Raw genomic sequence first — 230,686 nt, 5'->3', positions numbered from 1 at the left:
GGGCCACGGCTTCGCCTATCGGCTCAGCCTCAGGTTTGCGCGTCGCTCTCAGTGCCGAGGTACGCAGCACGCACGGCCGGGTCGGCCTGCACCTCGTCGGGAGTGCCCACGCTGATCACCTGGCCCTGGTCGAGCACGTAGATCCGGTCACTGATGCCGGTGATGAAGTTCAGATCATGGTCGATCACCAACACGCCGGCGTCGACCGCCGCGGCCATGTGCCGAATTCGCCGGATCATCTCATCGGACTCGGCATCGCTCATGCCGCTCGTGGGCTCGTCCAGCAGCAGGTACGCCGGTGCCATGGCCGCTGCCCGGGCCAATTCCAGGCGGCGGGCGCTGCCGTAGTCGAGCTCTCGGGCGCGGCGGTCCCGTACCTCCCACAGGCCGGCTTCGGCTACGAGTGCATCGACCGACGGATGGGTCCCTGGCCGGTGCCGGGCTGCCACGCGGCTGGCCAGATCCACGTTCTGGCGTACCGTCAGCGCGCCGAACAGCCGCAGATTCTGGAACGTCCGCAGCAACCCGGCACGGGCGATCTCGTGGCTCGACTCGGTCCTCAGGTCGCGCTCGCCGAGCTTGAACCAGCCTTCGGCAGGTTCAACCATGCCCGTGATGACGTTCACCAGCGTCGTCTTGCCGGCGCCGTTCGGGCCGATCAGCCCGACGACCTCATCAGGCGCCACGCTGAGACCAGCCCCATTTAGCGCCCTGAAGCCGCCGAAGTCGACAACGATGTCGCCCACCTCGAGGATTGCGCCTTCATGAGGTACCTCAGCGTGCAATCCCACCGGCGCGACCTCAGCCAGCGGTTCAGGCCGTTCGGGAGACTTGCGGCCATTCCAACGACGCCAGAGCCACCCATCCAGCTCCCAGTCCCCAACCAGGCCGTCGGATCGGAAGATCATGAAACCGAGCATTGCCAGGCCCAAGAACACTGTTTGCAGGTTCTCGCGGAATACCCAGTCGAGCGATCCGGCATCAAGACTGAGGCCGAACACCTCGAAGCCGTCCTGGCCCAGGCGTCGGGCGAATTCGCGCCCGACGGTCATCACTGCGACGCCGACAAGCGCGCCCGTGACGCTGTTGCGCCCGCCCACGATCAGCATGGCCAGTGTCAGCAGCGTGTAGCTGAAGAAGAAGTTGTCGGGCAGGATCGAGCCGTTCTCGTACACCCTCAGCGACGAGCCGACGCTCACGACGACGACCGAGATGAGCAGCGCTGCGGTCTGCTGAACGAGCGGATTGACACCCATGGCGCGTGCGGCCAGATTGTCTTCGCGGGCGGCTACGGCGAGCTTGCCGCTGCGGCTCTGAGCGAAGAGCCGCGCAAGGATCAATGCTCCCAGCAGGCACAGGTAGATCGGGAGCCTGCTGTCGAGCGCTGCCCCGATCTTGAACGTGAGGCCCGCACGGTTTCCGCCGGTCAAGTCGGGCCAGTTGCGAGCCACCTCGTGAGTGACGAACAGCAACGCGAGGGTGATCACGGTGGCCGCGACAGCACCGGATTCCGCGCCCGAGCGCGCTAGTCCGATACCCACGACGAGCGCGACGATCATCGTCACGCCGATAGCGACCGCACCGGCCAGCACCGGGTTGAGGACCACTTCGTCCAAGCCGAATGGAGCGTCGGGAATGCGCTTGAGCTTCTCTTCGGGGCTGATGGCGAAGACCGCGAACGCGTAGCCGGCGATCGCGCCGAAGCCGATGTGGCCGAACGACAGCACGCCGGTGTTGCCGACATAGATCTGGATACCGAGCACGATGATGGCGTCGATCAGCATGACCGTCACCAGCCGTTCGGCGGCGCGACCCTGAAAGCTCTGGTAAATGAGCGCGCCCGCTACGAAGACTGCGAAGAGCAGGGCGCATCCCGCGAGGGGGAAGCCGACGTCACGTCCGAGTCGGGGGAACATCGAACCCGACCGATCAGACCCGCACAGCGTGCTTGACGGTGACGAGGCCCTGCGGCCTGAAGATGAACAGCAGGGCGATCAGCCCGAACACCACGCCCTCGGTGAGGCTGGCGACGCTGTCGGGCAGCCGTGAGCGCAGCAGCACCTCCGCCAGCCCCAGCATCAATCCGCCGATCACCGCTCCCCGCAGACTGCCCAAACCGCCGATCAGCGCAGCCAGCACGCCCTTGAGCATCGGGGTGATTCCAGCACTGGGGCTGATGCTGCCGGCTCGCATCAGCCAGAACACCCCGGCAATGCCCGCCAGCAGTCCCGAGAGGGCAAACGCCCCCCGGATCACCGTGTCGGAGCGCACACCCATCAGCCGAGCAGTGTCGAAGTCGGCGGCAGCCGCCCGCAGCGACAACCCGAACATGGTCCGCTGCAACAGCAGCGTCGTGCCGATCAGCGTGATGACCGTCACCACAATGACCACGGTGTCGTACACCTCGATGTTGAGCGGGCCGACCGAGTAGGTGTTCGTCACCCATGAGGGCCGGTGGAACGGCTTGACCGAGGCCGACACGTACAGCAGGAAGATCGCGGAGATGACGAAGTGCACGCCGAACGACGTCAGCAGCAGCGTGAAGTCCGAGCTGCCCCGCACTCGCGAGAAGGCCACCCGCTCGATCGCCAGCGAGGTCAGCACGGCGCTCAGCACGATCAGCGGCGTGACGATGTACCACGACCACTCGCGCCCCAGCGTCCACAGCGCGACATAGCCGCCGACGGTGATGAGCTCGCCATGGGCGAAATTCAGCAGGTGCATGACGCCGAAGACGACCGCGACACCCAGTGCCAGCAGCGCATAGATGCTGCCCCGGCCGAGACCGTCGATGAGGTTCTGCGCCAGCTCGGTCACGATGCGGCGTCTCCGCAATCGCGGGGCGCGTGTACGCCCACGACCGGCAGACCTTCGTCCGTTGCGACAACCGACCCGACGAAGGTGTCGAACAGATCGTCCTGCTGACTCAACTCGGTTCCCGTGCCTGAAGCCACCACCTCGCCGCTGCGCAGCACGTACGCACGGTCGGCCACCGCCAGCATTCTTGCGGCGTTCTGTTCCACGACGAGCAACGTACGGCCCTGGTCGCGCAGCGTGCTGATCAGCTCGAACACCAGGTCCACGAGCACCGGAGCGAGACCCAGCGAAGGCTCGTCCATCATCAATAGGCGAGGAGCCGACATCAGCGCTCGCCCGATGGCCAGCTGTTGCGCCTCGCCGCCCGAGAGATAGCCGGCCGGGACGTCCCACTTCTCCTTCAGCACGACGAAGCGCTCAGCCATTTCGTCCAGCAGCTCGGCGCGCTTTCTGGCGGGCACCGTCACTCCCCCGATCCGCAGGTTCTCCTCCACCGTGAGGTCGGCGAAGATGCGGCGGTGCTCGGGCACGAGCGCCACGCCCGAGCGCAGCAGCTGTTCTGGCGGGCGGCCGGTGATGTCCTGGCCTTCGAAGGTCACGCGGCCTTCGGCTGGAGCCAACAGTCCCGAGATGGACGAGAGCAAGGTGGTCTTGCCCGCGCCGTTGGGCCCGATGAGGCCGACGACCTCACCGGACCCGACGCTGAGGGACGCGCCGCGCAGCGCAGCGATTGAGCCGTACCGAGCGGTGAGGCCTTCGATTTCGAGCATGGAGACCGAGATCTGCCGCCTATGTCCGCTGGTGCCCGCTGGGACGGCTGCCGTTGCGGGCCTACTTGATGGTGATCGTGTCGACGAGTACGTCCTCGCCATCGGTGATGCGGTTGATCGGCACTGCCTTGGGCGGGATGCCGTTCGTGCCTGCGTAGGTGATTTCGCCCGACAGCCCCTCGAATCCGGAGAGCTGCTGGACGGCCTCGCCGATCGCGGCTGTGTCATCGCAGCCGCAATCGAGCATGCCCTGGATGCCGACGAGCATCGAATCGACATACAGCGCCATGAAGCCGCGGCTGTCGAGCGCCTCGCCGTTGAGCGCCTCGAACCCGGCGAGCATCGAATCGATGCGGTCGCCCGCAGTGATGCTCGTGTGCGGCGTATGGGCGATGCCCTCATTGTTGGCCTCGAATTGGATGCCCGTGGCGTCGAGGGCGTCGGTGCCGACGTAGGTGAGACCGTCGAGCCCTTGGCCTTCGAGCTGACCGCGCAGGGCCGTCACCTGAAAGCCGAGCGCTGCGGAGAACACGACCTCGTTGTTCTCCGAGATCTGGGCGATCTCGTTCACCTGCGAGGAGAAGTCGGTGTCTCCGGCCCACACGTAGGTCTGTACGCTCACCACCTCGCCGCCGCCGGCTTCGAACGCCGCGATGAACGCGTCGGGGTTGACGCCGGTGTAGGGAATGCCCTCGCCCTCGGTGAACACGATCGCCCGAGTGATGCCTTGATCCAGCGCCCACTGGGCTGCCGCACCCGACATCTGGTGATCGTCGAAGGTGACCAGGTATGAGTTGATGGACGCATCGGCGAGCGTCGGCTCGGTGGACGCCGCCACGAACAGCGGGACGGTCCCGCCGGTGGTCTGCAGGATCGGCAGCGCGAAGTCGGCGAACGGCGGGCCGATCAGGAAGTGCGCACCCCAGTCGAGAAGGTCATTGGTGGCAAGCGCAGCGTCGTCGCCCACTTCGGCAACCCGCACTTCCACCGGCCGGCCGTTGAAGCCGCCGCGGCAGTTTGCGAGCTCTGCGATGTAGGGCACCAGCTTGGAGCCCGGGATGTCAACGAAGCCGACTACATCGCTGAAGTCCATCGCCATGCCCACACGGATCGGATCGCCGCCCGGCGCCTCTTCGCAGTTCGACAAATCAGCGCTCAGTATGTGGTCGATGTCGATACTGGTCATCGTGACGGCAGCAGCCGGTGCTTCGGTGGCTGCAGGCGCTTCGGTCGCGGCGGGCGCCTCGGTGGCAGCCGGCTCGCTCTCCGTCGTGTCGTCGTCGCTGCCGCATGCGGCACCGAGCAGCGCAACTACGGCCAGCAAAGCCAAGATGCGTCGTTTCATGATGGGCCCTCCCCGTCGATCGAATCGATGCTAGCCCCCCGTGGAAATTGGCTCGTATAGGTTCTGCTGACCGTTTCCGCACATGAAGCTACGAGGACCAGCAATGGCCAATGAACGTGTCCGAATGCTCTGGCCTGACCACCTCGGGCTTGCCCGCGGCAAGTACCTTCCTGCGGCCCTGGCTCACGAAGGCACCGGGCACGCCGCGGCCGTGTACAGCCTCGCGTACGACCGTTCATTCATCGCCGCACCCGGGTCGGGCGTACTCGACGGCTTTCCCGACGTGCATGCCACCTTCGAAGAGTCCGACCTGCGGCCCGGCTGGGACGACGACAGGACCCAAGTAGCCGTCTGCGACCTGTCGCAGGGCGGCGAGCCGTTCCGATACTCCGCTCGTTACGCCCTTCGCAAGGCAATCGCCGACTGGGAAGCCTTGGGCTACCGCCCCATGGTGGGCATCGAGTTCGAGGCATACGTGCTTGAGCTCACCGAAGAGCACGGCTGGCAGCGCTGGGACACGCCCGAGTCGTACGTCTACGGAACCGGCCGCCTGGTGGACCCCATCGGCCTGATCGACGACATCGTCGATCTCGCAGCCGGCAGCGACATCACGCTCGAATCGGTCAATGCCGAGTTCGACTCGGGACAATTCGAGCTGACGCTTCGCTATGCCGATGCGCTGCGGGCTGCCGATGACGCCTTTCTGTTCAAGGTGCTGGCCCGCGAATGCGCCATGGACCGCGGTCGCCGGCTCACGTTCCTGGGCAAGCCCTATGCGGATCTCGAGGGCAATGGCGTCCATGTGAACTTCTCGCTGCTCGATGCCGACGGCAACAACGTGCTCGCCGATCCCAGCACTGACGACGGACTGTCCGGCTTGGCGAAATCGTGCCTGGCCGGACTGTGCGCTCACCATCAGGGACTCACGCCGCTGTGTTGCCCGACGGTGAATGCCTACCGGCGCCTGCGGCCGTTCACGTTCAGCGGCCGGCGCGCCAACTGGGGCTATGACCATCGCGTGGTCGGCACCCGTGTGCCGGCTGAGCGCGGCACACGGACGCGCATCGAATCCCGTCTGGCCGATGGCGCCTGCAACATCCACACGGCGATTGCCGCCGTGCTGCAGGCGGCGCGTCTCGGTGTGGTCGATGAGCTCGAATGCCCCGCACCCGAGACCAACGACGGCATGGAGGCCTGGAACACCGAAGTGACCTCTGCGCTCAATCTGAATGATGCGCTGGGCGACCTGCGTGCAGACGGCGCACTTGGCGAGGCCGTGAGCAGCGACTTGGTCGACAACTTCCTGGCCATCAAGGACGCCGAGTGGGAGCGCTACGTGGCAGCCGTCGGCGAGCCTGTCGACGAGATCAGCGACTGGGAGATCAACGAGTACCTCCCCTACCACTGAGCCTGCGGCAGCGGGTCGCTGTTCGAGTCTCCACGAGCATCGTTCTCTGCGCAGTGCTGCCGCCTGAGGCGGCAATTCTGCCCACGTCAGGGTCGGGGCGCCTTCTCTGCGCAAGACTGCGGTTCACGGTGGCGAAATTGCACAGACCTGGGGTGCCGCACGACAAGTCAGGTGAATTCGATGTAGCGATTGCGCTCCCACTCGGAGATGTCGTCGCCGACCGGGTCGCAGCCGGCCTCGGTGAACTTGTCGAGCTCGGCCTTGGCCATCAGCACGAAGTTCGTCGAGAATGCCTCCCCCAACGCTGCGGCGAGTGCGCTTCCCTCATAGGCCGCGATGCCTTCGGCAGCGTTTGCGGGCAGCGGCACAGCGTCGCCGGCGTCGTCGTACTGGTCGCCGACGCTCATGGGCCCCGGGTCGGCGCCGCGTTCGAGCCCGTCGGCGCCCGCTGCCAGCAGGCCGGCGATAATGAGGTAGGGGTTCGCGTCGGCACCCGCTGCCCGGTACTCGACCCGATTCGCGCTGCCCGCTCCCACCGTGCAGCGGCACATCACCGAGCGGTTGTCGAGCCCCCAATGCACGTGGGTGGGGGCGAACGTGTAGGGGCGCACCCGCTTGTAGCCGTTGGGCACGGGGCTGCCCAGCAGCGACAGCGCCGCGGCATTGTCGAGCTGGCCGCCGAGCCAGTGCGACATCACCTCGTTGGGGCCGTCGGTGGAGCTGGCGAACGCGTTGTGGCTCGCAGCCTCCTGCGGGCGCTCGCCGCCGGCGGGAGCGCGATCGCCCACCGACACGAGGCTCGTGTGTACATGCATGCCGCTGCCCGACGGCGCGGTCCACGGCTTCGGCATGAACGTGGCCTTGAGACCGGTCTCCTCAGCGATCTCCTTCACAATGCTCTTGTACAGCGCTGTGTTGTCGGCGGTGGTCATGGCATCGGAGTACTGCACGTTGATCTCGATCTGGCCGGGTCCGTACTCGGGATTCGACGATTCGACGGGGATGCCGGCGTCGATCATCGCGAGGCGCATCGCCAGCAGCACCGATTCGACGTCAGCGCGGTCGGTGAGCGACGAGTACTGGATGTGGCTCTGGGTGTGCGACCAGTCGGCCTCGCACAGGTAGAACTCCATCTCGGTCGCCACGAGCGGGCTGAAGCCGAGCGCCCGGCAGCGTGCGATCTGGTAGGTCAGCACTGTGCGTGGGGCGATGGGGTGGAGACGGTGCGGCGGTTCGAGACTGTCGGCGAACACCAATGCGTAGCCGGGGCGGTGGCCGAAGATGCGCAGCGTGCCCAGATCGGGAACCAAGTGGGTGTCGAGAAAGCCGAGGCCCATGTTGATGTACGGGCTGTCGACAAGATCGTTGTGCAGGTCGAAGATGTAGATGGCGTCGGCAAGGTGACATCCGCCCTCTGCGATCGAGCGCAAGAAGTGATCGACCGGGAAGCGCTTGCCTCGAAGGTGCCCGTAGGTATCGACGATGGCGACCTCCACGGTGTGCACGTCGGCTCCGCTCAAAATGCCCTTGATATCGGCGACGGTTGTCACAGGCTTGCCTCCTTGGTCCACCGGAACATCTGCACACACTTACCATTCGCCCATGACACGCGGAGCCGATTTGACCGCACAGATCGATATTGCCGACGCGAGCCGCTACGGCAACGGCATCCCCTGGGAGGACTTCCGCGCCCTGCGGCAGCAGCCGGGGCTGCACTGGAACCGCTACGAAGACCACGGCTTTTGGGCGGTGACGCGCCACGCCGACGTGTGCGAGGTGTCTCGCCACCCCGAACGATTCTCGTCGGCGATTGGGCACGTCAACTTATGGGACCTCGAAGCCGATGCGCTGGAAGCGCGCCGATCGATCCTCGAGCACGACCCGCCCGCGCATACCCGCCTGCGCCGGGTGGTCAGCAAGGCGTTCACTCCCCGCCAGATGCGCCGCTACGAAGAGCGCACGCGTCAGATCGCCGACGAGCTGCTCGACGCTGTCGTCCGGCAGGGAGGCGGTGACTGGGTGGACCTGGTCGCGGCGCCGCTGCCGATCCGGGTCATCATCGCCATCTTGGGCGTGCCCCCGCAAGATGCCGACTACATGGTGGAGCTGTCGAACCATCTGGTCGAAGGCACCACCGAGAGCCAGTCGCTGCCGCCTGACGCCTACGGCAACACCACGCCGTTGCGCCTGCTCCCCTTCGGGAGCCCCGCCGCGTGGGGGCTGTACGAGTACGGCGCGAAGCTCGGCGACGAGCGCTTGGACCACCCCGCTGACGACGTCGTCAGCCACCTCGTGCACGCCGAGGTCGGCGGCGACCGTTTGACAGCGACCGAGTTCCGCAACTTCTTCCAGGTCCTGGTGTTCGGCGGCAATGAAACGACGCGCACCGCAATCACCCACGGGACGATCGCGTTCGCCGAGCACCCCGAGCAGTGGGACCGGCTGGTTGCAGACCGCGAACTGCTGCCCAACGCCGTGGAGGAGGTCATCCGCTGGGCGTCGCCGATCCTGCACATGCGACGAACCGCCGCAGTGGACACCGAACTGTCCGGAACCCAGATCGCCGCAGGCGACAAGGTCGTCATGTGGTACCCATCGGCCAATCGGGACGAGGCGCTGTTCGACCAGGCCGACGAGTTCGACATCGGGCGGGCCGACAATGCCCAGATTGCTTTCGGAGGCGGCGGGCCGCACTTCTGCCTGGGTGCCTTTCTCGCCCGCATGGAGCTGACCGTGCTGCTCGAAGCGATGCTGGACCGCGGCATCCGGCCGGCGAGCGCCTCGAATCTCGTGCGGATTCCGTCAAATTTTGTCCACGGCGTCGCTTCGGTGGAGGTCTCGGTCGACGTGCCTGTCGGCGGTCCACCGGCGTCTGTGCGAGCCTCCTGCAACAATCTTTGACTGTGAGCACCTGGGCGGAGCCGTATCTGGACGACCTCGGGCCTGACGACGCCAACATCTCCGACCACGACGTCTGGACCCAGGGCGTCCCGCACGCCACGTTCGCCCGTATGCGACGGGAGGACCCCGTGGCGTGGGTCGAGGAAATCGACGGGCGCGGCTACTGGGCCGTCACGAAGTACGACGATGCGTTCCGCATCAGCCGCGACACCCAGACGTTCACCTCCGCGCAGGGCATCCGGCTCGAGGACATGGCGCCCGACGAGCTCGAAGCGCGTACGACGATGATGGAAATGGACCCTCCTGAGCACACGCGGTACCGCCGCCTGGTGAGCCGCGGGTTCACGCCTCGTGTGGTCAACACGTACGAGGCGGCCATCCGGGGGCTTGCCTGCGAGGTGCTGGACCGGGCACTGACCACCGAACGCTTCGACTTCGTCACCGAGGTGGCGACGGAGCTGCCGATGCGCATGCTGGGCCGGATGCTGGGGACCAGCGATGAGGACGGTCACCAGCTCGTCGAGTGGGGTGATGCGCTGCTCGGCAACACCGATCCCGACTTCACCGACTACCCCGTCGGGCTTGTCGACACCGACGACTTCCGCTTCATGCCGTTTCGCAGCCCGGCGACGGTGGAAATCTTTCAATACGCAGCGCAGCAGGCCGCTGAGCGGCGCGAGTGGCCGACCTCCGACGTGATCAGCCAGCTTCTGGCCCCCACCACCGACGGCACGCCGCTCACCGATCTCGAGTTCAAGAACTTCTTCACACTGCTGATCGCGGCCGGCAACGACACCACCCGCTACACGATGACCCACGGGCTGTGGGTGCTGATGGCTCATCCCCATCTGTTTGACCTGTGGCGCACTGCGGTGCTGGCCGGCGATGAGACGCTGACCACGGCAGCGGTGGAGGAGGTGCTGCGTGCCAGTTCGGTCACGACGCACTTCCGGCGCACGGCGACATGTGACACCGAGATCAACGGCACCAAGGTGCGGGCCGGCGACAAGGTGGTCCTGTACTACATCAGCGCGGATCACGACGCCGACCGGTTCCCTCACCCATTCCGGTTCGATCTGGCGCGCACCGACAACGAGCACATGGCCTTCGGCCGCAATGGACCCCACTTGTGCCTCGGCGCTTGGCTGGCCCGCATGGAGATCAAGGTCGTGTTCGAGGAGCTGCTGCGGCGGGTCGTGCGGATCGAGCAGGACGGGCCGGTGGAGCGGCTGCGCTCCAACTTCATCTCCGGCATCAAGCACCTGCCGGTGCGCGTCGTCGACCTGGCGGCATGATGCTCGCCGAGTACTCATCGGCAAGTGCGGAAGATCACGTGAGAGCCCTGGTCGTCACCCACGAGAAGACGTCGCGACCCGGATTCGTCGGTGATCGGCTGACCGAACGGGGCGTCGATCTGGCTGTCCACGTGATGGTGCCCGACAACACGCGGCCCGCAGACTTCCAGCCGCTGCCTCAGGAAGACTTCGATGTGCTCGTCGTGACCGGTTCGTATTGGTCGGTCTACGAGGACGCCATCGAACCCTGGATCGGCACGGAGCTGGACCTGATCCGCCGTTCCCATGAGGGCGGCACGCCGGTGCTGGGCATCTGCTTCGGTGGCCAAGCGCTGGCAGCAGCACTCGGCGGATCGGTGGATCGCTCCCCTGAGACTGAGATCGGTTGGTACCGGATCTCACCGCCCGAAGGCGTCGACTTGCCGATATCGACCGGTCCCTGGATGGAGTGGCACCACGATCGCTTTCACCTGCCCGACGGGGCCGAGCTGCTCGCCAGCACCGAGATCTGCCCGCAGCTCTTCCGGATGGGCCGCAGCGTGGGCACCCAGTTCCATCCCGAGATCAACGTGGAGCTCGCCAGCGAGTGGCTCTGGGCGGCCAGCGACGACTACCTGGAATCGGTCGGCGTGGTTCGCGAGGACATCCTGGCCGCCGTGACGCGCAACGAGGCCGCGAACCGGCGCAATTGCTTCGACCTCGTCGACTGGTTTCTCGACGACGTGGCCCAGTCCTAGCCGAAGGGCTCGGCGCTCTAGCCGGCGAGCCGCTCGCTGAGGTACTCCGCGACTCGGGCAATGCCGTCGTCGGCTTCGGGGAAGAGGCCAGCCATCGAGTGCCAGACGTGGATCATCTCGGGCCATACCTCGAGGGTCACGTCGACGCCACTGGTGCGGGCCTTGTGTGCCAGCCGCTCGCTGTCGGACAGCAGGACTTCGTCGTCGCCGCAGTGGATCAGCAACGGCGGCAGGCCCGAGAGATCGCCTTCGAGCGGTGACGCGTATGGATCGGCGGGATCGCCGTCTGCGCCGAGGAAGACACCGGCGATCCGGGTGAGATCGTCAGCGCTCACCATGGGGTCGCGGTCGGACCGGGTGACGGCACTCTCCCCCGTGCCGGACATGTCGACCCATGGCGAGATCGGCACGGCTGCGGCCGGCAGCGGCAGCCCGAGGTCGCGCAGCTTCATGAGCGTCGACATCGTCAGCCCGCCGCCTGCCGAGTCGCCGGCAATGGCGATCTTGTCGGCAGAGTGGCCGCGGTCGAGCAGCCGGCGATACACCGCAACCGAGTCCTCCACCGGCGCAGGGTGGGGATGCTCGGGCGCGAGGCGGTAATCGACCGAGAGCACCGGACAGCCCAGCTTCAGGGCCAGATTTCCCGTCAGATTCCGGTGCGAGCCGATCGACCCGGCGACGTAGCCGCCGCCATGGACGTACTGCACGATGGCGTCACTGCTGGTCTCATCGGGTGTCTGCAGCTCGCACGAGACACCGTTGGCGACGACCATTTCACCGCTCACGCCGGTCGGCAGCGGTCGGGCAGTGAGCTCAATGCCCTTGCGCATCGCATCGATGTCGGCAGGCATTGCCTGCGACGCGATGATCTCGCGGATTCTGTAGAACGCTTCGCTCGCCATCGAGCCCTCCCCTGCTTCGGCCCGCATCGGATTGATCCCGATCGGCCGCCACAACGTAGCCATGTTGGCGAGACGGGGCCCAGCTCAGCCTCCTAGTGTCCGCGGTGAGCGACGCGGCTCTCGGAAGGGGATCCCATGCTGCTGGAGAACAAGATCGCCATCGTCACCGGCGGTGCATCAGGCATCGGCGAGGCCAGCGCGAAGCGCTTTGCTGCTGAAGGTGCGTCGGTGCTCGTCGTGGACATCCGCCGAGAGCGAGCCGAGAGCGTGGCAGAGGCCATCACCCGAGACGGCGGCGAAGCGCACGGCTTCGGCGCCAATGTCGCGGAGCCTGACGACGTCGAGGCGATGGTTGCCGCGGCCGTGGATCGCTGGGGGGGTCTCGACGTGCTGTACAGCAATGCAGGCACGATCCGTCCGGGCACCGCGGTGGAGCTGCAGCCTCGTGACTGGGATCTCGTGATGAACGTGAATGTCCGGTCGGTCTATTTGGGCGCCAAGTACGCCGTGCCCGCAATGGAGGCCCGCGGCGGCGGCTCGATCATCAATACGGCGTCAATCAGCGGCCTGCACGGCGACGGCGGCTCGGTCGTGTATGCCGCGTCCAAGGCGGCAGTCATCAACCTGACGCGGGCGCTGTCCACCGATCACGCTCCCGACGGCGTTCGCGTCAATGCCATCTGCCCAGGCACCATCGAGACTCCCCCGGTGCAGCGGATGATGCAGGACCCAGCTGCGCTCGAACGAAATCTGGCAGCGCACGCACTGCGCCGCCTCGGCCATCCCGACGAGATCGCCAGCGTCGCGACTTGGCTCGCCAGCGACGAGTCGTCATTCGTCTCCGGCGAAGCCATCGTGGTAGACGGCGGCCTGCGAGCCCAATCACCCCTGGGCCGCCTAGCCGACCCCCGCCCCACCCACCTCCGCTGACCGCGTCGCGCACAAACCGCCGTTGCGCCCGTACGAGCGCTTTGAGCTGGCGCCGCCGCAAATCGGCGGCCTCTCAGCTTCGTGGGTGCCCTGCCGGGCACTTGCCGCCTAGACGAGGACGCGGATGGCCGCATTGTGTGCCTCGACGTGTACGGGCGCCGCATATGCCTCCGGCCTCTTCTTTCGCGGTTTCTTCAGTGCCCGGGAGTGTCGGGCCTGGGGCGCCGACTGGTGTGGACAGTGTGAGATTGGCGGCGGGCTGCTCACGCGCCGACTCAGTGAACGCGTCCATCATGTCGCCGCACTCAAAGACCCTGTTTCGGCGGCCGGCGCTGCGCTGCTCCAAGATTCCGGCATCGGCGAGTCGGGCGACTGCGTGGCGTGCTGTCCGCTCGTTCGTGTCAAGCAGACGCCGAGCGCTATCCGCTGTGAGGACCGGATTGGCAGGCAGGTGATCGAGCAGCCGGAAGGCCGCGCTCGAAGGGCGAATTCGCTTGGCCGTGGCCTGGGCCGCCCACCGCTGCCGCAGCGCCTCGACGTGCGAGTTCAGCCGGTCATGGAGAATGCACGCATGGAATGTCGCTTCAGCGAGCATCTCAATCCAAGGCTGCGCTGATCTCGACCTGGCCTCGTCGTCAGGAGCGCAGACCAAGCGAAACGAATCCAGTGCGTCGAAGTAACGCGGCCTCTCGATCATCAAAGCTGAGCTGATGGGCAGCGTCCCTCGTCCGATCACCTCCTCACGCAACAGCATGAACTGGATCAGGGCGCGGCCTGTGCGACCGTTGCCGTCCGGGAAGGGATGGATCGTCTCGAATTGGGCATGAGCAATGGCGGCACGAACCAACGGGTCTCCGTCATCTCGGTGGACGTACTCGACCAAATCCTCGAGAAGACCGAGAACGTGCTCAGGCGGAGGTCCGACATGGCGAGCGGCGAGCGGGCCTTTGAGCGCCCCTGCGCCGACCCAATTCTGCCGCTCCCGCAATCGGCCGGCGATCGGGTCATCCCCCATGAGGGTCTCGTGCATGTCGCACAACGATTCGACGGTGAAGCTGGCACCAGACTGCGCAAGGTCTGAGGCGTGCCGGGTGACGCCGATGTTGCGCAACGCCTGCATTTCAGCGTCCGGCGGCTTCTCGCCGAACAACCCCAGTTGGGCCTCTGCCCGGGCAACCCGACGAGCAGAGGGCCGGATGTCCTCGATGGTGCTCGAAGCGATGCTCTCAGCGCGACTCAATAGCCATTCGGCTGGCAAGTCACCTTGACCGAGTGTTTCGCTGAGGGCGCGGCAACGCTCCGATGAGCGCGACAGACGTGCCCATGTGCGGGAGCCCAGGACAGGCTCCCAGCCGGCAATCGGGTGGGGTACGTATGCGTCGAACAGCAAGTCTTGTGGATCGCCGGCGCGGGCGGCTCTTGAGATGTTCTCCCGGTTGTCCCAGTAGCGCCGTTCGGTTCGTCCCATGGCTCGCATCCTTCGCGCACCCGAGTGCTGAGATGACCGCAACCTACGCAATTCGGCAAGTTCGGGTGATCCGTGCTCCTGAGTTTGCCGTAAGTGCAGCCAAGCGGCAAAGAGACCGCCAGCCATCGTCGCAGCCCCCGACTCGTCATCGAAGCGCCGGGAGACGCCGTTCTGCGCTCGGTCTACCCCTAATCGCCACCGCTCGACGCAAGAACCGCACCAACCTGGCCGGCAAGACCAACGGCTGGAAAGCCATCCTCAACGCGCTCACCGTCCACTACGGCGACCGGATCGCCGCCTACATTCGATAAAATCCACCACGCCCGGATACCTAAAAGGTTGGACAGGCCCCTGTCTGAACCCGCAGTGGCCGACGCGGCTTGATCCGCACTCAACGACTTCGACGAGCGAATGGCCCCCGGATCGGCACCTGACCAGAGGCATCTGTCGAGGACATCGTCGGCACGCACAGCCACTTCTTCGATCCGCTGGCGCAATGCCACACGTAGACTACGGTTTTGAGGCCATGACCCCCCCCCCCGGACTCGCTGTTCGCGCCAGCAGCACCGGCTTGGCGGGACAACGTCACTGATTGGTGTTTGGAGCAGTTCCAACACCGCTATGGGTCACACGTCTCGAAGGACGACATCTGGGAGTACCTCTACGGCGTGATGCACGCGCCTGACTGGCGTGAGCGCTTCCGGCACGACCTCCAACGCAGCCTTCCCCGCTTGCCTCTGGCCCCCGATTTTGAGGCATTCCGCGCAGCGGGCCGAGAACTCATGGACCTGCACGTCGGCTATGAGTCCTGTCCTGAATTTCCGCTCGACTGCTTCGTCGATGGCGAAGAAAGCCAAGGCCAGCACCCCGACGCCGCATACCGGATTCAGGCCCGGATGCACTGGGGGCGCTCAGTGGGCAGCGCCAAGCGCGACGACCGGTCGATGCTTCACGTCAACGAGCGCTGTCGTCTTGTCGGCATCCCAGTCGAGTGCCACAGCTACACAGTCTCGGGTCGTTCACCCCTCGAATGGGCAGTCACGACGCTCACTGTCAAGTATGACAAACCGTCGGGAATCACCGACGACCCGAATCGCTGGCATGTCTGGGCTGACGAACCGTTCAACCTGATCAGACACCTTCGTCGCCTTGCCTACGTCGGATCGCAATCGGCGCGGATCATCGCCGCGCTGCCCCTATCGCTCGAAACCGTTGACGAAGCCGCTGACTCAGAGTTGACCGAGTCATGACGCTCTTCGAAACAGGGACAGCGGTGCAGGGACATCTCTTTGAGCCGGTGGTGTTTCGCCAGATTCGCGAGCGGGCGCTGAACTCCACTGAGAAGGGGCGAATGTTCGAGCAGGTGATGCGAGGCGCCTTCGAGGCAAACCCCGAGTTTGATTTCCAACACGTCTGGCTGTGGAATGAATGGCCCGAACGGACCGAACTCGGCTACACGGTTGACATCGGGGTCGACTTGGTAGCGCAGCGCAGGCACGGTGGCCGTGTCGGTGTGCAGTGCAAGTTCTACAAGGACGCCAAAGTTGCCACCAAGGGGATCAACGACTTTCTCGCGCTGGCGTTGAATGACGATTTCGACGGTTCGATCCTGGTCTCAACCGGTCAGATTCCGAAGCACGCCGCGACGAAGCTCATCAAGGGCGGCACCAAGCTCATCGACCTCGCCGAGCTCGAATCGTGGCCCGTCGACTGGCTGGCAGGCCTCGAAGACCCGGATGCCGTGGAATGGGCCAGCGAGCCCAAACGGCCCTTCCCCCACCAGCAGGAAGCGCTGATCGAGATCAGCAAGGGATTCCAGGAACATCGCCGCGGCACAGTGGTGATGCCGTGCGGCACGGGCAAATCACTAGTGGCGATGTGGGCCGCTGAGGAGCACGCTGGCCGGGGCGGATCGGTGCTGTACGCGGTGCCGTCGATTGCGTTAATGGGTCAGACGATGCGCGAGTGGGCGCGGAATCGGTCCATCGCTCACAGCTACTTCGGCGTCTGCTCCGATCCAAGCACGGGTCGGCTACCCAGAGGCGCGGCAGACGAGCTGGCCGCGGTGCAGATTCCCGTGAGCACCGACCGCGCCGACATCGCCCGACGGCTGGCAGAGGCACCGCGCCCCGACGAAATGCGAGTAGTGCTCACCACGTACCACTCGCTGCCGGTAGTGGCCGACGCCATCGAACATGCCAATCAAGCCATCCGCAGCGGCGGTCACGGCTTCGAACCCTTCGATCTGTTTGTCCTCGATGAAGCCCACCGCACGACGGGGATCGAGGACGCAGAAGCCAAGACCGACCGTGTCTCGGGATTCAGACTCGCTCACGACGATCGCCGGTTGCCGGCGCTGCGGCGTCTCTACATGACGGCCACGCCGCGGGTGTTCACGCCTCGACTGAAGGCCAAGGCGGCGAAGATGAGCGAGGAAGCCGGTCGCGACCTCGATTCGTACTCGATGGACGACGACGCCGTGTACGGGCCGCGGTTCTTCAAGATGGCGTTCAGCGATGCCATCGACCAGGGGCTGTTGACCGACTACCGGGTGCTCGTCGTCGGCAAGCGGGCAGGCAGCAACGAACTCAGCGACGCATACGTCGAAGTGCTGCGAACTGAGGATGCCCGGCGAAAGTCGTCGGCTCGGGGCGGCCTGGTGGCGGAGGGCTATGCCACGAAGCTGCTCGGCGTGCTCGACGCCTTGGCTGCGCCGAAGACTGTACGCAGCGACCCACAGAGGATGTCCGGGCAGATCGCGCCCCAAACGGGCGCTCCGCTGCGCTCGGCGATCCTGTTCGCCAGCACGGTGGCGAAATCGAAGCTCGTCGGCGAGGCAGGAGGATTCGCGGAGCTGCTGGGCAACGACCACAGCCTGCTGAGTGCGATCTCCGACGACCTGCGCGCCAAGAGCAGGGCCGAGGGCGAAGCACAGCCGATTCTGCGCATCGAGACCGACCACATGGACGGCAAAACCCGAGCCGATGTGCGTGCCCGTCAACTGTCTTGGCTGCGTGCCGCCAGCACTGCACAAGGTCCACTCGAGGACTCGGGTTCCGACGGCGAAAGTCGCCGTCAAGTACAGGGCGACGGCGGCGACCAGCAAGGGGCCACCTGCCGAGTGCTTGCCAACGCCAAGGTGCTCTCAGAAGGTGTGGACGTGCCTGCCCTCGACGCCGTGGTGTTCATGGACCCGCGCAAGTCGACCATAGACATCACCCAGGCCGTGGGGCGCGCCATCCGCCGGGCCGACGGCAAGGAACTGGGCTACATCGTGATCCCGGTAGTGGTGCCTGAAGGCAGCGAGATGACCAGCGAGGAAGTGCTGGCCGGCTCGGATTTCTCGACCGTGTGGGAGGTAGTGCGAGCCCTCCGCTCCCACGACGACCGCGTGGATCACTGGCTGAACGGTGTCAGCACCAAGCCCCCGATCGACGTCATCGCTCCCGACGACGGCGACAGCGACGCCGAGGATGCCGATGACGCCGATCCGGCCGTGGAACAGCTGGCGCTCGACCTGCAGATCAAGCAGCGCCTCGAACGCGAGGTGTTCTCCAAGATGGTGGATCTCTGCGGTGACAGGCAGATGTGGCCCACGTGGGGCAAGAACGCCGCCAAGGTTTGCGATCAAGTTCGCGACCGACTGTCCGGTGAGCTGCTGGCGCCGATGGAGGCTCAGCAGGAGTTCGAGACGTTCCTGACAGCAATTCGAGAGACTGCGGGCGAACGGATCACCTATCACGACGCGTTGGAGATGGTGGCCCAGCATGTGGTGACCATCCCGATTTTCGATGCGCTATTCGCCGATTCCGGATTCGCCAAGGAAAACCCGATGAGCAAGGCCATGGACCGCCTGCTCGCAGCGCTCGCTCAACACAGCGGCCACATAGATGCCGACGATGCAGCCGATCTGGCTGGGTTCGACTTGGCTGAACAAGTGTTCGGGGCCGAGTTGACACCGCTCACCCGGGCCTACCGCACGATGCGTTCGATGTTGTCCGACGACATCACGCCGGCGCAGAAGGTCGACCTGATGCGCCAGATCTACGACGGATTCTTCGCTCACGCGATGGAAGACGTTACCAAACGGCTCGGGATCGTCTACACCCCGGTCGAGATCGTGGACTTCATGGTGCGCGCCACCGACGCGATTTGCCGCAAGCACTTCGGCAAGGGCCTCACCGCAGAGGGAGTCCACATCTTGGATCCCTTTGTCGGCACCGGCACCTTCATCCATCAGATCCTGACGATCAAGGGTGCCGACGATCGGCCGATCATCCGGCGCGAAGACCTCGCCCGCAAATACCGCCACGAGCTGCACGCGACCGAATTGGTGCTGCTTGCCTACTACGTCGCTGCGCTCAAGATCGAAGCCGGCATGGAGAGCCGGGATGGCTTCGACGACGGCCAGTTCCAGCAGTTCGAGAACATCGTGTACGGCGACACGTTCCTCCAGAACGATGCGCTCAGCAATGGCCGGCTCGAAGGCACCGAAGACAACACCCTGATTGCGCAGATGCAAAACCAGCTGCCGATCCGCGTCATCATCAGCAACCCGCCGTGGTCTGCCGGCCAGAAGAGAGCCAACGACGACAACCCCAACATCGGTTACCCCGAGATTGAGCAGCGGGTGCGCGACACGTACGGCAAGCGGCACCGCGAAGTCACCGGGCAGGGCAGCGGCAAGTCCGGTGGCAACCTCTACGTAGAGGCCATCCGCTGGGCTTCCGACCGGGTCGGCGATCCTGTGCCGACAACCCCGCGTCGGTGCCCCGAGGTGCCGGGCGTGGTCGCCTTCGTGCACCCCAACTCACTCGCCACCGGGATATCTCTGGCCGGCATGCGCGCCGCCCTGCGAGACGAGTTCAGTGATATCTACGTCGTCAACCTGCGGGGCGACGCCTACAAGCAGGGTGAAGAATTCAAACGAGAAGGCGACAAGCTCTTCGGCGGCGGCTCACGCAACGGCGTACAGATCACGTTCCTCGTCAGCGACCCCGATGCACCGAGACCAGACGGGCCTGCCGCTCTCCACTACGCCGAAGTCCCCGAGTACCAGCACCGCACCGCCAAGTTCGCGTGGCTCGAATCCATTGCTCCGGGCACAGACACCTTCTGGGACAGCTTCGAGAAGGTGCCGATCGGCGCCTCCCACGACTGGGTCAACCTCACCGACAACGCTTTCGGAGAATTGCCGATATCTCTCTGCGCCCTGACCCGTGACCGTCGAGACGACGTGGCGGTCAGCCAGCACGCGCTCGGCCTCACCACAAACTGCGACACGTATGTGTATTCGTTCAGCCGCGACGATCTGGCGGAAAGAATGCGAGCATTCGTCGCCGCCTACGAGCGTGCGCGACGCGCCATCCACGAGCGGAACGTACCTCTTGATGTCGCCACCGCAGACGAGGAGGTCGAGGACATCAAGTGGCACGCGCGCCTTCGCCAAGCAGTCAAGGCCAACATCCAGATCGAGTTCGACGAGGATCGGATTCGGCCAGTGCTCTACCGGCCCTTCCAGCAGCTCTGGCTCTACGAAGACGATCGCATCCTCTCCAGCGTCAAGACCATCGCGGCCATGTTCCCGCGCGACGGCAATGACCCCCCCCCCCCCGCTCTTGGTCTCGACACCAACCAACCGAGCCATCTTCGGATGCCTCACAACAGTTGTCTCACCAGACCTCTGCGCCGCTGGGACGAATCAGCCGACCCGAGTCATCCCGCGCCAGCGATATTGATGACGACGCCATCCAACATGGCACTATTCGCAGTTCTGGCGACGCCGAAGCTGGCCGATCTTCACGCGACGGCACCGGGCCAAGCGACACGCTGTCTGCCGAGGCGCTCCTGATCGCCGCCACAAGCAACCGGACCGTCTACGACGTCTTGGCTTCCAGTCTGCTGCCGGACCTCCACACGGTCGATCCTGCCTGTCGAGCGGTTCCGCGCAACTTCATCGCGTAAGCGCCGATTCCCCGCGCCTACGCTGTCGAACGTCGCGTCGGGCCCCGCGTGCTGGAGGATGCCGTTGCGAGCAGAGCGTTCGACGCATGGGAAAGGGCTCGGGCCGACATCGTCGAGAAGTGGAACTTCATGTCCGACAAAGCCAACTTGGAGCCGCGCATTCCGCCCCGCCTCCTCCGGGCAGCCGACGTCGTGCGTGACCATCCGCCCGCAAGCATGACCCAGGACGAGATCGACCGGGCGATCGACACGATTAGGGCGCCCTACCCTGAGCGCACTATCCGAACCTTCCAGAGCGCGCTCGCTAGCTCACCCGAGCCTGCCGAGCAGTCCGAGCAGATAATCCGGGTCATCCGCGACCTCGGGTTGCATCCCTACGTGCCTCCCGAACCGCTCCCCGAAGTCACTCCCGACGACGTCTACTGCGTCACCTGGCTCGCCCTCATCTGAGGCGAGACGACCTTCATGTGTAGGAATTTCCAAGCCCTGAACCGTGCATCAACGGGTGTGTGGCAGGGCACGCTTAGCCTGAATCCACCGGTGGGGTGGTTGGGAAACAGCCCTGCCCGCCCGGGCGAGCAGCCAGCCCCTGACGCCGTCGCGCCAGGGCCGCCGGCAACGTAATGGGGGTCATTGGGGCGTGGTGGTGCCCGGTTCGGCTTGGGGGGGTTGGGTTGTGTGCTGCGCTTTTGGGGGTGTGCTGCGCTTTTGGGGGTGTGCTGCGCCGGGCGGCTGGGCGCTGGGGGCGGTTCAGCAGTGTTGGGGCAGGCTGCGGATCTTGTCGAGCGCGGCGGCGAACGTGTGAGCCCAGGGCCATCGGGCGGGGAGCCGCAGGGTGGGCCGTCCGCTGCGGTTGACGAGCCGGCCGGGGACGGCGAGCAGGCGGCGTGCGATGGTGGCGGCGACGGTGAGCTTTCGGGGGTCGTGGACGTGTCCGATGCGCGCTGTCCAGCGTGCGATGTTGTGCGCGAGCACGGCGCAGGCGAGCCATGCGGCGTTGGCGGCGAAGCGTCCTGAGGGGCTGTGGGCGAGGCCGCCGGCTTTGAGGTCTTTGATGGCGAGCTCGACGCGTGCGTGACGGCGGTAGGCGGCGTCGGCTGTTTTGGTGTCGAGCGTTTCGGCGTCGATGTCGGTGACGACGGCGTGGTGGCGCCAGTCGGGGAACAGGTCGCCTTGCTCGCCGACGATGCGGGTGCGGCGCACCACCAGCCGCACCGTGCGAGCGGGCTTGCCGCGGCGGCGCCGGCTCGAGGTCAACGTCGTCTCGGCGACGTGTGCCTCGCCGTCGTCGGTGTAGCCGATCGGGGTCCATTCGTCGTCGTCGATCGCGGCGATCGCCTTGTCGACAGCGGGGTTGCGGCCCACAGCGATCAGGAACCTCACGTCGAGCTTGTCGAGCCGCTCGGTCAGGTCCCAGGAGAAGAACCCTGCGTCGGCGCGCAGCGTCAGCGCCGCCTGTGGCGCCAACCGCCGCGTCCTGGCGACGGTCTCGGACACGAACCGCAGGTGTCCTTTCTGGGAGGACCCCTTGCGCATCCGCGAATGCAATATCTCGCCGGTGTCGTCGCGCACCGCGACCAACGGGTGATAGCCCAGCGTGCGCGTATGCCCATAGGCGGCGCCTTGCTTCGCGTCGGAGTGCACCTCGCGGACCGTCGAGTCGACATCGATCGTGACCTGCTCGGCCGCAGGGGCGGCGCCTGCGTCCCACGCGCGGCCCAACGCCAGCTCCTGCGCGCGGTCGAGCTGACGCACATGACCGAACGTGAACGACCTCGCGAACGTCCCCAACGTCGACGGCGCCACAGGCGCGAACCCCAGCACCGACCTTGTCGACGCGGCCCGCAGCCTGTCCGCGTCCGAAAAGAACGAACCGCCCACCAGCATCGAGCACACCGCCGTGAGCACCTTGGCACCCGAACCGCGGCCCGACCCCGGCGGCGTCACCACCTCATCGATCAACGACTCCAGACCCAGCCGGGCCACCAGCGACCCCGCCAACAACAACCCCGCATCGGCGACCAAAGACTCCTCGTCGAACACTGCCTCAATCCGGTCCAGACCCCCAGCTACGCTGCTCACAGAAAGTGCCTCCCGTCATGGCATCACGCCGACTATTCGTCAACGGCAAAATGCCACGTCAGGAGGCCTTTCTGGTGGACGCGCACCACCCAAACCCGCCACCCCACCGGTGGATCCAGGCTTAGGCTGATGACTGGAACCCCGCGGAGGTGAGGTGACAGCGAAGAAGCATGCTGACAGTGAGGTAGCGACTGGCGCTGCTATGGGGGCAGGCATTTACTCATTTCCCCAGGCGGCACAGATTGTGGAGCGAAACCGAGATGTCTCGCGTGCCCAGATTCGTCGCTGGATGACGGTCGTCAAGCCGCCGACGCAGGACAAGAACACCTCGGCGACGATTGGATTTCTCGATCTGATCGGCTTGGAAATGGTGTGCCGCTTTCGCGACCGCGGCGCTTCGCTCCAGAGGGTCCGTCGGGTGCTCGACGGCATGCGTGAGCGGTTTCCAGACATTCAGCACCCGCTAGCTCACGAGTCCTTCTACACCGACGGGCACAGCGTCTGGATTGAATTTCAAGGGCACGCGGAGGAGATCGTTGGAAACCGCAAGGGACAGTGGGCCATCACCTCAGCCATCAAGACGTTCGCCGAGGAGATCCAGTTCGTCGACGAACGCGCTGCCTCGTGGGATATCGCTGAATGGATCGAGATCAACCCACGCATCTGCTTCGGCGCTCCGGTGGTGGCGGGCACCAGGATCCCCGTCAGGTCCATCGTCGCGAGCCTCGCTGAAGATCCCCCCGAAGAGGTCGCACGGGGGTTCAACCTCAGCGTGACCCGAGTAAAGGCTTGTGCGGAGTTCGCTCGACACACCGCGTGACATCCGCTTCTGCCTCGACGCGAACATCTCTCCGCGGGCAGCTGCGGGCATCGACAATGTGATTCACGTTTCCGAAGTGGATGCCCTCAGCCGGACGCACGGCGGCCATTCCAATGCCGATGACTACGACATTGCCGTCTGGTGCGCGGAGAACAGCTACGTGTTGGTTACCTGCGACAACGACTTCCGATCCCGAAGGCAGCGCACACAATTCATCCAGCAGGTCGGAGTCGAAGTCATCATCTTCACGTACGAACTGGCTGGCCTCGCCAATCACGTATCGACATGGCGAGACGGATACCTCTATGGGAGCAGAAGCTCAACGGGCTCGGCTACGCCCCGCGCGTCTGGCTGCAAGTTCGGCGCGGCACACTGCGTGAGGACCGGCCGGACCCGGCATCGGTGAGAGATTGATGTCGATTCGGGACAAGCTCGCCTCGGGGGTGCGCGGTCAACTATGAGCTACACCGAAGCCGAAGTGTCGGCCGCACGGAATGCGATGCACAAGTACCGCGGAGAGATCGATGGCGAGATCGCGGCTGCATTGGCGGTGGTGGGCCTCAGCGCCGAGCGGGCACACAAAGAAGCCGAGATGCGAGACGACATGATCCGGGTGGCCCACCGATCCGGCGCCTCGCTGCGCCAGCTTGCGGAAGTGTCCGGACTCGGGCGCGAGACGGTGACAGCCATCGTTGAGGCCGGACCAGCCCAGCACTGACTCAGATCACTAGGCGCGGCGGGCGATTGGCAGCGCTAGCTGCGCCTCTCCGTCAGCTCAGTCCAAGGCGTCTGCGTCGGTGATGAGAAAGATCATCGAGGCTTCGCAGGCCACCTGGCCGTCGACACTCGCCGTGCCCGATGCCCGCCCTGCCCGAGGCGACAGCCGGTGGATCGTGGCTTCGAGGCGCAGCGTGTCGCCCGGGGCGACCTGGCGTCGGAAGCGAGCCTTGTCGATACCACCGAAGAGCGCCAGCTTGCCTTCCAGCGACGATGCCGAAGCTGCCGCGAGACCGGCTGTTTGTGCAATCGCTTCAACCATGAGGACTCCGGGCAGCGTCGGTCGACCCGGGAAGTGACCAGCAAAGAAGTTCTCGTCGCCGCTGAGGTGCCACAGCGCGACGCAATGCTCGCCCGGCTCAAGCTCCACGATCTCATCGACGAACAGGAACGGCGCCCGGTGCGGCAGCAGCTCGTCGGGTCGAGGCAAATCAGTGTCGCTCGGCGATTCAGGTGCTGGGTCGCTCACGGGGGCGAAGCTACAGCCCGGCTGCATCGAGGGGCCGGACGCCGATTGAGCTCATCGGGCCGCTGAAGATGGCGGCCGAACCGATGCTCACTCGTCTCCGAATGTGCTCCGCTGGTAGGCGACTACGGCGGCGATTTCTGCGTCGGCGAGGATCCCGCCGAATGGGGGCATCGAGCCTCGGCCTGTCCATACGACCGACAGGTGGCTCCGAACACTCAGCCGCTCGTCGACACCGTCGAGCGCTGCGCCGACGCCGCCGCTGCCGTCGCTGCCGTGGCATACCGAGCAGCTGTCGCCGAAGACTTCGCTCCCGAGCGCCACATCAGCACTGGCGAACGCCAGCTCCAGCCGGTCGAGATCGGCCTCAGTCGCGTCTGCAGCACCACAGGCAGCGAGCCCGACGGCGACGACGAGCACGATGCCCGCTGCGGCGAAGAACTGCGCCACCGAGCCCACGAGCCGTGGGTTGGCAATGTTCCCAGGCGGCCCGCAGCGACGAGAGTCCCGGGGGACTTGTGAGGACTGCGCGAGATCTGTCGGAGTGGAGCGACGCGGGAAGTTCATCGGGTCACCCGGTCGGTGCCGACGCCGGTGTAGCGGCTCGGCGGCTCGTTCCAGCGGCGCGACATCCAGTCGGCGTCGCGGTAGTGGGCATGGAAATGGTCGGGTATCTGGCGCATCACCTGGTCCACCCTTCCGCCGTTGGGTCCGAAACGCTGCTCGCCTGCATCGATCAAGCGGGCCAGCATCGCATCCAACTCCGGGGCGGGCGGTTCGGTTCCGTGCCGCTTCCAGACAACCATCGGCGTTGCGCACACCTCGCAGTCGGCGACCCAGCAGAGCTCATCCTCGAAGTACCAGTGCGTGAAGCGTGCCGCCTCGCACAGTTCGCAGTCGGGATCGAACTCGGGCGAATCCGTCTGCGCGTCACCGCAAGGTGCCGGCGAAGCAGCGTCAGGTTCGACCGCCCTCACCGCTCAGCCGCGATCGAGCGCCGTCCGGTACGAGGCCACGAGCTCGCCGACCGCCTCGGGACCGTCGGACATCAGCGTCCGGACGACGGTGGAACCGATGATGGCGCCATCGGACACCTCGCAGGCCTCAACGGCTTGAGACGGCGAGCCGATGCCGACGCCGGTGAGCACCGGCCGATCGGTGACGGCCAGGCAGCGTGCGGCAATCTCGGTGGCCGTGCGGGCGAGCGATGCACGCTCGCCGGTCACGCCGAGCAGGCCGACTGCATAGACGAACCCCCGGGACGCGCCGCACAATTCGCCAAGCCGGTGCTCGGGCGTGGTGGGTGCTGCCAGCAGAATCGCCTCGATGCCGGCCTCGGCGGCATCGTCGAGCCACGGCCCAGCCTCGATGTACGGCAGGTCGGGCAGGATCGCCCCCGACACCCCCGCCTCGACCAGCGCGGCGGCGAACCGCTCGTGGCCCTGGTGGTGGCAGATGTTGTAGTAGGTCATCACTGCGTGAGGAATGCCGGTGTCGAGTTCCCGCGCCTCTTCCAGCACCGATGCCGGCGTCGCGCCTTCGTCCAGCGCTGCGGTGGAGGCTTGCTGGATGACCGGTCCGTCGATCACCGGGTCTGAGAAGGGAATACCGATCTCGATGGCGTCGGCGCCGGCGGCCGCGGCCGCTTCGACGGCACGCTGCCAGCCCTTGTAGCCGCCCGTGACGTAGGGAATGAGCAGCTTTGCGCCGCTGTCGCGCCGAGCCCGCAACCATGTCTCGAGCGCGCCGAATGATGGGGCCTGCGAGCTGACGACTGCCCCGGTCACGAGACGGTTCCCTGCATGCCGAGCACGTCCATCATCTGGTCGACGTCCTTGTCGCCACGGCCCGAGAGGTTCATGAGCACGGTCTGACCCTGCATCTGCGGCGCTGCACGCACGATCCATGCGAGCGCGTGCGCGCACTCCAGCGCCGGGATGATGCCTTCAGCCCGGCTCATCAGCGTGAACGCTTCGACTACCTCCTCGTCGGTCACGCTCGGATACTCGGCCCGGCCGATGGCCGCGAGGTACGCGTGCTCAGGTCCGACACCGGGATAGTCCAGGCCTGCCGAGATGGACTCTGCCTCCATCACCTGGCCTACCTCATCCTGCATGAGGTAGCTGGTCATGCCGTGCACCACGCCGGGCACACCGCGCCCGACAGCGGCACCGCCAGCGGGCTCGACGCCGACGAGCCGGGCGTCGCCGTCGGCGAAGCCCGAGAAGATCCCAGCGGCGTTGCTGCCCCCGCCGACGCACGCGACCACCACGTCAGGGTCGCCGCCGGTCAGGTCCTTGCACTGCGCAGCGGCCTCGTCGCCGAGGATGTGATGGAAGGTGCGCACCATCCACGGGTAGGGGTGGGGTCCCATCACCGAGCCCAGGCAGTAATGCGTGTGCTCGACGGTGGCCACCCAGTCGCGCAACGCCTCGTTGACGGCGTCCTTGAGGGTGCGGCTGCCCGATTGAACCGACTCCACCTCGGACCCGAGCAACTGCATGCGGAACACGTTCAGGGCCTGACGGTCGACGTCGACGGCCCCCATGTACACCTTGCACTCCATCCCCAGCAATGCCGCCGCCGTCGCCGTCGCGACGCCGTGCTGACCGGCACCCGTCTCGGCTACCAGCCGCGTCTTGCCCATGCGCTGAGCGAGCAACGCCTGCCCGATGACGTTGTTGATCTTGTGCGAGCCGGTGTGGTTGAGGTCTTCCCGCTTGGCCAGCAGGCGCACACCGAGCTGGCGCGACAGGTTGCGGCACTCGGTCAATGGCGAGGGTCGTCCGCCGTAATCGCGCAGCGTGGTCTCGAATTCGGCCACGAACGCCGGATCAGCCCAGGCCTGGCGAAACGCCGCCTCTAGCTCCTCGCAGGCAGCGACCAAGGTCTCGGGCACAAATCGGCCGCCAAACTCGCCGAAACGGCCATCGGTCGTGGGCTCGCCCATGACCGACCTCAGGCTCGTCGTAGGTTCACCCATGACCGACCTCAAACCCGGGGTGGGCTCGTCGGTTGCTGCAGCCATGTCGTCCCTCGCTCAGTCGTCGCGCCAGTCGTACGGCGCCTCAGGGCCCGGCACCGCTGACTCGTCGGCATCCTCGTAGAGAGCCCCAGCGTCGGTTGCCTTCGCAATGAACTCACGCATAGCGAGCACGTCCTTGCGGCCGGGTTCCGACTCGACTCCTGATGCCACGTCCACGCCCCAGGGCCGCACAATCTCGATGGCCTGCGCCACGTTGGAGGCGCGCAGCCCGCCTGCGAGCAACAATCTCATGCCGCGATCTCGGCCTTCCAGCTGTCGCCAGTCGAAGACTCGCCCGCTACCAGGCTCGGAGCTGTCCAGCATCAGCACCGAAGCGCCGTAGTCACGCACTCGCTCGACATTGGGATCGCCTGCGACGAAAGCCTTGATGAGCCCGGGCACCCGCTCGGCGACCCAGCGGCTGTCGGCCGCCGTCTCGTTGCCGTGCAATTGGGCCAGCCGCAAGCCGGCGCCGTCCATGATCTGCACCACGCGCTCGGGCAGCTCGTTGCGAAAGACGCCAACCGTGACGATGCCGCCCGGCAGCCGGCGAATGATGTCGCGCGCCAGCCGCGGCGAGATCTGCCGTGGCGATCCGGGCACGAAGTTGAAGCCGATCGCATCGGCACCCATGCCGACAGCGACGAGCGCATCCTCTTCGTTGGTGACACCACAGATCTTTACGAACATGTCACTGCTGGCACCTCAGGGGACCTCTCGCCGATACGGGCTCTTGGTCAACGGGTACCCCGACGTCGGGTCGAGGTCAGAAGTCGACGCCCTTGGCGGCGACTGGGTCCAACATGAAGAGCTCAGGCCGTCCGGCCATGTAGTCGCGAATCGCCCGTCCGAAGACCTTCATTCCCTCGGAGCCGCCGTGGGATTCGAGCGAGGCCTGATCGCTGTACAGCTCGTAGAACCACACGACGTCGTCGTCGTTCTGGTCTTTGTGCGCGGCATAGACCTCGGTGCCGGGCTCTCCGGCGACATTGCTCATGCCGATGTCTGCGATCACAGCGAGCAGCTCGTCGCGCTTGCATGGCTGTGCGGTCAGCTTGGCCAGCAGTGCGGTCTTGGACATATCAGTGCTCCCTGCAATCCGGTTGCGTCAACGACAGCCTGCGAGCGTACCGGTGAGGGCTTCGCAGCGGGGCCAATGACGAGTCCTCGTGAGGTGACCCCGGCCGCACGCGCCCTTCAGAACAAGTCGGCGAGTTCGACAGGTTGGGCTGCCGAGGTGAACGCCCCTTCAGCTGCATCTCGGCGTGCCAGGGCGAAGCCCACTACTGCATCGTCGAGCGCTGCTGCGCTCAGCACCGTGGCGACTGCGGTGCCGGCGCCATCGTGCAGTTCGTCGCCGGGCGCCAGCGGCACACCCGCCCGGAGCCGGCAGACGCTGCGACGCCCGCCCGTTCGTGAGTCGATCCGTTCCACCAGTTCCTGGCCGCGATAGCAGCCCTTGGTGAACGACGCCGCCCGCTCGACAAGTCCGGTCTCGTTCGGAATGTCACCCGGTTGGATCTCCGAGCCCATCGCAGGCAGGCCGTACGCCATGCGCAGCGCCTCGAACTCATCCGTCGGAATCTGCTGCGCACTGCCGGTTTGGGAAACGACGCCGCTGGGACTCACCAGCATGTCGTAGCCACTGGCGTGGGGCCACAGCGTCGGGCGCACCACGTGCTCGGGCGCATCGGCGGGACCGGTTGCCGCTGCCCGGGTCGTCGGTTCCGAGGCCGCTTGAGGGCCGCGCACTGCGTGCATCGTCCACTGCTGCGGGGAGAACTCGGCCTTCGTGCGCAGCTTGAAGCGGGCCAGCGACGTGGTCATTTCCTCGCCGAAGCCAGGTTCGGCGTCGGCGACGAACGTGTCTGGGCCGGTACGGCTGATGACAAAAAGTGCTTCGATGCGACCGCGCGGCTCCAGCAGGAAGGACAAGGCGCTCTCACCCGGTTCCAGCGCCGCAACATCGGCGGAGATCTGGCCCTGGAGGTACAGCTCGGCCTCGGGACCGTTGACGATGACGACATCGCGCGGGACAGTCGCGACGACCAGCCGGTCCAGACCAGTTCTCGAGCTCATCCGCTTCTCCACCCGGGTACCAGCCGTTCGACTGCATTTCGAACCAGCGCCAGCCCGACCCCATCGTCGAGCGACATGATCGACTCCGGGTGAAACTGCACGGCTGCGACCGGCAGTTCGCGGTGCTCGACTGCCATGACGATGTCGTCGTCGAGGCTGACTGCGGTCACTTCCAATTCCTCGGGCACCTCGCTGCGACGGGCGAACAGCGAGTGATAGCGGCCCGCCCGAAATTCCTTCGGCAGCCCGTCGAGCAACTGCCCGCCGAGCGCGCGAATGGCAGAAGTCTTGCCGTGCATCGGCGTGGTCAGCTGGCCCAATGAGCCGCCGAAGTACTCCACGATGCCCTGCAGGCCCAAGCAGACGCCGAAGAGCGGCAAGCCGGCATCAATCGTTGCGCGAACCACCGGACCGATGCCGAAGTCGTCGGGGCGGCCAGGGCCAGGCGACAGCACCACGAGTTCGAACTCGTCGGGGTCGATTTCATCGATCGGGAACCCGGCTCGGCGCGTCACCACCGTGGCGCCGGTCTGGCGCAGGTAGTTCGCCAGCGTGTGGACGAACGAGTCCAAGTGATCGACCAGCAGGATGCGCCTTCGGCTGGGCCCCGAAACGACCGCGCCCGAGTCGGGCGCAGACCGCGGTCGCCGGATCGCGTCCAGAAAGGCCGACGCTTTCAGCTCGGTCTCAGATTCCTCTTCCTCGGGGACGGAGTCCCACAGCAGCGTGGCACCCACCCGAACCTCCGCGTGACCGTCAGCCACCCGAATGGTGCGCAGCGTGAGACCGGTGTTGAGGCTGCCGTCGAAGCCCACCTTCCCGACAGCGCCTCCGTACCAAGCCCGGGCCGTGCGCTCATGCTGCTCAAGAAACATCATTGCTGCGGTCTTCGGAGCGCCGGTCACCGTTACCGCCCACGTGTGGGAGAGAAATGCATCCAGCGCGTCGAACCCCGGCCGCAGTCGGCCTTCGACGTGATCGACGGTGTGAATGAGACGCGAATACATCTCGATCTGGCGGCGGCCGATGACCTTCACCGAGCCCGGCACGCAGATGCGGCTCTTGTCGTTGCGGTCCACGTCGGTGCACATCGTCAGCTCCGACTCGTCTTTCGACGAGTTGAGCAGCGCCAGGATCTGTGATGCGTCGTCGATGGGGTCTTGGCCCCGAGCGATGGTGCCCGAGATCGGGCAGGTCTCGACCCGTTCGCCCTCGACGCGGACATACATCTCCGGAGACGCACCGACCAGCCATTCGCCTGACGTTCCCACCTGTCCCAGATTGATGAGGAACCCGTAGGGCGCAGGGTTCTGCTCCTTGAGCCGGCGGAAAAGCTCGGAGGGAGGCTCGATGCTGGGCTCGCAGAACATCTGGCTCGTGACGACTTCGAACAGGTCGCCACGGGCGAAGTAGTCGCGGGCCGCTCGAACACCAGCCGCATAGCCGCCCGGTTCGTGATCTCCGCGAGCCTCCATCTCGAAGTCCGGTTCGTAGGGGACGCGAGTGCCGCCGCCCGCCAACCCGGCGGTGCTGCGACCGTCAACTGCGAAGTCATACCGCAAGCGCTGCGCGATGCCGCCCTCGTGATCGACGATCAGCAAGTCGTCGGGGAGGTAGAGCACGAGGTCGCGCTGGTTTGATGGACGCGGCAATGTCAGCGAGATCGGCTCGAACTGGAAAGCGAGGTCGTACCCGAACGCCCCGTACAGCCCAAGGTGGGGATCGTCGCAGGAGAACAGGTCGACGAGCGCGCGCACCACCGTGAACGTTGACGGCTGGCGGCTGCGCTCTTCTTCTTCGAAGCGCCTGTCGGGGCGCTCGATGCGGCAGGCCACACCCCCGAAGCCGTCGCCGTCACCCAGCTCGAGATCGACGATGCCCGCGGCGCTGCCAAGGCCCGCCAACATCTCGTGGACGGGTGCCAGCAGCACGGTGCCCCGCTCGTTCAGTGCGCTCACCGAGACGTCCTGGGCCCGGCTGGTGATGGCCAGCGGCGGGTCAGTGAAGCCCATGTCCCAGCGGGTGTAGCGACCCGGGTACTCATAGCTCGACGACAGCAGCACGCCCCGGGCCTCGTCGAGCCGGTCGACGAGGTGCTCGATCTCGGCGTCGCCGTCGACGGTGGCGGCCTCCAGCGCGACCGTGATGCCGCCGCCGGTGCGAAGCTGCGTCTGAGCGGTGGTCATCGGCGCTGCATTACGAGAACAAAGTCACCGATGCGTCACAGGTACAGGCCGGTGCTGCCGGGCTCGATGCGAGGTGCAGCGATGGCGTGCACGTCGCGCTCGCGCAGGATCAGGAAATCGTCGCCGTGCACCTCGACTTCGTGGCGATCCTCAGGATTGAACAGCACCTGATCGCCTTCTTGGGCGGTTCGCACGTTCGCTCCTGCGCCGATGACTTCGCCCCACACGAGGCGCTTGTTCTGCTGCGCCGTTGCCGGAATCAGGATCCCGCCGCTCGTGCGCCGTTCGGAGCCGTCGTTGGGAAGTCGCACGAGAAGACGGTCGTGCAGCATCTTGATCGGCCGACGCTCGTCGTCATCGGGATCGGGCGCCGAGGCCGGCTTGGCCTTGCGACCGCCGGGCTTCGAACTCTTCGAGGGACGGGCGGGTTTCGTCGCTGCAGCCGTTCCGTGCTCGTTGCGTGTCTCCGGAGCGCTCACCGCCCGCACGGTACCGTTCACCGGCGTGAATGACGCAGAGAATTCGGGCAGGGCAAGCACGCCCGGCCCCCCGTTTGCGGTCGAGGCCTTCGCTGTTGCGCCAACCGCCTCAGACGGCGTCGTGCTCGAAGCCGAAGCTGCCTGGCCCGAGGGGGCCACGGCGGCAGTCGTGCTCTCGCACCCGCACCCGCTCTACGGCGGCGACATGTGGAATCCCCTCGTCGATCACCTTTTCAGGGCTCTGCCCGCGAGCGGCATCGCAACGCTTCGCTACAACTTCCGGGGCACCGGCAGTTCGGGCGGCAGCCACGACGACGGGAAGGCAGAGCAGCTCGACGCTGCCGCGGCGTTCGACGCCGCCGTCGGCCTCGCACAGGAACGGTCGAGCACAGCTGCTGCGGCGCCGGTGGTCTCAGCAGGCTGGTCGTTTGGCGGCGATGTTTCCCTGGCGACCACACACGACGGTCTGTCGGCGTGGATCGGCATTGCCGCTCCCCTGCGGATCGTCGACCCGGCGTCGATGGGCGCGGCGGCTGATCCGCGACCCAAACTGCTTCTGGTGCCTCAGCACGACCAGTTCCGCTCCCCCGCCGAAGCGGCCGAGATCACCGAGAGCTGGACCAACACCCAGCGAGCGGTGATCTCGGGCGGCGATCATTTCCTGATGGGCCACGCCCGAGCGGTCGGCGAGATGATCGGCGAGTTTGTCGGCGGCTTATAAGAGGCTGAGCCGATAGGCGAAGCCGTGGCCCGAGCGGCCCGTGAGCGACAGCGAACAAGAGCGGGAAACGACTGGTGCGACAACGAAAGGGTTCACCTATTGGCGCTTCCTCTGAGCACGGCTGACCTCACACAATTCGAGACGTGCGGTCTCCCCAGTACTCGTCTCGCAGGATGCGTTTGTAGAGCTTGCCGGTGGGATGGCGGGGCAGCTCGTCGCGGAAATCGACCGAGCGGGGCACCTTGTAGTTCGCAAGATGCTCACGGCAGTACCCCAGCAGCTCAGTTGCCAGGGCGTCGTCGGACGCCAGGCCGTCGATCGGCTGCACGACGGCCTTGACCTCTTCGCCGAAGTCTTCGTTGGGCACCCCGAACACCGCCGCGTCGGCCACCTTGGGATGCAGCACCAAGCAGTCCTCGATCTCTTGGGGGTAGATGTTCACCCCGCCGGAGATGATCATGAACGCCTTGCGATCGGTCAGGTACAGGTAGCCGTCTTCGTCGATGCGCCCGACATCGCCGAGCGTCGACCACAGCTCATGGGCGTCGTGACGGGAATCGGCGGTCTTGTCGGGGTCGTTGTGGTATTCGAACGCCGGGACCTCGCGCTCGAAGTAGATCGTGCCCGCCTCGCCGACTGGCAGCTCGTTGCCCTCGTCGTCGCAGATGTGGATGACGCCGATCAGCGGCTTGCCGACCGTTCCGGGGCGCTGGAGCCACTCGTCGGAGTTCACGTAGCAGAAGCCGTTCAGTTCGGTGCCGGCGTAGTACTCGTGCAGGATCGGGCCCCACCAGTCGATCATCTGTTGCTTCACCTCGACGGGGCACGGTGCCGCCGCATGCACGGCGACCTGGTGGCTGGACAGGTCGTGACGGGTGCGCTCGGTTTCGGGCAGCTTGAGCATCCGGCTGAACATCGTCGGCACCCACTGGCTATGGGTGATGCGGTAGCGCTCGATGTACGACAGCGCTTCGGCCGCGTCGAAGCGGTCCATGACCACCGCGGTACCGCCCATCGACTGAGTGCCGGTGGTGAACGACAGCGGCGCGGAGTGGTACAGCGGGGCCGGCGAGAGATACATGCTGCCCTCGCCAATGCCGAAGATGCCGCCCACGAGTCCGACGCCTACAAGATCGGGGTCGGTGATCGACGTTCCGTCCAGGGGCCGCTTGATGCCCTTCGGGCGGCCCGTCGTGCCAGAGCTGTAGAGCATGGCCGACCCGCGTGGCTGCTCGGCGAGCGGCTCTGCGGGGTGGGCTGCGATGGCGTCTTCGAACGCATCGAACCCTTCGGCCGCCTCGTCCAGCATGAGCCGCACGTCGCAATCGCCGATGAGCGGCAACATCTCGGTCGCTGGCTCAACCACGGCAGGCGACGCCACCAGCACGCGCGCACCGCAGTCGTTCACAACGTAGGCAGCTTCTTCGGCCGTGAGGTACCGGTTGACCGTGGTGAAGTACAGGCCGCTGCGCATCGCAGCCCAATAGGCGTCGAAGTATCCGATGTTGTTGTCGGCGAAGATCGCCACGTGGTCGCCGGGACGCAGGCCCGCAGCCCACATGAGCTGCGAGAACTGGCAGCTGCGAGCCTCGAGCTCGCCGAAGGTGCGGACCTGCCCGTCGCGGGCCATGATCACCGCTGGTCGGTCGGGATCGTTCGTGGAATACGCGCCGGGGTAGCTCATGGCGGGGAAGCTAGCGGGCACCTGCCGGTACGGCTGAAGCCGGGGCCGGCCGTGAGGGCAGGGCCGTTCGTCAGGCCGAGGGCGGTCGCACGGCGACGCCTGCGTCCATCAGCACTCGCTTGGCGTCGGCAATCGTGTGCTCGCCGAAATGGAAGATCGAGGCTGCGAGCACCGCGTCGGCACGGGCGATGACGGCTCCGTCGACCAGGTGCTGGAGCGTGCCAACACCGCCGCTCGCGATCACAGGAATGCCGACTGCGTCGGCGACCGCCCGGGTGAGCTCAAGGTCGAAGCCTGCCGTGGTGCCATCGGCATCCATTGAGGTCAGCAGGATCTCACCCGCGCCCAACTCGGTCACTTGGCGCACCCACTCCAGAGCGTCGATTCCGGTGTCCTCGCGGCCGCCCTTGACATACACGTTCCACGTCGGTGAGCCGCCGGGGCCATCGCCATTCGACTTCGCGTCGACGGACACGACGACGCATTGACTGCCGAACTCGTCAGCGATCTCGCGCACCAGCTCAGGTCGCACGACGACCGCTGAGTTCACCGACACCTTGTCGGCCCCGGCCCGCAGCAGCGCCCGCGCATCGTCGACAGTGCGGATCCCCCCGCCGATCGTGAACGGGATGAAGACCTCTTCGGCGGTGTGACGGGCAAGCTCGATGATCGTGTCGCGGCCGTGCGCAGAGGCGGTGATGTCGAGGAAGACGATCTCGTCTGCGCCCTGACGGTCGTAGGCAGCCGCCAGCTCGACGGGATCACCAGCGTCGCGAAATCCCACGAAATTGACGCCTTTGACGACTCGCCCGTCGTCCACGTCCAGGCACGGGATGACACGCACTGTCTTCATGCGATTGCCCTCATGCGATCGCCTTCATGCGACTGTCTTCATGCGATTGTCTTCATCGACGCACCTGTGTCATCGGTCGGCGGGGAGATTCGGTTCGTCGATCACGGCGCTGCCGCGGGCCACCACCACAGCGGCGCCGGGCGAGACCACGCCGTCATGGAGCGCTTTGCCCACAATGGCCCCGGCGAGCGTGTGCCCGTGAGGCGAGCGCAGATCTCGCAGGTCGGCAATGTCAGCGAGGCAGCCGACCCCGCCGCTGGCGATCACCGACATCGCCGGGGGCCGCTGAAGCGAGTCCAGCACGTCGCGCAACCCGGTCAAGTCGCTCCCGCCGCCCATCCCGTCGCGGGCGATCTGCGTCACGATCACTGCTTCTGCGCCGCTGCCGGCCAGCCGGGCGAGGGCAACGTCCAGGCTCACCCCGCTCTGGTGCTCCCAGCCGCGGGTGGCCACCTCGGTTCCCCGCACATCGAGACCGACCGCGACGCAATGGCCGGCTGACGTCAGCTCGCTGATGAGGTCCGGGTTCTCGATCGCAGCAGTGCCCACCACAGCGCGGTCGACGCCTGCGTCAAAGAGCGCCTCGGCGCTGTCGCGCGAACGCACGCCGCCGCCGCACTGCACACGGACGCCGGCATCGCCGACGGCGGCGACAACTGACTGGATCACTCTTTGGTTGCTGCGCTCGGCAGTGCCGGAGCGTGCGGCATCGAGGTCGACCATGTGGATCCAGCGAGCACCTGCTTCTGCGAACTCATGCGCGACTTCGACCGGATTGGCGTCATAGCGAACTTCGCGGTCGTAGTCGCCCTGCAGCAGGCGCACACATCGCCCGCCGCGCAGGTCAATGGCGGGATACAGATCGAAGCTCACCGGCGGCATTGGTCGGCCCTCACTGCGGCCAGGAAATTCTGCGCCAGCCGTTTGCCGGTGTCACCGGATTTCTCAGGATGAAATTGCGTGGCCCACACTTGGTCGCGCTCGGTGACTGCTGTGATGGGTGTGGGGTAATCGCACGTCGCCACCACGAAGCGTTCTTCGGTGTCGGGCGCGTAGCTGTGGACGAAATACATCCAGGCGCCCCCGGTCAATCCGGCCAGCAACGGACAGTCGGGCTGCCGCACGTCGAGCCGGTTCCACTGCATCTGTGGCCGAACCACCCCGTCCGGCAGGAGTCTCACCGTGCCAGGCATCACGCCGAGCCCCGTCACGCCCGGTGCCTCCTCGGAGGCCTCGAACAGCATCTGCATGCCGACGCAGATTCCCAGGAACGGCCGCCCGCTGTCGATGGCCGCAAGCGCTGGCTGCTCCAAGCCGGTGGCGCGGAGCTGCCTCATGCAGGTGCCGAAGTGGCCGACGCCGGGCAGCACTACTCCATCGGCGTCAGCGATGAGGCCGGCATCGGCAGTGAGTCGGGCATCGGCGCCCACCCGTTCGAGCCCCTTCTGGGCCGACCGCAGGTTGCCGATGCCGTAATCGAGAACTGCAACCAGCGGACGTTGAGCGACGCCGCTCACCGGCAGCCCGTCACTGTGCGCTCCTCACAGGACGCCTTTCGTCGAAGGCAGCACATCGTCCGCGACGCGAATTGCGTCGTAGAAGGCCCGAGCGGCACCCTTGAAGCTGGCCTCGATGATGTGGTGGGTGTTGCGCCCCCGCAGCATCACCAGGTGCAGCGTGATGCCCGCCGACATCACCAGCCCGCGCCAGAACTCCTCGCAGAGCTGCGGGTCGAATGGCGGATCGCCCAGGATCTTCTCGCCGGGCGGCTCGATGTCGTAGTGCAGGAACGGTCGGCCTGACAGGTCGAGCACCACCTCGACCGCAGCCTCGTCGAGCGGCACGACATAAGAGGCGAAACGGCGCACGCCGGCTTTGTCACCCCAGGCTTGCCGCATCGCCTCGCCGAGGGCGATGCCGGTGTCCTCGACCGTGTGGTGCGCATCGATTTCCAGATCGCCGACCGTGCGCAGCTGCAGGTCGAAACGGGCGTGCTTGGCGAGCTGGGCAACCATGTGGTCGAAGAACGGCAGGCCCGTCGAGATGTCGTTCTGGCCGCTGCCGTCGAGATCCAGCGCTATATCGATCTGCGTCTCTGCGGTGTTGCGCTGCACGGTTCCAACGCGGGAGGCGGCAGGAGTGGCAGTCATAGGAATCTCACTGGGTCGCTTGAGGCTGTGCTGAGGGAGGCTGGCTCGATCAGCGGCGGTCGCATCAGCCTGCGGCCTGCGGAGCTGTTTCGCACCTTGCCGACTGGCCGGGTCACGAGATCGCTTCCGACAGGGCGTCGAGAAATCGGTCGTTCTCGCCCGGCGTTCCCACGGTGACCCGCAGGCAGTCGGCCAGCCGGGGCCAGCCCGAGCAGTTTCGCACCAGCACCGAGCGGTCGACGAGTGCCTGCCACACGTCATCGCCGCTGCAGCCGTTGGGGGTGGTGCGGAACAGGATGAAGTTGGACTGCGAGGGCCAGACCTCGAGTCCCATCTGAGTCAACGACGCCATGATCCTCTGTCGTTCCGAGACGATCGCCGTCACTCGCGATTCCGTCTGGTCGGCAAATCGCAGCGCCACCCGGCCCGCGATCTGCTTGAACGTGTCGACGTGGTACGGCAGCACCACCTTCTCGAATTCGGCGGCCATGCCGGAGGGCACGACGGCGTAGCCGAGCCGTGCTCCGGCCATCGCCCACGTCTTCGAATACGTCCGCGTGACCACGAGATTCGCCGGCCCGCCGGCGTCGTCGCACAGGTCGATGGCGCTCCAGTCGGCGAACTGCCCGTAGGCCTCGTCGACTACCACGAGGCCGGGCGCGATCTCGAGCGCTCGTTCGAGCACATCGAGCTGCTCGGGAGTGCCGGTGGGGTTGTTGGGCGAGCACAGGCACACGATCGACGGCTGGTGCCGTTCGATGAGTCGTTCCAGCTCGTAGACGCTGACGCTGCCGTCGGCATGGCGTTCGCCCTCGACGACAGTGCACTGGGTGCTGCGTGCAATCTGGCCGTACATCGCATAGGTGGGCTCGAACGTGGCGACGCTGCGGCCAGCGCCGCCGTACGTCAGGCACAGCGTCTGCAGCACTTCGTTGGAGCCGTTGGCCACGAAGATCCGGCCTGGTTCGGTGCCGTGCAGCTTGGCCAGATCGGTTCGCAGCTTGCTGGCCGTGCGGTCGGGATAGCGATGCCACTCGACATGCGCGAGTTCGGCAGCGAGAGCTTCGGTGAACTCCGGCGGCGGCCCGACCGGTGCCTCATTGGTGTTGAGGCGCACTTCCACGTCGATCTGCGGCGAGTGGTAACCGTCGAGCAAGCGCAGGTCGTCGCGCACATCAGGCTTGCGCGGGTTGCTCGACCTTCGCACGGCGGCACCTGTTGCTTCCCGCTCTTGTTCGCTTCGCTCACGGGCCGCTCGGGCCCCGGCTTCGCCTTGCGGCTCAGCCTCTGGGGGCTTCATGGCCTGACTCCGTTGGCAGCCCACTCCTTGCGGCGCGACACCGAGGCGGCGTGCGCCCACAGACCCTCGGCCTCGGCCAACTCGGCCACCGCTGGCGCCAGCTCATCGAAGCCAGCTTCGGTGACGTCGACGACGTGCATGCGCTTGGTGAAGTCGTCTGCCGTGAGGGCGCCGGCGAAGCGGGCAGTGCCGGCAGTGGGGAGCACATGGGACGGCCCCGCGACGTAATCGCCGACCGATGCCGGCGCCCATGGACCGACGAACACCGCTCCGGCGTGGCGGACGTTGCCCACCAGTTCTTCAGCACCGTCGCACATGATCTGAAGGTGCTCGGGAGCGACGAAGTTGGCGACCTCGACAGCCTGCGCCGGTCCGCCCACGAGACACACAAACCCATCGGATTCCAGCGTGGCCAGCGTCTCCTCGCGCCGGGGCGAGAACTCTACAACCTGCGAGATTGCGTCGCACACGGCACCGGCGTAGTGCTCGTCCCAGGCGACAAGCCAGGCTCGCCCGCCGGGACCGTGCTCGGCCTGCAGCACCACGTCGGTGGCAGCCGCTGCGGGCGGGCAGGTTGCATCGGCAATCACGACTATCTCTGACGGACCGGCAAACGCAGACGCAACGCCGACATCGCCGCTCACGAGCTGCTTGGCGGTGGCGACCCAGGCGTTCCCCGGCCCAGCCACGACATCGACCGGGCGGATCGATTCGGTTCCGTATGCAAGCGCGGCAACGGCCTGCACGCCGCCCACACGGTGAACCTCGGTGACACCACACAGGTGCGCCGCCGCCATCACCGCAGCAGCGAGGCTGCCATCGGGCCCAGGCGGTGAGCACAGCACGATGTCGTCGACCCCCGAGGCACGGGCAACGAGCACCGTCATCAGCACTGTGGAGGGATAGGCAGCCAGGCCGCCGGGCACGTAGATGCCTGCTCGGTCCACCGGTTGGCTGATCGAGCGGATCGTGACGCCGTCGCGCTCGTAGGTGTGGCCTGCGCTCGCCTCGCCCTCGTGGAACTCCAAGATCCGTCGGTGAGCAGTCTCCATCGCCGAACGCAACGCCGAAGGCAGTTCGACCCATGCGGCCTCCAGCTCGCTCACCGGAACCAGCGGCTCGGCCACGTCGACGCGGTCGAAGCGAGCTGTGAGATTTCGAACGGCAGCATCACCGCCATCTCGGACCTCATCGATGAGCTGGCGGACAGCGTCGTGAGACACCAAGCCACCGGCTTGCGGGCGCGGCAACAGATCGACGAGCCGACCATTTAGGCCCCGCAGGTCCAGCCGCTTCAGCACCGCGCTGAGGGTACCTGCGGCCTCTCGGGCCATTGCTGCGATTATTGGGGTGATCCGCGTCGGGCAATGCGAGAGCACCGTGCCCTGGACATCGCCCGGGGCCGCCGCCACAGCGGTTGAGGGTGATGTCGGGTTCATGCCGATCTGCTTGGCGGCCGCCTTTCTGGGTTCATCCATCGGTCCTGTCCCAAACCATCCATCGGTTCTGTCCCAAACCATCCATTGAAAACGTCCCAAAACGTCCATTGAAAACGTCCCAAAACGTCCATCGCCGCCTACGCTGGACTCCATGGCGCCCAGCGAAGCGAACGCTGCCAGCTATGTGCCCCGGGTGATCGACGCCGACATCGAGCGCTTCCTGCGCCTCGTGCCCACGGTCGTGGTCGACGGCCCGCGCGGCTGCGGAAAGACCACCAGCGCGCGGCAGTTCTGCGCCAGCGAGGTCGCCCTCGACGAGATGCCCAATGCCCATCGTGCCGCGCAGGTCGATCCCCGCTCGATTCTGGACGGCGACACGCCCCGGCTTATCGACGAGTGGCAGCTCGCTGCGGGCATCTGGAACGCTGTCAGACGAGCAAGCGACGACCGCCGCTCGACCGGCCAGTTCATCCTCACCGGCTCGGCCCTCCCCGCCGACGACATCACCCGCCACTCGGGGGCGGGACGCATCGGGCGGGTGCGCATGCGCCCGATGTCGCTGTACGAGCAAGGCGTCTCGGATGGCTCGGTCTCGCTCGGTGCCCTCATGGGCGGCGACGCACCGAACGCCGTGGCGCCCGCCCATCCGCTCGACGACGTCGCCGAGTGGACCTGCAGGGGCGGATTCCCCCAGACGCTGGGCCTGTCCACCCAAGACGCCCAGCAGTTCCTGGGGCTGTACCTCGAGGAGATCAACCGAGCCGACATCGAACGCGTCGACGGCATCTCACGAGACCCCGCCCGCGTCAACAGGCTTATGCAGTCCCTGGCGCGCAACGTCTCCACCCGGGCCACGCTGCGCACGCTGGCCCGCGACACCGGCGGCGCGCATCTCGATCCCAAGACCGTCACCAGCTACCTGTCTGCGCTTGAGCGCGTGTTCATCGTCGAGGATGCTCCCGCGTGGTCGCCACGCCTCAGATCACGGACAACGCTGCGTGCAGCCCCTGTCCGACAACTCGCCGACCCCGCACTCGCGTGCGCGCTGCTGAGGACCGATCCCGAACGCCTGCTCGGCGACCTCGAAACGCTGGGCTTGCTGTTCGAATCCCTCGTGGTGCGCGACCTGCGCGTCTACTCAGGCCCCGTGCGGGCATGGGTTGGCCACTACCGCGACGAGACCGGCCTGGAAACCGACGCCGTCGTCGAAGCGAGCGACGGCACTTGGGCAGCCTTCGAAGTCAAGCTCGGAGGCGACGAGGCCGTCGACCGCGCCGCAGCCTCGCTGCTCAAGCTCGCCCAGCGCGTCGACCCTGCCGTCCGCAGCCGCAACCGCGCACTCGCAGTCGTGACCGCCACCGGCGGATACGCCTACCAACGCCCCGACGGCGTCTCGGTCGTCCCCATCACCGCCCTCGGCCCCTGACAGCGAATACACCACAATCTCCAGCAAGAAACTGAATCGCCCCGGGTTGGGACTGTCAAAATATGACAGTCCCAGGCCCCGACGCCGCGACCCACTGCACAATATCCCTGAAAGCCCTGCCGACTATCCGCACTGTGGATAGTCAACTATCCTTTTATGCATGGCTTATCTGCGGCGTCACATCGATGGGCGTCTCGCTCGCTTGATGGCCGTCCACCCGGCGTGCCTGGTCGAGGGAATACGAGGGGTCGGCAAGACCTCTAGCGCGCAGCGCCTCGCCGCTTCGACGCTGCGCCTCGACGATCCGCCGGTCGCCGCAATGGTGGCCGAGGATCCCCAAGCCGCCTTCGGTGCGCTGGTGCCGCCTGTGCTTATCGACGAATGGCAGCGCGTGCCGACGGTGTGGGACGCAGTACGCCGCTGCATCGACGACGACCGGGTGCCCGGCGGATTCATCCTGAGTGGGTCGTCGCGAGCGGCGCTCGCCGCCGACGTGCACGCCGGCGCAGGCCGCATCCTGCCCGCCCGCCTTCGGCCCATGACCCTGTGTGAGCGACGAGGCGAGGCACCCGCGGTGAGCCTCGCCGATCTCGCCGCGCACGGCATCGATGCCGTGCGCGGGGTCCGGTCCCCGCTGACGCCGCCCGAGCAGACCGACGCCATCACCGAATCGGGACTGCCCGGCTATCTGGGCATGGATCCCGTCGATCATCACGAAGCGCTGCGGGCTTATCTCGACCTCGCGGTCGCGCGCGACCTCGCCGAGATCGCGTCCGCGCAGCGAGACGTCACCAAGCTGCGCAGCTACATACGCGCATACGGCGCCACAATCGCCACGACCGCCGAGCATGCCGCCGTCCACAACGCAGCAGGCGTGTCCAAAGCCACCGGCGAGAGCTACCACGACCTGCTGACCCGCCTCGGGCTGATCGACGAACTGCCCGGCTGGTCCCACAACCGCCTCAAACGGCTCACCCGCCGCCCCAAGCGCCACCTGGTCGACCCGGCTCTCGCGGCCGCCGACCACCACGACACCACGTCCACTCTCGCCCGGCGACGCGACCGCGCCGGGCAGCTCTTCGAGAGTGCCGTCGTGTGCCACATCCGCGCCGCCGCCGACGTGCTCGGGCTCGGATGGCGCTTCAGCCACCTGCGCACCGCAGGCGGTGACCACGAAGTCGACCTCATCGCCGATCTCCCCAACGGCGACGTCCTGGCATTCGAGGCCAAGCTGTCACGCACCGTCACCGCCGCCGACGCACGCCACCTCAAAACGCTCAAAGAACGCCTCGGCACCAGCTTCCGCACCGGACTGGTCGTCTACCCCGGCGACACCGCCTACCGCCTCGACGACCGCATCGCCGCAGTCCCCCTCGCCGCACTCGTGTGAGCGCTCCGCCGAACTCAGACGGCACCGTCTTCGACCAGAGTTATACTCAGATATAATATTCGGAGGTGAATGTGCACTCCACGACGATGCGACAGGTCGGCGGCTCGGTCATGTTGGCAGTGCCGCCGGCGCTGCTCGACGTGATCGGCGTGCGGGCCGGTTCAACAGTTGACCTTGACGTCGACGGCGGGCGTCTTGTGGTCGTGCCCCGCCGACGCCCCGCCTACACGCTCGACGAGCTGATCGCCCAATGCGACCCCACTGCGCCTGATGACGATCGAGCATGGATTGACGGAACACCTGTCGGCCGCGAAGAGCTGTGACTCAGCGGGGAGAGATCTGGCTGGTGGATCTCAACCCAACAGCCGGCCACGAGCAGCGGGGCACCCGACCCGTGATGGTGGTGTCGCCTGCGGAGTTCAACGCTTTGACCTCAACGCCGATCGTGGTGCCCATCACCACTGGCGGGCAGTTCGCACGCCGACGCGGATTCGCCGTCTCGCTCGACGATGCCGACACGCGCACCCACGGTGTCGTGCGCTGCGACCAACCCCGCGTGCTCGACCTGCAAGCACGCAACGGGAGATACCTCGAAACCGCACCCGGCCACATCGTCGACGACGTAGTCGCCCGCCTCGCAGCCATCATCGGCTAGATCTGAAACTGACGGTCGCCGTAGTGGACGGTCAAGGTGTTCAAGATGGCTTTCCAGCCGTTGTGTCGCCGCCGACCCACAGGTCGAAGTGAGCTGTGAGCTTCCGAACGGCAGCATCGCCGCCATTGCGGACCTCATCGATGAGCTGACGGACAGCGTCATGAGACGCCAGGTCACCGGCTCGCGGGCGCAGCAACAGGTCAGCGAGCCGGCCGTCTCGGCCCCGCAGGTCCAGCCGCTTCAGCACCGCGCCGAGGGTGCCTGCGGCCCCGTTTGCCACTGCTGTGAATTTGAGTCGCCCGTGTTCCGATTCCGCAGCGACGCTGCCGCGGGCCTACGGTTCGACGATGCAACGGAATCTTCGTGCTCTCGCGGTGCTGTTAGTCGGCGCCGTCAGCCTCATCGTGCCGCTTTCCGCGGCGACCGCAGCAGGGCTCGATGACGTCGACGTGACGCGCTACGGGGGTGCCGATCGTTACGCGACATCGCTGCTGATCGCCGAGGCAGTGGCAACCGAGGCTGGTGGAAGGCTGGACACCGTCGTCATGGTTTCGGGCAGCAGCTGGACCGACGCAGTCGTCGCCGCCCCGCTGGCGGGGTCGCTGGACGCCCCGGTGCTGGCAACGCCGCCCGGCGAGCTGCGAGCGGATGCCGCGCGGTTCTTGCAGCGCACCGGTGTCACGCTGGCTGTGCTCATCGGCGCTGACAGCGACACAAGCGGCGTCGGACCCGCGGTGGTGGCCGAACTCGAGGCGCTCGGCATCACCACCGAGCGGGTGACCCGCCCCGACCAGTACGCGAACTCCGTCGCTGTCGCCCGCAGACTCGGCGCTCCCGGCGAGATGGGACGTCTGGGCCGGACCGCTGTCGTGGCCAGCGGCAGGGTCTTCGCCGACGCCCTTGTCGCCGGCACCTTCGCCGCGCGGGGTGGACACCCGATCCTGCTGACCAAACCAGAAATTTTCCGCCGCGATGTGGCACGCTACCTGACCGACAGGGATGTCGAGCATGTTGTGCTGATGGGCGGCAAGGCAGCCCTGCACCAAGTGATCGAAGATGCGATCACCGATCTCGGCATCGAGGTGACTCGCCTCGCGGGTGCGACTCGATACGACACCGCTGTCGAGGCTGCTGAGTTCATTGACGGCCGCTACGGCGACGGGTGTTTCTCCCCGCGCCGGATCGGACTGGCTCGTGCGCGTGTGCCATTCGACTCATTCAGCGCTGGCCCGCTCCTGGCCCGCCTGTGTGCGCCGCTGCTGCTGGCCGACCCAGGCGCCGTTCCCCGTTCGACGGCCGAGTTCCTCAACGATGCCCTCGAGGTCCGAGCGCGGGTGCCTCGCGATGCCGGTCTGCACGTGTTCGGCGGAAATGCAGCCGTTTCCCGGAAGGCCGTCGACCATTACCTCGATGATCCGTTGGGCACAGAGGGTGGCAGGCTTCGACCGCCAGGTCCGTGCGTCCCGGGCCTCGGAAACGAGCCCATCCAAGTTCTGGCGGATGTGTTCTCGCACCACGCCGCGTGGTCACCGGACTGCACCAAGATTGCCTACACGGGCTGGACTGAGCCATACATCGGGGCCTTCTACATCGCCGGCGTCGACGGTTCCGATCCCGTGATGGTGTTCGATCACGGTGCAGGTTCGCCCGCTTGGTCTCCTGATGGCAGCAAGATTGCTTTCGATCGGAGCTCGGGCAAGTGGGTGAAGGGAGACCCGGTCAGTCACATCTTCGTCGTCGACGCCGATGGATCGAACCTCGTGCAGCTCACGTCCGGCGAATTCGGCGACAGATCCCCGAGCTGGTCGCCCGACGGAAAGCGAATCGCCTTTGCGCGTCAAGACCTGAACAACCGAGAGGGCATCTATGAGCAGTATGACGATGTCTTCATCGCCGTGGTGGACGCTGATGGAAGCAAGCTGAAGACGCTCACCGAGGGCGGATTGTCAGATGGTTATCCCGCGTGGTCGCCAGATGGAAGATGGATCGCTTACGACAGAGGTCAGGATCTTTGGCTCATGGACACGGAGGGGCGAAACGTCCGCAGAATCACCGAGGAATACTCGCCTGATGGCCATTCGTGGTCACCTAACAGCACGGCGATCGCGTACACGACATTTGCCTTTGTGCAAGACGACACCTACAGCGACGGAGTCCGGCACGACCGGACCCTGTTCGTCACCTCGCTCGACAGCGGGAGAACCGTTGAAGTGGTCAGGTACGTGAGCCGCCCCGTGAGCAACACATCACGAGGCACGTTCACCATCATCCGCAGGCCTCAATGGGCACCCGACGGCCGCAGCATCATGTACGAGCGCAACACCCATATGGGCGACGCTGCGAGGACATATGTCGCACCTGCGCCGGCGCTCTGAATCGGTGAGCGCCGCTGAGGGCACGAGTGTGTGTGGCGATTCTTGCTGCCTCCCGGAGCGGCCCCCAGTCCCAGGACGCAGTCGACATACGCTCCGGCGGGCCGCAAGGGCTGCGAGCTCGGCCGCAGTCGCCGTCCTGATCACCGCTGTCACCTTGATGCTTCCAGCCGCACCGGCGAGTGCGGTGTCCAACCTCTCCGAAATCGAGGTGACGAGATATGGGGGCGCTGATCGTTACGCAACGTCGCTGCGTATCGCTGAGGCGTTCGCCGATGGCGCCGGCGGTCGCCTGGAGCAGGTCGTTCTCGTCTCTGGACAGCAGTGGACCGATGCGGTAGTTGCCGCTCCGCTGGCAGGGGCGCTCGAGGCACCGGTGCTCACCACGCCTTCGAGCGAGCTGCGCTCCGATGCCGCAGCGTTCCTGCGGCGCGCCGGTGTATCCGACGCCTTGATCGTGGGCGCGGACAGCGACACCGACGGCGTCGGACCCTCGGTGGTGACCGAACTCGAAGCGCTCGGCATCTCCGTCGAGCGCGTCACCCGTCCGGATCAGTACGCGACCTCGGTTGCGGCGGCGCGACGGCTCGGCACACCCGGCGACATGAACGGGCACGGCCGGACCGCGATCATGGCCAGCGGCAGAGTGTTCGCTGATGCTCTCGTCGCCGGCCCCTTCGCGGCACGGGGCCGCCATCCGATCCTGCTGACCAAACCCAGCATCTTTCGTCGGGACGTTGCCCGCTATCTGACTGAAACCGATGTTGAGCACGTCATCCTGATGGGCGGCACCAGCGCAATGCCTGAGATCATCGAGGATTCGATCACCGATCTCGGCATCGAGGTCACGCGCCTGGCGGGCACGACGCGCTATGACACGGCCGTCGCCGCTGCGGAACTCGTCGTGCGCCGCTACGGCCTCACGTGCTTCACCGAGCGTCGTGCCGGCCTGGCACGCGGACAGGTTCCGTTCGACGCATTCAGCGCTGCGCCGCTGCTGGCCCGACTGTGCACTCCGTTGCTGCTCGCCGACCCTGACAGTGTCCCTGTCCCGACCGCTGACTACCTCCATCAGGCACGAACCGACATCGGATCCTTCACGGGCGACAAACTCGATGTGCACGTCTTCGGCGGCAATGCAGCCGTCTCAGACACCGCCATCGACGACTATCTCACCGGCGACGCCGCTGTCGGCGTCCAATGCGACCTCGACGTCGGAAGCGAACCCAGGACGATCATTGACGATGTCGATGTGATCCTTCCTGTCTGGTCGCCGGATTGCCGTCGCTTCGCCTACGAGAGCAACCGGGAGATCTGGATCGCGGATGTCGACGGCAGCAATCGGGTCAAGCTGACGCGTGGCACATTCCCCGCGTGGTCGCCCGATGGCACGCGCATCGCGTTTGCCCGCTTCACCGGCCGGGCGCTGTACAGCAACGTGGTCGCCCATCTGCATGTCATCAACGCGGACGGAGGCGGAGAAGTGCAACTGACCGATTCGATCTCGCAGGACTATGCCCCGCGATGGTCGCCGGATGGCCGCCGGATCCTGTTCCGCCGTATCGATCTCTGGGAAGAGCCCGAGGAGTTTTTCGCCAATCGACACCTCGCAATCATCAATGCGGATGGGACCAACGAAACCAATCTGGATACCGAGGCGTTTTTCGAGCGGAACCATTACTGGACCCATGACGGCGAACGCATCTCCATTGGGAGCGGCGGGGGCGTCGCAACTGTGCGAGATGACGGTTCAGACTGGAAACCCGTCTGGCCTGTCACGCTGAGCGACATCAGATTCTCGGGATACGCATGGTCACCCGACGGATGTCGAATTGCACTGGTCAACAGGGTTGCCCACGAAGACGGTCAAGATGGGAGCTATACTTGGGAGAGCTATATCAAGGTGCTCAATCTCGAGAACTCAGATGTGATCACTGCGGTGAGCTACTCGGGGGCCAATCTCTTCAACGTCCCCGAAACACTTGCCCCGCAATGGTCGCCAGACGGCCGTTTCATCGCCTATTCCCTTGACGACGGCAAAGTCACGCCGCGGCGGCCGCTTGTCGTTGTACGAGTCCCACCGACGTGAGACCTCCTCGTTCACTGTGTCGATAACGTGCCGCGGGTGATCAGTGCCGCGGAACTGTCGTCGATCGAGACGGCCGTGGGCGAACTGAGTACCCGGGTTTCTCAGGCGGCCGATGAGCTGATGGGCACCCCCCATGAGGATGTCGGCGTCGAGCTCTACGAGGTGGAGCGCTCGCTGCGGATGGCTCGCCGCCGACTGGCCCAGGCCACCGACGCACTGCGCTGAGCACTCGGCCAGCGGCTGCTGCTGGCAGCGCCTCGCTGCGATCAGGAACGTGCAGCGATGGCGTCGGCGGTGGCGACGATTTTGCGGGCTCGGGTGAGGTGCGGCACGTCGACCATCTGACCCTTGTGGGCGAAGGCCATCAACCCGGCGGCTTCGGCCTCAGCGAAGGCCTCAAGCAGTTCTTGAGCATCGGCCAACTCGGCCTCACTGGGCGTGAACGCAGCGTTGACAATGTCGATCTGGGCGGGATGGATGGTGATCTTGCCGGTGAAGCCCATCGCCGCGGAGGTCGCGCACTCGGCGGCGAGCCCATCGTCGTCGCGAAAGTCCACGAATACGGTGTCGAGCGGCTGCTTGTTCCACGCCGTGGCGCCCACCAGGCACATCACCCGGGCGTATTCGAACACCGGCAGGTAGGCGCCTGTGGCATCCCGATTGGCCTTGGAGCCCATAGCCGCGGAGAGATCCTCGGCGCCCCAGCTCAGCGCATCCACCCGGTCGTGTTGTGCGAGCTCGCCGATGTTCAACAGCCCCTGGGGCGTTTCGGTTCCCAGCACCAACAGCACCACGCCGCCGGGTGGGTGACCGTGCTCGATTTCCCAGCGGGTGATCATCGCGTCGAGTTGGACGACCTCTGCCGCGTTGTTCACCTTGGGCACCAAGTAGGCGTCGGGCGGAGACACCATCGTCTCGGCGATGTCGTCGACGCACCAGGGACTGTCGAGCGGGTTGATCCGCACGACACGTTCCTTCGCACCGAAGTCGACGTCGGCGAGCCAGCCCGAAACGGTTACTCGGGCACTGTCTTTGTTGTCGGGCGTGACGGCGTCCTCGAGGTCGAGCACGAGGCTGTCGGCATCGGCAGCAAGCGACTTGGCGAGCATTCGCTCATTGGCGCCGGGCACAAAATGCGATGACCGTCGCACGGTCGCGGCACCGGGCTTGCGGGTCTCAGCCATGCGGCCCATCCTCCGTGCTTTCTCGTTTGATGCTCAGACGTTTGCTTCTCACGCCCGTGCCTTTGCTGAATCAGAGGCTGAGCGATCCCCGCATCTTCTCAGGCCGCGAAAGCGCTCGGGCAGAAGTCGTTCAGCACGCAATCATCGCAAGCCGGCTTGCGAGACGAACAGACTCGTCGCCCGTGCAAGATCAGTCGCAGGCTGAAGTCGCCCCGTTCGTACTGGGGAATCATCGGGTTCAGTGCCAGCTCTACCTTGACCGGGTCTTCTTCATCGGTGATGCCGAGGCGCCGCACCAAGCGGCCGACGTGGGTGTCGACAGGCAATCCGGGCAGGTCGAACGCCACCGACCGGATCACATTGGCAGTCTTGCGGCCGACGCCGGGCAATTTCACCAGGTCCTTCAGGTTCGTTGGCACCTCGCCGCCGTGATCGGCCAGCAAATGGCGTGCCATGCCCTGCAGGTTGCGGGCCTTGCTCCGAAAGAAGCCGGTGGGATGCACCAGTTCCTCGAGATCGGCGAGATCGGCCGATGCAAGTGCTTCGGCGTCGGGATACTTCGCGAACACGCCGGGAACGGTGGCATTGACGCGGGCATCGGTGCACTGCGCGGACAGGATCGTTGCGACCAGCAACTCGAACGGGTTGCGGTGCTCCAGCTCGCAGACGGCCTCGTACTCGTCCTTGAGCCGTTCATGCGTCCGCTGGGCGCGTCCCTTCGGCGATCGGGGCCTGGCCATGGCGAGTGTCTAGCGCTCCGCCCGAGCGCGTGCGCTGCCCTTGCGAATCGAAACAAGCTTGTCGGCACGCAATTGACCGCAGGCGGCGTCAATCGACGTTCCCCGGTTCCGACGCACGGTGGCATTCACCCCGAGGGACGAGAGCTCCGCGGCGAAATGCTCGATCCGCTCAGCCGGCGACGGTTCGTGGCTGTATCCCGGGGTGGGATTCAGGGGGATGAGGTTGACGTGAGCCGCCAGCGGCCGGGTGTAAGCGGCCAATTCCGCAGCGTCTCGGTCGGTGTCGTTGACGCCGCCGATCATTGCCCACTCAAGGCTGATGCGCCGCCTCTTGGCGCGGCGATAGTCCGCAAGTGCGCGCGCCAGATCTCGCAGCGGGTACGTGCGATTGATCGGAGCAATGCGGTTCCGCAACCGGTCGTTGGCAGCATGGAGTGAGACCGCCAAGTTGACCGGCAGCCGGGCCTTCGCCATGCGCTCAATGCCGGGAATCACACCCACGGTCGACACCGTGATGTGCCGCGCACCGATGCCCATGTCTGTGTGGAAGCGTTCCACCGCCGCCCACACAGATTCGTAGTTGGCGAGCGGTTCGCCCATGCCCATAAAGACGATGTTGACGGCTCCGCCGCGGGCGGCTGCGCTGTTGACGGCTCCGCCGCGGGCGGCTGCGCTGTTGACGGCTCCGCCGCGGGCGGCTGCGCTGTTGACGGCTCCGCCGCGGGCGGCTGCGTTCGGGCCGGAAGGTGCTTCCTGCAGTGTGCCCAGAACCTGCTCGACGATCTCTCCGACACTCAGGTTCCGGTCGAAACCCACCTGGCCAGTCGCACAGAAACTGCACGCCATGGCACAGCCCGCCTGACTGCTGATGCACAACGTGGTGCGATCTCGGTAGCGCATCAGCACCGACTCGACCAGGTGACCGTCACGCAGCGACCACAGGTGTTTCGTCGTGGTGCCCCGATCGGCCGACTGCGTGCGGACGAGTGTCAAAGCCGGCGGCAGCAATTCGCTGATGGCGCGGCGCAGGCTCTTGGGGACATTGGTAATCTCGGTCAGCGGTCGGCGTTGGCGGTACAAGCCCTCCCACACCTGGTCCAGCCGGTACGCGGGCTCGCCCTCTAGCAGCTCTCCCAGCTCTGCACGGCTGAGGTCTCCGAGCGAGGGGTCGGCGCCCAGATCTGCCACGTCCGCCCGATTCCCTACGAGCTCAGCGGGCCAGTGCCTGTGAACAGCCGGCGCACGACGGCAACCTCGAGCCCGAGATCGAGGTACAGCGTGACGGCGGGCGTGTTGTCGGCGTCGACATAGAGCATCGCCCGCGTCAGGCCCGCGTCGGCGAGGTGTTCGTAGCCGGCCAGCGTGAGGGCCCGACCGAGACCCCGACCGTGGTACTGGGGGTCGACTGCGATGACGTACACCTCGCCGACCGGCGGGTCCTCATCCGCGTGCACCTTGGTCCAGCAGTAGGCGGCGATGCCGCCGTCGATGTCGTAGACCCGGAAGCCGTCGGCGTCGAACCACGGCTCGGCCTGGCGCTCGGCAACCTGGGCAAGAGTCCATCCGCCCTGCTCGCGGTGCCAGGAGAATGCACGGTTGTTGACGTCAACCCATGCCTGCTCGTCTTGCCCCACCACGAACGAGCGCGTCTCGATGCCGCTGGGCTGATCCATCGGCAAGGACCGCTCCATGCGATAGAGATCGCGCTCGAAGGTCAGGCCGAGCTCGGCGAGCCCGCGCCCGAGTTCGGTCTCGGTTGGCACTAGGTCGCCGCTCGCTGGCTCGCCGTGATCGGGATGATCGATCCAGACCGACATCGGTCCAGTGGCATCGGTGAGCTGCAGGCGCAATGCCTCAACCAGCGCGCCCGGCGTCCATTGCGCGGCATTGGCCTCCACGACGGCGCCGTGCTGATCGGTACCGATCGAGATGACGGGATCGGCACTCACCGACAGGAGGCTAATGCTGCACCGGCTCCGCAATCAGGCCGCCGTGATCGCCGCAGAGGCTGCGCCGATGGGGGGCGTGCGGACGCAGGTGCCACACTTGTCCGGTGAATCAGATGCGGTGGCTCAACCGCAGCCAGCCTCAGACGCTCTTCAGTGCAGTGCTGCTGTGCTATTTCTCCGCAGCGCTGCTGCTGCTGTTCGGGACTCGCATCGATTCGCAGCTCGCACGCGACATCTTCGAGGGCATCGTCTCGCTCTTTGCCAGCGACCGCACTGCAGACGATCTGGGTAACAGCATCGTGCCGCTGGCCCTCACCGTCCTGCTCGGCGGCGCGTACGTCGCGGGCGCCTTGGGGACGTCCAACGAGCGCCGTTGGGGCCACTGGCTGTGCACCGCGGCAGCGATCTACGCAATCCTGGCGACCTTGTGGTGGGGTGCGCGCACGAGCTTCCAGCTGGGCGTGATCTTGCGCCTGATGTTCGATGCGTTGTTGCTGGTGCTGCTGTTCCATCCGATAAGCCGCAGTCACCGCCGCGTCTGGTTCCAGTGACCTCGCGCCTGCGCCGACAGACACACTCTGTGCTGCCCAGCCCCGCAGAGAAGGCTCGGGCCGTCGAGGAGATGTTCGACGAGATCGCGCCCCGCTACGACCTGCTGAACCGGATGCTGACGTTCCGCCTCGACACACGGTGGCGTCGCCGCGCCGTGGCTGCGCTCGGGTTGCAGCCGGGCGAGACAGTCATCGACGTGGCCTGCGGCACCGGCGACCTGTGCAACGAACTCGAATCGGCAAGGCTGCGTCCCGTCGGCGTGGACTTCTCCGCAGGCATGCTTGCGGCGGCTACCACCGATGCCCCCTTGCTCCGCTCGGATGCGCTCAGCCTCGGCGTGCGCGACGCTTCGCTCGACGGCGCTACGTGCGGCTTTGCGTTGCGGAACTTCGCCAGCCTCGGGCCGTTCTTCGCTGAGCTGTCCCGCGTGCTGCGGCCCGGTGCCCGGGTTGCGCTTCTCGAGGTCGCCGAACCTGCCAACCCGCTGCTGCGCTTCGGTCACCAGATGTACTTCGGCAAGGTGGTGCCGGCGGTCGGCAGCCTGCTTAGCAGCCGAACCGCCTACCGCTACCTGCCCGAGTCGGTGGCCTATCTGCCCGAGGTGGCGGTGCTGTTGGCCCAGCTCGCGGAGGCAGGATTCCGCGACGTGAACCGGGAGGCGCTGAGCGGCGGCATTGCCCAGCTCATCACCGCAACGCGGACCGGCTGAGCTGATCCGGTCGGTGCCGTGCGCTCAGGCCACAGGCACCATCTTGGCGAGATCGTCAACGGGGAGTGCGGACCACGCCGGCTCGTTGACGGGGCGCTGCAGGCCGAGATTCAGGTACCCAGTGCCAAACCGACAGTGAGCAGCGCACCCACGACGATCTGCAGGCGACCGGTGCCGACCAGCACGCCCACCAGTGCGGGACCGGTTGCCCCGCGCAGCACCGCTCGAACGGGCGCAATCGCCACCACCGCAGCGGCGACGCCCAGGATTGCCCACGGCCGCAGCAAGGTGAGGTACAGCGGCGAGAACACCACCAGGAACACCACCACGACGTACATCGCCCGCGTCGGTCGATCCCCCACCCGCACTGCCAGGGTCCGCTTGCCGGCTTGCTCATCGGTGGGCAGGTCACGCAGGTTGTTCGAGATGAGCAGCGCCACCGAGCCCAAGCCCACCGGTACCGACGCCGCGATGCCCAACACTGTCAACCGTGCGTCTTGGACGAACGCCGAACCCGCCGTTGCCACCAACCCGAAGAAGACGAACACGAACAGCTCGCCGAGACCCCGGTAGCCGTACGGGCGACGTCCGCCGGTGTAGTACCAGGCGGCCACCATCGATGCCCCTCCCGCCACGACCAGCCACCACGACACCGCTGCTGCCACAACAATGCCGAACACTGCAGCGACGCCGAAGGCTGCGAATGCAGCTCTTCGCACCGCAGCCGGGGTCGCCGCTCCTGAGGCCACCAGGCGCTGCGGTCCCACCCGGGCCACGTCGGTGCCCCGAACCCCGTCGCTGTAGTCGTTGGCGTAGTTGACGGCGATCTGAATGCACAACGACACGATCAGCGCGAAGGCGGCTCGCCACCACACGACCGCGCCGTCAGCCGCGGCATCCGAAGCCGCTGTGCCGACAAATGGCGGCACCAAGGATGCAGGCCAGGTGCGGGGCCGAGATCCGGCCAGCCACGTGCGCACGCCGGTCATCGCTGCGGCGAGCCCAGGGGACCGGTGATGCGGGTGATTGCGAAAGACTGGGTGCCTGTTGCCAGCAGTCCCCCGTCGGCGGCATAGATGCGAACGATGCCGTTGCCGATGGCGTTGTGCACGGCGTCGGACTCGATGTCCAACAGCACCCATTCGCTCTCGGCTTCACCAGAGATTCGCACCGTGTTATCGAGGCTGGATCCCCTGAAACCAGCATCGAGGCTGACGCGCATCCCGCTCGGCAGCAGGTCGGCCAGCGCCGTCAGACCCGGACCCGTCGATGCGAGCGTGCCGCCGAGGCGCGCCCAGTAGCGGACGTGCCGCTCGCCCGGCTGCTGGCCGGCGAGCCGGATGTCGGCTTGATCGGTGAACGAATCGCCGGTGATCGAGGTCGGGCCGCGCGGAGCGCATGAGTCCGGCGGCGGCACATCGGGGGCCGTCGCCCACGTCTGGTCGATTCCCAGCTGTCGACCGCCAAGGGACACGAGCGCACGCAGAATGACCCGGCCATCGGCGGCGTCCGTGATCTCCGCGGAGGCCTGGGTCATCCGGTTGCCGCTGGCGCCGATGTCGAGGGCGATGGCCGCGCGGCCGTCGACCGGCAGCCGCGCCAGGTACTGGGCCGATGCAGCAGCCATAGGCCGGCCCGTGACGCTCTCGAGGGCCGCCACGGCGGCCGCGAGTGCGCAACCGCCATGCATCGTGCCGGTGGCGCCGGCCACGTCGTAGGTGACCGGCAGCAGCCAATGCAGCTCGGTGCCCGTCGACTGAAGACCGAAGAAATCGATGACCTCAGCGACGTGCGGGTCCTGCGGCGCGGCATCACTCATCGCAGCATCGCTCATCGCAGCCTCGGCGCTCACGCAGCCGAAAGCTAGTGCTGACTACAGCCTGAAGTCCTCCACGGGGCCGGCCGCTCGCGCCACGGCGAACGACTGGTTCCCGGCGGCGAGCGGCGCCAGCAACTCGCCGTCGGGCGTGAACATCCGCATGATGCCATGGCCGACCGCGTGGCCGCGCGCGTCTGCGAGCGCAGACTCAGCCTGCTGCGGCCGCCCAGGGAGCGGATTCCTGCGACCGGTAGTGGTCGGGGCGAATGCCGAATGCCTCGATCATGCGGTGCCAGCCGCTTGCGGAGGCGAGCAGCGCACCTAGGCGCAAGATCTGCTGTTCATTGAAGTGGTTTTCGAGCCGGTCGTACAGCTCGGCCGGGATCACGCCTTTGTGCTCATAGCCAGAGAGACGGTCGCACAGTGCGAGTGCCGCCTTCCACGACTCGGGCAAATCCGATGCCTCGTAGTCGGTGAGCTGGGCGATGACTTCGTCGGTCAGTCCGGTGCGCACCAACGATGCGCTCTTGACCAGGCTTCAGTGAAAGCACTCGTTCCGGTTGGCCATGCGGATGCGGCACAGCTCGATCATGTGCCGGTCGAGCGCACCGGGATCCTCGTCGGGATGACCGCCGTACACGGCCCCGACCCAGCCGAGGAACAGATCGATGGTGGTCTCGTCCGCGGCGAGCGTCCGAAAGAGGTTGTCGTCGGTGTAGGCCTTGGCGTACCAGGTGTCCAAGCGGCGTTGCTGCTTGTCGTCCAGTTCGGTCACCTTCGGCAAGTAGCCGTGCTCGTTCGCCATGACTCCCCCTCGACGGCCGTGGCTCGCTGGCAGCGACGCTACCGCCCCGCAGCACACTGAGCGTTCGTGTGACGGCGCAGCACGGCTAGAGCCGCGGATCGACCGGCTCGCTCTCGAGTGCGAGCACGCCGAAAACGCACTCATGCACACGGGACAGATGCTCGTTGGCAACGAACCGGTCGAGCGCCTCGATCCCCAGCGCAAACTCTCGCCGGGCGAGCGACGACTTTCGGCCCAGCGAGCGTTTGCGGAGCCGTTCCAGATTCGTCGGCGCCAGGTATTCGGGCCCGTAGATGATCCGCAGGTACTCACGGCCACGGCACTTCACCCCCGGCAGCACCAGACCCCTGCCGGAGCGTGCGATGGTCTGCGCCGACTTGATCACCATGCCCTCGCCGCCACGGTCAGTCATTGCTTGCCACCACTGCGTCGCCTCCGCCACCGAGGCATCGTCGTCAAGATGCACGAACCGGCGATCGGTTCGGCGCAGCGAGCCGCCCGCAGCTGTGACCAGCGCATCGATCTCTTCGAGGTGCCAGCGGTGAGGTCGACGCGCCAGCACTTCGCCCTGCGCGGCGAGGATCTGGAACGGGGCGATCTCGATGCCGTCGGCGCCGTCCACGTCCCAGCAGTACTGCCGGTAGGCGCCGACGAACGACGCCACGTGTTCCGCCCGCTCCGCGGTCCGCGACGTCAATGCCTCCACGTCGACCCCTCGCTTCGTGGCAGAGGCCATCAACTGCAGGGCTGTTCCGAGCGCTACAGTGCCCGCGGCGCCTGTCGCTGCGTACTGGCGGCGCAGCAGCTCGGCAGACTTCGCTGTCCACGGCAGCATCTCGGCGTCGACCACCAGCCAGTCGGTGCCGAGGCGGTCCCAGATACCGGTGGCATCGGCGGCAGCTCTCAGCCGGTCGAGCAGCGTGCCGGCCACGCCCGGGTTCGAGAAGAATGGCCTGCCGGTGCGCGTCACGATCACGCCTGCGTCGTCATTGGAGATGCCGAAGCGCTCCGCTGCAGCCGTGGGATTGCGCGCGAACACCAGGACCGCCCGAGACCCCATGTGCTTCTCCTCGCACACCACCTCGCCGGTACCGGCCTTGCGGAAGTACGAGAACGCTTCATCGGGATGTTCAAGACAGTCAGGGCGCGCAGTGGTCGCGGCTGGCGCCATGGTGGGCGGCAGATAGGGAAGCCAGCGAGGGTCGACGGCGAAACGGCTCATCACTTCGAGCGCGGCGCTGGTCTGGTCGGCCTCGATGGTGATGCGGCCGCCCAGAGCTGTCTCAATCGATCGCTTGCCCAGGACATCGCTGAGGTCGACCAAGGAGACGCCATTCGATCCGTGCGCGCCAACCGCACCGTCGCCGTGTGCGCGCAGCGGCCTCGTCGGCTCGTAGTGCACTCGTGCGGCGGGCACCGAGACCAGTTCTTTCTCGGGCCAGCGCAACGCCGTGAGCTCGCCGCCGAACACCACGCCGGTATCAACACAGATCGTGTTGTTCACCCACCGGGGCACCAAGACCGGCGTATGGCCGTACACCACCGCAGCCTCACCCCGGTAGTCGTTCGCCCACGGGTAGCGCACGGGCAACCCGTACTCGTCGGACTCGCCATCGGTGTCGCCGTAGAGCGCGAGCGAGCGCACGCGGCCCGATGTGCGCCCGTGGTATCGCTCGGGCAGTCCTGCGTGCGCGACCACCAAGGCGCCGCCGTCGAGCACGTAATGGCTGATGAGACCGTCGAGGAAGGCTGCCACCCGGGCGCTGAACTCCGAGCCGCGGGCGTCCAGCTGGGCCAGCGACTCGGTGATGCCATGTGTCGGCTGCACGTTGCGCCCGCCCAGGGCGCGGCGCAGCTTGTTCTCGTGGTTGCCCTGCACGCACAGTGCGGCGTCGGCGTGCACCATCGACATCACGACGTCGAGCACCTCGGCCACGCCGGGGCCGCGGTCGACCAAGTCGCCGACGAAGACCGCCCGTCGCCCGTCGGGGTGGACGATCGGTGACGAGTCGGTGTCGTAGCCGAGTTCGCCGAGCAGCGCCACCAGCTCGTCACCGCAGCCGTGGACGTCACCGATGATGTCGAACGGCCCGGCGTCGTCCCGCCGATCGCACCACAGCCGCTGACGAATCACCTGCACCGTGTCGAGCTCAGCAGCGGTGCCGAGCGAGTACACCTTGCCGAAGCGCTCCTTGCGCAACCGCTTGACCGTGCGGCGCATCGTTTGATGCTGCCGCTTGACGGCGTGCTCGGGCGTGACACGGCCCTGTCGCTCCCGGCTGCGCTCCAGGCACAGGTCCAATGGCAGGTCGAACACGACGGCGGTGGCCAGCACGTCCCACTTGCGGGCCAGCTCGATCAGTGACGCACGGTCGGCAGGCTTGGTGTTAGTGGCGTCGACCACGGTTAGACGCCCGACCTCGAGGCGCCGTTCCACGATCGTGTGCAACAGATCGAAGGCCGCTGCGGTGATCGACTGGTCGGACTCGTCGTCGCCGACGAGCGCGCGGCACCGGTCGCTCGACACGATCTCAGTATCGGAGAAGTGCCGACTGGCGAAGGTCGACTTGCCCGACCCCGATGCACCGCACAGCACGACGAGGCCCAGGTCGGGAACCTCGATCGTCGCGAGCTGATCTCTCATCGCCGGAACACCGCCATCTGCGTCGGCGGACCGTAGTCGGAGTGTTCGACGCCGATTCCGCTGATGTCAGCTCGGTAGCCGAAGCGTTTCTCTATGTCAGCGACCCACGCGCCGAACTCCTCGCGGCTCCATTCGAAGCGGTGGTCGCGATGACGCATGCCGTCGGGCCCGACATGGCTGTAGTTCACGTTGAATTCTCGATTGGGCGTGGTCAGCACTACTGCCTGCGGCGCTGCGTGGGCGAACACAGCATCGGCGAGCGAGTCGAGCCGCTCGGGGTCGACGTGCTCGATGACTTCCACCAGGGTGGCGATGTCGAAGCCGCGCAGCCGGTCGTCGGCGTAGGTCAACGCACCTTGGACGAGAGAGACCTGCTCGCGACGGCGCTCGGACATCTCGTCGAGCCCGAGGCGCCGCTCGGCCCGGTCGAGCGCGTCGATCGAGGCATCGGTACCGAGCAGGTAGGTGACAGTCGGCTCGTCCATCAAGTGCGTGAGCAGCCGTCCTTCGCCGCATCCGAGGTCGGCGACCCGTCCGCCTCCCAGGCTGCGCACCACCTCGAGCACTGCCGAACGACGCTGGTCGGCCAGGCTGATCGGACGTTCCGCCAGTTCGTGGTCACCCCCTTGCGGCTCGGCCCCTGACCCACTGCCGCCGTTGGCAGCATCGTCATCGGCGCTGTCGTCGCGGTCGTGGTCGGACTCGGCAAGACGCTCCATGGCCGAGCGCGTCAGGCTGCCGAAGCGCAGGTACCGCCGCGAGATGAGATACGACTCGGGATGCGACTTGAGCCAGTCGCCGCCGCGGCGAAGCAGCTTGTCGACCTCGCTGTCGCCGATCCAGTAGTGCTTGCGGTCGTCGAGCACCGGCAGCATCACAAATAAATGCTCCAGCGCGGCTCGTACCGTCTGGCGCCCCTTGAGCCCGACGCTGTGGTAGCGGCTGTTGCCCCACGACGGGAACTGCGCGTCCAGCGCGATCGGAGTCGTGTTGACCTCGTAGCCCAAAGGCTCGAACAGGCGACGCACGATGCGCTCGCCGCCGCGCACCGGCAGCGTCGGCAGATGCACTTCCAGATCCAGCGGCTGCGCGACCAGATGCGGTCGAGCGTCGCAGGTACCGCTCAGCGCTGTCCCGAACAGGCGACCGAGGGCCACTGCGAGCATGGACGAGGCCACATACGGCCGGTCGTTCACGTAGTGCTCGAGGCTGGCTGGCGGGCGCCCCTTGGTGCCGCGTGCCAGCGCAATCGGGTCGACTTCGACGAACAGCGTCGCCGTGCAGCGCTGCGGGGTGGCCTCGGGAAAGAACACATGCGCACGTCCGATTCCGACGTCGACTGTCCGCACACGGTCGGGATGCTTGTGCAGCAGATAGCCCAGATCAGTCGCGTCGGCCGTCGTGGAAGTGAGCGAGACCAGCATGGCACCGCCATCCAAACACAATTCACAGTGCACGCTGCAACCATTTTCTGAAGGTCACTGTCGATGTCGTCAGGGCCTCCAGCCAGGCGGATACGGTCCGGTCCCTCGCTCGGCGCTGACTCCACAGTCATTTTGGACTCGTGCCTGTTGTCAGACCTGACGGCGGGGCGGTCGATGTCTGCGGAATATGTACCGCTTGATGTGCGGCGTCGCCGAAACCTGTCGCCTGAACAGGGCTCCGGTCATCTCGCGTAGTCTCTGCAGGAGCCGAACATGGTCGAGCGGCATGGCCGCACAACGCAAGGGGGCGTGACATGAAGGCAGCTGTGCTCTGCGAACAGCCGGGAGACCTCGAGATCGAGGACCTGAGCATCGATGCTCCGGGGCCCAACGAAGTGCTCATTCAGACCAAAGGCGCTGGGCTGTGCCACAGCGACCTGCACTTCATGGAGGGGCTGTTCCGGACGCCGCTTCCCATGGTGATGGGCCACGAATCGGCGGGCGTGGTCGAAGCGGTCGGCTCCGACGTGAGCTATGTGGCACCCGGCGACCACGTCGTGGCGTGCCTGTCGATCTTCTGCGGCCAGTGCCACCGGTGCCTGTCTGGCAACCCGCACCGTTGCACGAACATCCGGGCCACGTCCCGCCCGAGAGATGCCGCCCCCCGCTTGACCCGCGACGACGACACGGGTGTCGACCAGATGGCTCGGCTCGGCGGCTTCGCCGAGCAGATGCTGGTGCATCAGAACGCCGTCGTGAAGATCCGCCCCGACATGCCGCTCGATCGGGCATGCCTCATCGGCTGCGGTGTCACCACGGGCTTCGGTGCTGCGGTCAACACCGCCGGCGTGGGCGTCGGCAGCGTGGTCTGCGTGATCGGCTGCGGCGGCATCGGATTGTCGGCCGTGCAGGGCGCCCGGGTCGCCGGTGCGGGGCGCATCATCGCGGTTGACATGACTGACGAGAAGCTCGAGACGGCCCGCCAGCTCGGCGCCACCGACACCGTCAATGCCTCAGAGGTGGACGACGTGGTGACCGCTGTCAAGGACATGACCGGTGGCGGCGTGGAGTACAGCTTCGAAGCCATCGGGCTGGCGCAGACCGTGCAAGAGGCGTTCGGGATGCTCGACATCGGCGGCACAGCCACCGTGATCGGCATGGTCCCCTCGAAAACCAGGGTCGAGCTGCGCGGCATCGACTTCCTGGCTGAGAAGAAGCTGCAGGGCTCGATGATGGGCTCGAACCAGTTCCGCAGCGACATCCCGATGATGATCGACCTGTACCTCGACGGACGGCTCATGCTCGACGAGATGATCTCGGGGCGCATCGACCTCGAGCAGATCAACGAGGGCTACTCCTGGATGAAGGCCGGTACCTCCAACCGCACGGTCATCACGTTCGACTGACACAGCGACGCGTCCGCGGGTCACCGCTCTTGCAGGCCGCGGGTTCGACATCGTCCGCAGGCGCGGCACGGTGAGCCCCGCTTCACCCGCCATCGGCTGTCGGCTGGGCTGCTTGAAGTCGTCGAGTCCACAGAATCGATGCCGATCGGAGATCGCCCGTTGAGCGAGAGCGCTGCCAATCCGAAGGCCGCGGCAAGGGCACTCGCCACGGTTGGCGCCGAGCGCATCACGACGCTTGACGCCGTGCGCGGCGTGGCCGTGCTCGGCATCTTGACCATGAATGCCGTGGCATTCGGCCTGCCGGCAGCCGCCTACACCAACCTCGACGCGGCCGGATCACGGACGCTGTTGGACTGGATCATCGGCGGTGCCGGAGAGATTTTCGCCGATCAGAAATTCATGGGCCTGTTCTCGATGCTGTTCGGCGCAGGCATCGTGCTGTTCGCCGAGCGCGCCGCGGCGAAACGCAGGCGCAGAGCGCTGTTGAGCCTGTGGCGCAACGCACTGCTGGCCGTCATTGGCCTCGTGCACATCTCGATCTGGGACGGCGACGTGCTGCTGCTCTACGCGCTCTGCTCGCCCCTGGTGCTAGCACTGAGAAAACTGCCGCCGAAGGTACTCATGACGCTGGGCGCAGCCTGTTTCGCCGCCGTCGCGGTCACCTCATGGACCGTGCAGTCGTCGCTGCGCAGCTACTCCAGCGTCCTTATCGACTTCTGGCACTACGGCGACCACTACGGCGTCGTCGAGACGTGGTTCCTCATCGATGTGTTCGGACGAGCGCTGGGGGCCATGCTCATCGGGGCAGCGCTGTACCGCACGGGCGTGATCAGCGGCCGCCGGACGCCGTCGTTCTATCGCCGTCTCGCGGCCTGGGGGCTCGGCATCGGGCTGCCGCTGTCAGCCGGCGGATTCGCGCTGATGGCAGGCTCCGGTTTCGACATCGATTGGGCCATCTCAGGAACGATCCCCAACACGCTGGCCACCATTCCCATCTGCTTGGGCTACTTGAGCCTGATCGCGTTGTGGAATACAGCAGGCGACTCGGCAATGCGCCAGCGCGTGCGCGCCGCCGGGCGCATGGCGCTCACCAACTACCTCACCCAGACCGCGATGGGCCTGCTCGTGCTGGGCACCCTGTTGGGCGACTCCGAACTGAGCCGCAGCGCCATCGCCGTGTTCGTCGTCGTCGTCTGGGCGCTGCAGCTGTGGTGGTCGAAGGCCTGGATGGATCGGTTCAGCTTCGGTCCCGTCGAATGGCTCTGGCGCTGCGCGACCTACCGCCGCTGGCAGCCATTGCGCAACCGCTGATGGTCAGGCCGGCGAGGGCAACGAACCCGCATCGAATGCACCACCGAGCGACTCGAGTCGGGCCACGCGCTCGCGCACGAGCGCTGTTTCCTCCGACAGCCTGTCGATGCGGTCTGACTGGCCGTCGATGCGGTTGCCGAGATGGAACGTGATGGTGAGCACGCTGCCGAGCACGCTGAGAACGATGCCTGCACCCACGACGAGCACTGCCCACGCGTCCGCCACAATCTGCGTCGCCGCCACCAAACCGTATGTCATAGCACCACCATAGGGTGGCGACATCTGTCGAATCCACTGCATTTCAGTGGTGCCCAAGCAGAGGAATCCGCTCAGCAAGCTCCGCTAGGAGCGTGGTCGGAAAGTCGCGTTTCGGGTGTTTGGCGCATGCAAAACCGCAGGTCAGGGGCTTGCAGATTGGGTCCGGCACCCGTTTCCGACCAGCCTCCTAGGGCAGGATCGGTGTGGCTTCCATGTATCCGGGTTCGAGGAAGTCGACGCTCGGCGTGACGCGGGTCAGTTCGGCAGCGATGCTGGAGGTGTCAGTCGGGACTGAGAAACCCGGCAGCCAGTTGTCGTGGTGACCGAGGATGAGCTTGCGAGGCCGCAGCAGGTCGGCCTGCCGGCCGATGAACTGGGCGAGCGAACCCTGGATGGGCTCGCCGTCGATGTTTCCGCGGCCGGCTGCTGCGAGGATCGCCACGTCGGGCCGCAGGTCGCGCATCACCCCCGTCCAGTGACCCGAGGTGTCCTGGAACAGCACGGAGCCGTCAGGTGCCTCGATCAGGAACACGAGCGCCCCGCCGTCACCCCGATCGCTGTGGCCGACCGCTGATGCCGCAATGTGTTCGCTTGTTGCAGGATCGACTTCGGTGGCCAGGTACTTCATGAGCTGTGCGAAGCGTTCCTGTTGCTGCTGCCAGGTGACGCCCAAGTCGCCGAGGCAGACCTCGTCGGGCTGGTCCATTTCGGTGTGCGACCAGACGCATGAATGCTGGCTCGGGAACACCGACACCCGCACCCCTGCTCCCCGGTCCCCGCGAGCCAAGTCCACCGTCTCGCCCCCTGCGACGCAGATCATCCGGTCGAGCGGGATGCCTGCCTCGGCCATGAGCCGCACGGATTCGTAGGAAGCGATCAACGTGGCGTCAGTGTTCGCGATGATCCGCTCCGCGCCGTAGAGGTGATCGAAGTGAGAATGGCCGACGAGCACCCAGTCTGCCTCGGTGATGTCGTCGGCTGAGAGCCCCGGTCCGGCGGCGTTGGACGCCCGGTCGATGTAGGCATCGAGAAACACCGTGAGACCTGCGGTGCGCAGCCGGAAAGTTGCGCACCCGTACCAATCGAGGGTCGTAGCCATGGCCGGAACCATACGCCTGGGCTCGGCGGCTGTGCGGGCCGGGCACACTGGCGCGGCTATGGCTGACTGGGAGCGGGGGAATCGCCGGGCCGGCGGCCGTCTCGGTGCCGCACTCGCGTGGATGGCCTTAGTGACGATGCCGTTCGCTGCTGGATGCGCAGCAGGTCCCGACCCTGCATCCTCCCGGTCCGGCGGCGGAGCGCTCAGCGGCGATCTGCATGTCCTCGTTGCCGCCTCATTGATGCCGGTTGCCCAAGTGCTGGCCGACGACTTCGAGCAGCTCCATCCCGACGTGGACGTGCAGATTGCCGGAGCGGGCAGCGCGGCGCTGCGCGAGCAGGTGCTCGCCGGCGCACCGGCCGATGTGTTCATCCCTGCCAGCGCGGTCCATCTCGACGCGGTTCGCGACGAAGTCGGGCTGGCGAGCGCCGCTGTCGTCGTAGCGCGCAACTCGGTCGTGCTCGCCGTGCCCGCCGGCAACGACGCCGGGGTGACATCGCTGGCCGATCTGGCTCGGCCCGAACTGCTGATCGGGCTGTGCGCAGCCGAGGTTCCCTGCGGTGCGCTGGCACGAACCGGATTGGCGCAGGCCGGGATCGAGCCGGTTCCCGACACCGATGAGCCCAATGTGCGCGCACTTGTCACCAAGCTGGCCGCGGGAGAGCTCGATGCCGCCGTGGTGTATGCGAGCGATGCGGTTCCGAGCGCACGGGGGACCACAAGCCTGGATGCGGTCGTGAGCCTGGGCTGGACTGCGGGCACCGCGCCCCAGGCGTCATACGCTGCCGCGGTGCTGGCCGATGCACCCAACGGTGCTGCAGCAGCAGCGTTCGCCGACTACCTGGTAACCAGCGCGGCCCGCAGCACGTTCGCAGAATTCGGATTCACGGTGCCATGACCTCCGCATCGGCATCGCAGGACGCCAACCACGCCGACCGACGCTCGATGCGCCGCTCGCCACGAGATCTGCCGCCGTGGCCGGTAGCTGTCCTCGCAGCCCTCGGCGTGGTGCTCTTCGCCCTGCCAGTGGTAGGGCTGGCCGCACGAACGCCGTGGACGGGGCTGTGGACGCATCTGTCGAGTCGCTTTGTCGTGGATGCGGCGGTGCTCTCGGTGGTGTCCTCAGCAGCCGCGGCGATCGTTGCAGCCGCAGTCGGCGTGCCTCTGGCGTGGGTTCTGGCACGAGTGGACTTCCGTGGCCGCTCGGTGGTGCGGGCGCTCGTGACGCTGCCCATGGTGCTGCCGCCGGTGGTGGGGGGAGCCGCGCTGCTGTTCGCACTCGGGCGCCGGGGCGTCGTGGGCGGGCCGTTGCACGACGCCACCGGGCTGCTGTTGCCGTACTCGATCTGGGGAGTCATCTTGGCGAACGCCTTTGTGGCAACACCGCTCGTGATCCTGACCGTCGAGGGTGCATTGCGGAACCTCGACCGTCGCTACGAGAACGCTGCGGCCACGCTTGGAGCGTCACGGCTGCGGGTGCTGTGGCGGGTCACGCTGCCGATGATCGGGCCTGCATTGGGCGTTGCCGTCGTGGTGGCGTGGGCTCGGGCCCTCGGCGAGTTCGGTGCAACGGTGACCTTTGCGGGCAATCTCGGCGGGCGCACACAGACACTGCCGCTTGCGGTGTTCGTCGCCCTCGAAGCAGACCGTGACGCCGCCGTGGCCATCAGCCTGGTGCTGGTGGCCCTGTCGCTGGGACTGCTGATCGCTCTGCGGGACCGCTGGTGGCCGAGCCGATGACCAGCGCTGACGCCTCGGGGGGCTTCGGAGCCCTCGACGCCGAATTGCGGCTGCATCGCGGCGATTTCGAGCTCGACGTGCAGTTGCGCGTCGAGCCGGGCGAGACGGCGGCGCTGCTCGGTCCGAACGGCGCAGGCAAGTCCACCATCGTGGCGGCGCTCGCGGGACTGCTTCAGTTGGAGCACGGCGTCATCAAGCTCGGGGGACGGGTGCTCGACGACCCGGCGGCGGGAATCTTCGTGCCTCCCGATCAACGGCGCATCGGTGTGGTGTTCCAAGACCAAGTCCTCTTCGGTCATCTCAACGCACTCGACAACGTTGCGTTCGGATTGACGTCCCGCGGGACACGCCGAACCGAAGCACGCGAACGGGCACAGGCCTGGCTCGATGCGATGGACCTCGGCGATCTCGGCCATCGCCGCCCCCGCGCCCTGTCGGGAGGCCAGCGTCAGCGGGTGGCACTGGCCCGCGCACTGGCCTGCGAGCCGGATCTGCTGGTTGCCGACGAGCCGCTTGGGTCGTTGGACGTCACCGCTCGCAACCGGCTGCGCCGCAATCTGGCCGCGCATCTCAGCAGCGGCCGCAACGGGGGCAGCGTGTCGCCCGCAGTCCCGCTCCAAGGAGCGGGCAATGTGCCGCTCCCGCTCCAAGGAGCGGGAGGTGTGCCTCGTTTGCTGATCACCCACGATCCGACCGATGCGTTCGTACTGGCCGACCGAGTGCACATCATCGAGAACGGTCGCCTCACCCAATCAGGCACGCCCGATGAACTGCGTCGAGCACCGGCAACGACCTATGCCGCCGACCTGTCCGGGATCAATTTGGTGCGCGGCACAGCCGACAGTGGCGAGATCACTGTGACGCCCGACAGCGGCACTTCTTCTGAGGGAGGCAGTCGTCGTGGGACCGTGCTGCTGCACGCGGCCGACTCCACCTTGAGGGGGCCGGTGTTGGCCACCATTCACCCCCGCGCGATTGCGCTGCATCGCGAACGGCCGAGCGGCAGCCCGCGCAACGTGTGGCGTACCACCGCTGAGGCAGTCGAGCCGCTCGGCGACATCACGCGGGTGCTGCTCGGTTCCCCCCTGCAGCTCACCGCCGACATCACCCCCGGGGCTGCACAGGAGTTGCTGATCCGCCCCGGCACCAGCCTGTGGGTCTCGGTCAAGGCAACCGAGGTGGAACTCGCACCCGACAGCGGCGACTGATCAACCGGAACGGCCGACTGTGTTCATCGCTCAGCCGGAGCGGCTGACTGGGTTCATCGCTCAGCCGGAGCGGTTGACTGGGTTCATCGCTCAACCGGAACGGTTGACTGTGTTCATCGCTCAACCGGAACGGTTGACTGAGGTCCATCCCTTGCCGGCGCCGGGACGGTCGTCGAAGTCGGCGCTGTATCGATCGAAGAACCCGGGGTCGGCTGCGGCAGCCGCTGATTCGATGTCGTTGCGTGAGATCGCTGCTTGCCACGCGTCGATGAGACGATCTTCGGCCTCGTAGTCGAAGCGGTCAACGAGCGAGCGCTCCATCGCGCCACCGGGCTCGGGGTGGTTCTCCTCGCGGGCAAGCCAGCGTGCCGTATCGGTCAATCCCTCCACCGGGTCCACGACATCGCGGTACGCAAGCTGGAAGATCGCCTTGTCGCAGTTGATCACCCGGTGATGGGGCGTGCTGCGCTGGGTGAGATGGTGAGACACGGCCGCATACTCCCAAGGGATCGACACGATCTCGAAACGGTGATCCAGCGCCGCGGCGATGATCTCGACCCACTGCAGCAGCGTGGGCGTCCACTCGTCGGACACGTTGTAGGCCTGACCAGACGACCGTGCGCCGGCATCGACGGTCGCCAGCACCATTGCCGCGGCGTTGCGCGCGTCTGCCGAAGCCTGCAACGTCACGCCGCCGTCGGGCAGCACGATGCGCGTGCGGCCGTCCAGCACACGGCGCACGATCTTCCACTCGCGCGGGCTGATCTGGCCGGGGCCATAAATCCACGGGTAGCGAAGGTGCGACGCCGTTGGGTGCTCGCGGAACACGACGAGCTCGGTATTCGCGATCTGGCGCACCTTGGTGTTCACACGGAACTGCGGCCCCTCATCGGAGACCAAGCGATCGTGCTCGCGCGTGGGCACGCGCATGCCTGCCGGCCAGAGCGCATCTGCGTCGCCCCAGCCGCTGTACACAGGGAAACCGCCGATGCTCACGAACTTGGCGACGCGACCGGCCATCACCCGCGCGATCTCGCGCAGCCGGCCGTACATGACCACCGACAGGTCGTAGGTAGCCCGCCCGATCGCAGCAGTGAACTGGTCGGCATCGAACGGGTCGGTGTGAATGTGGGTGACGAGATCGGTGATCTCGTCAGCCTCGTGGCGTCCGGTGTGCAGAATCGTGACCCGGTAGCCCCGCTCGAGCAAGCCCTTCACCACATGGGGCCCAGTCGGACCCGTGCCGCCCACGACCAACGCAGTCTGCTCGCTCACGACCGCTCCTTCGACTCACTGTTCGTCCGGCATCGGGGCCGCGCGGGCGCGCGTTCTGCGCACTCGCTGAGCCCGTGCCGCGGCGACATTACGGCTCGTAGACCGTGTCTCGCAGCCGAAGATCGACAACTCGCCGCCCTTGCGGTGAAGCTGACCGCATTCGCCGGTACGCTCCCGCAACGATGAGCGCGATCATCGGCGGAACCGGGTCATGAGCGAGTACAAGCGCGGCACCCGAGTCATAGTCAACGAAGACCTCCCTGGCGTCCCCGAAGGCACGCCAGGAAAGTGCGGTCGAGGCCTCGGCTTCGCGATCAAGCGCTACCGCGTGCGCTTCGACAACGACGTCGAGGTCATCTCGGTAGCCCACAGCAAGCTCGTACCTGAGGATGAATGGCCGCAGTTCTTGGCTAAGCGGGCACGAGCCGAAATCGAAGCGGCCCAGGAACGGGCACGTCTTGCCGAGGCCCGCGCCGCAGCGGCTGAATCGCGCGGGCTGCCGGCAGGAAGCACTGACAAGCCCCCGGCACAGGACACCGCAGCGGCGGCGCCCGCGCCTGCCGAGCCGGCCGGCGATGACGGCGCAGCAGATCCCCGGCTCGCTGCGATACTCGCCCGCTCCAAGTCGGCACGCGAGGCAACCGGGGTCCCTGCGCCGGAGAGCACCGCGGCCCCCGCGGCAGAGAAGTCGGCCGCTGAGCCAAGCTCCGCAGCGGCGGCTGAACCCGCTGCGGCTGCACCCGCGACAGCAGCCTCGCCCAAGCGCTCAGCGCCGCCGTCGGGGCCCGAACGTGTCGAGGTCCCCGAATTCGTGCCGGGCCCCGAGGTCGATCCCGACTATGCCCCTGCAGCCAACCGGGTGAGCGAACTCATCTCCGAGACGCGCAAAGACGCCTAGTTCGGCGCGGGGCTGCGGCTGCGGCGCCAAGCGCACCAATGTGAATCGGAACAGCCAGCATTGTTGAGGTCGGCCTGGATCGTTGAGGTCGGCCCGGCTCGCTATTCGCTTGCAGACGGCGGCGGGAACGGTTCAGGATCGGCAAAGCGCCGCACCACGTTGGCCGTGATACGCGCGATGTCGTTGTCGTAGCCGTCGCGGGCCAGCGCGCCGAACCACGAGATGGAGCCGACCGAGAAGACTGCTCCCCCATTCGGCGTCTCGTAGAACACCATGTCGGCACGCACCATGGGGTCGGGCGTCGGGAAGTCCACCGAGCCTTCGAATTCTTCTTTCGTGCGCAGCATGTCGGAGCCGAACGTGGTCGCAGACGCCAGCACGACCGCGTGGCTCGGAGAGCCGAGACGCACGTCGAAGCGGTCGACCTCCTGGCCGGCGGCGCCGCCGCCCAGCCCGGAAGTGCCGATGCGCTCCCCCGGCACCCCGTCGAGTATCCACGCAGCCCGCGAACTGTCGGCCCCGGAGTCACGGACGAAGTAGGTGGCCTTCTCGAATCCCTGCGCGGCGAAACCGATGCCGCAGATCTCGTTGGGCGCCCGCCCTTGGCGCCGCCACATGCCGCCGTACTCGCCGCCCCAGGCGTGATAGCTCTCCCCCGGCCCGGTCTGCCAGTTCCGCACGCCGTCCTCGGCCCGGCGCAGCTCCATGGCGCCAGGCCAGGCGTCGCTGAACGCCACTCGCCAGTAGAAGCCATTGCCTCCCAGGTACATGAGCCGCCCGCCGCTGCGTTGCCAGTCGGCCAGTGCGTCCAGCATGGCGGTGGACCAGTACTCGGGATGGCTGCCGGTCACCAGCACCCGGTAGGGCGCGATTGCCGCGACGCCGTCTGCGTGCAGGTCCTCGTCGGTGACGATGTCGTGGCCAATTTCGAGGTGCTCAAGGAAGGCGTTGATGTCGGTGTCGGGCGTGAAGTTCCAGCCGTCAGCCCCGGGCCGAAGGTTCAGCACGGGCCGGCGGCGTGAGCTGAACATGACGCCGCTGCTGTCGGGGTGCTTCTCGTAGTGGCTGCGCCCAAGTTCGGGATGGTCGCGGATGTAGGCGTGCTCGGGTCGCAGGCGAGTCTTGGTCGGGATGAAATCAGCGCCTTCGAACAGCATCCGATGGTTGGCATAGGCCATGTAGGTGGCAGTCGGCATCAGCATCGCCACGTCGTTGGTACGTGCGCCAGTGGCAGGGCGCACGAAGAAGGGCACCCGATCTTCACCGGCTTCGCCACGCAACCGAAATGCGTAGATCCCGCTCGGCAGATCATCCGGCAGCGTCGCGGTGACGGTGGTGTCCCAGCCCGCGTCGTACAGGTCATCGTGATGGAAGTGGACCGCGTCGAAGTGGGATGGGTTGTCGGCCCAACGGTGCGCCGACCCGTCCCATGCAGGCCCCGTGATGGCTCGCGTCGGCAACTGGTGCAGCATCATTCGGCCCGTATCTGGGTCGTCATCGAGTGGGGGTTTCATGGGAGCGCTCCGGGCCGCCACATCGCTGTGGAGGTCCCATGTGCACGACCGTCCGCCGCCCACAATGACCGGTCGCGCGATCCGTCCGTCAAATCGTTCGCCGTCGGGGCCGCCTCCGAGCCAGAACTCAGCAGGGTCCAAGTGTTCTGGCCAACCGCGTTCTGGCAGGAATAGTGGATTGGGCGGGTAGCGGTACATCGTCGAAGGCCACGGATTCACCCCCCACGACTGCAACGCATTGCCATGATCGCTCCACAAGGGCATCTCGCGGCGCACATCTGTGTACAACCCGGCCGGGCCGTCGTGGGAGGTGTCCTCGTCTTTGTGCAACCCCATTGCCTCGAAGAACGACCAGCACTCCAGTTCGGCAGTTTCCTTGAGCCCAAGCGAGACTTCGCGTGCATCGCGGCCTGGCGATGAGGAAGGAACGGCCGAGACGAAGAGGTACAGCCGATCGGCCTCCGTCTCGATCATCGTCTCAATCAGGTACCAGCGGTTCACTGTCAGCGTCACGGGACCTTGGTGATCTTGCCCGAGGAATATGCCTCGTCCGGGATAGCGCGCCAGCAGTTGCCCGTCGACGATGTCGAGTGCAAGATCGACCCGCTGCTGTTCCGAGCCGCCCTCGTGCGAGGTATCGAGCTGCAGCTCCGGCGGAAGCGTCAGGGCCAAGTCATCGTCAGGATCACTGCGATCTGCACGCGCACGCTGCAGCGAAGCGGGAACGGGTGCGCAAAGCGTCGCGATACGGTGCCAGCCAGTCAGGTTCGTCGGCATCACCCAAAGCCGGAAGCCGATGTACGGCCCACCCCTTGGCATTCCTCTCACGTCTGCGACTGCATACGAGCCAGGTGTGAGGGGCTGCTCGTCGAGTTCAACCGACCAGCTGCCGGCTGCTGGGGCTGGCCGCTCGTCGAAGCCGGGGCCGTAACGGGTCGGGTCGCCGCAGGCGATTCGCGTGATGTCGATCTCAGCCGGGCCGGGCTGGTGGCTTGAGGCCATCAGCCTGATCGTCTCTCCGGCACGCAGCGTCCAGGGCTCGCAGTAGCCGGTGACTTGCTTGGGAGCATCAGGGCCGGGGCGGTCGGGCGCCCCGACCTCGGGCGCGTGGGACTCAGGCATGGCGTCTCGCTTACGTTGATCGGCAGGCTCAGCTCAGCGCTGTGACCGAAACGCGTCGTAGTCGGTGACGGGCATGCCGTCGGCCCGCCAGCCGCCGAATCCGGTCTCCACATGGCTGACCCTAGGCACGCCCATGTCCTGCATCGTGTCGGCGGACAAGGCCGAGCGGGCACCTCCGGCACAGCACAGGATGAACTCGCGGTCTTCGGTGAACACTTCTTTCGTGTAGGGCGAGTCAGGAGAGACCCAGAACTCGAGCATTCCCCGCGGCGTGTGCATGGAGCCCGGAATGGCACCGTCACGCTGCAGTTCGCGGACGTCACGAATGTCGACGAGCAGGGCACCCTCTTCGGTCACGCGACGGTGCGCCTCCGCCGGCGAGATGTTGTCGATACGTGACTTGGCCTCCGCGACCATCTCATTGACTGACTTGACGCCCATCGGTTCCTCCTGGTGCTGCTGTGCTGCAAAGCCGGGCCACCATGTTCGCACCTCAGCACACACGATGGACAACCGCTGTTGCCAGCCTCGTCGGCGCAGCGCAGGACATGGCACGGTCGACGCCGGTGCGGCGGCACCCGTGCCTCGGTCGCGCATCGATGATGCGCGCGCACTCACAAGCGATTCGAACACCGGCCAGTCGGGGTCAGCCGACGGCTCGGAGCCTCATGAGATGGCGTCCCGGCAATTCGCCGCCCCACGTCTGAGACATCCCATAGGTACGGCGGCGCGGCTTGCGTGGCGTGTCAGGGGCAGTCGCTCCACCCGCTCGGCCAGGTGGTGCAGACATGCCGCCGGCCGTCGTCACCGATCACATATGTGGACACGGCACCCTCGAACTGGGCTCCGTGCGGCACCGTGCTACCGCGACCGCTGAGGTTGCCGGTTCCTTTGCCGTCGTGCCTGAAATGCACTGGGGTGTTCGGCGGCAGATTCACAAATGTCGTTATGCCGTTATAGCTGGCTTCCGAGCGGACCCCTCCGCCGGCGAGGCGGCCGATGCATGCCAGATAGGCAGCGCTGTTCAGGTAGGCGTCGGTCGTGGTGTCCAGACCGCCGGCGCAGACCGCCTCGCGTGCTGCGCGGTCGTCACCGAGGCATGTCAGATAGCCAGCGCTGTTCAGGTAGGCGTCGGTCGTGGTGTCCAGACCGCCGGCGCAGAGCACCTCGCGTGTTGCGCGGTCCGCTTGGTGTGTTGCGCTGTCCTGAGCGGCGGCTGGGGCAGCCGTCACCACCAGCAGCCCTGCCGACATCAGCCCCAACGCCAACACCGCCACAAGCCCGCGGCGGCCTCGGCCGCGCCTGGGGGTGCCGGTCAGCCCGCCTGAGGCAGCATCGCGCCGCTGCAGCCGCTCACAGGGGGGGGGGGGGGGGAGGGAGAGCACGTACCGAAACCGAACACCTTGATCAACGCCTCCGAAACCGCAGCCGTCCCGCTGCAACACCTGTGCGCAATGTTACAGCAAAAGCCGCCGCCGCGTCCTCGTGCCCGCGCTCGCGCGGCCAAGCTCGCCCTGGGCAGGCACCGGTCCGCGCATCCCGGCGACGCGGGGCAAGGCCGCGCTGGTGCTGCACGCCCGCGGCTCCTCGTTGGTGCGGCCCCTCAACGCGGGGCAAAGTCGACAGGCCGATGGCTCCAGCAGGCCACGGTGGCATCGGCTCTCAGTCCACACGAATGCTCGCCGCCTGAGGCCACAGCAGTGAAGGCGCCCGGCGGCGGATCTGCCCGGCCCATTGCGCTGTCGCCCCAGCAGGCGACCGTGCCGCTGGTGCGCAGCCCGCAGGCATGTGTGTAGCCGACCGACACTGCGGTGAATGTGCCCGACGGCACCTGTGCCTCGCCCTCATTGCTGCCGCCCCAGCAGACGACCGTGCCGCCGGTTCGCAGCCCGCACGAACGCACGCCTCCCGCCGCGACCGCGGCGAAGGCGCCCGGCGGCGCGTCGGTCTGCCCCGACGCGTCGTCGCCCCAGCAAGCGACCGTTCCGCCGGTTCGCAGCCCGCAGCCATGAGCGCTGCCCGCGGCGACCGCTGTGAAGGTTCCGGCCGGTGCGCCGGTGCGCTCCGAGCGGCTGTCGCCCCAGCAGGCGACGGTGCCGCTGCTTCGCAGCCCGCACGAATGCAGCGGGCCCGCGGCCACTGCGGTGAAAGCGCCCGTGGGCGCGTCGGCCTGACCGAAGGCGTTGTTGCCCCAACATTCGACAGCGCCACCGGCACGCACGCCACACGAATGGCCGCTTCCTGCGCTGACGGCAGTGAAGATGCCCGACGGGGCGCTGGTCTCGCCCCATCTGTCGGTGCCCCAGCAGGCGAGGGTGCCGTCAGTGCGCAGCCCGCAGGCATGCACCGCGCCGACCGCAATTGCGTTGAACTGCAGCGGGATCGTCTCCGCGGCGGTGCTGGTCCCAGCGGTCGTGTCGCCGGTGGCGCGTCTGCCGACAAGTTGCGCCGTGGCCCACCGATCCGCGCCGCCGAGCCGGGTCATGGCGCGCCCGCCGACCTTGACCGTGGGCACCGCAGCAGTGCCGCCGAGCACGTAACCGCCCGCCGCAGCAGCGTCGAGTCGAGCCTGCTGGCTCACCGGCATGGCTGCATCACGCGGGCCGGCGAGCACCACGCAGTCGGTGCCGAGCACCCCGGCGAGGGTCACGGCGCTGTAGATGTCCGACTGCGCCCTCGCGTCCGACGCCACCACCACCGGCACATCGCCCGCGCAATCCGACGCGATCCATGGCTCGGCCCCGTCGAGATACAGGCCGGGCTGGGCCACGTCGGCGGGAGGAGTCAGGCTCACCTCGGGCGTGGCCACCGAAGCAGGCTCGCGTCGTGAGCCGAGCGCGCTGGCCTCAGTGCCGACTCGCTGCGCTGTGACCCACCGGTTCGCACCGCCGAGCCGGGTCATGGTGCGCCCGGCGATCTTGGCCGGCGGCACCGCTGCGGTGCCGCCGAGCACGTAGCCGCCCGCCGCAGCAGCGTCGAGTCGAGCCTGCTGGCTGACAGGCACGCGCGCTTCACGCGGGCCGGCGAGGACCACGCAGTCGGTGCCGAGTGCCCCGGCGAGGGTCACAGCGCTGTAGATGTCCGACTGCGCCCTGGCGTCCGACGCCACCACCACCGGCACATCGCTCGCGCAATCCGACTCGGTCCACGGCTCTGCTCCGTCGAGATACGCCGTTGCGGGCTGAGCTGCCGACGTCGCCGGCATCGCCAACGACACCGCAGCCAACGCGGCCGCGAGCAACGGAATCGAGCGAACGCGCCCCTTGATCGGCATCAACGTCTCCGGCATGGTCCATCACTCCGATGCTCCACAAGCCCGAACTTGGGCCACAGACACTATGCCCTCGCGGCTCGGCGGTCCTCGGCGAGCGGTGACGACGCTGCTCAATGCACAGCTCATCTCCGTTACCGCCCGTTTTACCGACGCAATCCAGGCAGCCATGGAGTCCTTGGAACTCGACGCCCGCCTGATGGTGGTCCGGGGTGACGGCTCACTCGTGTCTGCGGAATTCGTGAACCAGCGCCCGATCGAGACCGTGCTGTGCCCGTGGGTAGCCTGATTTCATGAGCATCACGGTCGAAGTGCACAACCTCGGCCCTCTGAAGTCGGCAGAGATCGAGCTGTCCGATCTGAACGTGCTCGTCGGCGACAACAACACAGGAAAGACCTTCTTCGGCACGGTGCTTCATCGCACGCTGGAGTCCTCATACAGTTATCCGCTGCCTCCGCGCGCTGAAGTCGGCGACATCCCCAAGCCATTCGGCAAGCTGGTTGAGAACCTCATTCGGGCGCTGGGCAGCAAGAACCCGTCTGACGAGTGGATCACATGGAGGCCCGATCCAGCAACGCGAAGGTGGATCGACACCATCAACAGGAACATTCTGACCGGTTTCGGATCAGCGGTGCGAGACGCGATCGCTTACGCGTATGGCACAGAGGCGAGTTCACTGCGGCGTCGGACGATCAGTCGGTTCGCTCCGGATTCGTTCGTCCGCATCGGACTCTCAAGCAAGAAGTCCGAAGTCGAGTGGGAAGTGCGCATCCCATTCGATTCCGACACCGTCGACGTCGTGACGCCTGGTTCGGTTGGCTGGCTTGCCCACCTGCTCAGCGAGGAAAACGTGGAATTCGCCACCGGCTTGTGGCCATTGCGAAAGGAGGATGTCGATTCGGCAGTTGCAGATCTCGAAAATACATGTTGGCGGCTCGCTCTCTCGGAGGGTCGTGAAGCACTCTTCGATAGCTGGCCCCGAAATGCCATCCATCTCCCTTCGGAGCGATCCGGCATCGTTCAGAACTATCGCCTGCTTTCCGGTGCTGCGGCTCGAAGCCTCGCTCGCACCAATGATCGTCGTGCCGACAAATCCCTGCTCTCGGGAACCGAAGCCGACTTGCTCACCCTCCTCCTGTCTGCAAAGCACAGCGACAAAAATGCCAGGTCGTCGGCCAAGTTCTCGCGATTCGTTCACGACTTCGAGGAAGACATCGGCGCAGGTATCGACATCGACGACCACGACAGCCCTGCGCAATCAATCGTCGCTGCGACCACCGAGGGGCGATTCCCCATATCTCGTGCCTCCGCCATGCTCTCCGAACTCGCCGCACTGCACTTGGCGCTGCGATTCCATCTCGAGCCAGGTGACAGCCTGACAATCGACGAGCCGGAGGCCCACCTACACCCTGCGGCGCAGCGACGCATGGCCTCGTTCCTTGTGCAGCTCGTTCTCGGGAACGCGACCGTCATATTGACAACCCATTCCGACTTCTTCGTGGGACAACTCAATAACCACATTCGAGCGAGCGAACTCACGAGGCTCAAGACGCCGCCTTCCGGTACGACGAGCCTGGCCATCGACCGATCCCGCGTCCGGGCCATGCGGTTCAGACGGTCGTCGCGCTGGTGTACCGGGGAGGCAATCGACATCGATCCCGTCGACGGCATCGACGAAGCCACATTTACCGACGAGATGGACGCGCTGTACAGCGAGTCAACGAAGACGACGAACCCACTCTTGGACACGGCCATCGACTGAATGGCCGACGGCATTGGTGGTGAAGGCGTAGCGCCTTGTGGACAGGCGGCATGCGCCGTCTGCAGGGCACGCATCGGGCTGCTTGAGCACGGTGCCGAAGAGGTCGCTTCGGCGACGCTTGTCGACGGCGACTGCAACGTGACGATCACCGATCAAGGCGGCTGCTCGTGTCAATCCCGGCTTCGTCTCGACCTCCCGGGTGCCGACTATCGATCCACAGGTCGCACGAAAGAGGACTCGAAGCTGCGTTCGCCGGTCTTGGGAGGAGCGCTGGCACACTTGCAGCGGTGACAGAACCGCTCGGAACGCCGTCAGGTCGTTTCTGTCTCGGCATCGACACCGGCGGCACCTTCACCGATGCCGTGGTGTACGACCACGGCGCTGATCGGGTCCTCGCGACAGCCAAGACGCCGACGCGCCACGATGACTTGTACCGCTGCATCGTCGAAGCAATGTCGAGCGTGCTTGAGGACGGCCGCGACGCTTCCTCCAGCGCCCCCGGCGCTGCGGACATCGGCCTGGTGGCGGTATCGACGACGCTGGCGACCAACGCACTGGTCGAGGGTGCGGTAAGACCGGCCGGCTTGGTGGCGATCGGATTCGAGCCTGAGACCCTGGCTCGCGTCGGGCTGCACGCCGGAGCCGCGGGCATCAGCGAGACATCGAACTCGCGCGCCGGCGAGCAGATGAGCCGCAACCTCGCGACGGCACCGCTCGTCATCGTGGGCGGAGGACACAGCGCCCACGGTGACGAACGCGACCCGCTCGATATCGCCGAGCTCACCGGTGCCATCGACCGCATCGACGACTCAGTTGATGCGTACGCCGTTGCCGCCCAATTCAGCGTCCGCAATGCCGCCCACGAACTCGAAGCTCGCGATGCCATCGCGCAGCGCACCGGCAAGCCCGTCACCTGCAGCCATGAGTTGTCACCGAACTTGGGCGGACCGCGCCGTGCCGTGACCACACTGCTCAATGCTCAGCTCATCTCGGTCACGGCCCACTTCGCCGAAGCAATACGAGCAGGGATGGAGGCTCTCGAACTCGATGCGCGCCTCATGGTGGTCAGAGGCGACGGCTCCTTAGTCTCGGCAGAGTTCGTTGCCCGACGCCCGATCGAGACCGTGCTGTCGGGCCCTGCGGCCAGCGTCGTCGGAGCGCGCCATCTGGCGAGTTCGCTGACAGCGGGGCACGACTCGCTGAGTGCCGCCAGCCTCGTCGTCGACACCGGCGGCACTACCACCGACATCGCCGCTGTCCGCGACGGCGCTGTCGTGACTGCGGACGGCAACAACGATGCCGACACGGCCACCGTGGGCGGCCACGCCACGATGGTCACTGCGTTGCCGACCGTGACGGTGGGTCTCGGCGGCGACAGCGAGATCCGCATCCCGCCTGACGGGAGCCTCGGCGAACTCACCGTCGGGCCGCGCAGGGTGGTGCCGTTGTGCACCGCAGCCCAGCGACACCCCCACGTCGTCCTGCCGATGCTCGAACGTCAGCAACAGGCTGAACGGCCGCTCGCAGAGTTCGGCCAGGTCCTGTTGAGGGCCGTAACACCGGCGTCGAGCGAGCACCTCGACGGTCTCGACAACGAGATACTGCGGCTCGTCGACGACGGCGGCGGCGCACTCCCCATGGACAGCCTCAAGCGGTCGGCTCGCTGGCGCAGTGCGATCGAGCGACTCGAACGCAGTGGCCAGGTGCGCCGCGCCGCGCTGACGCCGACCGACGCCTGTGTCGTGCTCGGCTTGGCTGACGCTGATGCCGACGCCGTGGGCGACGCCGCAGCAGCCAGGGCCGGCGCCGAGCTCTTCAGCCGCCAGCGCGACCGCTACGGCGTTCAGATCGGCGCCGGTGCCGCGGACGTGTCCCGCCGGGTGATGCGCACGGTGCTGCGGGGCGCGGCTGAGGCGCTGCTCGGCGTCGCGCTCGGCGCAGACGGCGTCGCCTCGAGCGAAACCAGGCGACCGCTCGCTCAAGCGGCACTGAACCGCAGACTTGCCGAGCTGGCAAGATCCTCAGCGGATCCGATCAGCAACCCCGACGACGCCCGCACGGTCAATCCGCTGTGGGGATTGCTCGAACCCAGCGCCCTGCCGAGCGTCCCGATCACCGAGGATGCCGACGCGACGCGGAGCGAACGCCCCCCGACGGATCACGCGCCGCTGGCTCGCGTCGACGCTGGCGTGGGGGTGCCGATCGTGGCGATCGGAGCCCCGGCGCCGACCTATGCCCCGCTCGTCGCAGCCCTGCTCGGCACCACCGCAGTCGTTCCGCCCCATGCCGAGGTGGCCAACGCAGTCGGCGCAGCCGTGGCCCGGGTCCGCATCACCAAACAGATAACGGTGACTGCGCCTCGTCGCGGCAGCTACCGGGCCCACTGGGGCGACGACCCCCCGGTCTGGCACAGCCTCGACGAAGCCCGAGAGTGGGCGACCGCCCAGGCAACTGAGGCCGCTGTGGCCGAGGCTGCCGCGGCAGGCGCCCACAACGCGACGGTCACCGTCGACTGGGCGACCCGCACAGCCCCCAGCAACGGGCGCGAACTCTTCGTGGAGGCCACCCTTCGGGTCACGGCGGCCGGCCGCCCCTACTTAGGCGGTGCGGATGCGTGAACGAGTCGGCCCTCGCTGCGGCACGCGGTCTGCACGCTCGCCAGCCAATCGACATCTGGAACCGGGCGCGTCATGACCGGATCGTCGCCAAACGCAGCCTCGAGCGCAGCAGCGATGCCCAACAGACGCCGATCGCTATAACTCGGGCCGACGAGCTGCAACCCGAACGGCGTGCCTTGGCCGTCGCGCCCGCATGGCAGCGCCGTGGTGGGATGACCGACCACGGTCAATGCCGCGGAGAGCCCGAGCCACGCCATGTAGTTGCGCACGGGCACGCCGTCGATTTCGGCAGGGAACAGCTGATGCCAGTCGAACGGCGGCACGCTGACCCCCGGGCAGATCAGCACGTCGAACCTGTCGAACAGCGCATCGGTCGCCCGGTACAGCTCCACCTGGCGTCGCCGGGCCTTGGCGATGTCGAGCACGGTGGTGCTCAGGGCCTCGTCGTAGGTAGCTCGAATGTTCGGGTTGAATCCACCGTCAGGATTGTTTGCATCGGGACCCGCAGCGTCAGGGTCGAACTTGTGAATGCTGCGGTGGTACTGGGTGGCGAAGATGTCCGAGCGAAGCTGCCAGTCCACATCGAGCGCGTCGCTGAGGTCTATATCGGCTTCTTCGGCTGATCCCACGATGCCGCTCAGCCGTTCGACCCGGTCGGCGAACACGCCCCGCACAGCGTCGGACACCAGCAATCCGCCCAAGTCGGCGCTCACACCGACCCGCAGCTTCCCGACGTCGGCCTCTGGGAGCTCGGCAAACTCCGACGGGTCGAGCGGGAAGGCCATGGGATCGCAGCGAGCAGCCCGGTCGCGCCCTGCGATCACCGACAGCAGCAGCCCGACGTCGGCAACCGTTCGGGCCATCGGGCCCTGCACGCTGTAGTTGGTGCGCCCGATCGTGCGCTCGTCGTGGGCCACGGTGCCCGGCGTGGAACGGTGAGCAGCAACCCCGCAGTACGACGCCGGGATACGCAGGCTGCCGCCATGGTCGGACCCGGTGGCAAGCGGCGTCATCCCGCACGACAGTGCGACTGCGGAGCCGCCCGAGCTGCCCCCGCAAGTCAGCGAAGGGTCGAACGGATTGCCGGTGGCACCGAAGAGACGGTTCACGGTGTTGGCGCCGATGCTGAACTCGGGCGTGTTGGTCTTGCCGATGATGATTGCGCCGGTGTTACGGACCCGTGCCACGATGCCGTCGTCTGCCTCTGGCACGTTGTTAGCAAACGGCACCGCGCCATACGTCGTCGTTAGCCCAGCAGTCGCCTGGATGTCCTTGATGGCCACTGGCAGCCCCGCCAGTGGCCCCAGTTCGTCGCCACGTGAACGGGCGTCGTCGATCGCTCGGGCCGTGGCGCGCGCCGCTTCGTCGTCACGAATGACGAGCGCATTGACCGCCTCATCGGTGGCATCTGCCCGTGCCAGGCAGGACTCCAGCAACTCGATCGCCGACAGGTCCCGGGCTGCCAACAGCTCCCGCGCCCGCGTCGCAGACAGTTCGCACGGCTCGCTCATCTCCCGGAGCGTGACACATCGCCGAGCCTCGGGCTGCGCTCTGGCTGCATCGGTAGTCTGACCGGCCATGAGCACCGGGGATGGGGTCAGCTCGAACGGTCACGAGCCGAGCGTCCACGACGTGGTGGTCGTAGGCGCCGGGTTCGCCGGCATGTACGCGCTCTACACGCTGCGCGGGCTCGGTTTCGACGCTGTGGTGGTCGAAAGGGCCGACGACGTCGGCGGCACCTGGTACTGGAATCGGTACCCCGGTGCCCGCTGCGACGTCGAGTCGATGCAGTACTCCTACTCATTCGACCCCGAACTCGAACAGGAATGGGAATGGTCCGAGCGCTATTCCGGCCAGCCCGAGATCCTGCGATACGCCAACCACGTCGCCGACCGGTACGACCTGCGACGAGACATCCACTTCGAGACAACGGTCCAGCGGGTCGACTGGGACGAGGATGCTTGCCGATGGGTGCTGCAGACCGACCGGGGCACGTACCGGGCGCGCTTCGTGGTGATGGCCACCGGCTGCTTGTCCACCACCAATGTCCCCAGATTTGATGGCGCCGAGACCTTCGCCGGACCCACATTTCACACGGGCAATTGGCCGCACGAAGGCGTCGACTTCAGCGGCCTGTCGGTGGGCGTGATCGGCACCGGCTCTTCAGCCGTGCAGGCCATCCCGGTCATCGCCGCGGAGTGCCGCGAGCTGACGGTGTTCCAGCGCACGCCGAACTACACGGTGCCGGCCCGCAACCAGCCGCTCGATCCCGACGAGCAGGCCCACTGGAAGCAGAACTACCGCGAGCTGCGGGCCGAGATGTTCGCCCAACGCGCAGCCATGGTGCAGCGACTGCCCGACATCGAAGACGCCGCCAAGGATCTGGGCGAGCAGGAATTCAACGAGCGCATGGAGGAGCGGTGGGAGGTGGGCGGCTTCACCTTCTACCGGGCCTTCGGCGACGTCGTGCTCGATGCCGAATCGAACGAGCGAGTTGCCCAATTCGTCCGCGACAAGATCGGCGAAGTCGTCGATGACCCCGAGATGGCCGCGAAGCTCACCCCGCACAACACCATCGCCTGCAAGCGCCCCTGCCTCGACACGAACTACTACGAGACGTTCAACCAGCCCCATGTCCATCTGGTCGATGTGTCCGCGACGCCGATCGAGCGCATTTCGCCCGCTGGCGTCGTTGTCGACGGCACCGAATACCCGGTCGACGCGATCGTGTACGCGACGGGATTCGACGCGATGACCGGGACGCTGCTGCGCATGAACATCACTGGCCGTGGCGGTGTACGGCTGGCCGACCATTGGGACGCCGGTCCACGCACCTACCTGGGACTTGGCGTGGCGGGCTTCCCGAACATGTTCACCGTGTCGGGACCGGGCAGCCCATCGGTGCTGAGCAACATGATCCCGTCGATCGAGCAGCATGTCGACTGGATCGCCCGCTGCCTCGTGGATCTGCGCGAGCGCAGCACCACCACGATTGAGGCCGAGCCCGACGCCGAGGCCTACTGGGTGGACCACGTCAATGCTGTGGCCGACTTGACGCTGTACCCGACGTGCAACTCGTGGTACCTGGGGGCAAACATTCCCGGCAAGACCCGAGTGTTCATGCCGCTTCCTGGCTTCCCGCCCTACGTTGAGATCTGCGAGGACGTGGCGTCCGACAACTACCGCGGCTTCGCCCTGGCATAGAAGGTGCGCGAAGTGGTGAACCTTCCCGCGGTGCAGGCAGTCGTTTCCCGCTCTTGTTCCCCATGCCGCATGCGATTGGGCTCACGGGCCGCTCGGGCCACGGCTTCGCCTCCGGCTCAACCTCTTAATCGCACCCATCCTGCGGAGACCTGCCGATGAGATTCACGCCCACCGAATTGACTGGTCCGGAGCTCGACCTCCAAACCGAGGTACGCAAGTTCCTGGCCGCCGAGCTGCCCCCCGGCAGCCACGAGCCGTGCTTGGGCATGGCTGCGGACCACGATCGGGAGTTCTCGGCCAAGATGGCCGCCCGGGGCTGGGTGGGCATGGCACTGCCATCACGCTGGGGCGGCTCCGACCGCACCGCCGTGCAGCGCTTCATCGTGGTGGAGGAGATGCTGCGCTGGGGCGCTCCGGTCGGACATCACTGGGTGGCCGACCGCCAGACCGGCAATGTGATCTTGAAGTTCGGCACCGATGAGCAGCGCGAGCGGTTCCTGGCGCCGATCTGCCGGGGCGAGCTGGGCTTCTCGATCGGCATGAGCGAGCCAGACAGCGGCTCAGACCTCGCCTCGGTGTCGACCCGAGCCGAGCGGGCCGACGACGGCTGGATTGTCAACGGCACCAAGATCTGGACGTCGAACGCGCACATGAACGACTGGTTCATCTGCCTGCTGCGCACCGCACCGATGGAGGACGGCAACAAGCACGCCGGGCTGTCGCAGTTCCTGATCGACCTGAGCTCCCCCGGGCTCGAGATCAGCCCGATCCCGTTCCTCGACGGCAGCCATCACTTCAACGAGGTGACCTTCCACGACGTGTTCGTGCCCGACACCAACGTGGTGGGCCAGCCGGGGATGGGCTGGCACCAAAACACCACCGAGATGGCCTATGAGCGCGGCGGGCCCGACCGCTGGCTGTCACCGTTCTCGACGGTGGAGCAGTTGCTGCGCGAGGCCGCCGGCACCCCGATGCAAGACACGGTGTCGGACCTGTTCGGCGAGCTGGCAGCTCGCTGGTGGGGCATCAGGAACCTGTCGCTGTCGGTGGCGCGACTGATCGACGAGGGTGAAGCGCCGTCGGTGGAGTCGGCACTGGTCAAAGAGATGGGCACCCGCTACGAGCAGGAAGTCGTCGAGAAGCTGGTGCAGCTCATCGACGAGGAATACTCGCCCGAGTCGGAGTCATTGTTCGAGCGGTTGCTGGCCCAGTGCGTGGTGACCTTCCCCGGCAATACGATCCGGGGCGGCACCATCGAGATCCTGCGCTCAGTGGCCTCGAAAGGCCTCCAGGGGCTGCCGGTATGACGGCAGGCCCATCGACACAGACTGCCGGTCTGACGGCAGGCCCATCGACACAGACTGCCGGTCTGACGGCAGGCCCATCGACACAGACTGCCGGTCTGACGGTGAACACCGCCCCCGAGCCGGTTGTAGTCGACGATTTGATCACCGAGACAGCGGATCGTCTGTTCAGCGAGCTCTGCACCCACGAAGCAGTCCAGGCTGCCGAGGACAGCGGCGGTGCACCAGATATCTGGGGGGCGTTCCGCGAGACCGGCTTCGACCTGATCGCAGTGCCGGAAGACGCTGGTGGCTCAGGCGGCACACTCGCTGAGGCCATCGAGGTGCTGCGGTTGGTCGGCTACCACTCGGCGCCGATCCCGGCTGCTGAGAACGGCATCCTCGGCGGGTGGCTGTTGGCCGAAGCCGGCATCGAACGCCCCGACGGTCTGGTGACGATCGTCCCGCCTCGGGCCGGTGATGACGGCTGGTCGGGTGGCGGCGCCTGCTCAGCGGAGTTGGCCGGCGACGGCAGTGCCACGTTGACTGGCGAGGCGCACCGGGTCCCGTGGGCCCGCAGCGCAGAGATGATCGTCTGCGTCTGCGAATGCGATGGCCAGACGACCGTGATCGCAGTGCCGACATCGGAATGTGAGGTCTCGCCGCTGCCGAACATGGCCGGCGAGCCCCGCGACACGGTCCGCTTCGACGGCGCAACGGGTCAGGCAGCGCCTGCGCCCGACGGCGCCGACGCGGCCGCGCTGGCCCAGCGCGGCGCCCTGTCGAGGGTTGCCCTGATGGCCGGCGCTATCGAGAAAATGTGCCAGCTCACCGTCAGCTACACCAACGAACGGGTCCAATTCGGCCGACCGGTGGCGCGCTTCCAAGCCGTGCAACAGCACTTGGTCTGGGCCGCGCAGGACGCAGCGCTGGTCCGCATGGCTGCCGAGATCGCTGCCCGGGAGGCCACCCGCGGAGACGCGCCCTTCGAGATCGCCGCAGCCAAGCTCACCGCCAACCAGGCAGCCGCCCGGGCCACGAAGGCCTGCCACCAAGCCCACGGCGCCATGGGCATGACGCAGGAGTACCCGCTGCATCACTTCAGTCGCCGGCTGTGGAGCTGGCGAAAGGAATACGGCTCAGACGCCTACTGGTCAGCGGTGCTCGGCGACATGGCCACCGGCATAGGCGCGGACGGCCTGTACCCCCTCATCACCTCGGGCACCGCTGCCCTACAGTGACTGGTGGCAGGCGCCGGTAGGGAGGTGGCTATGTCGCCGACGAGTTCCGAGATCATCTTCGAGGTCAGTGATGACGAAGTCGATGGCGGATTCTCCGCCAGCGCACTTGGCTATGGCATTCACACCCAGGCGGAGACGATCGAGGAAATGCGCGACAACATCCGCGAAGCGGTTGAGTGCTACTTCGACGACGCGTCGCCACACCCTCCTCAAGCGAGGCAGGAAATGAGATCCACGAGGCCGATGCCGCTCTGCCACACGGATTCATCTATTCGTAACCGCGCCCGTCCTGCATCAATCTCCAACTGAATGTCTTCTTCGGACTCCGCCATAGCATCGCCGCGCAACTCCTCAATCTCATCGAGTCCTTCACATAGAGGCCGCAAGCGCGGGCCCATGCTCTGAACGAATCGCATGCTGTCGAGAACATGGTCTTGGTCCACATTGCCAGAATTCCGTCCGACGGGCACTACGCACAAGAGAAATCGGTCCGCCTCGTCCACTGCTGTTTTGGCTTGCCTAGGTGTCATTCGCACGCTCTGCTCACGTGTTGCCTTGACCTCGACAAGCCAAGTCACACCATTGCGCGTGAATTCGATGCCCATCTCTTCTTCGTCGTATATCACATCATAATCAATCTCGAAGTCCGAGCCGATCCCTGTACGCCGCACCGCGAATCCCCTATTCTCCAAGCCCTCTCTCACCAAATCCTCTACCTGAGCACCCAACTGCTGATTCTCATGAACAACGCGTCTTTGTTCACGCCGCTCTACGAGATACTCATGAAGATTCTCGTCCGTCTTCATATCCTCGACGAACTCGCGTACGGCCCTCAAGTCCCCACCGGTTGAGACAAGAATCTCGGTCATAGCATCGTCAAGCGCCGAGCGCGATTCGTCATTGTCAACGATGAAGTGCCTTATCAGGTCAAGATGCGTTACGGCTATGGCCCGCAAGAAGTCTGCAGTAGCCGGCAGATCACTTAAGACATCAGGAGTCCACCCGCTATCTCTAAGGAGATTCGCAAGCGATTGTGCTGTCGCTTGGGCGCGTGTGTCTCGTCCCAGCGGGACCCATCGATTATTCACGACTGGCATGAGCCATTTTGCCTGATAATAGTGGTGCTTGTCGCCGCATTCGCAATCTACTGCCCTAGGTATGAGAGCTTCTGAATCTCGCGGAGCCAGCCATTCAGTCAAGAATCGCCAAAATAGCTGGGCGCGTCCTTGATTACTACGCACTCGCTCCATAACTCCCGAGTTTTCCTTGGTAAGAAAACTCACATCGGTCACACGGACTGGGTCCTTGGCTCGATGTTCACCCTCAGCTAGCGGTTCATCGGGAAGGAAGGGTATTGCAGATTCATCGCTACAGAATACGGCATCGGTCCGTATGTATCCTTCGTGACAGAGATCAACCCACGCTTCCTCTCTAGGCATCTTGTCAAGAAAGTCATCTGCCATGATGTACTGCCACGGGAACAAGTCAGTGTAGTCTTGAAGATCCTTCACCCAAGTCGCTGTTGGACCAAGAGGTATTGCCGAGTCGTCGGGTTCATGGGGATCTAACCAGAGGACCTTAGAATCGCCATCACGAGACTTGATGGAGTAGGCGGGAAATCGAGTCAAGTAGGCCCATTGCTCATTGGCAACTACCCAATCCAAGAACCGCGGCGCGGCTTCGACGAGTTCAGTCCCGACAGAATCGTCTTCGCCGAGCTTACGAAGTTTGGTTGCTATCTCTTGCGCTAGATCTTGGTTTCCATAGTCTCCCTTGCCTGTCTCATCGCTAAGAAATGAGAAATGGGCATGACGAAGCCTCGCTCTGACCTCGAGACTTAGAAAATCATCAGCGATATTCTTTAGTTCATCGTCAACACCTGTGTCCCGATACAGGTCAGCTAGCCTATCGAGATAACCAGCCTGATCTGGAACGATCTGGCGATTCCGAATCACTTCATCAAGGGCGTCACCCCTGAGAAAGCCATGGAACTGATTCAACCAATCCTTAGCCACGACATCCTCGTGAAGTGCGTTCTGAAGATTGTCAAGGGTTCCATATTGGGCATTCGGACCTGTTGCTACATCTTCGAGATGACGAGCTAGTTCATCGCCTCCATATGCTTCGTCGAGTGATGTTAGGGGCAAACCCATGAAAGGCTCCCAGCTCCTAACCGCTTCGCACCATCCTGCGACCTCGCTGCGTGCTGGCATTCTCGCCCGGAGTGCCTCGACCCCATTCATTAGATCCCAAAGTACTTCCACTCCATTAACCTGTTGTGCTATCGGTAACACAGAGTCACGAGGAGTGATTGGTCCGCCGCCACTACAAACTGCGGCGGTATCTCGGATATCGCCAATGAGCTGATTGAGTTCTTGATGAAGCCAATTGCTATTGAACCAAGACTGCTCAAGAATCGGAGGGACGTTTGCTAGCCTGTATACCTGTCTCGATTGAGCTTCAGCAGCGAACTGCAGTATATTAAGGTGCAACTGACAAGCTTCTACTATCGCCAACTGATTCGTTCGATTAGCTGTGTTATCATTTTGTCCAAGGTATACGCCATCACGATGCTCGGTCGGCGTGAATTCGAAGCTATTGATGATAGCCGGAAAGCTGAAGCCATCCGTGCCTATCAGAGGGAAGCCAAGAAAGAGTCGTGGCGTATTTCCTAACGGCAGGCAGGTCAATCCATCTTCGGCTTGCCGCATAGGGATAGCGACCTCTACATTTGTACCATCTGCGACCAGATACTGATACTCTTGCAAGCCGTCATTTTCGTGAACTCGCACGGTTACCAGTTGCAACCCCTGTCGAGGCAAAGGCCTTCGATCGACGACCTCGAAACTCATCGTAGCTTCAGCGAGTGCGATATCTATACGATGAAATTGGCGGTTAAAGACGACAACAAACGGCGCGCATCTCTTCAACATCGCGATTCCTTGCTGAGCTACGCCACGGCCATCGTCGTCGATCGAATATCGAAACCGTGTACTAAAACCATCCGATGCGCTCACCGTTGATGGTCGAAAGCCCTCCCACGCCTCCTCCATGCAATTCTGAAGCAGTGCCGCTGAACTGTTTGGACGCTCCAAACGGAACTGAAAGGATTGTCCGTCAACCAACTGTCCGGAAATATCGATGGCAGGAGACAAGAGGTGCGTTGTTAAGAATCCGCTGCCATATTGGCCGATTGTGTTTTCATCCTCTGCCTTCGTGGAGCCATGGTAGATGAGGCGAACTACCTCATTGATCGCGAACCCACGTCCATTGTGCTCAAATATGACTTCATTCTCGCCCAACTCGACTGAGGCGATGAGACGCGTGTCGCCGTCATCGCAGGCATCACGAGCATTCTGCAAAAGCTCCCAAATCCATCGGGTCTGCATGCGGGCCCGGTTGGACTCAAGCTCTTTCAAGTGGTTGAGAATGCTCTGGGCATTGTTCTCGACGAGTACTTGCGATCTTATGTGATCTTTGTCAATCATCTATTCTGCCTCGTGCTGAGATCACAACTTCGCGCCTACCTCGGGCGTCGACGTGTTCGTGCCGCTTCCTCCAAGTCTGCCACTATTCACAAGCGACCACACTATGTGATTAGCTTCATATGGTCAGCACTGCCAGTCGCGGCCTGACCAGAACCCGCTCCCCGCCCGGGCTGGTCAAGTCCGCATTCAGCATGCACCCTCACGTCTCGCGCCGCGGCTCGACGGCCGGGGCTGTGCACGCGGCGACGGGGCCAGGACCTCCCGAAGGAACATTCCGGCAACACCACCGCCAAGCCAAGTGGTCCCAGTTGGATCCATCTGACTCCTCCCGAGAGATCACCGGATGTTGCAAGTGGGCCACTTCAAGCGCCGTGAAGGGGAAGTGTCAGACACTCCCGTGTGACATCAGAGACTTTGAGATCTATCGCAAGGTGAGGCGCCATGGCCGCGGGGTTACATTCCAACAACTCGCGTGCGAACAGATGTGGCACCTTCATCTCGCATGGTGCGATCTGAGTACGCGACGCGCCGAGCGCGCCAAAACGGCTTGATCGAGGTGGTCTTGGAGATCCATGATCGCTAAGGACGCTCGACGCCGACACATCAGTCGATCGGCCGGAATCTCGGGAGTAGATGTGCTACGAACGTGCTACGTTGCGGACATGAACGGGACGACCACAATCCGCTTGAACGACGAGGACCGGTGCCTGCTGGCACAGCTAGTGCCCGAGTACGGCGACCAATCGAGCGTCATCAGGCACGGCATCCGGAGGCTTGCCGAGGAACAAGCACAACGTGTAGCGCTCAGGTCGCTGCTGCGTGACTGGGAAGCCGAGTCAGGTCCGGTCGATGAGGACATGGTTGCCGAGATGCAGCAGCGCTACTACAACCGATGATCCTTGACGCAGGCGTCCTCATCGCGATCGATCGCGGCGCCACACAGGCCCACGCGTATTTGATGACTGCTGAGCGCAACGGGGATGCCCTCCACACAACTTCCCCGGTTGCTGCACAGGTGTGGCGCAACGGAAGCCGGCAAGCCCGACTCGCACGAGCGCTCCAATCAATGACGCTGCACCCCTTCCTGCCCGGCGAGGTTGCCGTGGTGGGCGAAACCCTTCGCAGATCGGGCACCGCCGACGTGGTCGACGCACATCTCTACGTGGTGGCAGAGCGAATCGGCCACGACATCGTGACTTCGGACGTCGACGATTTCGCGTCGCTTCGCACAACGACAGCGCCGCATGCACCACGGGTGCTGGCTTGGCAGTGACCCAGCCCCGCTGAATTACGCCAGGGTGCGGGCAGCGGTTGCGACCAGTCGAGCGCTTCGCGGGCGGCGCATCTACGCTCGCCGCATGAGCAGCAACAGCACAGTCGACAGCACTCTCGACGAATTCGGCCAGTACGGGGATGTATCGGTCAAGTTGAGCGACGACCACGTGGCGATCGTGGAGATTCACCGGCCGCCCAACAATTTCTTCGATCTGGAGCTGATCGACGGCCTCGTCGCCGCGTTCGGCGACCTCGACGAAGAGGACGGCTGCCGGGCCAGCGTGCTGTGCTCGGAAGGCAAGAACTTCTGTGCGGGCGCCCAGTTCGGATCTGATGGCCGCCGGGGCGGCGAAATTACCGCCACCAACGCCGACGGCAGCCCGCGCCATCTGTACGACGCAGCCTTCGACCTGTTCTCCAAGCAGAAGCCGGTGGTGGGCGCCATCCAGGGCGCAGCGGTGGGCGGCGGGCTGGGCGTGGCCTGCTTCCCGGACTTTCGCATCGCCGCACCCGAGGCCCGCTTCACGGCCAACTTCGCCCGATTGGGCTTCCACCACGGCTTCGGGCTCACCGTGACCCTGCCGATGCTGGTCGGCAATCAGCAGGCGCTGGATCTGCTCTACACCGGCCGCCGAGTGAAGGGCGACGAGGCCGTCGAGCTCGGGCTGGCCGACAAGCTGGTGCCGCTCGACGAGCTGCGCCAGGCCGCTTACGACTTCGCCTGCGAGATCGCCGGGTCGGCGCCGCTGGCCGTCGAGTCGATCCGCAACACGATGCGAGGCCACCTCGCCGACGCCATCAGAGTCGCCACCGACAACGAGAAGGCCGAGCAGGACCGCCTGCGCACCACCAACGACTGGCGGGAAGGCGTGAACGCCATGAACGAGCGCCGCACGCCGAACTTCACGCGCAGCTGATGCCGGGTCGCCCCGAAGTGCCCGACCTCACCCGCGGCTGATGGCCGATCCCACGTCGACCGCAGCCACGCTCACCCCTGACGCCATCCGCGCAGCGCTCGACGGACTGCTCGAGCGACGCACCGAAGAGACCCGGCTGACGTCGATGGGTGCGGGCAGCGACGACCTCGACAATGGTCGGGCGTATCTGGCGGCGACTGTCGAGGGCGGCTGGCACGTGCCGACCTGGCCTGCTGACCATGGCGGCCGGGACGCGTCGCCCGCCGAGAACGCCCTCGTCGGCTCGGTGCTGCGCGAGTACGTCGTGCCCGATCTGTACCCGTTCGCGATTGGGCTGGGGATGGTGGGGCCCGCACTGTTGGCCCACGGCACCGCCGAACAGCAGCAGCGCTGGCTGCGTCCGATTGCTTCTGGTGCCGAGATCTGGTGCCAAATGTTCTCCGAGCCCGAAGCTGGCTCGGACCTCGCAAATGTGGCCCTCAGCGCCGAGCGGGACGGCGACGTGTGGCGCTTAGGCGGCCAGAAGACGTGGACCAGCCGCGCGATGTGGGCCGAATGGGGCATCTGCTTGGCCCGCACCGACCCCGCACAGCCCAAGCACAAAGGGCTCACGATGTTCGTGATCTCGATGGAGGCTCCTGGTGTCGACGTGCGGCCGCTGCGGCAGATGAACAACGACGCGCACTTCAGCGAAGTGTTCGTGGACGGTGCGGTCGTGGGTGACGGGTGGCGGGTCGGCGATGTGGGCGAGGGCTGGCGCGTTGCCATGACGATTCTCTCGCACGAACGCGTCGGCGCCGGCAGCCGCGGCGGGGGCGACGGTGCGAAGCGGGGAGCACGTGTTCCGCCGTGGATCGCCGACTTGGCCGCGCTCGGCGCACTCGACGACAAGGTGCGACGGGACGAGGCGATGTCGATCTACGCCGCCGACATGGTGTCGCGCTGGACCGCTCAGCGGGCCGCCGACGAGGCTCGATCGGGCGGCGGTCCTGGACCTGCCGGCAGCGGTGCGAAGCTGAGGACGGTGTCGTCGTACAAGCGACGTGCCTACTTGGCGAATCGCGCAGCAGGAGCGGCGGGCATGCTTGAAGACGGCCACGGCTACATCGAGACGGTGACGGCACCGTCGATGTCGATACGGGGCGGCACCGACGAGATCCAGCGCAACATCCTGGGAGAGCGAGTGCTGGGCCTCCCCGGCGAACCCCGCCTCGACCGTGATGTGCCCTGGCGCGATTCCCGCAAGGGAATGCTGTGATCCGACCTCTGGCGAATACGGGCGATTCCCCCAAGGGAATGCTGTGAGCGGCATCGCGGCACCCACCACCTACGGCGAGATGATGTTCCTCGAACAGCACGGCCCCGACACCTACGTCGGGCTCAGCCCCGAGTACATGTGGGGTCGGATCTACGGCGGGCAGGTCATCGCGCAAGGCCTGTGGGCGGCGTTCCAAACCGTCGACGAAGCGTTCGTGCCGCACTCGGTGCATGCCTACTTCATCCGAGGCGGCACGCTTGACGAACCGGTCCGCTACGAGGTGGACCGCCTGCGCAACGGCCGCTCGTTCTGCACCCGAGCGGTCGTGGCCCGCCAGAGCGGCGGCGCAATCCTGAACCTGTCGTGCTCATTCCACGTGGCAGAGCAAGACGCCCAGGTGCAAACAGCACGCATCCCGCTCGCACCCGACCCGCAGGACTGTCGCAACATAGACGAAGAGCGATGGCCCTGGATCATGGAACGCCGACCGCTGCCGAGTCATCCGGGGGCAGGCCAGTCGATGGGCTGGGTACGCATCGTCGATCCGATCGAGGACGATCCCCGCCTGCACATCTGCGGGCTGGCGTTCACGTCGGACGCCATCCAGTTCAACGCCGCCCGCTCTCTGCATCCTCTGCAGGTGACCCGCGAGCAGTACCAGGAGAAGTTCATGGGCGCGTCACTGGATCACGCCATGTGGTTCCACCGCCCGATGCGCGCCGACGAGTGGCACCTGTACCAGTTCGACTGCCACGGTCTCACGAGCGCTCGGGGCATGACCGTGGGCAACCTGTTCGCTCCTGACGGCCGCCACGTCGCCACGATCGCCCAGGAAGTTCTGCTGCGAGAGCGCCGATCCCAGTCCTAGAGACTGCCGGGGCTGGGCCCGGCGAGCGGCGACTGGGCCGATCCGCCCACGCTCGGCGCCGTTATGCGCAGCAGGCGTCCTCGGCGTGGCTCGGGCGTTCGGTTCCGTCGCCACGTCGTGACAGCACCACGTTGTTCATCACCTCGGTGTCGCCCTGCTTGACGTACCACTCCCACTCGATGCCGTGCGGATCGGCGGTCCACGTCTCGACCTTCTCGGCGTAGCAGCACATGGTCTCGTCGATGGTGGAGGTGGTGAGGCCTGCGGCGGTCATGCGAGCGTGAGCCTGCTCCACTTCCGCGGCGGACTCGGTCTCGACCCCGAGGTGGTTGATGGTGCCGCCGTCGCCAGTCGACTCGAAGAGCACGAGCTTCAGAGGCGGCTCGTCAATGGCGAAGTTGGCGTAGCCCTCGCGCCGCTTGGCAGGTTCAGCGCCGAATAGCCGGGAGTAGAAGTCGACCGCCTCATCAATGTCATCCACGTTGAGTGCTAACTGCAACCGCATGGGTCCACGCTACGGCGACCGCCGCGCACTGCACAGGACGAATTCGGACATCTGAATTCGCCAACCGAAGCCTCCTGTCCTGAGACCGCCAGCCCTACCCGACGCTGCGCGACAGAACTCAGAACCTGTCGCGCGGAGTCAGACGCAACGCAATGCCACGACCCTCGACGCAAGTGAAGTCGACCCTGCGCCGGACACATCTGTGAACGTCGACGGAGTCGACTGCTTCGTGTCGTCGTGGTTCGCGCAGGAAGTCACCCCAACCCGACTGGACCTCTCCCGCCGGCGCCCCGCAGCACCGGCGGTGATGTCGCCTCGCTCAGAGTCCGCGGCCGCGTCGCCTCGGCTGCTGTGACTGTGCCGGCGGTTCGGTTTCGATACGCAGCACGCAGCGATCCGGTCAGCGCGGCTTGGCAGTTGCCCATCCGCACATCGAAGCGGCGCATCAGGTCAGCGTCGAGTTCGCGGTGCTGGCACTGTTCCGCGCTGAACGTGGCGATGCCGATCGCCGCGGAGGCGTGTCGCCGCAAGTACGTATCGTCGAATTCGTCGTGCGGCCAGCTGCCAGCGTAATGCTGGGCTTGGTGCCAGTCGGAGAGCTTGATGAGGTCGATGTTGCGGGCCGCAGCTTCGAACGCTTCGCTGACCCATTGCGGCTGGGTGGCGAGCAATGTTGGTATGCGATGCTCGCGCGGCGGCGGGGCGCCGGCCGTGAGAATGAGCATGATCTTCGCCGACGACTCGAAGACCATATGCGCCGCTGAGCATGCCTTCGCAAAGCGGCGCAGCTCGGTGGCGGTGTGCTCGGACAGGTCGCCTGCGGCAGCAGCTCGGGCTTCTTCGGTGCCTGGGACGAGGTTCGCGGTCAGATCCAACACGGCGTCGGCGAGGTTGGCGAATCGCTCCTGCAGCTCTGCGGCGGGGGTTGCAGGCATTCCGATGTCCTTGTCCCAGTCGATCTCGCCGTGCTGGTCGATGTCGGCGAGAGTGATCGCGTCCTCCGCGATGAGCGCCTCGATCGAGCACGGCACGCCGGTGGTGCGGGTCGCCCACTCGGGGGCGTCGGTGACGATCACATCGACCGGACAGCCTGACACGGCCCTCGCTCGCCTCTGCAGCTCCGCCCGGCACGCGGCCCGTCCGCCGTAATCGCCCAAGTCGTCGTAGATTGCGACTAGGTCAATGTCGCCAGGGGTCGCGGTGTCGCCTCTGGCGAGGGACCCGAACAGCAGCACAGTGCCCACACCGGCGCTGACCAGCTCGTCCGCGGCGCGGCGTGCAGCGCCGAGATCCGGACCAGCCATGTGCTCACGATACCGAAGCTGTCGGCGGGGCTCGAGGCGGAACGGACTCGCCACCACACCGACACGGCACCTGCATGCGCACGGTTCGAGGGGTGAACGTCCGTTGCCGGCTGATACCGACACCTCTCCAAGAAACCTCTATGGAACGCTGGGACGATCACACCCGAGCCGCCACAGTCAGGCTCCCTTCACCACAGGAGCGCCCTGCCGGTCCCACGCTCGACGCGACAGGTCAGACAACAGGCACAAGGCCAAAATTTTGTGGAGTCATCGCCGAGCGCAGGACCGGACCGCAGCCCCCTGGCTGGGAGCTCCGGCAGACCCAACAGTGACACTCGGAAGTTTGTGTAAGCGGCGTGGTCTGAGGGTCCGCAGCATCATGCCGCGGATGCGGTTTTCGCGCCTCGGACTCGCCCGGCTACCAGCCGTTGGCCCGCAGGCCGTCGATCTCGTCTTGATACTCGGGCGGCACCTCCACGAGAGGCAGTTCGTTGTCCAGCCGGTCCAGGATCACCTCCGCAAAATGCTCGCGCTGCGGCTTCAGCCGCTTGTCGCGCACCACAGGGTCCATCGTCGGATACGTCGCCGCATACCGGGCGCACTGGTGTCGCAGCTGCTGATACTCAAAATAAGTGAGACCGAAAGTCGGCTCGATCAGATGGGACATGATGTCGCCGCTTCGTCCTTGATGCAGCACAAACAGCTCCACATCCGGCCAATCAGAAGCGCGTCCGCACGCCTCTAGCACCTCGAAAAACGCGTCATGCAACATCGGATCGGCTTCGGGCAATGACGTCATCGCATGATCCGCAAAGCGGAGCACCGAACTCTCAAAATGGTCCAAGATCTCGCCATCGGCGTCAGCGTCGGCAAAATAGTAGAAGTTCGAAACTTGGGCCTTGTTCACTTCCCATCCGGCGATGGACACCGCGGTGGACGGGATGTTGATGACGTAGCTGTTGAGCATTTCGATCACGCCGAACTCCCTGAGAAGTTTGGATGCGCCCAGCTCTTGAGTCCCAGACCCGTCGTTCAGGTCCACATCAGTGAGCTGCCGAGGATCGTCACCAAGATCGAGAATCGCATAGTCAGGCAACCGCGCAATCTTGGCGGGCACCGTGTGCTGAATTGTTGGTTGTGTTGGCTCGCTGTCGTCAAGAACCGTGTGCTGTGCAGCAGACCGGGTGCCCTCGCCGTCGGCCGGCGAGCCTGTGCAACCCCACAAGAGCACGCCGAGCATCGACAACCCCATCGCAGCCGCCGCACCGCGCCGCGCGATGCCGGACCACGCCAACACAGTCCCGCGACGCCATTGCAACACCGCATGACGGCTCGGCCTGGCATGCGCCTCGTTGCTCATTCTTCGTCCTCCAGCGTGTTCGGTTCCACCCGCGTGAACAGACCGCTGCATGTCTCGATCGCCCCAGCGATCGCCTGCGCGCCGAGTGACCCGCCGTAGCGCAGCGCAATCAGCTCGGCCGCGCACACCGAAGGTCTCACCACGCCGTCGACGAACGCCGACCAGTAGTAATCCCATGTGGACGAGCTCACTACGGTGCGGTACCACAGCAGGTCGCCACGGTAATCGCACTGCCAGTACTGCTCCGACAGCGACTGGCAGCCCTCGAGCTGCTCAGGCTCCGTCTGTCCTGCCACCTTGATCTGCAGAGTCCTGCCGTACTTGTTGTCCAAGACGCTGGCCATGGACACGGACAAGATCCGAGCAACCGACCTGCACGCTCAACTCCGACGGATGCGACGGCGCACGCGGCGTGTGGTCGACGGCGACGCGCAGGACATAATCGCCGGTGGCGCGTGCTCCGTGGAGTTCGTGCCAGCCGTAGGTGGTGGCCTCGATCGTGTAGGCCCCGGCTTCAGACTCAGGCCTCGGATGCGGCTGTCGCGGCCGTCCGCTCCCGAGTCGTCGTCGGAGCCGACGACCGTGCCGTTGCTGTCGGTGACATACACATGAGGATCCTGCCCCGACACCGCGTCCAGATCGAGCGTCGCCGCGGACGTGACCGTGAACGTGAACCGCCACGCGTAATACGGCACCTGATCGGTGCTCTTGTGCGACGAGACGCACCCGGCCGCCCATGTCCCGCTGCGCGTCACCGTCCCAGAAGCCAGCGTCGCCAGCGCCGTCGTGCACTCCGCGGGATCGTCTTCGGGGTCTTCTTCGTCCTCGTCACCTTCATCGGGGTCTCCTTCTTCGTCCTCGTCCTCGTCTTCGTCTTCGTCGGGGTCAGAGGCGGGATGGCAGTGCGGCGGCGTGGTGGCCCGGTCGATCGTGCGGCCCGCGGCGCATACCCATGCGGGGTCCCGGGTGAGAGTGCGCTCGCAGTTCGCGCGATCGCCCGACACAGCAGTCCACCCGGCCGCGCAGCGATAGCCGGCAGCGCCCAGACGCGTGCCCACGGGCCGCTCGCACCGCGACGACGAGTTCAGCGAATAGCCCGCAGCCGTGCACGACGCGTCAGGCACCGCCGACTGGGTGTCGCGCACCGTGCGGGTGACCGAGACGACACGGGTCACCGGACGGCAGCACACCTGCCGGGTGCGGATCTCGTCGCGGTACACCGTGCGAGACACGTCCCGGTACCGCACCTCGTCGCGGTAGTTGTACGCTGGTCGGCTCTCGTAGTGGTACACCGGCTCGGTGATCAGCGTCTCACGCACCCCGGTGCGCTGCTCGTTGCGGTACCCGTACCTCACACAGCCCGACCCGAACTCCACGTCGTACTGGGCTTCCCCCCAAATCGTGGGGGGGTTGGTCAGTGCTTGTTTACTTGTTCGTAGTCGGTCGGGCTGGTCATGTCGATGGCCCAGTTGTGGCTGCACGTCACATACACGCGCCGTGTGGTGTCGGCCGCCACCTCGAGGGTGACCCATCGCGCCGTGCCCGGCGGCGACATGGCCGCGGCGACCGTCACGCCCGTAGGCTCAGCGACACCGGCCGCTACGATCGGCGTGACGGTGACACGATCCGCGACGGTAACCGAGTCGGTGCCTCGGCCACATGACCCAAGCTCGACACCCTCACTGAGAACCCCAGACTCAGGGACCACCGCCGTCGAGGTCGTAGTTGCCTCACCGGACACCAGCCGTCAGCAGGAGCCCGGGTCGGGTTGTCGGCGACGGCTCGCATTCAGTTCTTGTCAGGGTATCTAGAACTGTAAAGCGGCCAGTCGTGGTACTCGGCGTGCTCAGGATGCTCAGCTACGAATGCATCTCTCAACGCGGCTTCCTCCGGACGCGGATAACGGCACTTGCCCTCGTCGTCGGTGACCCAGCTCGTCGGGCAGATCAACAACCTCTCCCCGCCCCAAAAAAAATTGGACACGTAGTTCTCACTCTCAGAGGTTTCCGGGTAGTTGATCACGAACTCCAAGTTCTCGAACCTGTCGCAATAGCTGCCTTCGCGGTCGATGATCACCTCGCCGGGAAACTCGCTGAACGGGCAGGGCTGGCCCACCAGCGGATACGGACTCGACTCGTCCACCTCGACGCGCTCAGGAACCGGTGCCGTTTTTTGCTCATCTGTCAGCTCGACCCGATAGTGCTCCGCGCACGACTCCCGCTCAGCAATCTCCAACTCAAGACAACGCTCGATATAGGACTTTTCCAACGGACGAGCATCCCCCTCATGATGCTCCACCGGAACCTCGACAACATCATGATCACGAATATAATCATTCACCGTCAGCAGAAAATACTCCCGAACGCGATTAAGCATCCCGTCACGCACCTCGGGATCTAGCGTCGGATACGTCGCTGCCTGTTTAGCACACTCGTGACGCAAGTCATAGAACACATCAGACGACAAACCAAACTCAAGCTCATAACGCTCCCGTTCTTCCTCCGAAGCCCCCATAGGATTGATTTCCGGATATCCCGCCTCCGCTGCACATTCTCTCATCGCCTCCACGAATGCCAATTCGAGCACACCGCCCGTTCCCAGATCGGACGGCAAGCGCCAATACGAGTTTTTGATGATGTCCTCGACCTCACGCTCGAACGCCAAGCGTTCTCGTTCGTGGCCTGACGCTACAGAAGATATGTGCTCGTCTCGGCGATTGTTGTATTCAACTGCATCTCCTACCGTGCGGAACCGAATATAAGAGGGCGTATTGAACACGATATCGTCGATCAGTTCATACAGGCCGAGTTCCTCGTCGGTGTAGCGCCGGTCGAGGTCCAGCGGCACATCCTGCGCGATCGCGGCCCAAGCGGACTGGGCATGGGAATCTTGATAAGCGGAGTCACCGGAGTCTTCGGATTGGAACGACCCCAGCCACACCACCAGCAGAACCACAATGATCGCTGCGACCGCGAATGCACCGAGCCGCCACCGTCGCACACGCCGAAACGGTGAACCGTGCCCGCCGTCGGCCAGCTGGACATCATCTGGACCTGAGCAGCCCGACGTGTCTGCCGAATCCTCAACACGCGACATGTCTGTCCTTTCTCTTCGAATGAGGCTCTGCACGGCTGCCTGCCAGCGGCCGCGAAGCCGCGCAATCACTCAACGACCCAACCGAGGGGACGGGCAGCCAGATCACCGACCGCCCTGCGCCCGTGACTACCGGTTGGCGTTCAGCCGCCGTACATCTCCGCATCTCAGTCACAGGCAGCATCCGTCGCGAAGTTCTGCCACAAGACGCCCAGCACTGTCTGGGCGAAGCCCAGAATCAAGCTCAGCCTGAGCGCTCCCTTCAGCACCGTGCCCGTCGGGAACCTGTTCTTGGCCCATCCGCCCACTCTCTTCGCCGCAGCGTCGACGCCTTTATCAACGCCGTACTCGACCACCCCCTCGCACAGCAACTGGACAAAAGCGTCGTCAAGCGCTGTGATACCAGTTATGCGCGAATAGTCCCCAGTTCCAACGAGGATCGTCTCGCTGTAGTCGACGGCTCGCTGTATGGCCTCCAGATCGCTGCGCATCTTGGCCGGCACGATCCGGCCGTTCTCGGCCTGGCTCTTACGGATCGCCGAGACGATGTCGAACCCGCTGTTCCACGTCATCACCGCCAGTCTGTGAAGCTCCATGCACTTCGCTACCCGGTCCCCAGGATCTGGAAAGAGAATCGGGGAAGCCGAAGCCTCTTTGCAGAATACGGGCCTGCCGGCACGGTCGATGTCGTAGGGGCTCCATGGCAGATCTTCGGGGTCGACGATGCCGCCGCCGTTTCTCGTGTTGCACGACTTGATGTTGCGCCGCTGATGCTCATGGCCCGGGGTCCAGTAGTTGGTATAGGTGTCCTTGCACGGCGGCGGGGTGTGTGCTTGACAGTTGTTGTGGCCGCGTCCGGGCTCGTGGTGGTGCACCAGCCGCGCCCGTTCCCCGTCGGTGCTGGGCGGGCAGCTGCGGTCCACAACGACAGCGGTGATGGCGGTTTGGCGGGTGATGGTGCGGTCGCCATTGGCGTAGGCGACGGTGACGGTGTAGTCGTCCGCGCGGGTGGCGGTGGCGACCAGGGAAGCGTTGCCTTCGTCGCCGTGGACGGTTGCGCTGAGTCCGGCGGGCGCGATCGACGCAACCGACAGCCGTGTGGTGCTGGCAGGCTCGTAGGTCCACGAGCCTCGGATCGCTTCGCCGACCTCGCCGGTGAGCTGTGCGGGCTGGCCGGTGCCGGTGATCTTCGGTGTGTAGTCGGCGCTGACGGTCACTCGGTAGGTGCCTTGGTCGCGGGGTCCGTAGGTGGTGGCTTCGATCGTGTAGCGGCCGGGCTGGAGGAATCGGCGGGCGATGCGGCTGTCGTGGATGTCGCGGCTGTATCTGCCGTTGACGTACCCGATGTCGTCGTTGTGGGCGAGCCTGGTGCCGGTCCCGTCGGGGGTGTGGCCGTTGAGCAGCAGCACATAGGGATCGATGCGGTCCGCGCCGCTGCCGGTGTTGGCCAGGTCGATGGTGACCCATCCCGCGGCAGCCATCGCGAACGTGTGACGGCTCGCATAGAACACCCGGCCGTCCCCAGAGCGAGGATGACGCACCGACCGGCACCCTGCCGTCGAGCTGAGCGTGCCAGTGCGCGAGGACTTCGCGCTCGACAGCGTGCCCAGCGGGTCATCGCAGTCGTCTGCGTCGGGTGCGGGGTTCGCCTTGAAGTTCGCCCACGCCGTCGCGCTGGCGCCGTTGTGGCTGCATGTCACATTCACGCGCTGGGTGGTGCCGGCCGCCACCTCGAGGGTGACCCATCGCACCGTGCCCGGCGGCGAGGTGGCCGCGGTGACCGTCGTGCCCGCAGGCGTAGCAACACATGTCGCTGCGATCGGCGTGACGATGATTCGGTCCGCGACGGTGACCGAGTCGTCTCCCGCCACCGGCGTCTCGGTCACGTGATCCAAACCCGAGACGCGCACCGGTGCCGGGTTCGCCTTGAATTTCGCCGTCGCCGTGTCGCTGTCGCTGCCCGACACGCATGTGACCGTGACCGTCGCCGTGGTGGCGGCCGCCACGCTGAGGCTCACCTTGCGCGACCCGCCCGACGCAGGCGCCACAGTCGCCGCTGCCGGCGTGGCCGTGCACGTCGCCCCCGCAGGGCTCACCGCGAACCCCGACGACACCGTGACCGCGGACTTGCCCGCTGCGGGGGTGCCCTCGGCGTCCGCGAAGCCGCTGACGCTCACCTTGCCCGCAGCCGCCGTCAGCTTCAGCCGGAGCGTCAGCGTGAAACTGCCCGTGGTGCGCTCGCTGCCGGTGGTCACCTCGACCGTGTAGACGCCCGGCTGCAGTTTCAGGCCGCGGATGCGGCTGTCGCGGCCGTCCGCTCCCGAGTCGTCGTCGGAGCCGACCACCGTGCCGTTGCTGTCGGTGACATACACATGAGGATCCTGCCCCGACACCGCATCCAGATCGAGCGTCGCCGCGGACGTGACCGTGAACGTGAACCGCCACGCCCAATACGGCACCTGATCGGTGCTCTTGTGCGACGAGACGCACCCGGCCGCCCATGTCCCGCTGCGCGTCACCGTGCCTGTGCCCAGCGTCGCCAGCGCCGTCGCGCACTCCGCGGGATCGTCGTCGGGGTCTTCTTCGTCCTCGTCACCTTCGTCGGGGTCTCCTTCTTCCTCTTCGTCCTCGTCTTCGTCGGGGTCAGGGGCGGGATGGCAGTGCGGCGGTGTGGTGGCTTGGTCGATCGTGCGGCCTGCGGCGCATTCCCATGCGGGGTCCTGGGTGAGGGTGCGCTCGCAGGTGGCGGCGTCGCCCGACACAGCAGTCCACCCGGCCGCGCAGCGATAGCCGGCAGCGCCCAAACGTGTGCCGGCGGGCCGCTCGCACCGCGACGACGAGTTCAGCGAATAGCCCGCGGCCGTGCACGACGCGTCAGGCACCGCCGACTGGGTGTCGCGCACCGTGCGGGTGACCGTGACGATGCGGGTCACCGGGCGGCAGCACACCTGCCGGGTGCGGATCTCGTCGCGGTACACCGTGCGAGACACGTCCCGGTACCGCACCTCGTCGCGGTAGTTGTACGCTGGCCGGCTCTCGTAGTGGTACACCGGCTCGGTGATCAGCGTCTCACGCACCCCGGTGCGCTGCTCGTCGCGGTACCCGTACCTCACACAGCCCGACCCGAACTCCACATCGTACTGCACGCAATAGCGCACCCGCGCCGTGTAGGTGTATGTCTCCATGCCCATGTAGGTCTTCGTGAGCGGCGGCACACGTACCCGCACGGTGAGAGGCGGCACACGCACCCGCACCGTATAGGGCTGGCGTTCGGTCACCGTGGTCTTGACTTGCACCGTGTACGTCTGTGGGTAGGTCACCATGTCGGTGACCGTGCGCCGTTCGGTCACCTCACGGTTCACGGTGCGCTGGCACTCGGGCGGGTCGCCCGCCAGCGCCCATCCCTCAGCGGTATTGCACGAATATGTCGGCAGCGTCGTGTGCACCGTGGTCGTCACGCAGTTCTCACCGGACGGCTGTACCGCGTGGCCGCCGATCGTCGCAGGGCACGACGCCGTCGCCGGCTGAGTCTCGTCTTTCTCGCAGTCGCCTGAGCCCGAGACATAGGAGTAGCCCTGCGGGCATTGCGCTGCCGCCGAGGACGCATCGCCGGCGTTCCCGCCCGCATCGGCGGCCGAGGCCGTCGGCACCAGCACACTCGAAACGACCAGCACCGCCGCAGCCGCCAGCCTGGCTCGGCGCGTCATCGCGGGCCCGCGAACGCGCACGACGGGAGCGCGCTCCATCTCGGCGGGTCAGAACGGCGCCCCGCGGCCCCAGCGAATATGCCGGGTTTCCACACCGTCGTCCCGCCGGTGTCCGCGAAGATCAGCGGCACCCGGACGCATCGCGACCCCAGCCGCCTGTTCAGCCGGTCCGCTTCGGGAGCGTTCCCCGGCGCCGACGACCGCGCCTCGCGGTGCACTTCGGACGCCATCAGGTTCGCCGCCGCCAGTCGGGCGCTGTAGCCGGCCACCGACTCGCCAGCGTCACCCACCAGTGACTGCACCTTGGTGACCGCCAGCGCGGCGAGCGCTGCCACCGCGGACGCGACCAGCAGCCACCCCAGGCTTGCGACGCCCGGTCCGTCGGGGCGACGCCGGGCACATGCAACGGAGCGCTCCGACCGGATTGCCTTGCCGCGGGAGCGGCCTGCCGCTACTTTGTGCGACCGCCTATGGAAAGCACCTCGCGCTTGGCTGGATTCGGGCGGCGACGCATGCGCTGTTCGCGCGAGCGCGCCGAGGCCGGTGATTTCGCGCCGCGCGGCGCGTTCGCCGCGCGGCGTCGCGGCTATTCCGCGATTACCCCCCCCCCCCCCCGCGGGATTGGTTCGGATGTGCACCGGGCTGTCATGAGCGGCGCAACGTAGCGAACCGCGTTGCGGGTGTCAACCACCCGCCGTTTCGAGTCCGTCCTCACGCTTCGTGCATGTGCCGACCGCAGTGTCGGCTTTCTCGGGGTGCCGGGGAAGGCAGGCATCCTCGGGAGCAGCGGTGAGACGCGGCCTGCTGGGGCGTGTGAGCAGGCGGGCGGCGGCGGCGCCTGCCGCGCTCGCCGACGCCGTCGCAGACGGTGCCATTGTGCCGCCGCGAGCGGCGCGTCGGCCGGGGCCGCGCGCCAAGCGCATACTGCTCGGCGCAGCGGGCGTGCTGGTGGCGGCAGGCAGCGTCGCTGGTTTCTCGGTGACCTCCGCCGCTTTCGACGAACGGATAGCCGTGGTGGTTGCCGCCCGTGATCTCGCGGAAGGCGAAGTGCTCGCCGCGGAAGACCTGCAAGGAACGCTGGTGTTGCCGGGCGGGGTGCCGCATCTGGTGTGGAGCGCGGACACCGCCCGTGCGCTGGCGGGGCTCGCCGCGGCTCGGCCGCTGGCGGCGGGCACCCTCGTGACCGCAGACCTGCTGGCGGAGCCGTCAGCGGGCGCATTCGGAGACCGGCTGGAAGTCCGTGTTCCGATTGACCTCAGCCTCGCCCCCCAAGGACTCGTGCCGGGCGATCTGGTGCTGCTGGTGGATCCGGGCGTGGCCCCCGCAGCACACGACCCGGGGCGCGCACGGCAGGTGATCGAGGTGCTGCGGGCGGACCTGCTCGACGGCGCGGCGCTGCGCATCTTCGCTCCCCCGGCGGAGTGGGTGCGCTGGCAGACGCTTCCTGCCCGGCTGGGTGCGCTGCCGATGGCGCTGCCGGTGCCGCTGGGAGGCGACCCCGGCGTGCTGGCAGCAGATCTCGACGACGTGTGGGCCGCCCAGCACGCCCGGGCCGCGACCGCGATGTCGCCGCTGGGCCCGAACTGGCCGGCCGGGGCAGGCCCGGGGCTGCTCGAATCGATCATCGCAGTGGACGCCAGCCTGTCCCCCTCAGGCCTCGCCGAGGGCGACCTGGCGCTGCTCGTCGATCCCGGAGCGGCGGCGGACCCGCTCGACAAGGGGCGGCCCCGGTCGGTGCTGCGCACGGTTCGGCTGGATCACTACCGCGACGGACTGCTCGGCGTATGGGCCGAACCCGACGAATGGGTGTGGTGGCGCAGCCTCCCGCAGCGACTCGGGGGCGCGCCGATGCTGCTGCGCGTCCATCCCGACACCGACATCGACGAGATGAGCGCCGAACTGAACGACAGCTGGCACAGCGAGTGGGAGCAGCAGCGGTGATGGCGACGGTCCGCAGCGCGGGCAGCAGCGACGCCGACCTCGCCGCGCCGCTGATCGAATGCGGGGCACTCGCGGTAGGTCTCGCCCATGCCATCGCCGCGGCAGGCGCCGACGTGCTCGTCATCGACGCCGACGCCTGCGGCACCCGGCTGGGGCAGCGTGTCGCCGCCGCCACCAAGACTCGCCTGTCGGCTGCGCAGCGGGGGGTGGCCACTCTGGCGGCCGCTCGCGCCAGGCTTGAGGCGACGGCGGTGAAGCGGCACTGCTGGGCGCTGCCGCGGCGCGACGGCGCTGCGAGTGCAGGCTCGGTGCTGCTGGCAGCCGCCCCGACCCACCCCGGCGGGGCGCAGCACGCTGCTGGGCTGCTGGCTCAGCGCGCCGATGAGCTCGCTGCACTGGGCGAGCTGTTCGCGGTGCTGGTGTCGCTGCCCGGAACGCTCGTCGAGCCGTACCGACAACTGGCGGATGCCGCTTCGCTGAACGTCTCTGCGGCCCCGCGTCCGGGCACGGCTGCGCCCGCAGGGCTGCGGGCCGTGCTCGCGGCTCTCGGCCGCCCCTCGGCCCCCGATCCGCTCACCGAGCTGCGCGCCGGCGGCGATGTCGTCGGCCTCGTCGGACCAGTGCGTGACAGCGTGCTGCTCGGCGCCTCGCCGCGACGCGCCGAGCGCGGCCAGATCGAAGCGCTGCGCACAGCCGCCGCGCGGCTGTGCCGGATCGGCGGGAAGCGATGAGCCTGGCTGCAGCGATCTGGGAGGAAGCGCGCGAGCGGGTGCAGCAGCACCGCCTTGCCCACAGCGCAGACATGGCCGTCGATCATCAAGCAATCGCGGATTCGTGCCGGCATCTCGCCTCAGGGCTCATCGAGCAGATGGAGGCCGCGGCGCTCGACGCGTCTGGCGTCGCGCTCGCCGACACCGAGCGCGCATGGATCGACAGCCAGCTGGACGCGCTGCTGGGAGCAGGGCCGCTGGAGCGGTTCCTGCGCCGCCCCGACGTGGAGAATGTGTGGCTGTTCGGCCCGCATCGCGGCGCGCTCGGCCTTGCAGGCGGAAGGTTCGAGCCGATCGCCGAGCCGCTGTTTGCCGACCGAGCCGAGATGGTCGGCTTCATCGCTCACCTGGCGGTCACCCACGGCCAGACCGGCCGGCGCTTCGACCATTCCGCGCCGCTGCTGGACCTGCGGCTGCGCACCGGCGAGCGGATATTCGCCGCGATGGACGTATGCGATCAGCCGTACCTCACCGTCAGATGCCACCGGCACCGGCTGGTGAGCCTCGCCGACCTGGTCGACGCGGGCACGCTCGACGCTGACGCTGCGTCGTTCCTCGCAGCCGCTGTGCGCCCCCCGGCGCCGACGAACGTGCTGGTCTGCGGGGCGCTGGGCTCAGGCAAGACGACACTGCTGCGCGCCCTGCTCGCCCATGTCGGCCCCGACGAGGTCGTGTGCACCCTCGAGCAGACCTTCGAGCTGTTCCTGGACGACACCCACCCGTGGGTCTTCGCCGCGGAGACGCGCGAGCCCAACAGCGACGGGGAAGGCGAGATCGGCATGGACGAACTCGCTCGACGCTCGCTGCGCACAGGCGCGGACCGGGTCGTCGTCGGAGAGCTGCGCGGCCCCGAGGCCGCAGCGTTCCTGTCTGCATGCGGCACCGGCAGCGACGGGTCGATGGCCACCATTCACGCATCGTCGCCGCGCCAGGCCCTCGCACGGCTGGTGCGCTACTGCCTCGTCGGCGCCGCCGCGCCTGCGCAGTCGGCACTGATCCAAGAAGCCTCCGAGGTGATCCACCTGATCGTGCACATGAGCACCGACCCCCACAGCGGCACCCGACAGATACGCACCATCAGCGAAACGCTGCCCGCCCAAGGAGACCGCTTCGACGTGCGCGACCTGTACCGGCGCGATCGGCCCGATGCCGGCCTCGAATTCCTCGGGGCGCCCAGCAACGCCGAGCTCGCGGAGCGAGTGGCCCAAGGCGGCCACCGCCTTGCCGCTCCCGGGCACACGGGCTCCCGATGACCGCCGCTGTGTTCGGACTGCTGGCTGCGGCGGGCATCGCCGCTGCCGCTGCGTCGATGCGGCCCCGCGGCCCGCTCGGCGGCTCGGCTGCGCCGGCGGCACACGCCGACCCTCGCGATCTCATCGCAGCGGTCGCCGCGGGACTGCCCAACGCAGGTCGCAGCGACGCCGCATCCGATGCGACGGGCAACCGCGGCCCTGGTGCTCTGCGCATCGGCCAGGTGCTCGCCGGTGTCGGCGGCGCGTTGGCCGGCCTTGCGGCGACCGGCCTGTGGGGCATGGCACTGCTCGGCGCAGGGCTGGGGGTGCTGGGCCCGCCCTTCATCGCAGCGCCCGCACGCCGACGGCGCCACACCGCCACAGCATTGGCGTGGCAGGCATGGGCGCGTCAGCTCGCCGAGCTCGCCCGCTCAGGGGCGGGACTGGCCGACGCGCTCGCAGCAAGCGTCCCGCACGCCGACGCTCGCATCGCTCCCACCGTCGGGCGGGTCGCGGTCGCAGCCCGGCAGCATGGCGTCGCTGCCGCGGCCGATCTGCTCAGGTCGGCGGGCAGCACGTGGGAACCCGACATCGCTGCAGGGCTGCGCATGGCCGCAGCTGCGGGCGGGCCCGTCGCTGCGTCGCTGGACGCGCTCGCCGGCCGCATCGGCGACAACGTCGCCGTTCACCGTGCCCGCACCGAAGCGGTCGTCGCGCTGTGGACACAGACCATCGCTCTGCTGGCTCTGGCAGGCGGGGTGATCACGCTCATGTACCGCAACAACCCCGCCTACTTCGACCCCTACCGCACCGCCGACGGGCAGACCGTGCTGGCAGTCATCGCCATGGTGCTGACCGGCGCGACCGCGTTCCTGGTCCGCCACAGCACCGTGCACGCCCAGCGTTCCCCGCTCGCCCCGCGCAAGCCCGGGCGCTCTCGGCCGCAGCGGATGCCGCTGTGAACCCCACTGGACATTTGCCGATCGCCTTCGTCCCGCTCGCCGCGGGACTCGGGTTCGCCGCCGGCGCGGTGCTTGCCGGAGTTGCGCTGTTTGCGCCATCGGCATCGGCATCGCCGCAGGCGCCGCTTCGGCGCAGCCGCCTTGTTGCGCTCGCCGGCGGCAGCTTCGGTCGGCGCCGAGCAGCCGACCTGCGCCTGTGCGGCATCGCCCCGGCCGTCTTCGCTGTGCAACGAGCCGCCAGCACCGCAGCCGGGGTGGCAGCCGGCTCCGTCGCAGCAGCTTTGTGGACCACGACGGTCACCTCCGACGCAGTCGCCTTGGCAGCAGGCGCCGCGGCAGGGTGGCTGCTCCCCGCGCAGAGCGTGCGAGACACCGCCCGGCAGCGCCGCGACGACGTCCACCGGGCCGTGAACGCGTGGATCGTGCTGACCGCGCAGCAGGTCACCGCCGGCGCCGAGCCCGCAGCGGCAATGCTCGCTTCGGCCCGCGCCAACGACACCGCGCCATGGCAGCTGCTTACGCGGCATCTCCAAAGCGCCCAGAACCGCGTGCGACCCGCTGCGGAAGGACTCAGGGAACTCGCCGAGCGCTACCGGCTCGACGGCGTCGACCAGGCAGTGGGCGCACTCGAACTCGCCGCACGACGAGGCACCCGCCTCTCCGACGCAGTGCTCGCCGCTGCAGGGGTCCAGTGGGCGCACAGCGTCGCCGCTGAGCGAGAAACCGCCCAGCGGCACAACCAGATCATCGCCCTGCCTGCCACCGCCGTCGCGCTGGCGCTTGCCGCAATCCTCATCTACCCGCCGCTCGTGTCGCTCACCGGCGGCATCGTCGCCAGCGGAACGTGAACGCATGAATACCCAAGGCTCGGCGGCGGCCCCACCGCCGAGGCCCCGGCCCCCGACGCGTCGCCGGCGGGACGCCCGCGGCCTCGCCACCCTCGAATGGCTGCTGTTGGTGGCAGCCGCAGGAGGGTTCACCGCGTCGATGTCGGCAGGCCTCGACCATCTCATCGCCGACCAGATCACCCCGACGCAGCCCGATGCGCGCATCGCCTACGTCGAGTCGCGCCTCACCGCTGCGCGCATCAACGACCGCTCGGCCGCAGCCCTCGCCGCACTGCACAGTGCCCGGGCCGACGATGCGACCGACCGCATCTCCGCACTCGAGGCACAGCTCGACCGGTTCCGGCACGACTGCGAAAACCTGGCCGACGCCTACCCCGAAGCAATTCGACGCGCAATCTGGCACTGGCTGCCTATTCCGCTCGCCTTCCCGCCGACCGCGCACGACTCCTCCGTCGGCAATTCCGCACCTGCCCGCGCCGACGAGGCCGACGATGACGCCGCCGCCGATCCAACCGATGTCGACGGACGCTGGGTATGCGCCGTCAGCGGCCCAGCCGAATGAGACGCGTGCAGGCCGGATCGGCCCGTCGCTTGCCGATCCGGCGCGGCCGCGACCGACGCGGCGGCACCGTCAGCCTGCTGGTGATCCTCATGGTGCCCGTGTGCATCCTCGCCGCAGTCGTGGCCGCGGCAGTCCCCCGACGGCTTGCCGCCCAAGCCGTCATGGACGACGCCGCCACGCAGCTCGCCGCCATGACGGTGGTGTGGCAACAGCTCCAGGCCCGGCCGCACGACTCGCTCGGCTGGTACTTCCCCGACTGCGCTGCGCCGCCGAGCGCCGAGGCATCCCTGGACACCTCGGCACCCGGCCCACCGGCCGACAGCAGTGCATCCGATCCGAGACAGGAAGCGGTCGACGAAGACACCGCCGCACTTGGGCGTGTCTGCGCCGCGGCAACCGACTCTGTGCTGGCCGGGCTCAGCGCCCGCGGCGTCGACACAGACCGGCTCAGCGGCTACCACACCAGTGCCTACAGCACGATTCCTGCCGCTGACGGCGATGGCGGCCACCGGCCAAGTGTGCCCTGCCGAATCGGCGAGCGGATCGTGCTGACCGAAGCGGTCCATGTCGGCATCACCGCCGCATGGGGCAGCGCGGACTGGGCTGCCGGCCAGGTCTGGCCCCACGGCATCGATCTCGGCAGCCACGACATCGCTGCGCTCACCCGGCCCGCGACCGACTCCGCCGAAGCCGCGGGGATGCCGTCCTGCACACCGCTTCATGGCCCCGCGAGCAGTGCCCACGCACTCGCCGCAGCCGATGCCACGCCGACCCGCACCGCTTTCGGGAATCCCGCAGGGCCGTGACACCGCTCAGCCGCCGCCGCGTTCGCACTGCCGCGCCGCAGGCCCGCCGCTGCGTGCTGCGCCGTGGCGAGCGCGGCGCCGCCTCGGTGATCGAGTTCATGGCGCTCGCACCCATGTGCGCCCTGATCGTGCTGACCATCGCATGGGCCGGGCGCACCGCCCAAGCCGAACTCGCCGTCAGCCTCGCAGCCCAAGAAGCCGCCGTCGCAGCCGCGGTGTGCTGCGGACACCACACCTCGCCGGAACAGACCGCGAAGAACGGCGCCGGAGGCATCGACGCCGGCACTGCACGAGAGCTCGCAGCCGAAGCCGTCATCGCCAGCCGGCCGTCGCTTGAGCGTCTGTGCGCCGGCGGGCCACGGCCCGCACGCGCCGACGGCCGCTGGACCACCCACACCGCGGCCGACATCGCCGGCCCCCGAGCCGCCGGCGCAGCGGCCTCCACCAGCGTGCGCCTCGTCACCGCGCACGTCGCGTGCACCGCCGACGGGGCAATCGCGCCGACCCGGGGCCTGTTCCCTGCCCGCACCGTCCACGGCCACGGCACCCACCTCGCCGTCACGACCGCGACCATCCCCACACCGCCGGGCACCCCCGAGCCGACGCCATGAGCGCCACAGCGCTCGCCGCAGCCGTCGCCGTGTGGGCAGCGCTCGCCGTCCACGCAACCGTCACCGACCTGCGCCGCCGCATCATCTCCAAGCGCGCCTGCTGGTCTGCCGCCGTCGCCATCGCCGCGCTGCACAGCATCGCCGCCCTCGCCGCGAACCAGCCCCGCCACCTGCTCACCGTCGCCGCCGGCACCGCAGCAGTCGTCGCCCTCACCGAGTTGCTGTGGCAGATGCGGCCCGCCGCCGTCGGCTATGGCGACATCCGCCTCATCAACGTCAACAGCCTGCTGCTCGCCTGGTGGGGACCCGTGTGGCCATGGCTCGCACTCAGTGCCGCATCGCTCGCCGCTGCCCCCCAAGCGATCACCGCATGCCGGCGCCACGGCCGCAGCGGCGCCATCCCGTTCGCGCCCGCGCTCGCCGTCGGCACCGCCGCCGCCCTCACAGCACGACTCGCCGCCGCCCCCTGACCCGAACCGACAACCGAAGGAGCCTCCATGCAGACGACACTCGCCATCGATCGACCAGTCGGCAATCGCCCGCCGCACCGAGCCCCGATGCCGCACCGCAATCGGCGACACCGCGACCAGATCGGCCTCACCACCCTCGAATGGCTGCTCATCGTCGCTGCGGTGGCCGGGCTCGCAGCACTCGCCGTCGTCCTCGTCCAAAACGTCGTCGACGACACCGCCGAACAGCTCGGCGGCGCCAGCGCACGCGCAACAGCCGCCAACGTCGCAGCCGACACCGTCATCCGCGAAGCACGCACAGCCAGCGCCAGCGATGCGCGCTTCAACACTTGGAAGAACTGGGAGCTGTACTTCACCGCCCGATGCGAACGCCTCGAAATCCTCTACAGCGACACCAACTTCGACGTCGAAGCAAATTTCGTGAGGCCCATCGGCAAGGCAGACAACGACCCCACCACCAGCACAGACCTCAACAAAGCCGACAAACAGGCGGCCGCCTCAGGCAAACCCCAAGCCTTCTGCCGACGAAAGACCTGAACCGGGCCGCTCGGGCCACGGCTTCGCCTATCGGCTCAGCCTCTAGGGTGCGCCGCTGTGACTTCGCCACGACAGCTCAGCCCCGTACAGCTCGCTGCAGCCGACGCCTTGACCGCCTACCTCGCCGACGGAGGCGAGGCACCCACAGCGGCGTTTGCCAACTTGGGCTTCGAAGACGGACTCGCCATCCAGTGCGAGATGCAGCGGCGGGCCGCCGCCAATGGTGCCGTGCACGCCGGCTGGAAGGTGGGGCTGACCTCGGATCGGGCTCGGACTGCAGTAGGAATCGACGACCGGCCGTTCGGGCACGTCAACCGCGTGCTCGCATCGCCCGCCGACATCCCGTCCGCGCAGATCAGCAAGGTGAGCATCGAACCTGAGATGTGCTTCGTGATCGGCGAGCGCATCGCCGGCGACGACGTCGATCCAGCTTCGGTGCCCGCTCGGATCGCGCGGGTGTGCGCCGGCTACGAGGTGAACGAGGCGCGCGTCGCCGTCGGAGGCAACCTCGCCATGCTCGTCGCCGACAGCCTGACGAACTGGGCCATTGTGCGGGGCTCGGGAGTCGACGCTCCGCCCGCAGCAGCTCTCGACCGCTGCGTGGTGACGGTCTCGTGCGACGGCGAAGAGCGCTTCAGCTGCACGGCCGCGGACGAGGTCGACAACCCCTACCTGTCGATCGCCCGGCTCGCCGCGACACTGCACCGCCACTGCATGGCTCTCGAAGCGGGCCAGAGCGTGATCACCGGTGCGTACTCCCGCTTCCGGGTCGAGCCCGGCCAGCGTTGGACGACCCACTACAGCGGCATCGGAGACGTGGAGGCGACGATCTCATGAGTACTGCAATTCCCGGCCCGACGACGCTGGAGGTGCCCGACGAGGCCCTCAACGTCCTGGTCACCAAGACGCTGACCCTGCCTGATGTCAGCGCAGCCGACGAGGCCGCGATCCGTGCCGCAGCCGGGCCGGGCGCCGTGGTGAACATCGTGGACCGGCCACGAGACGGCGTGCCGCTGGCAGCGGACGCACAGGTAATCCTCGGCATCGTGCCCGAGTGGCTCTTCGATGCGGCCCCGAACCTGCGCTGGATTCACGCCACGGCATCGGGCGTCGACATGTTCATGTACCCCAAGTTCCTCACCAGCGATGTCGTGCTGACCGGCGAGAAAGGTCTGGTCGGCAGCCACCTGGCCGATCATGCGTTCGGCCTGCTGCTGGCGCTAGTCAGGCGCATCGCAACGGCGGTGAAGCTCGGCCCGCAGGGATGGGACGACGACCTCCGGGAACAGATGCGTTACAGCGAGCTCGAGCTCGAAGGCCTGACCATGGGCATTCTGGGGTTCGGCGGCACGGGCCGACACATCGCCCGCCGCGCCACCGCGTTCGGCATGAACGTGCAGGCGATGGACCTGTACTCGGTTCCACCTGGCGAGGGCGTCGAGACCGTCGGCGGGCCGGAGTCGCTGCGCGACATCGTGGCGACCAGCGATGTCCTAGCAGTCGGTCTGCCGCTCACCGGCGACACCCGGGCCATGTTCGATGACGAGATGTTCGCCTTGATGCCCGACGGCGCGGTGTTGCTGAACGTGACCCGCGGCGAAATCATCGACGGACCGGCCTTGGAGCGTGCACTGGCTGAGGGACGGATCGGCGGCGCCGCTCTCGATGTCGCACCCGTCGAGCCGCTGCCCGCCGACAGCCCGCTGTGGGGTTTCGACAACTGCGTGATGACACCACATACCGCCGGTGCCAGCCAGCACCGCGCACGGCGCAACCTGGAGCGCTTCTGCCGAAACCTCGTCGCGCTGCGAGAGGGCCGCGCGCTGGAGGGCGTCGTAGACAAGCAGACGGGGTTCTGAGCGGGCGCATTCGTCGCACCACTGGCTTGCTCACGGCCCATCGGACAGCGGCCCGGACCACCCAAGAAATCGGCACTGCAATTCCGACACCTATCTGTCACAGAAAATCCGACCGGATAGGTCGGGTTTTGCCGGTACAGTCTTGCGCGCTCGGCAATCCCGCCGGGTTATAGGCATAGCCCGCCTCATGGGGCGTAAGAAATGGAGCTCACTATGAGCGACGCAGATGAAGACCAAACCGACCAATGGGGTTTCGAAACCCGAATGATCCACGCGGGTCAAGCGCCTGACAGCGCCACCAACGCCCGCGCGGTTCCCATCTACCAGACCACCTCGTACACCTTCGAGAGTTCCGAGCATGCCCAGAAGCTGTTCGGCCTGGCTGAGATCGGGAACATCTACACCCGCATCATGAACCCCACCCAGCATGTGCTGGAGGAGCGCATCAGTGCGCTCGAAGGGGGCATTCGCACAGCAGTCGGCCTGCCCGGCGCGCTGGCGGTGTCCTCGGGGCAGGCGGCGGAGACGCTGGCAATCCTCAACCTTGCGGAGTCGGGCGACCACATCGTGGCCAGCCCGTCGCTGTATGGGGGCACGTACAACCTGTTCCACTACACGCTGCCGAAGATGGGCATCGAGACCACGTTTGTGGAAGATCCCGACGACCTCGACGCATGGCGCGATGCGACCCGTGACAACACGCGGGCGTTCTACGGCGAGACCATCGGCAATCCCAAGAACGACATCTTGGACTTCGAAGGCGTGTCCGACGTGGCCCATTCGGTGGGCGTTCCGCTGGTCATCGACAACACGGTGCCATCGCCGTACCTGTGCCAGCCCCTGGCCCACGGTGCGGACATCGTGGTGCATTCGGCCACCAAGTTCATCGGCGGTCACGGCACCTCCATCGGCGGGCTCATCGTCGACGGCGGCACGTTCGACTTCGGCGCCTCTGGACGGCATGCGATGTTCACCGAGCCCGATCCGAGCTACCACGGGCTGGCCTACTGGCCGGCCCTCGGCGCAGGTTCGTACATCCTCAAGGCACGGGTGCAGCTGCTGCGCGATATCGGCGCTGCGGTCTCGCCCATGAACGCATTCCTGTTCCTGCAGGGAATCGAAACCTTGTCGCTGCGCATGGAACGACATGTCGCCAACGCCCAGGCGGTGGCCCAGTACCTGGAGTCCCACCCGCAGGTCGAGTGGGTGCTCTACGCCGGGCTGGCGTCGAGTCCCTACAACGAGCGGGCGCGCAAGTACCTGCCTCGGGGCGCCGGTTCAGTGCTGGCGTTCGGGATCGACGGCGGCACCAAGGCGGGCCAGAAGTTCGTGGAGAGCCTGCAGTTGCACAGCCATGTCGCCAACATCGGCGATGTGCGCAGCCTGGCGATCCATCCGGCCAGCACGACGCACAGCCAGCTCACCCCCGAAGAGCAATCCGACACCGGCGTCGAGCCGAACTTGGTGCGGCTGTCGGTGGGCATCGAGACCATCGACGACATCATCGCCGACCTCGATACTGGCTTCGAAGCGGCTGCCGGCGTCTGACGCTCGGCACCATCGGCTCGCGGGCTGACGGCGCTACGTCGTCAGCCCGTCGGCGGATGCCATACACAGGCCCAAGGGAACTGCTCGACGCGCTTCGCATGAGGTAGTTCATGCCGGAAATTGCAGGGTAGTTCCTGCTGGTTCTTGCAGGCTTCATTGGCTGACGGCGCCGGCCTCGCGCAGGGCGGCGCGGATCCGGTGTTCGCTCATTCGCCGTCTCGCTCCTGGCTCTCGGCGCGCAACTGCTTGTGCCCCGAAATGGCGCCGGCGATGGCGCATGCGAACAAGAACACGCCGGCGTTGATCTGCCCGGCGTTGTTGGACGCGAGGCAGGCCAGCAGCAGCACGACTGCGATGTCGGCCCGCCAGGTCCCGCGCTTGCCCACGGCAGTCCGCGCACCGGCCGATTCGTCGCCGCGGAGATCGAACTCAATACGCCATGTCCTGGGCTTGCTCATGACAGCCCCCGCACCATCTCGACGCGCATTCGGCGGCGTCGGCGGACGCGATCGCACCAGTCAAGCAGCAGGTCACCTCGCCTGGTGGCCGTGTTGTCGTGTCCGCGTGCCAAGGCCTCACCGACGTTTTCCGAACCGTGAAACTGACTGAGATGAAGGTCCGAGAACTTCAATAGGTGCATGCCATCGACGGTAGTGAGGGGCTGTTACATCAAACCGTCCGGCATCAACTGACGGCGCCAACCTCGCGCAGGGCGGTGATCTCGCCGGGCGCCAAGCCGAACTGGGCCAGGATCTCGTCGGTGTGCTCGCCTCGCGCGGGGCTGGGCCGGCGGATGTCACCGGGCACCCCGTCGATCTGGGTGGCATTGCGCACAATGCGAATGTCGCCCATCGCCGGGTGATGCACCGGCGCGGCCATGCCGAGATGCTCTACCTGCGGGTCGGCGAATGCCTCAGCCACAGTGTTGACGCGACCGCACGGGATGCCGACGGCGTTGAGACGTTCGACCCATTCGTCGCAGCTCGCCTGGGCCAACCGCTCGCCGATGAGCTTGTTCAGCTCAGACCGATTGGCCGAGCGTAATTTCGTCGACGAGAATCGTTCGTCGTCGACCAAGTCGGGGCGGTCGATCTCGGCGCAGAAGGCTCGCCACAGTCGACCGCCGGGGGCGGCGATGTTGATGTGCCCGTCTGCGGCTTCGTAGGTCCCCATCGGGATCATCGTGGGGTGGTCGTTGCCGGCCTGGGGCGGATCCTCCCCCGCCACCGTCCAGCGGGCCGCCTGGAAATCGAGCATGCCGATCATCGACTCGAGCAGCGAGGTGTGCACCCAGCGGCCTTCGCCAGTGCGGGATCGCTCGATGAGCGCTACCAGAACGCCGATCGCGAGCTGAAGGCCTGCGGTCACATCGCTGATGGCCACGCCGGCCCGCACGGGGCCGTGGCCCGGCAGCCCGGTCACGGCCATCATCCCGCCGAGGCCCTGCGCGATCTGGTCGACGCCGCCTCTCGTCGCGTACGGACCGTCTTGGCCGAAGCCCGAGATCGATCCCATGACGAGCGTTGGGTTTACGGCGTGCAGGGTCTCCCAGTCGAACCCCAGCCGGTACTTGACGGTTGGCCGAAGGTTCTCGATCAGCACGTCGGCCGGCCGGACGAGCCGGTGAAGCAGTTCACGGCCCGACGGATTCTTCAAATCGATGACCAACGAGCGCTTGTTGCGATGGATGTTGAGGTGATCCGGCGATGCCTCCCGGCCTTCCTCGAAACCGTCGACAGGAGCATCCACTCGGATCACGTCGGCACCCCAGTCAGCGAGTTGCCGTACGGCCGTCGGCCCCGCGCGCGCAATGGTCAGATCGAGCACGGTGATGCCGGCAAGCGGCAACTCCGGGCCGCCCGCGTTGGCATCCGGCGACGGCTTCGCAGACGCAGTCATGCGCCGGGTGAGGCGGACCGCCGATCCCGTACACGACAGCCTTCCTTGCCGATCACAGCCTCAGCCATAACGGTGAGCGTACTGGCCGCGAGAAATGACTCAATACTGAAATGACTAGACCCTGACTAGACATTGCAATATCGTCTGATGGAACCCAGTATGGACATGCCAAGGAGCGTCGTTGTGGGATTGGAACCGGCGCAATCCGCCTCTCAAGTGTCCATGCCCGGTGGCCCGCTGCACACCGTCGCGGCTGCCGATTTCAAGGCGCGGTGCCTGAAGATCCTCGACGAGGTGCGGGATTCTGGCAACTACGTCATCATCACCAAGCACGGCCACCCGGTCGCGAAGCTCGTTCCGGTCGACGCCACTGAGAATCGGCCAGCGTTCATCGGGGCGTGCAAAGGGCAGATCTCTTACGCCGAGGACGAGACGTTCGAGAATTCCACCCTCGATGACATGGACGCCTGGGAATCGAACCTCGACGATTCGCAGGAACAGTGATCTGAGCGCACATGCTATTGCTCGACACGAACGCTCTGCTGTGGGCGCTCAGCGACGATCCTCGGCTCGGCGGCGCCGCACGTGAACTCATCGAAGAGGCTTGGGCGACTGGGGCAGTTGCTGTCTCGGCGGTAACATTCTGGGAAGTCGCCCTTCTTGTCGAGCGCCAGCGTCTGACGCTGTCGGCAACACCGGAACAGTGGCGCCGAGCACGCATCGCAGACGGACTCGTTGAACTGCCGCTGCACGGCGAAGAGGCATTGAGAGCCGTACGGCTCGGGGAAGAAGGCTTCCACCGAGATCCCGCCGACCGGTTCATTGTCGCCACGGCTCTCATCGGTGGACACACACTCGTTACATCCGATCAGCAGATCCTTGCATGGCCGGGGCCCTTGCCCCGTGTCGATTCCCGCGGCGTGGGCCCAGGAGGAAGCCGGCACCCCACGAGAAATGCATGACTGCGAACGCCGCCGCCGCCCTCACACGGTCGCCCAACTGCGGAAGGCTGGAGCGCAGCCGGGCCGCGGCCAGCGCGCATGCGCCGATGTACGCGGCGGGAGCGATCAAGCCGCGCTGGCGCCCTTTGGCCAGCTGGCACGCAGACAGCACCAGACCCACAACGAGGGCCGGCGCTGCGAGCTGCCGCGGCTGCATCGAGCGTGGGTGACGGCTGATCACCACGCGCTTCCAGACTCCGTAGTCGAAGTACTGACGGGCGAGTCCTGCCCAGCTGGATCGGGGCAGGTACTCCACGACCAAGCTGGGATCGAGCCACACCACGTGACCCGCTTCGTGCAGACGCCAGTTCAGCTCGTAGTCCTGATTCCGTTCTAACGACTCGTCGAACCCTCCGACAGACCGCAGCGCAGCAGCGTCGAAGACACCGAGATACACCGTGTCGACGGGCCCTGAATGACTCCCCTGCCGGAACGCAGCCGGGCCCCCGCCGAACGGCGACGACACGGCCGCCGCGATCACTCGACTCAAGCCGCTGCGCCCGACCGCACTCTGCACGCCGCCGACATTCGCGGCCCCGGATTTTGCAAGCGTTGCGACCGCCCGCTCGACGTAATCGGCTGGCAGCCTGGCTTGCGCATCGACGCGCACAATGACTGAGCCCGCAGCCTCGGCAATCGCCAGATTCAAGCCCGACGACGTGGTCCCCGCGGGATTATCGACGACTTCGAGCGGCCATGCGCAGTTGGACTCGCGAGCGACGTCCTCGGTCTCGTCGCTGCTCGGCGCCACGGCCACGATCACGTCCAGCGAACCTCGGTAGGTCTGCGCGCTCACAGCATCCAGGCATCCAGGCAGCTCAGCGGCACAGTTGCGCGCCGGGATCACCACGGTTACATGCGGCCCGCCGGCTGTGACACGCAGCCCGCCGGCCGCTCCCGCATCGCTCACCGGGCGTTGCGGCGAGCCATGACGACAAGGCTCTTTGCCATGATCTCCCAGTCGAGCACCGGCGACCAGTTGACGACGTACTGAAGGTCGTGGCCGAGCTTGTAGCCGGGATCGGTCTGGTAGTGGCCCTGCGTCTGGGCGAGTCCCGTGATGCCGGGCGGCACGTCATGTCGTCGGCCGTACCCAGCGATCTCGCGTTCCAGGCGGGCCACGAATTGGGGCCGTTCGGGCCGCGGACCCACGAGCGACATGGTGCCGACCAGTACGTTCCACAGCTGCGGCAGCTCGTCGAGGCGGGTGCTGCGCAGCCAGCCCATCCCCTTTATCACCCGTGGGTCGTTCGAGGCGGCCATCACTGGCCCATTGCGCTCGGCGTCACGCGTCATGGTGCGGAACTTCAGCAGCACGAACGGCGCTCCCTCACGGCCGACACGTTCCTGCCGGTACAGCACTCCGCGGCCTCCCACGGTTCTTACATAGATCGCGACGGCCGCTGAGAGCGGCAGTGCGAACGGAGCGAGCAGTGCCAGGTACGCCAAGTCCAAGAGCCGCTTGAAGCGCAGGCGGCACATGGGCAGCGCATGGGCCCGCAGCGCCACGAACGGCATGCCTCCGATCTGGCGACTGCGCTGCAGACCGAGCAGCGTGTCTGCCGGCTTGATCCGGCGGAACACGCCGATGTTGCGCAGTTCCAGTTCGCCGAGCGGCTCGGGATAGATGGTGTCGAGCGGCTCGCCGGACAACAGCAAGAGCTCGGTGGCACCCAGGCGATCCGCTTCACCGATGATCAGTTCGGGGTCGGTCAGGCTGCCCGCGACCACGGCATCGGCTTCCGCGTCCGCGAGGTGCACCTCAGCAGAGTCAATATCGGCGGGCGCGCCCACCAGCAGCATTCGAGGCCTGCCCATCCGCAGCAGGCGCACGCGGCGCGCTCCCCAGCGATTGAACGAGATCAGCACCGCTCCCGCCACCGCGAGCACAACCAGGTTCGCCCGGGGCATCAGATAGCGGCCCGTCAGCAGCGTCACCGTGGCATCGCCGCCCACCGCCATGAAGGTCAGCAGCATCGCCCGCGGAAGCCAGGGGCGGTGCCCCAGCCGCTGCTCGAACTCGTAGAGACCGCCGAAGTAGTAGACGGTCATGTGCAAGACCGTGGCGATCGCAAAACCGATGACGTAGTGGGTGCGGGGATATGTCGGCCAGTCGAGGCCGAAGCGCACCACGGTGATCGCCGCCATCAAGGCGAACAACGTCACTGCATCGACGACGTAGAGGAATCGGAATCCTCGCCGGCTCGACGTCGCCAGCGCTGCGGCTGAATTCACGTGCTCATGGTTGGACGGAACGCGTCCGGGGGCGCTGTGCGACGTGGCGTCCGGCAGTCGATGCCGCTCTTGGACCACCATCGGGCCGATACTACGCTGCCCCCCTTCAGGCGATGGGTGCGACGATCAGATTCACAGCGATCAGAATCGGGCGATCGGAAACGACGGATCCCTCATGCTCATTCCAGGACTCGTGGCTCGACTGCGTTCGGGTTGGACCGTCGTTGTCCTCATCTGCGTGGGCGTGCTGGCACTGTGGGCACCAGACCTCGACTTGCCGCTGGGCAACAGCGACGATGGCCGGATCTTTGGCCGCGCAGGCATTCAGGCGCGCAACTTCTGGGACTTGGGGCCGCTGGATTCCAGCCTGGGCGCCAGGACCGATCCGTTCATCCGGACCGAATTCGAGGTGCCGCCCAGAACCGAGCCGCCCCCAGAGGCGGTCACCTATGCGCATCACCCGCCGCTGAAGCAGTTCCTCACCATCGTCTCGGTGGGCACGCTCGGCGACAGCCCGACCGCAATACGGATCACCGACTTCCTGCTCGGCGCCGCCACTGTGGCATTCATGGCCGCGCTGCTGCGCGCCGTGGGCATGCGGTGGGGGCCGACGCTGCTCGCGCTGCTGGTCATGGTGAGCACAGGCTTTTTCTACGTGTACGCGCGCATGGGCATCAGCTTCTCGATGCTGCTCGCGCTCACCGCAGCCATCGCGTGGCTGCGGCGAGCCCAAACGCCCTCACGCTGGGCACTCGCGGCTGTCGGTGCGCTCACCGCGCTCACGGCGATGCACTCCTGGATAGCCATCGCATCGCTGGGTCTGCTGCTGCCGTGGCTGTTCATCGGGACGATGCAGCGGCGGCCGGCCCGCAGCTCTGGGGCAGTCACCGGTTCGTCGGGGGGTGTGGCCGGTTGGCTGCGACGCCGGTGGTCGCCGGCCATGACTGCAGTCGCAGCGGGGGCGCTGCTGGGAGGCTTGTTGACCGCCGGCTGGCTGCTGAATGCAACCGACGTCTCCGAGCTCAGCGAGCGGGTCGCCTTTCGAACTGGCAATGATGTCTCCACCGCAGCCGAGCAGGCCCAGTTCACCTTCGGCGAGTTTCTCCAGCGCCAGTGGACCTTCGCAGGCCACGAGCTGTTGACGTCGTGGTGGCTGCGGCTGCTGTTTTTCCCCGCGCTCATCGCAGGCCTCATCGACCGTCGCACCCGGGGACCGGTGGTGGTGACGCTCGCTGTGGCGATGTCGCTCACATTCGCGCTGCAGCAGGGAGCGTGGATCCATCGCCTGTGGAACTTCCCATGGGTGGCGCCGACGTCCATCGGCATCGCCGCCCTTGCCGACGCAGCTGGTCGACTGTTGCGGGGGCCCGCCGCCAAGCTTCGAGCGCCGTTGGGTGCAGCCGCAGCGGCGGTCACGTTGGTGACGCTGGCGTTCGTGGTGTCTGGTTCGACGCGAGACTTCTATCTCTCGCGCCCGGCCGATGCCGGGGCCGTCTTGGAACAGGCACGCGACGAAGCGCAGGTGGCTGAAGCCGAGTTGGTGTGGTTCGCCGCGGGCATCTGGACCCCGCGCTGGATCTCGTACTATCTGGATCGGCCGGTCTGGATGCTTGACGAGACCAATGTCAGCGAGGTCGTCGCAACGGATGTGATCTTGGTGCGCAACGACCGGGTGCCATCCTTTGTGCCTCCAGAGGCAATGGCTGCGCCGCTGGCCGCCGGCACCGAATACACGCTCATATCTGCAGCAGCACTGGCTGAGTGACCGAATCTCGGGCGCCCGGCCCTCGTCGGGACGCGAGGCCTCACGCCGAACCGTCTGCGCACCTGTTCACGAATCGCCAGTGGTCAGCCAGCATCTGGGCCAGGCCGCGCCGCGCACGCCATCCCAGTTCGTCCGCAGCCCGCGAGCAGTCGGCCCACGACTCGGCGATGTCGCCCGGCCGGCGGCCCACGACCTCATGCGGAATCCGACGGCCGGTTGCAGCTTCGGCGGCCTCGATCAGCTCGAGAACCGTGGTGCCGATGCCGGTGCCGAGATTGAACACGCAGCTGGACTGGGTGCCGAGATCGGCTTCGAGCGCTACCAGGTGGCCCTCGGCGAGATCCATGACGTGAACGAAGTCGCGCACGGCAGTGCCGTCGCGAGTGCCGTAGTCGTCGCCGAACACCTGCAGCCGATCCGCCGAGCCGAGCGCCACACGCATCACAACGGGCACGAGGTTCTGGGCGGCCGCGATGGGCTGCTCGCCGATGCGGCCCGAAGCGTGCGCGCCGACTGGGTTGAAGTAGCGCAGGATGACCGCTTGCAATGCGGAGCACGCCGATGCGTCGGCGAGGATGCGTTCGCAGATCAGCTTGGTAGTGCCATAGGGGCTCCGGGGCGCAGGGGCCGTCTCCTCGGTGACGGGCAACTGCTCGGGCATGCCGTACACCACGGCCGACGAGCTGAAGACCAAGCGATCTATGCCTCGTTCAATGGCGACTTCCGCCAAGTTGAGCGTCGAGAGGAGGTTGTTCCGGTAGTACCTCAGGGGTTCGGAAAATGACTCCGGAACGCTCTTGCAGGCCGCGAAGTGCGCAATCGAATCGAAATCGTGTTCGTCGCAGAGCCGTCGAACTGCGGCACGATCCGTCGCGTCGCCTTCGATGACTGCCAGATTCGGCGCCGTCAGTGTTCGAAGCTCGCCAACCACGTCGCCCCGGGCGTTGGAGAAGTCATCCAGCACGACGACGTCGCGCCCTGCGGCATGCAGGGCAACCACCGTGTGGCTCCCGACGTATCCGGCGCCCCCAACGACGAGCGTTGTCATGGTGGCAGTGTGCCACCCTGTCGCGACAGGCGACCGGTATGGTGAATGTCCGCTCGGATGGCCGCGGTGGCCCTGCTGCACATGTCAAGGAGCAGACCTTTGGAGCGTGTCCGCGAATCGTGCGCCGAGTGCTGGCCGCTCGCGGTCGGGACGGGCCGCAGTACCCGAGTCTTCACCGGCACGGCGCGTCGGGCCCTGAGCTGGACGATGTGGTTCGCAGCACTGATGTTGCTGGCGGCGTGCTCGTCGATCACGGTGCCGCCAGAGACGATCGAGGTCGAGCCAGTTCCGTCCACATCGACGGTGTCCGCGGTGCCGCAGACCAGCATCGCGACGCCAGCGAGCACCGCTCCAGCAACAACCAGCGCGCCGGTCACATCGGTGACCGAGGCCGAGCCCGCCACCTCCACCACAACCGCTGCTCCGCAGTTCACCGCGCCATTTACCGGCTTGCCGACACCCGTCGAGATCGTGCGGCCCGCTGCCGTCGTCAAGATCGACAACCACCCGCGTGCCTTGCCGCAGTGGGGTCTCAATCAGGCCGACGTCGTCTACGAGGAACTCGTCGAGGCCCGACTCACGCGATTCGCTGCGATCTTCCACTCCACAGATGCCGACGTGGTCGGCCCTGTTCGATCGGCTCGCACCGGCGATTTCGCACTGCTGTCGAATCTCAACCGGCCGATCTTCGTGAACTCGGGAGCGAATGCGTACACCGCCCGAGCCCTTCGCAGTGTCGACGCGGTCGCCATCATCGACGGGGCCGCCATCGCCAAGGGCGTCTTCGAGCGTTCACCGGAAAAGAACGCTCCGCACAATCTCATCACGGACACGGCTCGCATCTATGGCGCGGGAACGGCTGAAGGCAGGACGCCGCCGAGATACCTCAGATTCCGCGACGAGGGTGAGGCGCTGCCGCGAAGCACCGCCGCGAGCGGCGTCGATATCGACTTCGGGCAAATCGAGGCGTCGTATCGCTGGGACGCAGCCGTAGGCGGCTGGGCCCGTGCTCAGAACGGAAGAGATCACACCGACTTCGACGGTGTGCGCGTCGCACCCGAGAACGTCATCGTGCAATTCGTGCGATACCGCCAGAGCCCCGCAGATGCTGCAACTCCCGAACCGGTGCTCACTGGCGGCGGCGAGGCATGGATCTTCACAGACGGCGTGGTCGTGCGAGGCACGTGGGAGAGGTTGTCCGAACTCGATGTCACCGTGTTCCGCTCCGACAACGCCCTCATCGTGCCGCTGACAGCGGGCCGCACTTGGATCGCGCTCGCGCGAGCGGGGACGGCCGAGATCGTTCCCTGATCAGTGCCCCGTCATCGCAACGGTGCAAGCGTGCTACGCCGCCAGTGGTTCAGTCGAACTCGTGACGAGGCACGTCAGACCACAGCCGCTCGAGGTCGTAGTACTCGCGCGTCGGCTCGTGGAAGATGTGCGCGACGAACTCGCCGAAGTCGAGCAGCACCCAGTGCGCCTCGTCGAGCCCCTCGGTGCGGATCGGCCCAGCACCCCCGGCCGCCTTCACGTGGGATTCCATCAGCTCGGCGATGCGCCGTACGCGCCGCACGTTGGGTGCGCTCGCGATGATGAACCAATCGGTGATCGCCAGCACATCGCCGACATCGAGCACCACGATGCGCTCGGCGGTCATCTCCGCCGCTCCTTCGACTGCGGCCTTGACCTGCAGCGGGACGATCGACGGGGCATCGCGAGCGACCGGCCCGACGGTGTGGACCCCACCCGAAGCCGGGGACGCCTGCTGAACCGATGCCACGTTCACGGAGAATAGAGCGTGTGCTCGTCGATGTAGCTCATGACCGCAGGCGGCACGAGTCGGGCGGCGCCCGGCGCGTCCCCGTGCAAGGCGCGCTGGGCCAGCAGTTCACGCACCAGTGTGGCCGAGGCCTCAACCGGATCCATGAACACCGTCTCGGTGCGCCAGCCTTCGACATCGGCGGGTGGCTGGCCCACGGGCACCACGACCGCGAGCCTCACGCGCTGGGCGAGTTCAGCGGCACGGTGCCAAGTCGACACGCCGCTGGCCGCGGCGGGACCCACCACCAGCACCGATTCGATCCCGGGTCGCTCGAGCTCAAGCACCGTGTCGATGGTGTAGGTCGGCCCACCCCGCTGGATCTCCACATCGCTGACCTCCATGCCATCGACATCACCGAAAGCCAGCCGGACCATGGCCAACCGGTGATGCGCGGGGGTCAGCTCACGCTCGGCTGACTTCTGCCACGGGTCGTTCGCCACGATGATGTGCAGCACGCCGGCATCGAGTTGATCCTGCGCGCAGACGGCCGCAGCGATGTGACCGGCGTGAGGTGGGTCGAAAGTGCCCCCGAAGATCGCTTGTCGCGGCGGCACCGCAGCAGTGTAGAGTCACGCCTCACATCTCATCTGTAGCTCGCACCCAGGCGCCGTTGCAATTTCCGGCAAGCCTCGGTGGCGACTTCTTGCGCGCGCTGTGCGCTGTGTGCTACGTTTGACCGTCCGCCCAAAGCAGTGCTGCGCCAGGCCCGGGTTCTCGGGCTTGGCATCGCATGCGGGCGTACAACCAAGATCGGCTCCGCCACCACAGCGGCGCCACGCCTGAGGCCGGGCTGCGCTAGCTCGCCGAAGGCAACACATACCCGGTGCCCCCCACCGGGTGGCATGCCGGGGCGGCATGCAACCGAAGACGAAGAACCGGCTGCCCCCTGCCGGTTGGAGCGAATGTCATGGATTCAGTTGGCCAATACCTGAACGAGATCGGTGCGGTTGCGCTGCTCACAGCAGAGGACGAGCGCATGCTCTCCCAGCAGATCGAGGCAGGACGCGATGCGCGGGCGAGCCTCGACAACGATGAGGAATTGTCCGTGGCCGAGCGGCGCGAGTTTCGCAAGGCCGTGCAGACGGCCGCAGCCGCACGCGATCGCTTCATCCGGGCGAATCTGCGGCTCGTCGTGTCCATCGCACGCCGCTACCCGCTGCCTCCGACGCTGGAACTGCTCGACCTGATCCAGGAAGGCAACCTCGGCCTCGAGCACGCAGTCGAGAAATTCGACTGGCGGCGCGGCTTCAAGTTCTCCACCTACGCCACGTTCTGGATCCGGCAGTCCATCGGGCGTGCGCTCGATCAGAAGGGCAGCCTCATCCGTCTGCCCTCAGATCGCTCTGCCACGTTGCGGGCCGCTCTGCGCCACAACGGCGGCGACAGCGATTCGCTCGACGACGAGAACGCCTGGCTGCAGCGGATCAGCACGCCCACGTCACTCGACAAGACCGTCGGTGACGACGGCGATAGCGCGCTCATCGACCTCATTGGCGATGACGCGCCCGGGCCCGAGCACTTCGCGATCGAGTCCGATCGCCGCGGCATGGTCATGTCCATGCTCGGTCGCCTGGACAAGCGCGCCCGCTACGCGGTGGCCCGACGCAACGGGATTATCGACGGTGAGCAGCGCAGCTACCGCGAGATCGGCGAAGAGCTCGGCGTCACTGCCGAAGCAGCACGCCGTCTCGTTAAGCGTGCCGTCGATGAGCTGCAGAGCCTCGCCGCGGACGGCGAGTTTGTAGACATCGATGCCGACGCAGACGCTGTCTGACGCCTCGAGCTCGGGGTCCGACGCGCCCAGTCCCGCCAGCTCTCATCTGCACGCACCAGGATGGCATCCCGGCTCGTGGGCCGACCGGTCCGCCGGCCAGCAACCTGAGTGGCCCGACGCAGACGCACTCGCAGCTTCGCTGGCCGAGTTGCGTCGGCTTCCCCCGCTGGTGTTTGCCGGTGAGGCGAGGCGGCTGACCGAGCTGCTCGGGCACGTCTGCGCCGGCAAGGCTTTTGTACTGCAGGCCGGCGACTGCGCCGAGTCGTTCGAGCTCTCCACCGCAGACCAGATCCGTGACCGTCTCAAGGTGATCTTGCAGATGGCCGTCGTGATGCAGTACTCCGCCGGGCTGCCCATCGTGAAGGTAGGTCGGATCGCCGGTCAGTTCGCGAAACCGCGCAGCTCGGCCAACGAGACCCGCGACGGCCAGACGCTGCCCGTCTTCCGCGGCCACATCGTGAATGACATCGCGTTCGAGCCCGAGGCTCGCACGCCTGACCCAGGCCGCTTGCTGCAGGCGTACAACACATCGGCGGCAACGCTCAACCTGTTGCGGGCATTCACACGCGGCGGCTACGCCGATCTGCGACAGGTGCACGACTGGAATCAGGAGTTCGTGGCGTCCAGCCCCGCCGGCCGCCGCTACGAGATGCTGGCCAACGGCATCGATGCGGCGCTTCGCTTCATGAACGCGTGCGGACTCGACACCGACGACAGCGCCATGCGCCAGGTGGAGCTCTACACCAGCCACGAGGCGCTGCTGCTGGGCTACGAGGAAGCGCTCACCCGCACCGACAGCATCACCGGCGACTGGTACGACTGCTCGGCGCACATGCTGTGGGTCGGCGAGCGCACCCGCGAGCTCGACGGAGCCCACGTGGAGTTCCTGCGAGGCGTGCACAACCCAATTGGGGCGAAGCTGGGTCCCACCGTCACGCCCGACGAAGCGCTGGCGCTGTGTGAAGCGCTGAACCCGAATCGGATCCCGGGCCGGTTGACCCTGATCAGCCGCGTCGGAGCGGGCAACGTGGTCGAATCATTCGAGCCGATCCTGAACGCAGTCACCGATGCCGGACATCCGGTGGTGTGGCAGTGCGACCCGATGCACGGCAACACCTACAGCACCGAAGACGGTGTCAAGACTCGCCACTTCGACGCGATACTGGCCGAGATCCGTCAGTACTTCGCCGCCCATGCCGCTGCGGGGACGTGGCCCGGCGGCATTCACCTCGAGATCACCGGCGATGCGGTCACCGAATGCGTCGGCGGCGGTGACGAGCTGGCCCAGCACCAGCTCGGCGACCGCTACGAGACGATGTGCGACCCGCGCCTCAACGGTCGGCAGTCACTCGACTTGGCCTTCCTGGCCTCCGACCTGCTCGCGTCTGCCGGAGGCTGAACCCTGGGCCCGAGCGGCCCGCGAGCGAAGCGAGCTAGAGCGGAAGACAACGGGCGAAGCCCGGGCCCGAGCGGCCCGTCAGCTACGCGAGGTTGTCGACGAAGCCTTCAAGCTGGCGCAGATTGCGGCACTCGAACACGCCGTCGGTATAAGTCGAATACTCGGTGATGACCGAGTCTCCCGTGTCCCAGTACGAGCGTGGTTCAGGGTTGAGCCAGAACACCGAGCGGGCTCGCTTCTGGCATTCCTTGAGCACCCACGCATTCGTGGAGTGATAGTTGTTGCGAGCGTCGCCCAGGAACATCATCGTTGACTTGGCGTTGACGTCCTTGCCGAAGCTTTCCCAGAACACGCCGAAGGCATGGCCGTAGTCGGAATGGCCGTCTACCCAGACGACATCGGCTTCGGTGTTCACCCGGTGCACCGCGTTGGTGATGTCCTCTTCGTTCTGGAACATATGAGTGACCTCGTCGATGCCGTCGATGAACACGAACGACCGCACCTTGGAGAACTGGTTTTGCAGCGCGTACACCAGGTGCAAGGTGAACCTGGCAAACGCCGCGACTGAGCCCGAGATGTCCGCCACCACGATGAGCTCTGGCTTGTTTGGGCGCGGATGGCGGAAACGCGGCTCTGCGGGCACGCCGCCGTAGCTGAGCGAACGTCGCACTGTGGCCCGGAAGTCGAGCGGGCCGCGACGCTTGTGCTTGCGCTTGCGCGCGAGGCGCGCGGCCAGCTTGCGTGTCAGCGGTTGGATGGCCTTGCGAATGTTGGCCATCTCCTCACGGCTGGCGTGCATGAAATCGACGTCTTCGGGCAGGGGTTTGCGCAGCGTCTTGGCCATCGCCTCGACGCCTCTGTCGGCCACGAGGCGGCGCCGGATTTCGGCTTCGATCTCGCGCTTCAGCTGCTCGATGCGATTCTCGAACTCCTCGCGTTCGAGCCGCTCAGCCAACTGTGTCATGTCGCCCTCGTAGCGCTCGGACGACTCCTCGATCAGCCGCTCGAGCATGCCGTCGAGGTCGAGATTGCGCAGCGTGCGATACAGGTAGTAGGTGCCGCCCACGGGTCGACCCGGCTCCATGCCCGCGAACTGCGTCACAGCCGCCCGGGCCATGGCCGCCATCATCGCCTCATCGGCGTTCAGCAGCGCCCGGAAGAGCATCTCGGCGATCTCCTCGGGGGACATGTCCTGCCCGCCCCCGCGGCCGCCCATGCCCTGCATCTGCTGGGACATCCACTCTTCGAGATTGTCGGGATCGAACTCGCCGTCGCCGTTCTCGTCGCCGACGTTGTACTCAGGCCCTCGCAGCGAGAAGTACACCTCGAAGACCGTCTCGAATGCCCGCCAGTGCTGCTCGTTCTTCACCAGCGTGGCGGCAAGCGCGTACTTGAAGGCATCACGGTCTTCGATGGGGATGTGCTTGACAGCCTCCATCGCATCGAGATTCTCCGTCAGCGACACCGGCAAGCCGGCGTTGCGCAGCTCACCCACGAAACCGCTCAGCAGATCCAACATGGCCGATCTCCGTCCTCGTCGAGCCCTGTCTAGGCCTCGACCGTCAGCTCTTTGGCGGCCTTCTCAATGTCGGATTGGTACTTGAGCAGGATGTGCAGCGTCTCCTTGGCTTGCTCGACGTCGATGTTCTCGATGCCCAGCAAGACCAAGGTGCGAGCCCAGTCCAGGGTCTCGGACACCGACGGCGCCTTCTTGAGCTCGAGCTGGCGGATGGAGCGCACGACGCGCGCAATCTGCTCGGCCAGGTTCTCGCTGATGCCGACGACCTTGGTCAGGACGATCTGCTTCTCGCGTTCGAGGTCGGGATAGTCGATGTGCAGAAACAGGCAGCGCCGCTTGAGCGCTTCTGAGAGCTCCCGGGTGTTGTTGGACGTCAGGATGACAATCGGGATCTGGGTTGCCGTGATGGTGCCCAACTCGGGGATCGAGACCTGGTAGTCGGACAGGATCTCGAGCAGCAGTGCCTCGGTCTCGATCTCGACGCGATCGACCTCGTCGATCAACAGCACCACTTGGTCTTTCGCGCTGATCGCCTCGAGCAGCGGCCGGGTGAGCAGGAACTCGTCCTGGAAGATGTCGTCCTGCAACTCCACCCAATCCTCGTGCTCGGCGTCGACACCCCTGTCGGCCTGGATGCGCAAGAGCTGTTTCTTGTAGTTCCACTCGTACAGCGCCTTGGCTTCGTCGAGGCCCTCGTAGCACTGCAGCCGGATCAGGCGGGCGCCGGTCATCGCAGCGACCGACTTCGCGAGCTCGGTCTTGCCCGTCCCTGCTGGCCCTTCCACCAGCACCGGCTTGCCGAGCCTCTCAGCCAGGAACACGACGCTCGCGATGCCGTCATCGGCGAGGTATTCGACTTTCGCCAATCCTTCACGGACACCCGAGAGGTCTCCGAACATTGTGTCGCTCATTCTGGGTGTCTCCCCTGTCAGTGTGGGCAGTGGTCGGTGGGCGCCGGTTCGTCGGCCCAGAGTCGTTGGCGACGCTGCCGGTCAGACAGTGTGGCAGCCGCGGCCTCCACTCGGCACGGTCAGTCTCGAATGTGACCTGTTCCGGTCACCACGAACTTGGTGGTTGTGAGCTGCTCGAGGCCCATAGGACCACGAGCGTGCAGCTTTTGGGTGCTGATGCCGATCTCGGCTCCGAAACCGAATTCCTCTCCGTCCACGAAGCGTGTCGAAGCGTTGACGAGCACTGCGGCGGCATCCACTCGGCGGGTGAATTCCTGCGCAGCGGCGAGGTCACTGGTCACGATGGCCTCGCTGTGTCCCGTGCCATGTCGGTTGACATGGTCGATAGCTGCGTCGAGGTCGTCCACCACGGCGACGCTCATCTTGAGCGCCAAGAACTCTGTCGAGAAGTCCTCGGGACTGGCTGGCCCGATCTGCGACGAGATGGCCTGCGCCGTCGCGTCACCGACCAAATCGACGCCCTGCAGGTCGTTGATGACTCGGGGCAGGAACGCCCCGGCCACGTCTCGGTGGACCACGAGAGATTCTGCTGCGTTGCACACCGAGGGCCTGCTGAGTTTCGCGTTGGCGACGATGTCGGCCGCCATGTCTAGGTCGGCCGCTGTGTCGACGTACACGTGGCAGTTGCCGTCGCCGTCGATCACGTAGGGCACGGTGGCGTTGGCGAGCACAGACGAAATGAGAGCGGGACCGCCGCGCGGGATGAGGCAGTCGATGTGGTCGCGCAGGCGCATGAACTCGGTGGCAGCACTGTGACGTGTATCGGTGACGAGCACCAGTGCGTCTGCGGGCAGACCGGCTTTGACCAAGCCGTCTCGCAATGCCTCCGCGATAGCCATGTTGGAGTTGAGCGCGGCGCTCGAACCCCGCAGGAACGCGGCATTCGCCGACTTCAGGCACAGCCCGAAGGCATCTGATGTGACGTTGGGCCTGCTCTCATAGATGATCGCCACGACGCCCAGAGGCACCCGTACCCGTTCCACCGCCAGCCCGTTGGGCCTCACCCACCCGTCAACCACTTGGCCGACCGGGTCGGCGAGAGCCGCCACCTTGCGCAGGCCCGCTGCCATGGCCGAGATGCGCCCGGGGTCGAGCCGCAGTCGGTCGATGAGCGTCGCTGAGGTGCCGGCGGCCTCGGCGTTGGCCACGTCGTCGCGGTTGGCAGCGAGCACGCGGTCGGTTGCTGCTTCGAGCAGGTCGGCGGCCGACAGCAGGGCTTCGTCTCGCACCGCGCCAGGCGCTTGTGCCAGGACTGACGCAGCGGCCTTCGCACGCTCGCCCAGGGCGATCATTGCAGCAGGGACGGGGCTGCCGATCGAGTCCCGTGCGGTGTCAGAGGCCACGTCAGGCACCTGAGCAGACTAGTGGCATTGCCTCGAATCACCCCAGAGGCGAAGCCGTGGCCCGAGCGGCCCGTGAGCGCAATCGCATGAGAATTGGGGAACAAGAGCGGGAGTGACAGGCGTTGCAGCGAGACGGGGCCACCCACCCGCGCTCACCCCAGGACGACGAGGTCGTCGCGGTGCACGACGAGCGGATGCAATCCGGTAGGCAACTGGTCGCTGCGCAGACCTGCGGTGACCCGCAGCCCCTCGGCGTCGATAGCAGTAAGGCCCTTGGCGAAGGTCTCCCCAGCCAGATCTACGACGTCGACAGCTTCGCCGGCGACAAACGAACCTTCGTGAGAGACGACGCCGGCGGCGAGCAGCGATTTGCCGCCCTTCGAGACCGCTCGGCGGGCGCCGTCATCGACCGTCACCGATCCTCGGGCGGCCACGGCGAAGCCGATCCAGAGTTTGCGGGCGGAAACGCGGGCGTCTCGTGCAGGCACGACGGTGCCCACGCCGGGAAGCCCGACGGCGGCGTCGGCGACGACGTCGGGCCTGCGGGCCGAAGCGATCACCGTGCGCACTCCGCTCCACGAAGCCATCCGGGCCGCGGCCAGCTTCGAGGCCATGCCCCCGCTGCCGACGGCATTCGCGGAGCCGGCCGCCGCCTGCAGCGACGGGCTCACCTCCAAGATTTCAGAGATGAGCGAGGCATCGGGATCGATGCTTGGGTCGGCGGTGAGAACGCCGGGCATGTCGGTCAGCAGGATCAGCGCATCGGCGCGCACCAGATTCGCGACGAGCGCCGCTATCCGATCGTTGTCGCCGTAGCGGATGGCGTCGTCGGCGATCGCGTCGTTTTCGTTGACGACCGGGACGACGCCGAGGTCGAGCAGATGGTGAAACGTCGCCCGGGCGTGGAGGTATTGGTCGCGATCACGAAAGTCGTGTGGCGCGATGAGCACTTGGCCAACGACCATGCCAACGGCTGCGAACAATTCTCGGTAGGACGCCATGAGGTCGATCTGTCCGACGGCCGACAGCGCCTGCAACCGCTCAGGCTCTGAGGGCCGCTCGACATTCAAACGCTGCACGCCGGCGGTGATCGCACCGGAGGTCACCACGATGACGTCGTGGCCGGCGGCGCGTACGTTCGCAACGTCAGATGCCAGCTTCGCGACGGCGTCCAGGTCGACACGCCCATCCGATGTGGTGATGGACGACGTCCCGATCTTGGCAATCAGCCGCAGTGAGTCAGGCATCGACGTCAATCCTGCCGTGTGGCCGAGGTGGTGACAGCGATCTCGCAGATTTCTCGAAGGCTCATGTGTCTGGCTCGTACGTGAACTCAAAATCGCCGATGCGCACCAAGTCACCCGAGTTGGCGCCGTTCCGGGCCAGCGCCCGGGAAACGCCGAGCTTTTCGAGGCGGCGTTGCGCCCATGCGAGCGCCGCCGGGTCGGTGAGGTCGGACAGCGCGACAGCCCGGCGAGCCTGGCGACCTTCAATCTCGAACACGCCATCTGCGAGGCGCAGCACCGTGATGCCAGTGGGTTCGGGGCGGTGCACGACGTATTGGGTGGGGGCTTCGTCGAGCTCTCTGGCTTCGCTGACCAGCTCGCGCAGCTGGCCGAGAACCGGGGCCACGCCGTCCCCCGTGACAGCGCTGAGTCGCTGGCCGTCCCAGGCCAAGTGAGCGACATCGGCCTTGGTGCCGACGATCAGCCGTCGGCGGGCTGCGAGCTCGGGGTCGTAGCGCTCGAGTTCCGCGATCAGGACGTCTACCTGTTCATGGGGGTCGCGATCAGAGACCTCCGCCAGGTCAGCCATGATCAGCAGCACCCGAGCGCGCTCGACATGGCGCAGGAACTGATGGCCCAGGCCCTTGCCTTCCGCAGCGCCCTCGATGAGGCCAGGCACATCAGCGATCACCATCTCGAAGCTGTCCCGATGGCCGCCGCCCGTGCCGTCGTCGAGCCGAACGACTCCAAGGCTGGGCGTGAGGGTTGTGAAGGGGTACGAAGCAACCTTGGGCCGCGCTGCAGACACTGCGCTGATGAAGGTGCTCTTGCCGGCGTTGGGGAATCCCACCAGCGCCACGTCGGCCATCAGCTTCAACTCCAGGCCCAACCAGCGTTCCTCGCCGGGTTCTGCCTGTTCTGCGAATTGAGGGGCACGCAGCCGGTTCGAGGAGAAGCGGGCGTTGCCACGGCCGCCGCTGCCGCCATGTGCCGCCAGCCAGCGATCGCCAGCGTCCACGAGGTCGGCCAACACCGTGCCGTCACGATCCCGCACAATCGTGCCCTCGGGCACGGGCACAAGTTCGTCGACGCCGCTTCGGCCGTGCCTCTTGCGGCCCTGGCCGTGGCCGCCATTGGTGGCGCGCCGGAAAGGGAAGTCGCGAAACGCAAGCAACGACGCCACGTTGCGGTCCGCGACAACCCACACATCGCCGCCGCGGCCGCCGTCCCCGCCGTCGGGGCCGCCGCGCGGCACATGGGATTCGCGCCGGAACGAAACGCAGCCTGCGCCGCCGTCGCCGCCCTTGGCGTGCAGCTGGCACTCATCGACAAAGTCGCTCATCGGGGTTCGCCTGCCTTGGAGGCCGCGCCGATAGGTAAGCCTTCCCGCTGCCGCACCATTTGTTTCCCGCTCTTGTTCCCCATCTTCATGCGATTGGGCTCACGGGCCGCTCGGGCCAAGGCTTCGCCATTCGGCTCAGCCTCAGGGGTGTGGGATTGAAGTTCTCGAGGGCTACGAGGGGTCGACGTCGACGAGGCGGCGTCCCCGGCGGTAGCCGAAATGCACGACTCCCGGCGTCGTGGCGAACAGTGTGTCGTCCTTGCCGCGGCCCACATTCCGCCCTGGATGGAACTTGGTGCCGCGCTGGCGCACAATGATGCCGCCGGCATCGATGGCCTGCCCCGAATACACCTTCACACCGAGTCGCTTGGCGACCGAGTCGCGCCCGTTGCGAGTAGAGCCTCCGCCCTTGGTCTTCGACATCGTTCAGTCCCTCGCGATCGCGGTGATCTCGACCGTGCTGTAGCGCTGCCGGTGTCCCCACCTGCGCCGGTAGGTCGTGGCGTTCTTGTAGGTGAAGCCGTCGATCTTGGGCCCCTTGGTCTCGCCGACCACCTTGCCCTTCACCGAGGCCCCGACGAGTTCATCGGGCGTCGCCAGCACTGCGCCGTCATCCACCACGAGAACCGGCGTGAAGGTGACCTCCTCGCCGGGCGGCACCGCGAGCAGCTCGACGTCGAGCCGTTGGCCGGCTTCGACGCGGCGCTGCTTGCCGCCGGTGGCAATGACTGCATACATCGGTTGGGAAGGATACCGACGACGCTGCTGGAATGGCGCGGAGCGCTCGCTTTGGATCAGGCGAACAGCGACTCGCGCAGCTGAATGCCGCGCCCCTCGCACTCGTCGCATGGATCGGACATGGACTCCAAGAGTCCTTCACCGGTGCGCATCCGGGTCATCTGCACGATGCCCATGTCGGAGATGGGTTCGGTTGCGGTCCGCGTCTTGTCGCGGGCCAGAGCCTCATTCAGCGTGTTCATCAGCTGCTCGCGTTGGCGTTTGTCGTCCATGTCGACAAAGTCCACGACGATGATCCCGCCGATGTCTCGCAGCCGCAGTTGCTTGGCGATCTCGGTGGCGGCTTCGAGGTTGTTCTGGAACAGCGTCTCGTTGAGGCTCGACCGGCCCACGTTGCGCCCCGTGTTGACGTCGATCACGGTCAACGCCTCGGTGTGCTCGATGATCAGCGACCCGCCGGACGGCAACCAGACCTTGCGATCTGTCGCCTTGCGCACCTGTTCGGCGACATGGGACCGTTCGAAGAGCGGTAGCCGTTCCGCCACAGGGTCGTAGTAGCGGATGCGATCCATCAAGGGAGCAGCGACGGCTTCCATGTAGCCCTTGACCTGGTCGAACAGCACCGGATCGTCGATCACTACCTCCCGGAAGTCAGCAGTGAATTGCTCCCGGATGATGCGAACTGCCAATTCCGGCTCACGGAACAGCAGCGCCGGCGCATCGGATCGCTTCGACAACTCCGAGATCTGAGTCCACTGGCGTGTCAGACGCTCGATGTCCCGGCGGATCTCGGCGGGAGTGACGTTCTCGGCTGCCGTGCGCAGAATCACGCCGAAGCCCTCAGGGATCTCCTTGGCGAGCAGGGTGCGCAGCCTTCGCCGCTCCCGGCTGGGAAGGCGCCTTGAGATCCCCGTGACGCTGCTGCCGGGGATGAGCACCACGAAGCGGCCGGGCAAGGACACCTCAGTGGTGAGACGAGCCCCCTTGTGGCCGATCGGGTTCTTGATGACCTGGCACATGATGGTCTGGCCGTTGCTGATCAGGTCGCTGATCGCGGGACCCGAGACATTGCGACCCCGACGCCCGCCGGCGCGTTTGCGCTCGCCCGAGGCGTCTTCGTCGCTGTCGTCGGAGGCAACGGTGAGGTCGCCGCGGTAGAGCACCGCTTGCTTGGGTGTCCCAATGTCGACGAATGCGGCTTCCATGCCCGGGAGCACGCGGCGCACCCGGCCCATGTACAGATTGCCGTAGATCTCCGAAATGTCGTCAGACGGGCGGCTCACGTAGTACTCGATGAGCGACCGGCCCTCGAGCACGGCGATGTGTGTTGCCCCCTCCGAGACATGGACGCACATCCGGTATCGGCCGAGCGGCTTGCCATTGCGGTACTTTCCGCGTCGCTCGGTGAGCTGTTCATCGTCAAGTTCGAGCGGCTGCTGATCGGCCAGGATCGCCTCGACCGGCGCATGGGAACCGTTCCGGGTCTCGGTGGTCGTCGAGGCGGCCTCGCCGGATCGGCCGCGTCCGCCGCGCCCCCGCCCGCCGCGCCTGCGGCGTCGGCGGCCGCCAGCGCCCTCGCTCTCGGTTGCATGCTGGGAGGGTGCCGGGCGGCTGTCGCCGATCTGAGGCTTGCGCGCCGGTGGCGGAACCGGTGGGACCGGAGGTTTCGCGAGCTCAGACTCCGATGATGCCGGATCGGACTTCGTTCTTCCCTTGGGCGCCGACTTCCCCCTGGTTTGGGATTTCGCCTTGGGCGCCGACTTGACATGAGAACCCGATGCGGGCTTGTCCGGTGCCGTTACTGCCCGCTTGCGCTTGGTCTGCTGCGGAGAAGCAGCTGCTGTCGGCGCCGCGAAACTCAATCCTGGTTCGGGCGCGCCAGACTTGTCGTCGCTCGTGGGTGCGACCAGTCGGCGCTTGCGAACAGCGGGTGCCGGTTCTGCCGCACTGGTTTGCGTCGAACTGTTCTCGGCTCGATTGCGGGGTGTCGAATTCTTCTGGGTGGGATTCTTCTGGGTCGGATTCTCTTGTGATTTGTCCTGAGTGTTGTCTGTTGTGTCGTTCAGTGTTGATTCATCCACTGATGAGTTCCTTATGTTTCTGGGCGCACATGGCAGGCACGGCCGGTTCGGCTCGTCCCGCTGCGCCACACGTCCATTGATGTGTTCTTCGGGCAATGCCCATTTCATGTGCCGGCGCAAGCGCTGGCACCAGTTCGCTGGGGCGCACCACCCGAGGCGTCGCTGACAGCACGGCGCTCAGCACCGCCCCTCGATCCGAGCATCCGACCACCTGCAGCACCTCAACGCTGGGTCGGACATTCGAACTCACGGTTTCGCCTTTGTGCACCCGTTCAGTCACGACGGTACCGGCGGCGAGGAATTCTGCAACCGCTTTCTCCGCCGCAGCCGGGTCGAGTCCCACGATGTCGAACTGCCAGCCGCACGAGCGAGTCGCCGCCTGCAGCGACGGACCACGGCCGTCGGTCAGCACTGCCGCCGACACCTCCATGCCGACCGGCAACGCCTCGCTGAGTGCCTCCGCAACGGTGCAGTAGCTGGGGACGGCCGACGCTGGCTCGAGCTCGCAGGATCTGTGGGTATCGGTCTGGCAGACGATCACGGGCCCCGAAACACCCCGGTCGCAGCCGCCGAGGGCACTCCCTTCGACGACCGCGTCCGCAATCAGCGGCAGCTCGACAAACTCGCCGTCAGACTCATACCCGGTCGGCAACGCCAAACCGAAGCTCATCTTCATGCGAGGTGAGAAGCCTTCGCTGTACGCCACAGGCAGACCGACCCTGCGCACAGCGCGCTCGGTCACCCGAGCGACATCGCGATGGCCGATAAACCGGATCTTTCCGGTCTTGGAAAAGCGGACGCGCAGCCTCAACGCCGTCTCCCACCCGCTTGGGTGGGAGCGGCACTTCGGCTCAGCACCGGCGTAGCAGGCCTGCGCATCTTCATGCGCCACCCCCCGCCGATGCACCTGCGCTCGCCAGCCGGCGGGGACGCAGCTCGACCGGCACCAGATGGCCGGTCGCGAGATCCTGTCCCGTCCCCTGACTGCCGCCATTGGGGGCGACGGGGGACGCAACTATGTGCTCGATCCCATATTCAGTACAGGCCCCGCAGTCGTAGCACGGGGTCCATCGGCAGTCATGCAGGCCATGCCCAGCCAGGGCGTCCTGCCAGTCCTGCCACAAAAAGTCACGATGCAGCCCGGCACCGATGTGGTCCCAGGGCAGCACCTCAGATTCGCCTCGGTGGCGGTACACGTACCAGTCGAGGCTGAGGCCGCTCGCTGCCATTGCCTCTTCCCACAGGCCCAAGTCGAAGCGCTCGCTCCACTCCTGGAAGGTGCCGCGCCTGCGCCAGACGTATTCGATGACCGCACCCACCCGGCGGTCACCCCGGCTGGCAATTCCCTCAGCGGTCGAAGCGGCCGGGTCATGCCACTTCAACTGCACGCGACGGTTGCGGCCCAGCGCGGAGCGCACCAGCCGCACCTTGCGGGCCAGCTCGTCGGGCGGGTTCTGCCCGAACCACTGAAACGGCGTGTGCGGCTTGGGCACGAAGCCCCCCAGCGATACCGTCACCGACGCCCGCTTCGTGTACTCCTGCCCGATGCGAGCGCACGTTTCGGCCAAGTGAGCGATGGCCTCGGTGTCTGGGTCCATCTCCGAAGGCAGACCCGTGAGGAAGTACAGCTTCATGCGGTGCCAGCCCTGGCTGTATGCCGAGCGCACGGCGCCGTACAGGTCTTCTTCGGTGATGAGCTTGTTGATGATCTGACGGAGTCGCCATGAACCCGCTTCGGGCGCGAAGGTGAGCCCTGTGCGGCGTGCGCGTGACACTTGAGCCGCTACGTCAACGGTGAAGGCATCCACCCGCAGGCTGGGCAGCGAGACGCTGATGCGCTTCGCATCAGCACCCGCAGTCTCCAAGGCGCCAGCGGAGACGGTATCGCGCACGAGTTCGGCGATCCCGCTGTAGTCAGCGGTGGACAGCGACATCAGGCTGACCTCGTCATACCCACTGCGCTTGAGGCCGGTGCTGATCATCTCGCGCACTTGCGCGGCGGGACGTTCGCGTACCGGCCGGGTGATCATGCCCGCCTGGCAGAAACGACAACCCCGCGTGCAGCCCCGAAACACCTCTACCGACAGTCGGTCGTGGACCACCTCGGTGACCGGCACCAATTGCTGGCGGGGATAGGGCCAGTCGGCGAGGTCCGCGACCGTCCGCTTGGCAACCAGCGGCGGCACGTCGGGGTACTTCGGGGTCACCTCGACGAGCGCCGCTCCGTCATAGGCCACGTCGTACATCGCCGGCACGTACACGCCCTCGATTCCGGCCAGCTCTCGCAGCACGCCTACGCGAGTGCCAGCCCGCTTGCCGTCGCGCTTCCACGCGCCCACCACTTCGGTGATCTCGCCGACCACTTCCTCGCCGTCGCCGACCACGAAGAAATCCACGAAATCGGCCAGCGGCTCGGGGTTGAACGCGCAATGCCCTCCGGCGCCGATCAGCGGATCGGCGTCGTTGCGTCGAGAGGACCTCACCTCTAGCCCGGCCAAGTCGATGCAGTTGAGCACGTTGGTGTAGACGAGTTCAGCCGAGAGGTTGAAGGCGATGACGTCGAATTCGCCTGCCGCCCGGTGGGTGTCCACCGAGAACAGCGGCAACCCATGGGCCCGCATTTCGGCCTCGAGGTCGATCCAAGGTGCGTACGTCCGCTCAGCACCGGAATCCGGGCGTTCGTTCAACAGCTCATAGAGGATCTGCAGACCCTGGTTGGGCAGGCCGACCTCGTAGGTGTCGGGGTAGGTCAGCAACCACGAAGTGAGGTGGGGGCCGAGTGTCGGTTGCTGCATCCCGTCCTCGCAGCCGATATACCGAGCCGGCTTGGAGACACGTGGCAGCAAGGGCTCGAGCCGAGGCCACAGCGTTGTCATTTCCCCATCAACGCTACCGGTCCACACAGTTGATGAAGCGTTAGAGGGCGTAACGGCGAGACCCGACGCTGATGACGATGCCGACCGCAGCGAAGACGGTGATGGTTCCCGAACCGCCGTGACTCATGAGCGGCAGGGGGATACCGGTGATCGGCATGATGCCGATCGTCATACCGATGTTCTGAAACACCTGGAACAGCAGCATCGAGAGGATTCCGACCGCGAGTAATCGACCGAAGGGGTCGCTGGCGACGCGAGCTATCTGCCAGATGCGCACCGTCATGTACACATAGAGCACGAGCAGGAGCGCCCCGCCGACGAGACCGAATTCTTCGCCGAGTGCGGTGAAGATGAAGTCGTTGTGCTGTTCGGGCACGAGGTTGAGGTTCGTCTGCGTGCCTTGCTTCCAGCCCTGGCCCCAGATGCCGCCTGCTCCGATGGCGATCTGGCTCTGACGCAGGTTGTAGGACGCCTCAAGCGGCTCGAATTCCTGATCCAAGAATGCCGTGAGACGGTTTCGCTGCGTCTCGCTCAGCAGCCTGGGCCCTTGGAGCGCGTCGATGCTGAACACCAGCACGAGGGCGAGGACTCCAGCCAGCGTGATGACAAAGATGTGCCGCAATTGCGCACCGGCCACGAGCAGCATGCCCATGGCCACCGCCACAAAGACCAGCATCGTGCCGAGGTCGGGCTGCAGATAGATCAGGGCCATCGGCACGACGAGCAGCAACCCGGCGTTGAGGAGCGTGTCGAAGCGCAGGTATCCCTCATGATTGGCGACGAACGCGGCCAAGGACACGATCACGACGAGCTTGGCGAACTCCGACGGCTGCACCTGAAATCCGAAGAACGGCAGCGTGAACCATGACCGGGCGTTGCGGATCTCGGGGGCCCAGCGCAGCAACGCGCCGAGCGCCCCGAGGATGATGAGATAGGCGGGCGTCGAGTAGAAGCGCAGCACTCGGTAGTCGACGACGGCCGCGACGACCATGACCACAATCCCGATGCCCACAAAGATCGCCTGACGGCGCGCCACGGTCCATGGGTCGCCGCCCTCGAAGGAGAGGCTACGCCACGTTGCGGCGTAGTTCATCGCCACGCCCAGGCACGCGATTGCGATGGCGGCGAGCGCCAAGGAGTAGTCGGCGAACCAGGCTGGAGACCGCAATTCACGGCGGGTCTGCGTGCGATTCAGCAGCCGCGCAATCATGACCCGCCCCCGATCTGGTCCACATCGGGGATGCCGTCGCCGTCCGCATCAGAGGGCGTGTTGGCGCGCGGCAGCTGGACGCCCCACGGACAGCCTTCGGGCACGTAGCCCAAGAACGCCGGATCGCCTCGCAGCGCCTCTGGCACTTCGGGGCACTCCGGCTGGGGAGGCACGAACGCGATCTGCGGTTCAGGCCAGCGCTGCTCGTAGGCCCGGACTGCCTCGATGATGCGCCGGGCCACAGGCGCAGCCGCCTCGCCGCCGTAGCCGGCCTCCTCCATGACGACGGCGACGGCATATCGGGGGTCGTGGGTGGGTGCCCACGCCACGAACACCGCCGTGTCCTCCTTCTTGCGTCGCAGCACGGCGTTCAAACCCTGCGCCTGGGCCGTGCCGGTCTTGCCAGACACCGGGTAGCCGGCATGGTCGTAGCCCTCGAAGGCCTTGGCGGCCGTGCCGCGCAACCGGGAATTGGTGACGTTGCTCAATCCTTCCCGTACGACTGCGCTGCCGGCGGGGAATTCCACGGTGTCGAGCACCCTCGGCTCGAAGGTCAGCACGGGCTCGCCGAACGTTGCAGTCTCGCGAGACACGACCGCCTCGACGACGTTGGGAGCGAAGCGGGTGCCGCCGTTGGCAAGGGTGGCGTACGCGTTTGCGAGCTGCAGCGGTGTGACGGCAACAAGCCCCTGGCCGATCCCGGTGTTGATGTTGTCGCCCGGGAACCAGCGCGGCGGTTCGTTGTACGGGTTGTAGGCCTCGGGACTCAACTCAAAGAGAGTCTTCTTCACATCGCCGTCAGGCACGCGGCCCGTCTTTTCGAATGGCAACTGCACGCCGGTCGGGGAATCGAATCCGAGGGCGCGAGCCATGTCCTGAATCGCCCACTGCTCCGGGCCGTCGACCCAGTACAGGTCGTCGGACACCTTGTAGAAGTAGGCGTCGCTGGACCGGGTCAGCGCCCCCGACAGGTCCAGGGTTCCGAGTGCAGCCCGATCTGCGTTGAAAAACGTGCAGCGGCCGGTGCAGCCTCGCTCATCGGGAATCCTGTAGTAGCCGACGTCGTGATATGCCGCTCGCGGGGAAATGAGGCCCGCATCGAGGCCAGCGAGTGCCGTCACCGGCTTGAAGACCGAACCGGGCGAGTAGGTGCCCTGCACTGCGAGATTGTTCAGAGCGCCCGGCGCATAGGGGTTCTCGAACACCGATTGGTACTCCGCCAGTGACAGGCCCTCCACCATCCAATTCGGGTCGTAGGTGGGGTGCGAGGCCATCGCGAGCACATCGCCGTTGCGCACGTCCACCACGACCGCTGCCCCGGTCAGCGCCGGGTAGAAGAACCCGGAGTCCTCGCTCACGGTTTTACGGGCAGCGATCAGCCCTTGGCGCAGGTACGACTCCACTGCAGCCTGCAGCTCGACGTCAATGGACAGCACAATGTCGTGGCCCGGCTGCGGCGGCACGTCGGCCAAGATTCGCTGCACCCGGTCCTGCCGGTCCACCTCGAGCTTGGTGCGCCCCGGTTCGCCGTGGAGCTCGGCTTCGAAGAGCCCCTCGATGCCCGCCCTGCCGACCCGCTCGTAGGGCAGGTAGCCATCGTCGATCAGCTCCCGGTGCTGGCGCTGCGACATCGCTCCGACGTAGCCGACGATGTGTGCCCCGACCTCGTTTTGTGGGTACACGCGGACCCAGTCCCACTTGGCCTCGACTCCTGCGATGGATCGTTCCGCCACGCGCAGAAGGCCGTCCTCATCGAGCCCGGTCGCCACCACCTTGGGTGCGAGCGGATGAGTGCGCTGGTCATCGAGGCCCGAGCGGAGCTGCTCTTGGGGCACATCTAGCAGGACGGCAAGATCGGACAGCACGGCTTCGGTGTGATCTTCGCCATATCTCGAATAGTCGTAGGTGACCACGCCAGTTCGAACGTTGTCAGCGAGAACGACGCCATGACGGTCGAGAATGCGGCCACGAGTCGGTGGAGTGATGATGATGCGGACCTGGTTCGACTCCGCGGCAACGGTGAACTGCTCAGTCTCGAGCACCTGCAGGTACCACAGGCGGGTGAAGAGCGCTCCGAACAGGCCGATCATCACGATGCCGATGAAGGCCATCCGCCGGCGGACCCGCTCATCCACCGCGGGCAGCGCTTTCTCGACGGTCAGAAATTCGCGGGCGGATGATGAGAGCCCATCGAAGCACACGTTCGAGCAGCGGATTGGTCAGCAGCGACGCAACACCGGTGACAAGGGCGATACGAACAAGCGGCGCCTCGGTCACGTAGACGAGGTCCATCAGCCAGCCGGCGCCGCCGAAGATGCCGATCCCTCCCGCTGACAGCACCGAGGCCACCGCCGAGCGCGCAAACCATCGAGCTGACGGGATCTGCTCGGCAACGCTGCCCGACACGTAGCCGACCAGTGTCAGCACGAGCAGGGACATGCCGAACGGTGTGTGCACGATGAGATCGGACGCAAGTCCGCAGGCGCCGCCGAACGGCGCCCCGATGCCCTGGCCGCCGACGATCCCTCCCGCGACAGCCAGCAGCACCAGCAGATCGACGATGACACCCGCCGGGGTAATGTGCACTCCTAGGCCGACGTGAACCACGACGGCGAGAGTCAGCACCAGCGCCGAGCGGGCCAGCGGGCCCGCACCTGCCATCATCGGCCGTCGGGGGTCATGACCCACCGCCCGCCGTACCTGCTTCGGCTGGGCCGTCGTCAGGCTCGCGATCCACGATCACCGGCTCTGGAACCTTGGGTTCATAGAGCAGCACTTGCACCCACCGCAGCCGTGTCAGATCTGCTGCGGGGTGAACGGTGACTCGCTGCGCGCCCCGCACCGCGTCGGGCTCGACATCGGTGACCGTGCCGACAAGCAACCCTGCGGGAAATGTGCTGCCGTCAAATCCGCTGGTCACAACGGTCTCGCCTGGGATGACGACCGTCTCGAGCTCGATGTAGCTCACATCGAGGTCGCGCCCTGGGCCCCGTCCTGAGGCCAACCCGTCGTCGCCGGAGCGGACGATGCGCACGCCGGCGTCGAAGTTCGGGTCGGTCAGCAGTTCGACGAGCGAGCGCGTGTTGCTCGCCTCCACGACACGACCGACGAGGCCGTGGCCGCTCTCCACTGGCATGCCCTCACGGATGCCGTCACGTCTTCCCTTTCCCAGCTCGATCGTGCGCTCGAAATTCGAAACCGGTGCGTCGATGACCCGCGCCGTCACCCTGGGAATCGCCTGTGCCGTGTCGCGGGCGCCGACCAACGCGAGCAGCTCCTGGCGGTCCCGTTCCAGCTCACCGACCCGCAGCACGGAAGCCTGCGCTTCTGCCAGATGACTGCGCAGCTCCGCGTTCTCAGCCTCCAGGTCGTCGAAGCTGACGACTCCTTGCCACGCGTTTCGTATCGGGCTGACCACCCAGTCCCCGAATGTCCGCACCGGTCCCAGCAGATCCAGCGTGGCGCCGCGGGCAGTGTCCAGCACGCCGCCAGATCCGCGTGCGTCGAGCGTCAGCAGTGCAATGGCCGTCACGACGAGCAGGGCCAGACGAAGCCAAGTGCGTCTCCGAATGCCGGCGCGGCGGGCCACGGCCGGGGGCGTCAGCGCCCCTCGGTGGAGGAGTACAGCACTCCGTGGAGGACGTCGAATTCTTCGAGCGTTTGGCCAGAACCGCGCACGACGGCGAACAGCGGATCCTCCGCGATGTGGACTGCAACGCCCGTCTCCGAGCGCAGTCGATCCGGCAGACCGCGCAGCATCGCTCCTCCGCCGGCGAGCGTGATGCCGTAGTCCATGACGTCGGCTGCCAGCTCCGGCGCAGTGTCGTCGAGCGTTGCCTTCACCGAATCGACGATGGCGCTGACGGGCCCCGCGATCGCTTCGCGGATCTCCATGCTGTCCACGCTGACGGATTCGGGCAGCCCGCTGACCATGTCGCGGCCACGGACCTCGGCGAAGATCTCCTGCTGCAATGGCCACGCCGAACCGAGGGCGAGCTTGATCTCCTCCGCGGTGCGCTCGCCCACGATGAGGCCATGTTCCTTCTTGACGTGAGCGCTGATCGTCGCGTCGATCATGTTGCCGCCGATGCGGGCAGAACGAGCCGTCACGATGCCGCCCAGCGAAATCACCGCGACCTCAGTGGTGCCGCCGCCGATGTCGACGACCATGCTCCCCTGCGCTGACTGCACCGGCAGCCCGGCGCCGATCGCTGCGGCCATCGGCTCCTCGATGATGTAAGCGCGGCGCGCGCCCGCATATTCGGCGGCTTCCTGCACGGCGCGCTGCTCCACCCCGGTGATCCCCGACGGCACGCAGATCACCATGCGCGGCTTGGGCCAACGGGTCTGGGAAACCTCGTTGATGAAGTGCCTCAGCATCTTCTCGCAGATGTCGAAGTCGGCGATCACACCGTCCTTCAGCGGGCTGATCGCAGTGATGTTGCCGGGGGTCCTGCCGATCATCCGCTTGGCTTCCTGGCCGACGGCCAGCGAGTTGCCGGTCATCGAGTCGACCGCGACCACCGACGGCTCGTTCAGCACGATGCCCCGGCCGCGGACAAACACGATCGTGTTGGCCGTGCCCAGATCGACCGCGATGTCTCGGCCGCCAAGCATGGGACCGCGCTTGCGGCGTCGGGATGACCCATTCGCCGCCATCAGCTGCTGACCTCGTTGATCGACGCGACGTCGTTCGACGCGGTGATAGTAGGGAAGAACAGAGCGATCTCGCGTTCCGCGGAAGCCTCGCTGTCGGAGCCGTGCACGAGATTCTCGGTGGGAGACAGCCCGAAATCGCCTCGGATGGTGCCCGGCGTTGCGGTGGCGGGATTGGTCGTGCCCATCAACGTGCGCACAACGGCGAAGACGTCGTCGCCTGCGTCTGGGGGACCTTCCAGCACCATGACAACCGACGGCGAGCGGGTGATGAATTCCAGCAGAGGCTCATAGAACGGCTTGCCGGCGTGCTCGGCGTAGTGCCGCTCGGCCGTGTCGCGATCAATGATCCGGTGCTCGAGGGCAGCGACAGCGAGTCCCTTGTGCTCGAATCTGCCCAAAATCTCGCCGACGAGACCGCGCTCGACGGCGTCTGGCTTGCAGATCACCAGCGTTTGCCGCATCGCTGTCTCCCTCGGCCGTGCACGCGTACTGGCGCGATGCGCCATCGGCTGCGCGCTCGAGGCTAATGCGAGTCACGGCTGAGAGGGTGCGCGGACGGCGGGATTCCTCGATTCGAGAGTTCTTGTTTCCCGCTCTTGTTCGCTGCGCTCACGGGCCGCTCGGGCCACGGCTTCGCCTCACGGCTCAGCCTCTGAGAAGTCGCCGGGCTTCGGCAGCGATGTAGAGAGATCCGCTCACAACCACAATCCCCTCCCGACCAGCCCGGTCGCGGGCGTGCTGCAGTGCCTCGCCGACGCCGTCGGCGCCGGTGATCTGGAGCGGCCGCTCACGTCCCGCAGACGCGTGCTCGACCGCGGCGGCGATCTCGTTGGGGGCAATTGCGCGCGGCCACGCCGCCGCCGTGGCGACGACTGCATCGAAGGGATCGAGATCTAGCGCTTCACAGAATGCACCGGGATCGTGCGGCCTGTTGGCACCTATCACCAGCACCTTGGCGCCGTCCGTGCTCGTCGGCGCGCCCTCGGGGTGTCCCAGAGACGACGTCGAGCCCACCCACAGAGATTCCGCAAGCGTGTCTCGCAACGCGGCAGCCCCGCCAGGATTGTGGGCCCCGTCGATCACTACCGTCGGCGCCTGAGCGATGATTTCGAAGCGCGCCGGCAGAGAGACGGATTCCAAAGCGGCCGCAATCACGTCATCGTCGATGCGCCGACCAAAGAACGCCTCGACAGAGCTGATGGCCGTGGCGACGTTCGTCGCTTGGTGAGCACCATGCAGCGGCACGAAGTGGTCGGCGTGCTCCCCGAAGGGCGTGCGAATGCTCACGAGCTGGCCGCCGACGGCAGTTTGACGCTGGACGACATCCCAGTCGACGCCTCGTCGCCAGACATCGGCACTCGCCTCCGCCGCCGCAGCAGCCACGACTTCGACGAGATCCGGGGCTGTTTCGCCGCAGACAACGATCGCCCCAGCCGAGATGATCCCTGCCTTCTCCGCCGCAACGTCTGCCAGCGTCGGCCCGATGATCTCGAGGTGGTCAGCACCGACGTTGGTGATGACTGCCACTGCTGCGTCCACGACGTTGGTGGCGTCCCAGCGCCCGCCCATGCCCACCTCGATCACGTTCACGTGGGCGTTCGAGGCGAACCAGTTGTACGCGGCAGCAGCCATTACCTCGAAGTAGTTCGGCCGTTCACCGCAGCGCTCGGTCACCATCGATTCGAAGACCGCGATCTCACTGATCGCCAGAGTGAACGACTCGTCGTCGAGCGGCTCGTTGGCGACAGTGATCCGGTCATTGACACGTTCGATGTGGGGAGACGTGTAGCTGCCCGCAGCCAGACCACACGACCCCAGCAGCGCTGCTGCCAGCCGTGCCGTGCTGCCCTTGCCGTTCGTGCCGGTGATGTGAATCGTCGGCACGCTGTCCTGGGGATCGCCCAAGACGCCCATGAGCGTCCACATACGGTCCAGCGTGGGCGGCGTTGCTTCTGCGCTGCCGAGCAGACGCTCGAGATCGATGTGGGAGTCCAGCCAGTCGACGGCGGCCTCGTAGTCGCGCAGCGGGCCCGATATGGCTTCCGTCGGCCCAGTGTCAGAGGGCTCAGGGTTCAAGACGCGTTGCTCAAGAGGCGCGGCGCGTGACGGTCGACCGAGGCACCAGGGTGGGGTTCACCTTGTCGAGCACCACTTTCCGATCGACGATGCAGCGAGCCACGTCGTCACGGCTCGGCAGGTCGTACATCAGCCCCAGCAGGACCTCTTCGAGAATCGCTCGAAGTCCCCGGGCACCCGTGTTACGCAGCATCGCCTGATCCACGATCGCTTCGAGTGCATCGACGGTGAATTCGAGCTCGACGTCGTCGAGTTCGAACATCCGGCGGTACTGACGGATCAAGGCATTCTTCGGCTCGGTGAGGATGCGTCGCAGTGCGTCGGGACCGAGCGGGTCGACAACACCGACGACGGGGAGCCTGCCGATGAACTCGGGGATCAGGCCGAAGTGGCGCAGGTCTTCAGGCAGAACATCGGGCAGAACGTCCAGCGCAGAGCTGTCCATCGCGTTGCGCAGCGTCGCACCGAAACCGACGCCCCGTTCGCCGATTCGGTCAGCGATGAGCCGCTCGAGGCCGTCAAAAGCGCCTCCGCAGATGAACAGCACGTTGCTGGTGTCGATCTGCAGGAACTCTTGGTGCGGGTGCTTGCGGCCGCCCTGCGGGGGAACGGATGCCATCGTGCCTTCGAGGATCTTGAGCAGCGCTTGCTGGACCCCCTCGCCCGACACATCGCGGGTGATCGAAGCGTTCTCGGCCTTGCGGGCGATCTTGTCGATCTCGTCGATGTAGACAATGCCGGTCTCGGCCCGCTTCACGTCAAAGTCCGCCGCCTGCAGGAGCTTGAGCAGGATGTTCTCGACGTCTTCGCCCACATAGCCGGCTTCCGTGAGCGCCGTGGCGTCGGCGATGGCAAAGGGCACGTTGAGCATGCGGGCCAGCGTCTGCGCCATCATCGTCTTGCCGCAGCCAGTCGGACCGATCAGCAAGATGTTCGACTTGGCGATCTCGATGTCGTCGGATGCGCCCGGACCGGAGGGCTCAAGGCGCATGCGCTTGTAGTGGTTGTAGACCGCAACCGACAGGATCGTCTTGGTGCGGTCCTGATCGATGATGTAGTCGTCGAGGAAGGCGAAGATCTCGCGCGGCTTGGGTACCGATTCGAACGGCGTCTCGGTGGTGGTCTCGACCTCGTCGTCAATGATCTCATTGCACAGGTCGATGCACTCGTCGCAGATATAGACGCCCGGGCCCGCGATGAGCTTGCGCACCTGCTTCTGCGACTTGCCGCAGAACGAGCACTTGAGCAGCTCGCCTCCCTCGCCAAACTTCGCCACGCTGCACCTCCCTCCTGAAAGATCTTCTGAGGATTCTCCGGCAAGAACTCCTGGGAGATCCTGCATGTCGTTGGACTGTCAAGGTTCGCACACGGTCCGACCGCACGCGCGCCGAGCGACGACCGCCAAGGATGGCACAGCCCGAGCGGCATGTCGTGATCTGTTTGGACGGTCTGCTGTCTCGGGGCCACGGGGAGCGGTCGGAGCGCACCGGTAGGCTCCGCGCTTCGTGAAGACGACGCTGACGCCGCTGGACCCAGCGGATTTCATCGGGCCCGCGCCAGTATCTGAACCTGATCCATCCCTCCCCGACAAAGCGTCGGCTTCCGCCGAGTCTCCGGATGCCAACGGAGTCGCTGAGGAGATCGACAGCGACGCCCTCGGCGCCGGCGAGGCCGAGCACGACGACGAACATGAGTCCGCCCACGAGGACGACGCGCAGCAGCGCTTCGTGGGACCCCGCGTCAAGCTGACCGTCGAAGTCGACGCGGAGACCTTCGATGCCGACATCGAGGCTGCGTTCCGCAAGCTCGCCCGCGAGGTGCGCATCCCGGGATTCCGACCGGGGCGGGCTCCCCGCCGCGTGCTGGAATCGCACTTCGGATCAGAAATCGGTCGCGCTCAGGCGCTCGAAGAAGCGGTGCCCCGCTACTACGCCGAGGCCGTGCGTGACAATCAAGTCGACGTGGTGAACCAGCCCGAGCTGGAACTCACACTCGACGGCAGCGAAGGTCCGGTGGCGTTCGAGGCAACCGTCGAGATCCGACCGGTGGTCTCGATCTCGGGATATGAGACCTTGCAGGTGGAGATTCCCAGCCCGGTGCCGCCCGAAGATGAGATCGAGGCTCGCATCGACGAGACGCGCCGCCAATTTGCCGATATCGCCGAGGTGGAGCGGCCCGCCGATGACGGCGACCGGGTCACGATTGACATCGAGGGTTCGGTGGCAGGCGATCCGCTGCCCGGGCTGTCGGCACAGGACTACCTGTACGAGGTGGGCAGCGGCGGCATCGTTCCCGAGGTTGACGAGCAGCTGCGCGGCAGCAAGGCGGGCGCCGAACTGTCATTCAGCGCACCGCATCCGGTTCAGACGGAGATGGAGATTGACTTCGAGATCACCGTCAACGCTGTGTCTGAGCTCGTCTTGCCCGATCTGACCGATGAATGGGTCGACGAGAACACCGAATACGACACGGTCGAGGACTTGCGTGAGGCCACAGCACGGCAGCTCGGCTTCGGACGGATCATGCAGGCCAACATGGTGCTGCGCGACGAGATTCAGAAACAGCTAGCTGGCCTGGTGGAGGGCCCCGTGCCTGACGCCATGGTGAGCGGAGCCATCGCGGATCGCATGTCCGAACTGGGCAGCGGGCTGCAGCAACGCAACATGACGATCGAGGAGTGGTTGGAGGCGACGGGGCAGGAGCCGGCGTCATTCATCGGTGAACTGAGTGACGATGCCGAGCGGGGCGTGCGCCTGGATCTGGCACTGCGCGCCCTGTCCACGGCCGAGGACTTGCAGGCTGACGATGATGACGTCGACGCCGAGCTGGAGAAAATGGCGGCCAACGATGGTCGCAGCCCGGCCCAGTTGCGAGAAGTCATGGCCGAGACTGATGGTCTCGCACACTTGACGGCAGCCATTTGCAAGAACAAGGCGCTTCAATGGGCAATTGAAGCCGCTGTGCTTGTGGGGCCGGAAGGCGACACAATCGATCGCTCGGAACTCGAACTGCCGACGCCCGATGACCCCGAAGACCCAGACTCCGCAGACGAAGACGATTAAGGACCGATGGTGACCACCGAGTTCTCCGCAAGCCACGACCACGACGGCCACGGTGCCGCACGGCACAGCGCGCGCAACTACCTCGTGCCCACGGTTGTGGAGCAGACCAACCGCGGCGAGCGCGCCTACGACCTGTACTCGCGACTGCTGAAGGAGAACATCATCTTCTTGGGCACGCCCATCGACGACGTGATCGCCAACCTGGTATGCGCACAGATGATCCACCTGGAGTCGGAGAATCCCGACAAGGACATCAACATCTACATCAACTCGCCCGGCGGCGATATCAGTTCCCTGTTCGCCATCTACGACACCAGCCAGTACATCCGCAACGACATCACCACAATCTGCCTGGGTCAGGCAGCGTCGGCAGCCGCGGTGCTGCTGGCGGCGGGAACCCCGGGCAAGCGAATGGCGCTGCCCAATGCGCGGGTGCTGCTGCATCAGCCCTACGGGCAGGCGATGGGTCAGGCGACCGACATCGAGCTGGCGGCTCGGGAGATCGATCGGATGCGCGAGCGGCTCGAGCGGATCATTGCGCACCACACCGGCCAGGACCTTGAGCGGATTCACGCCGACACCGACCGCGACTTCATCATGGATGCAGAGGCCGCCAAGGAGTACGGGATCATCGACGAGGTGATCGAGAACCGTCAAGTTCTTGAGGACGGCCCCATCCGCGCCGCCTAGGCGAGCGGACGACGGGAATCACTGAGCTCCCCGCAGCACACCATGTGCTGCCAGCATCATCAGCTTGGAAGGCTGAGGTTCGAGTGAGCGGACGACGGGAATCACTGAGTCCCCCGCAGCACACCATGTGCTGCCAGCATCATCAGCTTGGAAGGCTGAGGTTCGAGTGAGCGGACGACGGGAATCACTGAGTCCCCCGCAGCACACCATGTGCTGCCAGCATCATCAGCTTGGAAGGCTGAGCTTCGAGTGAGCGGACGACGGGAATCGAACCCGCATCATCAGCTTGGAAGGCTGAGGTTCTGGCCGTTGAACTACGTCCGCGAGGAACGCCGAGGGTAGCGGCGCGCACATAGCGCACTGCCGAACCCCAGCGAGCGGACGACGGGAATCGCCGTCTCGATGGCGGCGCCAGAGGCGCCGCGTGCATCATCAGCTTGGAAGGCTGAGGTTCTGGCCGTTGAACTACGTCCGCGAGGAACGCCGAGGGTAGCGGCGCGCGTGCGGCTGGATTGAATCGCTACGAGTCGAGGGTGAACGGCAGCGATGTCGTCGTGGCCGAGCGGTCGGCACCGTCGAGGATGACTTCTAGCTCAGCGCCGGGCTCGAACCATGGTGGGTCCAGCAGTGCGAGGCCGATATTGGCGTTGAATCGTGGGGAGCGTGTGAGTGCCCGCAGCGTGCCCGCAGGGCGCCCATCGGGACTGCGTAGTGCACGGGGCGATCGCAATGGCATCGGAGGCCCGCCGTCGATGATGACCCCGACCAGACGCCGCTGGGTGCCAGATGTCCGCCGGGCCCGCAGCGCCTCCCTGCCGATGAAGTCGTGGCCTGCCCGGCCAGGGTCGTCACTCTTCAGGCTGACGAACCGACCGATGCCGGCTTCGTCTGGATCGCTCTCGGAGTCTGTGTCGCCGCCGAACGACAGCAAGAAGCTCTCGATGCGCTCTGGGTTGTTCGGCGCGCCGACCCCGAGGCCGAAGGGCTGACCGGCGCCCCACAGCAGGTCCCAGAGCTGTTCGCCCATGGCGCCGTCCATCAAGAAGAGTTCGAAGCCGTCCTGGCCGGACCAGCCCGAGCGGCACACCACCATCGGGATGCTGCGGCCTTCGAGGCTGTGGTCGTACCGTTCGAACCGGAAGAAACGCAGGTCGCGCACCCACTCCCCCAGCGCTGCAGCAACCACGTCTTCGGCGCGGGGCCCCTGGATCGCCAACGGCCAGACGTCCGGCTCGGTGACCTCGACGCCGTATCCCCTCTCACCGGCCACTGCCCGTACCCACAGCAGCACGTCGCTGTCTGCGATGGAGAGCCAGAACGTCGTGTCATCGATGCGAAGTGCCATCGGATCGTTCACGAGCCGGCCCTGGTGATCGCACATCGGCGCGTAGCGGGCGACACCTACCTGCAGGTCTCGCAAATCGCGGGCGCAGAGATAGGTGATGAGACGGTGAGCATCGGGCCCAGCGATCTGCACCTGACGCTCGCAGCCCACGTCCCAGATCGCCGCAGTCTCGGTGAGCGCCCGGTATTCCGCTGCCGGGTCGTCAGTTCCGATGGGCAGAACTGTGTGGTTGTACACCATCGCCTTGGTCATGCCCACGGCGGCGGCGCGGTCGGTGAACGGCGTGACCCTGGTCCGAGGTCCAACGATCAGCTCCACCTGCTCAGCTTCCCCTGACCCGCTCGATCTCGGGCCCCTCTCGCACAGTCCGAACTCGAAGATGGCTGCCTGCTAGCGGCCGAGCACCTGCAGATGCCCCTGGTCACGCAGCCCCTCGATGAACGGCTCGGTGTAGGCGGCTTCAGGATCGGCCCTTACTGCCTCATCGATGGCATACGCATCGTCGCCAACCAGAATTCGCCACCGGCCAGCCAGCACGTCCGACAGGATGACCTCAGCCGCCTGTGCCGCGGTCGTCGGGGCGTCATCGCGGAATCGTGTGTTGCGATCGTTGACGAAACCTTCGATCTGCTCGTCGCTGAATCCATCGAGGTTGATGCCCCTCGCCTGCATGTTCTTGCGAATGAGCGGGATGTCTGCGCCGTGGGTGGTGAAGCTGTTCCGCGCTATCTCGGTGCCGATGTGGCCAGGCATCACCACGTGGGCGCTGACGTGCGGCGCGTGCAGCGCCAAGTCCTGCATGAGTGCCTCGGTGAACCCCTTTACCGCAAACTTCGCGGCGCAATAGGAGGTATGCGGCAAACCAGGGCCGATGGTCGCCCAGAAGCCATTGATGCTGGCGGTGTTGACCATCGCGCCTGCATCGGAACGTACGAGCATGTCCATGAACGCACGGGCGCAGTTCAGCACGCCGTTCCAGCAGACCTCGAAGGTCTTGTCCCAGGCTTCACGCTGGTCGTCGATGACGAAGCTGCCGCCACCGCCGACGCCAGCGTTGTTGAACAGCAGATTGATGTGGTCGGAGTCGTGCTGTTCGGCGACCTCGGCGGCAAAGGCCGCTACGGCGTCAGCGTCGGTGACATCGCACTGGTGCGTGGTGATTCGTACGCCGCTGGCTGCGCGTGCCCCTGCGAGGTCGATCGCCTGCTGCAGCGTCTCGGTATTGAGATCGCAGGCGGCAACGTGCGCTCCTGCGGCTGCTAGCCGACACACCAGCTCACGTCCCATGCCCGTGCCGCCGCCGGTGACGACTGCGATCCTTCCTGCGAGTTCAGTGACTGCCATGGCTTATGCCTCCGGTCCCTCGGCGAACATCGCTGCTGCGGCAGCTTCCATCTCTTCGGGGGTCACGTCTCTCACATGGGTCGCAATGGACCACTTGTGGCCGAACGGGTCGCGAATGCTCCCGAATCGGTCTCCCCAGAACATGTCGGTCGGGGGCATCAGCACTTCCGCGCCGAGCGCAACGGCCGCGTTGATGGTCGCGTCGCAGTCGGCGACGTAGCGGTGCATGGTAACGGTCGAGCCGTTGAGCGCCGCTGGGGCGGAGCTTTCTCCCGACCATTCCGGGAAGTCGTCGGCGAGGAACAGCAGGCCATCGCCGAGCACCATTTCGGCGTGCATCACCTTGTCGCCCCCCGGTGCCATCTGACGGTTGGTCTCGCTGGCCCCGAACGCAGCCGTGTACCACTCGATGGCATCGGCGGCACCACCTGCAGACCCATCGGTGCGGGCCCCGATGGTCATGTAGGGCACCACGAAGGGCCGGTCGGCGGGAATCGGATTGACGTCGCTCATAGGCGCGGACTCTAGATGATTAGTTCCAAGGGCATGAGCGAGGATCTGCAATGAAACTGACTGAAAGACTCGGTAAGGCATTCGTGGACGCTTCGTGGCTGGCGTGCGAGCGGACGTTCGCGGCGAATGCAGCGGAGAGCCTCCCAACATCTGCGGCGCACAGGAACATCGATCCCGGCGTCGGCCCACCACCTCTGATGTCTTTTGGCCATTCTCGGCCACATCCAAGGCCGAGTTCCGCCCGCACCCCTTGGAACTAACCGTCTAGCCACGTTGCGCGAAACGCAATGCCCCTCCGTACCCCGCTCTCCGCAGCGTTCCCGAACATCGCTCAGGGCTGCGAAAATGCGATCCTTCGGCGCGTCCGCTCGACGATGAGCACAGCCGGCAAGGAGGACTCTCATGAGGCAAGTCGACCACTGGATCGGCGGTCAGCGCACGCAAGGGTCGCCCAAGACGATGTTCGATGTGACCGACCCAGTGACCGGCGGTGTTGTCGCCACCGTTCCCATGGCGTCTGCGGGCGACGTGGACGTGGCTGTGAGCACGGCACGAACGGCGTGGGAGGGGTGGCGGGAGGCCTCCATTTCGTCTCGGGCCGCGGTCATGTTCGCCTTCCGGGAACTGCTCGAGGAGCACCGTTTGGAACTGGCCGAGATGGTCTCGGCCGAGCACGGCAAGGTGCGCGCCGATGCGCTTGGCGAGCTGCGACGAGGGATCGAAGTGGTGGAGTTCGCCTGCGGCATCGGTCAGTTGCTCAAGGGTGAGCGCACTGACGACATCAGCACCGAGCACGATGCGTACACGGTCCGCCAGCCGGTGGGCGTGGTTGCGGGCATCACGCCGTTCAACTTCCCGGCGATGGTGCCGATGTGGATGTACCCGGTGGCGATCGCCGCCGGGAACTGCTTCGTGCTCAAGCCGTCGGAGAAGGATCCATCGGTATCGGTGCGCATCGGCGAGCTGTTCGCCGAAGCGGGGCTGCCCGACGGCGTGTTCAGCGTGCTCCACGGCGATGCCGATGCGGTGAATGGGCTGTGCGAGCACTCCGGGATCGACGCGGTGAGCTTCGTGGGCTCGACGCCGATCGCCCGCCATGTGCATCGCACGGCGTCGATGGCCGGCAAGCGGGTTCAGGCGTTGGGTGGGGCCAAGAACCACATGATCGTGCTGCCCGACGCTGACCTCGGCCAGGCAGCCGACGCTGCGGTGTCGGCTGGCTACGGGTCGGCCGGCGAGCGCTGCATGGCCATCTCGGTAGTCGTGGCAGTGGGGGCGATTGCTGATGACTTGGCCGGGGAGATCTGCGAGCGGATCGATGCGCTGCGTATTGGCCCGGGGCTGGGCACCGAGGCGGTGGACATGGGGCCGCTCGTGACGGCCGAGCACCGTGACCGCGTGCTCAGCTACATCGACTTGGGCGAGTCCGAGGGCGCAGTGCTGGTGCGCGACGGTCGCGAGCTGGTGGTGGACGGCCACCCGGACGGCTACTGGGTCGGCCCGACGCTGCTCGACGAGGTAACGCCCGAGATGAAGGTCTACGAGGACGAGATCTTCGGGCCCGTGCTGTGCCTGGTGCGGGTGGACTCGTTCGAAGATGCGATGGAGCTCATCGAGAACAACCAGTTCGGCAACGGTGTGGCGCTGTTCACCCGTGACGGCGGAGCTGCACGGCGGTTCCGGCGCGAGGCCCCCGTCGGGATGGTCGGCGTGAATGTGGCCATCCCGGTGCCGATGGCATACCACTCCTTCGGCGGCTGGAAGGACTCGCTGTTCGGCGACCACCACATGCACGGCCCCGAGGGCATCCGCTTCTACACACGGCTCAAGGCGGTGACCGAACACTGGCCCAACCCAGCCGACCGCGGCGTCGACCTGGGATTCCCCACCGCCCGCTGAGCCTCCCTTTCGGGCTCGACGGGGGCGTTTGATTCTCGGGCGTCGGCCCCAGCCAGCGGTCGGGAAGGCGGGATTTGAACCCACGACCCCCTGCTCCCAAAGCAGGTGCGCTACCAGGCTGCGCCACTTCCCGAATCTGAAGAGCTGACGGGTCAGCTCTTGATTTGGAGCGTACCGGTGGAGGCGCGAACGGCCTGTGTCGATTCTGAGGCCGGCGCTACTGCACTGCGCTGCGACTCGGAGTTGTGCTGCGACTCAGTCGTCCACCGAGATGACCTGCGTGGGGCAGCTGGCCGCTGCCGTGCGCACAACGCCGTGATGCTCGGCGCTGGGACTGTTCTCGAGCAGCTGTACGAGACCGTCGTCGCCCACCTCGAAAATGCCCGGAGCGATCATCTCGCACGATCCGCTGCCGATGCACTTGTCGACGTCAATGGTGATTTTCACTGTGCCTCCACATCGCCTGGCCTTGCGGGCCTCTAGGCCGCCGGACCTCATTGTTGGCAGTCCGAGCAGCTGCTCGTTACGAATCAGCGCAACGTTACGCCACGTTCGGGGAGAACCAGCGCCGCTCCGGCCCGCCCTCGCAATTCTCGCCAACCGGGCACCAGTGACTCGTGCCCGTTACCCTCAGCGGCGGCCATCACCGGCCACCCTCGCCAATCCCCAGGAGGACCACCGTGAAAATCGGCGTGATGATGTTCCCCACCGACAAGGCCATCGGGCCTGTCGAGTTGGCCAAAGCTGTCGAGGAACGGGGCTTCGAGTCGCTGTGGTTCCCCGAGCACAGCCACATTCCCACCAGCCGCGAGACGCCATGGGGCGGCAATGAGGGCGCACCGCCGCTGCCTGAGGAGTACTGGCGCACCCATGACCAGTTCGTGTCGCTCGGCGCCGCTGCCGCAGTCACCGAGAACCTCGTGCTCGGCACCGGCATCACACTCGTTGCCCAGCGCGACCCGATCTGGCTGGCCAAGGAAGCCGCCACGGTGGACCGGATCTCGAACGGCCGGTTCATCTTGGGCATCGGCTACGGCTGGAACAAGGAAGAACTCCGCAACCACGGCGTCAAGTACACCGACCGGCGTGCGATCACCCGCGAGATGATGCTGGCAGTGCGCGAGCTGTGGACCAACGACGAGGCCGAGTTCCACGGCGACTGGGTGAACTTCGATTCATCGTGGGCCTGGCCCAAGCCCGTGCAGGAAGGCGGCCCCAAGGTGATCCTGGGCGGCGCCGCTGGGCCGAAGACCATCGCCGACATCGTCGAGTTCTGCGACGGCTGGATGCCGATTTCGGGCCGCTACGACCTCGAAGTGCCGATGAAGCAGATCCGGGAATCCGCGATCGAAGCCGGCCGCGACGCCGATGACATCGAGTTCGGCCAGTTCGGCACGCCTCCCAAGCCCGAGATCCTCGAAAGCCTCTCCGAGATCGGCTGCACCCGGGTGGTGCTGGCGCTGCCGCCGGCCGACGCCGACACGGTGCTGCCGATTCTCGACAAGTACACCGCGCTGCTGTAGCCGCTCCCGCTGTCGGGGCCATCGCCGGAGGCGTAGTGGCTGTCGGCCGCGCGCTGCTGCCTGTTTCGTCGTCTGCCGCGCCAGCGGGAAGAATGTGGCGATGACCGACAGCGCGCCCGGGGTAGAGCAGCTCGACGTCGTCGACGAGGCGGGGCGCTACCTGCGCACGGCCCCGCGGAACGAGGTTCACGAGCGAGGCGAGTGGCACCGCGTGTTCCACTGTCAGATCGTCACGCTGCGTGACGGCGTTCCGACGGCCGTGCTGCAGCGACGCACTCGCTCCAAGGCTGCGTTTCCGGGATTGCTCGACATCAGCGCTGCCGGGCATCTTGCCGCCGGCGAGACACCGCTCGATGGCGTGCGAGAACTCGAAGAAGAACTCGGCGTGAGACCCGCCAGCGCCGATCTGGTGCCGCTGGGCGTCCGCAGGCTGGCCGATGACAGCGGCGAAGGCACGCTGAACTGCGAGCTGACCAGCGTGTACCTGCTGCGCGATGACCGTCCGCTCACCGACTACGTGCTGGCACGCGACGAGGTCGATGCGGTGTTCGACGCGCCCATCGCCGATCTGCTCGCACTGTTCGAGGGCGGCCCGTCAATCACCCTGCACGGTGTCACGTCAGCCGGTCATACCGATGCACGAGAGGCAACTTTCGAAGCGACGCTCGAGGACCTCGTACCCAGCGCCGAATATTGGGTAGTGCTGATGGTGATGGCCCAGCGGTTCCTCGCCGGCGAGGGGCCGCTCGCGGTGTAGCCAAGCTCCGCTCCAATTTCGGCGACGCGGGCACGGCGCCGTCAGGCGTGTTCGGCAATGACGGAGAGCACCTCGGCACCGTAGGAGTCGAGTTTCGCCGGCCCGATGCCCGACACGGCCAGCAACTCGACCTCGTTGCGGGGACGCTGTGTGGCGAGAGCAATCAGGACCGCATCGGCGAAGACGACGAATGCCGGTACTGCGTCGGCCCGGCTTCGCTCAAGGCGCCACGCACGCAGTGCCTCGAACAGCGCCGCATCATCCGGATCAGACGGGGGTTCGGGCTTCGAACGACGGGTCGCCGGGCTTGCGTCGGTGCCCGGCAAGGCCGGTGTGCCGCCTGAGTCGGCAGGGCCAGAAGAACCGTTACCCCGTTGCGTTCCTCGCACGGACTCGGCGGACTGCGCCGATTCGGGCACTTCTGGCATCGGCGGCGCCAGTTCGCTCAGCTCCGTCAGGAATGGGGACGGCAGGTCGTCGCTGATGAAGGTCACCGATTCGGAACAGCGCGTCAGCGCCACGTGAAAGACCCGGCGCTCTTCCTCGACATCGGGGGCGAGCCGGTGCGGCATCAACCCGGCCGACGCCTCAAAGACGATGACGTGGGGCCATTCAAGCCCCTTGACCTTGTGAACCGTTGCCAGCCGCACCCCTGATCGCCGCGCCGTTGTCGCCGGGCCGCCGTTGCGCTGCGAGCGGGCCTCGTCATTGCCGAAGCCGATGGTGTCCGCAGCGCCGAACCCGGACAGGCGGTCAGCCAGCCACCCGGCAAAACCCGCCGGGTCGGGGTGCAGATGGGCCACTGAAATCAGCGCCCGCAGGTCGTCGCCGTGGGCGGATCTGTCCACCGCGCGGCGCGACGCATCCAGGCGCGTGTCAAGGCTCGAGCCCAAGCCCAGCTCATCTCGAACGATCTCAAGAATGGCCTGCGTGGAGAGCTGCTCATTTGCGGTCCGCTGACGCAGCATGTCGATGTCGCCCGCGAACTCGTCGATCTTGGTTGCCGTGCGTTCGTCACTGAGACGGCCCGCCAGCGCCCGCAGAGCTCCGATACTGCGCTGCTCGCCGATCCACTCGATCACCCGGGGCGAAATTCCGCGTGGCGGCCGGCGCGCCGCATCCGACAACGCACCACTTGGCAGCGATTGACGGGGCGCGACGGCCAGCTTGAGCCACGCCAGCGCGCCCGCGACACCGGTGCGCTCGATGAACCCCCGACCCAGTGGCGCATCAGCCACCACGCCCATGTCGCCAAGCACGATCTGCGGCACCAGCAGCGTGCTGTTGACCCTCGCCAGCACAGCAATGTCAGATGGCCCTGCACCATCGTCCATCAGTGCTGTCACGGATTCCCGAAGCGCTTCAGCCGTTTCGGGCACGGCCTTGACGACGACGGTCCGGTTCTTGAGATTGCCACCGGCGCTACGCCGGTCGCCCTGACCGGCGTCTGAGGCCGCCGTCGCTGTGACCCGCTGGGTTTCTGAGCCTGATTCGGGCGCAGTGACCTGCTTGTCGATCCGGCGGCGATTGTGCGACAGCAGGTTGATGGCGGCGTCGATGACGGGCGGCGGGCAGCGGTAGTTCACGTTCAGGTGATGGCGCGCAGCCCCGGGGAAGTACTTGTCGAAGTCGATGAGCCACTGGGGCGACGCGCCCGCGTAGCCGTAGATCGTCTGGTCGTCATCGCCGACGGCGAATACATCGGCCCGGGGGCCGGCCAGCAGCCGGATCATCAGTAGGTGTGCCGGTGTCAAGTCCTGGAATTCGTCCACCAGCAGCACACCGCAGGCTCGGCGTGCAGCGGCACGAGCCTGCGGGTCGGCCAGCAAGATCTCGATCGCTCGGATGATCTGCTGGTCGAAGTCGGCCAATCCGTCCGCCGCCAAGTCCTCGACGAATCTCGGCGCCACCGATGCGAAGTCGGGAACGTCGGGTTGGAAGTCGTACTCGACATCGGCCGGATCACGCAATCCCAGTCGAGATGCGCCCAACGCCTCGAGCCACGGTGCGAGCTGGTCGGTCATCGCCCGCCGTCGACGCTTGATCAGACCGTCGAGCCGGTCGCGCACGCCCATCTCATCGATCACCTCGATGCGGCCGTGCCGAGAAGGGCGAGCGAACGGACCGCTGCCATTGCAGATCGCGAGTGCGAGGCTGTTCAGCGTACGAACTTCGATTCCCGGAAGGTCCGCCGTGCGTTCTTGCATCTCGCGGCGGGCACGCACGTTGAAGGCCACAAGACACACCGCGCCTGGGGTAATGCCGACATCGCGTACCAAGTAGCGAGCACGTTCGGTGAGCACACGTGTCTTGCCTGAGCCAGCGGGCGCAACGATGCAGGCCGCTCCCCCGAGGTGGCCGACCGCTGCGCGCTGATCGGGTGCGAGGTCGGCCTGCGCACTTGCACGCCGGGCGCCCCTCAGACTGCCGACAGCCAGATTCGCAGCGGGGACGACCGGTGAGGCCAATCCCATTGCGTCGAGATCGAATGCGTCGAGCGGCCCGCCGTCACACCACACCGGACCGGCGTCGGTGATCACATCTGCGGCCGCAGCGTCGTCGCAGGGCTGCGCGCCCAGTTTCAGCGCCGCGGAGACGGGAGCAAAACGTGGTTGCTGCGGGGCCCGAGCATCCACGCAATTCGCCGTCAACAGGTGTGCCAACACCTCAGAGCGCATGGTGAGGCCGGGCGTGAGCTCCCACCACGGCGCGTGCCACACAGGCGCCAGATCTGGCAGCTCACCGTCAAGCTCGATGACCAGGCGGGTGCGTGTGCGCCAGGCTTCGCGCAGCCGGACACCGACCTCGGCGCTGAAATCGCCCGTCCTCACCGTGACGTGTGCGCAGTCCAGCCATGGCTCGGGCGGGCGGTCACCGGGCCGCACCAGCACGCTGCGGCCCAACTGGGGCGGCCCCGCGAGTGCTGCCGCGGCAGGCGTCACGGCGTCTCGGGGGCGCTGGGCGTCCACGTAGTGCTGAGCAACTCGGTGTGCACCGGTGGACGCGTTAGCGGCCGACGCCGATGAGGTGCATTGCCTCCGCACGGGTCGCGGTGTTGCGGAACTGACCGCGCACCGCCGAGGTGATGGTCAGCGAGCCCGGCTTCTGCACGCCCCGCATCGACATGCACTGGTGCTCGGCCTCAACCACCACGAGGGTGCCCCGGGGCTCGAGCACCTCCATCAGCTTGTCGGCGACCTGGGTGGTGAGCCGTTCTTGCACCTGCGGCCGTCGGGCGTAGGCCTCCACCAGGCGCGCCAGCTTCGACAGCCCGGTGATCATGCCCCGCTCGCCGGGGATGTAGGCGACGTGGGCGCGGCCGACGAACGGCATGAGGTGGTGCTCGCACATCGAATAGAAGGGAATGTCGCGCACCATGACCATCTCGTCGTGGCCAGTCTCGAACTGCACCTGGAGGTGGTGTTCAGGATCTTCCTGCAGGCCAGCGAACACTTCCGCGTACATGCGGGCGACTCGCTTGGGCGTCTTCTGCAGGCCGTCACGGTCGGGATCCTCGCCGATGGCGACCAGGATCTCCCGGACCGCCCGCTCGATCCGGTCGGTATCCACCGGCTCTTCGGTGACGGCGCCATTCGTCTCTGCGATCGACATCACCCCACCTGCGGGTTTGGACGCCGAAGCAGTATCCGTGCCAGAAACTGAGGCCTGCGGCATCCGCTGAACCTACCCGCGTTCGCCGGAGACACCATCGCCCTTTCCGATCTTGCACAGTGGCCGCACCAAGCGCCCCCGGCAGGACTCGAACCTGCAACCGGCGGGATAGAAGCCCGCTGCGCTGTCCAGTTGCGCCACGGGGGCTCTGGCCACGAGGACCCGCAGCCATCCTGCCACCGAACGGGCCCGGGTCCAAGGGTTCCGCAACACGGCGACGACCTCGTCGGTACATTCGCGAGTCCGGACTTCGCATGGCTCCGGCCCTCAAGGGAGACTGAACGTGACAGCGAATAATCCAGGCTTTCGATTCGACACCAGCGACCTTCAGTGGATCCACTACGAGGGCGGACCGCGTTTCGACTATCGGATCGACTACGACATCGCCGTGCTCGGCCACGAGGAGAACGCCGGACGGCTGGATCTGCTGATTCGATGGGCACCAGATGCCTACTGCCATTTCCACCGTCACGTGGCGACGACGACCTCGCTGGTGCTCGAAGGTGAGCATCACGTCATCGACATCGATGGCGATGGCAACGAGGTGCACCTAGATGTCCGGCCAGCCGGCACCTACTGCAGCGGCCCCGGCGGTGACGTGCACATGGAGCGCGGCGGCCCCGAGGGCTCGCTGGTGCTGTTCTCGATGCATGAGCCCACAGGGCGAATGTTCGAGGTGCTTGACGCCGACCACAACGTCCTAGCCGAGAACACCATCGAGTCGTTCATAGAGCAGGCCCGCGAACTCGCGACTTGACATCCCGATGGGCCGCGGGCCATCGGAGCCCCTGAACTAGGGCTCCGGGCTAGTTCGAGGGCCAGCGCAGGATGCCGGTCTCGGTGCGGCCGTCGGCGTCGTCGTAGTCCGGGTCGCCGGGGAAGGCGATCCGGTGCGGTCCCTCGTTGTCGTAGCGGATGCGCACGTGCTCATCGTCGACTGGGGTTCCTCGTCCGGCCGCAGCAACTGCTTCATCGATGGTCTCGAACCTTGCGAGCCGGTGCAGCATCCCGATGGTGGGCGTCATCATCACCATGTCGCCGATTTCGTTGCGCCGGATCGCGTCGGCCGGTCGCACCCACTGGTGCTCGACAGCCTCGTCGTGGTCGGGCAACGGGACCTGACCGTCTGGCATTGCTGTCAAGAAGAAGCGTGTGTCGTAGCGACGGGGTGATCCCATGGGTGTCACCCAGCGGCCGATGAAATAGACGTTGTTGCCGTCGAGCAACAGGTCTTCGCTGCGCACCGTCTCGATGAAGTCGCGCTCACCGGCATTGACCTCGTCGCGGTACTGCGAGAACCGTTCGGCCACATCAGGCGGCGAGAGGTCGATGATGCCCGACGGCAGATCCCGCGGATCCTCCACGCCGACCGGGTGGTCGTGATGGGCAAGCAAGATGCCCGCCTCCTCGAACGTCTCCCGCAGCGCCGCCACCCAAAAGGCGATGCCGCCGCGCTCGATGCCGATGCTGAATGAGGCCTCGTCATCGGTCAGGCCCGACACAGTCTCGTCGGCAATCTGGGTGGCATCTTCGGGATCGACGGCACCGCCGGGATACACCCACATGTCGCCCACGAAGATCGACCTGGCATTGCGCTTCAGCATGAGCACGTGGGGATCGTCGTCGCCCGACAGGATCATGACCGTGGCGGCATTGCGCACCGGCACGGCCTCGGGGTCGTAGTCGCCTCCGGATCCGGGCGACTTGGCGCCGACCGAGGCGCGGCGCTCGGGCGCCCCTTCGGATGCTTCAGTCACCGGCAGCCTGACAATGCGATCAACAGTCGCTTAAGAAACCGGTCGATTGACTCAGTAGTCGATGCCGGCGCAGACGAGGCATTCTTCGCCGTCGTGGCTCGCCCGGGCGGCTGCTGCGTCCTCTTCGGTCTGGTACTGCGGCGTCGGGTGGCGCGCAACCCGGTCGTCCTCGTAGGTGTCCTTCCCGGCTGCCTTGCCGGTCGGCACAGCGCTCTCGGGCAGGTCGGCTGCTTTGGTGGCGGGCGCGAACACTCCGTCCTTCCAACGGTCGGAGTCCGACCAGCGGTAGGGCAGGTGCGCCATCGAGCCGGGCACGCCGAGGTTCTCGAAGGCGGCGAACGTGTCTCGCAGAATCCGCAGGTTGAGCTCTGGCTCGTGCGGCTTGCCTGCGGTACGCCCGAGCGGATAGTCCAAATACGCCGAGCGGGGCGGCCAAGCCGCCCGGGTGATGTCGCGTGCGCTCGACATGGTCAGTGTCGGGATTCCTTCGGCCTCGATGGCCCTCGCAATCAGACCCCCGGTCTGATGGCAGACAGGTCAGACCGGCACGAGCAGCACGACGTCGAACTCGTCTGCAACGCAGCGCTTCGCCAACTCCGGGATCAGCTCCTCGTGCACCCGGCGCGTGCTGTAGATGCCTCCCATGAGGGTGTAGGCGTTCGGGCCCAGCTCGCCGATCTCGCCGCTGTCGCGCAGCGTACGCAGGGCCTCGATCGGGAACACGCAATTGATGTCCGAGCGGGCATCGGTCAGGTCGTAGGCGAAGTGCGTGGCCCGAAGCTGCGACGTGTCCACGTCGGTGGGGATCGCCCGGTAGGTCGTGTCGTCGCGGTAGTGGAACGCCGTCTGGCCGGAGACATAGACCCCGCCGGTGGCGATGAGGCCAACTCGGCACTCAGAGATCGGCTTGGTCAGCGGCGTCCACGGCGGCGGCGTCTCGCTGTGCACCCAGCGGTACTCCCCGTAGCCCAGTCCGATGTACTGGGCGGTGATGCGGGGGATGTACTCCACGGGCGGCTTGCGGGCGGCTGCGTTCTGTTCGCTCACGCTTCTACGGTACGCCGTCGGGCTCGTACCTGTCAGAGGTCCCCGTCGTGTGCCCGGTCACGTCGCCACGAAATCCGGTAGCGAGGCGGTGCGACCCGTGGCATCCTTGACCACCCCGTGCGGGTCGTAGCTCAGTCGGTTAGAGCGCCAGTTTGTGGCACTGGAGGCCGGGGGTTCGATTCCCCTCGATCCGCCGCACCCCTGCCCACCACAAGTGTCGCGGGGCTGTCGTTAGCCTTGCGGGGCACCATGCGCCTCTAGCTCAATTTGGCAGAGCAACGGACTCTTAATCCGCAGGTTCTGGGTTCAAGTCCCAGGGGGCGTACAACTGGTCTGCCGGAGAACACCGGCTGATGCACAGGCGAGGTTTGCCCGATGGGCCAACAAGACGCACACGCAGAGCCGAACCCATCCGAGTACCACCCAGCGGCCGATGAGCTGGTCGAGCGCAACCGGCGGGTGGCCGACGCCGTCAAGACACCCGGCATGGCGGCTGCGCCCAGCCGTCACGTCGCAATCGTGACCTGCATGGATGCCCGCATCGATCCGCTCGCTGAGCTGGGGCTAGGCGTCGGCGAGGCGCATGTCATGCGCAACGCAGGCGGAGTCATCACCGACGACGTGATCCGCTCGCTGTGCATCTCCCAGCAGCTGCTGGGCACCCGGGAAGTCCTGGTGGTGCATCACACCGGCTGCGGCATGTGCGGTCTCGACGAGGCGGCGTTCAGCAAGAAGATGGAAGACCGTTTCGGCGAGCCGCCCGGCTGGCCGATCGGCTCGTTTGCCGACCCCGCCGACGACGTGCATGCCGCCATCGCAACACTGCGAGCCTCGCCGTTCATCGAGCACGACACGGCTGTGCGCGGCTTTATCTACGACGTCGACACCGGCCTGCTCAACGAGGTGCCGTCGGCCAGCTAGTCAGCCCGTCTTGGCGATGGTGACGGTGTGGGTCCGCCCGGAGTCAGCAATGACCGACACGGTGTGGCCTCGAATGGTGACCGAGTCGCCGACCTCGAGCAACGGGAAGGCCTCGACCGTGCCGTCCCCGCGGTCGCCTGCGACTTTGAGCGGTAGCTCGCCGGCGCCGAGGGAAGCGTCGACGGTGTACACCAGCACTCCTTCGACCGGAAGGCCGGGTGGGGTAATACGTGAGCCCGCACTGTCTGTGTAGGGCTGCACGGCGTCGAATCCGAGCCGGCGGCGGCTCTCGACGACGAGGACTTGATTCGAGGTCAGCGGAACGACAGCCATGACCGTGCCGCCGCGAGGAACGGCAACGGAATCAAGCTCGACAGTCGCAGATGAATCGGTGACACACAGCACTTCGCCTTCAGCGAGCCATCCCAACTGCCAGCGGCTCCACGCCAACATCTCCTCATAGACGAGACGGTTGCCAATCGCCGCGGAAACCGTGCCGTCGGCATGCTGCCGAATTTCCGAATATCGGGCATCGCCGCTCGCAGCGGGGAAGTACGAGTTGAGATTCATGCGGCCGAAGCTCACAGGTACCCAGATTCGGTGATCTGCAAGCGTCGGCCGTCGATGCTGATCGCCGTACGGGTAGAGATCAGTCAGACCCAACGCGTGGCCGACCTCGTGGGCGGCCGTCGATCCCCAGCGGCGAGGTCCGATTTCGGTGCTCCCTCGAAAGATGTTGGCCACCGTCAGCTGCATCACGGCGCCATCGGCCGTTTGGCTACCACCCGCGAGACCGCCGCCGAAGTGTTGGCTCGGGAACACGATCAGCACGACATCGGAGCCACTGAAGTCGAAGTCGTCGTCGGCCGTCGCAACGACCTCGCCGAACAGGTCTCGCGTCTCTACGTCAGGCGCTTCACCGTGCTCATTTGCCGACACCTCGGTGATGTATTCGCTGCGGGGATGGTCCAATCGCAACCAGCCGTGTCGCACCTTGGTCGAGATGTCGAGCTGGCCGTAGCTGACTGCTTCGAGGTAGCGCGTCATGAACGGCAGCCCGCCATCGGCCTCCTCCTCGGTCGTGTAGTCCGCTGGGAAGTCAGGGAATTCGGCGAACAGGACAGCGATACGAAGCGTTCCGGTCGCTGGGGGTGCCCAGGAGGGCAGTGGAAAGCCAGCCGTCGTGAGCGACGACAGGCCCGGCGGCATGCATCCCTGCGAAGCGTCGACCGGAGTGCCTTCGGAACCCCTGACACGAATCTGCATGTCGATGAGGCGGTTGCCGTCGATCTGGTACGTCACATACGCGATGCGCTCACCATCCGGCGACCAGGCGGGCTCCACCTCGGGTCCACGATCATCGGTCAGTCGGAACGAGCGGATCCCGTCCACCTCGATGATGCGTATGTCGGCGTCGCGGTGGTCGCCACTGACATACGCGATTCGGGTGCCGTCGGGTGACCACGCCAAGCCCTCGATGTGCACCCCGCCAGTCAGGATGCGGGCGTTGGCGCCATCGGTGTCGATGATGCCGAGCTGGTCGGACTTCACATACGCGATACGCGTACCGTCAGGCGACCACCTTGGTGAATAGAACCTGCCATTCGCGACGACCTGCTGGTTCGCGCCGGTGCTCGCGCCCACGATCACCAAGGACCGCTCGCCACCGAGCAAGCCCCCCGACTCGAGAACTCTGTGCCCGGTCTCGCGGCTGAAAACAATCCGGCTTCCGTCAGGCGACCACGACGGCGACTCATCGAACACCTCGCCACTGGTCAGCTGCGTGTTGCCGCTGCCATCTGCATTCACGACGAAGATGTGGGAGACCCGCGGCCTCGCCGTGTAGTCCGGTTGTGAGTATGCGATCTTCGTTCCGTCGGGAGACCACGCTGGCTCCCCGACGGTGGCCGCCCCGGCTGGAGACCTGAGCACCCGGCGCTTCCCGCTGCCGTCGGGACGGACCTTCCACAGCGCTCCCTGTTCCCGGTATGCGATGTAGGAGCAGTCCGGTGACCACGCCGGCTCGCCAGTGCTCGAGGTCGGACCCGAAATGCGGACGTCGTTGTCGCTGGCTGAACCACCGCAGGTTCCTGCTGGCAGAACGGTCGGCTCAAAGGCCGGCTCGTCTGTCTCCTCGGGGGTCCCGCCCGTGAGATAGGCGTCGACTGCTGCCCGAGATACAGCTGCATCTCCGCCGAAGATGTTCAGCTGCAGCTCGTCAACCCCATCAGCACGGCGCGACGAGTCGAGGAACGCTGCCGTCTCGGATGGGATGGCATCTGGGTCAGCCAGCACCAACGGAGCGCACTGCCGAGCCAGCAGCGACGCCGCGCTGAACGAATCGAACGGCACCCGAGCGCGGGCCAGGCCGACTGCAGAACCGCCGAAACAGTTTCCAGTCGAGTGCTCGGCCATAAAGCTCGCCGTCTTCGTCGCAGTGTCGTACCGGGTGGTGCCCGCCATGCGGCTGACAGTGATTCCCAGTCCACGGATGGAGTCCTCCACCCCAGCCGACAACGCGGCAGTCCCGCCCATCAACACGACATGGCGTATGCCTGCTTCGCTCAGGTAGGCCTCGACGCCTGAGTCGAGACCTGACTGGGGACTCAACAGCACCGGATGGATACCTCGCGCCGACAGCGGGCCGGCGACGAGCGCATCAGCGAACACCTCGCCACTAGCGACGATCGCCGTCGATCCGAAGTCGCCGAGCGTGCCCGCAGTTCCGGCTCGACGTGCCACTTCGATGCCCGTCGCGAATTGATCTGCGCCGCCGACCCACTCGACGTCGAGTCCTGCCATCTCGAGCGCCGATGCGACTGACTCCGAGATGGAGCGTGACTCAGCATCCGGCCCCGCACTCACGAGGAGCACTTCTGAGGCCGCGACGCGTTGCAGGAACTCCAGCGCATCGTCGCGAAGTTCGGTGGGCGGCGTCATCAGTACCGGTGCCTCAAGCCGGCCGGCGATCGACGCTGCAACGACTGCCTCGTGCCAGCTGACACCCGAAACGATGACCACAGATTCCAGCGAGCCGCCGGCATCCGCAGCAACCGCCTCAGCGACAAGCAGCGAAGTGGCGTACCGGTCGGTGCCGCCGTAGCGGGTGAGCGCGACGTCTGCAACGTCGGCGTCGGCTGCAGCAGCCGCGACTGGCGCAAGCACCGCAGAGCTGACGCTCAGAGCGCCCAACATGGCGACCGTGGCCGCAAGGCGCCTCATCGCTGGCATGGGGCTTGCTTATCGCACTCCCGGCCTAAGCGGATGAGGGGGCGGTGGGCCAGTCGGGGACGCCTTCGTCGCGTTCGACGCCGGTGCTGTTGAGCAGCCCGCTCACCATCCGGTAGCAGCCCGAAGCGGCGATGAGATGCACCATCTCGGCGTTGCTGAAGTGCGATGTGGCTGCGGCCCACGTGGCATCGGAGACGCAGTCGTCGGAGTACAGGTCGTCCACCACCTGCAGAAGGGCTGCCTCGGCCGGCGTCCAGTTGCCCTCGGCGATCGGCCGGGTCACGAGGTATATCTCCTCTTCGGTCATGACTTCGGCTAGGGCCATCAGCGTGTGCTGGCCGAACTCGTAGACGGACTGGCAGTTCCAGCCCATGCGAAGCACCGCGATCTCCACGTCACGCCGGGACAGGTCGCCCTTGTACAGGATCGTCTGGGCGAACTCTCCGAACGCTTTGGAGATCGACCGGCTGTGCGCGAGGGTCGCAATGACGTTGACGGCATTGGCGAACGAGTTCGCCATGGCCTCGCGGGCCCGCTCGGCCACCTTGGGGATTGGCTCGAGGCGAGGTGAGGTCGGTCGTGTCAGGTGCATCGTCAGCACATCCCTTCGTCAGCCCCGCAAATGTAGGAGGGCAGCCCGCCCGGCGCCGTGCTCAGAGGCTGAGCCGGCAGGCGAAGCCGTGGCCCGAGCGGCCCGTGAGCGCAGCGAACAGGAGCGGGAGACAAGAGGTTTATCCCCGAGAGGCTCACGCGCCGGCGCGTCTGCTTAGGCTGCGGGCATGACCGAGCCAGCCATCTCGACCTTCCCCGTGCCCGACATTGCGGACATGCCCGACGACCTGCGAGAGCGCATCGAGCTCATCCAGTCCAAGACCGGCTTCGTGCCCAATGTGTTCCTCGCGCTGGCGCACCGGCCCGACGAGATGCGGGCGTTCATGGCGTACCACGACGCGCTCATGGAGGATCCGAGCGGACTTACCAAGGCGGAGCGGGAGATGATCGTGGTGGCCACCAGCGGGGCCAACAACTGCCTCTACTGCGTCGTGGCGCACGGTGCGATCCTGCGCATCCGCGCCAAGGATCCGCTGCTGGCCGATCAGCTCGCGGTCGACCCTTCCAAGGCCGATCTGAGCGACCGCCAGAGGGCGATGATCGACTTCGCCCTGAAAATGTGCAGCGAGCCGTGGTCGGCATCATCCAGCGATCACGACGAGTTGCGGGCCCACGGCTTCAGCGACGACGACATCTGGGACATCGGCGCCATCACGGGGCTGTTCGCCCTGTCGAATCGGATGGCCCATCTGACGTCGATGCGCCCCAACAACGAGTTCTTCACGATGGGCCGCTAGCCGCACCCGTCGACGTGGGTGGGCAAGCCCCGCACTCACCGGCCCTCCAACTGCGTCCTAGCGCGCCGGGTAGACGAGGTCGCCCTCTGCCGCAGCGGCAGGTGCAACGACAACGATGTGACCGTCTTGCACCTGTACGGTCCCCATCGGCTTGGCAACGTTGACGCCACGCTCGTCGAAGCGAATCGGTCCGTAGAAGGTGTCGGCGTCGAGCGTGCCCAGCGCAGTGCGCACCTCATCGGCGTCGCGACTGCCCGCAAGCTCGATGGCGAGATGCAGTGCAAGCGCTGCGGCCGTGGCGCTCGCCGCTTGGTACACCGGCGGTGCACCCCAGAGGCTCTCGTAGTAGCTGGCGTAGTCGGCCGCCGTGCCGAAATACGCGCCCTCGTAGGACATCGCCGGCTCCCATTGTGTGGGGCCAAGGACGCCGTCGACGTAGGCGCCGAGATCGTCGATCAGCTGCGGGTTGGACGGTCCGACCGTGAGGAGCATCGCGTCCGGCCCGAAGCCCAGCCCACGAGCCGAGCGCACAAACAACACGGCGTCGTCATAGTGGCCCCCGCCCACGAAGACATCGGGCTCCAAGGCGGCCAGTTCGCGCATGAGGCCATCGACATTGTCGACCCCTCGGGGGTACGACATCGCCGTCAGTACTTCAATGCCGTTGGCTTCGAGGTGTCGCAGAGCGCCGTCTGCCACGGAGGTGGCGAAGGCTGTGTCCTCGTGTGCGACAACGGCAGTGCGAGCGCCCTGCGACGCGAGCAGCTCGATGCTTGAACGGGTGTAGTCGCTGGCGATCGTGGCTGGGGTGAACAGGCTGCGAAAGCCGCGTCCATAGATGCTGTCGGCGGCGCCGTTGCCGGCCATAAGGATGACATCGCTGGCTTCGGCCTCGGCGCTGGCCGTTTCCGTCAACGTGCTGGAGTACGGCCCGAGCAGGTAATCGACCTCGTCGTCGTCGATCAGTTCCCGGATTCGCGCAGCCGCCTTGCCAGGGTCAGATTCGTCATCGCGGTAGATGATTTCGACGCGGTAGCGGCTTTCGCCGATGCGAATTCCGCCGTATTCCTCGTTCACCCAGCGAGCCCAGGTGTCATATCCCTGGCGAGCGTCAGCGCCCGGGGATGCGAACACGCCGGTTTCGCTGAGCGCGGCGCCGAGCCGGATTGTGCCGTCAAACCCGTTGCCTGTGCCGTCGTCGGCATCGCCCCCGGTGCATGAGGCTGCCAGCAGGAGGGCCACCGCCAGCACTGCTGCTGTTTGTGCCCATCTGCGCCACGGCGTGTGGAAAGGAGATCGAGTCATGTCCGGGCCTCCGACCGGCGGCAGGGCTGCTGCCCAATGGTTGTCGGCAGCGTATGGGCAGGACCGAGCTACGGCGCGCTGAGCGCTTAATCGCGGTTCGACTGCCCTGACATCCGCTCACTTCCAGCTACTTGCATCCGGCTGCTAGAACCAGCGAGGTGGAGCCGAAAGCGCTGCCGGGTCCCGCCTCGGAGCGCATGTCCAGGCAGCGGTCCCGCGATACGGGGCCCGAACGGCTGATCCGCTCAGCGCTGCACCGACGTGGCCTGCGCTACTTCGTGCATCGCCGGCCATTGCCCGGCGTACGCCGCGAAGCCGACCTCGTGTTCCCTCGCCTGCGGGTGGCGATCTTCGTGGACGGCTGCTTCTGGCATGGGTGCCCCGACCACGGCACCAAGCCCCGCCGCAACGCCGAGTACTGGGAAACCAAGATCGCCCGCAACCGAGCCCGCGACGCCGACACCGACGCCCGCCTCGAAGCCGCTGGCTGGACGCCGGTGCGCATCTGGGAACACGAGCAACCCGACGAAGCCGCCGACCACATAGAACAGCTCATCCGCCAGCGCGCCCGCAACCTCGCTGACTGAATCCCTGCCAATTCGCGTCCCTACAGAAATCGCTTGGCCCGTCCGCCGGTGGTGAGTACGTTGAGCCCATGCCCCAGATTCGGGTCGATCTCCCTGACGATCTCTACGGATCGGTCAAGGAGCACGGCTTGTCGCCCGCCGACCTGCTGCAGACGGCCATCCACGACGAGCTCCGACGGCGGCAGTTGAGCGCAGAGACCGAGAAATACCTCGCTGAACTCATCGACGAGGTCGGAGAACCCTCAGAGGCTGCCGTGGCCAAGGCCGAAGCACTGGTGAGACGTATCCGCAATGGCGGCACTGGCGAGGCAGCAGATTGACCGTCCTCGTCCTGGACTCGGGCGGGTTGAGCCGTCTGAGCGAACAGAAACAGGAGAATGTGGCACTCATCGCAGTGCTGTCGCGCGACGGCTACTGGCCGCCGATCGTTCCCTCAGTGGTGCTGGCAGAGTCGATCTCGGGTCGTCAGCACACGGATGCGAACACAAACAGGCTGCTCAAGCGGTGTGACATCGTCACCGACCTTCCCGAGCGGGTAGCCCGCCGAGCTGGAGCCTTGAGATCGGCTGCCAAACGAGGCTCCGCTGTCGATGCGATCGTGGTCGCAATGGCCGAGCCTGACGGCGTCGTGTTCGGCAGCGACGTCGGCGACCTTGGCGCACTGGCCGTCCATGCCCGAAATGTGCGGGTGCAAAGGGCGTAGATGCAGCAACGTCAGCTCTGACGCCCACCTCTGCCGTGAACGGTGCATGCCTAGAAGCAGATGGCTGGACTCCGTGCGCATCTGAGAACACGAAGAACTCGACGAAAAAGCATGTGCAGAATTGGTAGTCAACGACGCGTGAAACTTGCACAGAGGAATGGGTCGCCTCGCTGCCCACCGAGGATCAGGCAGTCAAGCCCCAGCAACCGAGTTTCGTGGCCATGGGCGCCTCCAGTTCGGGTCGACGGGCATCGGAATCCGACGACATGCTCGCCGATGGATTCGGCGCCGATCGCTCGCATTGATTGTCGACGCCGACGTCCTGTTGGCCGCTGCAGCGAGCACCGGCTGTCGGAGCGGATCCGGGCCATCCCCATCTGCGCCCTCTGGGTCTGGCCACCAACGTCGCCAAGCCTGCCCGTCGATGCCGCCGACCGCGTCGAACAATTTGTCCGCGATCCAGTCCACCGCCTCGCTGGTTCCGGTTGCGACTGATCCGATGCGATACGCAGGGACGCCTACAATCGCTGTTTGAGAGCGAGGTCGAGGTCGTGCCGATGCGGAACTTCACTGCCGTAGTCGAGCGTTGCCCCGACACCAGGTTCTTTGTCGGTTACGTCCCGGGATTCCCGGGTGCACACTCTCAAGGCGAAACTCTCGAAGAACTCAACGACAACCTCAAGGAAGTCATCGCGATGATCCTCGAGGACGGCACTCCGGCAATGGCGGGCGAGTTTGTCGGCACGCAGGTCGTCGAGGTGGCTTGAAGCTCTGTGCCATCAGTGCCGATCCTCAAGCCGCGAGAGGTCGGCGCGTTGCTTGTTGCACTCGGATTCGAAGAGATCCGCCAGCGCGGCTCGCACAAGCGATTTCGCCATCCGGACGGGCGGTCGACGACCGTGCCGGTGCATCAAGGACGAGACCTGTCCCCAATCCTGCTCCGGTCCATAGCGCGAGATGTCGGGATGACCGTGCAGCAATTCGTGGCGTATCGCCGATAGGCCCATCGGAAGGAAGCGCCACACTGTGCGCGGCAACTCGGTAAGGGCACCGCGCCCAACGTGCAGTACAGCATGTGCAGGACTAGTAGCTAGCGATGTGTGTAACTTGTATTAGCGACCGTGCAGAACTAGTAGCCTTCTGCTGTGGCGAGCTACATTCCGCGCATGGCGGACGCCAGGATCGAGTTCTTAGCTGAGTCCCCCGCGGCGTTGTTCGTCACCGGTGCTCGTGCTACCGGCAAGACGACGACTGCCCGCCGGCACGCAGCCACAGTGATTCAACTGGACAATCCTGACGAGGCTGCTGCTGTGCGGGCCGATCCCGACGCGGCCTTGCGAAGTCTCAAACCGCCAGTCCTGCTCGATGAGTGGCAGATGGTCCCTGAGGTGCTCGGTGCAGTCAAGCGGGCCGTCGACACGGACCGTGCTTCGGGAAGGTTCATTCTCAGCGGGTCGGTCCGCTCTGCTCGCGATCCCTCCCTGTGGCCGGGGACGGGTCGTCTGCTCCCGGTGACCATGCATCCGATGACGGTGCGCGAGCAGCTCGGCGCCATCGGTGTGGAGTTTCTCGAGCTCATGCGCACCGGCGAAGACATCCGACTGCCAACGGACCCGCCAGACCTGCGTGGCTACGTCGAGCTCGCGCTCAAGGGCGGCTTTCCCGAAGCAATCCTGGAAGGCGAGCCCGCTCGCCGCGATGCTTGGCTCGACGGCTACCTCAGCCACATGTTGAATCGCGACCCGTCGACGTTGGGGCTCTCACCCGACAGCGCTCGTCTTGGTCGCTACTTCGGCGCATACGCCCTCAACACAGCAGGTCTTGCGACGGATGCCACGCTCAACAGTGCTGCGGCGATCAACCACCGGACTGGCACCGGCTATACGCAGTTGCTCAGCGATCTCGGTGTTATCGCCGAGCTACCTCCGTGGCACAGCAACCGGCTCGCTCGGCTCGTCAAGGGACGCAAGCGCCTCGTGGCTGACGCCGGCCTGTGGGCTGCCGCTGTCGGCGTCGACGCCGCGACCGTGATGACCAGCGGCGACCTGATGGGGAGGCTCCTGGAAACCCTCGTCATCAACCAGTTGCGGGCCGAAACGGTTCTGACGACGCGCGGCCCACAGCTGTGCCACCTGCGGGCGGCAGACGGTCGCCACGAGGTCGATCTGATCGCAGACTTCGGGGCGCGCGGCATCGTCGCCATCGAGATCAAGACAACAAATGCCCCCGATACCAGTGATGCCCGCCATCTCATATGGCTCCGAGACGAACTCGGCCCCCAGTTCGCAGCAGGCGCCGTCCTGCACGTCGGCCGCCACAAGTACCACCTCTCAGAGCAGATCGAAGCCATCCCCATCTGCGCCCTCTGGGCCTGACCGAGAACTTCGCCGCGCCTAGCCGGTGAGACCCCCTCCGAGTAGCGCATGCCATCAGAAATATGTGGAAGTCCCCGAGAACGACGGCGTAGTCTCGTTGACGTGGTGGTGACACTGGATCTCTCCGAGGAAGGCATGGCGCGATTGCGCGCCGAGGCCGTGCGTCGCCAAATCAGCGTCGACGCCGTCATCGAGGAATGGGCCGCTTCACTGCCCACCAGGAAACAATCTGTCAAGCGCCAGCATCCGAGACTCGTAGCCACGGGCACCGCCAGTTCAGGTCGACGGGCATCGGAATCCGACGACATGCTCGCCGAAGGATTCGGCGACAATCGCTCGCAATGGCTGAAGGCTTGATGCCTTGCCAATTCCGCTACCGGGTTGGCAGTTGCGGCGCTGACACGACTGAATCAGTCTTGCCAGCCAAGCGCCAGAACGAACCATCGATCTCGACACTTGGACCCTCGCCAGGCAATGCGGGGTACACACGGGCGGCGACGGTGTCACCCGCCCCGGGAACTGGCAGGTCCAAGGCATGAGCGATTAATCGGTGACGCTCGTACTGGCCCAAGATGATGATGCCTTCAGACTGCAAGTCGCCCCGAGCACCACCATTCCCCCGCAATCGCTTCATGTAGTCCACTTGCTGAGCCACAGTTGCAACGATTTCCCGTCGAATCACGCGGTGCTGCACCAAGCGGCACAAGCGGCGTATGCGCTCAGCCCCAGACCTGCCCTCCATGATGTGGGCCGCGTCACCCTCGGGCAAGTGGAGCAGCGTGTTCTCAGCGAGCCGACCGCAAGCGAAAATCCAGCAAATGGCGTTGCGTCCGCACTTGTTGAGGGTCGTCTTGGCATCTCGGTTCGCGCCCTCGCCCAATAGCTCGGTCGCCGCCCGCACCACCCCCATCTTCCAACGCGATTCCGCGTCGTTGGCCCACAGCACCATGCAGATCTCGCCCTGTGCTTCCGGCGGAATCATCCAACGGCCAACTGTTTGCGAGTATTTGCAGTCAACATCAACGCCTGCGATTCGAAAGTCGAGTTCTTCGCCATCGGCAAAGCCGAACTCGCGCTGCATGTTGATCTCCACCAGTGTCCCGCAGTGGGTTTTCTCAGTCTTGTGCAGCTGGTCCCAGCGGTACCGGCCGGTCCGCACGCCGTCATAGAGTTGGTCCAGCGTCGCCCGAATAACGCGTGCAGTGCGAGCACCAGCCGCGTCGGCACTTCGCAGAGCAGTCGCGACAGCAGTCAATGCTGGGTCTTGGTCGGTCTCGACATCGTGCATCTCGCCCGAACCAATTCCACCAGTCAAGCTAAGCAAGCAGCCAGAGCGTTCGCCATGGCCTCGGCAAGAGGCGGAGGGAGCGCGTTGCCGATCTGTCGATACTGGCGTGTCTTGCCACCGGCGAATTTCCAGTCGTCAGGGAACGCCTGCAAACGGGCGACCATGGGGATGGTGAGACGAGGCATCCCCTTGTGCGCTTCCGACGGCGGCGCGTCCGCGAGGCCGAGGCCATCAACGCCCATGGTCGCCCACGCTGAGCGCGCCCGAGTGGGACCCAGATCAGGACCGCCATGTTTGGCTGAGCCGCCAACGATGGTGGGAGCGACCTGGTCCGCCTGTTCTGCCCAAGCTGCTGCCCAACGCCAGCCGCCTTGAGCTATGAGGTCTCCAATGGCCGCTCCGACCGAGCCTCCGGGGGTACTGGGCGAAGGAAACGAGAATGCGCATCCCTGAACGGCGACCATGAACGATCTGGTGCGCGTCTGTGGCACGCCGAATTCTTGTGCATCAAGCATCGACCACGTCACCTCATAGCCCATCTCGGTGAGGCACCGCTCGATGTTGCGCCTGAATGCGTCGAAGCGCCGGGCCATGAGACCGCGCACGTTTTCCACCAGCACGGCACGAGGGTGCACGGCCGACACATGCGACAACAGCGCTGGGAACAGATCACGTTCGTCCCTGGCGCCTAGCTGCTTGCCCGCAACGCTGAACGGCGGGCAAGGGAGACCCGCAGCAAGCACATCGGCACCATCCCAGCGACTGAGATCGACCTCATGCAGGTCAGCCTCGACGACGTTCCACAAGGGCCGATTCAGCCGCAGCGTGTCGCAAGCGAACGAATCGAGCTCCACCAGGCAATCGTGAGCAAATCCTGCGGCCTCGAAGCCGAGTGCCTGGCCGCCGGCACCGGCACATAGCTCCACGACGCGAAGCCGGCTCGCGGGACTCACACCATGATCCGACTGCGTGACGGCGGCATGAGTGAACCCTAATGAGACCTGCGGTACCGACCCGTGATACCTGTCGACGCACATGTGTTCTCCTGCCACGATCAAGGACTCTTGCATAGGCCGATGATGCTCGCGGGGTGTGACGCCGTGCGACAGCTACATCGCCGTGTGCGTCAGAAGCCGAGGGCGGTGAGGGGGTCTGTGTAGGGGAGGTCGAGGGCGGCGGCTACGTGGGGCTCGGTGACGTGGCCCTTGTAGACGTTGAGGCCTGCTCGCAGGTGGGGGTCGGTGCGCAGGGCGTCGAGGTCGTTCTCGGCGATGGCCAGCACCCTGGGCAAGGTGGCATCGCTGAGTGCCCGGGTTGAGGTGACCGGCACAGCGCCGGGCATGTTCGCGACGCAGTAGTGCACGACGCCGTCGACCACGAAGGTCGGCTCGCCGTGGGTCGTCGGCTTGGAGGTCTCGAAGCATCCGCCTTGGTCGATGGCTACGTCGACCACCACCGAGCCGGGTCGCATCTGAGAGATCATGTCGGCGGTCACCAGCTTGGGTGCTCGGGCACCGGTCACCAGCACGGCACCGATCACCAGGTCGGCGTTCAGCACCTCGGTCTCCACCGTCGCCCGGGTGGACGTCACCGTGACAACCGACGCGCCGAAGCGCTGCTCAAGGTGGTCCAGTGCAGCGGGGTCGATGTCGAGCACTCGCACGTCGGCGCCCATGCCGATGGCAATCTCGGCCGCGTTCTCGCCGACGACTCCCCCGCCGATGATCACAACACGCGCCGGCGGCACGCCGGGCACGCCGCCGATCAGCAAACCGATGCCGCCGTGGGCGGTCTCGAGGGCCCAAGCACCCGCCTGCACGGCCAGCCGACCGGCAACCCGGGACATTGGGGCCAGCAGCGGCAAGCCGCCGCGTGAATCGGTCACCGTCTCGTACGCGACGCAAGCCGCACCGCTCTCGACGAGGTCCGATGTCTGGTCGGGGTCGGGAGCGAGGTGCAGGTAGGCGAACAGAATCTGGCCCTCGCTCAGCATCTTGCGCTCAGAGGCCTGCGGTTCCTTCACCTTGACGACGAGATCAGCCTTCTCCCACACCTCGTCACAACTGCCGATGAGCGCACCCGCAGCCTCATATTCCGCATCGGGCACACGAATGCCCGCACCGGCGCCGGCCTCGACCAGCACCTGGTGGTCGTGCAGCGCCAGCTCACGCACAGCGTGCGGCGTCAGCCCGACGCGCTGCTCGCCCGCCTTGAGCTCACTCGGCAATCCGATCAGCATGCGGTCACCTCCATCCCAGGCGCCCAATCCCCCAAGCGCCCGCTGAACAGGCGCACCCCGTTCGGGCTACGAAGCCCGGGCGAAGTCTACGATTTCGCCGATGGGCACCCGTGACCAGGGGACCGACACCAATGTCGGCAGCGCTGGGAGCGTCAGCATGGACGGCTGGACCCTGCCAGCGCTCGTGCGGCACGCAGCAGTCACCCATGGCAACCGCGAGTTTCTCGCGTTCGAAGACGGCCGAACGGTCACGTTCGCCGAATTCGACGAGCTGACCGACCGGCTTGCCACCGCTCTGGCTGACATCGGCCTGCAGCCAGGAGATCGCCTGCTGGGCCTGCTCACCAACAGCGCCGAGTTCATGCTGCTGATGATCGCCACCCACAAGCGGCGAGCGATCTTCGTGCCGGTCAACACCGACCTGCGCGGTGCCTTCCTGGAACACCAAGTACGCAACTCCGAGCCTCGGATCGTGGCCGTGGACCGGGGTTTGCTCAGCCGATTCGACGATGTAGCCGCCCCAGCAGGCGCTGCCGATGAGACAGCAGCAGGACTGGCGGCACGAGCGGCGCTCGAACCGGACTGGCGCATCGAGACCACGCTGCTGGCGGACGACGGCGACGCTCACCCCTCCGGTGAAGCCACCGGTGGCGTCTCGGCCGGCAGTGCGCTCGCGGGCACCACCGTGCTGCCGCTCGAGCAACTCTTGGGCACCGAGCCGAGAGTCGACGCCGTGCTCGAGGCCGAGCCCAGCGATGTCTGCACGATCATGTACACCTCGGGCACCACCGGCCCGGCCAAGGGCGTGCTCATGCCCCAGGCGCACTGCTACCTGTTCGGCCTCACCGCAGCGCAACGCCTGGAGATCACGCCCGACGACCGCTTCTTCTGCTGCATGCCGCTGTTCCACGCGAACGGCCTGTTCATGCAGATCTATGCAGCGCTGCACGGCGGCGCGTCGGCGTATGTCACGAAGCGGTTCAGCGTGGGCCAGTGGCTCGACACCGTTATCGATCAGGGCATCACGCTGACGAACGCGCTGGGGGTCATGCCCGAATTCATCTGGCGCACTCCCCCCACCGACCGGGATCGCGACCACCGGTTGCGGGCCGTCATCGCACTTCCCGTCGCCGCCGAGTGGGCGGCGGCCTTCGAGCAGCGATTCGGTGTGCGGATCGTGCAGGGATACGGGATGACCGAGGTCAACATGGTCGCCTACACGGACCCGGCGGATCCAGTGATGTCAGGCTGCGCCGGCCCGCCGCTGGATGAGTACTTCGAGGTGATCGTGGCCGACCCGGCAACCGATTTGCCGCTCTCACCAGACGAGATCGGCGAGATCCTGGTTCGGCCCAAAGTCCCGTTCTGCTTCAACGTCGGCTACCACCAGATGACCGGCAAGACCGTCGAAGCGTGGCGCAACCTCTGGTTTCACACCGGTGATGCGGGCCGGATCGACGAGGCCGGCCGGTTGCATTTCGTGGACCGGCTGAACGACCGCATCCGCCGCCGCGGCGAGAACATCTCCAGCTATGAGGTCGAGACCGTCATCAACGGCTATGACGGCGTGATCGAGAGCGCCGTCGTAGGTCTGCGTGTCCAAGGCGCCGGCGGCGAGGACGAGGTGCTCGCCGTTGTGGCAGTGGACGGCTCACCGCCCAACCCGGTCGAGTTCTTGGACTGGTGCGTGCCGCGCATGCCCCGCCACAGCGTGCCGCGCTACCTGCAATTCGTACCCGAACTCGACAAGACCGCCTCCGGCAAGATTCGCAAACAGGCCATCCGGGACGCAGGCGTCACCGGGGACCTGTGGGACCGGGAGTCGGTCGGCTACACCGTGGCCCGCGGCTGAGCTGGCACATCAGATTCGTTCTGAGTTCGAGCCGCTCGACACAGATGCCATAGCTGCGGAGGCAGCAGGAGACTCTGCGACGTTGCGACCTGCCGGATCGCTGGAGCAGAGGGTTCTGCTGCCTCCGCAGCGGGCGCCTCAGGTTCCTCTACAGGTCAGGCCGAAGCAGCACCCGGCCTGTGGTCTTGCGCTCGTGCAGGTCGCGCAGCCCGTCGATCAGCCCGTCGAGCGGCAGTTCCTGGCTGACGAGCGGGTCGAGCCTGCCGTCAGCAACCTGGGGCCACAGCTCGGCGTAGCACTCCTCGAGCACCTCGTCCATGCGCCCCCGGTAGCCGCCCATGTGCACGCCGACCACGGAGTAGTTCTTGACGAGCAGGTGGTTGGCTGGCGCCTGCGGGATGGTGCCGCTGGCGAAACCCACCACCAGCAGTCGGCCTTCCCACGCCACCAGCCGCCGGGCAATGTCGAAGTACTTGCCGCCGACAGGGTCATAGACGATGTCGCAGCCCCGCCCGCCAGTGGCGTCCTGGACGGACTGGTACAGGTCGTCGTTGTCGTAGTCGATGACGACATCGGCGCCTAGCTCGCGGCAGGTCTGCACCTTGGCCGGCCCGCCCGCTGCGGCGATGACGGTGCAGCCCGCTGCCTTGGCCATCTGCACAGCAGCCGAGCCGACGCCCCCAGCAGCCGCCAGAACCAGCACCGTCTCACCAGCCTGCATCTGCCCCCGCCGGTACAACGAGAACCACGCCGTGCCGTAGATGACGTTGGCGGCGCACGCCGCCGGAATCGAGACGTCGTCGGGGATTCGCCGGGCAGTCGCGCCCCTGATGAGCGCTTCGCTGGCATATCCGCCCCAGCCTGCGGTACCCGAGCCGATGACCCGGTCGCCGACCTCCAAGTCGCACTCAGGGCCCACCGCTTCCACGGTGCCGCACGCTCCCATGCCGGGCGTGAACGGCGGATCCCACCGTTCTTGGTAGGTGCCCTGGCAATGCAGGATGTCTGCGAAGTTCAGGTCGGTGGCTTCCACCGTGATCCGTGCTTGACCCCGCCCTGGCTCGGGCGAGGAATACTCGCCCAACTCCAGCACGTCCCACGGATAGCCCAACTCGTTCAGTCGCCACGCTCTCATTGGTGTCCCCTGACTGGTGTGCCTGCTCGCCCGGATCGGATTCACCGAATCCGTCCGGGACGGCAGCACCGTAGCAATGGACGCTGACGCCATCCCGGCCGCACGCGTACGCTCGTAGCGAGGCAAGGGGGCAACGTGGCGCTCACAACGCAAGACCGCAGCACCGCAGGGCCGTCGCAAGACACGAAAGACGTGATCCCCGTCCTGGACCTGTCGCCCCTCAACGAGGCAGCTCCCGACCCCTCGGCCGTCGAAGCGCTCTCCGGCGACTTGCGACGTGCACTCACCGAGGTGGGGTTCTTCTTCATCGTGAATCACGGCGTGCCGTGGGCGATGGTGGAGGGAATCTTCAACTCCGCCCGCGAGCTGCACGCACTTCCGCAGCCGACGAAGGACTCCATCCCGATGGGGAAGCTGATCGGCGGCTACCTCGGCATGGGCGGCGGCACTTCGTATGCCTCGGACATCGCAGGAGAGGTCCGCAAGCCCAACCAGAACGAAGCATTCTTCTGTCACCGGCACGGTTACCACACCGACAACCAGTTCCCGCCCATCGACGGATTCGCGGCGAGGTGCGAGGCCTACATCGACCAGCTCATCGCCCTCGGCGGTCGGCTGCTGCCAGTGCTGGCACAATCGCTGGACTTGCCGCACGGCTGGTTCGTGCCCGACTTCGACAAGCCGAGCGTGACGCTTCGGATGTCGCACTACCCGCCGATGGACTACTCGGACAACGAGTGGGGACTGGCCCCGCACACCGACAGCTCGGTGTTCACATTCCTGCCGGCCAACGAGGTGCCCGGGCTGGAGATCCGTCCTGCCGGCCACGACTGGATCAAGCCGCCGCAGCTCGCCGAGTCGTACCTGGTCAACAGCGGCGACATGTTGAAGCGCTGGACGAATGGGGTCTATCTGTCGACAGCGCATCGAGCCCGCAACCCCACCGACGGCGAGCGGTATGCGGCACCGTTCTTCTACGGCGCCCGAGATGATGCCGTGGTGGCGCCGGCGCCCACGACGGTCAGCAACGAGGCCCCCGCTCGCTGGGAGCCGATTACCTACGGCGACTACCAGCGCTGGTTCCTGAATCGGAACTACGAGAACGTCACCGGCGAAAAGGTCGGCAAGTTCGAGACCTAGCGGCCGGCAAGAACCGACGCTCGGCTACTCCAGCACGCCTGCCACGGCCAGCTCGGCAATGCGGTCGGGGTCGTAGCCGAGCAGCTGCTCGAGCACCTCAAAGGTGTGCTCGCCGTAGGTCGGGCCGCCGTGGCTGATGCCATCGGAGCTGCGCGACATCACGAACCGGGTGCCTTCCACCCACATCGTGCCGTTGGCGCCATGGGTCACGTTTCGGAAGTGGCTTCGGTGCTCGAGCTGCGGGTCGTCAACCATCATCGCCGAGTCCGCAATCGCGTGCGCCGGGACGCCAGCGGCCTGCAGCTCGTCGTGGGCTTCAACACCGTCTCGCTGCGAGGTCCACGCCGTGATCAGCTCGGCGATCTCGTCGGCCCGCTCGCGGCGCTCGTCGACGCCGAGCCCGCCGAGCCCTTCGGCGCCGATGATCCTGCTCAGCGCACGCCACTGGTCGTCGTTCTCGCACGCCACGGCGATCCAGCGGTCCTCGCCCGCTGAGGCGAAGACCCCGTGCGGGGACATCACCGCATGGTCGTTCCCGAGCTTGTCAGGCAGGTGGCCGTTCACCTCGTAGTCGAGCACTGCCGGGGCCAGGAACGTCATCGACGCCTCAGCCTGGGACAGGTCGATGTACTGGCCTTCGCCGGTGCGGTCGCGATGATCCAGCGCTGCCAAGAGGGCTGCGCTCAAGAACTTCGGCGACACATAGTCGGTGTAAGCGCCGAACACGCCGGCCGGGTCGCGGTCGGACCAGCCGGTCATCTCGTAGAAGCCGGACATCGCGGCACCCATCGTGCCGAAGCCGGCAAGCGACGACAGCGGCCCGCTCTGACCGAACAGGCAGCTCGACGCCATGATGATGTCTGGCTTGACCGCTCGCAGGTCCTCATATGACAGGCCGATGTCCTGCAAGGCGTGCGGCGAGAACGACTCGCACACGACATCAGCCCAGCGCACGAGGTCCAGGATCAAGTCGCGGCTCTCGGGCTTGGAGATGTCGATCGTGATGCCGAGCTTGCCGGCGTTCATGTTCTGGTAGAGCCCGCCGTTGTCGGCTCCGGCTTCGTCGTTCAAGAAAGGTTGGATGGTCCGGGCCGCTTCCACCTTGTGAGACGACTCCACACGCACCACCGTGGCGCCCCAGTCGGCCAGCACCCGCGTGGATCCTGGTCCGGCCATGACCCACATGAAGTCGAGGATCTTCACGTCCGCGAGCGGAAGGGACGGGTCGCGGTGGCTCGCGCCGGCCGCAGACACCAGCGCGTCAGACACCGGCGCTGATGGGGCAGCACCCACCTCAGCAAGCACCTCGTCGGTGTGCTCGCCGATCGACGGCGGTGGCGCGGAGATGTCGAGCGGAGTCTCGCTGAACTTCGCCAACGGGCCCGGATAGCGCAACGAGTCGAGACCACCAGTGGGAATGTCGCGCCAGAAGTCGCGCTCGGAGTACTGGGGCGACTCGACGAGGTCGGCGACCGTGGAGATCGGCACGATCAGCAGACGCTTGTCCAGCGCCACCTCCAATAGCTCGGCCTTTGTGCGAGTGGCGGTGAAGTCTGCGGCGACCTGCTGGATGCGCTCGTACTCGGTGGGCGGGATGCGGCCGGTGATCACACCCTCCACGAAGTTGATCCAGTCGATCTCGAGGTCACTGTCGGCACAGCCCCCCTCGGAGTGCATCCATTCGAACAGGCGCGCGCCGAATGGGCCGATCGATTCGCCGAACAGGATCGTCACCGAGACGTAGCCGTCGGCGGCAGGCGAGCGCAGCCGGACCCGGAAGGGGCCAAGGCGCGCACCGCCGCTCATCCGCAGCAACTCCGGCGAGTTGTACAGGTGGCACAGCGTGGCCGATTGGGTGGCCTGGGTCACGGCCTGCTGGGCGCTGACGTCGATGTGCTGGCCCTGACCAGAGCGCTTGCGCTCCCGCAGCGCGATCAGCGACCCGACGGCAGCTTCGGCAGAGGCGTGCAGGAAACACTGGTCGAGCGGGATGCGCAGCGGGGGCCGATCCTCGTCGCCGACCACGTTGGACAGCTGGCCCGCAGCAGAGATGATCGAGTCGGTGGCGGCCCAGTCGGCTTTGGGTCCCGACTGGCCGAACGCCGAGATGGACGTGTACACGAGGCCGGGGTTGACCTCCGCCAAGTCCTCCGCGCCGAGACCCCGGGCAGCCATCGCACCCGGCGCATCGGATTCGATGAGCACATCCGCGCTCGCCGCCAGGTCGCGCAACCGTTGCTGGTCGCGAGGGTCGTCAAGGTCGAGCGCGACACTGCGCTTGCCGCGGTTGTAGGACCAGAACCACAGCGAAGCCTCCAGGTCGCCTTCACGCCCGGCGACGAACGGACCGACGCTGCGCGCGGCAGATCCACTGGGCGGCTCCACCAGGACGACGTCAGCGCCGAGGTCGGCCAGCAGCGCACCCGCCATCTGGCCTCGATGATCCGACAGGTCCAGTACTCGGCAGTTCAACACAGCGAACCCCTCTCCCCGTCCCGCAGCACGCGCGCACGGCTCTCTCGTCGCGCGCCGAAGCTAGTGCGGCACCACCAGAGCGCTGAACGGGGCAGGCCCAGCGCCCGCCGGCTCAGCCTCTCAGCGTTCCAGCACCGGCTGTGCCTCCACCACTCGCAATGACACGGGCGTCGGCACCACGACGGGTCCGACCGTGCCCGCGAGCCCGGTGTTCGACGTCCAGCGCACCATCCAGACCGACTGGACGGTGCCGCGGAAACGACCGGCCCTCCCGGCAGTGGATGCACGTTGAAAGATGTGACTGCACGGCGAGCGAGTGCCCGGCACGAGCCAGGGCAGGCCCGGACCGGGGCACGAGACCAACACTGATCCATCGCCGGGAACCAGTTGCAGGGCCAACGGTGTTGCCACCAGCGTGACCACCACGCTGCCTGCGGCGACCACGCGCACGATGGGACGCCAGCTCACCGCCGACACCCAGAACCAAGTGTCGACGCCGACCAGTGTGCGCACTCGCTGCGCCGGTGGCGCGAAGAACGGCACCGGTCGCGGGAACGTGAACGACGACAGGCCTCGATTGGCCGCCATGCCCACCTTGTCGGCATGGTGCGCCGGATCCCGACTCGAAACTTCGATGCGGAGTCCGCCCAACACAGAGTCTCGCGGCGGTGCTTGCTGCGACGCACCCGGCGGCATACCGGTTTGAGCGGTGCGGTACGTCAGTGACGGCACTGCCTCCGCCGTCGACGACACGGCGAGTGCCCCGATAGCGAGGCCGCAGAGCGCCACGACATATTTTGCGCATCTCGTGTCTTCTCGCACATGACTACCGTGGTGCCCGCACGTCGTCGCGCCAACTGATTTTCTTGATTCGCAGCCCCCAGCCTGCAGTTGTCGCAGCCTCGCCCCGCGGATGGAGGGCGTCAACCGGCGGGCGTCGGATCGCGAGGAGCATTCACCGCGACTCGGCGGATCGGGATGCACCCTTGCGCAGGCGGGCACCGGCACGCAGCGGCGAAGTAGCTTGCCGACACCATCCAGCGCGACGTCGCACGTACCGAGAGGACCAGTTCATGGCCGCAGACGATTTCGCCTACGCCACGACCAAAGAGACTGCTGCTGCCGTCGCAGCCCGGGACGTCTCTTCGCGAGAGCTGCTCGAAGCGGCGCTCGGGAGGGTGGACCGCCTCGACGGTCCGATCAACGCGGTCGTCGCCCTCGATGCCGAGCGCGCACGGGCCGCAGCCGACGCAGCCGACGCTGCTGTGGCGCGAGGCGATGAACTCGGACCGCTGCACGGCGTGCCGATCACCATCAAGGACTCGTTCCAGACCGAGGGACTCGTCACGACGTCGGGCGCGCCCGCGCTGGCCGAATTCGTGCCCGAAAGCGACGCCGACCCGGTCGCCCGCTACAAGGGCGCAGGGGCGGTGGTGTTCGCCAAGACCAACCTGCCGCTGTTCGCAGGCGACGCGCAGTCCTACAACGAGGTCTATGGCACCACTGCCAACCCGTACAACATCGAGCACACTCCCGGCGGTTCCTCGGGCGGTTCGGGGGCGGCACTGGCCGCCGGCTACACGCCGCTCGAGCTCGGCTCGGACATCGGCGGCTCCATTCGCATCCCGTCGCACTGGTCCGGCGTCGCCGGACACAAGCCCAGCTACGGGGTCGTGTCTGCGCTCGGACAGATTCCCGGCATGCCTGGCACGCTCAGCCAGGCCGACATCGCCGTCGCCGGCCCGATGGCACGTGATGTCGACGATCTCGAAATGGCGCTCGACATTCTCGCCGGGCCCGACGCGTGGAATTCCAAGGCCTACTCGCTCGACCTCCCGCCGGCTCGACACAGCGACATCTCCGATTTCCGGGTGGCGGTGTGGCTCGACGAAGATCTGTGCCCGATCGACACCCAGTACCGGGAGCTGCTGCTGGGGGCGGCGAACGCCCTGGAGCAGGCCGGTGCGCGCGTCGAGACCGACATGCGACCGACATTCACCTTCGAGAAGGCGGTCGACACCTTCCTGCACCTCCTTTCTGCCGCCGAGGCCGGGACTTGGACACTCGCTCAACTCGAAGAAATCGCCTCCTCGAACGACGATCCCCAAGGAGATCTCGGCATCTGGTATGCAGCGATGCGTCACCGGGAGTGGCTGAGCTGGCACGAGCGTCGGCTGCAACAGCGCAGGCGCTGGGAGGAGTTCTTTACCGATTGGGACGTCGTGCTGTTGCCGGTGACGCCGACGGCCGCCGTCCGTCACGACCACAGTCGGCCTGCCACCAGCCGCCGAATCACGGTGAACGGCGAGACTCGGCCCTACTTCGACATCATCAAGTGGATGGGCCTCACCGGCGTGGCGTGGCTGCCCGCAACCGTGGTGCCGGTGGGCATGGTGCCTGCAGCCGGGGGCGATCTGCCGGTAGGAGTGCAGATCGCCGGGCCCTTCCTGGAGGACCGCACGACCCTGGCAGTGGGCCGCTTCCTGCAGGAAGCACTCGGCGGGTTCCAGCGGCCGGAAGGCTTCTGAGCGGCTCTGCACTCGTTCGGCGGAGGCACCGATGGGTACAGGACCGCTCGAAGGCATCACGGTGGTCGATGTGTCGAGCGCTGTCGCCGGCGCGTGGGTATCGACGCAGCTCGCCGAGATGGGCGCGGAGGTGGTGCTGATCGAGAAGGTAGGCACGTCCGACGTCATGCGCCTGACCGGTGCGATCGTCGGCGACCAATCGGGCTGCTGGGTCCAGATGCACCGCAACAAGCGCGGCATGGATCTCGACATCCGCGATGAGCGTGGGCGCGAGATTCTGCTGCAGCTCGTCAAGGTTGCCGACGTTTTCGTCCAGAACTTTCGGCCTGGCGTGGCCGAGCGCCTGCGCATCGGCTACGACGATCTCAGCGCCGTCAACCCCGATCTCGTGTACCTGTCGGTGTCGGGTTTCGGGCCAGCGGGGCCCTATGCGCACCAGCCGGTGTATGACCCGATCATCCAGTCGTTGACCGGCATGACCGCAGCGCAGGGAGGCGACTTCGTCAAGTCCGCCACTGCAGACAAGACCACTGCGATGACGGGGGCCACCGCTGTCCTCGGGGCCTTGCTGGCCCGCTCGAACGGCGCCGGCGGCCAGCACGTCGAGGTCAATCTGCTCGATTCGACGCTGTCGTGGATGTGGCTCGACTACTTCTGGAACGAGTCGGTGCCCGAGGCCCCGCGCACACCCACCTACAGCGAGTGGTACAGCCCGTGGCAGACGGCGGACGGCTGGGTGGGTGCCATCTGGCCTTCGGACGAGCAGTACGCCCGAGTGTGCGGGAAGCTGGGCGTGCCGCATCTGGCCGACGATCCTCGCTTCGCCACTCGCGAAGCCCGGATACGAAACTCCAATGAACACCAAGAGGTGTTTTCCAAGCTGCTCGGCGACTTCACCACAGCCGATGCGCTCAAGTCGTTGGAGGAAGCCGACGTCCCATGCGCGCCGGTGCTGGACGTCACCGAAGTGTTCGACAACCCCCAGGTGAAACACAACGAGACGGTGCTCACCCACCACCATCCCGTCATTGGCCAGGTCCGCACCGCCCGGTTTCCGGCCCGGTTCAGCAAGACGCCCACACAACTGGAGCGCCTAGCCCCAACCAAGGGCGAGCACACCGATGAGGTGCTGACCGAACTGGGCCTCTCAGGCGACAAGATCGCCGAGCTCCGCAACGACGGCATCGTCGCCTGAGCTGCGGGCAGCCGCACTTCGACCGCCGTATCTATCGGGACCTGTGCAGGTGTGCGTCCGCCTGCCGGTCTGCGGTGTTGGGCTCAGCGCTGCGCGGTGAGACCGGTGCTATTGCCGGCGCACTCGATGGCGAGCGTGAACAGTGTGCTGACGGCGTCGTGGGGGCGGTAGGCGAGGTAGCGCCGCACCCGCTGGGCCACCGGCCCGGCAGGCGATCTCCGAATCTCGGCGAAGATCGGCTGCCAGTCGGGCACCGTGCCCCGATCGATGGCGGCCACCAGCGCCTCGTAGGGCCATGTGCCGACGGGGTCGGCCGGGTCGGCGTCGACATTGCGGAACCGCAGTGCGCTCACACTGCACCTGCCAGGTGCAAGGCCAACCCTTGGCAGGCCGCTACCACATCTTCCCAGCGGTGCCAGCGCCGGTCGAGTCCCTTGTAGCGAGGCAACTCATCGATCACGTCAGTGTCACGCGGCGAGGGCTCAGCAAGTGCCATCACCAGCGACGTCAGCACCGATGCCCGATCGCCGGACCGGTCGACATAGAAGTCGTCGATTGCCGACAGCACGCCGATCGCCGTGTCGGCGCCGATGTGGTCGGCGAGCGCCACCACATCGAGATAGTCGCGCACCACGTTGCGCTGCACCACCAGGAACGCCTTCACCCGCAGGGCCTCGGGCTCGGTGGGCGCCACGACGACCGAGCCGGAGCCGACATCGATCTCGACGGTCTCGAGCGGCCGGCTACGGCGCATCTGACGCAGACCGGCCTCGACCCCGTCGAGGCTGCCCATGATCGTGAACGGCGACTTCGACGCGCGCACCGAGGTCGCCCAGCCCTCAGTTGCCTCGACGGCGTCCAGAATCATCTCGTAACGATCAACCAGATCGGCCAAGACAGGGTCATGGTCGAACGAGTCTCGGTGCCCTGCATGCAGCGCCGCTGCCGAGCCTCCCACCAACACCGCATCGGGGACGACCGACTGCAAGCGAGCGGCCGACTGCAACACTCGTCGCAGCGTTTCGCTCATCTCGGCCACCTCCGAGATCCTAACGACGGCCTTGATTTCGAGCAGCGAGGGCATGCACATGACTGCCGCCACGGCACCGACGCGGTGCCCGACAGCGGGGCAGCGTCGGTCGCCGCCGCTCCCCGCCCACATCTTCACTGTGTTGCACAGGCTGAATGCTGCGGTTTTCTGTGGTGTGGTAGTCGGGGTTCCGGGCAGCGTAGGCGGCTTCGAAGTGGTCGGTTGTCGGTCCAAGAAACAGTCGGTTGAATACTCCTGAAACAGTCAGTTAGAATATTCCGAAGTGTCGATTGAAGCAATGGCGTCAAGCTGCGCTGCTTTGCCGTCGACATGCATCCAGCAGGAGGGGGGTTCTCGTGTCCGACGGCAAAGCCCGCAACGCCCCCAAGGCCACTCTGACACCCGCCGGCTACCTCACACGTGTGGTCCATCACGATCTCCGTGACGCTCTCGCTGCATCCGCTGCTGTGGTCGTGGAAGGACCTCGAGGTTGCGGCAAGACATGGACGTCAAAGCACTTTGCTCGAAGCGAAGTGCTGTTCGAGCAGGACGTGAGCGCCCGGCTCGCGTCGAGCGTCGCACCGCAGACTGTTCTCGAGGGCGCAGCACCGCGGCTGCTCGACGAGTGGCAGCTCGCGCCCGACGTGTGGCCCCACGTACGTGCTGCCTGCGATGCGCAGCCCGGCCTGAGCGGCCGCTTCATCCTGACGGGTTCCGCCACGCCGCCCGACGATCTCACGCGCCACTCCGGCGCCGGGCGCATCAGCCGGGTGCGCATGCGTCCCATGTCGCTGCTCGAATCCGGCCATTCCACCGGAGAGGTGTCACTGAATGGCCTCTTGAGCGGCGCTGCCTGCGCGGCATCGCCATCAGGCATCGACGTCGAAGGCATAGCCGATATCACCTGCCGCGGCGGCTGGCCCCGCCTGCTCAACCAAGACGCGGCGACTGCTCAGCGAGCGCTGAGGGACTACCTCAACGAGGTGTGCCGCGTCGATGTCTCTGCCGTCGATGGCGTGCACAGGAACCCCGAAGGGGTCCATCGCCTCATCATGTCGATGGCTCGCAACGTCTCCACGACGGCGTCGGTCAACAAGCTCGCATCCGAAGCCGGCAGCGGCGACGGACTGCACCGCACCACCGCGGGCAGCTACCTGAGTGCGCTGCGACGTCTGTTCGTGCTGGAGGACCTTCTCCATTGGCGCACTCATCTGCGTTCGCGTGCCACGCTCACTGCCAAGCCCAAGCGCCACTTTGTGGATCCGTCGCTGGCAGCCGCCGTGCTGCGAGCGACTCCCGGCCGTCTGCTGGGGGACCTTCCGGCGTTCGGCTTCATGTTCGAATCGCTGGTGGTACGCGACCTGCGCATCTATGCCCAAGCGAACGATGCCGTGGTCATGCATTACCGCGACAGCGATCACCTCGAAGCCGATGCCATCGTGGAGGCGGGCGATGGTCGTTGGATGGCAGTCGAGGTGAAACTCGGCAGCGCCAAGGGTGTCGACGACGCGGCGAAGTCGCTGCTTCGCCTAGCGGCCAAAGTCGACACAGATCTCATCGGCCCGCCGTCGAAGCTGGTCGTGGTCACCGCGTCCGGATACAGCTATGACCGCCCCGATGGCGTCGCGGTCGTCTCCGTGTCCGCGTTGGCGCCCTGAGCGCGAGCGAACAGGCGCCGACCTGCGGAAGCGCTCGGCTAGCTGTCGGCGGGCACAACGCCTTGACCTGTGTCTTTGCGGACTCGACGCGTTCGAAGCCATCCATGTGGGCGTCGGGTGTCGAGGGAGGTCGAGGCCGACCGCCGAGCGATCTGCTCTCGGCTCCGACAGGCCCGGCAGCGGATCTGCCCAAGAATCCCGCATCGGGCCCGCCCGCCTGCAAGGGCCGTTCACTCCATTGTGGGATGAGGGCGGGTTGATAGTCCGCGGCAGGGATCGAGGCCCCGCCGGGATCGATGCTCTCCGACGGCGAGCCCTGGATGGCCCCGCTGAAACGTGATGCCGTGTCGGTGCGGCTGCGGCCCCGCAACCGGTGGTCGGGTCCGGGGCGGCTTCAGTCCATTCGGCGTAGCTGCGATCAGCCGTCGAGGTGCTGCTTGGCCGTCGGGACGCCAACGCCAAGCAACGCGCCCGAATCCATGCATATCGAGTTGGCTTGTTCGCGCTCGAGTTTCGAGTTCGACGACGCTGAACCTGGTCGAGACCAGGGCCGATCACGTGCGCCGCGCCCGCCAGACGCAGCGTCATGAGCGCTCATGCTGCGCGCGGCTGCGAGCCGCGCCGGCAAGACCATGCTGAGCCGCGTCAACGACTGGTTCGTAGAGCACGGCCACGGCGAAGCGGCGCCGGACATCGTGGACCGCGCCCACGAGTACCCCCAGCCCTGGAAACGATTGTTGGGTGGTATTATTCCTACATGATATTGGCGACGGTGTCTGCGGATGCTCGCCGTGTGAGCATGTCCGCTGCCGCTCGTGAGTGGATCGAGAGTCTGCCATCTGGCACATGGTTCCGTTCGGGTGCCGTGCCGGGTCCAAGGCATGTCGTGCGGAACGTTCTCAGCCGCCTCATAGCAGCCGACCGGCCGATCATCGGCAGGGCAGCACGCGACATCTACTGGCGGCAACCGCCGCCGTCGGCCCGCAGGTACGGCAAGCCGCCGATGCTCACTGAGGCATTCGACTCAGTGCTCGGCCCTCCTGGCTCCAGCTATGCGGATTTTGGCGCCCTCAGCTTGATCGGTTGGTCCACTCAGGTTCCGTATCGCACGACCATCGCCGTGCCGCACCGCAACCTCACACCTCCTGCGTTGCCCGTCGGCTCGCCGGTGCGTTTCGTGGAACGCTCGAACACGCGACGTCGAGACCTGAACTGGAACGAAGCGAACCTGCTCGAGGCAGCCAGATCGGCTCTCAGAGCCGATTACCACAATTGGGATCACGCCATGTGGCTGCTCACCGACGCGAACGGCTGGATGAAACAAGGCGAGTCCATCCGCAAGGAGATGCTCCTGCGGGCATCCGAAACAGAGCCGAAGGAACGCGGCTGGGCAGGCTGCGAGAACAGCGACAAGTCGTTCGATGCCGTCATGGCCCGCCTTTCCGCAGACCTGCCGGACCTCCTGGAAGCCCCGTGAGGCGAGCGCAGCCATGCCTCGCTCCGACGCAGCGCGGTGGACAGTGCCAGAACTACGCCGACACCTGCCCTGTCGCCGCGCACCGCACCCGTTCGGCATCGACCGATGCAGCGGCGCGAGCGGCTCGGCCTGCGATGCGGGATGTGATCGCTGACAGCGGGAGCGATGCCTCGCCGCCGGTCCCGCTCGCTGATGACGCTGATCGCTTCCATGACGCAGCCGATGCGGCATCAGATCACTACGGGCTTTCGCGTGACCTGATTGTCCGCGACTACTGGCTCATCAGAACGCTGCACGCATGGAGGAACGCTGTCGGTGACGGCTATGTGTCGCGGAGATTCCCGAACGCTGATCTGTCCGACGCCGAGAATCTCGTCGGCCGTTTCGTCTTCGGCGGAGGGACTTCCCTGTCGGCAGCTTGGGGGATCACGCAGCGATGGTCACAAGACATCGACTTGGTGCTCAGCCCGCTTGGGCACGCCAAGGCAAAGGAACTGCGTCAGGCATGCATGGACGCGTTCGACAGAACCTCTCGACGGATCTCCGGCACCTACAAGATCGTCGGCAAAGGCCCGGAGCACAGATTCGCAACACTCGTCCACGCAGATCGGGCTGGGATCTCTCGTGTCGATGTCACGTTCAAGCCGCTCGACGCAGCCCCGATCTGGACTCAGCGTCAGCCAGTCATGTCGCTGATCGGACGTGTCTGCGGCGACGAGATGCTCAACGCCCACCCCGAGCTCGGCGGTTTCGAAATGTCCACTCTGGGACCGGGGACAACAGCGATGAACAAGCTGCTCGCACAGGCAGAAGCATCAACTTCCGGGGACATGCAATTCATCCGAGAACGCGCTCGCGACGTATACGACCTGGCATGCATCGCTCTTTCCGAAGACAGGTTCGAAGGACACATCGGGCGAGACAGCAAGGCGCTGCTGCACATCGCCGAGCAATGGGCACCCAGCGAGAACCGCAGACGTCCCGCAGACCCGAATTTGGCGCCTTGGGACGGTTTTTGGTGGGTGTCAGGCCTGTGACCTGCGGTTTTGTGTTCTGCGGGGGTGTTTCGTGACGAAAATGTAGGGGCGACATATTGTCGTCTGTGACGCTGTTTGCGCGCTATGGTGTGGACATGTTCGTGAAGACGACCAGACGTCGCAGGGGCGACAAGACGTACGAGTACCTGTCGTTGGTGGAGTCGGTGCGCGACGGCGCGAAGACCCGTCATCGCACGCTGCTGCGCTTGGGCGAGGTCACCGCTTTGCGCCGCTCGGGCCGGCTGGACCGCATCGTCGCGGCGCTGGTGAAGCACCTGGACACCGAACGCGTCGACGCGGGATCGCTGGAAGCCGACGCGGCGCCGGCGGCGGGCGGCGTGGCTTGCGCGGCGGCTGTGTGGCAGCGTCTCGGGCTGGACGGCTGGTTCGCGGCCGCGGGCGCCGAGCGCGACGCCGGCCGATTGTCCGACGCGGTGTTCGCGATGGCCGCGAACCGTCTGGTCGCGCCGTGCTCCAAGCGCAGGCTGCCCGAGTGGGCCCGATCCGATGTGGTCATGCCCGAGAGCTGGCAGGCGCCGTCGCCGTGGCAGTACTACCGGGCCCTGGACGCAGTCGCCGATCTCAAAGAAGACACCGAGGAGTTCTTGTTCTCACGGCTGTGCGACCTGACCAGCATGGATCTGCGGTTCGTCTGCTACGACCTGACCTCGACGTATCTGGAGGGCGCGACCGCGCCTTCGGAGCGGTTCGAGTCCAAGGCGTTCGGCTATTCCCGTGACCGCCGTCCCGACCGGCCTCAGGTCGTGATCGGCTTGTTGTGCACCGGCGACGGAGTGCCGATCGCGCATCACGTGTTCGCCGGCAACACCGCCGATGCGTCCACCTTGCCCGACGTGCTCGCCGATCTCACCGCACGGTTCGCTGTGGGCCCGATCTGCGTGGTCGCGGACCGGGGCCTGATCTCCGCCGACAACGTCGCCGCGGTCGCAGAGGCCGGCTGCGATCACGTTTTGGCCACCCGCCTGCATCGCGACAAAGCCTGCCAAGAGGCCCTCGAGACCATCGACGACGACACCGAATGGGCCGACGTGCCCGGCTTGAGGTGCCGCGCTGCCGAAGCGATTCTCGCTGACGGCACCCGCGCGGTGATCGTGGAATCCGACGCCCGCATGCGACGCGACACCAAGCGCACCGCCGAGCTCGTCGCCCGCACCGAAACCGCGCTGCTCGCTCTCGAAGACAGGGTCAGAGCCGGCCGGCTCACCGATGCCGCGAAGATCGGACGCGCCGCTCAGCGCATCATCGGCCCAAGCGGCGTCGGGCGTCTGTTCGACCTCGAGATCAGCGACCGACGCTTCGTCTATCACTACGACGAAGACGCCCACGCCTACGAAAAGCTGCTCGCGGGCCGATACGTGCTCACCACCAGCCTCACCGCCCAGCAAGCCTCCGCCGAACGCGTGGTGGCCGCCTATCGGCAGCTCGCCGACGTCGAAGCCCGTTTCCGCACTCTCAAGGACTTCCTGCGGCTGCGCCCCATACGGCACTGGACCGAACAACGCGTCCGCGGCCACATCGCCGTGTGCGTCCACGCCGCCGTCGCCGAGACCCTCATCACACGCGACCTCCAAACCGCCGCAATCGAAGACCCCGACATAGCCGGCCAGCATCTCAGCGCCGCCCGCGCCTTGCGCGAGCTCGACCGCATCCGCGAAGTCCGCCTGCGCGCCGACAACCAACCCGTCACCGTCACCACCCGCCGAAGCCCGCTGCAGACAAAGATCCTCGCGGCCACCGACACCCCCACCCGCCACTGGGACAAAGCCCGCATCGGCTGACGCACCCCCCCTTCCGAGACGATGTAGTGGAAACACCGACCCGCCGCGCCCCCGCTGACCAGCACAAACACAAAACACGCGCCAAATTCGGGGCAGACGGCTTCGCCGCGCTGCGCTCATTCGACCCGACAACCCCCGAGCATGAATCGCTCGCGCAGGGCTACGAAGAAGTCTCCAACAACATGGTCTGGGGGGAGAGAATCCCGCTACGCGAAGCAATTCGCCTAGCAGTCAGCCTCGATCCCGGCCCATCAGAACCGTACCGCCCGCCGGAACCCAACCCGCTCGTCGCCTACCCGCGGCACTGACCGCGCTTCAGCCGGCCGGCGCCGCGTTGATGGTTTCAGCGCCGACGTTCGTATTCGTTGGGTGACATGTTTCCCAGGGTCGAGTGCCGACGGCGGCGATGTCCTCGATGTCGAGGCATTCGTGGCGCAGGCGTCCGTATCGGGCCGGCCCGCCTGCAAGGACCCTTCGCTCCGTGGCATCGCAACCTGCTTGGACTCGGGGCCGCGCTACAAGCGGGCGAGCGCTTCTTGGACCGCGGTGGCGACGAGGCGGCCGTTCTGCCAGAAGCGGGCTTCGGCGGTGCCTCGGTTGCTCCGGGCGGCCAGCGGGCGCTGCTCGCAATAGATCCACTCGTCGGCCCGGGCCGGCTCATGGAACCACATGGCGTGATCCAGGCTGACGACCTGCACGTTGCTGTCCAGCCAAGTGACCCCGTAGGGCACGATCACGTTGTCGGCGAGACAGTCGTCGCTCATGTAGGCGATGATCGCCTCGTGGATCGCCGGGTTGTCGGGCAGCCGGCGGGGGGCCCGGAACCAGTAGTCGATGCCGCCTCGAGGTGATGGCCCCGTCGGTGCCCATGGGGCGTGCACGACCCGGTACTCAACCGGCCGGGTCATGTACGACCACTGCTCGCCGAAGATGGGACCAACCTGCGCGATGCACTCCTGATAGGTGGGTACCGAGGTGGGCGGCGGCACGTCGGGAGACATCGGTGTCTGAATGTCGACCTTGCCCGTCTCGGGGACATGGAACGTCGCAGTGAGCTCGAAGATCAGCCGGTCGGACTGGAACGCCTGCGATCGGCGTGTGCAAAACGCGCGCCCGTCACGCACACGATCCACCCGGTAGTCGACCTCGGCCAGGCCGTCACCGCCTCGCAGGAACACCGCATGCACCGAGTTCATCAGCCGATCCTCGTCAACGGTCCGCTGTGCCGCGACAACCGCCTGTGCCAGCACGTGCCCGCCGTAGAGTCCGAACTCGTCAAACCCGGAGCCTTTGCCCCGGAACGTGTCCGACCCGTTGTCGTTCTGCTGCAGGTCCAGCAGGTCCAGCAATTCGTCTAGGGCCTCGTCAACGGCCGCATCAGTGTCACTCACGGCCTAGTTCTCTAGCAGACCGCAGGACCTGCAAGCCCGACAATCGAGCGCAGCGCTGGGGTTTCGACGCGTGGGGCGGCTACTCGTAGCCGGGCGGGGAGGCGAATCCGCCGAGGGTGCGCTCGATGAGGGCCGCGTAGCGGATGCCGCGTCGGTCGCCCAAGTGTGGGGCCACGATCTGGATGCCCACCGGCAGGTTCAGCCCGTCGGCTGTCAGCCCGACCGGAGCGACCGTTCCGGGGAGGTACACGCTGCAGCTCCAGCCAGCCCAGAAGAGCTGATCCACGCCCAGCTCCTGGCGGCTGTCGATGTCGATGGTGCGAGTCGGACGGGTGCCCGTGTGGTCGTGGACGAACGCCGCCGATGCGGCGATCGGGCACAGCAGCAAGTCATAGTCGTCGAAGTACCGGGCCCACGCCTGCCGGTAGCCCTCGCGCTTGTTGTGGTGGGCGAACCACTCACGGTGGCTCATCGTCATCGCGTAGTCGACCAGCGACTGGTAGTCCCCTTCGCCATCGTTGTAGCGGTGAGCGCGGGACTGTGCGTCGTTCCACATCGCGTCGTCGGCCAGCGCCCCGGTGGCGGCGCGCAGCAGCATCAGGTAGTTCTCGTTGAACTCGTGCTGGTCAATGTCGGGTGCGGCTTCGCTGAGGTCGGCACCAGCGGCCGCCAGCGCGTCCACCGCCCGCTGCAAGGTGTCGATCATCGCCGTCGAATTCCGCATGACCGGCGTGTCCAGCATGACGCCCACCCGGAACGCGCCCAGCGTGCCGCGAGGTTCGGAACGCAGCGCCACGCGGTACCCGTCCGCATCTAAGCCGGACGGCCCAGCGAGAAGATCGAGCGCCAGATCCAGATCGGCAGCGCTGCGCGCCAGCGGGCCGCACACCGCAATGTCGCTTCCGACCAGGGCGCCGGGCACTGCGTGACCCCCGTCGGGCACCAACCCGAAGGTCGGCTTGTGGCCGAACACGCCGCAATAGTGCGCAGGGTTGCGGATGGACGCACCGATGTCGGAGCCCAGCTCCAGCGACGCCATGCCGGTGGCAAGTGCCGCCGCCGATCCGCCTGAGGAACCGCCCGGTGTGCGGGTCAGATCCCACGGATTGTTGGTGCAGCCGTAGATGTCGTTGAAGCTCTGCCAGTCGCCCAGCATCAGCGGCACGTTGGTCTTGCCCCAGATGACCGCCCCGGCATCCAGATACCGCGTCACCGTGACAGCGTCGGCTTCGGCCACGTTGTCTGCCCACGCCGGATTGCCCCACGTCGACGGTGTGCCAGCCCAGTCGAAGGCTTCCTTGATGGTCATCGGCACACCGTGCAGCGGCCCCCAGCACTCCCCCGCTGCGAGCGCTGCGTCGGCTGCTGCCGCCCGCTCACGCGCCTCATCGATCCGGGTCACGATCACCGCGTTCACCGCAGGGTTGAAACGCTCGTAACGGTCCAGCGCACCCTCGATCGCCTCGACCGCCGACACCTTGCCCTGCCGGATCAGCGAGGCCAGCTCGGTGGCCGGAATCAGGTTCGGATCTGTGTTCGTGACGCCTGTCATCGCGCCGAGACTAGGAGGAATCAGCTGCCTCAGTGGCTAGATGGTTAGTTCCAAGGGGTTAGTGGTCGTAGGCGATGAGTGAGCGTGCGGGGCCGGGCCGTTGGGTGGTCTGGTTGTGCCAGATGGCGGCGGTGAGGGCGAGCAGGCGGGTGGCGATGCGTGCTGCGACGCCGGTGCGGGTGCGTGCTTTGTGGCGTTCGAGGGCGGGTTGGCCTTTGAGGGCCCGGTTGATCGATTCGATGATCTGGCGCCAGGGCCGCAGGAACCTGGCGCCGGGCCGCGGGGCCTCGGTTCGGGTGGCGGGCCGTATGAGGGTGATGCCGGCGTCTTTGAGGTCGGTTTCGAACGTTTCGGAGCGGTGGCGGTTGTCGGCGATGAGGGTCTGGCCTGCTCGGGCGATCTGGGCGGTGGCGATCATGTCGGCGCAGACGTCGCGTTCGTCGGCTTTCGCGCCGGCCACCGCGTAGGCGATCGGCAGTCCTGCGGGGGTGGCGATCAGGTGCAGCCGCAGGCCCCAGAAGTACCGCGAGTGCGACGCGCAGTACCCGTATTCGGCCCATCCTGCGAGGTTCGAGCGTTTTTGGTCTCGCGGCTTCGGCCGCACTCGACGGGGGTGGAGTCGGCCAGCCACACGTCGTCGTGGAACGAGTCGCATTCGCGTGCGAGGCATCCCATCACACCGGCGATCATCTCCGCGCTGCGCCGCAGCCGCTTGTTGTAGCCGGCGCGGTCGGGCAGGTACGGGAACCACGCCCGCAGATGCTCATGGGCGTAGCGCATGAACTGCGACTCGTTGTCGAACCCCAACAGCGCCGAGATCACCGCCAACGTCACCAGCTCCGCGTCGGACAGCTTCGGCGCGAAACCCACCCTGGGCCGCCAAGGCGCCCACTGCGGGTTCTGCGCGAGCAGGTCGTCGATCCTCACATACAGTGCAGTCGCGAGGGTGACCCGAGTCCGGGCCCATGCTGAGAACCTCCAAGATCGAAGCGTGAATACACACCCCGAGCTTGGACACCCTCACCCCACCAGCGGTGGACCCCACCCCTTGGAACTAACCATCTAGCTGTGGGGCCCCTAGCGCAACTTCCTTCGATTCGAGGCAGTACTCCAGCTCACACCCACCACGCTCGGCGCTACCACCACGTCCGGAGCGCAACTTCCTTCGATTCGAGGCAGTGCTCCCGCCGTTGGCCGAAGCAGGGACGGTTCGGGAGATCCCATTGCCGCCGATAACGCTCGAATTCGCCATCATGGCTGAGGCCGTCGCTGCAGCAGATCGAACATGGCGCTCTGCCCTCGGTGGAGTTCGGCTAGGTCCGGGCTCATCCAGTGCAGGAGTTCGAGCGATTGCTCCCACACCTCATTGAGCGCGACCACCTTGTTCGAACCAGGGATCTGGATGCCATTGAGAATCGGTTCGTGATGCACTGCCCGGTTGCGAAGGCGCTGAAGCAGTGCGGTGCGACTATGCACCTCGGCTCGCGCGGGCCGCCCTTCGCGGCCTGATGCAGTTGTGGTGCCCTTTGAGAAGCCGAAGCGAAGTGTCGGGCGCCAGAGATTCGTTTCGTAGTCGATCGCGCGCCCGAGTGCGCTTTGCCCACCTCGTCCCAACAAGTGCACCCATACACCGAGCGTGGAGTCAGCGATGACCCTTCCGGGTCCAATGGTGCCCTTGCTAATCTTATTCTGATGCTTGCGGACGACACCAGCCAGCATCGCAGCCGTGATGTCGTCAAGCATCAGCGAGCTTGAGGCCCACCAGTCGGCACGACCGAAATAATCTGCGAGGCGGACGTGGATCGTGTTGCGAAGCGTCACCTCAATGTCCGCAGCGAGTGGCGCGACCGCCGCTGCCAGATCGACGTTCCATCGGTACAACGCCCAGGCGTGATCGTCGGACGACGCTCGGTGACGGAAGGTGCCGAACCGTGGCGTCGAGATTGCTTGCTCGACTCGATGGTTGAATTCCACGGCGGGTGAGCGTACGCTTAACCCAATTCCCCGGTGCCGCAAATACCTTCGTGGTATGCGCCCGGGGTATTGCCGTTCTAGGCGCAGGTGGGCCACCTCGTCGGCTGCTGGGGCGCCAATCACGCCGGACAGGCGACGACTCCGAGGTGAATGGTTGTCAACAGCGTCGCATGGGCTGGCGCTGACATTGCCACAGTCCGGTCACGTTGACTGGGGGTCTTCAGTCACTGCCGCCAGTGGGAGCGATTGGTATGGCATGAAGTGAGGACGCGGGCTGGGCATACGGATACGGCAATGGCCTGAGATTCAGCTGGACCAGGCGGCGTCGGCGGCTCGGAGGAGGTGAGCGATGTCGTCGTCGGTCATGGCCAAGCTGAGGCAGCCGAAGCCCCCGCCCGACAGATAGACGCCGCCCGCTTGGATGTCGTGTTCGAACCGTTCGATTTCGGCGGCTTCGTCGCTGCTGAGATGCGCGTCGCGGTAGTTGCGGATGTGTCGGGAGTGGGGATGCACCTTGAACAGGCTCCCCCGACCGGTGACCTGCCAGTCCACACCGGCTCGGGAGATCGCTGACCGCAGACCGCTGCGGACTGCTTCTCCCATGTCGTCCAAACGTACGAAAGCAGCGTGATCGAGCTGGTTCATAGTGGCGAGCCCAGCGGCCATGGTGACGGGGTTCGCCGTGAATGTCCCTCCCGAGGGCACCTTGGCCCGACTGCCGCCGGAACGTGCGAACGTCGACATCGGCCCCTCGCGCCCCGCAACACCGCCGACGGGAAAGCCGCCGCCGATGATCTTGGCCACAGTGGTGATGTCGGGATCGATGCCGAGCAGGGTCTGCGCTCCGCTGTAGCCCAGCCGGAAGGAGATGACCTCGTCGAGCACCACCAGCGCGCCCACCTCACGCGTGGTCTCGCGGATTGCTGAGATGAACTCCGGTTCGATCACGGGCATGCCCACCCGGTTCGGCATGACGTCGAGCAGCACCGCCGCCAGCTGATCGCCGCTTCGGCGGATCGCAGCGCGGGCACCCTCAGCGTCATTGAACGAGATGATGCCCACCTCGTCTTCGACCGACGCCGGCGTACCAGCGGCATAGCGCACCGTCGACGGCGCCGTCGCATCACCCCAGTTGGTGGGATTGGGCGACTGGCTGGCTTCCGCGTGGTCATAGGTGCCGTGATAGGCACCTTTGACCTTGATGACCTTCGGCCGCCCGGTGTAGGCGCGGGCGGCTTTGAGGGCAGCCATGACCGCCTCGGTACCCGAATTGCAGAATCGGATGAGCTCGAAGCTCTCGACACGCCCGCACAGCAGTTCGGCCAGATCGACTTCGGCGTCATTGGGGAACGAGAAGGCGGTGCCTCGAGCCATGCGGGCCTGCACCGCGGCGGCAATCGTCGGATCGGCGTGGCCGATGATGATCGACGCGAAATTGTTGTTGCAGTCGAGGTAGCGGTTGCCGTCCACGTCGGTTACCCACGCGCCCTCGCCGTGATCGACGTAGATGGGGTGCCCGCCCTTGCGCAGCAGGGTGTCTCGCGACGTGCCGTCGGTGATCGAGCGCCGCGCGCGCTCATACAGCGCTGCAGACGCCTCGGTAGGCCATCGTCCCGACTCGGTCATCTGCATGGTGGCGTTTGCTGTGCCTGCTGAGACATCTGCCAAGTCTGGCATCGGTCCCCTGAGGGGACCGGTTTTGCCCGCCAGCGGCGGACTTCAGGCGTCATTGCAGGGCCTTGGGTGCGAGACTGAACAGATGACAACGCCCGCAACCGACGCCGACGGCACCGACGGCGCCCAAAGGCGGCCCGCGGCGCCTTGGCGGATCGGTGTGGACGTCGGAGGCACCTTCACCGACTTGGTCCTGGCCGATGCGCAGGGCGCGACCTGGGTGGCGAAAGTTCCCTCAGTCCCGGCGGATCCGAGTCGAGGAGTTCACGCTGCGCTCGCCCGCGTCGCCGTGGACCTCGGCATGCCGCTGGGCGACGTGCTCGCTGACTGCTCGCTGTTCGTCCACGGCTCCACGGTGGCCACCAACACCATGCTCGAAGGCACAGGCGCCACCGTCGGGCTGATCGCCACCGAGGGGTTCCGCGACGCGCTGGAGATCCGCCGAGGCCTGCGCGAGGACCAGTGGAACCACCGCGCTCCGTATGCCCCGGTGCTCGTGCCTCGCTACCTGAGGGCAACCCTGGGCGGGCGCATCGACGCCGACGGCAGCGAACACGCCCCGCTCGATGTGGACAGCCTCGGTTCGGTGCTGGAGCACTTCGACAGCCACGACGTCGAGGCCATCGCCATTGCGTTCATGAATTCGTTCGTGAACGACTCCCACGAGCGAGCAGCCGCCGAAGCCGTGAGCGAGCAGTGGGACGGCACGTGGATCACGACGTCGGCCGCTGTCTCGCCGCTCATGGGCGAGTACGAACGCACGTCCACCGCCGTCGTCAACGCTTCGCTGTCGCCGAAGATCGTGTCGTACTTGCGCTCGCTGAACGACGATCTCGCTGCGGCCGGGTTGCGTCACGCCATCTTGCTGGTGCAGTCGAACGGTGGCGCCGCCTCGGTCGATCAGGTGTCGGGGCGGCCCGTGAACCTGCTGCTCAGCGGCCCTGCCGCCGCCGTCGGCGCGCTCAATCTGTACCGCGACGCCACCGACAGCGCGCTCGTCAACGATGAGAACACCTCTGCGGTGGCCGGAAACCTGATCTCGATGGAGATCGGGGGCACGTCCTGCGACGTCCTGCTGATGTCGGGCGGCGAGGTGGACACCCGCGACGACATCATGATCGCCGGCTATCACGTATCCACACCTGCGATCGACATTCACACGATCGGCGCAGGCGGCGGCACGATCGCGGGCGTCGACGAGGCCGGACTGCTCTTCGTCGGGCCGCAGGGCGCGGGCGCCGACCCCGGCCCGGCGTGCTACGGCCACGGCGGCACGCTGCCCACCGTCACCGACGCCCAGCTGATCCTCGGCCGCCTTCGCCCGGGCAAGTCCGCCGGCGGCACGTTGGACCTCGACATCGACGCAGCACGCGAGGCGATCCGCGCACACGTCGCTGAGCCGCTCGGCATGGCTATCGAAGAGGCGGCCGCCGGCATTGTCGAGGTCGTCGAGCAGCACTTGCTGAGCGCGACCGAGCACATCTCGATCGAGCGAGGCCATTCGCCGCGGCGCTTCACCATGGTCGCTGCGGGAGGTGCAGGCCCCATGCACGGCGCCTCGGTGGCTGCGGGGCTCGGCTGTGAACGCGTCTATGTGCCCCGCGATGCGGGCGCCCTGTGTGCGATCGGGATGCTGCACTCCGACGTTCGCCAGGACTTCACCCGCTTCTTGATGGGCTCGCTCAACGAGCTGGACCCCGTCGAGATCGATGCTGGATTCGACGCCCTGCGCGTCCAGGCACTCGACGTGATGGACGGCGAGGGATTCGTTGCCGAACAGGTGACGCTCGATTGCGAGCTGGAACTGCATCACCCGGGCCAGCTGTGGACCATCCGCGTCCCTGCCTACTCCGATAAGGCATCCGGAATCGACGCAGCCGCAGTCCGGGCCGCCTTCGAGACTGAATACGAGCGGCTGTACGGCCACGTCCAGACTGACGGCACGATCATGGTGGCCTCGCTTCGCCTCGTGGCACGCGCCTCGACGGGCGACGTGGCCACTTCGCAGACGGCGCCTGCGGTGGGTGATCCCGAACCCATCGAGACACGCTCGGTGTGGCACGGCGCGTTCGGCTGGTGCGACACTCCGGTCTTCGACGGCGAAGTGCTGCGGCGCGGCCACGCCATCACGGGGCCAGCGCTGGTCGAGGAGTTGACCACGACGGTCGTGGCCCGACCGGGTGACCGGCTGTGGGTGGACGCGAACGGCGACCTGTTCATCGACCTCGCGCCCGCCGACGAGACCGCCGAGGGCTCGGCTTCGGGCGACGCGGCTGTGTCCCGAAGCGTCCAATCGGGTCGAACCCGCAGCGGGTCGAACGGCGAGGCGGCGGCTGCAACGGATGAACTCGGGCTCGACCCGATCGTGCTCGCAGTCATGCAGAACCGGCTCGACCAGATCAGCAAGCACATGGGCTGGGTCATGACGCGCACTGCGCGCAGCACGATCTTCAGCCAGAGCCACGATTTCTCCTGCTACGTGACGACTCCGGACGGAACGTTGGTCGCCAACGCCGACGGCATCCCCATTCACACCGGCGGGGGCGGGTTTGCAGTCCGGGCGCTCTTGAAGCGCTACAAGGGACGCATCAACCCAGAGGACGTGTTCCTGCTGTCGGACCCCTACGTGGCCGGCGGCAACCACCTGCCCGACTGGGTGATCGCGAGGCCTGTGTTCGTCGCCCGTGAGGGCGAGCGGCAGCACAGCGTCGCCCGTGAGGGCGAGCGGCAGCACAGCGTCGCCCGAGAGGGCGAGCAGCAGCACAGCGTCGCCCGAGAGGGCGAGCATGGCGACAGCACAGAGGACAGCGGCGGCGAGCCCACGCTCGTGGGGTTCTGCTGCAACCGTGCCCACCAGTCCGACATCGGCGGCGGGATCGCAGGCACCTACAACCCTGAGGCCACCGAGATCTGGCAAGAGGGCATCCGGCTGCCAGTCATGAAGCTGATCGAGGAGGGCAAGGTCCGCGACGACCTGTGGGAACTGCTGCTCATCAACTGCCGGACGCCCGAGCTGCTCGACGGCGACCTGCTCGCCATGCTGGGCTCGACCCGCATCGGCGCCGAACGAGTCCTCGGTCTGGTTGCCGAGCTCGGGGTCGCGCCGTATCTCGCCTACCTCGACGGCGTTCTCACCCACGGCGAGCGCCGCATGCGCACAGCCATCACCGCACTGCCCGACGGCAGCTATTACGGCGAGGACCGCACCGACAACGACTGCTTCGGCCCTGCTGACATCGCCGTGCGAGTGAACATGACGGTGGACGGCGACGAGATGACTCTCGATTTCACCGGTACCGATCCCCAGATCGACGGCTTCAAGAACAGCTCGCTGGCGAACACGTACTCGTCGGTGTTCCTTGCCGTGTCGTCGTTCTTCGACACGTCGATCCCACGCAACGAGGGCACCTACCGACCGGTGACGATCATCGCCCCGCAAGGCAGCATCGTCAACGCACTGCCGCCTGCCCCGATGACGATGAACACCGTGTTTGTCGCACACGAGATCGTGATCGCGGTGTGGCAGGCACTGGCACAGGCCGACCCGGATCGGGCGTGCGCAGCGTGGTCCAAGACCATGCACGGGCACGTCGCCGGGCGCCGCGACGACGGCACCACCTGGGTGATGTACCAGTGGCATGCCATGGCCACGCCGGGTGCGACCGCGGAGCGCGACGGCTTCCCGCAGATGGGCCACCTCATCACGCTCGGCGGCCTCGACCTGCCGAACCTGGAGTTCCACGAGCAGATGTACCCCGTGCGGTACGTCCGCCACGAGCAGCGCTGCGACAACGCCGGTCCCGGACAACGACGCGGCGGCACCGGCGTGCGATACGAGGCCGACATTCTGGAGCCTGCCATCTGGTCGTTCCGCGCCGAGGGGCTGGACACGCCGTCCGGCCATGGCGTGCGCGGCGGCGGCACCGGCGGGGTCGGCCTGGAGTGGATCGCCCCCGTCGACACCGATGCCGATGGGCCGACGTTCGTGCCGCCCAAGTACGGCATAAAGCGGATGGGCCCCGCACGCATGATCGCCGACACTCCTGGCGGGGGCGGCTGGGGCGACGCATTCGCGCGAGAGCCCGATGCGGTGCTGCGAGACGTGATGGACGAGGTCGTCAGCGTCGAGGGCGCCCGCCGCGACTACGGCGTTGTCATCGGCGACGACGGTCGTTGCGTTGACGCCGAAGCAACCGTTCGGCTGCGGGCAGTCGGCCGAACAGCTGTGCCGACCGACTGAGCCCCGGTGCGATGCCATGCTGTGTGCAGCAATGCCGATCCCGGCAGCTTCGTTGCGCAGAGAAACGAAGCGGTGAGTTCTATGCACAGACGTGCCGCTCCGGGCGGCATTCTTGCGCACCGAAGCGTGACAGCGAATCGAAGTAGACCCCCAGCTAGCGAGGAAGCGATCTCATGACGCTTGCGCTTGTCCACGGCAACCCCGAAACAGCCGCCATCTGGGACCCCATGCGCGTCGCCCTCGAGCGCCATGGCGTCGGCCCCTCCGACGTCGTCGCGCTGTCGCCGCCTGGATTCGGCGCGTCCGCGCCAGACAGCTTCGGCGCCACCATGAGCGAGTATCGGGACTGGCTCGCGGCCGAGCTGGAACGACTTCTCAACGCAGGCGCCTCACACATCGACCTGCTGGGACACGACTGGGGCGGCGGTCATGTCATGCGCATCGCCATGGAGCGTCCTGACCTGATTCGCTCGTGGTGTACCGACGTGATCGGCCTCTTCGATCCCGACTATGTCTGGCACGACGCAGCCCAGCTGTGGCAGACCCCGCAAGGCGATGCCTCGATCGAGCGCATGATCAGCCGCCCGGATGCCGAGCGAGTCGAGTTCTATGCCGGCTTGGGCATGGGAGCGGAGGTGGCCGCTGCAGTCGTGCCCCATATCAACTCCGACATGGGGCGCTGCATTCTGGCGCTCTACCGCGACGCTGCTCAACCGGCCATGGCGAACTTGGGCTTCAACGTCGCAGCAGCCGGCCAGCGCCCTGGACTCTGCATCCTGGCGGCGGGAGACCACTTCACCGGCGGGGGCATCATGCATCGCCGCATGGCCAAGCGAGCCGGTGCTCGGGTCACCGAACTGCTCGATGTCGGCCATTGGTGGATGTGCGAGAAACCGGGCCTCGCCGCACACACCGTCGCGAGCTGGCTCGCATCGCTCGACTGACGAGCGGCAGCCTGCGGTGTCGCTCCGTCACCTGCTCGGGAATGGGTCCTCGGGCGCACAGCGCCGACCGGGCGTTGGGCTACTGTCGCGGCTGATGCCGAGCCGTTCGCGGCTGGGCACACCGTCCTGAACGCAAACCGGTGCCGCACCCGCGGTGCCATCTACAAGGGGGCAAGTAATGGCCGCATCGGGTTCGATTCTTGGGAATGCCGTCCAGCGCAAGGAAGATCCTGGCCTGCTGACCGGGGCGAATCACTACGTCGACGACCTTGACGTCGACGCCGCCATGGTCGCATTCGTCCGCTCGACCGAAGCCCACGCCGAGATCACCTCGATCGACACCTCCGAAGCGGCGTCGATGCCGGGCGTCTTGGCGGTGTACACGGCTGAGGACCTGTCCATGGACGCGTTCCAAGGCTTCCCGATGATGCCGCCGGACTTCAACCGTCCACCGCTGGCCGCCGGTCGTGTCCGCTTCGTCGGCGACATGGTGGCAGCAGTCGTGGCAGGGACCCAAGCGCAGGCCAACGACGCGGCGGAGGCTGTGTACGTGGACTACAGCTCGCTGCCGGTCGTTTCCGATTTCGAGCGGGCTGCCGACCCCGACTCGCCGATCGTGTGGGAAGGCCAGCAGTCCAACGTGTGCTTCCCCTTCGCCATTCCCGGGCCCGACGAGGAGACCGGTGAACGCCCCGGCGTCGATGCACTGGCCGGCGCCGATCACGTCGTATCCGAGCGCATCGTCACTCAGCGCCTGGCCGGCGCACCCATGGAGCCCAATGGCTGCGTCGCAGTGCCCGGCGCCGACGGCACCATGACGCTGCACGTGTCGGTTCAGAACGCTCATTCCCAGCACGAGGCGCTCGCCCCCGCCCTCGGTCTTGAGGCCGAGCAACTGCGAGTGACCGCGCCGTGGGTGGGTGGCGGATTCGGCCCCAAGGCTGCGGTGTACCCCGAGTACATCGTGGTCGGCAGGGCAGCCCAGGAACTCTCCCGGCCAGTTCGCTGGACCGAGAACCGAACCGAGAACATGCTGTCGATGGTGCAAGGCCGCGCCATGGTCATGAATGCCGAACTCGGCGTGCGCAATGACGGCAGCATCGTGGGCCTCAAGGCGAACGTGATCGCCGACGCCGGTGCGTATCCGATCATCGGAGCGATCCTGCCGATGCTGACCGGCATGCTCAGCCAGGCCGTCTACGACATTCCCGTCATCGACTACCAGTCGCTGACGGTGATCACCAACACCACGCCCATCGGCGCCTACCGAGGCGCCGGGCGACCAGAGGCCACCCAGATGGTGGAGCGCATCCTCGACAAGGCTGCCGCTGCGATCGGCATGGACGCTGCAGAGATTCGCCGCAAGAACTACCTGCAGCCCGATGCCTTCCCCACCGCGTTGCAGACTGGGGTGAGCTACGACTCAGGCGAATACGAGCGGGCGCTCGATGCGGTGCTCGAAGCATCGGGTTACGCAGAGCTGCGATCCGAGCAGCAGGCCAGGCGTGACTCGGGCGACTCCAAGATGATCGGCATCGGCGTGTCGTCCTACGTGGAGATCACGGCCCCCGTCGGTCTGCACGTGGAATACGGCAGCACGGAGGTTCACGACGACGGCACGGCCACGATTCGGGTCGGCACCTCCAGCCACGGCCAAGGGCACGACACGGCCTTCAGCCAGATCGTCGAGGGCGTGCTCGGCATTGCCATGGAAGACGTGACTCACGTCGACGCCGACACCGCCGAGGTCCCCTCGGGTGCCGGCACGCTGGGTTCGCGGTCGCTGCAGACCGCAGGCTCGGCGGTGTACCTGTCCAGCCAGGCGGTGCTCGAGAAGGGCAAGCAGCTCGCCGCCCACCTGTTGGAGGCCTCCGCCGACGACATCGTGGTGGCCGAAGGCGGCTTGGCGGTCGCCGGTGTGCCGACCAGCTCAGTGAGCTGGGCCGACATTGCCAAGCTGGCCAACGACGACAGTGCCCGCCCCTCCGGCATCGAGGCAGGCCTCATGGCCGAGGAGAACTTCGACGGGACCGATTCCACGTTCCCGTTCGGCTCTCACGTGGCGGTCGTCGAGGTTGACCGCGAGACCGGCGAGGTCGAACTGCTGCGCCATGTGGCGGTGGACGACTGCGGCACCATCATGAACCCGATGATCGTGAACGGCCAGCAGCACGGCGGCATCGCACAAGGCGTCGCACAAGCGCTGTACGAGCATGTGGAATACGACGGCGATGCGAACCCGCTGAACGCCAGCCTGATGGACTACCTGGTGCCCTCGGCCGCAGAGCTGCCCAGCTTCGAGGTGTCCAACACCGAGACGGCCAGCCCGCGCAACCCCCTGGGTGCGAAGGGCATCGGCGAGTCTGGAACGATCGGCTCCACACCGGCGGTGCACAACGCGGTATGCGACGCCGTCGCCCACCTCGGCATCGACCACATCGACATGCCCTGCAGCCCCCAGAACGTCTGGCGGGCACTCCAGAGCGCCTGACCCAGGGCGGCGCGCCGGCTGCCCCAATTGGGCGAATTGCAACGGTTGCATTGGGACATTTGCAATATTCGCGATCGCTGATTTGCAATCTGGATTCGGCGGCAGCGGAGGCTGCGACCGGTGCTTGGCTTGCGCTTGCGCCCCCTGACTGAGTACCCGGCTGTCGAGTGCCACGCCAACCGTCCATTTGCGGATTGCCTCATGGTGCCCTGGGTGCCCGCGAGGCCGCGCGCTCCGCGGATGAAGTGCCTAGCAATCACGTAGTCTCTGTGCTCGCACACACAGCGTGACCGGCTCCCCAGACGGGATCGGCGCGCCGGCAGAAGGGACACCCCCATGAGCACTGACGCCGCGACCGATCCGGTCATCGTCGCCACCGCCCGCAGCCCGATCGGACGAGCATTCAAGGGCTCGCTGACCGAGATGCGGCCCGACGACATGACCGCGCAGATCGTGACCAAGCTGCTCGACAAGGTGCCCGAGCTTCCCCGCAACGAGATCGAGGATCTCATGCTGGGGTGCGGCCAGCCCGGCGGAGAGGCCGGCTTCAACATCGCACGCGCCTCGGCGATCTTGGCCGGTCTCGAGGAGGTACCCGGCACCACCGTCAACCGCTACTGCTCCTCGTCGCTGCAGACCATTCGCATGGCAGCGCACGCCATCCGCGCCGGTGAGGGCGACGCCTTCATCGCCGCTGGCGTCGAGTGCGTCAGCCGCTACGACAAGGGCAACTCCGACAGCCTGCCCGGCACCACCAACCCGCAGTTCCGTGCTCCCGGCGAGCGCACCAAGGTGCGGTCAGAAGGCGGTCACGACGACTGGGCTCCTGCGCCGGGACTGCCCGACCTGTACATCGCGATGGGCCAGACAGCCGAGAACGTCGCCGAGCACAAGGGCGTGAGCCGCGAGGCCATGGACGAATACGGCGTGATGAGCCAGAACAAGGCCGAGGCCGCCATCGCCAGCGGCTTCTTCGAGATGGAGATCACCCCGCTCGAGCTGCCTGACGGCAGCGTGGTCAGCGCTGACGACGGGCCTCGTGCAGGCGTCACCTACGACGCCGTCTCACAGCTGAAGCCCGTGTTCCGGCCCGACGGCCGGGTGACAGCCGGCAACGCGTGCCCGCTGAACGACGGCGCTGCCGCCGTGATGGTGATGAGCCGCAAGCGTGCCGAAGAGCTGGGCATCACCCCGCTGGCTCGCGTCATCTCGTCGGCGGTCTCGGCGTTGAACCCCGAGATCATGGGCCTCGGCCCGATTGAGGCCTGCAAGAAGGCGCTGGCTCGGGCGGGCATGACGATGAGCGACATCGACATGGTCGAGATCAACGAGGCCTTCGCGGCACAGGTGATCCCGTCGGCCGACGAGCTGGGCATCGACATCGTCGATCAGCTGAATCTCCACGGCGGTGCCATTGCGCTGGGCCACCCGTTCGGCATGACCGGTGCCCGCATCATGACCACGCTTCTGAACGGTCTTGCCGACCGCGACAAGACCTTCGGGCTCGAGTCGATGTGCGTCGGCGGCGGTCAGGGCATGGCCATGATCGTCGAGCGGCTGAACTAAGCCGCTGCCTCAGAGGCTGAGCCGTCATCAGGCGAAGCCGTGGCCCGAGCGGCCCGTGAGCGCAGCGAACAAGAGCGGCAGACAATTGGTGCGACAACGAGAAGGTACGCCTGCCGACGCGGTCTCTCCGGGCACATTCACCAGGTAACTGCCGCGCCTCACGGCGGCGCGTCGGCAACACTGGCCGGGTGAACACGTCCTTAACGACGGCGCCGCGGCCCATCGAGATCGTTCCATCGGTCCTACCCGCTGACTTCGCGCGTCTCGGTGACGAGTGCGCTGCGCTTGCCGAGGCGGGCGTCGATCGGATCCAGTGGGACGTCATGGACGGCGTCTTCGTCCCGAACCTGACCTTCGGCCCCGATGTCATCGCGGCCTGCCGCCCCCACGCCAGCGTGATGTTCGAGGCCCACCTCATGGTCGTCGACCCTGACCCGATGCTCGGCGCCTATGTCGACGCCGGCTGCGAGATGCTGATTATCCACGCCGAATCGGTCACTCACCTGCATCGCACGCTTGGCCGCGTCGCCGAGCTTGGCGCGCAACCGGCCGTGGCCATCAATCCGTCGACACCGATCGACGCCGTAGCTCACGTGCTCGACCTCGTCGACATGGTGCTCGTCATGACCGTCAATCCGGGGTTCGGCGGTCAGGCCTACATCGCCGCAATGGAGCCCAAGATCGCTGCGCTGCGCCAGCTCATCAGCCAGAGCGGTTCGGCTGGGGCGTCAGGCGCAGGCATCGACATCGAAGTGGACGGCGGCATCTCGGCCGAGACCATCAGCGGAGCCGCCGCGGCAGGCGCCAACGTGCTCGTGTCGGGCAGCGCGCTGTACCGCTACACCGAGGGACTCGCGCACGGTGTCGCGGATCTGCGCTGCCGTGCGGAGGCTGCATCCCGAGCGTGATGGCGGTGACAGCTCGCCGGCGCTGGCTCCTCATCGCCGCCGCCGTCGTAGCGATCGCCCTTGCGCTGTGGCGCGACAGCGGGGAGCCCTCCGTCGAGGAGTTCTGCGGGGAGTTCGCTCACCTGCTCGTCGTCGACCAGATCAGCTTGACGGTCAACCCGAACGACGACACCACCACACGTGAGGCAATGGACCGCACAGCGCGGCAATTCGCCGACGCTGCAGCAGCAGCACCGGTGGAAATACGACCTGACATGGCTTTGCTGGCCGACCTGACCGCAGCGCTTTCCGATGCCGTAACCGAGACAGCGTCACGGGAGACGTTCGATCGTGCGGCCGCGTTGATCGCAGCGCAGGATCCGTTCCTCGAGACCCAGGATGCCGCCACGCAGCGAGTCGTGGACTACGTCACCCGCCATTGCACCGCTGCGCCTGGATAAACCAGACGCACGAGCACTGCTGCGACCGGCTAGATCATCTCCCCGCGCTTGACGACCACGTGATCGCACAAGCCGTAGCCCTTGGCTTCCTCGGCAGTGAACCAGCGGTCTCGCTCGGAGTCGAGCAGGATCTGCTCGACATCCTGACCGCTGTGAAGCGCAGTGCGCTCGGCCATCAGGCGCTTGACGTAGGCCATCTGCTCGGCCTGGATGGCGATGTCAGATGCCTGGCCACGTACTCCGCCAGACGGCTGATGCATCATCACCCGGGCGTGCGGCAGGCAGTAGCGCTTGCCCGGTGCTCCCGCCGTGAGCAGGAACTGCCCCATCGAGGCGCCCAGCCCGAGGCAAACCGTGGCCACGTCGCAGGCGACGAATTGCATCGTGTCGTAGATGGCCATGCCGGCGGTGACCGAGCCACCAGGGCTGTTGATGTACAGCGAGATGTCGCGGCCCCGGTCCTGACCCTCTAGGTACAGCATCTGCGCACAGACGACGTTGGCCAACTGGTCATCCAATTCATCGCCCAGGAACACGATGCGGTCGTCGAGCAGCCGGTTCGAAATCTGGGTCCACCCGGTCACACCGCTGGACTCGAACGCACGCTCAGACGCCGGGCTCGGGCGCTGTGTGGAGGGAAGTTCGCTCATGGGGCGCAGGTTACCGACGGGGCCATCGAGCCCAGCCGGAGTCGCGCTGCCGATCGCCTCCGGCGGCGCCTCAACAGCGTCCGCGAGGTCGCCCCAGTCGAGTTCAGAGCTGCGCTGCCAGGGCACGCAAGGCGCGACCGCGATGGCTGATGTGGTTCTTCGCATCCGCCGACATCTCGGCAAACGTCAGCGGGGCTGCCTCGTCGGGGACAAAGACGGGGTCGTAACCGAAGCCGCCATCGCCCCGCTGCGACAGCGCAATCGTGCCCTCGACGGCGCCATCGGCCAGCACCTCGCTTCCGCCGCACAGGATAACCGCCACCACGGTCCGAAAACGCGCTCGGCGCTCCGAATACGGCACCCCTTCCAACGCGGCCATGAGCTTCGCCAGATTGGCAACCGGATCCGCCTCGGGTCCCGCGTAGCGGGCGCTGTGCACGCCGGGCGCACCGCCCAGCGCATCAACCTCAAGCCCGGTGTCGTCGGCAATGGACGGCTCACCGGCAGCGGCGAACACGAACCGAGCTTTGATGAGCGCGTTCTCTTCCAAGGTCTCGCCGTCCTCCGCCACGTCGCCCAATTGCGACGGCCTCGGCAGTATCTCCACCGATGGCATCGCCTCACGCAACACCGCGGCGATCTCGACTGCCTTGTGCGGATTGGCCGACGCCATCACCAGCCGCACGAGGTCACAACCTCCGCGACCATCGGGGGCTTGCACGCCTGGTGTGCTCAGCCACAGCCGGCGATGAGGCCGCTCCGGTCACGTCGGTGGCGTTGCCAGCGCTGCTCGCTGCAGGTCGACGATCTCGACGATCCCCGAACGGGCCAGCGCCAGCATTGCGGCGAGCTGGGCGTCGTCGAAGGGTTCACCCTCGGCGGTGCCCTGCACCTCCACGAAGCGCCCCTGCCCGGTCATCACGACGTTCATGTCCACTTCGGCCCGCGAGTCCTCCTCGTAGGGCAGATCGAGTCGGGCCTCGCCGTCCACGATCCCCACCGAGATGGCTGCGCACTCGTCGACGAGCGGGTGCTGGCTGATCGCTCCGTTGGCGACCAGCCGGGTGCATGCGTCGTGAAGCGCCACGTAGCCCCCGCAGATCGATGCCGTTCGGGTCCCCCCGTCGGCCTGCAACACATCGCAGTCGACGGTGACCTCGCGTTCTCCGAGCGCTGCCATGTCGCACACCGCCCGCAGCGCTCGCGCGATCAAGCGCTCGATCTCGAGCGTGCGCCCCTTCTGCTTGCCGCGCTTGGACTCACGGCCGACACGCTCGCCGCTCGAGCCGGGCAGCATCGCGTATTCGGCAGTCACCCAGCCGGTCCCTCGGCCGCGCATCCACCGCGGCACGTCGTCGTCAATCGACACGGTGCACAGCACCCGGGTCCGACCGAAGGACACCAGCACCGATCCGGGCGTTTGGTCGGTGAAATCGCGTTCGAAGGTCACCGCGCGCAGTTCGTCTGGCAACCGACCGTCGACGCGAGTCACGACCCGGGTTCGCCTTTCACATCAGGCTCGGCCACATCATGCTCGGCGCTCATGCCCAGAACGTTACGCCGGTGCGTGCAACCGCCGCATCGCCGCTGAACACCTCGCCCGCTTCGGTCAGATGATCCTGCGGATCCGATCCCGGCGGTACATGAGTCACGACGAGTTGCCGTGCCCCTACGTCGTTGGCATCCGCCGCTAGCCATGCGGCGCTGACATGGGGAATCGCAGGGTTGTCGGTGGCGTGCAGCAGCGTTCCCTCGCCGACCACGAGGTCCGGCGAGGGCCGCCCGGCGTCACGGCTGAGCGCCGAGAGCGCCCAGCCCCGGCCGGTGTCGGAGGTGTAGACGATGGACTTGCCGTTGCTCTCAAAGCGCATCGCCAGTGTCTCGACCGGATGATCGGTGCGTGAGAACAGCACGTCGATGTCGCCGACGCGTGCCTCCGACGAATCCTTCACCATCTCCCAGCCGAACAGATCAGAGCTGTCGCCGTAGGCCTCGGTGACCTCCCGCACGCCCTCGGTTGCGAGAACCCGGATGTGGGACATGCCCATGTAGTACTTCGCAGCGTTGTAGACCACCGGCAGCTCGGCACAGTGATCGGGGTGGTGATGGCTGACGAGCATCGCGTCGACCGACTCGAGCGGCACGTGGGATTGCAAGTTGGCGAAGGTGCCGGGGCCGCAGTCGACCCACAAGGCCGTCGTCTCGCTGCGTACCAGATACCCGCTGCAGGACTCGCCGGCGGCGGCGTAGCTGCCAGAACAACCCAAGACCGTCACCGAGAGCTTGCTCACGGAGGCCGATACTACGCAAGCGAAGCGCTCGGCTCACATCGCGACGCGGACAAGAGGCTGAGCCGATAGGCGAAGCCGTGGCCCGAGCGGCCCGTGAGCGCAGCGAACAAGAGCGGGAAGTAACTGGTGCGACAATCCGAACTCTTGCCTATCGGCGCAGCCTCTCAGGGCGTCAGCGTGTCGCGCAGGCCGTCCCCGCTTCGAGCGATCGCAGGACCTCCGACTCATCGAAAATGCCGACGAGCCGGCCGCCTCTCGTAGCGAGCAACACCGAGAGCGCTTCGGTAGCCGTTGCCGGGCGGAAGGTGGCGGCCGCGTAGGCCTCGGCAACCTCGGCGCGCGTCGCGCCGACGCCGATCCCTTCGGCGGTCCGCAGCATGTAGGGATCGGGCCCGAATGTGCCGAGCCGCCATGTCATGAAGTGCTCGTCGTCGGCGTCGCGTTGCTGGTATCCGTCTTCGGGATCGCCGAACATGGCCAGCACACCGGGCCATTCCACGACCCGAAGGCGGCTGCCGGGACAGTCGCCGTAGATCGAGAATGTGTCAATCCAGCCGCTGTCGGCCACCGGCTGTCCGAGCGCGTCGGTCAGCACATCCAGAGCCGCCGGCACCCCAGCACCGAAGCTCACGAGGCCCAGACCGTCCCCTGCCAACACCACGCCTTCGGGATGGGGAACGGCGGCGGCCCCCAATCGCGCGGATGCTGTCGTAGCGGTTGGGGCTTCGCCGCGTGGCTCGGCGCCATCGACGGGGACGGTCACCAGGACTGCCGCCGGACGCTCGGCTGACTGCTGGGCGGGCAGCAGCGTCGTCGCGGTGACGTCGCGCGACAGTGCGATAGTGGCCGTCGGCGCGGGAGCTACCTCGAGGGGCGGGCCTGTACACGCTGCTGCTGACACCGCCAGCGCCGCCACGACCGCGGTGAGCGCTGCAACTCGGCGACGGGATCCCGGCTTCGCCATCTCGGCAACGGTATGACGGCTCGGCAACAGATCAACAGCAGGACTCGTCAGAGCAGACAATCAGAAGTAGATGACGTTGGCGGCGTGGTCGGCCGCAGCGTCAAGGTCGTCAGTCCACGCGCCGACGGAGAGATATTTCCAGCCGTGGTCGCTGACGACGAACACGATGACGCCTTCGTCGATGCGGTCGGCGGCCTTGCGGGCCCCGGCCAGCGCGGCCCCCCCCGAGATGCCCGAGAACACGCCTTCCGTCGCCAGCATCCGCGTCGCCTCGATCGACTCGCGTGGACGGACGATCATCTTGCGGTCGAGCAGGTCGACGCCTCCCCAACGCTCAAAGATGGGCGGCACGTAACCGTCGTCGAGGCTGCGCAATCCCTCGACCTGTTCGCCCGCCGGCGGCTCGACGGCCCACACCTGCACCGCGGGCGCGTGTTCCTTGAGGTACCGACCGACACCCAGCAGCGTGCCGCTCGTGCCGAGCCCTGCAACAAAGTGGGTGATGGTTGGGATATCGGCCACGATCTCGGGGCCGGTGGTGCGGTAGTGCACCTCGGGATTGGCCTCGTTCCCGTACTGGTAGAGCATCGTCCAGTCGGGGTTCGCCTCGGCCAGTTCCAATGCGAACCGCACAGCGCCATTGGAGCCCTGCTCGGCCGGGCTAGCGATGATCTCGGCGCCGAAGATCTCGAGCATCTGGCGTCGCTCGGCGGTGACGTTGCCGGGCAGCACGATCTTCACCCGGTAGCCGCGGCGCTGCCCGAGCATGGCCAGCGCGATGCCGGTATTGCCCGATGAGGGTTCGATGATCACCGATCCCGGCGCCAGACGGCCCTCGGCCTCGGCACGGTCCAACATGGCGAGCGCCACCCGGTCCTTCACTGAGCCGGTCGGGTTCTGCCCTTCCAGCTTGGCGTAGAGCGCGACCGAGGGGTTGGGGCTGAGCTGGCTGACGTCAAGGGTGGGAGTGCCGCCGATCAGCTCGTCAACGGAGCGATAAACGGCCACGTGCCGGTTCTGCCGCTGGGAGCCGGTGCTGGGCCGGACCGGCTCAGCCGCCGGCGACGGCCGGCAGGATCGACAGCTCGTCACCGTCAGACAGCGCCGTGTCCATCTGGGAGAGGTACCGAACGTCCTCGTCGTTGACATAGACGTTCACGAATCGGTGCAAGCTGCCGTCTTCGGCGAGCAAGTTGGGGGCGATGCCGGGGAATTCGCCGACCAGCCACGACACCGCTTCGGACACGGTGCTGCCCTCGGCAGCGATCTGCGACTGCCCGTTGGCGTGCGGACGCAGGACGGTGGGCAAGCGGACGGTGACAGCCATCGGGACTCCTGGGTTCGGCGGCGCCGCAGCGGGCGGTTGCAGGCCAAGAACTCGCGCGCCGCCGCGGCAATTCCCGACCTGATCACTCAGGATTCTACGGGCCGTCGCCGTCGTCGTCTACTGCCGCGCCGAGTCGCTGGCACCAGAGAATCGGCGCAAGAGCGACCAACGTCAGCCGTACCCTCGGGCTCGTGGCCGCGAGGCTGAGCCGATAGGCGAAGCCGTGGCCCGAGCGGCCCGTGAGCCCAATCGCATGAGAATGGGGAACAAGAGCGGGAGGAAACAGGTGACGCAACGAGACCGCTCATCTATCGGCGCGACCTCGACCGAACGGACAGTCGTAGCGTCTAACCGCCGTGCGCGCCGCAACTACGAGGTGCTCGACACCTTCGAGTGCGGCATGGTCTTGCGCGGTTCCGAAGTGAAGTCGCTGCGTGCCGGCGGCGCCCAGATGGGCGATGCATACGCCCGGGTGCGTGACGACGAGATGTGGTTGATGGGTCTGCACATCGCCCCATGGATTCACGCCTCGCCCAACATGGGCCACGACGTCGAGCGTCCCCGCAAACTGCTCATGCACCGCGCCGAGATCAACCGGCTGCGGGCACGGACCGAGCAGGACCGCTTGCAGCTCATCCCGCTCGAGATCTACTTCCGCGACGGGCGGGCCAAGCTCGAGCTCGCCCTCGCGCGCGGCCGTCGCCTGTACGACAAGCGTCAAGCCATCCGCAAGCGGGAAACCGATCGCGAGGCCCGCCGCGCGCTGCGAGATCGCTCAGCCTGAGCCGTCAGGGTCAGGAACCGGGGGTTTGGAGATAGCAGCTGAACTCTTCGGGTTTGTGGTCGGGATACATGTACTCGCAGGTGTAGAACGGCGTTCCATTTCCCTCGTCGTCGAGTTCATCGTAGGCCTCGAAGAACTCATCAGCATTCTCGAGCCAATTGTCCGGCTTGAAGATCGCCGGGTAGGCCACGCCCTTGTCTCCGGCCTTTTCGCAGTTGTTGGTACACGTCTTGTTGGCCTGTTCGCGAGCGGTGAGGTCGGTGTTGCGAGTGACCATGACCGGCGTGACCGTAGCCGTCATTTCCCCGTCCGAATCCGTGCTGGTGCTGTACGTGTTGGTGGCCGTGGGTGCCGTGTTTGTGCCAGGCGCAACGTAGTCGTCATCGGACGTCTCGTCATACTGGGAGTCATAGGAGTTGCAGTCATCGACGGTATCGCCGCACGACTGATACGGGGTCGGCTTCTCGGGCGGCTCGCTGGGCTTCACGTAGTCTGAGGGCGGAGTCGGATTCACGTAGTCGGACCAGGCTTTCCGGGTCGCATCTCGTGCCAGGACCTCGCTGTTATATGCTTCCCAAGCCTTGTTGACGGCGAAGACATCGGTAACGGTCTGACGCGTCGTCTCCCAAGTTTGTGTGGTTTCGTTGAACGTGGCGACCGAGCGCTCGACCGTCGGCAACGGCGCTCTTGGCTTGTTGATTCCGGGCGGCATAGTGGTGTAGCCGGTCGGGATCGTCCTGGATTGGCAGAGCTCGCTGCGATTCGGTCGTGTCGGCACCGTGATCTTGCGTGGCGGATCATTGGTGTCGTCGGGATCATCAATCTCGACCAGGACAAGGGGCAAGATATCGGCCGAACAGATTGGGCCGCCGTCCGCATCCACCCATGGGTCGGCGACATCTGAGTCGGGCAGGCTGCTGGTGTCGGCCTCTTGGGCGGCGGCGGGCGAGCTCAGCAGCATCGTTAGGAACAGCGCCACCGCCGTCGTGATCAACGCAGATGAGCTTGCCACTGTCAACCGAGATCTTGTGGCTGCCAGAGATGACATCTTGACCTCCTCACGATGTTTTTCGGACGATGCGCCCGATCCTGCATACGAGACTTCCGTGTTCGGAATACCGGTTGCGCTTCTGCGCGACAGCTTTGTACGGATTCGCCCGTGGGTCAAGTCAGGTGGGCTCAGGAGGCCTTTGCGGTGGACGCGCACCACCCGCGCCACAACCCCACCGGTGGGCTCTGGGCTTAGGCGAACGCTCCGGCTGCGATCTTGGCGATTTCGCCAGGCTGGTCGAAATCAGCTTGGTGGCCGGCGTCATCCACGAGGTGAGTACCGACCACGTTCGGCAATGCCTTCGCCCAGCGCTCCAGGTACGACGCCGGGATGATCCGGTCCTTGGCCCCGTGCACGAGCGTCACGGGGTTGGCTACGCGGTGCAGCCGGGCCGCCAGCCCCCACTCGGGCAGCGGCCAGATCAGCTGTGCCGCGGCGGTGCGGGTGAGATAGCGGTGCACGCCGTGCTCCACCACCATGTCGGCGGGCAGATCTGCGGGGTCGTCGAAGAACGCCGCTGATGCCGCGGCGTCCTCGGTCAGCATCTGGCGCTGCACGCTCAGCGTCGTGCCGAACGGGTCGGCTACCGGGTCGTTGTCGTCCCACAGACCGAACGGCGCCACCAGCACCATCGGCCCGAATGCCTCGGGTCGCACCGCTGCGAGTTCGAGCGCCATCATCGCGCCCACGCTGGAGGCCACCAGCGGGGCGCCCGTCAGCCCGGCCACGTCGATGACCTCACTGGTGGCGACCACCCAGTCGTGCAGGGTGCGCAATCCATCAGGCTCGCTCGAGCCGGTGAATCCCGGCAGGCTCGGCGCCACCACGCGATGCCCCGCGGCGGCCAATTGCTCCAGCACGGCGTGGGGGCCCGGATTGCCGAGCATCCCGTGGAGGTAGCCCACGGTCGGGCCCTCGCCCAGCTCGACGAGGCCGATGTGCCCGTCTCGATATGGCAGCGAGTTCGGCGCGAAGTGACCGGCCAGCGGTGTGGCTGCGCTCACTGCGCGCGGCTTCCGACCGGTGCGAGCTGATGGTCGGCCTTGGGCCACCAGTGATCCTCGTAGGTGTCCTCGAACAGACCGGCGACCTCGGGCATCACCTTGGTCGCGTACATCTCGGTGTTCATCTTCACCAGCTCGGGATCCATGTTGCCGAAGTGGCTGAAGACCATCAGATGACCGACGTTCATGGTGGTGGCCAGCTCGTGCACCTGCTCGGTGACCTGGGTGGGATTGCCCAAGATGATGTAGCCCTTCTCGACCATTGCCTCGAAGGTCAGCTTCTTCGAGCCGTACGACGCCTTCGCTGCGCCTGCCTTGGCAGCATCGGCTGCGTTGGCTTCGCGGCGGGCGGTGGCCTCCCGGGCGGCCCGCTCGACCATGCCTTCCACGCCGGCACGCACCGTGTTGGGCGTCTTGTAGCCGGGCGGGTCTGCGTAGCCGGCGTACACGTGCAGGCAGGTGTTGAAGAAGTACTCGGCCGGCTCGCGGTACAGATCCCAAGCCTCGGCCTCAGTGTCGGCCACGGCAATGAACTGAGCGAAGCCGCCCTGGAACGGGTTGGTCTCCTTGCCCAGATCCTGGACCTTCTTCCAGAACCCCTGCATGGTGCGCAGCCCGGCCTTGTAGCCGAAGTAGCTCAGGTAGCAGTACACGAGATCCTCAGCGGCGCACCAGTCCCACGTGTCCACCGAGCCGCCGCCGGGAATCCAGATCGGCGGGTGGGGCTGCTGTACGGGCCGGGGCCACACGTTGACGTAGCGCAGCTTGTTGTAGTTGCCGTTGAAGCTGAACACCTCGTCCGACGTCCACGCCTGCCGGATGAGATCCACGCCCTCGTGGTAACGCTCGCGCAGCGTGGCCGGGTTCTGCCCGTAGGCGTAGATCGTGTCCATCGGCGAGCCCACCGGGAAGCCCGCGATCATGCGCCCGCCGGTGATGCCGTCGAGCATGGCGATCTCCTCGGCCACCCTCAGCGGCGGGTTGTACAGGGCCACCGAGTCCCCCAGCACGACGATGTTGGTGTCGGGGCAGTTGCGAGACAGCGCCGCAGCGATGATGTTCGGGCTCGGCATCAGCCCGTAGCCATTCGAGTGGTGCTCGTTGATGCCCACGGCGTCGAACCCGCACTGGCCCGCAAATTCGAGCTGATCGAGATACGCGTTGTAGGTCCGGTGGCCGACAGCGGGGTCGTAGAGCTTGGGGTCGATATCGACCCACACCGAACGGTGCTGCTCAGGGAAGTCCGGCGGGAGCTCCGGGTACGGCATCAGGTGGAAGAAGATGGACTTCACGGTGTGCTCCTTGGATGACGGACGAGGTGCCGGCTCGTATTGCTGGGCGCGCAAGCGAACGCGGACAAGCAGAAAAAACCTACTCCGCGTTCGACTCTGTGATGCATCTGAGGTTGCGGCGGCGCGGCGCGACCGCCGGCCGAGTCGCTCAGCCCGCTGGCTCAGTCCCAGTCGCGGCCCACGATGGAGACGTCATCAGGGTTGAAGAAGCCCGGCAGGTTCCAGCCGTCGAGGTCGTACTCGGACATGCACTGCTCGGCGAAGCCCTCCAGCATCTGCGTCATCGAGCCCATGCCGGGGATCTCGAAGTCGGCCACATCGAGGTTCTCGTAGCGGATCTGCTCGTTGTTGCCGGCGTAGTTGCGCTCGTACAGCTCATGGCGGCCACCGAATTCGCTGCCCATGGCATCCCACAGCAACTTCATGATCTTCATCCGCTCCATCGCGGGGATGTCGTTCGAGCCCCGCACGTAGCGCTCCAGGTACGGCCGGATCTCGTCAGAGCTGAAGTCCTTCGCATTCGAGTTGACGTAGATCAACCCCGATCCGACGACCGATTCCACGATGTCCTTGATGCGCGGGTAAAAGTACGGCGTGAACGTGCGGTAGGCCATGCCATAGAGCAGCGCGGGCTGCACCGCACCGTTCTCCCACGGGTCGGGGCTCTTGGCCATGGCATCGCTGAGGCCCCACATCAGGTTGCGGATGGCGATCACCTCACCCAGGTTGGCCTGCACGCCCCGGAACCCACGGGTGCCGGTCGCCCGCAGCGCTTTCGACAGCAGACCGGCGATGAAGTCCAGCTTCACGCACAGCCTGGCCAGACCGTGAAAGGTGAAACGCGGGATGAAGCCCGACGCAGGGAAGAAGTTGTTGGCGTTCTCGATGTCGCCGTAGAGGAACACGTTCTCCCACGGGATCAATACCTTGTCGAACACCAGGATCGAGTCGTTCTCATCCAACCGGCTCGACAGGGGGTAGTCGAACACGCTGCCCGTAGCCGCCGCCTGCAGCTCATAGGAGTTGCGGCAGATGAGCTTCACGCCATCGGCTTCCATCGGCGTCGTGCAAACGATCGCGTACTGGGGATCTTGCAACGGCACGGGGCCGAAATGGGCAATGAAGTTGTAGTGGGTCAATGCCGAGCCCGTGGCCACCACCTTCGCGCCCGACACGATGAGACCGTTGTCGGTCTCCCGTTCGACGTGCATGCAGACGTCGGCAATCTGGTCAGCACCGAGGTGGCGGTCGACCGGCGGGTGAACGATGGCGTGATTCCAGTACGACACCTCTTCCTGGCTGCGGCGGTACCAGTACTGGGCGTTCTCGCTGTAGTCGCCGTAGAACTCCGGGAAGGCGCCCAGCGTGCCCAAGAACGAGGCCTTGTAGTCGGGGCTGCGGCCCATCCACCCATAGGTCAAGCGCTGCCAGCCAGCAATTGCGTCCCGGGCACCGACGAGATCATCAGCGCTGTGGGGCACACGGAAGAACTTGTGGGTCTTGCCGCCCGATCCGGTGTCGGTGTCGCACATCAGCACGTCTTGCTGGTCGGGATCGTGCAATGCGTCGTACAGCCGGGCGATCGAGCGCACGCTGTTGCGGAACGCCGGGTGCGTGGTGACGTCTCGAACCTTGTCGCCCTGGAAGTACACCGTGCGCCCGTCGCGCAGGCTCTCGACGTACTCGTCGCCGGTCATCGGCGACCATGTCTCGACTGATTCGCTCATAGTTCCCCCTGTCACGTTCCCCTGAACGCGGCCCCGACACTAACGCAGCACGCAGATCGGGATTCCGGGGCTCAGTGCAAAGCTGAGACCAAGGCGCGATACGCTCAGATTCGCAGCCGGTCCGGCGGGTGAAGCGTGTCCGAACACATGACGACTGACGGCCTGCATTTGCCCTCGATGCAGATTCGGGGCTTCCGCGGCATCCCCCGCTTGGACATGAAACGCCTCGGACGTGTCACGCTGCTCGCCGGCCGCAACGGGGTCGGCAAGACGACGGTCCTTGACGCTGTCCGCCTCTACGCAGAGCGCGGAAGCATAGTTGCGCTCCACGGCATCCTTACGCGACATGAGGAACTCGAGACGTGGCCCGACGATGACGACGGCTGGGACGAACGTCCTGTCTTCGAGGCGCTGTTCACAGGGCGTCGTCCTGAGCTGCAGAGCAGCTTCACGGTGGGCCCCGATTCAGGCGAGTCGCGTGTCTGTGCGACGATCGTTGCGCCCGAAGACGTCTCAAGAGATCAGCTGAAGCTGTTCGAGTCCCGCAGCGGGCCGCTCGACAGCCCGATCCTGCAGGTCAAAGTCGGGCAGTACCAGCAGTATCTGCCGGTCTTTGACAAGATCGACCGTGCCTATGAACCGCTGTTCCTGCACGGCCGACGGTCGCGGCACTGGGTCCAAGAAGCGGAATGGCCTGCCAGCGTCGCGTGTGTAGCGCTGGGACCCGGCCTGCCGGGCAATCGTCAAGCGGCAGCGCACTGGGATGAGCTCGCAGCCGGGCCGAGAGAGGAGCTGGCACTCGATGCGTTGCAGCTCGCATGTGATGGCACTATCGTTCGCATCGCTGCCGTGGCTGGGTCTGCGCGATCTCGCGAGCGGCGAATCGTGGTCGGTCTCGACGATGGTGATCGCGTCCCGCTCCGCAGCCTTGGTGACGGCGCTGCCCGGCTCTTTGGTCTGGCGATTGCATTCTCCAACGCGGCCGACGGCTTCCTCCTGATCGACGAGGCCGAGAACGGCATCCACCACTCGTTGCAGACCGACTATTGGCGCTTGGTGTTTCAGGCTTCTCGCGACCACAACGTGCAAGTCATCGCGACAACTCACAGCTGGGACTGTGTCGAAGGATTCGCTCTTGCCGCTAGCAAGGACGAACGGTCCGAAGGCATCGCGGTTCGCCTCGAGCGCCTCGACAATGGCGATCTTCGAGCGATCGAGTACAGCGAGGACACGCTCCGGGTTGCAGCGGAGCGAGGCATCGAGATCAGGTAATCCTCTCGTGGCTGCCGACGGTGCTGCTGGCCCGCGCTTGCTGCTGGTCGAAGGCGCGGATGACGAGCACGTCATCGGGCATCTTTGCGAGCAGACGCAGGCAGCGGCGAACTTCGACATTGCCCAAATGGGCGGCGTTTCCCAGATGAGAGAAGAGATCGAAGCGCATGCCAAGGTGCCGGGCCGAACCGCGCTGGGCATCGTCATCGATGCAAACTCCGATCCGCAGGCGCGATGGCAGAGCATCAGAGATGCCGTCGAGCGGGTCGGCGCCCCACTCCCGACGACACCTGAGCCGGGCGGCACGGTCGTGACGCCAAGCGCAGACGGCGTGCCCATGGTGGGAGTCTGGCTCATGCCCGACAATCAAGGACCAGGCGAACTCGAAGACTTCCTCGCTGAACTCATCCCGCCAAGCGATGAAGTATGGGAACTCGCCCGGCAGTACATCGAGCAGGTGCCGGGTGACCAGCTCAGCAAGCGCACCAAGGCCAGAATCCACGCATGGCTCGCCGTCCGCACCGCCGGCGGTCGTTTGGGCACGTCCATCAGCGCAGGCGTATTCGATGTGCAGCGGCCTGCCGCGCGGTCTTTCGTACGTTGGCTGCACCGCGTCTTCCCCTGACACGGGAACGTCTGACAGACCCGGTGGATTCAAGCTACGCAATCGCTTAGAAACACTCGAGATGTGCGTTGTGCCCTTCTACGGCGAACCAGCCGAGCGCTGTCGCTCGAGGGCCATCCACTGAAGGAATAGTACAGGTACCAACAGTATTCCGAGGCGAAGAATGGATACAAGAAGGCAGATTCCGATGGCTATCGAGCTCAGACGAAGAACCGCGACCATTGCGCGGGCTGGAACCCCGATGGGAAGCCCAACGATGATCCCGACAGTCCAGAATGCAGCTACCACCGCGCCTGGTGGATTGGGCGGCGTCGGCCCATAAGAAGTCGTGGCTCCACCGCTCTGCCCAACAAGTGGGAACACACTGTCTAAGTCAAGTTCGTCACCTTTCAGCGCGAACAGAAGGATCGACATTGAAATCCAATATGCAAGACCGATGAAGCTGATCCAGCGTGCTTCATTAGGGTGGGTGCGTCCCTTCATTGCATGGCCGCCACGGTCAGGTCTTTACAGCGATTAGCACTCTGATATTACGGCAATTGTTGGCAAGATCACTCCGTCGGACCATATCGTTTCGTCTGAAATATCGTCAACGGCAAAATGTCACGTCAGGAGGCCTTTCTGGCGGATGCCCACCACCGCCACAACCCGACCGGGGGATCTGGGCTCAGGGAATGAGCAGAACCTTGCCGGTCGTTTCGCGGCCTTGGAGAGCCTCGTGAGCCGCGCGGGCTTCGGACATCGCGAAGCGAGCGCCGATGCGCACATCGAGTCGACCCTCGGCGATCCAGCCGAACAGGTCGTTGGCCCGGGCTTCGAGCTCTGCGCGGGTGGCGGTGTGGTCGCCGAGCGTCGGCCGGGTGAGAAACAGCGACCCGCCGGCCGACAGACGCAGCGGCGCCATCGGCGGCACCGGTCCTGAGGCATTGCCGAAGGTGGCCATCGTCCCGCGTGGACGCAGGACGTCGAGGCCGCGGTCGAACGTGTCGGCACCGACGCCGTCATAGACCACATCCAACGGCCGCGGCCCGGCAATCCGCTCGACGGCGTCGCCGAAATCCTCGTCGCGGTAGTTGATGACGTGGTCGGCGCCAGCGCCCGCCGCCAGCTCAGCCTTCGCCGCTGTGCCCACCGTCGTGAAGACCTCGGCACCGCGCAGCTTGGCGATCTGGATGAGCAGCAGCCCCACACCACCAGCACCCGCATGGATCTGGCAGCGGTGACCCGGCTCCAGCGGAAACGTCGAGCAGGCCAGAAAGTGGGCGGTCATGCCCTGCAGCATCGTGGCGGCGCCCAGTTCGGTACTGGCCCCTTCGGGCAGCACGACCGCCACGCGGGCGGGGACTCTCGCCTTCTCTGCGTAGGAGCCGGGGTGCCCAGTCCACGCCACCTGATCGCCGACTGCGAACCCCTCGACGCCTTCGCCGACCTCGGCGACGCTGCCGGCGCCCTCCACGCCCGAGATGAACGGGAGCGGCACCGGATAGAGGCCGCTGCGGTGGTACGTGTCGATGTAGTTGACCCCGGCGGCGTCAACATCGACGACCAGCATTCCGGCCTCGGCGACCGGGTCGTCGACTTCGGTCCAGACGAGCGCTTCAGGCCCTCCTGGTTCGGTTACCTGGATTGCGCGCATCAAAGACTCCTAGGGGCGCGCCACGATCACGGAGCCGTGGCGGGAATGGACGTGACGAGGCAGTCCGGACGAGCCGAATTCAGCTTGGGTCGAAGTTGGTCTCGTAGTCGGTGGTGTCGACCAGCAGGTCCTCTTCGGAGAGGGTCACCGCGTAGTTGAGAGCACCGTTGATGTCGTGTTCCCAGACCTCGGCGGGCAGCTCGTAGAGCACCTCGACGCCGTAGCCGTTGGGATCGTTGATGTACACGCTGTGCGTCATGCCGTGGTCGACCCGCAGGTTCATCTTGACGCCGTTTTCCTTGAGGAATTGCACCTGCTCCAGCCAGGACTCCCTGTCGGGGTACGCGATGGCAATGTGATTGACCGCGCTTGCACCCGAGAACATGTCCCATTGCTCGGGCGCCTCGGGCAGCTGGGGCATCTCTACCAAGGCGACATCGTGGTGGTTCACGTTGTCGATGACACCGCTGTAGAACTGCATCTTGTAGGGAGGCACGTTGTACTTGTCTGAGTCCAACGCTCCGACCTGCTTGAACCCCAGCAGGTCGCTCCAGAAGTGATGCGATTCTTCCATGTTGCGGACGTTCAGCACGAGGTGATTGACCCCCCGTGGCGTCACTGCCGTCGTGCGCTTCGCAATGGTGTCGGTCATGAGCTACCCCCGTGACGTGTATTGACATGCGCTGCAACCACTGCCTGAATTGGGTTGCCGCGTCCTGCTGCGGAGCATAGTCACAATCGCCGTTGCTACGAAAAATCTGACTGCGCTCAGAGAAAGTCGCGAGGCAGCTCAGAGTGCTTCGAGCCTCGGCTTGACCTCGGCCGCGATCCACTCGGGGACCGTGTCGTCCTCGTGGCAGAAGTGCTCGAACACCACCTCGTCGAGACCGAGGTCGCGCAGCTGCCCGCAATGGTCCACCAGCTGGGAGACCGAGCCCCGCCACGGTCCGTGGCCCGCCGCAATGGCGTCCTCCAGGCTGATGCCTGAGCCCTCAGGGGCCATCATGTCCAAGAAGCGCTGCAGTACCACTTCCTCATGGTGCTCGTCGGGGCCGATCGTGGCGAAGATGAGCATGGACTTGCGGATGTCTGCGGGATCACGGCCGAAGTCCTCGCAATGCCGGGCCAGTGCCTCGTTCGCGGCCCGGAAGTCGTCAATGTCGAGCGGGGTCGCATTCCACTCGTATGCGTGCTCGGCGGCAATGCGCAGCGTGCGCCGCGGCCCAGTGCCCCCGATGAGGATGGGTGGGCGCCCCGCGGGCGGGTGGGGCTTGGAGTTGGTGCCCTGAATCCGGTAGTAGCTGCCATCGAACGTGCCCGACTCGGAGTACCACAGCTCCTTCATCAGGGCGATCGCCTCTTCAAGCCGGTCGTAGCGCTCAGGGCCGGCGGGGAAGTTCACCCCGTAGATCTCGTGCTCGTCGGGGTACCAGCCTGCGCCGAGACCCATCACGAAGCGCCCGTCTGAGAGTGCATCA

At 66.3% G+C, this 230,686-nt stretch carries 210 protein-coding genes, 6 tRNA genes and 1 pseudogene (1 of these 217 running past the window's edge); 95 read left to right on the top strand and 122 right to left on the bottom strand.

What is annotated here, in order from left to right; genetic code table 11:
* Positions 1–29: 29 nt before the first annotated feature.
* From ACOGJB_RS19295 to ACOGJB_RS19280, 4 genes are all read right to left on the bottom strand, one after another.
* Positions 30–1,916, bottom strand: a complete 1,887-nt coding sequence (locus tag ACOGJB_RS19295; protein WP_419838693.1) for an ATP-binding cassette domain-containing protein — start codon at positions 1,914–1,916, stop codon at positions 30–32.
* Between the two features lie 13 nt (positions 1,917–1,929).
* Positions 1,930–2,817, bottom strand: a complete 888-nt coding sequence (locus ACOGJB_RS19290; RefSeq protein ID WP_419838692.1) for a branched-chain amino acid ABC transporter permease — start codon at positions 2,815–2,817, stop codon at positions 1,930–1,932.
* A complete protein-coding gene (locus ACOGJB_RS19285; protein WP_419838691.1) occupies positions 2,814–3,587 on the bottom strand; it encodes an ABC transporter ATP-binding protein in 774 nt (257 codons plus the stop codon). The genes ACOGJB_RS19290 and ACOGJB_RS19285 overlap by 4 nt, the downstream gene beginning before the upstream one ends.
* Positions 3,588–3,648: 61 nt before the next feature.
* A complete protein-coding gene (locus ACOGJB_RS19280) occupies positions 3,649–4,932 on the bottom strand; it encodes an ABC transporter substrate-binding protein (RefSeq protein ID WP_419838690.1) in 1,284 nt (427 codons plus the stop codon).
* Positions 4,933–5,056: 124 nt separating this feature from the next.
* Between ACOGJB_RS19280 and ACOGJB_RS19275 the strand changes: the two genes are divergently transcribed.
* Positions 5,057–6,340, top strand: coding sequence for a glutamine synthetase (locus ACOGJB_RS19275; protein WP_419838689.1), 1,284 nt, complete (start codon positions 5,057–5,059; stop codon positions 6,338–6,340).
* 167 nt (positions 6,341–6,507) lie between these two features.
* Here ACOGJB_RS19275 and ACOGJB_RS19270 read toward each other — a convergent pair whose 3' ends face one another.
* Positions 6,508–7,890 (bottom strand): glutamine synthetase family protein, encoded by a 1,383-nt coding sequence (locus ACOGJB_RS19270; protein WP_419838688.1) that lies wholly within the window; start codon positions 7,888–7,890, stop codon positions 6,508–6,510.
* A gap of 52 nt (positions 7,891–7,942) precedes the next feature.
* Here ACOGJB_RS19270 and ACOGJB_RS19265 point away from each other — a divergent pair, with 52 nt between their 5' ends.
* From ACOGJB_RS19265 to ACOGJB_RS19255, 3 genes are read left to right on the top strand one after another with little or no spacing between them, the layout of a single operon-like run.
* Entirely contained in the window at positions 7,943–9,241 is a 1,299-nt protein-coding gene (locus ACOGJB_RS19265) for a cytochrome P450 (protein ID WP_419838687.1), read from the top strand.
* 2 nt (positions 9,242–9,243) lie between these two features.
* On the top strand, positions 9,244–10,536 hold the full coding sequence (locus ACOGJB_RS19260; protein ID WP_419838686.1) for a cytochrome P450: 1,293 nt from the start codon (positions 9,244–9,246) through the stop codon (positions 10,534–10,536).
* A gap of 38 nt (positions 10,537–10,574) precedes the next feature.
* The gene (locus ACOGJB_RS19255; RefSeq protein WP_419838685.1) at positions 10,575–11,273 is read left to right on the top strand and encodes a type 1 glutamine amidotransferase; all 699 of its coding nucleotides are present in this window, start codon (positions 10,575–10,577) and stop codon (positions 11,271–11,273) included.
* 17 nt (positions 11,274–11,290) lie between these two features.
* Here the strand turns inward: ACOGJB_RS19255 and ACOGJB_RS19250 are convergent, their stop codons facing one another.
* Positions 11,291–12,238 carry an alpha/beta hydrolase gene (locus tag ACOGJB_RS19250; RefSeq protein WP_419838684.1) on the bottom strand — a complete coding sequence of 316 codons (948 nt, stop codon included), beginning with the start codon at positions 12,236–12,238 and terminating at the stop codon, positions 11,291–11,293.
* A 72-nt stretch (positions 12,239–12,310) separates the two neighbouring features.
* On the opposite strand from ACOGJB_RS19250, the gene ACOGJB_RS19245 reads away from it, so the two are divergent.
* Positions 12,311–13,105, top strand: coding sequence for an SDR family NAD(P)-dependent oxidoreductase (locus ACOGJB_RS19245; protein WP_419838683.1), 795 nt, complete (start codon positions 12,311–12,313; stop codon positions 13,103–13,105).
* A gap of 73 nt (positions 13,106–13,178) precedes the next feature.
* Here ACOGJB_RS19245 and ACOGJB_RS19240 read toward each other — a convergent pair whose 3' ends face one another.
* Positions 13,179–14,573: a Fic family protein gene (locus ACOGJB_RS19240; RefSeq protein WP_419838682.1), complete on the bottom strand. Its 1,395-nt coding sequence runs from the start codon at positions 14,571–14,573 to the stop codon at positions 13,179–13,181.
* A gap of 32 nt (positions 14,574–14,605) precedes the next feature.
* Here ACOGJB_RS19240 and ACOGJB_RS19235 point away from each other — a divergent pair, with 32 nt between their 5' ends.
* From ACOGJB_RS19235 to ACOGJB_RS19220, 4 genes are all read left to right on the top strand, one after another.
* Positions 14,606–14,884, top strand: coding sequence for a hypothetical protein (locus tag ACOGJB_RS19235; RefSeq protein WP_419838681.1), 279 nt, complete (start codon positions 14,606–14,608; stop codon positions 14,882–14,884).
* A 237-nt stretch (positions 14,885–15,121) separates the two neighbouring features.
* Entirely contained in the window at positions 15,122–15,823 is a 702-nt protein-coding gene (locus tag ACOGJB_RS19230) for a type ISP restriction/modification enzyme (protein ID WP_419840777.1), read from the top strand.
* The gene (locus tag ACOGJB_RS19225; RefSeq protein WP_419838680.1) at positions 15,820–20,424 is read left to right on the top strand and encodes a type ISP restriction/modification enzyme; all 4,605 of its coding nucleotides are present in this window, start codon (positions 15,820–15,822) and stop codon (positions 20,422–20,424) included. The genes ACOGJB_RS19230 and ACOGJB_RS19225 overlap by 4 nt, the downstream gene beginning before the upstream one ends.
* A gap of 161 nt (positions 20,425–20,585) precedes the next feature.
* Positions 20,586–20,987, top strand: coding sequence for a hypothetical protein (locus ACOGJB_RS19220; RefSeq protein WP_419838679.1), 402 nt, complete (start codon positions 20,586–20,588; stop codon positions 20,985–20,987).
* 300 nt (positions 20,988–21,287) lie between these two features.
* Here ACOGJB_RS19220 and ACOGJB_RS19215 read toward each other — a convergent pair whose 3' ends face one another.
* Entirely contained in the window at positions 21,288–22,619 is a 1,332-nt protein-coding gene (locus tag ACOGJB_RS19215) for an IS1380 family transposase (protein WP_419837032.1), read from the bottom strand.
* Between the two features lie 154 nt (positions 22,620–22,773).
* Between ACOGJB_RS19215 and ACOGJB_RS19210 the strand changes: the two genes are divergently transcribed.
* From ACOGJB_RS19210 to ACOGJB_RS19200, 3 genes are read left to right on the top strand one after another with little or no spacing between them, the layout of a single operon-like run.
* Positions 22,774–23,439 carry a DUF433 domain-containing protein gene (locus tag ACOGJB_RS19210; RefSeq protein WP_419838678.1) on the top strand — a complete coding sequence of 222 codons (666 nt, stop codon included), beginning with the start codon at positions 22,774–22,776 and terminating at the stop codon, positions 23,437–23,439.
* Positions 23,411–23,845: a DUF5615 family PIN-like protein gene (locus ACOGJB_RS19205; protein WP_419838677.1), complete on the top strand. Its 435-nt coding sequence runs from the start codon at positions 23,411–23,413 to the stop codon at positions 23,843–23,845. Before ACOGJB_RS19210 ends, ACOGJB_RS19205 begins: the two co-directional genes overlap by 29 nt.
* A gap of 51 nt (positions 23,846–23,896) precedes the next feature.
* Entirely contained in the window at positions 23,897–24,157 is a 261-nt protein-coding gene (locus ACOGJB_RS19200; RefSeq protein WP_419838676.1) for a hypothetical protein, read from the top strand.
* A gap of 57 nt (positions 24,158–24,214) precedes the next feature.
* Here ACOGJB_RS19200 and fabZ read toward each other — a convergent pair whose 3' ends face one another.
* The 10 genes from fabZ to ACOGJB_RS19150 all read right to left on the bottom strand — a co-directional run bounded on the left by fabZ (position 24,215) and on the right by ACOGJB_RS19150 (position 32,304).
* On the bottom strand, positions 24,215–24,646 hold the full coding sequence (gene fabZ, locus ACOGJB_RS19195; protein ID WP_419840776.1) for a 3-hydroxyacyl-ACP dehydratase FabZ: 432 nt from the start codon (positions 24,644–24,646) through the stop codon (positions 24,215–24,217).
* Positions 24,647–24,772: 126 nt separating this feature from the next.
* Positions 24,773–25,249 (bottom strand): c-type cytochrome, encoded by a 477-nt coding sequence (locus tag ACOGJB_RS19190; protein WP_419838675.1) that lies wholly within the window; start codon positions 25,247–25,249, stop codon positions 24,773–24,775.
* Positions 25,246–25,659, bottom strand: coding sequence for a hypothetical protein (locus ACOGJB_RS19185; RefSeq protein WP_419838674.1), 414 nt, complete (start codon positions 25,657–25,659; stop codon positions 25,246–25,248). Before ACOGJB_RS19185 ends, ACOGJB_RS19190 begins: the two co-directional genes overlap by 4 nt.
* A gap of 3 nt (positions 25,660–25,662) precedes the next feature.
* Positions 25,663–26,469: a tryptophan synthase subunit alpha gene (trpA, locus tag ACOGJB_RS19180; RefSeq protein WP_419838673.1), complete on the bottom strand. Its 807-nt coding sequence runs from the start codon at positions 26,467–26,469 to the stop codon at positions 25,663–25,665.
* A complete protein-coding gene (gene trpB / locus ACOGJB_RS19175; RefSeq protein ID WP_419840775.1) occupies positions 26,466–27,632 on the bottom strand; it encodes a tryptophan synthase subunit beta in 1,167 nt (388 codons plus the stop codon). The genes trpA and trpB overlap by 4 nt, the downstream gene beginning before the upstream one ends.
* Positions 27,633–27,722: 90 nt before the next feature.
* On the bottom strand, positions 27,723–28,397 hold the full coding sequence (locus ACOGJB_RS19170) for a phosphoribosylanthranilate isomerase (RefSeq protein ID WP_419838672.1): 675 nt from the start codon (positions 28,395–28,397) through the stop codon (positions 27,723–27,725).
* A 76-nt stretch (positions 28,398–28,473) separates the two neighbouring features.
* The gene (locus ACOGJB_RS19165) at positions 28,474–28,788 is read right to left on the bottom strand and encodes a putative quinol monooxygenase (protein WP_419838671.1); all 315 of its coding nucleotides are present in this window, start codon (positions 28,786–28,788) and stop codon (positions 28,474–28,476) included.
* Between the two features lie 116 nt (positions 28,789–28,904).
* Positions 28,905–29,786, bottom strand: coding sequence for a YgfZ/GcvT domain-containing protein (locus tag ACOGJB_RS19160; RefSeq protein WP_419838670.1), 882 nt, complete (start codon positions 29,784–29,786; stop codon positions 28,905–28,907).
* A complete protein-coding gene (locus ACOGJB_RS19155; RefSeq protein WP_419838669.1) occupies positions 29,783–31,972 on the bottom strand; it encodes an anthranilate synthase component I in 2,190 nt (729 codons plus the stop codon). The genes ACOGJB_RS19160 and ACOGJB_RS19155 overlap by 4 nt, the downstream gene beginning before the upstream one ends.
* Before the next feature lie 35 nt (positions 31,973–32,007).
* Positions 32,008–32,304: a GroES family chaperonin gene (locus tag ACOGJB_RS19150; RefSeq protein ID WP_419840774.1), complete on the bottom strand. Its 297-nt coding sequence runs from the start codon at positions 32,302–32,304 to the stop codon at positions 32,008–32,010.
* Between the two features lie 172 nt (positions 32,305–32,476).
* Between ACOGJB_RS19150 and ACOGJB_RS19145 the strand changes: the two genes are divergently transcribed.
* Complete coding sequence (locus ACOGJB_RS19145; RefSeq protein WP_419838668.1) at positions 32,477–33,172, top strand: alpha/beta hydrolase; 696 nt, start codon at positions 32,477–32,479, stop codon at positions 33,170–33,172.
* A 127-nt stretch (positions 33,173–33,299) separates the two neighbouring features.
* Here ACOGJB_RS19145 and ACOGJB_RS19140 read toward each other — a convergent pair whose 3' ends face one another.
* The 7 genes from ACOGJB_RS19140 to hisD form a co-directional block, all read right to left on the bottom strand.
* Entirely contained in the window at positions 33,300–34,856 is a 1,557-nt protein-coding gene (locus tag ACOGJB_RS19140; RefSeq protein WP_419838667.1) for an acyl-CoA synthetase, read from the bottom strand.
* Positions 34,857–34,926: 70 nt separating this feature from the next.
* Positions 34,927–35,709 (bottom strand): imidazole glycerol phosphate synthase subunit HisF, encoded by a 783-nt coding sequence (hisF, locus tag ACOGJB_RS19135; RefSeq protein ID WP_419838666.1) that lies wholly within the window; start codon positions 35,707–35,709, stop codon positions 34,927–34,929.
* Between the two features lie 69 nt (positions 35,710–35,778).
* Entirely contained in the window at positions 35,779–36,582 is an 804-nt protein-coding gene (locus ACOGJB_RS19130) for a HisA/HisF-related TIM barrel protein (RefSeq protein WP_419838665.1), read from the bottom strand.
* Entirely contained in the window at positions 36,579–37,226 is a 648-nt protein-coding gene (gene hisH / locus ACOGJB_RS19125; protein WP_419838664.1) for an imidazole glycerol phosphate synthase subunit HisH, read from the bottom strand. Before hisH ends, ACOGJB_RS19130 begins: the two co-directional genes overlap by 4 nt.
* Before the next feature lie 24 nt (positions 37,227–37,250).
* Positions 37,251–37,859: an imidazoleglycerol-phosphate dehydratase HisB gene (gene hisB, locus ACOGJB_RS19120; protein WP_419838663.1), complete on the bottom strand. Its 609-nt coding sequence runs from the start codon at positions 37,857–37,859 to the stop codon at positions 37,251–37,253.
* A gap of 112 nt (positions 37,860–37,971) precedes the next feature.
* The gene (gene hisC / locus ACOGJB_RS19115; RefSeq protein ID WP_419838662.1) at positions 37,972–39,159 is read right to left on the bottom strand and encodes a histidinol-phosphate transaminase; all 1,188 of its coding nucleotides are present in this window, start codon (positions 39,157–39,159) and stop codon (positions 37,972–37,974) included.
* Entirely contained in the window at positions 39,156–40,637 is a 1,482-nt protein-coding gene (hisD, locus tag ACOGJB_RS19110; protein WP_419838661.1) for a histidinol dehydrogenase, read from the bottom strand. Before hisD ends, hisC begins: the two co-directional genes overlap by 4 nt.
* Before the next feature lie 112 nt (positions 40,638–40,749).
* Here hisD and ACOGJB_RS19105 point away from each other — a divergent pair, with 112 nt between their 5' ends.
* The 4 genes from ACOGJB_RS19105 (at position 40,750) to ACOGJB_RS19090 (ending at position 44,069) form a co-directional block, all read left to right on the top strand.
* Entirely contained in the window at positions 40,750–42,024 is a 1,275-nt protein-coding gene (locus tag ACOGJB_RS19105) for an ATP-binding protein (RefSeq protein WP_419838660.1), read from the top strand.
* Positions 42,025–42,184: 160 nt separating this feature from the next.
* The gene (locus ACOGJB_RS19100; RefSeq protein WP_419838659.1) at positions 42,185–43,414 is read left to right on the top strand and encodes an ATP-binding protein; all 1,230 of its coding nucleotides are present in this window, start codon (positions 42,185–42,187) and stop codon (positions 43,412–43,414) included.
* Positions 43,415–43,485: 71 nt separating this feature from the next.
* Entirely contained in the window at positions 43,486–43,737 is a 252-nt protein-coding gene (locus ACOGJB_RS19095) for an AbrB/MazE/SpoVT family DNA-binding domain-containing protein (RefSeq protein ID WP_419840773.1), read from the top strand.
* The gene (locus ACOGJB_RS19090) at positions 43,734–44,069 is read left to right on the top strand and encodes a type II toxin-antitoxin system PemK/MazF family toxin (protein WP_419838658.1); all 336 of its coding nucleotides are present in this window, start codon (positions 43,734–43,736) and stop codon (positions 44,067–44,069) included. The genes ACOGJB_RS19095 and ACOGJB_RS19090 overlap by 4 nt, the downstream gene beginning before the upstream one ends.
* A gap of 40 nt (positions 44,070–44,109) precedes the next feature.
* On the opposite strand, the gene ACOGJB_RS19085 is transcribed toward ACOGJB_RS19090, so the two are convergent.
* On the bottom strand, positions 44,110–44,349 hold the full coding sequence (locus tag ACOGJB_RS19085) for a hypothetical protein (RefSeq protein ID WP_419838657.1): 240 nt from the start codon (positions 44,347–44,349) through the stop codon (positions 44,110–44,112).
* Positions 44,350–44,416: 67 nt separating this feature from the next.
* On the opposite strand from ACOGJB_RS19085, the gene ACOGJB_RS19080 reads away from it, so the two are divergent.
* From ACOGJB_RS19080 to ACOGJB_RS19070, 3 genes are all read left to right on the top strand, one after another.
* On the top strand, positions 44,417–46,444 hold the full coding sequence (locus ACOGJB_RS19080) for a cell wall-binding repeat-containing protein (RefSeq protein ID WP_419838656.1): 2,028 nt from the start codon (positions 44,417–44,419) through the stop codon (positions 46,442–46,444).
* 157 nt (positions 46,445–46,601) lie between these two features.
* Positions 46,602–48,530, top strand: a complete 1,929-nt coding sequence (locus tag ACOGJB_RS19075; RefSeq protein ID WP_419838655.1) for a cell wall-binding repeat-containing protein — start codon at positions 46,602–46,604, stop codon at positions 48,528–48,530.
* A 36-nt stretch (positions 48,531–48,566) separates the two neighbouring features.
* Positions 48,567–48,755 (top strand): hypothetical protein, encoded by a 189-nt coding sequence (locus ACOGJB_RS19070; protein ID WP_419838654.1) that lies wholly within the window; start codon positions 48,567–48,569, stop codon positions 48,753–48,755.
* 41 nt (positions 48,756–48,796) lie between these two features.
* On the opposite strand, the gene ACOGJB_RS19065 is transcribed toward ACOGJB_RS19070, so the two are convergent.
* The 4 genes from ACOGJB_RS19065 to mshD all read right to left on the bottom strand — a co-directional run bounded on the left by ACOGJB_RS19065 (position 48,797) and on the right by mshD (position 52,403).
* Entirely contained in the window at positions 48,797–49,714 is a 918-nt protein-coding gene (locus ACOGJB_RS19065) for an HpcH/HpaI aldolase/citrate lyase family protein (protein ID WP_419838653.1), read from the bottom strand.
* A 98-nt stretch (positions 49,715–49,812) separates the two neighbouring features.
* Positions 49,813–50,454: an endonuclease III gene (gene nth, locus ACOGJB_RS19060; protein ID WP_419838652.1), complete on the bottom strand. Its 642-nt coding sequence runs from the start codon at positions 50,452–50,454 to the stop codon at positions 49,813–49,815.
* A 9-nt stretch (positions 50,455–50,463) separates the two neighbouring features.
* Complete coding sequence (gene rlmN, locus ACOGJB_RS19055; protein WP_419838651.1) at positions 50,464–51,642, bottom strand: 23S rRNA (adenine(2503)-C(2))-methyltransferase RlmN; 1,179 nt, start codon at positions 51,640–51,642, stop codon at positions 50,464–50,466.
* A gap of 14 nt (positions 51,643–51,656) precedes the next feature.
* On the bottom strand, positions 51,657–52,403 hold the full coding sequence (gene mshD / locus ACOGJB_RS19050; RefSeq protein ID WP_419838650.1) for a mycothiol synthase: 747 nt from the start codon (positions 52,401–52,403) through the stop codon (positions 51,657–51,659).
* Positions 52,404–52,507: 104 nt separating this feature from the next.
* Here mshD and ACOGJB_RS19045 point away from each other — a divergent pair, with 104 nt between their 5' ends.
* Together ACOGJB_RS19045 and ACOGJB_RS19040 are read left to right on the top strand one after the other, a co-directional pair.
* Positions 52,508–52,954 carry a hypothetical protein gene (locus ACOGJB_RS19045; protein WP_419838649.1) on the top strand — a complete coding sequence of 149 codons (447 nt, stop codon included), beginning with the start codon at positions 52,508–52,510 and terminating at the stop codon, positions 52,952–52,954.
* A gap of 29 nt (positions 52,955–52,983) precedes the next feature.
* Positions 52,984–53,664 carry a ubiquinone/menaquinone biosynthesis methyltransferase gene (locus tag ACOGJB_RS19040; RefSeq protein ID WP_419838648.1) on the top strand — a complete coding sequence of 227 codons (681 nt, stop codon included), beginning with the start codon at positions 52,984–52,986 and terminating at the stop codon, positions 53,662–53,664.
* A gap of 110 nt (positions 53,665–53,774) precedes the next feature.
* Here the strand turns inward: ACOGJB_RS19040 and ACOGJB_RS19035 are convergent, their stop codons facing one another.
* The 6 genes from ACOGJB_RS19035 to ACOGJB_RS19010 all read right to left on the bottom strand — a co-directional run bounded on the left by ACOGJB_RS19035 (position 53,775) and on the right by ACOGJB_RS19010 (position 60,356).
* Positions 53,775–54,653, bottom strand: a complete 879-nt coding sequence (locus ACOGJB_RS19035) for a 1,4-dihydroxy-2-naphthoate polyprenyltransferase (RefSeq protein WP_419838647.1) — start codon at positions 54,651–54,653, stop codon at positions 53,775–53,777.
* Positions 54,650–55,516: an acyl-CoA thioesterase gene (locus tag ACOGJB_RS19030; RefSeq protein ID WP_419838646.1), complete on the bottom strand. Its 867-nt coding sequence runs from the start codon at positions 55,514–55,516 to the stop codon at positions 54,650–54,652. Before ACOGJB_RS19030 ends, ACOGJB_RS19035 begins: the two co-directional genes overlap by 4 nt.
* A gap of 175 nt (positions 55,517–55,691) precedes the next feature.
* Positions 55,692–55,997, bottom strand: coding sequence for a carboxymuconolactone decarboxylase family protein (locus ACOGJB_RS19025; protein WP_419838645.1), 306 nt, complete (start codon positions 55,995–55,997; stop codon positions 55,692–55,694).
* A gap of 24 nt (positions 55,998–56,021) precedes the next feature.
* Complete coding sequence (locus tag ACOGJB_RS19020; RefSeq protein WP_323673011.1) at positions 56,022–56,288, bottom strand: hypothetical protein; 267 nt, start codon at positions 56,286–56,288, stop codon at positions 56,022–56,024.
* Between the two features lie 85 nt (positions 56,289–56,373).
* Positions 56,374–58,932, bottom strand: a complete 2,559-nt coding sequence (locus tag ACOGJB_RS19015) for a polynucleotide kinase-phosphatase (RefSeq protein WP_419838644.1) — start codon at positions 58,930–58,932, stop codon at positions 56,374–56,376.
* Positions 58,929–60,356: a 3' terminal RNA ribose 2'-O-methyltransferase Hen1 gene (locus ACOGJB_RS19010; RefSeq protein ID WP_419838643.1), complete on the bottom strand. Its 1,428-nt coding sequence runs from the start codon at positions 60,354–60,356 to the stop codon at positions 58,929–58,931. The genes ACOGJB_RS19015 and ACOGJB_RS19010 overlap by 4 nt, the downstream gene beginning before the upstream one ends.
* A gap of 314 nt (positions 60,357–60,670) precedes the next feature.
* Here ACOGJB_RS19010 and ACOGJB_RS19005 point away from each other — a divergent pair, with 314 nt between their 5' ends.
* Together ACOGJB_RS19005 and ACOGJB_RS19000 are read left to right on the top strand one after the other, a co-directional pair.
* On the top strand, positions 60,671–61,762 hold the full coding sequence (locus ACOGJB_RS19005) for a Zn-dependent alcohol dehydrogenase (protein WP_419838642.1): 1,092 nt from the start codon (positions 60,671–60,673) through the stop codon (positions 61,760–61,762).
* A gap of 159 nt (positions 61,763–61,921) precedes the next feature.
* The gene (locus ACOGJB_RS19000) at positions 61,922–63,073 is read left to right on the top strand and encodes a DUF418 domain-containing protein (protein ID WP_419838641.1); all 1,152 of its coding nucleotides are present in this window, start codon (positions 61,922–61,924) and stop codon (positions 63,071–63,073) included.
* Between the two features lie 3 nt (positions 63,074–63,076).
* Here the strand turns inward: ACOGJB_RS19000 and ACOGJB_RS18995 are convergent, their stop codons facing one another.
* Positions 63,077–63,331, bottom strand: a complete 255-nt coding sequence (locus ACOGJB_RS18995; RefSeq protein ID WP_419838640.1) for a hypothetical protein — start codon at positions 63,329–63,331, stop codon at positions 63,077–63,079.
* Positions 63,332–63,518: 187 nt separating this feature from the next.
* A complete protein-coding gene (locus ACOGJB_RS18990; protein ID WP_419838639.1) occupies positions 63,519–64,430 on the bottom strand; it encodes an MBL fold metallo-hydrolase in 912 nt (303 codons plus the stop codon).
* Here ACOGJB_RS18990 and modA point away from each other — a divergent pair.
* From modA to ACOGJB_RS18975, 3 genes are read left to right on the top strand one after another with little or no spacing between them, the layout of a single operon-like run.
* A complete protein-coding gene (gene modA / locus ACOGJB_RS18985) occupies positions 64,429–65,328 on the top strand; it encodes a molybdate ABC transporter substrate-binding protein (protein WP_419838638.1) in 900 nt (299 codons plus the stop codon). The two genes, ACOGJB_RS18990 and modA, sit on opposite strands and share 2 nt — an antisense overlap.
* Entirely contained in the window at positions 65,325–66,170 is an 846-nt protein-coding gene (locus ACOGJB_RS18980; protein WP_419838637.1) for an ABC transporter permease, read from the top strand. The genes modA and ACOGJB_RS18980 overlap by 4 nt, the downstream gene beginning before the upstream one ends.
* The gene (locus tag ACOGJB_RS18975) at positions 66,155–67,378 is read left to right on the top strand and encodes a sulfate/molybdate ABC transporter ATP-binding protein (RefSeq protein ID WP_419838636.1); all 1,224 of its coding nucleotides are present in this window, start codon (positions 66,155–66,157) and stop codon (positions 67,376–67,378) included. Before ACOGJB_RS18980 ends, ACOGJB_RS18975 begins: the two co-directional genes overlap by 16 nt.
* A gap of 120 nt (positions 67,379–67,498) precedes the next feature.
* Here the strand turns inward: ACOGJB_RS18975 and ACOGJB_RS18970 are convergent, their stop codons facing one another.
* Complete coding sequence (locus ACOGJB_RS18970; protein WP_419838635.1) at positions 67,499–68,653, bottom strand: epimerase; 1,155 nt, start codon at positions 68,651–68,653, stop codon at positions 67,499–67,501.
* A 211-nt stretch (positions 68,654–68,864) separates the two neighbouring features.
* Here ACOGJB_RS18970 and ACOGJB_RS18965 point away from each other — a divergent pair, with 211 nt between their 5' ends.
* Positions 68,865–69,551: a hypothetical protein gene (locus ACOGJB_RS18965; protein ID WP_419838634.1), complete on the top strand. Its 687-nt coding sequence runs from the start codon at positions 68,865–68,867 to the stop codon at positions 69,549–69,551.
* A gap of 101 nt (positions 69,552–69,652) precedes the next feature.
* Here the strand turns inward: ACOGJB_RS18965 and ACOGJB_RS18960 are convergent, their stop codons facing one another.
* From ACOGJB_RS18960 to ACOGJB_RS18945, 4 genes are all read right to left on the bottom strand, one after another.
* Entirely contained in the window at positions 69,653–72,187 is a 2,535-nt protein-coding gene (locus ACOGJB_RS18960; protein WP_419838633.1) for a N,N-dimethylformamidase beta subunit family domain-containing protein, read from the bottom strand.
* 33 nt (positions 72,188–72,220) lie between these two features.
* Positions 72,221–72,628: a rhodanese-like domain-containing protein gene (locus ACOGJB_RS18955; RefSeq protein WP_419838632.1), complete on the bottom strand. Its 408-nt coding sequence runs from the start codon at positions 72,626–72,628 to the stop codon at positions 72,221–72,223.
* A 305-nt stretch (positions 72,629–72,933) separates the two neighbouring features.
* Positions 72,934–73,440, bottom strand: coding sequence for a hypothetical protein (locus ACOGJB_RS18950; RefSeq protein ID WP_419838631.1), 507 nt, complete (start codon positions 73,438–73,440; stop codon positions 72,934–72,936).
* A gap of 350 nt (positions 73,441–73,790) precedes the next feature.
* Positions 73,791–75,476, bottom strand: coding sequence for an RCC1 domain-containing protein (locus tag ACOGJB_RS18945; RefSeq protein ID WP_419838630.1), 1,686 nt, complete (start codon positions 75,474–75,476; stop codon positions 73,791–73,793).
* A gap of 82 nt (positions 75,477–75,558) precedes the next feature.
* On the opposite strand from ACOGJB_RS18945, the gene ACOGJB_RS18940 reads away from it, so the two are divergent.
* The 4 genes from ACOGJB_RS18940 to ACOGJB_RS18925 are packed head-to-tail and all read left to right on the top strand — an operon-like array spanning position 75,559 to position 79,839.
* A complete protein-coding gene (locus ACOGJB_RS18940; RefSeq protein WP_419838629.1) occupies positions 75,559–75,747 on the top strand; it encodes a hydantoinase/oxoprolinase family protein in 189 nt (62 codons plus the stop codon).
* Positions 75,748–75,751: 4 nt separating this feature from the next.
* Positions 75,752–77,221: an AAA family ATPase gene (locus ACOGJB_RS18935; RefSeq protein WP_419838628.1), complete on the top strand. Its 1,470-nt coding sequence runs from the start codon at positions 75,752–75,754 to the stop codon at positions 77,219–77,221.
* Positions 77,222–77,512, top strand: coding sequence for a hypothetical protein (locus ACOGJB_RS18930; RefSeq protein ID WP_419838627.1), 291 nt, complete (start codon positions 77,222–77,224; stop codon positions 77,510–77,512). It abuts the gene before it with no gap.
* A complete protein-coding gene (locus ACOGJB_RS18925; RefSeq protein WP_419838626.1) occupies positions 77,509–79,839 on the top strand; it encodes a hydantoinase/oxoprolinase N-terminal domain-containing protein in 2,331 nt (776 codons plus the stop codon). The genes ACOGJB_RS18930 and ACOGJB_RS18925 overlap by 4 nt, the downstream gene beginning before the upstream one ends.
* Here the strand turns inward: ACOGJB_RS18925 and ACOGJB_RS18920 are convergent.
* Entirely contained in the window at positions 79,815–81,350 is a 1,536-nt protein-coding gene (locus ACOGJB_RS18920) for an amidase (RefSeq protein ID WP_419838625.1), read from the bottom strand. The two genes, ACOGJB_RS18925 and ACOGJB_RS18920, sit on opposite strands and share 25 nt — an antisense overlap.
* 67 nt (positions 81,351–81,417) lie before the next feature.
* Between ACOGJB_RS18920 and ACOGJB_RS18915 the strand changes: the two genes are divergently transcribed.
* The 3 genes from ACOGJB_RS18915 to ACOGJB_RS18905 all read left to right on the top strand — a co-directional run bounded on the left by ACOGJB_RS18915 (position 81,418) and on the right by ACOGJB_RS18905 (position 85,567).
* On the top strand, positions 81,418–83,043 hold the full coding sequence (locus ACOGJB_RS18915) for a flavin-containing monooxygenase (protein WP_419838624.1): 1,626 nt from the start codon (positions 81,418–81,420) through the stop codon (positions 83,041–83,043).
* 155 nt (positions 83,044–83,198) lie between these two features.
* Complete coding sequence (locus ACOGJB_RS18910; protein ID WP_419838623.1) at positions 83,199–84,350, top strand: acyl-CoA dehydrogenase family protein; 1,152 nt, start codon at positions 83,199–83,201, stop codon at positions 84,348–84,350.
* A 101-nt stretch (positions 84,351–84,451) separates the two neighbouring features.
* Entirely contained in the window at positions 84,452–85,567 is a 1,116-nt protein-coding gene (locus ACOGJB_RS18905; protein ID WP_419838622.1) for an acyl-CoA dehydrogenase family protein, read from the top strand.
* A gap of 209 nt (positions 85,568–85,776) precedes the next feature.
* Here ACOGJB_RS18905 and ACOGJB_RS18900 read toward each other — a convergent pair whose 3' ends face one another.
* Positions 85,777–89,055 carry a sacsin N-terminal ATP-binding-like domain-containing protein gene (locus ACOGJB_RS18900; protein ID WP_419838621.1) on the bottom strand — a complete coding sequence of 1,093 codons (3,279 nt, stop codon included), beginning with the start codon at positions 89,053–89,055 and terminating at the stop codon, positions 85,777–85,779.
* A gap of 662 nt (positions 89,056–89,717) precedes the next feature.
* On the opposite strand from ACOGJB_RS18900, the gene ACOGJB_RS18895 reads away from it, so the two are divergent.
* The 5 genes from ACOGJB_RS18895 (at position 89,718) to ACOGJB_RS18875 (ending at position 93,373) form a co-directional block, all read left to right on the top strand.
* On the top strand, positions 89,718–89,951 hold the full coding sequence (locus ACOGJB_RS18895) for a ribbon-helix-helix domain-containing protein (protein WP_419838620.1): 234 nt from the start codon (positions 89,718–89,720) through the stop codon (positions 89,949–89,951).
* A complete protein-coding gene (locus tag ACOGJB_RS18890) occupies positions 89,948–90,328 on the top strand; it encodes a type II toxin-antitoxin system VapC family toxin (protein ID WP_419838619.1) in 381 nt (126 codons plus the stop codon). Before ACOGJB_RS18895 ends, ACOGJB_RS18890 begins: the two co-directional genes overlap by 4 nt.
* Before the next feature lie 85 nt (positions 90,329–90,413).
* Positions 90,414–91,247, top strand: a complete 834-nt coding sequence (locus ACOGJB_RS18885; RefSeq protein ID WP_419838618.1) for an enoyl-CoA hydratase-related protein — start codon at positions 90,414–90,416, stop codon at positions 91,245–91,247.
* 40 nt (positions 91,248–91,287) lie between these two features.
* Positions 91,288–92,505, top strand: a complete 1,218-nt coding sequence (locus ACOGJB_RS18880) for an acyl-CoA dehydrogenase family protein (protein WP_419838617.1) — start codon at positions 91,288–91,290, stop codon at positions 92,503–92,505.
* A gap of 43 nt (positions 92,506–92,548) precedes the next feature.
* On the top strand, positions 92,549–93,373 hold the full coding sequence (locus tag ACOGJB_RS18875; RefSeq protein ID WP_419838616.1) for an acyl-CoA thioesterase: 825 nt from the start codon (positions 92,549–92,551) through the stop codon (positions 93,371–93,373).
* A gap of 61 nt (positions 93,374–93,434) precedes the next feature.
* Here the strand turns inward: ACOGJB_RS18875 and ACOGJB_RS18870 are convergent, their stop codons facing one another.
* The 9 genes from ACOGJB_RS18870 to ACOGJB_RS18830 all read right to left on the bottom strand — a co-directional run bounded on the left by ACOGJB_RS18870 (position 93,435) and on the right by ACOGJB_RS18830 (position 103,677).
* Positions 93,435–93,878, bottom strand: a complete 444-nt coding sequence (locus ACOGJB_RS18870) for an ArsI/CadI family heavy metal resistance metalloenzyme (RefSeq protein ID WP_419838615.1) — start codon at positions 93,876–93,878, stop codon at positions 93,435–93,437.
* A gap of 254 nt (positions 93,879–94,132) precedes the next feature.
* A complete protein-coding gene (locus tag ACOGJB_RS18865) occupies positions 94,133–95,182 on the bottom strand; it encodes a nucleotidyltransferase domain-containing protein (RefSeq protein ID WP_419838614.1) in 1,050 nt (349 codons plus the stop codon).
* A 418-nt stretch (positions 95,183–95,600) separates the two neighbouring features.
* Positions 95,601–96,422 (bottom strand): hypothetical protein, encoded by an 822-nt coding sequence (locus ACOGJB_RS18860; protein WP_419838613.1) that lies wholly within the window; start codon positions 96,420–96,422, stop codon positions 95,601–95,603.
* Between the two features lie 116 nt (positions 96,423–96,538).
* Positions 96,539–96,886 carry a hypothetical protein gene (locus ACOGJB_RS18855; protein ID WP_419838612.1) on the bottom strand — a complete coding sequence of 116 codons (348 nt, stop codon included), beginning with the start codon at positions 96,884–96,886 and terminating at the stop codon, positions 96,539–96,541.
* Positions 96,887–96,922: 36 nt separating this feature from the next.
* Entirely contained in the window at positions 96,923–97,918 is a 996-nt protein-coding gene (locus ACOGJB_RS18850; RefSeq protein ID WP_419838611.1) for a hypothetical protein, read from the bottom strand.
* Positions 97,919–97,956: 38 nt separating this feature from the next.
* Entirely contained in the window at positions 97,957–98,115 is a 159-nt protein-coding gene (locus tag ACOGJB_RS18845) for a hypothetical protein (protein WP_419838610.1), read from the bottom strand.
* A gap of 215 nt (positions 98,116–98,330) precedes the next feature.
* Complete coding sequence (locus ACOGJB_RS18840; RefSeq protein WP_419838609.1) at positions 98,331–99,707, bottom strand: hypothetical protein; 1,377 nt, start codon at positions 99,705–99,707, stop codon at positions 98,331–98,333.
* A 95-nt stretch (positions 99,708–99,802) separates the two neighbouring features.
* Positions 99,803–103,342, bottom strand: coding sequence for a PPC domain-containing protein (locus tag ACOGJB_RS18835; RefSeq protein ID WP_419838608.1), 3,540 nt, complete (start codon positions 103,340–103,342; stop codon positions 99,803–99,805).
* Positions 103,339–103,677 (bottom strand): hypothetical protein, encoded by a 339-nt coding sequence (locus tag ACOGJB_RS18830; protein WP_419838607.1) that lies wholly within the window; start codon positions 103,675–103,677, stop codon positions 103,339–103,341. The genes ACOGJB_RS18835 and ACOGJB_RS18830 overlap by 4 nt, the downstream gene beginning before the upstream one ends.
* Positions 103,678–104,131: 454 nt before the next feature.
* Here ACOGJB_RS18830 and ACOGJB_RS18825 point away from each other — a divergent pair, with 454 nt between their 5' ends.
* From ACOGJB_RS18825 to ACOGJB_RS18765, 13 genes are all read left to right on the top strand, one after another.
* On the top strand, positions 104,132–105,283 hold the full coding sequence (locus tag ACOGJB_RS18825; protein WP_419838606.1) for an SAF domain-containing protein: 1,152 nt from the start codon (positions 104,132–104,134) through the stop codon (positions 105,281–105,283).
* Positions 105,280–106,014 carry a hypothetical protein gene (locus tag ACOGJB_RS18820; protein ID WP_419838605.1) on the top strand — a complete coding sequence of 245 codons (735 nt, stop codon included), beginning with the start codon at positions 105,280–105,282 and terminating at the stop codon, positions 106,012–106,014. The genes ACOGJB_RS18825 and ACOGJB_RS18820 overlap by 4 nt, the downstream gene beginning before the upstream one ends.
* Positions 106,011–107,306, top strand: a complete 1,296-nt coding sequence (locus ACOGJB_RS18815) for a CpaF family protein (RefSeq protein WP_419838604.1) — start codon at positions 106,011–106,013, stop codon at positions 107,304–107,306. The genes ACOGJB_RS18820 and ACOGJB_RS18815 overlap by 4 nt, the downstream gene beginning before the upstream one ends.
* Positions 107,303–108,247 (top strand): type II secretion system F family protein, encoded by a 945-nt coding sequence (locus ACOGJB_RS18810; RefSeq protein WP_419838603.1) that lies wholly within the window; start codon positions 107,303–107,305, stop codon positions 108,245–108,247. The genes ACOGJB_RS18815 and ACOGJB_RS18810 overlap by 4 nt, the downstream gene beginning before the upstream one ends.
* Positions 108,244–109,095: a hypothetical protein gene (locus tag ACOGJB_RS18805; protein ID WP_419838602.1), complete on the top strand. Its 852-nt coding sequence runs from the start codon at positions 108,244–108,246 to the stop codon at positions 109,093–109,095. Before ACOGJB_RS18810 ends, ACOGJB_RS18805 begins: the two co-directional genes overlap by 4 nt.
* Before the next feature lie 4 nt (positions 109,096–109,099).
* Positions 109,100–109,657, top strand: a complete 558-nt coding sequence (locus tag ACOGJB_RS18800) for a hypothetical protein (RefSeq protein WP_419838601.1) — start codon at positions 109,100–109,102, stop codon at positions 109,655–109,657.
* A gap of 5 nt (positions 109,658–109,662) precedes the next feature.
* A complete protein-coding gene (locus ACOGJB_RS18795; RefSeq protein WP_419838600.1) occupies positions 109,663–110,463 on the top strand; it encodes a hypothetical protein in 801 nt (266 codons plus the stop codon).
* A complete protein-coding gene (locus tag ACOGJB_RS18790; protein ID WP_419838599.1) occupies positions 110,460–111,074 on the top strand; it encodes a hypothetical protein in 615 nt (204 codons plus the stop codon). Before ACOGJB_RS18795 ends, ACOGJB_RS18790 begins: the two co-directional genes overlap by 4 nt.
* Positions 111,071–111,544, top strand: coding sequence for a prepilin peptidase (locus ACOGJB_RS18785; RefSeq protein WP_419838598.1), 474 nt, complete (start codon positions 111,071–111,073; stop codon positions 111,542–111,544). Before ACOGJB_RS18790 ends, ACOGJB_RS18785 begins: the two co-directional genes overlap by 4 nt.
* Before the next feature lie 27 nt (positions 111,545–111,571).
* Entirely contained in the window at positions 111,572–112,081 is a 510-nt protein-coding gene (locus tag ACOGJB_RS18780) for a hypothetical protein (protein ID WP_419838597.1), read from the top strand.
* 57 nt (positions 112,082–112,138) lie between these two features.
* Positions 112,139–112,918 (top strand): 2-keto-4-pentenoate hydratase, encoded by a 780-nt coding sequence (locus tag ACOGJB_RS18775; protein WP_419838596.1) that lies wholly within the window; start codon positions 112,139–112,141, stop codon positions 112,916–112,918.
* Complete coding sequence (locus ACOGJB_RS18770) at positions 112,915–113,940, top strand: D-2-hydroxyacid dehydrogenase (RefSeq protein WP_419838595.1); 1,026 nt, start codon at positions 112,915–112,917, stop codon at positions 113,938–113,940. Before ACOGJB_RS18775 ends, ACOGJB_RS18770 begins: the two co-directional genes overlap by 4 nt.
* Positions 113,941–114,153: 213 nt before the next feature.
* On the top strand, positions 114,154–115,488 hold the full coding sequence (locus ACOGJB_RS18765; protein ID WP_419838594.1) for a bifunctional o-acetylhomoserine/o-acetylserine sulfhydrylase: 1,335 nt from the start codon (positions 114,154–114,156) through the stop codon (positions 115,486–115,488).
* 206 nt (positions 115,489–115,694) lie between these two features.
* Here ACOGJB_RS18765 and ACOGJB_RS18760 read toward each other — a convergent pair whose 3' ends face one another.
* Positions 115,695–115,946: a hypothetical protein gene (locus ACOGJB_RS18760; RefSeq protein WP_419838593.1), complete on the bottom strand. Its 252-nt coding sequence runs from the start codon at positions 115,944–115,946 to the stop codon at positions 115,695–115,697.
* A gap of 226 nt (positions 115,947–116,172) precedes the next feature.
* Positions 116,173–117,387 carry a CaiB/BaiF CoA transferase family protein gene (locus ACOGJB_RS18755; RefSeq protein WP_419838592.1) on the bottom strand — a complete coding sequence of 405 codons (1,215 nt, stop codon included), beginning with the start codon at positions 117,385–117,387 and terminating at the stop codon, positions 116,173–116,175.
* A gap of 183 nt (positions 117,388–117,570) precedes the next feature.
* Here ACOGJB_RS18755 and ACOGJB_RS18750 point away from each other — a divergent pair, with 183 nt between their 5' ends.
* Positions 117,571–117,891 (top strand): type II toxin-antitoxin system Phd/YefM family antitoxin, encoded by a 321-nt coding sequence (locus ACOGJB_RS18750; RefSeq protein WP_419838591.1) that lies wholly within the window; start codon positions 117,571–117,573, stop codon positions 117,889–117,891.
* Between the two features lie 11 nt (positions 117,892–117,902).
* Entirely contained in the window at positions 117,903–118,349 is a 447-nt protein-coding gene (locus ACOGJB_RS18745; RefSeq protein ID WP_419838590.1) for a type II toxin-antitoxin system VapC family toxin, read from the top strand.
* Here ACOGJB_RS18745 and ACOGJB_RS18740 read toward each other — a convergent pair.
* Both ACOGJB_RS18740 and ACOGJB_RS18735 read right to left on the bottom strand, forming a co-directional pair.
* Positions 118,246–119,298: a glycosyltransferase family 2 protein gene (locus tag ACOGJB_RS18740; RefSeq protein WP_419838589.1), complete on the bottom strand. Its 1,053-nt coding sequence runs from the start codon at positions 119,296–119,298 to the stop codon at positions 118,246–118,248. The two genes, ACOGJB_RS18745 and ACOGJB_RS18740, sit on opposite strands and share 104 nt — an antisense overlap.
* Positions 119,295–120,623, bottom strand: a complete 1,329-nt coding sequence (locus ACOGJB_RS18735; protein ID WP_419838588.1) for a sugar transferase — start codon at positions 120,621–120,623, stop codon at positions 119,295–119,297. Before ACOGJB_RS18735 ends, ACOGJB_RS18740 begins: the two co-directional genes overlap by 4 nt.
* Before the next feature lie 175 nt (positions 120,624–120,798).
* Between ACOGJB_RS18735 and ACOGJB_RS18730 the strand changes: the two genes are divergently transcribed.
* Complete coding sequence (locus ACOGJB_RS18730; RefSeq protein WP_419838587.1) at positions 120,799–122,388, top strand: hypothetical protein; 1,590 nt, start codon at positions 120,799–120,801, stop codon at positions 122,386–122,388.
* 40 nt (positions 122,389–122,428) lie between these two features.
* Here ACOGJB_RS18730 and galE read toward each other — a convergent pair whose 3' ends face one another.
* Positions 122,429–123,436, bottom strand: coding sequence for a UDP-glucose 4-epimerase GalE (gene galE, locus ACOGJB_RS18725; protein ID WP_419838586.1), 1,008 nt, complete (start codon positions 123,434–123,436; stop codon positions 122,429–122,431).
* 207 nt (positions 123,437–123,643) lie between these two features.
* Between galE and ACOGJB_RS18720 the strand changes: the two genes are divergently transcribed.
* Positions 123,644–124,747 carry a DUF3048 domain-containing protein gene (locus ACOGJB_RS18720; protein WP_419838585.1) on the top strand — a complete coding sequence of 368 codons (1,104 nt, stop codon included), beginning with the start codon at positions 123,644–123,646 and terminating at the stop codon, positions 124,745–124,747.
* Between the two features lie 49 nt (positions 124,748–124,796).
* On the opposite strand, the gene rsfS is transcribed toward ACOGJB_RS18720, so the two are convergent.
* Together rsfS and ACOGJB_RS18710 are read right to left on the bottom strand one after the other, a co-directional pair.
* On the bottom strand, positions 124,797–125,216 hold the full coding sequence (rsfS, locus tag ACOGJB_RS18715; RefSeq protein WP_419838584.1) for a ribosome silencing factor: 420 nt from the start codon (positions 125,214–125,216) through the stop codon (positions 124,797–124,799).
* Between the two features lie 2 nt (positions 125,217–125,218).
* Positions 125,219–125,812, bottom strand: a complete 594-nt coding sequence (locus ACOGJB_RS18710; RefSeq protein WP_419838583.1) for a nicotinate-nicotinamide nucleotide adenylyltransferase — start codon at positions 125,810–125,812, stop codon at positions 125,219–125,221.
* A 353-nt stretch (positions 125,813–126,165) separates the two neighbouring features.
* Between ACOGJB_RS18710 and ACOGJB_RS18705 the strand changes: the two genes are divergently transcribed.
* On the top strand, positions 126,166–127,032 hold the full coding sequence (locus ACOGJB_RS18705) for a sigma-70 family RNA polymerase sigma factor (protein WP_419838582.1): 867 nt from the start codon (positions 126,166–126,168) through the stop codon (positions 127,030–127,032).
* Positions 127,010–128,431, top strand: a complete 1,422-nt coding sequence (locus ACOGJB_RS18700; protein WP_419838581.1) for a class II 3-deoxy-7-phosphoheptulonate synthase — start codon at positions 127,010–127,012, stop codon at positions 128,429–128,431. The genes ACOGJB_RS18705 and ACOGJB_RS18700 overlap by 23 nt, the downstream gene beginning before the upstream one ends.
* A gap of 82 nt (positions 128,432–128,513) precedes the next feature.
* Here the strand turns inward: ACOGJB_RS18700 and ACOGJB_RS18695 are convergent, their stop codons facing one another.
* The 18 genes from ACOGJB_RS18695 to clpX form a co-directional block, all read right to left on the bottom strand.
* Positions 128,514–129,950: a vWA domain-containing protein gene (locus ACOGJB_RS18695; RefSeq protein ID WP_419838580.1), complete on the bottom strand. Its 1,437-nt coding sequence runs from the start codon at positions 129,948–129,950 to the stop codon at positions 128,514–128,516.
* Between the two features lie 29 nt (positions 129,951–129,979).
* Complete coding sequence (locus tag ACOGJB_RS18690) at positions 129,980–130,861, bottom strand: AAA family ATPase (RefSeq protein WP_419838579.1); 882 nt, start codon at positions 130,859–130,861, stop codon at positions 129,980–129,982.
* Between the two features lie 119 nt (positions 130,862–130,980).
* Positions 130,981–132,213 (bottom strand): glutamate-5-semialdehyde dehydrogenase, encoded by a 1,233-nt coding sequence (locus tag ACOGJB_RS18685; RefSeq protein ID WP_419840772.1) that lies wholly within the window; start codon positions 132,211–132,213, stop codon positions 130,981–130,983.
* 203 nt (positions 132,214–132,416) lie between these two features.
* Positions 132,417–133,511, bottom strand: coding sequence for a glutamate 5-kinase (gene proB, locus ACOGJB_RS18680; protein WP_419838578.1), 1,095 nt, complete (start codon positions 133,509–133,511; stop codon positions 132,417–132,419).
* 61 nt (positions 133,512–133,572) lie between these two features.
* On the bottom strand, positions 133,573–134,832 hold the full coding sequence (gene obgE, locus ACOGJB_RS18675; protein WP_419838577.1) for a GTPase ObgE: 1,260 nt from the start codon (positions 134,830–134,832) through the stop codon (positions 133,573–133,575).
* A gap of 171 nt (positions 134,833–135,003) precedes the next feature.
* Complete coding sequence (gene rpmA, locus ACOGJB_RS18670; RefSeq protein ID WP_419838576.1) at positions 135,004–135,255, bottom strand: 50S ribosomal protein L27; 252 nt, start codon at positions 135,253–135,255, stop codon at positions 135,004–135,006.
* A gap of 3 nt (positions 135,256–135,258) precedes the next feature.
* Positions 135,259–135,570 (bottom strand): 50S ribosomal protein L21, encoded by a 312-nt coding sequence (rplU, locus tag ACOGJB_RS18665; protein ID WP_419838575.1) that lies wholly within the window; start codon positions 135,568–135,570, stop codon positions 135,259–135,261.
* A gap of 56 nt (positions 135,571–135,626) precedes the next feature.
* Entirely contained in the window at positions 135,627–137,651 is a 2,025-nt protein-coding gene (locus ACOGJB_RS18660) for an Rne/Rng family ribonuclease (RefSeq protein WP_419838574.1), read from the bottom strand.
* Positions 137,644–138,462, bottom strand: coding sequence for a TIGR03936 family radical SAM-associated protein (locus ACOGJB_RS18655; RefSeq protein WP_419838573.1), 819 nt, complete (start codon positions 138,460–138,462; stop codon positions 137,644–137,646). The genes ACOGJB_RS18660 and ACOGJB_RS18655 overlap by 8 nt, the downstream gene beginning before the upstream one ends.
* A gap of 70 nt (positions 138,463–138,532) precedes the next feature.
* The gene (locus ACOGJB_RS18650) at positions 138,533–140,527 is read right to left on the bottom strand and encodes a TIGR03960 family B12-binding radical SAM protein (protein WP_419838572.1); all 1,995 of its coding nucleotides are present in this window, start codon (positions 140,525–140,527) and stop codon (positions 138,533–138,535) included.
* A gap of 40 nt (positions 140,528–140,567) precedes the next feature.
* Positions 140,568–141,737 (bottom strand): rod shape-determining protein RodA, encoded by a 1,170-nt coding sequence (rodA, locus tag ACOGJB_RS18645; RefSeq protein ID WP_419838571.1) that lies wholly within the window; start codon positions 141,735–141,737, stop codon positions 140,568–140,570.
* On the bottom strand, positions 141,734–143,872 hold the full coding sequence (mrdA, locus tag ACOGJB_RS18640) for a penicillin-binding protein 2 (protein WP_419838570.1): 2,139 nt from the start codon (positions 143,870–143,872) through the stop codon (positions 141,734–141,736). Before mrdA ends, rodA begins: the two co-directional genes overlap by 4 nt.
* Positions 143,865–144,401 carry a hypothetical protein gene (locus ACOGJB_RS18635; RefSeq protein ID WP_419838569.1) on the bottom strand — a complete coding sequence of 179 codons (537 nt, stop codon included), beginning with the start codon at positions 144,399–144,401 and terminating at the stop codon, positions 143,865–143,867. Before ACOGJB_RS18635 ends, mrdA begins: the two co-directional genes overlap by 8 nt.
* A gap of 13 nt (positions 144,402–144,414) precedes the next feature.
* Positions 144,415–145,269, bottom strand: coding sequence for a rod shape-determining protein MreC (gene mreC, locus ACOGJB_RS18630; RefSeq protein ID WP_419838568.1), 855 nt, complete (start codon positions 145,267–145,269; stop codon positions 144,415–144,417).
* Between the two features lie 68 nt (positions 145,270–145,337).
* Complete coding sequence (locus ACOGJB_RS18625) at positions 145,338–146,354, bottom strand: rod shape-determining protein (protein WP_419838567.1); 1,017 nt, start codon at positions 146,352–146,354, stop codon at positions 145,338–145,340.
* 41 nt (positions 146,355–146,395) lie between these two features.
* The gene (gene ndk / locus ACOGJB_RS18620; protein WP_419838566.1) at positions 146,396–146,857 is read right to left on the bottom strand and encodes a nucleoside-diphosphate kinase; all 462 of its coding nucleotides are present in this window, start codon (positions 146,855–146,857) and stop codon (positions 146,396–146,398) included.
* 184 nt (positions 146,858–147,041) lie between these two features.
* Positions 147,042–148,472: a bifunctional folylpolyglutamate synthase/dihydrofolate synthase gene (locus ACOGJB_RS18615; RefSeq protein ID WP_419838565.1), complete on the bottom strand. Its 1,431-nt coding sequence runs from the start codon at positions 148,470–148,472 to the stop codon at positions 147,042–147,044.
* Between the two features lie 10 nt (positions 148,473–148,482).
* The gene (clpX, locus tag ACOGJB_RS18610) at positions 148,483–149,748 is read right to left on the bottom strand and encodes an ATP-dependent Clp protease ATP-binding subunit ClpX (protein WP_419838564.1); all 1,266 of its coding nucleotides are present in this window, start codon (positions 149,746–149,748) and stop codon (positions 148,483–148,485) included.
* A 229-nt stretch (positions 149,749–149,977) separates the two neighbouring features.
* On the opposite strand from clpX, the gene tig reads away from it, so the two are divergent.
* Positions 149,978–151,534, top strand: coding sequence for a trigger factor (gene tig / locus ACOGJB_RS18605; RefSeq protein ID WP_419838563.1), 1,557 nt, complete (start codon positions 149,978–149,980; stop codon positions 151,532–151,534).
* A gap of 6 nt (positions 151,535–151,540) precedes the next feature.
* On the top strand, positions 151,541–152,224 hold the full coding sequence (locus tag ACOGJB_RS18600) for an ATP-dependent Clp protease proteolytic subunit (RefSeq protein ID WP_419838562.1): 684 nt from the start codon (positions 151,541–151,543) through the stop codon (positions 152,222–152,224).
* Positions 152,225–152,476: 252 nt separating this feature from the next.
* Here the strand turns inward: ACOGJB_RS18600 and ACOGJB_RS18595 are convergent.
* The 5 genes from ACOGJB_RS18595 to ACOGJB_RS18575 form a co-directional block, all read right to left on the bottom strand.
* Positions 152,477–152,548, bottom strand: a tRNA-Gly gene (locus ACOGJB_RS18595).
* Between the two features lie 52 nt (positions 152,549–152,600).
* Positions 152,601–152,699 (bottom strand) — tRNA-Gly (locus ACOGJB_RS18590).
* 45 nt (positions 152,700–152,744) lie between these two features.
* A complete protein-coding gene (locus ACOGJB_RS18585) occupies positions 152,745–153,887 on the bottom strand; it encodes a glycine cleavage T C-terminal barrel domain-containing protein (protein ID WP_419838561.1) in 1,143 nt (380 codons plus the stop codon).
* A 72-nt stretch (positions 153,888–153,959) separates the two neighbouring features.
* Positions 153,960–154,913, bottom strand: a complete 954-nt coding sequence (locus tag ACOGJB_RS18580) for an SDR family NAD(P)-dependent oxidoreductase (RefSeq protein ID WP_419838560.1) — start codon at positions 154,911–154,913, stop codon at positions 153,960–153,962.
* A gap of 3 nt (positions 154,914–154,916) precedes the next feature.
* The gene (locus ACOGJB_RS18575; protein WP_419838559.1) at positions 154,917–155,426 is read right to left on the bottom strand and encodes a VOC family protein; all 510 of its coding nucleotides are present in this window, start codon (positions 155,424–155,426) and stop codon (positions 154,917–154,919) included.
* Between the two features lie 402 nt (positions 155,427–155,828).
* On the opposite strand from ACOGJB_RS18575, the gene ACOGJB_RS18570 reads away from it, so the two are divergent.
* On the top strand, positions 155,829–157,325 hold the full coding sequence (locus ACOGJB_RS18570; RefSeq protein ID WP_419838558.1) for a CoA-acylating methylmalonate-semialdehyde dehydrogenase: 1,497 nt from the start codon (positions 155,829–155,831) through the stop codon (positions 157,323–157,325).
* A gap of 59 nt (positions 157,326–157,384) precedes the next feature.
* Here ACOGJB_RS18570 and ACOGJB_RS18565 read toward each other — a convergent pair.
* Positions 157,385–157,458 (bottom strand) — tRNA-Pro (locus ACOGJB_RS18565).
* A 122-nt stretch (positions 157,459–157,580) separates the two neighbouring features.
* Positions 157,581–157,772: a ferredoxin gene (locus ACOGJB_RS18560; RefSeq protein ID WP_419838557.1), complete on the bottom strand. Its 192-nt coding sequence runs from the start codon at positions 157,770–157,772 to the stop codon at positions 157,581–157,583.
* Positions 157,773–158,005: 233 nt separating this feature from the next.
* Here ACOGJB_RS18560 and ACOGJB_RS18555 point away from each other — a divergent pair, with 233 nt between their 5' ends.
* Positions 158,006–158,848, top strand: coding sequence for an LLM class F420-dependent oxidoreductase (locus ACOGJB_RS18555; protein WP_419838556.1), 843 nt, complete (start codon positions 158,006–158,008; stop codon positions 158,846–158,848).
* A gap of 100 nt (positions 158,849–158,948) precedes the next feature.
* Positions 158,949–159,605 carry an NUDIX hydrolase gene (locus ACOGJB_RS18550; RefSeq protein WP_419838555.1) on the top strand — a complete coding sequence of 219 codons (657 nt, stop codon included), beginning with the start codon at positions 158,949–158,951 and terminating at the stop codon, positions 159,603–159,605.
* 41 nt (positions 159,606–159,646) lie between these two features.
* Here ACOGJB_RS18550 and ACOGJB_RS18545 read toward each other — a convergent pair whose 3' ends face one another.
* The 3 genes from ACOGJB_RS18545 to ACOGJB_RS18535 form a co-directional block, all read right to left on the bottom strand.
* On the bottom strand, positions 159,647–162,547 hold the full coding sequence (locus ACOGJB_RS18545; protein ID WP_419838554.1) for an ATP-dependent DNA helicase UvrD2: 2,901 nt from the start codon (positions 162,545–162,547) through the stop codon (positions 159,647–159,649).
* 64 nt (positions 162,548–162,611) lie between these two features.
* Positions 162,612–163,217 carry a GTP cyclohydrolase I FolE gene (folE, locus tag ACOGJB_RS18540; protein WP_419838553.1) on the bottom strand — a complete coding sequence of 202 codons (606 nt, stop codon included), beginning with the start codon at positions 163,215–163,217 and terminating at the stop codon, positions 162,612–162,614.
* 133 nt (positions 163,218–163,350) lie between these two features.
* A tRNA-Arg gene (locus ACOGJB_RS18535) sits at positions 163,351–163,424 on the bottom strand.
* Between the two features lie 136 nt (positions 163,425–163,560).
* On the opposite strand from ACOGJB_RS18535, the gene ACOGJB_RS18530 reads away from it, so the two are divergent.
* The gene (locus tag ACOGJB_RS18530) at positions 163,561–164,034 is read left to right on the top strand and encodes a cupin domain-containing protein (protein ID WP_419838552.1); all 474 of its coding nucleotides are present in this window, start codon (positions 163,561–163,563) and stop codon (positions 164,032–164,034) included.
* A 49-nt stretch (positions 164,035–164,083) separates the two neighbouring features.
* Here the strand turns inward: ACOGJB_RS18530 and ACOGJB_RS18525 are convergent, their stop codons facing one another.
* The 3 genes from ACOGJB_RS18525 to ACOGJB_RS18515 form a co-directional block, all read right to left on the bottom strand.
* Entirely contained in the window at positions 164,084–165,034 is a 951-nt protein-coding gene (locus ACOGJB_RS18525) for an NUDIX hydrolase (RefSeq protein WP_419838551.1), read from the bottom strand.
* Between the two features lie 51 nt (positions 165,035–165,085).
* Positions 165,086–165,502 (bottom strand): hypothetical protein, encoded by a 417-nt coding sequence (locus ACOGJB_RS18520; RefSeq protein ID WP_419838550.1) that lies wholly within the window; start codon positions 165,500–165,502, stop codon positions 165,086–165,088.
* Positions 165,503–165,571: 69 nt separating this feature from the next.
* The gene (locus ACOGJB_RS18515) at positions 165,572–166,081 is read right to left on the bottom strand and encodes a glycine/sarcosine/betaine reductase selenoprotein B family protein (protein ID WP_419838549.1); all 510 of its coding nucleotides are present in this window, start codon (positions 166,079–166,081) and stop codon (positions 165,572–165,574) included.
* 119 nt (positions 166,082–166,200) lie between these two features.
* Between ACOGJB_RS18515 and ACOGJB_RS18510 the strand changes: the two genes are divergently transcribed.
* The 3 genes from ACOGJB_RS18510 to ACOGJB_RS18500 all read left to right on the top strand — a co-directional run bounded on the left by ACOGJB_RS18510 (position 166,201) and on the right by ACOGJB_RS18500 (position 167,002).
* Positions 166,201–166,276, top strand: a tRNA-His gene (locus tag ACOGJB_RS18510).
* Positions 166,277–166,332: 56 nt separating this feature from the next.
* A tRNA-Lys gene (locus ACOGJB_RS18505) sits at positions 166,333–166,406 on the top strand.
* Positions 166,407–166,456: 50 nt separating this feature from the next.
* The gene (locus ACOGJB_RS18500) at positions 166,457–167,002 is read left to right on the top strand and encodes a beta-class carbonic anhydrase (RefSeq protein WP_419838548.1); all 546 of its coding nucleotides are present in this window, start codon (positions 166,457–166,459) and stop codon (positions 167,000–167,002) included.
* On the opposite strand, the gene ACOGJB_RS18495 is transcribed toward ACOGJB_RS18500, so the two are convergent.
* The gene (locus ACOGJB_RS18495) at positions 167,003–170,224 is read right to left on the bottom strand and encodes a cell wall-binding repeat-containing protein (protein ID WP_419838547.1); all 3,222 of its coding nucleotides are present in this window, start codon (positions 170,222–170,224) and stop codon (positions 167,003–167,005) included. It abuts the gene before it with no gap.
* A gap of 34 nt (positions 170,225–170,258) precedes the next feature.
* A complete protein-coding gene (locus ACOGJB_RS18490; protein ID WP_419838546.1) occupies positions 170,259–170,825 on the bottom strand; it encodes a carboxymuconolactone decarboxylase family protein in 567 nt (188 codons plus the stop codon).
* Positions 170,826–171,012: 187 nt separating this feature from the next.
* On the opposite strand from ACOGJB_RS18490, the gene ACOGJB_RS18485 reads away from it, so the two are divergent.
* The gene (locus ACOGJB_RS18485) at positions 171,013–171,582 is read left to right on the top strand and encodes a peroxidase-related enzyme (RefSeq protein WP_419838545.1); all 570 of its coding nucleotides are present in this window, start codon (positions 171,013–171,015) and stop codon (positions 171,580–171,582) included.
* A gap of 57 nt (positions 171,583–171,639) precedes the next feature.
* Here the strand turns inward: ACOGJB_RS18485 and ACOGJB_RS18480 are convergent, their stop codons facing one another.
* Positions 171,640–172,887 carry an amino acid ABC transporter substrate-binding protein gene (locus ACOGJB_RS18480; protein WP_419838544.1) on the bottom strand — a complete coding sequence of 416 codons (1,248 nt, stop codon included), beginning with the start codon at positions 172,885–172,887 and terminating at the stop codon, positions 171,640–171,642.
* A 197-nt stretch (positions 172,888–173,084) separates the two neighbouring features.
* Here ACOGJB_RS18480 and ACOGJB_RS18475 point away from each other — a divergent pair, with 197 nt between their 5' ends.
* The 7 genes from ACOGJB_RS18475 (at position 173,085) to ACOGJB_RS18445 (ending at position 176,909) form a co-directional block, all read left to right on the top strand.
* The gene (locus ACOGJB_RS18475) at positions 173,085–173,474 is read left to right on the top strand and encodes a very short patch repair endonuclease (RefSeq protein ID WP_419840771.1); all 390 of its coding nucleotides are present in this window, start codon (positions 173,085–173,087) and stop codon (positions 173,472–173,474) included.
* Between the two features lie 68 nt (positions 173,475–173,542).
* Entirely contained in the window at positions 173,543–173,794 is a 252-nt protein-coding gene (locus tag ACOGJB_RS18470) for a hypothetical protein (protein WP_419838543.1), read from the top strand.
* Between the two features lie 59 nt (positions 173,795–173,853).
* A complete protein-coding gene (locus ACOGJB_RS18465; protein ID WP_419838542.1) occupies positions 173,854–174,177 on the top strand; it encodes a twitching motility protein PilT in 324 nt (107 codons plus the stop codon).
* 557 nt (positions 174,178–174,734) lie between these two features.
* On the top strand, positions 174,735–174,944 hold the full coding sequence (locus tag ACOGJB_RS18460) for a type II toxin-antitoxin system HicB family antitoxin (protein WP_419840770.1): 210 nt from the start codon (positions 174,735–174,737) through the stop codon (positions 174,942–174,944).
* A gap of 6 nt (positions 174,945–174,950) precedes the next feature.
* Positions 174,951–175,178 (top strand): type II toxin-antitoxin system HicA family toxin, encoded by a 228-nt coding sequence (locus tag ACOGJB_RS18455; RefSeq protein WP_419838541.1) that lies wholly within the window; start codon positions 174,951–174,953, stop codon positions 175,176–175,178.
* A gap of 165 nt (positions 175,179–175,343) precedes the next feature.
* A complete protein-coding gene (locus tag ACOGJB_RS18450) occupies positions 175,344–176,552 on the top strand; it encodes an ATP-binding protein (RefSeq protein ID WP_419838540.1) in 1,209 nt (402 codons plus the stop codon).
* A 102-nt stretch (positions 176,553–176,654) separates the two neighbouring features.
* Complete coding sequence (locus tag ACOGJB_RS18445) at positions 176,655–176,909, top strand: hypothetical protein (RefSeq protein ID WP_419838539.1); 255 nt, start codon at positions 176,655–176,657, stop codon at positions 176,907–176,909.
* A 16-nt stretch (positions 176,910–176,925) separates the two neighbouring features.
* On the opposite strand, the gene ACOGJB_RS18440 is transcribed toward ACOGJB_RS18445, so the two are convergent.
* The 3 genes from ACOGJB_RS18440 to ald are packed head-to-tail and all read right to left on the bottom strand — an operon-like array spanning position 176,926 to position 180,079.
* A complete protein-coding gene (locus ACOGJB_RS18440; RefSeq protein ID WP_419838538.1) occupies positions 176,926–177,867 on the bottom strand; it encodes a NaeI family type II restriction endonuclease in 942 nt (313 codons plus the stop codon).
* Complete coding sequence (locus ACOGJB_RS18435; protein WP_419838537.1) at positions 177,864–178,910, bottom strand: DNA cytosine methyltransferase; 1,047 nt, start codon at positions 178,908–178,910, stop codon at positions 177,864–177,866. The genes ACOGJB_RS18440 and ACOGJB_RS18435 overlap by 4 nt, the downstream gene beginning before the upstream one ends.
* 56 nt (positions 178,911–178,966) lie before the next feature.
* On the bottom strand, positions 178,967–180,079 hold the full coding sequence (ald, locus tag ACOGJB_RS18430; RefSeq protein ID WP_419838536.1) for an alanine dehydrogenase: 1,113 nt from the start codon (positions 180,077–180,079) through the stop codon (positions 178,967–178,969).
* A gap of 100 nt (positions 180,080–180,179) precedes the next feature.
* Here ald and ACOGJB_RS18425 point away from each other — a divergent pair, with 100 nt between their 5' ends.
* Entirely contained in the window at positions 180,180–181,931 is a 1,752-nt protein-coding gene (locus ACOGJB_RS18425) for an AMP-binding protein (RefSeq protein ID WP_419838535.1), read from the top strand.
* Between the two features lie 148 nt (positions 181,932–182,079).
* Here the strand turns inward: ACOGJB_RS18425 and ACOGJB_RS18420 are convergent, their stop codons facing one another.
* Positions 182,080–183,066 (bottom strand): NADPH:quinone oxidoreductase family protein, encoded by a 987-nt coding sequence (locus tag ACOGJB_RS18420; protein WP_419838534.1) that lies wholly within the window; start codon positions 183,064–183,066, stop codon positions 182,080–182,082.
* Between the two features lie 135 nt (positions 183,067–183,201).
* Here ACOGJB_RS18420 and ACOGJB_RS18415 point away from each other — a divergent pair, with 135 nt between their 5' ends.
* Positions 183,202–184,206 carry an isopenicillin N synthase family dioxygenase gene (locus ACOGJB_RS18415; RefSeq protein WP_419838533.1) on the top strand — a complete coding sequence of 335 codons (1,005 nt, stop codon included), beginning with the start codon at positions 183,202–183,204 and terminating at the stop codon, positions 184,204–184,206.
* Positions 184,207–184,230: 24 nt separating this feature from the next.
* Here the strand turns inward: ACOGJB_RS18415 and ACOGJB_RS18410 are convergent, their stop codons facing one another.
* Together ACOGJB_RS18410 and ACOGJB_RS18405 are read right to left on the bottom strand one after the other, a co-directional pair.
* The gene (locus ACOGJB_RS18410) at positions 184,231–186,681 is read right to left on the bottom strand and encodes a CaiB/BaiF CoA transferase family protein (protein WP_419838532.1); all 2,451 of its coding nucleotides are present in this window, start codon (positions 186,679–186,681) and stop codon (positions 184,231–184,233) included.
* 120 nt (positions 186,682–186,801) lie between these two features.
* A complete protein-coding gene (locus ACOGJB_RS18405; RefSeq protein ID WP_419838531.1) occupies positions 186,802–187,470 on the bottom strand; it encodes a hypothetical protein in 669 nt (222 codons plus the stop codon).
* Between the two features lie 284 nt (positions 187,471–187,754).
* Between ACOGJB_RS18405 and ACOGJB_RS18400 the strand changes: the two genes are divergently transcribed.
* Both ACOGJB_RS18400 and ACOGJB_RS18395 read left to right on the top strand, forming a co-directional pair.
* A complete protein-coding gene (locus tag ACOGJB_RS18400; RefSeq protein WP_419838530.1) occupies positions 187,755–189,209 on the top strand; it encodes an amidase in 1,455 nt (484 codons plus the stop codon).
* 31 nt (positions 189,210–189,240) lie between these two features.
* Positions 189,241–190,404, top strand: coding sequence for a CaiB/BaiF CoA transferase family protein (locus tag ACOGJB_RS18395; protein WP_419838529.1), 1,164 nt, complete (start codon positions 189,241–189,243; stop codon positions 190,402–190,404).
* An 83-nt stretch (positions 190,405–190,487) separates the two neighbouring features.
* On the opposite strand, the gene ACOGJB_RS18390 is transcribed toward ACOGJB_RS18395, so the two are convergent.
* Positions 190,488–190,757: a hypothetical protein gene (locus tag ACOGJB_RS18390; protein ID WP_419838528.1), complete on the bottom strand. Its 270-nt coding sequence runs from the start codon at positions 190,755–190,757 to the stop codon at positions 190,488–190,490.
* Entirely contained in the window at positions 190,754–191,566 is an 813-nt protein-coding gene (locus ACOGJB_RS18385; RefSeq protein WP_419840769.1) for a hypothetical protein, read from the bottom strand. Before ACOGJB_RS18385 ends, ACOGJB_RS18390 begins: the two co-directional genes overlap by 4 nt.
* A gap of 224 nt (positions 191,567–191,790) precedes the next feature.
* Between ACOGJB_RS18385 and ACOGJB_RS18380 the strand changes: the two genes are divergently transcribed.
* The 6 genes from ACOGJB_RS18380 to ACOGJB_RS18355 all read left to right on the top strand — a co-directional run bounded on the left by ACOGJB_RS18380 (position 191,791) and on the right by ACOGJB_RS18355 (position 197,713).
* Complete coding sequence (locus ACOGJB_RS18380; RefSeq protein ID WP_419838527.1) at positions 191,791–193,092, top strand: ATP-binding protein; 1,302 nt, start codon at positions 191,791–191,793, stop codon at positions 193,090–193,092.
* Positions 193,093–193,688: 596 nt separating this feature from the next.
* Complete coding sequence (locus ACOGJB_RS18375) at positions 193,689–193,853, top strand: hypothetical protein (protein ID WP_419838526.1); 165 nt, start codon at positions 193,689–193,691, stop codon at positions 193,851–193,853.
* Positions 193,850–194,569 (top strand): hypothetical protein, encoded by a 720-nt coding sequence (locus tag ACOGJB_RS18370; RefSeq protein ID WP_419838525.1) that lies wholly within the window; start codon positions 193,850–193,852, stop codon positions 194,567–194,569. The genes ACOGJB_RS18375 and ACOGJB_RS18370 overlap by 4 nt, the downstream gene beginning before the upstream one ends.
* 143 nt (positions 194,570–194,712) lie before the next feature.
* A complete protein-coding gene (locus tag ACOGJB_RS18365; protein WP_419838524.1) occupies positions 194,713–195,606 on the top strand; it encodes a nucleotidyl transferase AbiEii/AbiGii toxin family protein in 894 nt (297 codons plus the stop codon).
* 95 nt (positions 195,607–195,701) lie between these two features.
* On the top strand, positions 195,702–197,405 hold the full coding sequence (locus ACOGJB_RS18360; protein WP_419837700.1) for an IS1634 family transposase: 1,704 nt from the start codon (positions 195,702–195,704) through the stop codon (positions 197,403–197,405).
* 26 nt (positions 197,406–197,431) lie between these two features.
* Positions 197,432–197,713 (top strand): hypothetical protein, encoded by a 282-nt coding sequence (locus ACOGJB_RS18355; protein ID WP_419838523.1) that lies wholly within the window; start codon positions 197,432–197,434, stop codon positions 197,711–197,713.
* A 207-nt stretch (positions 197,714–197,920) separates the two neighbouring features.
* On the opposite strand, the gene ACOGJB_RS18350 is transcribed toward ACOGJB_RS18355, so the two are convergent.
* The 5 genes and pseudogenes from ACOGJB_RS18350 to ACOGJB_RS18330 form a co-directional block, all read right to left on the bottom strand.
* Complete coding sequence (locus tag ACOGJB_RS18350; protein ID WP_419838522.1) at positions 197,921–198,796, bottom strand: acyl-CoA thioesterase; 876 nt, start codon at positions 198,794–198,796, stop codon at positions 197,921–197,923.
* 79 nt (positions 198,797–198,875) lie between these two features.
* Positions 198,876–200,348 carry an amidase gene (locus tag ACOGJB_RS18345; protein ID WP_419838521.1) on the bottom strand — a complete coding sequence of 491 codons (1,473 nt, stop codon included), beginning with the start codon at positions 200,346–200,348 and terminating at the stop codon, positions 198,876–198,878.
* 58 nt (positions 200,349–200,406) lie between these two features.
* A pseudogene (locus tag ACOGJB_RS18340) lies at positions 200,407–201,281 on the bottom strand (IS982 family transposase).
* 318 nt (positions 201,282–201,599) lie between these two features.
* On the bottom strand, positions 201,600–202,322 hold the full coding sequence (locus ACOGJB_RS18335; protein ID WP_419838520.1) for a hypothetical protein: 723 nt from the start codon (positions 202,320–202,322) through the stop codon (positions 201,600–201,602).
* 306 nt (positions 202,323–202,628) lie between these two features.
* Positions 202,629–203,999 carry an aspartate aminotransferase family protein gene (locus ACOGJB_RS18330; RefSeq protein ID WP_419838519.1) on the bottom strand — a complete coding sequence of 457 codons (1,371 nt, stop codon included), beginning with the start codon at positions 203,997–203,999 and terminating at the stop codon, positions 202,629–202,631.
* An 82-nt stretch (positions 204,000–204,081) separates the two neighbouring features.
* Between ACOGJB_RS18330 and ACOGJB_RS18325 the strand changes: the two genes are divergently transcribed.
* The 6 genes from ACOGJB_RS18325 to ACOGJB_RS18300 all read left to right on the top strand — a co-directional run bounded on the left by ACOGJB_RS18325 (position 204,082) and on the right by ACOGJB_RS18300 (position 214,585).
* Positions 204,082–208,236, top strand: coding sequence for a hydantoinase B/oxoprolinase family protein (locus tag ACOGJB_RS18325; protein ID WP_419838518.1), 4,155 nt, complete (start codon positions 204,082–204,084; stop codon positions 208,234–208,236).
* A gap of 173 nt (positions 208,237–208,409) precedes the next feature.
* Positions 208,410–209,180: an alpha/beta fold hydrolase gene (locus ACOGJB_RS18320; protein WP_419838517.1), complete on the top strand. Its 771-nt coding sequence runs from the start codon at positions 208,410–208,412 to the stop codon at positions 209,178–209,180.
* A gap of 178 nt (positions 209,181–209,358) precedes the next feature.
* Complete coding sequence (locus ACOGJB_RS18315) at positions 209,359–211,671, top strand: xanthine dehydrogenase family protein molybdopterin-binding subunit (RefSeq protein ID WP_419838516.1); 2,313 nt, start codon at positions 209,359–209,361, stop codon at positions 211,669–211,671.
* A 336-nt stretch (positions 211,672–212,007) separates the two neighbouring features.
* Positions 212,008–213,237, top strand: coding sequence for an acetyl-CoA C-acetyltransferase (locus tag ACOGJB_RS18310; protein WP_419838515.1), 1,230 nt, complete (start codon positions 212,008–212,010; stop codon positions 213,235–213,237).
* Positions 213,238–213,425: 188 nt separating this feature from the next.
* On the top strand, positions 213,426–214,145 hold the full coding sequence (gene rpe / locus ACOGJB_RS18305) for a ribulose-phosphate 3-epimerase (protein WP_419838514.1): 720 nt from the start codon (positions 213,426–213,428) through the stop codon (positions 214,143–214,145).
* 5 nt (positions 214,146–214,150) lie between these two features.
* On the top strand, positions 214,151–214,585 hold the full coding sequence (locus tag ACOGJB_RS18300) for a hypothetical protein (RefSeq protein ID WP_419838513.1): 435 nt from the start codon (positions 214,151–214,153) through the stop codon (positions 214,583–214,585).
* 29 nt (positions 214,586–214,614) lie between these two features.
* Here ACOGJB_RS18300 and ACOGJB_RS18295 read toward each other — a convergent pair whose 3' ends face one another.
* From ACOGJB_RS18295 to ACOGJB_RS18265, 7 genes are all read right to left on the bottom strand, one after another.
* Positions 214,615–215,235, bottom strand: a complete 621-nt coding sequence (locus tag ACOGJB_RS18295; RefSeq protein ID WP_419838512.1) for an ATP-dependent Clp protease proteolytic subunit — start codon at positions 215,233–215,235, stop codon at positions 214,615–214,617.
* Positions 215,236–215,338: 103 nt separating this feature from the next.
* Entirely contained in the window at positions 215,339–215,920 is a 582-nt protein-coding gene (gene rdgB, locus ACOGJB_RS18290; RefSeq protein WP_419838511.1) for an RdgB/HAM1 family non-canonical purine NTP pyrophosphatase, read from the bottom strand.
* A 78-nt stretch (positions 215,921–215,998) separates the two neighbouring features.
* The gene (gene rph / locus ACOGJB_RS18285; RefSeq protein ID WP_419838510.1) at positions 215,999–216,727 is read right to left on the bottom strand and encodes a ribonuclease PH; all 729 of its coding nucleotides are present in this window, start codon (positions 216,725–216,727) and stop codon (positions 215,999–216,001) included.
* A 49-nt stretch (positions 216,728–216,776) separates the two neighbouring features.
* On the bottom strand, positions 216,777–217,526 hold the full coding sequence (locus ACOGJB_RS18280) for an MBL fold metallo-hydrolase (protein ID WP_419838509.1): 750 nt from the start codon (positions 217,524–217,526) through the stop codon (positions 216,777–216,779).
* A gap of 172 nt (positions 217,527–217,698) precedes the next feature.
* Complete coding sequence (locus ACOGJB_RS18275) at positions 217,699–218,490, bottom strand: hypothetical protein (protein WP_419838508.1); 792 nt, start codon at positions 218,488–218,490, stop codon at positions 217,699–217,701.
* A 60-nt stretch (positions 218,491–218,550) separates the two neighbouring features.
* Entirely contained in the window at positions 218,551–219,498 is a 948-nt protein-coding gene (locus tag ACOGJB_RS18270) for a PLP-dependent cysteine synthase family protein (protein WP_419838507.1), read from the bottom strand.
* A 43-nt stretch (positions 219,499–219,541) separates the two neighbouring features.
* The gene (locus tag ACOGJB_RS18265) at positions 219,542–219,817 is read right to left on the bottom strand and encodes a ubiquitin-like small modifier protein 1 (protein WP_419838506.1); all 276 of its coding nucleotides are present in this window, start codon (positions 219,815–219,817) and stop codon (positions 219,542–219,544) included.
* 286 nt (positions 219,818–220,103) lie between these two features.
* Here ACOGJB_RS18265 and smpB point away from each other — a divergent pair, with 286 nt between their 5' ends.
* The gene (smpB, locus tag ACOGJB_RS18260) at positions 220,104–220,601 is read left to right on the top strand and encodes an SsrA-binding protein SmpB (RefSeq protein ID WP_419838505.1); all 498 of its coding nucleotides are present in this window, start codon (positions 220,104–220,106) and stop codon (positions 220,599–220,601) included.
* Positions 220,602–220,611: 10 nt separating this feature from the next.
* On the opposite strand, the gene ACOGJB_RS18255 is transcribed toward smpB, so the two are convergent.
* From ACOGJB_RS18255 to ACOGJB_RS18240, 4 genes are all read right to left on the bottom strand, one after another.
* Complete coding sequence (locus ACOGJB_RS18255) at positions 220,612–221,820, bottom strand: hypothetical protein (RefSeq protein ID WP_419838504.1); 1,209 nt, start codon at positions 221,818–221,820, stop codon at positions 220,612–220,614.
* 23 nt (positions 221,821–221,843) lie between these two features.
* Positions 221,844–222,656, bottom strand: a complete 813-nt coding sequence (locus tag ACOGJB_RS18250; protein WP_419838503.1) for an alpha/beta fold hydrolase — start codon at positions 222,654–222,656, stop codon at positions 221,844–221,846.
* Entirely contained in the window at positions 222,653–223,948 is a 1,296-nt protein-coding gene (locus ACOGJB_RS18245; protein ID WP_419838502.1) for an LLM class flavin-dependent oxidoreductase, read from the bottom strand. The genes ACOGJB_RS18250 and ACOGJB_RS18245 overlap by 4 nt, the downstream gene beginning before the upstream one ends.
* 161 nt (positions 223,949–224,109) lie before the next feature.
* A complete protein-coding gene (locus ACOGJB_RS18240) occupies positions 224,110–225,675 on the bottom strand; it encodes a 4-hydroxyphenylacetate 3-hydroxylase N-terminal domain-containing protein (protein ID WP_419838501.1) in 1,566 nt (521 codons plus the stop codon).
* 147 nt (positions 225,676–225,822) lie between these two features.
* Here ACOGJB_RS18240 and ACOGJB_RS18235 point away from each other — a divergent pair, with 147 nt between their 5' ends.
* Both ACOGJB_RS18235 and ACOGJB_RS18230 read left to right on the top strand, forming a co-directional pair.
* Positions 225,823–226,947, top strand: a complete 1,125-nt coding sequence (locus ACOGJB_RS18235) for an AAA family ATPase (protein WP_419838500.1) — start codon at positions 225,823–225,825, stop codon at positions 226,945–226,947.
* Between the two features lie 7 nt (positions 226,948–226,954).
* Positions 226,955–227,572 carry a DUF3226 domain-containing protein gene (locus ACOGJB_RS18230; protein WP_419838499.1) on the top strand — a complete coding sequence of 206 codons (618 nt, stop codon included), beginning with the start codon at positions 226,955–226,957 and terminating at the stop codon, positions 227,570–227,572.
* A gap of 667 nt (positions 227,573–228,239) precedes the next feature.
* On the opposite strand, the gene ACOGJB_RS18225 is transcribed toward ACOGJB_RS18230, so the two are convergent.
* The 3 genes from ACOGJB_RS18225 to ACOGJB_RS18215 all read right to left on the bottom strand — a co-directional run.
* Positions 228,240–229,211 carry a quinone oxidoreductase family protein gene (locus ACOGJB_RS18225; RefSeq protein WP_419838498.1) on the bottom strand — a complete coding sequence of 324 codons (972 nt, stop codon included), beginning with the start codon at positions 229,209–229,211 and terminating at the stop codon, positions 228,240–228,242.
* Between the two features lie 76 nt (positions 229,212–229,287).
* Complete coding sequence (locus ACOGJB_RS18220) at positions 229,288–229,860, bottom strand: VOC family protein (protein WP_419838497.1); 573 nt, start codon at positions 229,858–229,860, stop codon at positions 229,288–229,290.
* Between the two features lie 138 nt (positions 229,861–229,998).
* A protein-coding gene (locus tag ACOGJB_RS18215; RefSeq protein ID WP_419838496.1) for an LLM class flavin-dependent oxidoreductase crosses the window boundary here: on the bottom strand, positions 229,999–230,686 show its 3' portion. 263 nt of this gene lie beyond the right edge of the window; the window shows 688 of its 951 coding nt (coding positions 264–951); its start codon lies beyond the right edge, outside the window; the stop codon is at positions 229,999–230,001.

The sequence above is a fragment of the Candidatus Poriferisodalis sp. genome, assembly GCF_965208895.1.
GTDB lineage: Bacteria > Actinomycetota > Acidimicrobiia > Acidimicrobiales > Poriferisodalaceae > Poriferisodalis.
Note: the sequence above shows the minus strand (reverse complement) of the source record. Positions and strands in the feature narration are given on the sequence as shown.

Bases quoted from the DNA above. Each gene is read 5' to 3' on its own strand.
- ACOGJB_RS19295 (WP_419838693.1), bottom strand. From the start codon at position 1,916: ATGTTCCCCCGACTCGGACGTGACGTCGGCTTCCCCCTCGCGGGATGC.
- ACOGJB_RS19285 (WP_419838691.1), bottom strand. From the start codon at position 3,587: ATGCTCGAAATCGAAGGCCTCACCGCTCGGTACGGCTCAATCGCTGCG.
- ACOGJB_RS19280 (WP_419838690.1), bottom strand. From the start codon at position 4,932: ATGAAACGACGCATCTTGGCTTTGCTGGCCGTAGTTGCGCTGCTCGGT.
- ACOGJB_RS19275 (WP_419838689.1), top strand. From the start codon at position 5,057: ATGCTCTGGCCTGACCACCTCGGGCTTGCCCGCGGCAAGTACCTTCCT.
- ACOGJB_RS19265 (WP_419838687.1), top strand. From the start codon at position 7,943: ATGACACGCGGAGCCGATTTGACCGCACAGATCGATATTGCCGACGCG.
- ACOGJB_RS19250 (WP_419838684.1), bottom strand. From the start codon at position 12,238: ATGGCTACGTTGTGGCGGCCGATCGGGATCAATCCGATGCGGGCCGAA.
- ACOGJB_RS19245 (WP_419838683.1), top strand. From the start codon at position 12,311: ATGCTGCTGGAGAACAAGATCGCCATCGTCACCGGCGGTGCATCAGGC.
- ACOGJB_RS19240 (WP_419838682.1), bottom strand. From the start codon at position 14,573: ATGGGACGAACCGAACGGCGCTACTGGGACAACCGGGAGAACATCTCA.
- ACOGJB_RS19235 (WP_419838681.1), top strand. From the start codon at position 14,606: ATGACCGCAACCTACGCAATTCGGCAAGTTCGGGTGATCCGTGCTCCT.
- ACOGJB_RS19225 (WP_419838680.1), top strand. From the start codon at position 15,820: ATGACGCTCTTCGAAACAGGGACAGCGGTGCAGGGACATCTCTTTGAG.
- ACOGJB_RS19200 (WP_419838676.1), top strand. From the start codon at position 23,897: ATGAGCTACACCGAAGCCGAAGTGTCGGCCGCACGGAATGCGATGCAC.
- ACOGJB_RS19190 (WP_419838675.1), bottom strand. From the start codon at position 25,249: ATGAACTTCCCGCGTCGCTCCACTCCGACAGATCTCGCGCAGTCCTCA.
- trpB (WP_419840775.1), bottom strand. From the start codon at position 27,632: ATGGGCGAGCCCACGACCGATGGCCGTTTCGGCGAGTTTGGCGGCCGA.
- ACOGJB_RS19170 (WP_419838672.1), bottom strand. From the start codon at position 28,397: ATGTTCGTAAAGATCTGTGGTGTCACCAACGAAGAGGATGCGCTCGTC.
- ACOGJB_RS19165 (WP_419838671.1), bottom strand. From the start codon at position 28,788: ATGTCCAAGACCGCACTGCTGGCCAAGCTGACCGCACAGCCATGCAAG.
- ACOGJB_RS19160 (WP_419838670.1), bottom strand. From the start codon at position 29,786: ATGAGCTCGAGAACTGGTCTGGACCGGCTGGTCGTCGCGACTGTCCCG.
- ACOGJB_RS19155 (WP_419838669.1), bottom strand. From the start codon at position 31,972: ATGACCACCGCTCAGACGCAGCTTCGCACCGGCGGCGGCATCACGGTC.
- ACOGJB_RS19150 (WP_419840774.1), bottom strand. From the start codon at position 32,304: ATGCTGCACGACCGTCTTCTCGTGCGACTTCCCAACGACGGCTCCGAA.
- ACOGJB_RS19140 (WP_419838667.1), bottom strand. From the start codon at position 34,856: ATGAGCTACCCCGGCGCGTATTCCACGAACGATCCCGACCGACCAGCG.
- hisF (WP_419838666.1), bottom strand. From the start codon at position 35,709: ATGAAGACAGTGCGTGTCATCCCGTGCCTGGACGTGGACGACGGGCGA.
- hisB (WP_419838663.1), bottom strand. From the start codon at position 37,859: ATGACTGCCACTCCTGCCGCCTCCCGCGTTGGAACCGTGCAGCGCAAC.
- hisC (WP_419838662.1), bottom strand. From the start codon at position 39,159: ATGAAGCCCCCAGAGGCTGAGCCGCAAGGCGAAGCCGGGGCCCGAGCG.
- hisD (WP_419838661.1), bottom strand. From the start codon at position 40,637: ATGGATGAACCCAGAAAGGCGGCCGCCAAGCAGATCGGCATGAACCCG.
- ACOGJB_RS19105 (WP_419838660.1), top strand. From the start codon at position 40,750: ATGGCGCCCAGCGAAGCGAACGCTGCCAGCTATGTGCCCCGGGTGATC.
- ACOGJB_RS19100 (WP_419838659.1), top strand. From the start codon at position 42,185: ATGGCTTATCTGCGGCGTCACATCGATGGGCGTCTCGCTCGCTTGATG.
- ACOGJB_RS19080 (WP_419838656.1), top strand. From the start codon at position 44,417: ATGCAACGGAATCTTCGTGCTCTCGCGGTGCTGTTAGTCGGCGCCGTC.
- ACOGJB_RS19075 (WP_419838655.1), top strand. From the start codon at position 46,602: ATGCTTCCAGCCGCACCGGCGAGTGCGGTGTCCAACCTCTCCGAAATC.
- ACOGJB_RS19065 (WP_419838653.1), bottom strand. From the start codon at position 49,714: ATGGCTGAGACCCGCAAGCCCGGTGCCGCGACCGTGCGACGGTCATCG.
- nth (WP_419838652.1), bottom strand. From the start codon at position 50,454: ATGGCCAGGCCCCGATCGCCGAAGGGACGCGCCCAGCGGACGCATGAA.
- ACOGJB_RS19035 (WP_419838647.1), bottom strand. From the start codon at position 54,653: ATGACCGGCGTGCGCACGTGGCTGGCCGGATCTCGGCCCCGCACCTGG.
- ACOGJB_RS19020 (WP_323673011.1), bottom strand. From the start codon at position 56,288: ATGGCGAACGAGCACGGCTACTTGCCGAAGGTGACCGAACTGGACGAC.
- ACOGJB_RS19015 (WP_419838644.1), bottom strand. From the start codon at position 58,932: ATGAGAGATCAGCTCGCGACGATCGAGGTTCCCGACCTGGGCCTCGTC.
- ACOGJB_RS19010 (WP_419838643.1), bottom strand. From the start codon at position 60,356: ATGCTGGTCTCGCTCACTTCCACGACGGCCGACGCGACTGATCTGGGC.
- ACOGJB_RS19005 (WP_419838642.1), top strand. From the start codon at position 60,671: ATGAAGGCAGCTGTGCTCTGCGAACAGCCGGGAGACCTCGAGATCGAG.
- ACOGJB_RS18995 (WP_419838640.1), bottom strand. From the start codon at position 63,331: ATGACATACGGTTTGGTGGCGGCGACGCAGATTGTGGCGGACGCGTGG.
- modA (WP_419838638.1), top strand. From the start codon at position 64,429: ATGGCCGGAACCATACGCCTGGGCTCGGCGGCTGTGCGGGCCGGGCAC.
- ACOGJB_RS18990 (WP_419838639.1), bottom strand. From the start codon at position 64,430: ATGGCTACGACCCTCGATTGGTACGGGTGCGCAACTTTCCGGCTGCGC.
- ACOGJB_RS18980 (WP_419838637.1), top strand. From the start codon at position 65,325: ATGACCTCCGCATCGGCATCGCAGGACGCCAACCACGCCGACCGACGC.
- ACOGJB_RS18965 (WP_419838634.1), top strand. From the start codon at position 68,865: ATGAGCGAGTACAAGCGCGGCACCCGAGTCATAGTCAACGAAGACCTC.
- ACOGJB_RS18960 (WP_419838633.1), bottom strand. From the start codon at position 72,187: ATGCCTGAGTCCCACGCGCCCGAGGTCGGGGCGCCCGACCGCCCCGGC.
- ACOGJB_RS18955 (WP_419838632.1), bottom strand. From the start codon at position 72,628: ATGGGCGTCAAGTCAGTCAATGAGATGGTCGCGGAGGCCAAGTCACGT.
- ACOGJB_RS18950 (WP_419838631.1), bottom strand. From the start codon at position 73,440: ATGTCGGCAGGGCTGCTGGTGGTGACGGCTGCCCCAGCCGCCGCTCAG.
- ACOGJB_RS18945 (WP_419838630.1), bottom strand. From the start codon at position 75,476: ATGCCGGAGACGTTGATGCCGATCAAGGGGCGCGTTCGCTCGATTCCG.
- ACOGJB_RS18935 (WP_419838628.1), top strand. From the start codon at position 75,752: ATGAGCATCACGGTCGAAGTGCACAACCTCGGCCCTCTGAAGTCGGCA.
- ACOGJB_RS18930 (WP_419838627.1), top strand. From the start codon at position 77,222: ATGGCCGACGGCATTGGTGGTGAAGGCGTAGCGCCTTGTGGACAGGCG.
- ACOGJB_RS18920 (WP_419838625.1), bottom strand. From the start codon at position 81,350: ATGAGCGAGCCGTGCGAACTGTCTGCGACGCGGGCGCGGGAGCTGTTG.
- ACOGJB_RS18915 (WP_419838624.1), top strand. From the start codon at position 81,418: ATGAGCACCGGGGATGGGGTCAGCTCGAACGGTCACGAGCCGAGCGTC.
- ACOGJB_RS18910 (WP_419838623.1), top strand. From the start codon at position 83,199: ATGAGATTCACGCCCACCGAATTGACTGGTCCGGAGCTCGACCTCCAA.
- ACOGJB_RS18900 (WP_419838621.1), bottom strand. From the start codon at position 89,055: ATGATTGACAAAGATCACATAAGATCGCAAGTACTCGTCGAGAACAAT.
- ACOGJB_RS18895 (WP_419838620.1), top strand. From the start codon at position 89,718: ATGAACGGGACGACCACAATCCGCTTGAACGACGAGGACCGGTGCCTG.
- ACOGJB_RS18890 (WP_419838619.1), top strand. From the start codon at position 89,948: ATGATCCTTGACGCAGGCGTCCTCATCGCGATCGATCGCGGCGCCACA.
- ACOGJB_RS18885 (WP_419838618.1), top strand. From the start codon at position 90,414: ATGAGCAGCAACAGCACAGTCGACAGCACTCTCGACGAATTCGGCCAG.
- ACOGJB_RS18880 (WP_419838617.1), top strand. From the start codon at position 91,288: ATGGCCGATCCCACGTCGACCGCAGCCACGCTCACCCCTGACGCCATC.
- ACOGJB_RS18870 (WP_419838615.1), bottom strand. From the start codon at position 93,878: ATGCGGTTGCAGTTAGCACTCAACGTGGATGACATTGATGAGGCGGTC.
- ACOGJB_RS18865 (WP_419838614.1), bottom strand. From the start codon at position 95,182: ATGGCTGGTCCGGATCTCGGCGCTGCACGCCGCGCCGCGGACGAGCTG.
- ACOGJB_RS18860 (WP_419838613.1), bottom strand. From the start codon at position 96,422: ATGCTCGGCGTGCTCTTGTGGGGTTGCACAGGCTCGCCGGCCGACGGC.
- ACOGJB_RS18855 (WP_419838612.1), bottom strand. From the start codon at position 96,886: ATGGCCAGCGTCTTGGACAACAAGTACGGCAGGACTCTGCAGATCAAG.
- ACOGJB_RS18835 (WP_419838608.1), bottom strand. From the start codon at position 103,342: ATGACGCGCCGAGCCAGGCTGGCGGCTGCGGCGGTGCTGGTCGTTTCG.
- ACOGJB_RS18815 (WP_419838604.1), top strand. From the start codon at position 106,011: ATGAGCCTGGCTGCAGCGATCTGGGAGGAAGCGCGCGAGCGGGTGCAG.
- ACOGJB_RS18810 (WP_419838603.1), top strand. From the start codon at position 107,303: ATGACCGCCGCTGTGTTCGGACTGCTGGCTGCGGCGGGCATCGCCGCT.
- ACOGJB_RS18800 (WP_419838601.1), top strand. From the start codon at position 109,100: ATGAATACCCAAGGCTCGGCGGCGGCCCCACCGCCGAGGCCCCGGCCC.
- ACOGJB_RS18785 (WP_419838598.1), top strand. From the start codon at position 111,071: ATGAGCGCCACAGCGCTCGCCGCAGCCGTCGCCGTGTGGGCAGCGCTC.
- ACOGJB_RS18780 (WP_419838597.1), top strand. From the start codon at position 111,572: ATGCAGACGACACTCGCCATCGATCGACCAGTCGGCAATCGCCCGCCG.
- ACOGJB_RS18770 (WP_419838595.1), top strand. From the start codon at position 112,915: ATGAGTACTGCAATTCCCGGCCCGACGACGCTGGAGGTGCCCGACGAG.
- ACOGJB_RS18765 (WP_419838594.1), top strand. From the start codon at position 114,154: ATGAGCGACGCAGATGAAGACCAAACCGACCAATGGGGTTTCGAAACC.
- ACOGJB_RS18760 (WP_419838593.1), bottom strand. From the start codon at position 115,946: ATGAGCAAGCCCAGGACATGGCGTATTGAGTTCGATCTCCGCGGCGAC.
- ACOGJB_RS18755 (WP_419838592.1), bottom strand. From the start codon at position 117,387: ATGACTGCGTCTGCGAAGCCGTCGCCGGATGCCAACGCGGGCGGCCCG.
- ACOGJB_RS18745 (WP_419838590.1), top strand. From the start codon at position 117,903: ATGCTATTGCTCGACACGAACGCTCTGCTGTGGGCGCTCAGCGACGAT.
- ACOGJB_RS18730 (WP_419838587.1), top strand. From the start codon at position 120,799: ATGCTCATTCCAGGACTCGTGGCTCGACTGCGTTCGGGTTGGACCGTC.
- galE (WP_419838586.1), bottom strand. From the start codon at position 123,436: ATGACAACGCTCGTCGTTGGGGGCGCCGGATACGTCGGGAGCCACACG.
- ACOGJB_RS18720 (WP_419838585.1), top strand. From the start codon at position 123,644: ATGTGGTTCGCAGCACTGATGTTGCTGGCGGCGTGCTCGTCGATCACG.
- ACOGJB_RS18705 (WP_419838582.1), top strand. From the start codon at position 126,166: ATGGATTCAGTTGGCCAATACCTGAACGAGATCGGTGCGGTTGCGCTG.
- ACOGJB_RS18700 (WP_419838581.1), top strand. From the start codon at position 127,010: ATGCCGACGCAGACGCTGTCTGACGCCTCGAGCTCGGGGTCCGACGCG.
- ACOGJB_RS18695 (WP_419838580.1), bottom strand. From the start codon at position 129,950: ATGTTGGATCTGCTGAGCGGTTTCGTGGGTGAGCTGCGCAACGCCGGC.
- ACOGJB_RS18690 (WP_419838579.1), bottom strand. From the start codon at position 130,861: ATGAGCGACACAATGTTCGGAGACCTCTCGGGTGTCCGTGAAGGATTG.
- ACOGJB_RS18685 (WP_419840772.1), bottom strand. From the start codon at position 132,213: ATGATCGCCCTGGGCGAGCGTGCGAAGGCCGCTGCGTCAGTCCTGGCA.
- proB (WP_419838578.1), bottom strand. From the start codon at position 133,511: ATGCCTGACTCACTGCGGCTGATTGCCAAGATCGGGACGTCGTCCATC.
- obgE (WP_419838577.1), bottom strand. From the start codon at position 134,832: ATGAGCGACTTTGTCGATGAGTGCCAGCTGCACGCCAAGGGCGGCGAC.
- rpmA (WP_419838576.1), bottom strand. From the start codon at position 135,255: ATGTCGAAGACCAAGGGCGGAGGCTCTACTCGCAACGGGCGCGACTCG.
- rplU (WP_419838575.1), bottom strand. From the start codon at position 135,570: ATGTATGCAGTCATTGCCACCGGCGGCAAGCAGCGCCGCGTCGAAGCC.
- ACOGJB_RS18650 (WP_419838572.1), bottom strand. From the start codon at position 140,527: ATGACAACGCTGTGGCCTCGGCTCGAGCCCTTGCTGCCACGTGTCTCC.
- rodA (WP_419838571.1), bottom strand. From the start codon at position 141,737: ATGATTGCGCGGCTGCTGAATCGCACGCAGACCCGCCGTGAATTGCGG.
- ACOGJB_RS18635 (WP_419838569.1), bottom strand. From the start codon at position 144,401: ATGATGGCAGGTGCGGGCCCGCTGGCCCGCTCGGCGCTGGTGCTGACT.
- ACOGJB_RS18625 (WP_419838567.1), bottom strand. From the start codon at position 146,354: ATGCTTGGCGGCCGAGACATCGCGGTCGATCTGGGCACGGCCAACACG.
- ndk (WP_419838566.1), bottom strand. From the start codon at position 146,857: ATGCGGCAAACGCTGGTGATCTGCAAGCCAGACGCCGTCGAGCGCGGT.
- ACOGJB_RS18600 (WP_419838562.1), top strand. From the start codon at position 151,541: ATGGTGACCACCGAGTTCTCCGCAAGCCACGACCACGACGGCCACGGT.
- ACOGJB_RS18580 (WP_419838560.1), bottom strand. From the start codon at position 154,913: ATGGCAGTCACTGAACTCGCAGGAAGGATCGCAGTCGTCACCGGCGGC.
- ACOGJB_RS18575 (WP_419838559.1), bottom strand. From the start codon at position 155,426: ATGAGCGACGTCAATCCGATTCCCGCCGACCGGCCCTTCGTGGTGCCC.
- ACOGJB_RS18570 (WP_419838558.1), top strand. From the start codon at position 155,829: ATGAGGCAAGTCGACCACTGGATCGGCGGTCAGCGCACGCAAGGGTCG.
- ACOGJB_RS18550 (WP_419838555.1), top strand. From the start codon at position 158,949: ATGACCGACAGCGCGCCCGGGGTAGAGCAGCTCGACGTCGTCGACGAG.
- folE (WP_419838553.1), bottom strand. From the start codon at position 163,217: ATGTCGATCGCAGAGACGAATGGCGCCGTCACCGAAGAGCCGGTGGAT.
- ACOGJB_RS18520 (WP_419838550.1), bottom strand. From the start codon at position 165,502: ATGTCGAGCGCACGCGACATCACCCGGGCGGCTTGGCCGCCCCGCTCG.
- ACOGJB_RS18500 (WP_419838548.1), top strand. From the start codon at position 166,457: ATGGGCCAACAAGACGCACACGCAGAGCCGAACCCATCCGAGTACCAC.
- ACOGJB_RS18495 (WP_419838547.1), bottom strand. From the start codon at position 170,224: ATGAGGCGCCTTGCGGCCACGGTCGCCATGTTGGGCGCTCTGAGCGTC.
- ACOGJB_RS18490 (WP_419838546.1), bottom strand. From the start codon at position 170,825: ATGCACCTGACACGACCGACCTCACCTCGCCTCGAGCCAATCCCCAAG.
- ACOGJB_RS18485 (WP_419838545.1), top strand. From the start codon at position 171,013: ATGACCGAGCCAGCCATCTCGACCTTCCCCGTGCCCGACATTGCGGAC.
- ACOGJB_RS18480 (WP_419838544.1), bottom strand. From the start codon at position 172,887: ATGACTCGATCTCCTTTCCACACGCCGTGGCGCAGATGGGCACAAACA.
- ACOGJB_RS18475 (WP_419840771.1), top strand. From the start codon at position 173,085: ATGTCCAGGCAGCGGTCCCGCGATACGGGGCCCGAACGGCTGATCCGC.
- ACOGJB_RS18470 (WP_419838543.1), top strand. From the start codon at position 173,543: ATGCCCCAGATTCGGGTCGATCTCCCTGACGATCTCTACGGATCGGTC.
- ACOGJB_RS18460 (WP_419840770.1), top strand. From the start codon at position 174,735: ATGCGGAACTTCACTGCCGTAGTCGAGCGTTGCCCCGACACCAGGTTC.
- ACOGJB_RS18450 (WP_419838540.1), top strand. From the start codon at position 175,344: ATGGCGGACGCCAGGATCGAGTTCTTAGCTGAGTCCCCCGCGGCGTTG.
- ACOGJB_RS18435 (WP_419838537.1), bottom strand. From the start codon at position 178,910: ATGCAAGAGTCCTTGATCGTGGCAGGAGAACACATGTGCGTCGACAGG.
- ald (WP_419838536.1), bottom strand. From the start codon at position 180,079: ATGCTGATCGGATTGCCGAGTGAGCTCAAGGCGGGCGAGCAGCGCGTC.
- ACOGJB_RS18425 (WP_419838535.1), top strand. From the start codon at position 180,180: ATGGGCACCCGTGACCAGGGGACCGACACCAATGTCGGCAGCGCTGGG.
- ACOGJB_RS18420 (WP_419838534.1), bottom strand. From the start codon at position 183,066: ATGAGAGCGTGGCGACTGAACGAGTTGGGCTATCCGTGGGACGTGCTG.
- ACOGJB_RS18400 (WP_419838530.1), top strand. From the start codon at position 187,755: ATGGCCGCAGACGATTTCGCCTACGCCACGACCAAAGAGACTGCTGCT.
- ACOGJB_RS18395 (WP_419838529.1), top strand. From the start codon at position 189,241: ATGGGTACAGGACCGCTCGAAGGCATCACGGTGGTCGATGTGTCGAGC.
- ACOGJB_RS18385 (WP_419840769.1), bottom strand. From the start codon at position 191,566: ATGTGGGCGGGGAGCGGCGGCGACCGACGCTGCCCCGCTGTCGGGCAC.
- ACOGJB_RS18375 (WP_419838526.1), top strand. From the start codon at position 193,689: ATGCTGCGCGCGGCTGCGAGCCGCGCCGGCAAGACCATGCTGAGCCGC.
- ACOGJB_RS18370 (WP_419838525.1), top strand. From the start codon at position 193,850: ATGATATTGGCGACGGTGTCTGCGGATGCTCGCCGTGTGAGCATGTCC.
- ACOGJB_RS18360 (WP_419837700.1), top strand. From the start codon at position 195,702: ATGTTCGTGAAGACGACCAGACGTCGCAGGGGCGACAAGACGTACGAG.
- ACOGJB_RS18345 (WP_419838521.1), bottom strand. From the start codon at position 200,348: ATGACAGGCGTCACGAACACAGATCCGAACCTGATTCCGGCCACCGAG.
- ACOGJB_RS18330 (WP_419838519.1), bottom strand. From the start codon at position 203,999: ATGCCAGACTTGGCAGATGTCTCAGCAGGCACAGCAAACGCCACCATG.
- ACOGJB_RS18325 (WP_419838518.1), top strand. From the start codon at position 204,082: ATGACAACGCCCGCAACCGACGCCGACGGCACCGACGGCGCCCAAAGG.
- ACOGJB_RS18320 (WP_419838517.1), top strand. From the start codon at position 208,410: ATGACGCTTGCGCTTGTCCACGGCAACCCCGAAACAGCCGCCATCTGG.
- ACOGJB_RS18315 (WP_419838516.1), top strand. From the start codon at position 209,359: ATGGCCGCATCGGGTTCGATTCTTGGGAATGCCGTCCAGCGCAAGGAA.
- ACOGJB_RS18310 (WP_419838515.1), top strand. From the start codon at position 212,008: ATGAGCACTGACGCCGCGACCGATCCGGTCATCGTCGCCACCGCCCGC.
- ACOGJB_RS18295 (WP_419838512.1), bottom strand. From the start codon at position 215,235: ATGAGCGAACTTCCCTCCACACAGCGCCCGAGCCCGGCGTCTGAGCGT.
- ACOGJB_RS18275 (WP_419838508.1), bottom strand. From the start codon at position 218,490: ATGGCGAAGCCGGGATCCCGTCGCCGAGTTGCAGCGCTCACCGCGGTC.
- ACOGJB_RS18265 (WP_419838506.1), bottom strand. From the start codon at position 219,817: ATGGCTGTCACCGTCCGCTTGCCCACCGTCCTGCGTCCGCACGCCAAC.
- ACOGJB_RS18240 (WP_419838501.1), bottom strand. From the start codon at position 225,675: ATGAGCGAATCAGTCGAGACATGGTCGCCGATGACCGGCGACGAGTAC.
- ACOGJB_RS18235 (WP_419838500.1), top strand. From the start codon at position 225,823: ATGACGACTGACGGCCTGCATTTGCCCTCGATGCAGATTCGGGGCTTC.
- ACOGJB_RS18220 (WP_419838497.1), bottom strand. From the start codon at position 229,860: ATGACCGACACCATTGCGAAGCGCACGACGGCAGTGACGCCACGGGGG.